The following is a 220,538-nucleotide window of genomic DNA, read 5'->3' as shown; positions in this document are numbered from 1 at the left end:
TGCGGAGATGGAAGGCGACGGCGTGTTCCTGGAAGGCCGTCCAGTCCTTGGTGCGGGAGTCGAGCGCGGTCCGCAGTTGGCGCAGGGCGTGGCGGTTGTGCGGTTCCAGGTCGCCCTGCGGCCGTCCCTGCTCGTGGGCCCGTACCCAGGAGGAGTGCTGAAAGTACGTCAGGAGGTCGTCCCCGACGTGCTCTTTGAGGAAGAGGAGGTCGTCCTCACCGGTGACCTTGTTGCCGACTACCGCGACCGGGACGCCGAACTCCTCGGCGTGGTCGCGGTATTGGCGGTAGACCGAGACACCCTTGCGGGTGGGTTCGGCGACCAGGAAGGTCATGTCGAAGCGGGTGAACAGCCCGGAGGCGAAGGCGTCCGCGCCGGCGGTCATGTCGACGACGACGTACTCGCCGGGACCGTCGACGAGATGGTTGAGGTAGAGCTCCACGGCTCCGAGCTTGGAGTGGTAGCAGGCCACCCCGAGATCACTCTCGTCGAACTCGCCCGTGACCATCAGCGGTACGCCGCCCACCTCCTGGATGTGGTGGGTGTGCACCGCGTCGTCGCCGAGCAGCCGCAGCAGGCGTGACCCCCGTCCGGGCGGCGTCGTCTTGATCATGGCCTCGCGCGAGGTGATGCGCGGGTTGTCGCCGCGCAGATGGTCCTTGATCTCGCCGAGGCGTGCGCTGAGGGGCGGCGCGGTGAAGGTTTCGTCGTCGCCGAGGCCCAGGGCCTCGGCGAGATGCTGGTTGATGTCGCCGTCGATGGCGACGAGGCGAGCTCCGGAGTGCGCCAGATGGCGGGAGAAGAGAGCCGACAGCGTGGTCTTTCCGCTGCCGCCCTTACCGACGAAGGCGGCGCGCACGTCAGCCCTCCGGGCGCAGCAGCCCGCGCTCGTAGGCCTTGGCCAGTCGCTGCGGGACGAGGTGCGAGGAGCCGTCGACGGTGACCGGCACGAGCTGGGGCGTGGCGGCCTTCCACTGTGCGCGGCGGTGGCGGGTGTTGCTGCGGGACATCTTCCGCTTGGGGACGGCCATGGGGGTTCTCCTGGGTGGGTGAGCTGGCATGATCCACGCTATATGAAAATGGATCCCATTACCAAGCTGACCCGCGAGGCGCGTCCGGCAAACCCTCGATGACCGACAGCACTACGAACACGCCGAGTTGACGGAAGATTGACCAAATCTCTGGCGATCACTGACGCACGCGTCTATATGGTCTGCCGCATGCCCCCACAACCTCCGAGAACACCGGCACTCCCGGTCCTCCCTTATCGGAAACCCACCCGCGATCGCGACTACTGGGTCTTCGACAATGTGCTGCCCGACATGGATGCCGTCCGGGCCCGGTGCGTCGCCAAGGACGACTGGGTCAAGGGCTTTCCGTACACGTCGGAGAGCTGGCCCGGTCTGCGGACGATGCCCGGGCTCGAACCGGAGGAGTTGACGCGCGTAGAGCGGCTGGTGAAGAAGGCCACCGGCGCCCAGAAGCTGTGGCAGCAGTCGACGCCGTCCGGCGCCACCCTCAACCACAACTGCATCCAGGTGGTCGGCAAGGACGAGGGAGAGCCGCGTCCCCACACCGACTCACGTGCGCTCTGCCGTTATGCCGCGGTGCTCTATCTGAACCCGAACGTTCCCAAGGACTGCGGAACCAGCTTCTACCGGCAGAACCTGCCCGGCGGCCGGCTGGGCGGGAACGTGGTGACCGCGCCGCACAACAACCTGGTCGAGGCGCTGGGTACGCGCTTCGTCCCGCCGGACTCCTTCGTCGAGGACATCCGCGTACCGCACCGGTACAACCGGCTGCTGCTCTACAACGCCAACCTCATGCACAGCGCCACCGAGTACTGCGGCAGCACCATGGAGGACAAGCGGATGACCGCGGTCTTCTTCTGGATGGCCTGATCCCGTATCCCGTAGGGATGTCCCGCGACGCCGAGCGGCCCCGGACTGTCGAGTCCGGGGCCGCTCGGCGTCGTGTGCGGGCTTCAGCCACCTCTATGAGCTCGCGTCAGTTGCCCATGAGTTCACGTTCGATGGAGGCCAGCTCGGCCGCGCTGCCCTGGACCTTGGGGCCGTTGAACCACTTGCGGGCGGAGAGCAGCCACCAGGCGCCGGCGAAGCCCACCACCACGGCGACCGCGACCGGCGCGTAGTTGAAGGACTTGGCCGTGACGGGGCTTGCCTGCGGCAGCATGAACAGGATGGTGACGCAGGCGACCCAGCCGACGGCGATCACCGCGATGGGCTTGCTCCACCGGCCCAGGTTCCAGGGTCCGGCGGCGAAGTCGTCGCCCTGGCGCAGCCGCAGGTAGATCGGGATGACGTACGCGATGAAGAGGCCGATGACGGCGATCGAGGTGACGGCGGCGTACGCGGTGGGGTTGATCAGATAGGGAAGGCCGAGGAGGAAAGCGCCGCCGGAGGCGAGCCACACCGCGTTGGCCGGGGTGCGGGTGCGGTCGCTGATCCGGTGCCAGATCTTCGAGCCCGGCAGCGCGCCGTCCCGCGAGAAGGCGTAGATCATGCGGGAGTTGGCGGTCACGGAGGACATTCCGCAGAAGAACTGGGCGCCGATGACGATGAGGAGCAGCAGCTTGCCGCCGGTGTCGCCCAGGGCGTCGAGGAAGATCTGGACCGGGGGTACTCCGGTGCTGCTGCCGAGCGCACCGTCATAGCTCTGGATCGCGAAGGTGACGCCGATCAGCAGGATCCAGCCGGCGACCAGCGAGACGAGTATCGAGTTGACGATGCCGCGCGGGCCGGAGCGGGCCGCGTCGTGGGTCTCCTCGGTCATGTGGGCGGAGGCGTCGAAGCCGGTCAGGGTGTACTGGGCGAGCAGCAGGCCGAGCAGGGAGACGTACAGGCCGGATCCCCAGCCGGTGTTGTTGACGAAGTGCCCGAAGACGAAGCCCGCCGACTGGTGGTGGTCGGGGAGGAACACCAGCGCGAGCACGACGACTGCCACACCGATGACCTGCCACCACACGCTGATGTTGTTGAGCAGGGCGACGAGCTTGACGCCGCGCACGTTGAGCAGCGCGTGGACCAGCAGGGTGATGCCGAAGAGGAGCACCGTGTGGCCGGGGGTGGCGGTGAAGCCGAACTGGAGGTCCAGGAAGGCGTTGAGGAACTGCGCCAGGCCGAAGTCGATGCCTGCGGTGACCGCGACCTGGCCGAGGAAGTTGAACCAGCCGGTGAACCAGGCCCAGGCCGGGCCGTTGCCCTTGGCGAGCTTGGCCGCCCAGTAGTAGAGGCCGCCCGCGGTCGGATAGCTGGAACACACCTCGGCCATGCCCAGGCCGACGGTGAGGGTGAGGAGACCCACGATCGGCCAGCCCCACACCATAACGGCCGGACCGCCGGTGTTCATGCCGAAGCCGTAGAGCGTCATACAGCCGGAGAGGATGCAGATGATCGTGAACGAGACTGCGAAGTTCGAGAACGGCGACATGCTGCGCTCGAGTTCCTGCGCGTAGCCGAGCTCGTGGAGCCGGGCCTCGTCCTCGGTCATCTTGGGTGCTGCGGTGCCGGCCGGATCGGGCGATCCGGTTTTGTCCAGGGTGTTGTCCGAAGCCACGGGTGATCCCCTTGTCTGCTGGGCCGGTTGGGAGGGTGTACGGCGCGGACGGTGTGCGGCGGTTACTGCGAGGTCATGCCGCCGTCGACCGCGACGACACTGCCGGTCATGAAGCTCGCCTCGTCGGAAGCGAGGAAGAGGGCCACGTTCGCGCTTTCGCGAGGCTGCCCGGGACGCCTGATGGGCTGGAAGGAGTCGATGGTGTCGTAGACGTGGTCGAGGCCGCCGAGGAGTTCGGCGTGGGCGTGGTTGACGGGGGTGTCCACCCATCCCGGGCGGATCACGTTGCAGCGGATGCCCTGTTTGACGTACTCCAGCGCCACCCCCTTGGTGAGCATCACACTGGCACCTTTGGACGCAGAGTAAACAGTGAGAAAGGGCTCGCTGACCAGACCATTGACGCTGGAGATGTTCACGATCGAGCCGCCGCCCGTGGCGAGCATGTGCGGGACGACCGCGCGACAGCCGTACAACTCACCCTTCACATTCCCATCAAGCGTCATGTCGACGATGTCGTCGGGGACTTCGTGCGGCAGCCCCGGCAGATTGACTCCGGCGTTGTGACCAGGGCATCTATCCCTCCCAGCGGGAGGCCACGGCGTCAGCCATCGCGTCGGCCTCGACGCTGGAGGAGACGTCGACACCGCGCCACCCGGCCACTCCACCGACGGTGGTGATCTCCGCCGCCGTCTCTTTCGCGGTCTTCTCCGAAAGGTCTACGAACAGAACTTTTCCGCCCTCACGATGCAGACCTCGTCCGCGGCGCGGCCCCTCGGGACGGCGGAGGGGGTGGTGGTCGGAGCTGCCATGTCCGGTATGCCTCCGGGGACCGCGACGAGCGGGTCTCCGGGGACCCGTACAACTTCGGCGTCACGCGGCAGAACAACGGCCATGTCACCTTCGCCGACATCCGCGTCGCCGGCGAGGTGCCGTGCGTCCGCTCGAATTTCGTCAACGGCGTCAAGCGGCTGCCGGTCGAGGTCACCCCGGCCCGACCCGGCGGGCCAGGGGGTCCGAGGCCGTAGCGCCCGCTGATTCCGAGTCCGTATCCGGACATTCGGGCGCTACGGCCTGGTTACGTCTTCCTCAATCCCTGGTGGCCGTGTGGTGAGCTGGTCATGATGTCAGCATGACATTGGCCTTGAGAGCCATGACGCGACTTGCGGGCTGGCCGGACCTCGCGGAGGTCCGGCCGAGTTGCGGCACGGGCCGAGCGCTCTGCTCTGCCCAGGGCGAGATCGTCCACTTCCATACGGGCCACGACGTCGACCTGCACCTCACGGTCCGGGCCATCCGCCGCTTCGAGGACCACCTCAAGGGCGCGACCGCGGTCCGGATGGTGCCGGGCTCGCGGTGGGTGACGATTCACCTCGAAGTCGACACGGACATCGACCTTCTGCTGACCCTGGTGAGCCTCGCGCTCCAGGCCCACCAGACAAGTCCGGTTCCCGTCGATACGCCGTCGGCGAGCTGCAACGACCATTGAGCCCCTCGATCATCGACATCGACGCTCAGAAGCGGGCGCCGATCTTGGTGCCGTCCCGCGGGACGAGGAAGTCCGGTGCGGGCGGGAGGGAGCCGTCGGAGCCGCGTGCGCCGGTGATCGCGCTCGGATCCGTACTCAGGACGGAGGAGGCGTTCCACGTGCCGCCCAGGTCCCAGGAGTTGCCGCTGGAAGTGGTGGTGGACGCGAGGGCGACCGCGCGGCCGTCCGCGAGGGACAGGCTGGCGGTGAGTACCGCCTTCGAGGCCGAGACGTCGGCGTCGAAGCCCGTGCCCTGGTTGCCGAACGCCGTGTCGCGGGACAGGGCGAGGGCACCCGGATTGCCGTTGTCGGTGAAGCCGTGCGCCGCGTTGTGGAACGAGATCGAGTTGCGCACGGTGTGAGCCACCGCCGGGGCCGGGCTGCCGCCACCGAGCTTGAAACCGTTACCGTCGCCCGCGAAGTCGGGGAAGTTCCAGCGGTTGAAGCCGTTGCCGTACGCGATGGTGTTCTCAATGAGGATCGGCGAGGTGAACTTCCAGGCGTCGAAGCCGTCGTCGACGTTGTTCCAGAGCCGGGCGCCGCGCACCACGTTGCCGGTTCCGCTGCCTTCCTTGATGGCCAGGCCGTCCGCGCTCTCGCCGTTCTTGCGCGGGTCGCGATTGGCGTAACTGTCCAGGTCGAGGATCTGGTTGTTGCTGGACGTGCCCTGGAGCTGGAAGCCGGACTCGTAGTTGTCGTGGGTGGCGAGCCGCGCGAAGACGTTGTTGTTGCAGCCGTCGCAGTAGACGCCGTACGGTCCGTTCACGATCTCCAGGCCGGAGATCCGCCAGTACGAGGCCTCCTGGTGCAGGGCACCGCGCTCGGCGCGCGGGATGCTGCCGCCGACGGGTGTGTGGCTGGCCGGCAGCGCCTCTCCGTCGACGACCACGCGCTCGCCCGGGTACGCGCCCAGGGTGATCGGCTGGGACGCGGTGCCCGACGTGACGATGGTGATGTTGTCGGTCAGCGCGTACGTCCCCCCTCGTACGGCGATGACATCGCCGGGCTTCGCCTTGTCCACGGCCTTCTGGATGGTCCGTAGCGGGTGATCCGGCGTGCCCGCGGCCGCGTCGTCGCCGTTCACTGCCACCACGATGGTCGGCGCCGCGGCGGCGGACGCCTGCGTCGGCACCACCACCGCCCCCACTGCCAGTGCGGCTGCTCCCACCACTGCCCGATTGAACCTTCGTGCGGCTCTCATACGACCTCCCGTTGCGGTGCCGGACTGCTGGTCACCCGGTCAGTGGTCGCACGCGGAGCGAAGGTTGCCGCCCCGGCTGCCTGCGCCGAAAGACGAGACCCCGGCACTCACGTACGCGGCGAGTGCCGGGGGCTCGTCAACAGGTCATCGAGGGCCGATGACGGCGATCGTCAGGAACGGGTGCCCGTCGAGCGCCGACGGCGGGTGGCGACGGTGATCGCGGCGCCGGCCGCGAGGACCGCCACGGCGCCGGCCGCGATCGGCAGGGTGTTGCCGCCGCCGGTCTCCGCGAGGTCGCCGGGCGTGGTCGACTCGCCGCCGTTGGGCGAGGGAACCGACGACGCGCTCGACTCGGACTCCGACGGGGTCTCGGACGACTCGGACGCCGAGGGCGTGGCCGGGGTCGCGGGCGTCGACTCGGTCGGGGTGCCGGGCGTCTCCGCGGGCGTCGTCGAGGCGGGCGGCGTCGTCTCCGGAGTGGTCGGCTGCGACGTGCAGTCGTTCTTGCCGCCGTTCCACGCCATGATCAGCTTGTCCTTGATGACCGCGTGGTCCGGGCCCGCGGGCAGGTCACCGTGCTCGAAGCCGTCATTGGCGTCGTACTTGCCGTCGAACTTGACGGCGCCACGGTAGAGGTCGATCTGCGCGAAGCAGCCGGCGTCCGGCACCGAGATGTCGAGCGAGTCGGTGGCACCCGGCTTGACCGTGACGGAGTCGAAGTCGTGGAAGACCTGGACGCCCGAGGTCTTGAAGGTGGCGCCGTGGGTGCGGTACGCGGCCAGCGAGGCGGTGCAGGTGCTCGCGTCACTCGCCGTGCGGACCTTGATGTGGACCTTGCCGTCGTCGGTCGGCTTGAGGTTCTCGTCGTCGACGCGGACCGAGTCGTAGAAGTTCGTCCCGTCCAGGGAGAACTGGCAGCGATCGGTCGCGGTCGCCGTGCCCGCGCCCTGTCCGGGGGCGTAACCGCCGGCGGCCTTGTCCCATCCGTCGCCACCGGGCTTGTCGGTGGCGAAGGCGGTGGTCGTGGCCGCTGAGAGGGCGAGCGCCGCCGCGCCCGTCCCCAGCAGGCAGCGAAGGGTGACACGTCTCGCTATGGACATGCAGATCCCATCTTGATGATGCGAAACCCCGGTCGGCGGCAGCAGGGCAGCACGCGGCAGCCGGAGGCCGCACCGGGGGAAGTGGTCGAAGAAACACTGAACCCATTGGTCACATGGGTCACAGCTCGACCACATAGTCGATCACCGCGCAGACGCTGTCAACCTCGTTGAATACACGATGACTTCACGGTCGATCACATTTGGAGCACATGAGGAATCAGAGGCTCCGGAACGGTCGGCCGCACCTCTGAGCGGGCGCGCACCGGCCCCCATGGCGGCCGCGCACCAGCCCCCGTGGTGGCCACGCGCCATGCCGGTCACGTCGGCGAGCACCACAAGGAACTCAGTTCCCTCCTGGGTGCGCACTGAGTGCCATCACTCTCGCTTCGATGCTAGTTTCCCGTCCATGAACGAGGGACCCCGGCGCCGCGAGACCGCCGACGCGACGACCGTGAAGCCGCCGATGCGGGACGCCCTGGTCGCGGCGGCGTTCCAGCTCTTCCTGGAGCGTGGCTACGAGCAGACCACGGTCGACGACATCGTGACGCTCGCCGGGGTGGGCCGCCGGTCGTTCTTCCGCTACTTCCCGTCCAAGGAGGACGTGGTCTTCCCGGACCACGAGCGCTGCCTGGCCGACATGACGGCGTTCCTGAGCGGCGGCGCCGACGCGGACGAGCCGGTGCAGCGGGTCTGCGACGCCGCCCGGCTCGTGCTGCGCCTGTACGCCGAGAACCCGACGTTCTCCGTGCAGCGCTACCGGCTCACCAAGAAGGTCCCCGGCCTGCGCGCGTACGAGCTGTCGGTCGTCTGGCGGTACGAGCGTGCCCTCGCCGAGTATCTGCGCGGGCGCTTCGCCGGACGGCGCGACGGCACACTGCAGGCCGACGTCATCGCCGCGGCCGTGGTCGCCGCACACAACAACGCCCTGCGCTCCTGGCTGCGCTCGGACGGGCAGGGCGACGCGACGGCGGCGGTCGACCACGCGCTCGGGTATGTCCGGAACACCTTCGGGAGCCCGCCCAGTGACGCGGCGGACGAGGAGCGGGAGGACGTGGTGGTCGTCGTCTCCCGGCGCGGAGCCCCGATGTGGCGCGTCGTCCAGGAGATCGAGACCACGCTCGGACGGGACTGACCGCTCCCCCTACTCCGGCCAGATTGAGGGTACCGAGTGCCTTTACGGGTGGCACTGAGTGCCATACTCTGTGGTCGTGCACGGCGATCCGGGCACCTTCAGACTCCGGCCGAGCGCAGGGAGATGACATCGTGTACCACCCAGGAATCGCCCTTCATCCGGGGCTCGGAGCCGCGTCCGACATGCTCGACGCGGCGCCCGCGGCGCCCGCGGAGCACAAGGCGGACGCCCTCCTCTTCCAGCGGTGCCACTGGTGCGGCACCGCGATGTACCAGCGCCTCCTCTGCCCGGTCTGCGCGGGCAGCGACCTGCGGACCGAAGCGAGCGCGGGGACGGGCATCGTGCGCCACTCCACCGTCATCCACCGCAACACCCCGGCGGCGCGCAACGTCTCCCTCATCGAGATGGCCGAGGGGTTCACCGTCCGGGGCCGGGTCATGGGCCCGCCCTCCGACGTCCACAGCGGCGACCGGGTCCAACTCGCCACTGCCCAGGACCCGATACGCCGACAGCCCGTGTTCCAGCTTGTCGACGGGCCGTACCGGAGCTGGGGCTGACGGTCCCGGGGCGGCCGCGGCCGCCGGAGGGCAGAACTCCCGCTACCAGGATTCATTCGCAGTGCTCCGGCCTCCAGGACGCTGCCGTCGCCGAGCAGGACGCTCACCCCGTCGCTGCCGACGCTGGCGGTGGCGACGTCCGCGGCTCCGTCGCCGTCGAAGTCGGCGACCACGATTCCGTGCGGCTGGCTGCCGGTCGAGGTGTCGCCCTGGTCGTCGAAGGTGCCGTCGCCGTTGCCGAGGAGGACGCGTACGGCGCTGGGTCCCTGCTCGGCGACGACCAGGTCCGCGTTCCCATCACCGTCGAGGTCACCCACGGCCAGGGCACGCGGGGCCTCGCCGACATCCAGGGCGCTCGCCGCCCCGAAGCCGCCGTCCCCGTCGTTCAGCAGGACGCTGACCTGCGCTCCTCCGAAGTCGGCCGTCGCCAGGTCGAGGCTTCCGTCGCCGTCGAAGTCGGCGACGGCCGTCTGGTACGGGCGGGTGCCGACGGCGTAGGTGGTGCCGGTGGCGAACGTACCGTCACCCTGCCCCAGCAGCACCGTCACCGAGTTGTCGTCGAGGTTGGCGGCGACGACGTCCTGCGTACCGTCCCCGTCGAGATCCGCGACGGCCACGTGCCGGGTGTTGGTCGAGGCCGTCGCGGAGGTGTCGAGCTGGGTGTAGGAGAGGGTGCCGTCGCACGCGTCGCCGGTCGTGGCCGACGCGCTGGGACGGGTCGACCCCTGTCCGTGACCGTGCCCGGGACCGCCCGCCGCCACGGCCGGCCCCGCGGCGCCCGTGCAGGCCAGGGCCAACCCGGCGGCGCCCGCCAGGGCAACACGGTGGGTGCGTTGGTGCTTCTTGCGTTTCATGCGGCACCTTGTGCCTTGCGTGCGTCTGGAATTGGGGCATACGCGGCCTCAACCGGCCTACGCTGCCCTGGACTTCGGTCGGCTACGACGTCGGCGGCTTCCGCGACCGGCCGGCCACGTCGTCAGCGCTACGACTGATCGGCCGCGACCCTGATCCCGACGGTGAGATAACCGCCGCTGCCGTCACGGCCCTCTCCGAGATAGCTCGTGGCGCAGCTCCTGCCGGTCGCGTACCAGGAGCCGCCGCGCACGGCGTTGACCTGTTGGCCGGCCTCACCGCCATTGGTGGCCGTGACGATGCTCGACGTCCACTCGAAGCAGTTCCCGGCCATGTCGTACGCACCGTAGGAGCTGACTCCGTCCGGATAGGCGCCGACGGCCGAGGTGCTGCCGCCGCTCGCGGTCAACTCGTCGAAGACGTCGGTGTAGACGAACCCGGTCCAGGTGGTGTGGTCGATCCATCCGCTCACCCCGCCCGTCGAGGTGACGGCGATGATGTCGGAGATCGGTTCGCTCTCTCCGTAGCGGGTGGAGTTCTTGTTGTTGTACGTCGCTTCCGTGGAGCTGTAGTTGGCCAGGTAGTACGCCGCGCAGACGGCGTTGTAGTGGTACTTGCTGGTGAGGACGCCGGATGCGTACGTCGTGCCGGCGGTGTCGCCCCACGGGTACGCGTACGCGTCGGGGCCGCGCGCGGCGTTCTCCCACTCGGCCTCGGTGGGCAGCCGGAAGGTCCAGCCGTAGGCCTCGGCGTCCTCCAACGAGACGTACAGGACAGGGTGTTCGTCCTTGCCGGAGGGGAAGTCGTCGCCGTCCCAGTAGCTGGGGGCCGTGCGCGAGTTGTCGTCCAGGAACGCCTTGTACTGGAGTGTCTGTCCGGCGACGGTCGTGGCCGCCGAGGCGTCGGTCGAGGCACTCGCGGAGGCGGAGGCCGACGGACTCGCCGTGGTGGAGGAAGAGGCCGAAGGGGAAGCCGCGGGGCGAGGGCGGCGCCCGTGGGCCGGCTTCGCCGTGGCCTGGAGGGCCAGGGCGGTGCCGAGCAGTCCGGCGGCGCCCGCGCCGCCGAGTGCGAACAACTTGCGTCTGCTGAGCAGGGGTTGGCGCGTGTGTGTACCGGTCATGGCGTGACCTTTGGGGAGAGGGAACGAGCAGGGTGGGGCCGGTCACGCGGCGACAGGGGGAGAGCCGCGTGACCGGCCGTCGGGGGAGGCGGACTCAGCTGGTGCTGACGCCGACGGTCAGCGTCGCGGCGTAGCCGGAGGACACGGAGCTGCCCAGCGCGGTGAGGGTCAGCAGGCCGGAGGACGCCCCGCCGTCGTCGTAGATGGTGTCGTCGGCGAGCGCGGTCTCCTTGGTGGTGTTGGAGGAGTACGGCGACAGCGCCTGGACCTTGGTGTTGATGGTGGAGTCGAAGAACAGCTGGCCGGTGTGGATGATCGAGCCGCCGGTGTACGAGTCGTCGGTGAGCGTGACGTCGGTGTGGACCCGCATGTGGACGTGGACGGCGCGGGAGACGTAGTGGCCGGGCCAGATCGAGGTGATCGAGACCTGGCCGTTGGAGTCGGTGATCTGCCCGCCGCGCAGGAAGGTCCCGTCGTCCGTCTCCGAGTGACCGTTGCCGCCGACGAACCCGGAGTACTCACCGAGGGTGTCGGCGTGCCAGATCTCCACCAGCGCGCCCTCCAGCGGGGCGCAGCTGTTGTCCTCGTCGACGACGGTGAAGGTGTACTTCACCGGCACGCCGGACTTGCTCTCGGTGATGTCGGTGCGGATCAGGGCGCCTTCCAGGGCGTACGGGCCCTCGGTGACCTCGGCGGTCAGCGAGCAGACGCCGCTGGACGCGGTCGCGGTGGCGGTCGCCGTGGCGGAGGCCGACGCGGAACGGGTGGGCCTGGTCGGCCGCGCCGCCGCGGCCGCGGCCGAGGTCTCGGGGGTGGCGGAGGCCGTCGCCGCGAGGCCGAGGCCGGCGGCGGCCGCGACCGCTCCGCCCGCGGCGATGACATGACGGCGGTTCACTGTGCTGGGAGCCTGGTGGGTCGCTTCTTCCTGCTGCTCGGCAGGAGAGTTCTCAGTCATGGACGCCGGAACGTAGGGGCGCCTCCTATGGCTCAGGTGTCACTCGGCTGTCATTTCCATAAGTGCCTCCGGGCACCACTCAATTTCCGGTCATCATCGGCAGACTGTCGACAGTTAGGCCAATTGGTGACGCCACAACCCTTGACCGCGCCATTGTGTCGACACTAGGAAGGAGTGCGGGGCCTGTTCCGGCCTCGATCGGCAGCCGCTGACATGGGAGGTCCACGTGACCGGCAGGCTCTGCGGCAAAGTCGCTCTCGTCACCGGCGCGGGCGCCGGGATCGGTCAGGGATGTGCCCTGCTCTTCGCCGAGCAGGGCGCGACGGTCGTCGGCTGCGACATCGACGAGGGCGCGGCGGAACGCACCCGGAAACTCGCGCACGACAGGGGCCTGGATCTCGATGTGCTCGCGCCCCTGGACATGACCGAGCCCGCCGACGCCGACCGGTTCGCGGACGAGGCGTACATCCGGCACGGCCGCGTCGACGTCCTGGTGACCGCGGGCGCCATCGCCCCGCACATGGCGCCCGCCGCGGCGATGGACTTCGACGACCAGTGGACGCCGACGCTGCGCGGCGAGATCGACGTGGTCTTCCTGCCCGTACGAGCGGTCTGGCCGCACATGGAGGCGTCCGGCGGCGGCTCGATCATCAACTTCGCCTCGGTGAACGCCTTTCGGGGCAGCGGTACCTTCGGCATGGTCGCGCACTGCGCGGGGAAGTCGGCGGTTCTTGGCATGACGCGCCAACTCGCTGCAGAGGGCGGCCCGTTGGGCATCCGGGCGAACACCGTCTCGCCCGGCATGGTCCGTACCCCCGCCACCGAGTCGGCCGGAGCGCACGACGGGGCGGCTCGGGACGCGCTCCTCGCCCGGATCCCGCTGGGCCGGGTGGGCAGGCCCGAGGACATCGCCTGGTGCGCGGTCTATCTGGCGTCCGACGAGTGCGGCTGGGTCACGGGCGGCAACTTCCCCGTGGACGGCGGAGTGCTCGCCAAGTGAACGCCCCTGGGTACGCCCGCACGTCAGGACGCGGTGCGGCGTCTGCGCGTGGGCTTGCGTGCGCCCGCGGTGTCCTGCTCCACCTGTTCCTCCACCGCCCGCAGCGCACGGACCGTCGCCCCCGCGATCAGCGCCGAGGCCAGCTCGCCGTCACGCTCCTCACATGCCTGGAGGAGCCGCTCCTGGTCGTCGACGCTGTAGGCGAGGCGGCCCGCCCGCGTCAGGCTCAAGTGCCGCAGCATCAGGGTGCGCAGGGCCAGCGAGTCGAGGATCTGCTTCAGTGTGGCATTGCCGACGATCTCGGTCATCCGCTCCTGAAGCTGCACATGACTCCAGAAGTACGCGTCCACGTCACCGTCGTCGGCGAGCTTCCGCATCCGCTCGACCCGGGTGCGCAGCCCGGCCAGCTCCTCGTCCGTGGCGCGCTCGACCAGCAGTCCGGCGAGCATCGACAGGAGCTGGCGCCGCACCTGGTAGATGTCGCGGATGTCCTGGAGGGAGGGCGCGGCGACCCGGGGCCGGCGACGCGCCTTCATCTCGACGAGGCCCTCCTGTTCGAGGAGCATCAGCGCCTCGCGCACGGGCGTGCGGCTGGTGTCGAACCGGCGTGACAGGTCGACGCTGTTGAGGTCCTGGCCCGGTTCGAGGCGGCCCTCGATGATGCCCGCCCCCACCCACTCGGCGATCTGCGCGACCAGCGGTTCACGACGGTCCCGCAGCCGCAGGAGGCGCCCGAGCACGAGATGCGTGTCCTGATCGGTCATGCGGCGATTCTCCCTGTCCGGCCCGCACTGGCAGGTCTGGTCCAAACGCACAGGCAATCCAACGGTGTCGACACTATCTCACCGTATGGCCGATACACATCCCGGTCCAGCGTTACCTGTCGACACAGAAGGCGGCGCAGAAGTCGACACAGACATCGACACACCAGAGTTCCGGCGGACAGCCTCACCGTCTCGGGCAGCGTGATGGGCATCCAGGACACCGAGTACCAGGAACTCACCTCGGCCCTGCAGCCCGACCCGTTCGGCGACATGCCCGTCGACTTCAAGGAGTTAGGGCCCTCGTACCGGGGCGGCGACCGGGACGGTGTCGCGGCCTGGCTCGCCATCAACGCACGGGCCAGGACCGCGGACGCGTTCGCGCAGTCACTGGCTCACGAGATCACCTGGGCGGCTCTGGAGACGCTGGCCCTGCCCGTCCAGCTCATCACCGGCGACGCCGACCTGTACAGCCCGCCGTCCGTGATGCGGCTGAACGCGGCGCATGTGAGCGGCAGCGAGACGCATGTCGTCCGCGAGGCGGGCCACAACCCGCACTGGGAGCAGCCCGCCGCGTGGAACCGGCTGCTGGTGCGCTTCATGAAGCGGCACAGCCGGTAGCGCGCAGGAGGAGCAAGTCCTCGGTATGGATGAGCAACTCCTGCGCGAGGACGAGCGACTCCTAACGGAAGTAATGGCCTTCTTCGAGGTCCGGGATGAGCGCGGGCCGCTCGGGATGCCATCCCATGCGCTTCTGGGTCAGGGCGCTGGAGGACGGGACGTCCCTCGCGAAGAAGGCTCCGGGCCAGCCGAAGTGGCCGGGAGCCTCCTCAGGGGAGATCGCGGTCACCGGCAGCTTCAGCTGCCGGCCGATGACGTCGGCGATGTCGCGGACCGGTACGCCCTCGTCGCCGATCGCGTGCAGCCGTGCCCCCGCGGGCGCCGTCTCCAGCGCCAGCCGGAACAGCCGCGCGGCGTCGAGCCGGTGGACGGCCGCCCAGCGGTTGGACCCCTCACCCGGGTAGGCCGAGACGCCCTTCGCGCGGGCGACGGCGATGATCTGCGGGACGAAGCCGTGGTCGTCCTCGCCATGCACCGACGGCGGCAGCCGCACCACCGAGACGCGGACACCGCGCGTCGCCAACGACAGCGCCGCCACCTCGGAGGGGACCCGGGCTCCCGCGGGCGAGCCGGGATCGTGGTCGTCCTCCTCCGTCGGGACACCCGCGGTTCCGGAGGTGACGACGAAGGGCCGGCCGGATCCCACGAGCGCCTCACCGAGCGCCTCGATCGCGCGCAGATCCGTCCGGGCCGCGCCCGCATAATCGGTGAAGTCGTCGTGGATGAACGCGGTATGGATCACGCCGTCCGCCGCGGCCGCTCCGGCACGCAGGCTGTCCAGGTCGCCGAGGGCGCCGCGGTGCACCTCGGCCCCGGCGGCCGCCAGCGACGCGGCGGCCTTCTCCGAGCGGGCGAGGCCGACGACCTGATGCCCCGCGCCCAGCAGCTCGCGGACGACGGCGCTGCCGATGAATCCGGTCGCCCCGGTGACGAACACACGCATGGTGCACTCCTTACGGCACAACTTATGACGCAACGATGAGGCCGCCCCGATGTGCCACTCAAGTGGTGCCGGGACGGTGGTTCCACGGTGCGACCGTGGGGAGTTCCACGTCCAAGGCCTGTTCCGCATCAGTTCATACGCATCAGGCATCACCACAGGTCAAGGTGTCAGTTCGGTGTCAGCCTGCGCGCACGAGAGGTTACGCTCGCAGCATGTCCGACTCTCCGCCGCCTCCGGTGGACCTCGATCTGCGGCTGGTGAGGTACTTCACCGTCGTCGCCGACCACCGGCACTTCGGCCGCGCCTCTGCCGCCCTGCACATCGCCCAGCCGTCCCTGAGCCGACAGATCCGCCGCCTCGAACAGCAGCTGGGGGCACGCCTGTTGGACCGCACCCCGCAGGGCAGCCGGCTCACCGAGGCCGGAGAGGTCTTCCTGCCGCACGCCAAGGCGTTGCTGCGGTCGGCCGCCCAGGCCTCGGCGCGCACCCGGGCCGCCGCCCAGCCCAGCCGCATCACCATCGGCTACACCGCGAACCTCATCGTCACCCCGGCGGTGCGCGAGCTGCGCCGCCGGCACCCGGACGCCGACGTACACACCCTGCATCTGCCCTGGAACGAACAGCGCGCGGCCCTGCTCGATCACCGCGTGGACGCGACGGTGACCCGGCTGCCGTTCCCGACCGGCCGGCTGCACGTGACGGTCCTCTACGACGAGCCGCGGGCGCTCCTCGTCCCTCTCGGCCATCGGCTGGCCGGCAAGGAGTCCGTCACCCTCGACGACATCGCCGACGAACCCCTGCCCCGGGTGTCCGACGCGGCCTTCGACGCCTTCTGGCGCATCGATCCACGACCCGACGGAAGCCGGGCACCCGACGGCCCCTTCGTGGCGGCCTTCGAGGACAAACTCGAGGCCATCGCCGCCGGGGAGGCCGTGGCCATCGTCCCGGCCGATCCGCGCGTCGACAGTCTCCGCCCCGATCTCACCACGGTCCCCCTGTACGGCGTCGAGCCGAGCCACGTCGTGCTGGCGACCCGCGCAGGCGACCGCGGCCGCTTGGTGGCGGCCTTCCGCAAGTACGCCCAGGCCCACCTCACCGGTCCCGGCCCCGGCCCCGCCGCGCCGGACGGCCTCGGCTAGGGCTCGCTCGGCTGTACGTCCAGGGCGACCAGGAACCGGGAGACCATGTTGTACGCGGCCACGGTGGCGGTCAGTTCGACCAGCTCCCTGTCGCTGAAGTCGGCCCGCAGGGCGTCGAAGAGCCCCTCCGGGACATGGACGTCGCGGGTCATCGCGTCGGTGTAGGCGATGACCCGCCGGTGGCGTGCGTCGAGTTCCGGGTGCTCGGCGGCGTTCTCGGCGCGCACCGCCGCGAGTTGCGTGTCGTCGAGGCCGGCGCGGCGGGCCTCGGGCTCGTGTGCCGTCCACTCGTACGCGGCCCGGTTGAGGACGGCGATCCGCAGGATCACGAGCTCGCGGATGTCGGCGGGCAGGGCGATGCGCTGCCGGACCGCGCCGAGCAGGCTGTTCCAGCCGTCGGCCAGTTGGGGGCTGTGCAGCAGCATGCGGTCGAGCGGGCGCAGGGTTCCGCCACGCCGCTCACGGATGCGTTCGGCGATCTCGCCGGTGCCGTCGGTCTCCGGCAGTCGTGCCACGTAGCACTCCTTTCACAGGGGGCGAGTTGTGCGCGCCAAGAGCTTCATCGCCTCCAGGCGGTCGAAGACCCCCGCCTCCACGGTGTCGCCGAAGAACATCACTTCGGGGCCGGTGAAGACCGGCCACGCGGGCAGCGCGCCCCCGTTCGGGTCCCCCGTCCCGACGAACCGCGCCACGCACCACCGATCCACGCCCGACCGATCCACGCCCGGAGAACGCCATGGACAAGCCGCCCGTGTTCACCGCCGAGGAAATCGCCAGGTTCCGCGCGGAATTGGCGGCGCGGCGTGCGCCCGGCGCCCACGAACCCGGCCACTGGTCGGTCAGTCCGCTCAACCGGCGCCCGGATGTGGTGGGTTCACTTCCTCCGGCTGTCCGGCTGCGGGACGCGACCCTGCGCTCGGTGGAGACACTGCCGGGCGTCGTCGCCTCCACCGTCGTGCCGCTGCTGATGGTCTCGTACCTGACCGAGGAGACTCACGAGGAGTTGGTGACCGTGCTGGCCGGAGCCGGCGCCACCGAACTCACCCTGTTCGACGGGCCGGGCGCCATGAGCCCGAAGGCGTACGCGTACCTGGTCTACCGCACCCGGACACTCGCTCCGGACGTCGAGGTCGGGCTGCACCCGCACAACACCTTCGGTCTGGCGGTCGGTTGCGCGGTCGCCGCCGTACGGGCGGCGCCACGGCCGTCGAACTCTCGGTGAACGGCTACTGCGGCGGGCCCGGCAAACGCCGACCTGGCCGCGACGGCTCTCGCCTTCGATGCGCTGTACGGCGTACGGACCGGGATCAGGACCGAGCGGCTGACCGAACTGGCCCGTGCGGGCGAGTCCCTGACGGGCTATCGCACCGCGTGGAATCACCCGGTGACCGGTACCCACGCCTTCTGCTGGGGCGGCATGGACCTCATCACTCAGGAGACGGAGGTCGACCCCCTTCTGCACAACTGCCTGGAGCCCATCCTGGTCGGCAACGACCGCGAGGTCCCGTTCACCCCCGACAGTGGCCCGTACACCCTGACCGACAAGCTGACGGCGCTCGGCTTCGACCTCACTCGGGCCCAGGTCGAGGAAGTACTGGACCGTTCCCGGGAGTTGATGGCCGACGGCGGCCGCCTGCTCACGGACGAGGACCTGGCGGCGCTGGCGAGGGAGGCCCGGTGAGGCGCGCCCCCGCCCGAAGACAGCAATGCGGCTGAACGAACCGGCGTGCGGGGACCGGTTCGTTCAGCCGCCGGGGAAGGGACCGTCAGCTGTAAGTGATGTCGGACGCCGCGTACTTGCAGTACGTGCCGTCAGCGCCGGTGCCGTTCTTGGTCGGCTCCGCCCCGGTGTTGTTGCCGATGTACTTCTGGCAGGGGACGATCTTCTTGCTGGTGTCCCCGACCATCTTGATGCCCTTCAGGGTCGCGCTGTCGCCGTAGTTGGTATTGATGCCGACGATCCGGCCTCCCTTGTAGGTGGCCTCGATGGTGTTGAGGTTGATCGTCCGCTTGTACTGCGTCTTGCAGTTGCCGCACGACCGGACGAAGGTGCCGAAGGTCTGCACCGCGAAGTTCGAGACGTTCAGCGTTCCGGCGCCGTTGAACTGGAACACCTTGTCGCTGGCCTCCTTCGCCCCACCGCCGGACACGGTGTAGACGTTGGAGGACGAGGAGCCCAGGAACGTCGCCGCGTCCTCGCCGACGTCCTCCCACCAGACGTTCTGCAGCGTGCAGCTGCCCAGACAGTGGATGCCGTCCGCCGCGGGGGAACCGATGATGACGTTCTTGAGAACGGTGCCTGCGGCCAGTTCCAGGATCGGCCCCTGGTCCTCGTCCTGGCTGCCGCTGCCCAGGTCACCGGTGCCGTAGAGGCGCAACATCCCGTAGTCCTTGGTTCCGGAGACCGAGATGGTGGAGGAGACCGCCTGACTGCCGCTCGCGGTGGGCCAGGTGGCGGCACTCGCCGGCGTCAGTGCGCCTTCTATCATGACCATGGCAACCGAAAGGCCGAGTGCGGTCAGGGTGCCGGTCAGAGCGCGCCGGCGGGCGCGCGCACGTACTGGTGAAGTCATGTCCCGTTGCCTTCTTCCAGGTGGGGGGTGGTCAGAGCTGCCCGGCGCCCGCGCCGGACGTGACCGATGCGACGACGGTCGAGGCGGGCTCTGCGGTGTAGCTGTAGGGCGGGGTGGTGAAGCTGCCGACCTGCGAGACCTCGGTGGCGGCTCCGCCGAGGTCGTTGCCGGTCAGATTGGCGTAGCCGTCCACGTCGCTGTCCCGGTTGGTGGTGACGGCGACCTCCGTGTCGCGGAACACGTTGTTCTCGACGAGCATCTGGGCGCCCATCCGGGAGTGCACGGCGGTCTCGGCCCCGACGACGTAGTTGTCGTAGAAGTGCCCGGTGCCGAAACGCAGGCTCGGGATGCGGGAGTTGACGTTGTTGAACCAGTTGTGGTGGTACGTCACCCGCAGATGCCCGGTGTCCTCGCTCGCGTTGTTGTCGCTGTGGCCGACGAGCGAGCCCTTGTAGTGGTCCTTGAAGGTGTTCCAGCTGACGGTGACGTAGTCGGAGCCGTGATTGATGTCGAGCAGACCGTCGTAGTAGTCCTTGCCGTGGTCGAGGTCGGACGAGAAGGAGTTGTGGTCGATCCACACCTTCGTCGACGCCTGCACGGTGATGCCGTCGGCGGGCTTGAGCGGCTTGCTGATGTTCAGGTTGCGGACGACGACGTTGGTGACCTTCTTCAGGCGCAGTCCGCCGCCGGTGAACCCGGACGACGAACCGACGCCCAGGACCGTGGTGTTGGAGCCGATGTCGACCTGACCGCTCAGCGAGATCAGGCCGTTGACCTTGACCACCTTCGCCGTGTCACCGGTGACGGCCGTCTTGAAGGCGTCGAGCGTGGTGACGGTGACGGCCGTCGCGCTGCCGCCGCCGGTGGTCCCGGCACCGAAGCCGACCGGCGAGGTCTCGGCGGCTCCGGCGGACTGCGGCAGAACGAGAGCCGTGGTGACGGCCAGGGAGGCCGTCGCGGCCGCCGCCAGTGCCAGTTGGCGGGGGCGCTTTCGTGGGGGGCGAGTACGCATGCGGGTGTGTCCCTTCGGGAGCATCCGTGGGTCATGTACGCGAACGACGTACTTCATACGGAACGGCGTGTGGCGCGCAGTCACGCTCGTACAGGGACTTATGGGGCCCTGGTGCGTTCACTTGCCCAGGTGGTGCGGCTCGAAGCTCTGGTGTCTCGTATACGAGATGTCACACGCGGGTCACGCTGCTGAACGGGAAACGTAAGGGGCAAGCGCTTTCTAGTCAACGCTTCACACAGACCACATCCGGCCAACTCCCGCATCACGCGGATTCCCGCGGATGCCCGCGGACCTTTGGAGCCCGGTGCCGCGGTGCTCAAGCGGAGCCCTGAAGCCCGGCGCCGCGATACTCAAGGCGGCGACACGGTTACGCGGTCGGCTTCGTCTCTCCCTGAGCGGCCTTCAGGTCGGCGAGCAGTTCGGCCTGCCCCGCCAGCACTCCGGAGAGGATGGTCCGCGCGACCCTGAGCAGCTCCGCCACGTGCGGGCTGGTCAGCGAGTAGTAGACGGTCGAGCCTTCCTTGCGGGTGACGACCAGGTTCGCCCGCCGCAGCACGGCCAGCTGCTGGGACAAATGCGCGGGCTCGATCCCCACCTCGGGCAGCATCTCCGCCACCGCGTACTCCCGCTCGCTCAGAAGCTCGAGGACGCGGATGCGTGCCGGGTGCCCGAGCGTCTTGAAGAACTCGGCCTTCAGTTGGTACAGCGGCGTACTCATGCTGCCGCCCCCTCTCCGACCCGCCGGCACGGACGTACCGACCGCTCCTCGGCGCCTCGCACCCGCCCACTCGTCACACCCATGCGGACCATCCTCGCCTGCCGGGCAGGCAGGACCCAATTCGCGTCCCTTTTGCGCGGGACACCCCTTCACAGCGGCAGGGTGATCCAGATGCTCTTGCCGTTGCCGTCGGCGTCGCCGCGCACCACCGGCCACGGCCGTCCAGTTCGGATGCCGGACGAACTCCTCGATGGCACGCCAGCTGACCACCAGCACGCGGTCGCCCTCGGGTTTGGCCACACCCAGCGCGTTCGGCATCTGTTGCAGCCCGATCACGCAGAGGGGCAGCGCGACGACGGCCACGGTGGGTCCGGCGAGCAGATCGCGCCGGGGCGCGCGCGCCATCTCCGCCAGGTCTGCGCGGGCAGGCAAGAGCGCGGAGATCCGGGTCCGGGCCCGGTCGAACGCCCCGGTCATCGTGTGCCGACCTCTGCTTCTCGCAGCTCGGCCGGGAGTTCGTCGCGCCCGGAGAGCATCTCGGTCAGGATCCGCCGGGCCGCCCGCATGAGATCCGCGACGTCCCCGCCGGCCAGTTCGTAGACCACTGTGGAGCCGCCGCGCTTGGAGGTGACGATGCCCGAGCGGCGCAGCACCGCCAGCTGCTGCGAGAGAGCGGACGGCGACTCCGTCACGGTGATCAAGGACCTGAAGGTGAAGGGCACCTCGGAGACCCTCAAGCGCGGCACGCCGGCGAAGAACATCCGCCTGACCGGCAAGCCCGACGAGATCGAGTGCAACACCAAGAAGGTCAAGGGTCTGGTCCTGAAGACCACCTTCCTGAAGAAGGCATGACATCGGACCCGACCCGCGGAGGGGATCGGGCCCGATGCCGACGCGTCAGCTGAGGCCGAGGTCGGAGAGGGCGGTCGTCCAGTCGGTGATGATGGCGTCCTGGGCGTCGGTGAGGCTGACGGTGCCGGCGCAGACAGCCTTCTTGAGCTTGTTCTCGACCGTGTCCTTGTTGGCGGCGGTCTTCGTGCCGTACTCGGGCTCGGGCCAGAGGTTGAGCGCGCTCTTGGGGGAACCGCCGAGCTCGAGGGGGACGAAGTGGTCTTCCTCGTAGTCGGAGGTGGAGGTGTCGGTGTAGCCGTACTCGACGATCTGCTTCTTCTTCAGAGCCGTGGTGTACGAGCTGGAGGGCCGTACCGTCGCGGTCCAGCCGGAGACGCAGATCGTGGAGTCGATGGTGTCCTGGGTGACGTCCGGGTTGAGGTCGCCGGGCTGGCAGCTGGGGTCGGGCAGCGGAAGGTAGGCCTGGCTGCAGGTGGCGGCGTGCGCGGTGCCGGCGGTGACGGTGAGCCCGGCGGCGGCGAGGGCCAGCGCGGACAGACTGGTGACGAGGGGACGGGATATGCGGGACATCGTGGGGGTCTCCCGATGTGGTGCCCGGCAGAGTTCCGGGCGGTCATGGGCATGACAGCATCGGGGACTTCTATGCGGGTAGACCCTTTGACTCGACCGGGAGACCTTTGGTTGAAGATTTATCCATGGCCTGACCGCCGTAGGTGAAGTCATGGCCTGGACTTGGTTGTTGGGTGAGACACCACCCGACGGGACCGAGGGGCGTTAGCGTGCACCTGTCACTGTTCAGGTGAAGGCGCCCCCTCGTGCACGAGGGGGAAGTTCCCCCGGGGAAGATGCGCGCGCCCGCAATTCTGGGGCGCCTGGCTCTCGCGCTACTCGCGGCCCCCTAGGGGGCCGTTCTACGCCTGGCGGCCACGAGCGGTGCGCGGCACGTCAGGGCGTCACGGCGTCAGTGTGATGCGGATGCCCACCGTGCCGCGCTCGCCCCGGCGCAGGCGGCTGCCGAAGAGGGTGAGGCGGCCGATGAGACCGTACTTGCGGGCGACGAGCTGCCGGTAGTGGGCGGTCGCGGCCGCGTCGACGACCTCGGCGGTGGCCGGGACCTGTTCGCCGGTCGGATTGCCCCGCACGTCGCAGGGTCCCACCAGGATGTCGGCGCGGTTGCGGATCCGCTTCACCTTCCAGCTGTCCGCGGGGGTCCAGGCGCCGAGCGCCGCACCGTCCCGCACGACCCACACCGGCGTGGCGACTCCCGTGCCGTTCTTGCGGTAGCTCGTGATCAGCAGGTACTTGCCCGAACCGAGCGTGTCCAGCGAAGCCTCATCCATGGCGGAAGTCTAAGCGGCCGGTCCGGGCGCCGCAGGGCGCCCGGACCGTTCGGTTCAGGACAACTGGCCGTCGTAGTCGGGCAGCTTGAAGGTGCGCTCGGCGTGGCCTCCGACGAGGTCGGAGGTGTTGTTGCCGACGTTGGCGATGATCGTGTAACCCAGGGATTCGATCTGTGCCCGCTTGCTGGTCTTGTAGGCGCTGACCTCGTCGAAGAGGTCCGGCAGATCACGCACGTACAGGCCGGAGACCGGGTAGCCGACGGTCTTCAGGTTCCACTTCGTCTCGCTGGCGATGATGCCGGGGCGCGCGGTGACGAAGAAGATGTCGACGCCCCGGGAGTGCGCGTAGCGAGCGAGTTCCAGGGAGGCCTTGACCGCCGGGGTGGGGAGCGCGTACCAGGGGTGGAAGTCCGTCTCCAGCGTGGTGTTGTCGATGTCGAAGACGAGGGCGAGCTTCTGTCCGCCGGCGTTCGCGGTGCGCTGTTCCACGTACGGCAGCGCCTGGTCGATGACGGCCTGGACGTCACTCTGCCAGGTGGCGTAGTCGACGTCGGCCTGGGCCGCGGTCGTGCTCACCGCCGCCTGGACCGGAGCCGCGGCGGCGGACCCGGCCGCGGTGACCGTCCCTCCGATCCCCAGCGCCACGACCGCCGAAACCGCGCCTATCCTGCGCCCCACACCGCGTCCTGTCATGCCCGTCCCCTTCTCACGCCTGCACACGTCGGAGCGACGAGGTAACTCGACCTCGCCGCGCCCGACATGATCGCGCGCACGGATGTACGAAAGGGGAAGGAAGAGTTACTGCTCGGTAGAGAATGTCGCCGCCGCCCTCCCCCGCCCCGGTCGCGGTGGCAGACGCGTGCATCCCGTGTGAGCCTGAGCTCGCGGTCGGCGGGCCGCTGTGTCGGCTCGTGGAGAGAGGCTGCTCGGATGGACGCTCCGAAGATCGTCATCGTCGGCGCGGGTTTCGCCGGCGTCGAGGCCGCGCGGGGCCTCGAACGGATCCTCGCTCCCGGCGATGCCCGGATCACCCTGGTCAGCCCCACCGACTATCAGCTCTATCTGCCGCTGCTGCCGCACGTCGCCGCCGGTGTCGTCACCCCACAGTCCGTGGCGCCCTCGCTGCGCCGGATCCTGCACCGCACCGTGCTGGTGCCGGGTGGGGTGATCGGCGTGGATCCAGGGGCCAAGGTGTGCGTCGTCCGCAAGATCACCGGAGACGTCGTCGACCTGTCGTACGACTACTTGCTCCTCACCCCGGGCAGCGTGACCCGCACCTTCGACATCCCGGGGCTGCTGGACGAGGCGCGGGGCATGAAGACCCTCGCCCAGGCCGTGTATCTGCGCGACCATGTGATCGCCCAACTCGACCTGGCGGCGGCCACGTCCGACGAGGACGAGCGGGCCGCGCGACTGCAGTTCGTGGTGGTCGGCGGCGGCTACGCGGGCACCGAGACCGCGGCCTGTCTGCAGCGCCTGACCACCGCCGCGGCGAAGCGCTACCACCCGCGGATCGACCCCCACCTCATCAAGTGGCATCTGGTCGACCTCGCCCCCAGGCTGCTGCCGGAGCTCGGCGACAAGCTGGGCAGGAGCGCGTTGCGCATGCTGAGCGAACGCGGCGTGCAGATCTCCCTGGAGACGTCCGTCGCCTCCGTGACCGAGGACAAGGTCACCCTCACCGACGGCCGGGTGCTCCCCTCGCGGACGCTGGTGTGGACGGCCGGTGTCGCGGCGAGCCCGCTGGTCGACTCGCTCGGCGCGGAGACCGTACGCGGCCGGATCGCCACCGAACCCGACTTCCGGGTGCCGGGCCTGGACGGGGTGTTCGCGCTCGGCGACGCGGCCGCCGTGCCCGACCTGGCCAAGGGCGACGGCTCGTACTGCGCGCCCACCGCCCAGCACGCCGCCCGGCAGGGCCGGCATGCGGCGAAGACCCTGACCGCGCTGTTGCGCGGAGAGCCGACGACGCCGTACAAGCACAAGGACCTCGGTCTCGTCGTCGACCTCGGCGGCCACGACGCGGTGTCCAAGCCGCTCGGCATCGGTCTCAAGGGCGTGCCCGCGCAGGTCGTGGCCCGCAGCTACCACCTGTACGCGCTGCGCACCGGCGCGGCCCGGTTCCGTACCGGCGCCAACTGGCTGCTCAACGCGGTCGCCGGCGACGACTTCGTCCGCACCGGGTTCCTCGCCGACAAGAAGGGGACCCTCCGGGACTTCGAACACACCGACGTCTATCTGACTCCGCCGGAGGTCGCCGCCCGCACCCGCGCCTAACGCTCGGCGGTACGCGTCAGCAGGGCGAGGTAGCGGCGGCCGAAGAGGTAGGCGTCTCCCGGCCAGCGGGCCGAGAGGTAGTGGCCGTCCCGCACGACGAAGGCATGCGTGTCGTCGGAGGCGGTGCCCCGTCTGGTGAGCGTGCGAGGCCCCCGTTCGAACTGCGCGGCCGGGTCGGCGAGGGCCGCTCTGACCTCGTCCTCGACGTACGCGGGGTAGGTGCGGTAGTAACGGCCGAGACGCCAGGCGGTGGTGAAGTAGGCCGTGCGTTCCATGTACTTGGGCAGACAGGTCGTACGCCGGTCCGCCAGCACGCTGCGGCCTGTCGCGGTGTCGCGGGCCCGGGCGAGCACGAGGACGCCGTGGCAGATCGCGCCGACCGGCCGCTCCAGGGTCCAGAAGCGGGCGATCCGCTGCTGCAACGCTGATGAGCCCAGGTATTGCCGCATGCCCGGCGCGTGTCCGCCGGGCAGCAGCAGTCCGTCGAACCCCTCGACGTCGACGTCCGCCCAGGAGACCGTGGCGTCGAACTCCGGGGATTCGGTGAGCTGTTGATAGCACTGCCGGGGTTCCGCCTCGGCGCCGAGCTGTCCGAAGAGCACGCCTGTCAGCAGCTTCGGGTCCGCCTCGGGCCGGGTACCCGCCCGCTCGGTCGCGAAGACGACCTCGTGCCCCGCCTCCGTGAGGATCCGCCAGGGTACGGCTACTTCGGTGACGTCGAAGTCGCGGTCAGGGACCGGCATGAGCACGCGCATCCGCCCATCATGGCAGGGCTGTTCACCACGCGAGAGGGCCCGGGGCCGAGCCCCGCGAATGCTTCGTGCGCCGCGGTGAACGCGCGGGCGTGGGCGCACGTATGAGGGGAGGGCTCTCGACCGGGGCCCTCGGCGGTGGTGACGCCGCGCCGTTCGGCTTCGGGAGCCCATGGATGAGGCACGCACGACGACGGATCGTCCGACGGGGGGCGCGACTCGCGGCCGTCGGCGGGCTGCTCTGCGGAGGGCTGATGGTGACGCACGCGATGGCGAGCGAACCGTCCGACACGTCGCGTGCCACGGAGAGTTCGGCGCAGGCAGCCGCCGATACAGGTGCCACCCTGGTCACGCGTCTCGGTACCTCGCGTACCGCAGGCAGTTGGATCGCCTCCGACGGCAGCCCGGTCGTCGCGGTGACCGACTCTGCCGCGGCGGCCGAGGTGAAGGAGGCGGGTGCCCGCGCGAAGGTCGTACGGCACAGCATGCGGGACCTCAAGTCCGCGACCGCGAGCCTGAGTTCGGCGCCCCGGGTGCCGGGCACCGCCTGGGCCGTGGACTACACGAAGAACGAGGTGGTGGTGCAGGCCGACAGCACGGTCTCCGCCTCCGACTGGTCGCGTATGACGCAACTCGCGGACGGCATCGGGGACTCCGTACGCATGCAGCGGACCCAGGGCGCGTTCACCACGCGGCTGAACGGCGCGCAGCCGATCTTCTCGACCGGCGGGCGCTGTTCGGCGGGCTTCAATGTGACCAATGGGCAGAGCGAGTTCATCCTCACGGCCGGGCACTGCGGCCCGGCAGGATCCGTCTGGTTCGCCGACAACCGGGGCACTCAGCAGGTGGGCCGGACGATCACCACGGCGTTCCCCGGCAGCGACTTCTCCCTCGTGCAGTACGACAACGGTCAGCAGACCACGGCCGGGAGCAATGTAGTGGCCATCGGCGGCGGAAACGGCGTACGCATCACCGGTGCCGCCGATCCGACGGTCGGCCAGCGGGTCTTCCGCAGCGGCAGCACCAGCGGGCTGCACGACGGGAAGGTGACCGCGCTCAACGCCACGGTCAACTACCCGGAGGGCACCGTCACCGGACTCATCGAGACCACGGTGTGCGCCGAACCCGGCGACAGCGGCGGCCCGATGTTCTCCGAGGGCATCGCACTCGGAGTGACCTCGGGAGGCAACGGGGACTGCACCGCGGGCGGTACAACGTTCTTCCAGCCGGTCACCAAGGCGCTGACCGCGCTGGGTGTGCAGCTCGCGGGGCAGCCCCAGGCCTCCGCCGGCGGTGCGGCCCAGGCCTCCCCCGCTCCGTCGCTTTCGGCCGCGCCCTCGGCGTCTCAGGGCGCGGCGGTCGCGCCCGGGTCGGCCGCGCCGGGCGCCGTCGAGCCGGTGGGGACGACGGGCAACGCTCAGACGCTCGTCTCCCGGCTCACGAACCCCCAGAACGTCGGTCCAGGCCTACTGATCATCGCGGGAAGTCTGATCGCGCTGGTGGCGACGCGGTACATCCGCACGGAACAGGACCGCAAAGCCTATCGGCGCCAGTATTCGCAGAGTTGGGGCTGAGAGTTGGGGCTGAGATCCGGGTGGTCACGCCGCCTGCGTGGGCGACTCCAGGGAGGCTTCCGCCCACTCCAGGACGAGCCGCTGGTACTCCCGCCGCTGGTCCATGTTCAGCGTCCCGCCCGTCCGGAACCAGAGGGCCCGGATCTCCTCGTTGACCTCGGCGGCTGAGCGCTCAGAGTCGCTTTCAGGAGTGGTGGACATGGTGTGAATCATACGGGCCTTGGCGTGAAGGTGATGTGAGTAAAGGTGCGCCCCCTGACATTACGGACCGTGAAGCTCATCACTCACGAGGACGGTGTCCTCGACGAGTTGGGCGAGCGGGAGCTCCGGACCGGCACCTGCGGCCGGGTGCCGTCAGGTGCCGGGCTTGCGGCCGTACACGAAGACGTCGTCGCCGGTCTTGAGCAGTGACCAGTACTTCTTGGCGGTGGCGTTGGTCATGTTGACGCAGCCGTGCGAGCCGGGCGGGTTCCACATGCTGAGGCCGACCGAGTGGAAGGCCTCGCCGCCGTCGAAGAACTGGCTGTAGGGCATGGGCACGTTGTAGATGTCCGAGACGTGGTCGATGTCCCGCCAGTAGATCTTCTTCAGGCCGGTGCGGGTCTCGTATCCGTCGCGTCCGGTTCGGACCGGCACCGGACCGTAGACGAGCCTGTCGCCGTCCTGGATCCAGCTGAGCTGGAGTGTCAGGTTGACGCAGGCGATGCGGCCCTTGTTGACCGGGCACTTGCCGTCCTTGTTGGGGTTGTTCCCGACGGCCTTCTGCTTGTTCATCAGGTCCATCACGCCCCAGGTGACGGATCCCGCGTACCCGATGTTCGGGGTGATGCCGTGCTTGGTCTGGAAGGCCTGGATCGCCTTGCAGTCGGCGGTGGACTGCCGCCCGTCGACCGGCCGGCCGAGGAACTTCTCCACCTGCTTCTGGTACGGGCCGGTCTGCGTCGTGCAGCTCGCGGCCTGCGCGGGCGTCGTGCCCAGCGCGAGGGTCAGCGGTGCGACCAGTCCGGTGATCCCGAGTGCGACGGCTCCTCGTCTGCGTATGTCCCCCATGGCGGGCCCTCCCTTTCGTGCTTCTCGCGTTACCTGCCTGGTAGACCCGCGTCGGGGGGTGTGCGTTGTAGGGAGGATCGGGGCTGCGACCAAACGGTGACTTTTCTCGTAGCCTTGTGACACTTTTGGACGCGTCTGACCTGGGGCCTTGAGGAATCGGTCCTGCCCGGCACGATCGAGGTATACGAGAACAACGTCAGCCTCTGGCTGGATTGGTGTGACGAGGCTGACGTCCGTCCAGTCCTGGACAAGCCGACCGCCGGCGCCCACCTCGCCGTCCTTCTTGAGGAGCGGAACTACGCGACCGCCACCGCCGCTCTGCGGCGGCAGGCCCTTCTCCTTGGCGAGGGCAGCCACGGCGAGACGACGGCAGCGGCGGGTCAGCGGACATCCGGTCGATGCCGGAGTACACGTCCACGTGGCAGTTCGGGCAGATGTCGACGGTGGGGATGTCGACCTGCCGGCCCGCGTGGCTCGGTGTGCGGCCAGTTGGGCGCGGCCCGATCGGCGGGGTGGCGCGTCAGCCGTCGTGTGTCGGCTGGCGCATGCGATTTGCGTCACATCTGATGACCTCTACCGGTTTGTTCCGCACTGGCAGAGGAGTTTCGTACATGGCACAGCAGGTATCGGTCCGCCGATCGCGCCCCTTCAGTAAACGGGTGCTGGCGGCCGCGCTGACTCTGGGCACCGTCGGCGCCCTCGCCGCCGCGGCGCTGCCCGGGCCCGGGCAGGCCGGCCCGCACAAGGCGGACCACGGCTTCCTGGAGAGGGACCTCGTGTCCGACCTCGCGGGAAGAGCGGAGGTGCAGGACAAGAACCTGGTCAACCCCTGGGGCCTGGCACTCGCGAACACCGGAGAGGTGTGGGTCTCGGACAACGGCTCCGACAAGGCCACGATCTACACCGGAGCCGTGGACCGGCAGCCGGTCAGCATCGTGCCCCTGGTGGTGGACTTCCCGGAGGACGGCGCCCCGACCGGGGTCGTACGCAACGACACCGACGACTTCCAGATCGGGCCCCGAGGCTCCACGGCTGCCGCCAAGTTCCTCTTCGCAGGGGAGCACGGCGACCTCTTCGCATGGAACCCGCACATCACCGGGACGGGCGTCGACACGGTCGCTCACGAGGACGCCATCTTCAAGGGCCTGGCGCTGGTACGCGGCAAGGACCACAGGGAGAACGGGAAGGACGGCAAGGACGAGAAGCACGGCGAGCCGCGGATCCTCGTCGCGAACTTCAGTGACGCGCGCATCGACGTCTTCGACAAGGACTTCAACCCCGTACCGCCGACCGACAGCCGGTTCGAGGATCCGAACCTCCCCGACGGATACGCACCGTTCGATGTCAAGACGATCGGTTCCAAGGTCTTCGTGACCTACGCCCTCCAGGACGACGACAAGGAAGACGACGTCCCGGGCGCCGGCCACGGATTCATCGACGTGTACAGCAAGGAGGGGAAGCTGCTGCAGCGCTTCGCGAGCGGCGCCGACCCGAAGAACGGGCATGTGCTCAACTCCCCCTGGGGCCTCGAAGTCGCCCCCAAGGGCTTCGGGAAGTTCGCCGGTGACCTGCTCGTCGGCAACTTCGGCGACGGCCGCATCAACGTCTTCAACAAGAAGACCGGCAAGCTCAAGGGAACCCTGAAGGACCGCAACGGCGACCCGATCGAGATCGAGGGCCTGTGGGGCCTGCAGCGCGGCACCAAGCAGTCCGGCGGCAAGGACTCCGTCTGGTTCGCCGCGGGCATCGAGGACGAGGCGCACGGCCTGCTCGGAACCCTGCGGGCCGAGCACTGACCGCGCACTCTGCGCCGGCCCGGCGGGTGGCCGACTACACCCGCCGGGCCGGCACTTGCCCCGGCCACCGGTCGTCGCCCGCGTAGCAGTAGAGGCGGAGGAGTGAGACGCCCTGCCGCTTCTCCCGGGCCTCCAGCAGACCGGACACCGACGGCACCAGCCACCTCCACGAGCGAAACGAGCGGACGAACCACCGCGTCTCTCCCGCCGCCAACCAGAGTTCATGCCCACCCACCCCGAGCCAAAGCATCACGTTCGGCCGGCGGATGGCTTCTGAGAATCGTGCTCTTTCCTCCCCACGCTCTCCATTCCGTTCAAAACGGGACCATGTGAGGAGCATGAGCAGCACCGGGATTTCCGGGGCTCTGGCCGCCCTCTTCCTCGGCGGCGCCTTCCCCCACCATCACGGCAGCCAGGCCGGCCCGCCCCCTCGTCCCTCCCACCGTCACCCGCCCGCCCGGCCAGACGTCCACGCCAGCCCCGGGCGGCTACCGCAGCAGTCCGCCCGCGATTTCGCCGTGCGGGAGGTGAGCGGTCTCGACGAGCGTCCGGTCGCCCACCTCGGCAAGGCGCCCGGCCCCGAGCCCCTTCCGGCCGGCGGAACGGGCGCCGAGGGCGCCCTGGCCCGGTTCGCCGAGCGCTGGTCGCCGGGTTTCTCCGGCTCGGCCGGCCCGCGCTACCTCGGCTTCGTCACCGGCGGCGCGACGCCCGCATCGCTCACCGGGGACTGGCTGACCAGCGCGTACGACCAGAACGTGTCCGGCAGCGGTGGCTCGTCCGCGGCCGCCCTGGAGCGCGAGACGCTGGGCTGGCTGCGCGAACTGTTCGGGCTGAGCGAGGCGCACAGCGGGGCGTTCGTGAGCGGGGCGGCCGTCTCCAACACGGTCGGTCTGGCGATCGCGCGGGAGTGGCTCGGCGAGCGCCTGGGCGTGTCGGTTTCGCAGGAGGGGGTCGGGGCGCTCGGTCCGGTCGACGTGCTGTCCGGCAGCCCGCACTCCAGCGTCGCCAAGGCACTGTCCGTGCTCGGCATCGGGCGGGACCGGCTGCGTCCGGTGCCGGTGCTGTCCGGGAACCGCGAGGCCGTCGACGTCGAGCGGCTCGCCGCCGCCCTGGACGCGCTCGACGGGCGCCCGGCCGTGGTCGTGGCGAACGCCGGGACGGTGAACACCGTCGACTTCGACGATCTGCGGGCCATCGTGGCGCTCAAGGAGCGGTACGACTTCTGGCTGCACGTGGACGCCGCGTTCGGCGGCTTCGCCGCGCTGTCACCGTCGTACGCGCATCTCGTCGAGGGCCTCGACGCGGCCGACTCCGTCTGTGTCGACCTGCACAAGTGGCTGAACGTCCCCTACGACGCGGCCGTCCAGTTCACCCGCCGCCAGGACCTCCAGGTCCGGGTCTTCCACAACGCGTCGCCGTATCTCGGACTCCCCACCGGCGACCCCGACTTCCTGCACCTCACGCCGGAGAACTCCCGTCGGCTGCGCGCGCTTCCGGCCTGGTTCTCGCTGATGGCGTACGGGCGCGACGGGCATCGCGAGATCGTCGAGCGGAACGTCGCGCACGCCCGGCGTCTCGGCGAGCGCATCGCGGAGGTTCCTCAACTGCGGCTGCTGGCACCGGTCCGGCTCAACGTCGTCTGCTTCACTCTCGCCGACGATCCGGGCGAGGAGCGGGTGCAGGCGCTGGCGCGGGAGATCGCCGCCTCGGGTGAGGCCTACGTGACGCCGACGTTCTACGGCGGCACGCATGCGCTGCGGGCGGCGTTCAGCAACTGGCGTACGTCCGAGGCGGATACGGACCGGGTGTACGAAGCCGTCGCCCGCCACTGCGCCCTTCGACGCCCCTGATACCCGCCGGCTCCACCGACTCCCCTCCGCTAACCCCTCTCCACACCATCGAGGCGCTTGATGGCCTGCTGGAAACCGGTGTTGACCGCCAGCAGGCCCCCGTCCACGCACAGCGTCGTCCCGGTGATCCAGGCCGCGTCCCGGGAGGCGAGGAAGGCGACGGCGGCCGCGATGTCCTCGGGCTCGCCGACCCGGCCGAGCGGATACACCTCCGACGCCAGTGCGAGGTCGGCCTCGCGGTCCTCCCACGCCGTGGTGCGGACCGTGCCCGGTGCCACCAGGTTGACGCGCACGCCGCGCGGGGCCGCGTGCGCGGCGAGGGTGCGGGTCAGCGACATGAGACCCGCCTTGGCGGCGCTGTAGGCGTGGTTGCTGAAGGACTGGATGCCGTTGACCGAGCCGATGCTGACGATGGCTCCGCGGCCCGAGGCCACCAGGTGCGGGAGCGCCGCGCGGGCGCAGCGGTAGGCGCCGGTCAGGGTGAGGTCGAGGTCACGGGCCCACACCTCGTCGGGCTCGTCCTCGAAGAGCGGGGCGTCGGGGGTGCAGCCGTACGCGTTGTTGACCAGGACGTCGAGCGAGCCGAAGGCGTCCACGGCGTACGCGACGGCCGCCTCGACCGTCGTACGGTCCCCCACATCGCAACGGAACGCCTCTGCGCGCCCGCCGAGTTCACGGATCGAGGCGGCCGTCTTCTCCGCCTCGGCCAAGTCCACGTCGGTGACGAGCACTTGGGCGCCTTCCTCGGCCAGTCGGCGCGCGGTGGCCGCGCCGATGCCGCGGGCCGCGCCCGTGATCAGAACCCCGTGTCCTTCGAAGCGCCTCATCGCAGTCATGGCAGGGACGCTACTGCCGTGATCGTCCCGGGGACAGATACCGTGCGCCCATGTCCGCGTTCATACAACAACTCCCGGCGCTGATCGGCGTGGTCATCGGTGCCCTCGGCTCGTATCTGGCGATCGTGCGGGGCGAACAGGTCCGGTTCCGTCGCGAACAGACGACTCGCTGGGAGGAGCGGAGGCTCGCGGTGTACTCCGACTACGCGCGGTCCCTCAAGAAGGCCATCACCCTGACGTACCGCGTCGCCGCCCACCTCGGGAACGACCCTCACCCGCACCCGTTGTCCCCCGAGGAGGCCGCCCCTCTCCTGGCCGAGGCCACCGTCGGCCGGGACCCGGCCGGCGAGGCGCTGTTGCTGCTGGGGACGCAGGAGGTGGTGGACAAGGCGCGTCTGTGGGTCCTCTCGGTCATCGACATGGAACGGTTCCTGAGCGATCGCGTCCACGATCCGCAGGCATGGCAGGTCCTGCTGGACCGCCAGCGCGCCGGGCGCGAGGAGTATTACGCCGCGGTCCGCCGTGACCTGGCGCTCCCGCCCGGCCACTCGGCGCGCTGGGAGGTCCCGCCGCCCCAGGTACGCGCCTGACCTCAGCGGTAGCCCGTGGTGTCCGCGGGCTTGCCCGCGTCCTGGACCTCGACCAGGTAGCGCCAGGCGTCCGGGCGGCTGCCGTCGCGGTCGGTGAAGCCGTACACCTGGGCGAGCCGGCCGCTGGAGAGCGACTCCCCGTTCCAGCGCGCGACGTCCGGGTCGGCGACGAGGGCGGCGACGGCGCGGCCCACGTAGTAAGGGGTCTCGGAGATGGCGAAGTGCGGGACGCGCTCCAGGGCATCGCGCCAGTTCGCCTCGGTCACGCCGAAGTTGTCGAGCATCATCTCGGAGCGCAGCCAGCCGGGGGTGAGGGCCACCGCGGTGGCTCCGCGCGGGCCCAGCTCCTGTCCGAGGGCGAACGCCATGCGCAGGACCGACGACTTGGCCAGGTCGTAGAAGAACGAGACGCGGTAGGTGTTCCGGTTGTACTCGGCGGTGCCGTCGGTCATCTCGACGACCAGGCCGCCCGGTTGGCGCAGCAGCAGGGGCAGCGCGTGGTGGCTGGTGATCGCGTGCGTCTCGACGGCGAGGCGGAGCAGCCGCAGGCCGTGGTCGAGGTCGTGCTCCCAGACCGGGGTGTCCCACTCGAAGAGGTTTTCGCCGCCCCAGATGTCGTTGACGAGGAGGTCGAGGCGGCCCTGTTCGTCCGCGATGCGCGCGACCAGGGCCTGGACCTCGGACGGGACGAGGTGGTCGGTGGGGACCGCGATGCCCCGGCCTCCCGCCGCCGTGACGAGGTCCGCGGTGTCCTCGACGGTCTCCGGGCGGTCGTACTCCGAACGCCGCTCGCGTGTGCTGCGCCCGGTGACGTAGACGGTGGCACCGGCCGCGCCGAGCTCCACGGCGATACCGCGGCCCGCTCCCCGTGTCGCTCCGGCGACCAGGGCGATCTTGCCCCGCAACGGCGTGCCCTCCAGCGGCCCTGACATGTCCGACCTCCGTACTCGTGGCGCCCACGGGCTGCCTCCGCCCATGCGTCCCTACGAGCGTGCCCCGGAAGCCGGACATCTTCTGTCAGGATTCTGACCGCCGTTCCCTCGTGTCAGTGACCGCGCGCGATCCACTCCTCCAGATGCGGGGCCTCGGCGCCGATCGTGGTCGAATCCCCGTGTCCCGTCCGGACGACCGTGTCGGCCGGGAGGCCGAGCAGCCGCTCGCGGATCGACTCGACGATCGTCGGGAAGTGGGAGTAGGAGCGCCCGGTGGCTCCCGGGCCGCCCTTGAAGAGTGTGTCGCCGGTGAAGACGGTGCCCAGGCCGGGGTCGTACAGGCACACCGCGCCCGGCGCGTGGCCGGGGGTGTGCAGGACGGTCAGGTCGGCGCCGGCCGCCTCGATCACCAGGCCGTCGTGGAGCCAGGCGTCGGGGAGGCGGTCGGGGTGGGTGAACTTCCACAGCGGCAGGTCGTCGGGGTGCAGCCAGATCTTGGCGCCGGTGCGCTCGGCGAGGGCGGGCGCGGCGTCGATGTGGTCGTTGTGGGCGTGGGTGCACACGATGGCCCGCAGCCGCCGGTCGCCCACCGCCTCGGCGATGGCGTCGGCGTCGTGGGCGGCGTCGATGACGATCGCCTCGTGGTCGTCGCCGACGATCCAGACGTTGTTGTCGACGTCCCAGCTGCCGCCGTCGAGCGAGAACGTGCCGGAGGTGACGAGGTGTTCGATGCGCGCCGTCATCACAACACCACCACCGAACGCAGCACGTCGCCGTGGTGCATCCGCTCGAAGGCCGGCTCCACCTCGTCCAGGGCGATCGTCTCGCTCACGAACGCGCCCAGGTCGAGGCGTCCCTGGAGATGCAGGTCGATCAGCATCGGGAAGTCCCGGGAGGGGAGGCAGTCGCCGTACCAGGACGACTTGAGGGCGCCGCCGCGTCCGAAGACGTCGATCAGCGGCAGTTCGAGCTTCATGTCCGGAGTGGGTACGCCGACGAGCACGACCGTGCCGGCCAGGTCACGGGCGTAGAAGGCCTGCTGGTACGTCTCCGGGCGGCCGACTGCCTCGATGACGACATCGGCGCCGAAGCCGCCGGTCAGCTCGCGGATGGCCTCGACCGGGTCCGTCTCGCGGGAGTTGACGGTGTGGGTCGCGCCGAGCTTCTCCGCGGTCGTGAGCTTCCGGTCGTCGATGTCCACGGCGATGATCTTCGCCGCGCCCGCGAGCCGGGACCCGGCGATCGCCGCGTCGCCCACGCCTCCGCAGCCGATGACCGCGACTGTGTCGCCCCGGCCGACGTTCCCGGTGTTGATGGCCGCCCCGATCCCGGCCATGACTCCACAGCCGAGCAGTCCGGCCACCGCCGGGGAGACGGCCGGGTCGACCTTGGTGCACTGTCCGGCGGCGACGAGGGTCTTCTCGGCGAAGGCGCCGATGCCGAGGGCCGGGGACAGCTCCGTGCCGTCGGTGAGCGTCATCTTCTGCTTGGCGTTGTGCGTGTTGAAGCAGTACCAGGGCCGCCCGCGCAGACACGCCCGGCACTGTCCGCACACCGCACGCCAGTTGAGGATGACGAAGTCGCCGGGCGCGACGTCCGTGACACCGTCGCCGACCGACTCCACGATCCCGGCCGCCTCGTGGCCGAGCAGGAACGGGAAGTCGTCGTTGATGCCGCCCTGCTTGTAGTGCAGGTCGGTGTGGCAGACCCCGCACGCCTGGATCTGCACCACGGCCTCTCCCGGCCCGGGGTCCGGCACGACGATGGTCTCGACACGCACCGGCTCGTTCTTGCCCGGTGCGATCACGCCCCGTACTTCCTGCGCCATGTGAGTAAGCCCTTCCATGGGTCGACGTTCCGTCAACCGACCCTACGGGGTGACCGGCCGGTAGAAGGCCAGGTGGCCGCGCCTCACCGTGTGCCCCACTCCACGAAAATATACCCCCGGGGGTACCTCTGCTACCGTGGATATATACCCCGGGGGGTACCTTCCCGGGGTCCACGAGGAGAGGAGTGCTGCCGTGTTCTTCGTCGACACCATCGAAGTGCCGGGCCTGGGCAACCGCAGCTATCTGGCGGGCGGCCCGGAGGGCGCCGTGGCGGTCGATCCGCCGAGGGACGTCGACCGGGTGGTCGCGGCCGCGGCCCGCCGCGGCGTGCGGATCACGCACGTCGTGGAGACGCACCTCCACAACGACTACGTGAGCGGCGGCCTGGAGCTGGCCCGGCTCACCGGGGCGCTCTACCTGGTGCCGGGCGGCGCACGGGTCGCCTTCGAGCGGGTGCCGGTGGCCGACGGGGACCGTGTGGAGGTCGGCGCCGGGCTGACCCTGCGCGCGCTGGCCACGCCCGGACACACGCCGCACCACACCTCGTACGTCCTGGAGGAGGCCGGGCGCGCGGTGGCGGCGTTCACCGGCGGTTCCCTGCTCATCGGCACGGTCGGGCGGCCCGACCTGGTCGAGCCGCGGCTGACCGGGGAGCTGGCCCGCGCACAGCACGCCTCCGCGCACCGGCTCGCCGCCGAGCTGCCGGACGACACCGCGGTGCTGCCCACCCACGGCTTCGGCAGCTTCTGTTCCGCCGGGCAGGCCTCGGGTGACGCGACCACCATCGGGCAGGAGCGCGGCAGCAACGAAGCGCTGGTCAAGGACGTCGACACCTTCGTTGCCGAGCTGCTCGCCGGGCTCGACGACGTGCCCGCGTACTACGCGCACATGGGCCCCGCCAACGCCGAGGGCCCCGCCCCCGTCGACCTCACCCCGCCCGCGCTCGCGGACGCCGAGGAGATCGCCGCCCGGCTCGCCGCCGGTGAGTGGGTGGTGGATCTGCGCAACCGGGTCGCGTTCGCGTCGGGCCATGTCACCGGGTCCGTCAACTTCGAGGCGGACGGCTCGCTCGCCACCTATCTGGCCTGGCTGCTGCCGTGGGGCAAGCCGGTCACCCTGCTCGCCGAGTCACCGCGCCAACTCGCCGACGCCCAGCGGGAGCTCGTACGCGTCGGCGTCGACCGTCCCGCCGCGGCCGCCGTCGGTTCGCCCGGCGGCTGGGTGCGCGAGGGCGAACAGCCGCGCTCCTTCCCGCGCGCCACCTTCGCGGACCTCGCCGGGGCGTACTCCGGCGAGATCGTGATCCTGGACGTCCGGCGCGATTCCGAGCGCGCCGAGGGCCACATCGCGGGTTCGGTGCACCTCCCCGTCCACCAGCTGCGCGACCGGCTGGGCGAGATACCCGCCGGAACCGTCTGGGTGCACTGCGCCGGAGGCATGCGGGCCGCCATCGCCGCCTCGCTCCTCGACGCGGCCGGCCGGGATGTCGTGGCCGTGGACGACGCCTTCGCCGCCGCGGGCGAGGCCGGTCTGCCGATGGCACGGATCACTCCGGCCGAGGCCCGGGATCGCACGGGCCCCGGCACCGATGCCGTACTGCTGGACGTCCGCGAGCCGGACGAGTGGGCGGATGGGCACGCGCCGGGTTCCGTGAACGCCCCGCTGTCCGCGCTGGCCGCCGGCGCCGCGCTGCCTCCGGCCGCCCAGGACCGTCCCCTCGTCGCCGTCTGCCGCTCAGGGAAGCGTTCCCGGGAGGCCGCCGCGCTGCTCGCGGCCCGCGGCTTCGACGTGGTGGACGTCATCGGGGGGATGCGTGCCTGGGCTCAGGCGGGCCTGTCCACGGTGACCGAGCCGGGCCGGGGGCACGAACACGGCGGACCGGCCGCGTGAGTGTCCTGATCCTCGCTCTCCTCGCCGGTGGCGTGATCGGGCTGGCGCTCGGTGCGCTGGGCGGCGGCGGCAGCGTACTGGCCGTACCCGCCCTGATCTATCTGCTCGGTTTCAGCCCCGCCGCGGCCACCACCGCGAGCCTGGTCATCGTCACGGTCACGTCCGCGACCGCGCTCACCGCGCATGCCCGGGAAGGCGCCGTGCGCTGGCGCGGCGGCGCACTGTTCGCGGCGGCGGGACTGGTGCCCGCGGCTCTGGGCGGGGCCGTCGCCGGACATCTGCCGTCCGGTCTGCTGACCGCCGCCTTCGCGGTGGTCGCCGCCCTCGCGGCGGTGCGGATGCTGCGGCCTTCGGCCGCCGTGCCCGATGCGGCGCCACCGCGTCCGGGACTGATCGCCGGGACTGGCGCGGGGCTCGGCGCGGTGACCGGCGTGCTGGGGGTGGGCGGCGGCTTCCTCGCCGTACCAGCCCTGGTCGGTGTGGTGGGTCTGCGGATGCGGGCCGCCGTGGGCACGAGTCTGCTGGTCATCACCGTGAACTCACTCGCGGCGCTGGCTGCCCGTGCCGGGACCGCCGAGAGCCTCGACTGGTCGGTCGTCGCGCCGTTCGCGGGCGCCGCGATCCTCGGCGCGTGGGACGGCAGGCGTCTGGCGGCCAAGGTGTCCGGCGGCATGCTTCAGCGGATCTTCGCCTGCGTCCTGCTGGCGGTGGCCCTGTTCATGCTGATCGACGCCGTCGTATGACGTCGTCACGCCAGTGAGTCGTCAAGCCGGTGAGTTGTTACGCCAGTGACAGGAACAGCTTCTCCAGCCGGGCGCGCATCACGTCCTTGTCCTCGCCGTTCTTCATGCCGCCCTCGACGTCGGTCAGGCACTGCTGCAGACCGGTGGCGATGATCGCGAAACCCGCCCGGTCCAGCGCGCGGGAGGCGGCGGCGAGCTGGGTGATGACTTCCTCGCAGTCGCGCCCCTCCTCGATCATCTTGATCACTCCGGTGATCTGCCCCTGCGCCCGGCGCAGCCGGTTCAGCACGGACTTCAGCTCGGCAGCCGCAAGATCCAGTTCCACGAACACTCCTCTACCTATACCCCTAGGGGTATGATACTCCGCCCTTCGGGGCACCCTAGAAGATCAAGGATGACACCGACATGAAGACCCCCCTCTCCCTCGACGCCGACCAGGCCCGCACGCGCCTGCCCGAGCTGACCGTCCTGGACGTCCGCACGCCCGGCGAGTTCGCCTCCGGGCACCTGCCCGGCGCCCTCAACATCCCCCTGGACCAGCTGCACCGGGCGTTGCCCGCCCTCAAGGGGGCCACGACCGACCTGCTCGTCGTGTGCGCGTCCGGCGCCCGTTCCGACAGCGCCCGCAAGACGCTCGCCGAGCACGGCGTGACGGCCGCGACCCTCGTCGGCGGCACCAGTGCCTGGTCCGAGCGCGGACATGAGCTGCATCACCCTGCGGCCGGTACGCGCGCCACCTGGTCCATGGAGCGCCAGGTCCGCTTCACCGCGGGAAGCGTCGTCCTGGCCGGGCTGGGCCTCGGACTGCTGCACCCTGCCTGGCAGTTGCTCTCCGCGGGGATAGCGGGGGGCCTGGTCTTCTCGGCGGTCACCAACACCTGCGGCATGGCGGCGCTGCTCGCCAAGCTTCCGCACAACCGGCCCCGGCCGGCCGATCTCGACGCGACGCTGGCCACGCTCGCCGGGCGCTGACACAAGCCGCCGGGTGACGGCGAACCCCCGCTCGTCCTCTCGGCGGCCCGTGACTGGCCCACCCTGCACGGAGGTTGAGCGGTTCTCGGTCCGCGTCCGCGCCGACGTAGCCTGAGTGCTCCGCATCGACTCCCGCAAGGAGCACCGTGAGCATCACCGACGCCGAGCCCGAGGTGCCCGCGTGGCGCCTGCTGCTCGAGTACGTTCGACCGCATCGATGGGCGCTGCTCGCGGGCGCGTTGCTGGCGCTCGCGACCGGGGCGACCGGTCTGGTGCTGCCGTTGGTGGCGCGGGGGCTCATCGACGATCTGTCGCACGACCGGCCCATCGGGCGGGCGCTGCTCGGCATGGCGGCGCTGGTGGTCACCAACGCGGCGGTGGGGGCGCTGGGTTCGTATGTGCTGCGGCGCACCGCCGAGTCGGTGGTGCTCGGCGCGCGGCGCGCCCTGTCGTCGTATCTGCTGCGGCTGCGGATACCGGCCGTGGACCGCAGCGAGCCGGGTGACCTGATGGCCCGGATCACCTCCGACACGACGCTGCTGCGCGAGGTCACCACCGATTCCCTGGTGGGCCTCGGCACGGGCGGTCTCACGCTCGTGGCGACGGTGGTGATGATGGGCCTGGTCGACGTGGTGCTGCTCGGCGTCACCCTGGGCGTGATCCTGTGCGCGGGGACGGTGCTCGGGGTGATCGTGCCGCGCATCAACCGGGCGAGCAAGCAGGCCCAGGACGCCGTCGGTGTGATGGGCGCCTCGCTGGAGCGGATCCTGGGCGCGCTGCGCACGGTCAAGGCGTCCGGTGCCGAGCACCGCGAGGAGGCGACCATCCACGCGGCGGCCGAGGAGTCGTGGCGGCAGAGCGTGCGGGCCGCCAAGTGGTCGGCGGCCGCGGGCAACACGGCCGGTCTGGCGATGCAGATCGCCTTCATCACGGTGCTCGCGGTGGGGGGCGCCCGGGTCGCGACCGGCTCCATCGACGTGGGCACGCTGGTCGCCTTCCTCCTCTACGTGTTCTATCTGATGTCGCCGATCCAGCAGGTGGTCGGCGCGATCACGCAGTACCAGACCGGTGCCGCCGCGCTGGCCCGGATCCAGGAGGCGCTGCGGCTGCCCGCCGAACCGGCCGCCCTGCCCGCGCCGTTGCCCACTCCGGGCGCCGAACCCGCCGCGCTCGCCTTCGACGACGTCCGCTTCCGGTACGCCGACGATCTGCCGTACGTCCACCACGGTGTGACCTTCGCCGTGCCGGCCCGCGGCATGACCGCGTTCGTCGGCCCTTCCGGCGCGGGCAAGACCACCGTCTTCTCGCTCATCGAGCGGTTCTACGACCCGGAGGCGGGCGTCGTCACGGTCGACGGCCGCGATCTGGCGCAGTGGGATCTGCCCCAACTCCGTTCCGCCATCGGCTATGTAGAGCAGGACGCCCCCGTCCTTTCGGGTTCCCTGCGGGACAATCTGCTGCTCGGGAGTCCGGAGGCCGACGAGGCCGACCTCACGCGCGTCCTGAAGACGACCCGTCTCGACGGTCTGATCGCCCGGCTGCCGCGCGGCCTGGACACCCTGGTCGGCCACCGCGGCACCAAGCTGTCCGGCGGCGAACGCCAGCGCGTCGCCATCGCCCGCGCCCTGCTGCGCCGCCCCCGGCTGCTGCTCCTCGACGAGGCCACCTCGCAGCTCGACGCCGTCAACGAGGCCGCACTGCGCGACACGGTCGCCGATGTCGCCCGTGCGACCACGGTCCTCGTGGTCGCACACCGGCTGTCCACCGTCACCATGGCCGACCGCATCGTCGTCATGGACGCGGGCCGCGTCCGCGCCGTGGGCACCCACCGCGAGCTCGTCGCCGCTGATCCGCTCTACGCCGAACTGGCGGCCACGCAGTTCCTCGCTACCGCCGGGTAGCCACCCACCGGACATACGCCGTCGGGCCGGGGACGGACACGGATCCCAGGCCCGGACCATTGACGCCCGCGCTCCCCACCCGGACACTCAAGCCACTCAAGCCACTCACAGAGTGCATACAACTTCACTCAGCGAACGAGTCGCTCGCTTTTCCAGGGTCTTGAATATGACTTCTCCCCGTATGTCCGGTGCGCAGCACCTGTCTCCCGACCGCCCGTCGCACACCTTCCGCAGCGTCTTCCCCGTTCTGGCGCTGTGCTGGATGGCCGTCTTCTTCGACGGCATGGATGTCAACATCTACGGCGCGGTGATGCCGCACGTGCTCGACGACTCAGGGCTCGGGCTGACGCCGGCGAGCGCGGGCACGATCGGCAGCTGGACCACGTTCGGCATGCTCATCGGCGCCCTGCCCACCGGGAACATCACCGACTGGCTGGGCCGCCGCCCGATGCTGGTCGCCAGCGTGACGCTGTTCTCCGTCGGATCCGCGATCTGCGCCTCGGCCGGGGACCCCACCCTGTTCGGGGCGGCCGGTTCGTCGCCGGTCTCGGGCTCGGCGGTCTGATGCCGCTGTGCCTGGCCATGGTCATGGAATTCGCCCCGCCGCGCCGCGCGGCACTCACCACCGGCCTGCTGATGACCTCGTACCACGCGGGCGGAATGTTCGCGACGACGCTCGGGCTGACGCCGGCGCCCGCGGCGGGCTGGCGCTGGGTCTTCTGGGCGGGCGTGCTGCCCGCCGTGATCGCCGTACCGCTGCTGCTGAAGCTGCTGCCCGAGTCCCCCGGTGTGCTGCTCGCCCGCGGTGAGCGCGCGAAGGCCGACGCCGTCGCCGACCGCTACGGCCTGGTCCGCCCCACCCAGGTCGCCGCTCCGGCCGCGGGCGCCGCGGGCCGTCTCGCCGCCGTACGGGCGCTCTTCCGTCCCGAGTCCCGCTGGGCCACTCCCCTGCTCTGGCTGGCCTCCTTCTCGGGTCTGCTGCTCGTGTACGGCGTCAGCACCTGGCTGCCGCAGATGATGCGCGCCTCCGGCTACGGCCTGAGCTCCTCCGTGAGCTTCCTGCTCGTGATCAACGCCGGCGGCATCGTGGGCCTGCTGATCGCGGGCCGTACCGCCGACCGCTTCGGCGCCGTCCGTGTCTCGGCGGTCTGGTTCGTGCTCACCGCGGCGGGCGCGCTGCTGCTCAAGGCACATCTCCCGCTGGGCGTGACATACGCCGTGGTCGCGATCACGGGAGTCTGGCTCTTCAGCGCGCAGGTCATGGTCTACGCCACCGCCAACACCGTCTACCGCGAGAGTGAGCGCGCGGCCGGGCTCGGCCTGGTCACCGGGGTCGGCCGCACCGGCGCCGTCGTCGGGCCCTGGCTGATCGGCTCGCTCGCCGCGAACGGCAACCAGAGCTGGGGCTTCACCACGTTCGCCCTGGCCGGGCTGCTCGGTGCCGCGGCGATCTCGCTCGTCCCGCCGGCCCGGCGCATGAGCGGGCGCCAGCGGGCCTCCGCCGGCGCCGTCGTCACGGCCGACGCGTAGGCGACGGCGAGCCCCGGCAGAACGTCATTGTTCTGCCGGGGCTCGCCGTGCCGACCCGCGTGCCGCTTAGCTCTCAATGCCGCCAAGCAGCCCGGTGACGGGCGCGACCAGGTCGGTCACCTGGTGCAGCTCGTTCAGGTCGTTCAGCCGGTTGAGTCCAGCGAGCTGGCGGGAGGGCAGCGGGAGGTCGGCCTGGTGTTCCGCGGGAATGTCACTCATCGCCAGCGAGTCGAGCTGGGTCATCGGGTTGAGCTTCCCCGCGTCCTGGGCCTCGGAGCCCGCCGCGCTCGCCATCGGCGCGGCAAGGCCCGTGACACCGATGGCGAGACCAACGGCGGCGACCATACGTCGTGTTGAGATCATGCTTTCAGCAACGGCCCCGGGCCCCCGGCGGACACGGCCCTCCCCCGTCGCTCACCCGTCAGGCGCATCGGGCCGTTGCGCTTGCCGACCGCTCCACAGCGGAGGAGCCTCGAAGGAGAGGCCCTTCGCGGTCCACTCCTCGCTGGGCCGCGGCCTTCCAAGGAGGTCACTATGGGCACTGCGGCATTCCCCACCTTCGACACCGAAGCGCTACGCCAGGGCATCGAGGGACAGAGTGCGACAGCTCTGCTGTCGCTGTACGCGGACGACGCGGAACTACGTGTCATCGACCGCAACACCCAGCCCAGCCACCCGATGATCAAACACGGTCGCGGCGAGATCGCCGACATGCTCAACGACGTCTACAGCCGCGACATGACGCACAAGCTGGAGCAGTGCGTCATCCAGGGCGACCACGTCGCCTACACCGAGTCCTGCGAGTACCCGGACGGCGTGCGGGTACTGGCGAGTTCGATGATGGCGCTGCGCGACGGCAAGATCGTCGAACAGACGCTTGTGCAGGCATGGGACGAGTAGGAAGGACCTGGCCGAGGGTCCAGATCAGGTCCCGTCTGACCTGGACCTTTTCGGCCAGCACGGCGATGGGCCGGTCGCGTACGCACCGGACTCGGCTGACAGGACCAGTTTCCGCAGCAGGTCTGCGAGCGTCTGCTTCTCTGCTGGGCTCAGTACTGCGAGCAGCGCGTTCTCACCCTTGTCCTCCGACACCACGTGCTGCTCGAAGGCGTCGAATCCGGCGTCGGTGAGCCGTACCCGTACGCGGCGACGGTCGCTCCGCTCATGGGTGCGGGTGAGCAGTCCCGCGTCCTCCAGCGGTGCGAGCCGCGCCGACAGGGCGCCCCGGGTCAGCCCGAGCATGTCGGCGAGCTGTGACGGGCTCGCCTCGTAGGGCGGGCCGAGCCGGCGCAGCATCAGCAGCACCTTGAACTGCCAGTGCTGGAGGCCGTCCGAGTCCAGGGTGTCCCGGCGGGCCTGCGCCGTGTGCCGGGCCAGGATGGCGAGCCGGGCGATGATCGCCTCCTTGACCGGGTCCATCCAGTCGAGTTCCTTCGACCAGAGCGCGACGTGCCGGTCGACCGAGTCCGCGGTCGCCGCGTCGGACGGTTCTGTCATGCGGGCCCCCACATAGTTTTCTTGTGGATAGTTTTTCGAATTACTACTTTCCTCGCCATGACGAACACCGCAAGCACGATTCGTACGGTCGTATCGCTGGACGAACTCCTCGCCGCTGTACGTGAGTTGAGGATCGGAGGTCGCTGGGAACGCGCGGCGGACCTGCTGGACGCCACCGATGTGACCGATCCGCGAGCCCGCGCCCGACTGGCCGTGGCCGCCGCCGAAGTCGCGCTGGAGAGCGACTGGTTCGGTGGGACCGGCCTGGCGAGGGCTCGGCTCGGCGCCGCGGAGAAGGCCTTCGAGGAAGCACGCCTGGACGGCCGTTGGGACCTGGACTTCCTGTGGCTGCGCCACGACTACCTCGGTCTGCTGCACGCCGGCGGCACCTTCCGCGCCGGACCCGGCGGCAAGGACCCGGAGGCCCTCGCCGCGCTGCGGCACCTCGCCGGGATCCTGCGCGACCAGGCCCCGGACGCGGTGCGCCGCGGCTGGGCCGAGATGTATCTGGGCCTGATCGCGGACAATCTGTTCGCCGAACGGGACAGCGCGCCCGCCCACTACGAGGCCGCCCTGAGCGCGGGCGAGTCGGGGGACGACCTGCTGTCCCGCGAGGCGCTGCGCCACCTCGGCGATCACGACCACGACCACGGCGACCACGCACGGGCGCTGGAACGCTGGAACCGGGCGACCACGCTCGGCGCCCGGGCCGGAACCGTCCCCGGCACCCTCTCGATGCAGATGCTCCTGGCGGTGCTCGCCCGCGACACGGGCGACGAGGCCGGAGCCGCCGCGCTGGCCCGGGAGATCGCCCGCTGGGCGGGAGCCATCGGAGCCGTGACCACCGAGGCGCAGGCCAACGGTTTCCTGGCGGGAGAAGACCCGACGGCGCCGCCCGCCGTCCAGGCCGATCATCCGACGAGCTAGGCTGACCGGCGGGCCGTGACTGGCGCTGAGGTGGAGTACCACCGGGGAGCGGCCTGACGAACGGGTCTTTGCCGCGCGCCTGGGCGATGTGTCAGCAACGCTCAGGAGAGCCCATGTCCCAGGCCCAGCTCATGGACGGCGCCGGTCTCGCGCGCCGCATCGTCGAGGAGACCGCCAAGCGCGCGGCCGGCCTCAAGGACCGTACGGGCATGGCGCCCTGTCTGGCGACGGTACTGGTCGGTGAGGATCCCGCCTCGGTGACGTACGTCCGGATGAAGCAGAACCGCTGCCGCAAGGCCGGTATCGAGTCGCGGCACGTCGCACTGCCCGCCGGCACCACGACGGCGGAGCTGGTCGCCACGCTCACCGCCCTGTCCGCCGATCCGACCGTGCACGGCATCCTGCTCCAGCACCCGGTCGGGCCGCACATCGACGAACGCGCGGCGTTCGAGGCCATCGCGCCGGAGAAGGACGTCGACGGTGTGACGCTGAGCTCGTACTCCGCGATGAGCTTCGGCCTGCCCGGCTTCGTGTCCTGCACGCCCGGCGGCATCATGCGGCTCCTCGACGAGTACGACGTCGACCCGGCCGGCAAGCGGGCCGTCGTCGTGGGCCGCAGCGCCATCCTCGGCAAGCCGGTCGGCATGCTGCTGCTCGGGCGCGACGCGACGGTGACGTACTGCCATTCGCGTACGGCGGATCTCTCGTCGGTGGTGCGCGAGGCGGACATCGTGGTGGCCGCCGTGGGACGGCCCCGGCTGATCCGCGGCGAGGACATCAAGCCGGGAGCCGTCGTGATCGACGCGGGCTACAACGAGGGGAACGTCGGCGACGTCGACTTCGACACCGCCGTCACCCGGGCCGGGCTGATCACGCCCGTGCCGGGTGGCGTCGGCCCGATGACGATCGCGGTCCTGCTGGAGCAGACCGTGACCGGAGCCGAAGGCCAGGCAGGCGTCTGACCGTCGCGGCTCAGCGCATCCACGCCTTGTACGACATCACATCCCCTGCCTTGAGGCCCCACTCGGGATCGGCCTTGGTGACGGTGTCCTCCAGGCCGAGGACGGCACCGGTCGCCGGGTCCAGGATCAGCATCCGGCGGCCGGAGTGGGCCGTGTCGTCGTACACGTACGCCTGCCCGGTGCGGCCCAGCCGGTCGGTGACCGCTCCGGCCGGGTGCAGCCCCTTCGCGTCGGCGAGGATGCGCGCGAGTGCGGCGCTCTCACGGCTGCCGAGCGTCCAGTGGTCCAGCAACTCGGCGACGGCGTCGAGGAGTTGAGAGGTGTCCATCTCCCCGGTGGTGTCGATCTCTTCGAGGTAGGCGCGCAGCCGCTCGGCGTCGTGCGGCGGTCGTGCCTGGGGCGGGGCGTCGCTCCAACTCGGCGGGTACGTCTGCCTGCTGAGGACATGGCCGTCCTCGACGGTGCGCGGGACGGGGTCGGCGTCGGTGATGACCGGCCTGCCGGGGTGGCGTGGATCGGTCGCGACGACGAGTTCCGTGTGGCTGCCGTCGGCCTTCCAGCGCACGACGCGCTCCTCGGGAAGCGTGACCGGCGGCCGGGCCTCGGGACCTGAGGTCATGCTCAGGCTCCAGGCCTGGAAGTGGGTCCCCTGGCGCAGCCTGAGCGCGCTGTCGGATGCCGCCGCGCGGCCGGCGAGGCGGTCCAGGGGTACGGGGGTGGAGCCGGCCTCGACGACCAGCGGGCGCGGGGCGGCCACGGCGGGGATGGTGGTCGTTCCCGACACCATGAGGGTGAGGGCGGCCACGCCGGCCGCCGCCGCGGTCCCGATGCTCCAGGTCCAGCGGCGCAGCCGTCGGGGGCTCTCGCTGTGCAGCAGCTGGTTGAGGCGGCGCTCCGCGTGCTGGTCCAGCGGGCGGTCGTGGAAGCGGGGGTCGCCGGACGGCACCGGGTTGGCGCGGCGCAGCAGTTCGAGTTCGTCAGCCATGGCCGTGCTCCTTCGGGGTGTCGCGGCGGAGCGTTGCGGTGCCGGCGGCCACGGTCGTCTCCAGGCGGTCGATCTCGGCTCTGAGGCGGCGGCGGGCGCGGTGCAGCCGCATCGCCGCGGCGCGGCTCCCGCAGCCGAGGGCGACGGCGACCTCGTCGACGGCGAGCTCCTCCCAGGCCGTCAGGCGCAGTACTTCCTGGTCGGCAGGGGAGAGCCGGGCGAGGGCCTCGTGCACCCAGTCGCCCGGCGACTCGGTGTCGGGGCCCTCCACCACCTGGGTGCCGTGCGCGCTCTCGTCGTTGCCGAGCCGGTCGACGAGCCTGCGGCGGCGCCCGTAGCCGCGTACGGCGTTGGCCAGACAGTGGCGTGCCCCGTACAGCCAGGGCAGGGGGGACGGCGGGAGATCGCCTTTGACCAGCGAGGATGAGGAGCGCCGAGGCCCTCGTTCCCGCACCGGCCGGAGGCACTTCTCACGTGAGCACGCGCATCGGTTCCTGCCGACGCATGCGGGTGCCAGGTGACGGCGGAGCCGTGGTCCAGCAAGCCGGCGGCGTGCGGCCGGTGACCGTCCGCCGGACCGGCCTGGATGACGTTCCACAGGCCGGCCAGGATGCCGCCGGGTGCGAGGACCCTGGCGATCTCGGGTCCCGCGGCGGCCATGTCGAACCAGTGCAGGGCGTTGCCGGCCGGCACGGCATCGACGGAGGCGTCCGGCAGCGGTATCGCCTCGGCACTGCCCGGCAGGGCACGGACAGCCGGCAGCGAGCGGCGCAGTTCGGTCAGCATCGCCGGGTCGGGCTCGACCGCAATGACTTCGGCGCCCAGCGCGACCAGCGTGGCCGCCGCCGCGCCGAACGACGAAGCGTGAAGCAGCTGTTCATCCTGGTCGATGGGGTGACGCTATCGGTGGTGCCGGCGGTGGGCTACCCCGTCTCACCACCTCGACGACGGCCACCCGACAGCGCTACTTGCCTGAAGGAGCATTCGGGAGGACTGGTCCACGAGGTGCCGCAGCACAGGCACATAGGTTTCGTCGCCGCCCAGTTCGTCCAGGATGCGGTGAGCTTCGGCGCGGAGCTCGTCGATGTCCTTCTCGTACCGGCCAAGAACGGCAGGCGCGAGAAGGACGTCGGTGAGCTCCGCTCGGGATCGCGCGGAATTCCGCGCGGCGGCGTGCAGCCCCAGGACACGCTCCGTGGACTCGGGTGCCGCCTCCTCAAGGGCGCACGCGAGCAAATACGTGACGGTGCCGTTCAGGAGGTCTTCGTTGCGGCCGGACAGGATGTCTTCCTGGTCGTTGAATATCTGCCACAGGATGCCGAAGACATTGCCGAACTCGCGCCAGAGCTCCACTGTCCCCTTCTCCACACCCGCCAGTTCGGCGGCCATCGCCGTGACCATGCTGAAGGGTGCGCCGGATTTACCTCTGTACGCCGTGACCACCGACTCGCGCGTGGCGGCGCCCGCATCTCCGCGAAGGTCACTCAGCTGCCCTTCGGTCGCGACGATCCAACAGGTCACGATCTCGGCGGACAGAGCGCCGCGCACCGACTCGGGTATCCGCTGCGACTGAACGACGCGAAGAGGGAGGGAAATTCCGCTGATGACCGCCGCGAGCTGCGCCTCACTCTCGCTGAGGTCACCGGCGACGAACGCGCCCTGTCCGTCGGCCAGGTCGTCGAGGTAGCACGCAGAGGTCCACCACAGCTCATGGACGACAGCCAGTGGAACAGCCGGTTCGGGCGCGCCGGTCTCGACGGCGTGGACGATCAACGGGAGCACCGACAGGGGGTACTTGAACGTGCGATGCCCCAGCAGCGCGGCGACTGCCGCCCGGACCGATGTCGCCGACGGACCGAGTCGGTCGAGTGCGGATTCCGTCTCCGCCTCGATGTCCGCGGACATCTGGCGATGCAGATCCACGTACGTCATCGCCTTCACGTAGCCCCACCCCGCCGTCGAGATCAATCGGGCACCGATTCGATCATTCCGGATGGACAGGAGCCAGAGCGGTTTTCGGCCGTGGCCGGTTCCATTCCCGGAGCCGGTTCAGCGGCAGCGGCGCCGTAGATGCCGAGGGCACAGAAACAAACCGCGCGGGCCGCGGGCCACCGGCCGGGAACCCCGCCATACTGACCATCGTGCGAGTAGCGATCATGACCGCGGGATCGCGGGGCGATGTGGCGCCGTACACCGGACTCGGGCACGGCCTGGCGCGTGCCGGGCATGAGGTCACCCTGGTGACACATGGGTGCTTCGAGCCGCTGGTGGCCGGTTCGGGCGTGGGGTTTCACGCGCTGCCCGTGGATCCCCGGGCGGAGTTGGAGTCCGCGCGGGGACAGGGGCTGCACCGCAGCACCACCGGCGCCGGGAAACTCATCCGCGTCGTCGAGTTGGCGCGCGCGCTCGTCGGGCAGATGACCGACGACCTGATCGAGGCCGCCCACACAAGTGACGTACTCCTGTTGTCGAGTTCCCTGGGGCCGCTCGGGCATGCCGTCGCCGAAGGGCTGTCGCTGCCCAGCATGGGTGTCTACCTCCAGCCGCTGGCCCCCACAAGGGAGTTCGCGCCCCCGGTGACCGGGGTCCGTTCCTGGGGGCCCGCCGTGAACCGGGCGGCCGGGTACGGCGTGAACATGGCCGTCGAGCGGGTCTTCGCCGCCACCGTGCGCACGCTGCGGGCCCGGCTCGGCCTGCCACGCATCGGCCCCGGCGACGCGCGACGCGCCCGCGAGCGGCAGGGCTGGCCCGTGCACCACGGTTTCAGTCCCCTGGTGGTGCGGCGGCCCCGCGACTGGCGTCCCGGGCTCGACGTGACCGGATACTGGTGGCCGTACGACGCCGAGCACGCCCAACTCCCCTCCCCACTGCGGGACTTCCTGGACGCCGGTCCTCCCCCGGTCTTCGTGGGCCTGGGCAGCGCCACCGTGCCCGATCCCGAGCGACTGAGCAACGAGGTCGTACGCGCCCTGCGGGCGGCCGGGCTGCGCGGGGTGATCCAGCGGGGGTGGGGTGAGCTGCGCGCCAGCGGTGACGACATGTTCACCGTCGGGGAGGTGCCGCACTCCGTGCTCTTTCCCCGGATGGCCGCGGTGGTCCATCACGCGGGGGCCGGTACGACGGCGGCCGGGCTGCGTGCCGGGGTCCCGGCCGTGCCCGTGCCGATCCAGTTCGACGAGGGGTTCTGGGCCAACCGTCTGGTCTCCCTCGGGGTGTCTCCGGGGGTGGTGCCGCTGCGGGGGCTCCGGGCGGCGCGGCTGGCGTCGGCGCTCGTGCGGGTGACGGGGGAACCGTCGTATCGGCGGCGTGCCGAGGAGTTGGCGGGGCGGATTCGTACGGAGGACGGGGTGTGGCCGGTTGCCGCGGCGCTCGGCCAACTGGCGGGTCCACCGCCGTGACGGCTTCGCCCCCAGACCCCCGCTGGAAGATTGCGCAGTTCCCCGCGCCCCTTGAACGCGGGGTGGTTCGTCGGCTGCGGGGCGGTGGGGGTTGCTCGCGCAGTTCCCCGCGCCCCTAAAAAACCGCCGGCCCGCCCCGGGTGCTTTTAAGGGGCGCGGGGAACTGCGCAATCTTTTGGACCAGCCCCCACCCACCCGCACCGCACGCAACCCGCCCGTCAGCCCGCCCCACCCCACCCCGCCGGTCGCAGAATCCCCAGCAACTGCCGGACCAGCTCCTCCACCGCTTCGTCGAGCGTCGCGTCCACCCAGCCCGCGCTCCAGTCGTGCAGGAGCCCGTTGACGCTGCCGATGAAGGCGGTCGCCGCGATCCGGTAGTCGCGCGGTGCCGCTTCGCCACGTGCGGCGGCGACCGCTGCCGCGGCGCAGATGAAGTCCACCCAGCGGGCGCGGCGGGCGAGTCGCTGTTCCTCCAACCGGGGGCTCACGCCGATGATTTCGACGAAGGTGATGCGGATCCGGCGCGGATCGCTCGTCACGTTGGCGGCGTAGGCGCGGAAGATCGCGGTGGCGCGCTCGGCGAGCGGCAGCTCCTCCGCATCGGCAAGCGCCGCCAGCGCGGCCTCCTCGCCCCAGTCGTTGACCTGGAGGTGCAGGGCGGCCAGGACGTCTTCGAGAGTGCGGAACTCCTCGTAGAACTGCCGTGTCGACAGCCCCGCCGCCTCGCTCAGCGCCGCGACCGTCGTGGACCGGAAGCCCGGGCTGTCGCCGAACAGCTGGAGCGCGGCCTCCAGGAAACGACGGCGCCGCTCGGCCTGCCGCTCCTCGGCGGTCCTGCCCCCGTAACGGCCGGTCGGCTGTTTGAGCCTGCCCGCCACGCGTTCCCCCCTCGCCGTTCCGACGAACCACCGTTCGACCCTCCGACGATTTTGTCGTGTACGGACCCTTGTGGAGAGGTGGGTCCCCTCCTTACTTTCCAGTAAGTCAACTCTGAACGCGGGCGTGTTCAGATTTTCCCTTGTCATGCCCCCGCCACCCGCACTCCCCACGACGACAAGGACCCACCATGTCTGCCCTCAGGCCCAGACACCTCTGTTCCCTCACCGCAGTCCTCGCCCTCACCCTCGGTGGCACCGCCACCGCCGCCACCGCGCAGGCCTCCGCCACCGATCTGCGCGAGGTGATGTTCGTGGGCAACAACTGGGAGGGCACCGCGGACGTCATCAAGTCCACCGGTGACTTCGCGAAGGTCGGCCGGATCAACGTCATCCCGGACAAGGACGAACGGATGGCCGCGATCAACGCCGATCCGATCAAGTGGGCCTACTTCATGGCCATTCGCAACGGCGTCGGCGAGGGCCACGACCAGTTCGTCGACGACATGTACTCCACACCCGACGGCAAGTCCGTGGTCGTCTCCCGTCCGAGTTTCGCGGACGTCGTCTCGATCAACCTCGCCACCGGGGCCATCAACTGGCGTTTCCCGGTGTCCGGTTACCGCTCCGACCACATGGCCGTCTCCCCCGACGGCACCCGCGTCGCGGTCTCGGCGTCGACCGCGAACACCGTGCACGTCCTGGACATCAGCACCGGCAAGCAGCTCGGCTCCTTCGCCACCGGCGACAAGCCGCACGAGAACATCTTCACCCACGACGGCAAGTACATCTGGAACATGGCGATCGGTGACGTCAACACCGCTCTCGACGACCCGTGGCTGGACTGGACGAAGGGCGACCGGCACATCACGGTCGTCGACGCCACCACGTACAAGCAGGTCAAGGTCATCGACATGCGTGAGCGGCTGGACGCGATCGGCCTCAAGGACTTCTCCGACGCGGTCCGGCCCGCGGTCTTCTCCCCCGACGAGTCCAAGCTCTACTTCCAGGTCTCCTTCTTCAACGGCTTCCTGGAGTACGACGTCGCCTCCGACAAGATCACCCGGGTCAAGACCCTGCCGATGAACCCCGCGACCAGCACCGACCGCACCACCTGGGTCAACGACTCCCGCCACCACGGCATTTCGATGAACCCCGCCGGCACGAAGCTGTGCGTCGCGGGAACGATGGACGACTACGCGACCGTCGTCGACCGGGCGACCCTCCAGGAGGGCCCGCTCGTCACCGCCTCCAAGCCGTACTGGGCGACCGTCAGCGGTGACGGCAAGGACTGCGTCATCTCCGAGAGCGGCGCCGACCAGGTCACCGCCATCGACTTCGCCACGGGGCAGAAGACGGTGTCGGTGCCGGTCGGCGACCACCCCCAACGTGTTCGCCTCGGCCATGTGGAGGCGAACTGGGCGGGCCCGTCGGCTAGTTGACCGCAGTCGCGGCCCAGGACGCCAGTTCGGTCCGGGCCGCGCTCAGCAGGTCGGCGGACGGAGCCGTCGCCCCGTTCGTGACCAGCGCGTAGTGCAGTGTGCCCGAGCCGGGTGCGGTGAGCAGCAGCCGTCGGCTGCCGGTGCCGCCCGGCTCGGGGGCCACGGCGATCGGGGTCGTCGTCGTGTACGACGGCGGCCCGAACGACGTGCCCAGGTCGGAGACCACGGTCGTGGCCGAGGTCGGGAAGGAAGCCGGCAGATGGAGTTCCGTGGGGGCGGTGCTCCCACTGGAACGCCAGAGCAGCAGCCCGTACTGACCCGATCCCACGAGCTGGGAGACATGCGGCAGGGACGACGGAACCGGCTTCCAGGTCAGGGTGGTGGAGCCGTCCCGGGAGCGGTCCTCGTAGGTGAAGGCGACCGTGCTGCCCGCGGTGGCGCTGGGGTAGAGGCGGTCCAGCAGGCGGGCGTCCTGGCGCAGGACGGCCGTGCCCGAGTCGTCCAGGCGTACGGCCGAGAGGTCCTCGTCGTTCCAGGCGTCGCCGGTGGTCAGGACCTTGTCGGGGTTGTTGTTCATCAGCTCGTGATGGCGGCCGTTGTAGATGTCCCACTGCCACTGGGTGCCGGAGAGGACCGGGCCGGACGACGCCGGTTTCGTCCACCAGGTCGAGCCCGGCAGGCGGGAGTCGAGGGCCTGGTACATCGCCTTGACGACCGTCGGGGCCTTGTCCGAGACGGATCCGCTGAGCGGGTGGCCGAATTCGCTGACGATCGCCGTCGTGCCCGCGGCCGAGGCCCGGTCACGTACCGTCCCGAAGTCGGTGGCGTACTGGCCGTCCCCCGCCTTGCCCCACATGAGGATGCCGGAGATCGCCTTCTGGTCGTAGAAGTGGGTGTTGAACACATAGCGCGGTCCCAGCGTTCCCGCGTCCAGCAGGCCGCCCTCCTGCTTCTGTGAGTCGATGTTGGCGTTCCAGAAGAGGTTCGGTTCGGCGAAGAGGGGCTTGTCCTGCCAGCCTGCCGCGTCCATGCGGGTCCGGAACTTCACATAGAAGGGCCACAGGACGTCTCGCTCCCAGGTGCGGCTGGTCTGCCCGGAGTCGTAGGTGCCCGCGTACGGCTCGTTGAACGGGTCGAAGCCGACGACGCCCGCGAATTCGGCGGTGGTGAGGTGCTGTCTGACGTAGGCCATGGTGGCCTGGGCCGTGGTGAGGAAGGCGTCCTGGAGCGTGTACGTGTTGTGCCAGAAGTCGTACGACGCCTGTTTCACGGCCCCGTTCTGGGTGATGTTCTGGCCCCAGAAGAGGCAGATCCCGCACGATTCCTGGGGGTAATTGCCCGCGTCCACGGCCCACTTGGGGGCGCCGTCGCCGCTGTACCAGCTGCCTGTGTTGAAGAGATAGCGGGAGTATAGGTCCTGGTGGAAGTCGGGGTACACGCGGATTCCCGCGTCGAGGAAGGCGCGTATCTGATCGGTGGCCGCGGCGAGATAGGTGGTGTCGACCTGACCCCGCCCGGGTTCGGCGTGGGCCCACGAGAGCAGGAAACGCACGGAGTTGCCGCCGCCGAGGGCGCGCAGCGCGGTGGCGGACTTCTTGGCGTCGGCGACCGAGGCGAAGGGCAGTCCGCTGTTCTCCTCCAGCTTCGTTTCGCCGGAGACGTTGTAGCCGCGGAGCACGACCTCGCGGCCGAGACCGTCGGTGAAGTGGCCGTTCGCGACCGTGAGGGTGGCGGCCGCGGGTGCGTCGAACCAGAGGGAGTCGGGGAGTCCGTCCGCGGCGGCGGGCTGTGCGCCCGCCGCCGTGAGGAAGCCGGTGAGGAGTACGAGGACGCCGAGCAGACGCGCACGTAACTTCGACATGTTCACAACATGCGCCGCTGCCCCAGGGGCGTCAACACCCCTGACTCATGAGTAAGTTTCTCGTTTCACCGGCCTCGGGTCACCCACCGACCCGTCGCGTCACGTTCAGCAGGTACTCCTTCCGGTCGAGCGGGTTGAGGTCGGTCCGCGGCCGGTCCGGCACCGTGCCGCGGACGACCGGGGCGTAGTGGTCGAAGGCGCATTCCAGCTCGCCCTCCCCGCGCGTCAACCCCGGTAGCTGCTGCTCCAGTTCATGGACCTGGGCGACCGGGACGACACCCTCCAGCACGCACGCGTCGCCGCGCATCTCCGTGGTCTGCGGCACGGCGCGCTGTTTCGCCAGCACCGGCAGCACCGCCGCGAGCGTGTCCGCCGGAGCCTCCAGACGGAACCGGTGCATCGGCTCGTACACCTGACTGCCCGCCTCCCGCAGCGCGCTCATCACCACGAGCGGTGTCAGGCCACGGAAGTCGGCGCCCGTGCTGGACATGCTCTTGTCGAAGCCCTGATGGGCGTGGCTCTGCCGGGGTGAATAGCCGGAATGGGTCATGGTGACCGTGCAGTCCGTGACCCGCCAGCCGTGGATTCCCTGCTCCAGCGCCTCCTTCACGGTGTCCTCGACCGCCTTGAAGAACGCGTACGGCATCGCACCGAGTTCAACCTCCAGCCGGAATTCCACACCGGAATCGACCGGCGCCGGATCGATGCGCAGTCCGACCGTCGCGAGAAAGGGATTGGGGTCCTTTTTGTTGAACTCGACCGCCGCGCCGGTGCCCGCGGGCCGTTCGATGCACAGGGGTGTCGTCTCGCGGAACATGACGTCGATACCGAATTCGTCCGCCAGCGTCGCCTGGATGACCTCCTTCTGCACCTCGCCGTAGAGCGATACGGAGATCTCCTTGCGCACTTCGTCCTGCCGGAGATTGATCAGCGGGTCCTGTTCGGCGAGTTGCGTGAGCGCGAGATGCAGGGCGCCCTTGTCGGCCGTACGGCAGGGGGCGACGACGGTTTCGAGCGTCGGCGGGGAGAAGTAGTGCTCGTCCCCGCCGTGCCCGTCCGCCCGCGATTTCCGCGGTACGCCGATGGTGTCGCCGATGCGGATGTCGCCGAGCCCCCACAGCTTGCCGATGCGCCCCGCCGCCACGGCTCCCTCCCGGACGGCCGCCCCCTGGTCGAAGACGCTGATCGCGGTGACCTTCCCCTCCTCGCCGTCACGGAAGGTCAGCCGGTCGCGCGTGCGCAGGGTCCCGGAGAACATCCGTGCGTAGGCGATCTTCTCCCCCGCGGGTCCGCGCTCGACCTTGAAGACGGTGCCCGAGACCGGGCCGTCGACGTCGTCCTCAGCCGGGGGCAGCAACTCCTTGATCCCTGAGATCAGTTCGGTGATGCCCGCGCCCGTCATGGCCGAGCCGAAGTACACGGGGTGCACCAGGGCCTCCCCGGTCTGCCGTGCGAGCGCGGCGCGGAGTCGCTCGCAGGAGACAGGGCCCTCGACGTACGCGGCCAGCAGGTCGTCGTCGTGCTCGGCGAGCAGATCGAGGAGGGGCGCCTGGAGGCGGGCATCGTCGAACAGGGTGAAGTGCGCGTCGCGCGTGCCCGGTTCGGCCACGTCCCCCATCGGGACGATCGCCGGAGTCAGCCGCGCGGCGATGTTCTCCAGCACTCGCTCGTATCGCGCCCCACCACGGTCGATCTTGTTCACGAAGACGAGCGTGGGAATCCGCAGCCGCTGGAGCGTCCGCATCAGCACACGGGTCTGCGCCTGGACACCTTCCACAGCCGAGACGACGAGTACGGCGCCGTCGAGCACGCTGAGCACGCGCTCCACTTCGGCGATGAAGTCCGGGTGGCCGGGGGTGTCGATCAGATTGACGGCGACGTCGTCGATCGCGAAGGAGACGACGGCGGATTTGATCGTGATACCGCGCTGTCGTTCCAGCGCGAGGGAATCGGTCTGGGTGTTTCCGTCGTCGACGCTGCCGATCTCGTCGATGACCCCGACCGTGTGCAGCAGCCGCTCGGTCAGGCTTGTCTTACCGGCGTCTACGTGCGCCAGAATTCCCAGGTTGAGCATATGCACCGGGCGTCATGTCCTTTGAAGTGGGAGTGATTCCTTCCTGGGTGGACATGAACGGTGTGCGCATTGCTGCTCCTCGATCTTGGTGGACGCGTCCCCGGTAGTGCAGCAGGCGGCGGCACACAACGGCAACGGATTAACGCTCAACAAATGCATGCCACAGCGCTCGCCCCTCTCGGCACTCAGCCCTAGAGTGACGCACGTCACGTAAAATGGCTGACACCCCTCACCTGGCTCTCTGGGAGGGCACATGACCCGCATATCGGTGAAGGTCGACGGCACCACATACGAGGACGACGTCGAACCCCGTCTCCTCCTGGTCCACTACCTGCGAGACCGCCTGGGCCTGACCGGCACCCCGATCGGCTGCGACACCTCCAACTGCGGGGCCTGCACAGTCGACCTCGACGGAGAGAGCGTCAAGAGCTGCTCGGTCCTCGCCGTCCAGGCCGACGGGAGCGAAGTGACCACGGTCCAGGGCCTGGCCCAGGACGGGGAGTGGCACAGCCTGCAGAAGGCCTTCCACGATCGCCACGCGCTGCAGTGCGGCTACTGCACCCCCGGGATGATCATGGCGGCCCGGGATCTGCTCCGGGAGAACCCCGAGCCGGGTGCCCAGGACATCCGGGAGGCCCTGGAGGGCAACCTCTGCCGGTGCACCGGCTACCAGAACATCGTGCGCGCGGTCCTCGCCGCCTCCGGGCAGGAGGCCACCCGATGAGCGACCAGGTCGTCGAGCGTGAGGTAGGCCGCTCCCGCCTCCGCAAGGAAGACGCCCGTCTCGTCACAGGCCAGACCAACTGGACGGACAACATCAGCGTCAGCGGGCTGCTGCACATGGCGATCCTGCGCAGCCCCATGGCACACGCCCGGATCACCCGGGTGGACGTCTCAGCCGCACGCGAGCGGCCCGGTGTCGTCGCCGCCTTCAGCGGACGCGATCTCGCCGGGGGCCTCGGCTCGCTGCCCTGCGCCTGGCCGGTCACCGAGGACATCGTCCTGCCCGACCACCCGCCGATCGCGGTCGACGAGGTGCGGTACGCGGGCGATCCGGTGGCCGTGGTCGTGGCTCGCGACCGGTACACGGCCGCCGACGCGCTGGAAGCCGTCGAGGTCGACTACGAGCCCCTCCCCCCGGTACTCGACCTGGAGGCCGCCCTCGCCGAGGACGCCCCGCTGGTCCACGCGGACAAGGGCACGAACCGCTGCTACGTCTGGCCTCTGGCCACCGGAGAGAGCTTCGACACGGTCCGGGAGCGGGCCGATGTCGTCCTCAAGCGCCGATACCTCCAGCAGCGGCTCATCCCCAACGCCATGGAGCCGCGCGCGGTGGTCGTCACGCCGCTCGCCGCCTCCGGCGAGTACACCCTCTACTCGTCGACCCAGATCCCGCACATCCTGCGGATCATGCTCTCCATGGTCACCGGCATCCCCGAGCACAAGCTCCGGGTCATCGCCCCGGACGTGGGCGGCGGCTTCGGATCCAAGCTCCAGGTGTACGGCGAGGAGGCCCTCGCGCTCACCGTGGCGCAACGGCTGGGCCGCCCGGTGAAGTGGACCGAGTCGCGCTCCGAGGGCTATCTCGCGACCCATCACGGCCGCGGCATGATCCAGGACATCGAGATCGCGGCCACGCGCGAGGGCAAACTGCTCGGCCTCAAGGTCGACCTCCTCGCCGACATGGGCGCCTATCTGATGCTCGTCACGCCGGGCATCCCGATCCTCGGTGCGTTCATGTATCCGGCGATCTACAAGATGGAGGCGTACGACTTCACCTGCACCGGGGTCTTCACGACCAGGACGCCCACGGACGCCTACCGCGGCGCCGGACGCCCCGAGGCGACGTTCGCCATCGAACGGATCATGGACGAACTGGCCGTCGAACTCGGCCTGGATCCCGTCGAGTTGAGGCGCCGCAACTGGATCGGGCACGAAGAATTCCCGTACACGTCCATCGCGGGTCTGACGTACGACAGCGGCAACTACGAGGCCGCCACGGACAAGGCGCTCGCACTCTTCGGGTACGACGAGCTCCGCTCCGAGCAGCAGAAGCGCAACGAACGCGGTGACGTCGTACGCCTCGGCATCGGTGTGTCCACGTACACCGAGATGTGCGGGCTCGCGCCGAGCCGGGTGCTGCGGGATCTGCGGTACGCGGCCGGCGGCTGGGAGGCGGCGAGCATCCGCATGCTGCCGACCGGCAAGGTCGAAGTGGTCACCGGCACCAGCCCGCACGGGCAGGGCCATGTGACCTGCTGGAGCCAGATCGCCGCCGACGTACTGGGCGTGCCCTTCGAGGACGTCGAAGTGGTGCACGGCGACACCAGGGCGGCACCGCAGGGCATGGACACCTACGGCTCGCGGTCGCTGGTCGTCGGCGGGGCGGCCGTCCATCACGCCGCCCAGAAGGTGGTGGAGAAGGCACGGAAGGTGGCCGCGCACCTCCTCGAAGCGAGCGAGCACGACCTGGAGTTCACGCACGGCGTCTTCTCCGTGAAGGGCTCGCCCGAGGCGCGCAAGTCCATCCAGGAGATCGCCTTCGAGACGTTCTCCTCGCACGACCTGCCCGACGGCATGGAACCCACCATCAACGCCGAGCACCTGGTCGACCCGGAGAACTTCTCCTACCCGCACGGCACCCATCTGTGCGCCGTCGAGGTCGACACCGAGACCGGACGGACCACCATCCGCTCGTACGTCTGCGTCGACGATGTCGGCCGTGTCATCAACCCGATGATCGTCGAGGGACAGGTGCACGGCGGAGTCGCGCAGGGCATCGCACAGGCCCTGTACGAGGAGGCGGTGTACGACGACGAGGGCAACCTGGTGTCGGGCACGATGGCCGACTATCTCGTGCCCTCGGCCGCCGATCTGCCCGAGTTCGTGACGGACCGGACGGAGACGCCGGCCACCTCGAATCCCCTGGGCGCCAAGGGAGTCGGCGAGTCGGGGACGATCGCCTCCACTCCCGCGGTCGTCAACGCGGTCGTGGACGCGCTGCGCCCGCTGGGGGTGACCGAGGTGGCGATGCCCTGTACGCCACAGCGGGTCTGGGAGGCCCTTCAGTCCGCTCAGTCCGTGAAGGAGGCGTCGGCATGATTCCTCCGGCATTCGAGTACGCGAGGCCCTCAAGCGTCGAGGAGGCCGTGCGCACCCTCGCGGACGCGGGCGAGGACGCGAAGGTGCTGGCCGGCGGGCAGAGCCTGCTGCCGCTGCTCCGGCTGCGGCTCGCCTTCCCCGAACTCGTCGTCGATGTCGGCCGGATCCCCGAACTGCGCGGGATACGCGAGGACGAGGGCACGCTGATCATCGGCGCGATGACCTCGCACCACGACGTCATCGGGGACCCCCGGGTACGCCGGCACGCCGGGCTGCTCGCGGCGGCCACGGCCACGGTCGCCGATCCCGCCGTACGCCATCGCGGCACCCTCGGCGGATCGCTCGCGCACGCCGATCCGGCCGGTGACCTGCCCGCCGTGATCCTCGCGCTCAACGCGACACTGATCGCGGAGGGGCCGGCGGGGCGGCGCGCCATCCCGGCCCGCGAGTTCTTCGTGGACTATCTGCAGACCGCGCTGCGGCCGGACGAACTGCTGGTGGAGGTGGAGATCCCGACGACCGACAACTGGGGCTTCCACTACGAGAAGTTCCAGCGGGTCGCGCAGGCCTGGGCGGTCGTCGGTGTCGCGGCACTCGTGCGGCGCGACAACGGGCAGATCGCCGAAGCACGGATCGGGCTGACGAACATGGGCTCGACACCACTGCGGGCCGCGGCGACCGAGGAGGCGCTCGTGGGCGCCTCCGCGGAGGGTGCGGTGCGGCGGGCCGCCGAAGTGGCGGCGGACGGCACGCACCCGTCGTCCGATCCATCGGCCTCGCCCGAATACCGCGCACACCTCGCCCGGGTGCTCACGCGGCGGGCGGTCCTGTCCGCCGCCGGAATGGGGTGAGGAGCCCATCACCGGTATGGCAGTGGACGGCTTGAGCGGTCCGGAGGAGGTGCGGGCCAGCCTGGAGAAGACGGGGTATCTCGTCGACGAGGGACTGGCCGTGGCCTGCTTTCTGGCCCTGAGGCTGCACCGGCCGATCTTCTGCGAGGGCGACGCGGGCGTGGGCAAGACCGCGCTCGCGTCCGCCCTCGCCGAGGCAACCGGTGCCCCGCTGATCCGGCTGCAGTGCTACGAGGGCATCGACGCGTCCCAGGCCCTGTACGACTGGGACTTCCCGCGCCAGCTCCTGCACCTGCGGGCCGCCGAGGCGGCGGGCATCACCGACGCCGACCGGCTCGAAGGGGAGCTGTACGACCGGCGGTTCCTCATCACGCGGCCCCTCCTCCAGGCTCTGGAGACCCAGCCGTCGGTGCTGCTGGTCGACGAAGTCGACCGCGCGGACGACGAGTTCGAGGCGTTCCTGCTGGAGCTGCTGTCGGAGTACTCCGTCACCATCCCCGAACTGGGCACCCTGCGGGCCGAGTTGCCGCCGATCGTCGTCCTCACCTCCAACCGCACCCGCGAGGTGCACGACGCGCTGAAGCGACGCTGTCTCTACCACTGGTTCGACCATCCCGGCTTCGCCCGCGAACTCGCCATCGTGAGAAGGAGGTTGCCGGAGGTGACCGCCCGGCTCGCCGAACAGGTCACCGCGCTCGTGCAGGCCCTGCGCGCCGAGGACCTGCTCAAGCCGCCCGGGGTCGCGGAGACGATCGACTGGGCGGAGGCCCTGCACGCGCTGGGCGCCACCGAGGTGGATGCCGAACTGGCGGTGGCCACGCTGGGGTCGGTGCTGAAGTACCGGGAGGACGCGGAGCGGGCCCGCGGGCTCGATCTGTCGGCGATCCTCGCGGCGCGAGGGGTGTGAAAGATGACGGGCGTCGATGCGTCCGCCGTGGTCGTCGGGTTCGCCCGTGCGCTGCGCGCGGCAGGTGTCGACGCGGGGCCCGACCGTGTCCAGGCCTTCCTCGGCGCGCTCACTCTCCTCGAACCGGGCCTGCGCTCCGACGTGTACTGGGCCGGGCGGCTCACCCTGTGCGGAAGCCGGAACGATCTGGAGCGGTACGAACGGGTCTTCGCCGCGTACTTCGGCGCGCAGGGCGACGGGGTGCCGAAAGGGGCTGCTCCCGCACCCCGGCTGCGCCTGGTCGTCCGCGACCCCGGTTCTGCTCCGCGCACGGAGACGCGGGCCGCGGAGGACGGCGTACCGACACCGGTGCTGGCCGACTCCACCGACGTACTGCGCCACCGGGACTTCGCCGGGCTCACGGCGGCCGAGCGGGAGCAACTGCGGCGGCTGCTGGCCGCGTTCCGCCTGCGCGGCGAGGTACGGCGCTCGGCGCGGCGGCATCCGGCCCGGCGCGGAAGCGTCGATCCGCGGCGTACCGTACGGGAGTTGCTGCGGCGGGGCGGTGAGCCGGCCCGGCTGCGGCGGCACGCCCGGGCCGAGCGCCCGCGCCAGGTCGTGCTGCTCGTGGATGTGAGCGGCTCGATGGCCCCGTACGCGGACGCCCTGCTGCGGTTCGCGCACGCGGCCTCGCACGGCACCCGTACGGAGGTGTTCACGATCGGCACCCGGCTCACCCGGGTGACCCGCGAACTCGCTCACCGCGACCCCGACACGGCCATGGCGGCACTCTCGGCGGCGGTCCCGGACTGGCGCGGCGGCACCCGGCTCGGCGAGATGCTGCGGGCCTTCCTGGACCGCTGGGGCCGGCGGGGCATGGCGCGCGGCGCGGTCGTGGTGCTGCTCTCGGACGGCTGGGAGCGTGGCGATCCTGCCCTGCTCGCGGCCCAGATGCGACGCTTGCACCGGCTCGCGCACCGGGTGATCTGGGCCAATCCGCGCAAGGCCCGCCCCGGTTACGCACCCCTGGCCGCGGGAATGGCGGCGGCGCTGCCGAGCGTGGACGCGTTCGTCGAGGGGCACAGCCTGGCCGCGCTGGAGCGTCTGGCGGCGGTGGTGAGAGGAGCGGATCCTTGAAAGAGACGCACTCCACGGTGAAGGGAGCGGGCGATGCGTGACATCCTCCCGGCGCTGAACGAGTGGTATGCGGCGGGGTCCCCGTTCGGGCTTGCCACGGTGGTCTCGGTCAGCCGCAGCGCGCCGCGCGACCCGGGCGCGGCCATGGCCGTGGGCCCCCGCGACGAGGTCGTGGGCAGCGTGTCCGGCGGCTGCGTCGAGGGCGCGGTCTTCGAGCTGGCCCAGGAGGTCGTGGAGTCCGGCGAGGCTCGGCTGGAAACCTTCGGGTACAGCGACGAGGACGCGTTCGCCGTCGGGCTCACCTGCGGCGGCGAGATCACCCTGCTCGTCCGCCGGGTGTCCCCCGCCGACGACCCGGCCTTCGGGGTGGTGGCCGAGTCGGTGACCGCGGGCCGGCCGGTGACCGTGGCGACGGTGATCGCCGGGCCCGCCCCGCTCGGGGCCACGCTCGCCGTATGGCCGGACGAGGAGTCCGGGCCCTCGGGCGGTGTGTCGGGCTCCCTCGGGTCGACGGGTCTGGACGTGGCCGTCACCGCCGACGCGCGCGGCGAGCTGGCCCAGGGCGCCACGATCCGGCGGCACTACGGCCCGCACGGCGAACGCCGCGAGGACACCGTCACCGTCTTCCTCAACTCCTTCGCGCCACCGCCCCGCATGCTGGTGTTCGGCGCGATCGACTACGCGGCCGCGGTGGCCCGTATCGGCGCGTTCCTCGGCTACCGGGTCACGGTGTGCGACGCCCGCCCGGTCTTCGCCACGCCGAAACGGTTCCCGGAGGGCGTGGAGGTCGTCGTCGACTGGCCGCACCGCTATCTGAGCAGTACGACGACCGACCCGCGTACCGTGATCTGTGTCCTCACCCACGACCCGAAGTTCGACGTGCCGCTGCTGGAGGAGGCGCTGCGCCGCCCGGCCGCGTACATCGGGGCGATGGGCAGCCGTCGTACGCACAACGACCGGATGAAGCGGCTGGCCGAGGCCGGTCTGTCGGAGCGCGACCTGTCCCGGCTGCGCTCACCCGTCGGGCTCGACCTCGGGGCGCGTACGCCCGAGGAGGTGGCCGTGTCCGTCGCCGCGGAGATCGTCGCGCTGCGGTGGGGCGGCAGCGGAGCGCCCCTGACGGCGACGGGCGGGGCGATTCATCCGAGGTAGCGCGGTCCAGGGCCGTCCGAGAAGGCTCCGTCCAGCCCGTCCAGGAGGAGAAAATGGATCTGCACCACGAGTTCACGGTCCCCGTCCCGCTCCAGGACGCCTGGCGGGTGCTCCTCGACATCGAACGGGTGGCGCCGTGCATGCCGGGCGCGATGGTGGAGGACTACGACGGCAAGACCGTCACCGGCTCGGTGAAGGTGAAGGTCGGCCCGATCACACTGACCTACCGGGGCACCGCCGTCTTCGAGGAGCAGGACGAGGCGGCGCACCGCATGGTGCTGGTCGCGAGCGGCAAGGAGGCGCGCGGCCAGGGCACCGCACGGGCCAGGGTCACGGGCACGCTCAGCGAACGCGACGGCGGCACGGCCGTCTCGGTGCGGACCGATCTGACGGTGACAGGGCGCCCGGCACAGTTCGGTCGCGGCGTGATGGCGGAGGTGGGCGACAAGCTGGTCGGCCGGTTCGCGGCCTGCCTCTCCGAGCGCCTTGAGGAATCCGGCCCACTCGAAGAGCCTGGACGCCTCGAAGAATCCGGCCGACCGGAACCATCCGGCCGGCTTCAAGAGTCCGAGCTGCTCAACGAGCCAACGGTGTCGGTGCGTTCCGAGGCGGAGCCGATCGACCTGATCCGGACGGCCGGGGTGCCGGTCGCCAAGCGGCTGGCGGCGGTGGTCGCCGCGGCCGTCGCGGCTGCGCTGGTGTTCGTGTGCGTACGACGCCGTCGGCGCCGCTGAGTCCGTCAGCCGGCCTCGTCGCGGTGATCGGCGATCACCTGCTCCAGGTGGTGCAGCGCCGCGGTCACCCGCGCCGGGTCCTCCTGGAAGAACGGGTCGTCCGGCACGGGCAGGGATGCGGCGAGCGCCCAGCCGCGCCCCCGCGCCCAGGTCGCGTCGTCCAGTCCGACCGCGGTACGGAACACGCCGCGGGCCTGGGCAGGCAGGAACTTCCACGCGGGCAGCAGATCGACGGCGGGGTCGCCCACGGCGAGCGTCCCGAAGTCGATGACCGCGCTCAACCGGCCCTCGACGGCGAGGAGATTGCCGGTCGCCAGGTCGCCGTGGATCCACACCGGCGGCGCGTCCCAGGCGGGCGCCGCGAGCGCCGCTTCCCACACCTGCGTCACCGCGTCGGTGTCGACCCTGCCCTTGAGCGCCGCGATCTTGGGGCGGACTCGGGCCTCCGCCGCCAGGGAGTCCCGCTCGTCGCCCATGGGTACACCGCGGAAGGCGTTGCTCGCCTCGGGGCCGGGACCGCCGGTGGGGTCGAGCTGGTGCAGCGCGGTGATGAACTCGGCGAGCTGCTCGGCCGTCCGGAGCGGATCCGCCAGTGTTTCGGTCGTCGCCGTCTCCCCTTCCAGCCATCGGTAGACGGACCAGGGGAACGGATAGCCCTCCCCCGGCTCCCCCTTCGCCATCGGTTCGGAAACGGGCAGCGGCAGACGGGGGGCGAGGCGCGGCAGCCACGTGTGCTCGCGTTCCACCTGGCCGGCCCAGTGGGAATAGCGCGGCAGACGTACCGACAGGTCGTCGCCCAGCCGGAAGGTGGCGTTGTCCATGCCCGACAACGGGACGGGTGAGAGGGGCAGTTCGGCCCAGTGGGGGAACTGCGCCGCCAGCAGACGGCGTACGAGATCGGCGTCGATCAACACGCCGTCCATCCCAGCCGCCGGGCGGTCGGCTGTCCACTCATTTCCGGTGTGGTGGCCCGCCCCTCCGGTTCGCGTGACGGCCCGCGTCTGATCCTGGTGGGCCCGCCGCGCACGCTCCGTCGGAGCGTGCGCGGCCCTTCGAGCGGGGCTCAGCGACCGGGGTCGCGCATCCAGAGGCTGTTGTCGCGAGTGGCGCAGTACAGCTTGTTGTTGAGGGCCGTCATCGCCGCGACATCGTTGGCGTGCCCGATGCGCTGCCATGCCCGTTCGGGGTAGAGCGCGCGGACCCCCGACAGGTCGTCCGCCGTCAGGGACTGCAGCGTGAAGTTCGGGCGGACCGTGGGGAACATGACGGAGCCGCTCACGCTGGAGTGGCCGAGGCCCAGGATGTGGCCGAGTTCGTGGAGCGCCACTGTGTCCACGTCGAAGGAGTCGGCGGCCGCTCCGACGGACCAGTTGTGCTCCTCGTCGTCGAAGTGCACCGGCTTGGGCATGGCGTTGGTCACCACACCGCAGCCGGGTGGGAAGTCCGCGTGCGCGAGGGTGCCGCCCACCATGCTGAGGTCCGGGTCGTTCGCCGGTCGCCAGCCGATGCGGATGTCCGGGTTCTGAGCCGCGGTGACCTCGGTGAAGCCGATGGGCACGGCCGCGGACCAGGTCCGCAGGGCCCTGCGCACGGCGTCGAACTCGGTGGTGCCCGCTGTGTCGTTGGTGCCGATGTCGAACGTGTAGGTCAGTTCACGCCGGTTCCACGCACACCGGGTGGCGAAGGCCACTCCGTCCAGCATGTCCGGCAGGGCGCAGCGCGACTCGGTCATCAGGTCGCGGGTCCCGGCGTCGAACTCGCCTGTCGTTTCGAGGGAATTGCGCTCCTGGTATGTACGGAGGGCGTCGGCGGTCGGCTTGTCCAGCTGCTGGGGTTCATATGCCCCGCGCTCCAGATATCCGAAGCGCTGCAAGAACCTCTGCACATGCACCAGTTCCGCCCGGGTGTCCCCCAAGGCGGCAGGGGAGAGATCCTTGATGGCATCCAGGCTCGGGAGTTTTTCGTCGGCCATGGTCGGCTTTTCCGCTGGGTGTGGCGAGCGCGTTCCGGACGGGCGGAGCGTACTCGCTCAGCCGAAGACTTCTGATGACGCGGAACGGAATTTCCGGATCCGTTCCCGGGCGTGCGCGCACCATCAGTGTCACGGGCACGCGGGGTGTCTCCACCGTGCTCAGCGCACTCGGGACGTGCGCCGCAACAACTGTCGCCCCGTCGTCGTCCTCGAAACCGACGACGCGTATCGGAATGCCCTGCACTATTTCACTCGAATACGCGCGCGTGGACGGCGAATCGAGACGGTCGGCGAAGGGACCGGTGTCGACGAGAACGGAGAGATCGTCCGATTCCCATGCGGTGACGGCCGAGTCGACCGGCTGTTGCGAGGAGGGCGAGAGATTTCGCGGGATACAGAGGGACACCCGTGTGCCGGCATTTACTCTTTTCCAGCCACGGGTCATTTCGCCTCCCCCTGGCTGCGATTGACCTTCATTGGAGGCTGTGCGCTGATTAGGCAGTCTGCTCCGGGCGCAGGGGCTCGACAAGGCGTGTGGCGTGTCCGCGGCCGACGGCGTGGCAGATCTACGTCATTCCCGGGGCGGCAGCCGGTGCAGCTGTACGTCCGTCAGCTCACCCTCCGCCACGGTCGCCGTCATGTAGGTGCAGTGCGGCTGACGGCGGCGGTCGGTCGGGGAGCCCGGGTTGAGGAGGCGCAGGCCGGTCGGTGCGGTCGTGTCCCAGGGGATGTGGCTGTGGCCGAAGACCAGGACGTCGAGGTCGGGGAAGCGTGCGGCGCAGCGCTGCTCGCGGCCCTGGGCGGCGCCGGTCTCGTGGACGACTCCGAAGCGCAGGCCGCCCAGGTCGGCGCGGGCGACCTCGGGGAGGCGGGCGCGCAGTGCCGGGCCGTCGTTGTTGCCGTACACGCCGAGGACCCGGCGGGAGCGGTCCTCCAGCAGGTCGATGGTGGCGGTGTCCACCCAGTCGCCCGCGTGGATGACCACGTCGGCGAGCGGGAGTTCGGCCATGAGCTGCGCGGGCAGCTCCTTGGCGCGCCGGGGCAGGTGGGTGTCGGACATCAGGAGCAGACGCACCCCCTCAGGGTGTCACCCCAGGACCGTCTCGCAGGTGTCACTCCAGCAGGACGTCGCTCCACACCTGCTTTCCCCCGCTCACCGGTACCGTCCCCCAGGCCGCCGACATGGCCTCCACGAGGAAAATGCCGCGGCCGCCGGTGGCCTCCCAGCCGAGGTTGGTGGGCTTGACCGGTGTACGCGGCGAGTTGTCGGCCACCGAGATCCGCAGCCGGTGGTTGATCAGGGTGAGGTCGAGCCTGACCTGGCCGTCAGTGTGCACGAGGGCGTTGGTGACGAGTTCCGAGACGACGAGGAGAACGGCGTCCAGGTCGTCGCTCACGCCCCAGGCACGCATGACGCGTTTGGTGTAGCGGCGGGCGTGCCGGACCGCCTCGGGGACGCGCCAGACGGTCCAGGTCTCGCGGAGCGGGCGCACCGCCATGCCGTCGTAGCGCATCAGAAGGAGGGCCACGTCGTCGCTGCGGTTGGCGCCCGCGAGCAGTGCGTCGGCCACGAGTCCGAGGTGGGCGGGGTCGGAGGCGGCCAGCTTCTCGGCGAGCCGGTTCAGGCCGTCCTCGATGTCGACCTCCACGGACTCGACCAGACCGTCCGTGGTCAGCGCCATGATCGTGCCGGGCTGGAGACGCAGCAGGCTCATGGGGAAGTCGGCCTGGGTGACGACGCCGAGCGGTGGCCCGCCTTCCGATTCGGGGACCTCCGTGCGGCCGTCCGGGTGGCGCAGCACCGGTGGCAGATGTCCGGCGCGGACGTACCAGGCGGAGCCCTCCTCCATGTCGACCTCGACGTAGCAGCAGGTGGCGAAGAGGTCGGTCTCCAGGTCCATGAGGAGACGGTTGGCGTGCGAGACCACCACGTCCGGGGGGTGGCCTTCGATGGCGTACGCGCGCAGGGCCGTGCGCATCTGGCCCATGAGGGTCGCGGCCGAGGCGTTGTGTCCCTGGACGTCGCCGATGACGAGGGCGACGTGGTTGTCGGGCAGCGGGATCACGTCGTACCAGTCGCCGCCGACCTCCAGACCGGCCGTGGTCGGCAGATAGCGGGCGACGGCGACCGCGCCGGGCAGCCGGGGCAGGCGGCGCGGGAGCAGGGTGCGCTGGAGCATGCCGACGAGTTCGTGTTCGGCGTCGAAGGCGTGGGCGCGCACCAGGGCCTGGCCCGCGAGGCCCGCGGCGGCGGTCAGCAGGGCGCGCTCTTCCGGGCCGAAGTCGTGCGGGGCGTCCCAGCCGATCAGACAGGCGCCGGCCATGTGTCCGCCGGCGGGCAGCGGCAGGATGGCGAGGCCGCCGGGGCCGACCTCGGCGAGCGCCGGTTCCAGGGGTGCCCCGGCGGGCCAGATGGCGGGGCGCCCCTCGCTGAGGGCCGCGGCGAGCGTCGGCATGGAGCGGACGGGCGCGTCCGGCCACTCCGAGCGCCATTCGGTACGCCACAGCTCGGGCCAGGCCTCGGGCTCGGGCGGGTCGAGGACGGTGACGACGAGACGGTCGCCCTCCAGTTCGGCGAGGGCGATCCGGTCGGCCTGGAGGGGCTTGCGCAGGGCGGTGACCACGGCGCCGCCGACGTCACGGACGGTGCCCGCGGTGGCGAGGGCCGTGTCGAGCCGCTGCACGCGGGCCACGTCGTTGACGCCGGAGCGCAGCTTCGAGGCGTCGGAGACCGTGCCCACCAGCCGCGCGGGGCGGCCCTCGCCGCCGGGCAGCAGGCGGGCCCGGAGTCGCAGCCACTTCTGTCCGCCGGAGGGCCCCAGAATCCGGAACTCCAGCTCGCGGTCCCCGATGGACATGGGGTCCGGCTCCACCGCGGACATCAGCGAGGGCAGGTCCTCCGGCACCGTCATCGACAGCAGCGTCTCCACCTTGCCGTCGAATTCGTCCGGGCTGAGGCCGAACAGCTCCAGCACCTCGTCGCCGACCCCGACGTACCCGGTGTCCATGGCGAGGTCGAACGAGCTGGCGGGCATCTCCTCGGTGCCCTCCGCCGTCGCGGGCGGCGGGCAGACGACGGCCTCGGCGAGCAGGCCCAGGCACTCCCGGTCGTCGGAGCCGAAGCCGTCCGGGTTCTCGGTGACGGCGACCAGGCAGCCGTCGTCCCGCAGCGGCAGCACGGCGAGTGAGAAGTCCTGGGACGGCAGCCGCCGGGCGTCGGCGCACCGGCCGAGCTCCTCCGGCCCCAGCCAGAGGGGCCGTCCCGAGCGGTGGGCGTCCACCGCGGGGGACCCGCCGGAGAGCGGATAGCTGTCGCGCAGCCCGTACAGCGTCCTAGGCACCCCTGCGTACTCGGCCAGGTGCAGCTCGTCGCCGCTCTCGCTCGGTGAGTACACCGCTGCGAAGGCCGTGCCGGTGAAGACGAGCACCTGTTCCAGGACGCGGCGCAGCCGCTCGCGCGGGTCCCGTTCCGTGGTGAGCGTCCTGAGGGCAAGTTCGGCACGCAGCGTTCTCTTTCCGCGTTCCGCAGCGCCCTCACTGACCACGTCCGCAATTACAGCGCTTCCGGGACGCTCGCGCAGCCCCTGCGACCGTTCCGGGGCCGTCGGGCCTGCGCCGGAGCCCAGCCTCTCGAACGAAGCCGAACATGACTTTACGCATGCGTTCCGCACGGTGATCTCGTGACAGGTGTGACTGTCCGCGCCTCTGGCGGGCTGAAAGGCTCGGAATCACAGGGCCGAGGGGGAATGCATGGACAAGCGGTACGAGGTGTACGCGCTGGCGGACCGGTACTTCTACGATTCGCCGGACCGGCCGGGCACGGGTGAGCGCAGTGCCCCGCCCTCGTACCCGACGGCGCTGCGTGAGGTGCCCGGGGGATGGCGGGCGGCGCGGATCGGTGACTGGCTGACGCTCACGCCGGTCGACGACGACGGCACTCCGCGCTCCGGGCCCGCCCAGGGCTGGAAGATCCACGCCTCCGCCACTCAGGAGAACGCGGACCGGATCGCCCGGACGGTGTGGGACTACTGCGTGCCGCGGCTGATTCCGTTCAAGTTCGTGCCGGGTCCGCATCTGCTGCACCTGCGGAACACCAAGTACGCGGCCCGCGACACCAGCGGGAAGTTCGTCACGGTCTACCCGGCGGACGAGGAGCAGCTGCACCTCGTGCTGCGTGAGCTGGGCAGGCTGCTTGACGGCTTCGAGGGGCCGTACATCCTCACCGATCTGCGCTGGAACGACGGGCCGCTGTACGTCCGCTACGGCGCGTTCGCGCGCTCCTTCGTGGTCGACGAGCGCGGCTCGCTGGTCCCCGCGGTCCGGGACGGCGAGGGGCAGCTGGTGCCGGACCGGCGGCAGCCCTCCTTCCAGGTACCGGAGTGGGTGACGCTGCCCGCTTTTCTCACGCCGCAGCTCGCGGCGCGCAACACGACGACGGTGGGCGAGCTGCCGTACCGCATCGAGAAGGCGCTGCACTTCTCCAACGGCGGCGGGGTGTACGCCGGCACCGACACCCGTGACGGTCGCAAGGTCGTCCTCAAGGAGGGGCGGCCGCACGCGGGGCTCGCCGCGGACGGGGCCGACGCGGTCGCCCGCCTCGAACGCGAGAAGGACGCGCTGGAGCGGGTGGCGGGGCTGGCTGTGGTGCCCGAGGTCCGGGACTGGTTCACGCTCGGCGACCATCGCTTCCTCGTCATGGACTTCCTGGAGGGGCGGCCGCTCAACTCCTTCTTCGCCGAGCGGCATCCGCTGCTCACCCCGGAACCGGCCCCGGACGCCGTCGCCTCGTACACGGCGTGGGCGCTGCGCATCCACCGCGCGGTCGAGAAGGCCGTCGAGGCGGTGCACGCGCGCGGGATCGTCTTCAACGACCTGCATGTCTTCAACATCATGGTCGCGCCCGACGGGGAGTCGGTGTCCCTGCTCGACTTCGAGGCCGCGGCGCCGATCGAGGAGAACGGCCGCCAAGTGGTCGCCCATCCGGGCTTCTTCGCGCCGCCGGACCGGACGGGCCCGGCCGTCGACCGGTACGCGCTGGCGTGTCTGCGGCTCGCGCTGTTCATGCCGGTCACCACCTTGTTCGTGGTCGACCGCCAGAAGGCCGCCCATCTGGCGGAGGTCATCGCCGGGCAGTTCCCGGACATACCCGGGGAGTTCCTGGCGGCCGCGGTCGCCGAGATCACGCGGGACGGCGGCGGCCGGCGTGCGTCGGCCCCCGCGGGCGGAGCGGTCGGCACGCCCCTGCCGTCCGCCGTCCCTCGCGGGTCGGCCGCGTCACGCTTCGCCACGCTCCCCGCCCCCGGCGACTGGCCGTACAGCCGCGACTCGATGGTCAAGGCGATCCTGGCCTCGGCGACACCGGAACGCGACGACCGGCTCTTCCCCGGCGACATCGCCCAGTTCTCCGACGGCGGCGGGCTCGGGCTCGCGCACGGGGCCGCGGGCGTGCTGTACGCGCTGGCCGCGACCGGGGCGGGGCGCCACGAGGAGGGCGAGCGCTGGCTGCTCGACCACACCGACCCGGCGCCGGTCGGGACACCGCTGGGCCTGTATGACGGGCTCGCGGGCGTCGCCTATGTCCTGGACCTGCTCGGGCACCGGCAGCGGGCCCTCGACCTGATCGACTCCATCCTCAAGGAGCGGTGGCAGAAGCTCTCCTCCGATCTCCACGGTGGGCTCGCCGGGCTCGGCCTGGTCCTTGGGCAACTGGCCCGCACCACCGGCGAACCGGAGCTCGCCGAACGCGCCGCGGAGGCCGCCCAGCTGCTCATGGCGCGGCTCTCCGAACCCGGCCCCGCCACACCCCGGCAACGCGCCGGCCTGCTGCGCGGCGCGAGCGGGCCCGCGCTCTTCCTGCTGCGCCAGTACGAGACCACGGGCGCACCCGAGCTCCTCGACGCCGCCGCGCGGGCGCTGCGCCGGGACCTGGACCGCTGTGTCGTCCAGAAGGGCGGCGGTCTGGAGGTCGACGAGGGCTGGCGCACGCTGCCGTATCTCGGTGACGGCAGTGCCGGGCTGGGGATGGTCGTCGACGACTGGCTCGCCCACGGCGGGCGCGGCGCCGAGGAGTTCGAACGGGCGCGCGCCGGCATCCTGACCGCCGCGACCTCACGCTTCTACGCACAGCCCGGACTCTTCCAGGGCCGCGCCGGAATGATCCTGCACCTCAGCCGCACCCGCGCGCCGGGCGCCACCGAGGAGCGGCTCGCCGAGCAGGTCGCCGGGCTCGGCTGGTTCGCGATGTCGTACCAGGGGCAACTCGCCTTCCCCGGGCACCAGATGATGCGGCTCTCCATGGACCTGGGCACCGGAACGGCCGGGTGCCTGCTCGCGCTCGGCGCGGCCCTCGACGGCGAGGTCCCGGCTCATCTGCCCTTCCTGCCGCCGCTCGTGACGGCGGCCCCCACACGCGGCTCCGCAACCTGACGGAGTCGTGACGCAACACCCCGTCCCCAATCAAGGGAAAGGACACGAGATGGCACTTCTCGACCTGCAGACGATGGAGTCCGACGAGCTCACCGGCGGCGGCGGCGCGAGCACCCTGAGCCTGCTCTCCTGCGTCTCCGCCGCGAGCGTTCTGCTCTGTCTCTGACAGCACGGCGCGGGTACGGCTCCGGGCGGTTCCCTCCCTTCACGGGGAGGGGCCGCCCGGGGTCCGTCCGGCGCAAGGCACCCGGGATGCGAGACCTCCACCGCATGACGACACCCGCCGAAAGCCCTGGCCCTCTGCCCGCCGACACCTCCGTGCCGCTCCTGCGCGCCGCCGTCCGCCACAGTGGCCTGCGCTGCCTGGTCCTCGGGGTGGCGGCCACGGCCGCGGCGGGGGCGAACCTGTTGTTGCCGGCCGCACTGGGCCGGGCCCTCGACCTGCTGCTGACGGATCCCGGTGGGGCGCGGGCCACGCGCTGGGTGCTGGGCTGCACCGGTCTGGTGCTGCTGCTCGCCGTGCTCGACGCGTGCGAGACCGTTCTCGGCGCCACCACGGACGCCCGGACCACCGCGTGGCTGCGCGACCGGCTGGTGGGGCATGTGCTGGCCATCGGGCCGCGGGCCGTTCGCCGGTTCGGGCCGGGCGAGCTCGTGGCCCGGCTGGTCGGCAACGCCGCGCAGGCCGGAACCGCGCCGACCGGCGTCGCCGCACTGCTCGCCGCGTTCGCCGCACCGGTCGGCGCGATGGTGGCGCTCTGGCTCGTCGATCCCTGGCTGGCGGCCGTGTTCCTCGGCGGCGCGCCGGTGCTCATGCTGCTGCTGCGGGCCCTCGCCCGCGACTCGTCCCAGTGCGTGGCGCGGTACCAGCAGGTGCAGGGCAGGCTCGCGAGCGGACTGGCGGAGGCGATCGGCGGGTTCCGTACGATCGCGGCCGGCGGGACCGCCGACAGGGAGGCGGCGCGGATCCTGCGGCCGCTGCCCGAACTCTCCCGCGCGGGCCACCAAATGTGGCGGGTCCAGGGGCGTGCCGCCGCGCAGGCGGTCGCCGTGGCGCCGCTTCTGCAGATCGGGGTGCTGGCCGTGGCGGGCGTCCTGCTCGTCCACCACCGGCTGACGGTCGGCGAGTTGCTCGCGGCGTCCCGGTACGCGGTGCTCGCGACCGGCGTGGGTGTCCTGGTCGGCCGGCTGTCCGGGCTGGTCCGGGCGCGGGCGGCGGCCCGGCGGCTCGGTGAGGTGCTGGACGAGCCGCCGACCGCGTACGGAACACGCCGACTGCCGTACGGGCAGGGGCGGTTGGAGCTGCGCGGGGTGACCGTGCGGCGGGGCGGGCGCACCGTGCTCGACGGAGTCGACCTGGTCGTGCCGGGCGGCACCACGCTCGCCGTGGTCGGGCGCTCGGGGTCCGGGAAGTCACTGCTCGCGGCGCTCGCGGGCCGCCTGGCGGACCCGGACGACGGCGATGTCCTGCTCGACGGGACCCCCCTGCGCGAGCTGGACCGGAGCGAGCTGCGCCGTGCGGTCGGGTACGCCTTCGAACGGCCCGCCCTGCTCGGCGACACCATCGGGGACACCATCGGCTTCGGTCTCGCCGCCCCGGACCCCGACCGCGTCACGGAGGCCGCCCGCACGGCCCACGCCGACACCTTCGTCCGCCGGCTGCCCCGGGGATACGCCACCCCCGTCGCCGACGCTCCCCTCTCCGGCGGCGAGGCCCAACGCCTCGGTCTCGCCCGGGCGTTCGCCCACGACGGCCGGCTACTGATCCTCGACGACGCCCTGTCGAGCCTCGACACGGTCACCGAACACCACATCACCGAAGCGCTCTTCCGCCGCGCCACCAGAAGCAGCCGGCTGATCGTCGCCCACCGGGTGTCCACGGCGGCGCGGGCGGACGCGGTGGTGTGGCTGGACGGCGGGCGGGTGCGGGCGCGGGGCTCACATGCGGAGCTGTGGCAACTGGCCGGCTACCGGGGCGTGTTCGGGGAGGGCGACGCGCGCGGGCTCGGAGGCGGCTCATGACGGTGTACCGGCAAGGGCTGCGGTTCCTGCGCGACCGGTGGCGCGTGGTCGTACGGCTGATCGCCTGGTCGGTGCTGGAGACGGGGCAGACCTTCCTCATGGGGTACGCCCTGGCGCGGGCCCTGGACGAGGGGTTCCTGGCCGGGCGGACGGGCGCCGGGCTCGGCTGGCTGGGCATCGGCGCGCTCGCGGTGTGCGTCGGGGCGTTCGGGACGGGGCGGGTGTACGGGGCCGTCGCCGCGCTCGTGGAGCCGTTGCGGGACGCTCTGGTGCGGCGCGTGGTCGCCCGCGGGGTGCGGGAGGGGGACAGCGCCGCGTTGTCCGGGCTCACCCAGCAGGTGGAGATCGCCCGGGACACCTTCGCCGGCGTGGTGATGGTGTCGCGCTCGTTCCTGTTCACCGCGGCGGGCGCCCTGATCGGGTTGTTCTCGCTCGACCCGCTGCTCCTGGTCGTGGTCGCGCCGCCGCTCACCGCCGGGGTGGCCCTCTTCGCCGTGACGCTGCGGCCGCTGGCCCGCAGGCAGGAGGTGTTCCTCGTCGCGGACGAGGCCATCGCGGACCGACTGGGCACCGTCTGCCCCGGGTTGCGGGACATCACGGCGAGCGGCGCGGAAGCGCGGGTCGCTGCCGACGCGGGCACGCGCATCGACGCCGAGCTGGGCGCGGCGCGGTCCCTGGCCCGCTGGGGGATCCTGCGGGTGGCATCCCTCGCCGTCGGCGGGCAGCTCCCCCTCGTCCTCCTGCTCGCCACGGCTCCCTGGCTCCTGGACCACGGCGTGACCACGGGCGCGCTGGTCGGCGCCCTCGCCTACGTCACCCAGTCCCTCCTCCCTGCCCTCCAGAACCTGGTCCACGGCCTGGGCACAAGCGGCTCCCGCCTCGCGGTGGTGCTGCGCCGACTCGCTCCGGATCCGTCGGACCCCGCCGACGCACCGGGCCCGAAGTCGACGCCGCGCCTCACGGCCGTCCCGCGCCCGGTCACCCCCGCCCCGCCCCCGAAGGAGGCGGACCCCACCACCGCGCAGGAACCGAAGACGACGCCGCGCCTCGCGTTGGTGCTGCACAGACTCAGCCCCGCCCCGCCCGGGGAGGAAGCGGACCCCGCCGCCGTACAGCGGCCGGAGGCGCCGCCGGCCGTCCCCGCGCCCGAAGCTGGCGACTCCCCGCCGCCCTGCACGCCCCCCGCCCTGTCCCTCAGCGCCGTCACCTTCGCCTACGGCCCCGCCAGCGCCCCGGTCATCGACAACCTGGACCTCCGGCTCCCCCAGGGCGCCCACCTGGCCGTCGTCGGTCCGAGCGGGATCGGCAAGTCGACGCTCGCGGGACTCGTCGCGGGGCTCCTGGAGCCGGGGCACGGCACGATCCGGGTGTGCGGACACCCGGTGCCCGGGAGCGGGGCCGCCGCGCACCGGGTCCTCATCCCGCAGGAGGCGTACGTCTTCACGGGGACGCTCGCCGAGAACCTGGGCCAGTCGCGGCCGGACCCCGTGCCGGAGGCGGAGCTGCTGGCGGCGGCGGAGGAGGTCGGGCTCGCCGGGCTGATGGGGAGGCTGGGTGGTCCGACGGCGGAGGTGGATCCGGGGGCGTTGTCCGCGGGTGAGCGCCAACTGATCGCGCTGACCAGGGCGTATCTCTCGGCTGCGCCGCTCGTGCTGCTCGACGAGGCGACCTGTCACCTGGATCCCGAGGCGGAGGCACGCGCGGAGCGCGCCTTCGCCGCGCGCCCCGGCGGCACGCTGGTCGTCGTCGCCCATCGGATCAGCTCGGCACGGCGTGCCGGACAGGTGCTGGTGATGGACGGACAGCGTGTCGACCTCGGGGATCACGAGGCCTTGCTGGAGCGGTCCTCGCTCTACCGGGACCTGGTCGGCACCTGGTCGCGGGCGGGCTCAGAGCCACCCCTCCCCCTGCGAGATCCGGATGGCGTCGATGCGGTTGCGGGCGCCGGTCTTCCGCGTGATGGACGCCATGTAGTTGCGTACGGTCCCGTGGGACAGATGGAGACTGCCGGCGATCTCCGCGACGGAGGCGCCCTCGGCGGCGAGGGTTAACACGCTCAGCTCGCGCCGGGTCAGCGGCATCTCGGCGGCCTTGAGGAAACCGAAGCCGAGCGAGTCGTCGACGAAACGTTCCCCCTCGGCGACCCGGCGGATCCCGAACACCAGCCGCTCCGGCGAGCCCTCCTTGTCGACGTAGCCGAGCGCGCCGGCTTCCGCGGCCCGCCTCAGCAATCCGGGTCTGTTCGCACTGGCAAGCACGAGAAGCCGTGGCGGCGGGGGGCATGCGCCGCGGCCGCACAGGTCGGCGAGCGGCGGGATGCCGTAGGAGTCGATGCACTCCAGGTCCGCCGCGCACACGTCCGGCCGTAACGACCGGACGCGGCCCGGTGCGCTGCGCCACGGGCTGTCGTACACCTCGATGTCCGGCTCGCGGCGCAGCCACTCCCCCAGCACCCGTCGCACCAGACAGGCGTCGTGCACGAGTAGTACGCGGATCACGTCGTTCCTCCAGGTCCCCGTTGGCGGCGCCCTCGTCCTGAGCGCGTGCCCATTGTTGGCGCCTGCGACCGTTCATGGGCGCGAAGAACCGGCCAACAGGGTGCGCGGGGGCGCACGGGGAGCGCCCGTGCGCCACGTCGCGCTTCGACCCGAGGGGCATGCCTATGTGCCCGCGGGGTAGACGCGGTGCCCTCACCGGAACCGCCCGCCACACCGCTCGCCGTGCGGGAAGAGCCGCCAAGGGGGAGCCTTGATCCCTGGGAGCTGTCGCACGGCCCTGCGAGGAGGTGGTCGGCGTGTCCGACTGGCAGGGGTCCACGCAGGCACCGGCCGCCGCCCGGGCACCGGTCGGACGGCCGCTGCTGTCGCTGTCGCTCGCCGCGATGCTGGACGACGTGCACGCCCACTCCGGCGCGGTGTATCTGCTGGCGCCCCGCGAGCCGGTCCTGGAGATGGCGGTGATGGCGGGGCTGCCCAGGGCCTTCGCCGCGCCCTGGGAGCGCGTGGGGCTGAGCGCGCCGATCCCCGTCGCCGAGGCGGCACGGGAGCGCCGGCTGGTCTGGGTCAGCGGCGAGGAGGAGATGGCCCGCCGGTATCCGCGGATCGCCGTGGTACTTCCCTATCCCTTCGCGCTGGCCGCGCTCCCCGTGGCGACCCCGAACACGGCGTACGGTGCCGTCTTCGTGACCTGGCCCGCCTCGCATCCGCCGGAACTGTCCGACCGGGAACGCGACCACCTCACCGCCGCCTGCGACCGGCTCGCGCTGCGCCTGGAGCGGGCCGCCGAGGAGCAGCGTCCGGTCCAGCACGAGCCGGACCTGCTGGCACCGTCCGCCGCGGCGGCCATGACTGGCCCGCTCGGCACGCTGGAAGCCTCGCGGATGGTGGCCCGGCTGCCCTACGGACTGTGCGCGCTGGATCTGCACGGCCGGGTCAGCTACGCCAACCCGGCGACGGCCGAGCTGCTCGGCATCCCGGTCAGCGGGCTGCTGGGCGCCCAGCTGTGGGCGTCCGTGTCCTGGCTCAACGACCCCGTCTACGAGGACCGCTACCGTGCCGCGCTGCTCAGCCAGCACGTCACGTCGTTCGTGGCGCTGCGGCCGCCCGGTGAATGGCTGTCGTTTCGCCTGTATCCGAGTACGAGCGGGCTGAGTGTGCGCATCTCGCGGGCCCGGGCGGTGGCCGAGATGACCCGTGCCGGACCGCAGCAGGGCGACGACGCCCCGCGCCTGGTGACCATCTCCCATGTGCTGAGTCTGGCGAGCGCCCTCACGGAGGCGGCGGGCGTGCAGGACGTGGTGCAGCTGGTCGCGGACGAGGTCGCGCCCGCTGTCGGCAGCCAGGCTCTGGTCGTCCTCGGCACGCGGGCCGGGCGCCTGCATGTGCTCGGCCATCGGGGGTATCCGGACGCGCGGGTCGTGGAGCGCTTCGACGGGCTGCTACTCAGCGAACAGAACCCCGGGACCCACGCGCTCAACACCGGCGTTCCCGCCTTCTTCGACTCGCGTGAGCAGCTGGAGCGCGTCTACCCGTCCCGGGACGCGACACCCGACGGCATGGCCGCGTGGGCGTATCTGCCGCTCATCGCGTCCGGGCGTCCGGTGGGCACCTGTGTCCTGGCGTACGCGCAGCCGCATCCCTTCCCGGCGGACGAGCGCGCCGTGCTGACGAGTCTGAGCGGTCTGATCGCGCAGGCGCTGGAGCGTGCCCTCCTCTACGACGCCAAACTCCAGCTGGCGCACGGTCTGCAGGCCGCGCTGCTGCCCCACTCGCTGCCGCCGCTGCCCTTGATCGAGGCCGCCGCACGCTATCTGCCGGCCACTCAGGGCATGGACATCGGCGGGGACTTCTACGACCTGGTGCCCTCGCACGGCCTGGCCTCGGCGGTGATCGGGGATGTGCAGGGGCACAACGTGACGGCGGCGGGGCTGATGGGGCAGCTCCGCACCGCCGTGCGGGCGTACACGACCGTCGGTCAGGCACCGGAGGAGGTCATGCGGAGCACCAACCAGCTGCTGATCGACCTGGGCACCGACCTCTTCGCGAGCTGTCTGTACATGCGCCTCGACCCGGAACGCGAGGTGGCTGTCATGGCGCGCGCGGGCCACCCGCCGCCCCTGCTGCGGCGGCCGGACGGCAAAGTCCGGGTGCTCGACCTGGCCGGTGGGCCACTGCTCGGGATCGACGCGTCGGCCACGTATCCGACGACCGAGGTGCCGTTCGCCCCCGGGTCCGTGCTCGCCCTCTACACCGACGGGCTGATCGAGTCGCCCGGTGTCGACATCGAGGACGCCCTGGCCGACCTCGGCCGACAGCTCGCCGAGACCGGCGACCAGCCCCTGGACGCGCTCGCCGACAGCCTCGTAAAGGGCGGCGAGAAGGCGACGCGGGAGCGGCTCGACGATGTCGCACTGCTCCTGCTGCGGGCGCGGGCTCACAACTGAGGCCGGGCGCAAGGCCACGAGGGCCCTGTCCCCGGAGCCGGCCGGTGGAGTCGGCCCCGTGCGCTCCCGGTGATCCGGCCCTCCCGCCGGAGGGCCGGACCCTTCCACTTCCGGCCGGGACGGCTGTTCCGCGGCCGGGTCAGTGGCTCTTCGTCACCGGCGTCAGGGGTTGGAGGACACCAGGCCCGAGCCGTCGTCCATGCCGGTGGCGGACTGGTCGCCCGTCTGGTCGCCCGTCTGGTCGGCCCCGCCTGCTTGGTCGCCGGCGCCCGCCGCGTCACTGGCACTGGCGCTCGGGTCCACCGCTCCACCGGCCTGGTCGCCGGCGCTCGCGCTCGGGTCGACCGCGCCACCGGCCCCGGCGTCGCCCGCGCCGAGCGTCGCGCCGACCGCTTGCAGCGCGGTCGTGACGGGCTGGAAGAACGTCTCGCCGCCGACGGTGCAGTCGCCGCTGCCTCCGGAGGTCAGGCCGATCGCGCTGCCGTCCTGGGTGAACAAGGAGCCGCCGCTGTCGCCCGGTTCGGCGCAGACGTCGGTCTGGATGAGGCCGGTGACCGTGCCCTCCGGGTAGTTCACGGTGGCGTCGAGTCCGGTGACATTGCCGTCGTTCAGACCCGTGGTGCTGCCCATACGGAAGACCTGCTGGCCCACGGCGGCGTCGGCGGCCTGGTTGATCGTGACGGTCTGGCCGTTGCCGACGTTGACCACGCTGTTGGTCTGCGTGTTCGGGTCGTCGTACTTGACGAGGGCGAAGTCGCCGTCGCCGGGGAAGGTGGCCTGGTCGACGGTGGCGATCGGTGCGCCGTCCTGCGAGTCCGACCACTGGGCGGCCGCGACACCGCAGTGGCCCGCGGTGAGGAAGGCGGGGCTGCCGTCGCCGGCGGTGACGTTGAAGCCGAGGGAGCAGCGGGCGCCGCCACCGAAGATGGCGTCGCCGCCGTCGACGAAGGTCTTGAAGGTGCCCGCGGACTTCTTGAGGGTCGCCACGCCCGAGCCGAGGCGCTTGACGGTCGACTCCACCGTGTCCCACTTGGTTCCCGTGACGGTGGAGTCGGCGGTCACGCGGATCTCGTTGGTCTTCGGGTCGACGGACCACGCCGTGCCCGCGATCGTCGCGTTCGTCTTCAGCGTCTTGGCGGCGGCCTGGAGTGTGGAGGTGCTGTTCTGCACCTGGTTGGCGACGGCGCCGGCCTTCTCGATCTGGTTGACGACGTTGCTGTTGTCGCCGACGACGTTGATGATGAGCTGCTGCTTCGACGCGTCGTAGTACGAACCGGCGAAGGCATCACCCAACTGGGAGGCGAGCTGCGAGGCGACGTCCGCGACATCGGTCGCCTTGAACGTCTTGGGGGTGGCGTCGTCCGAGTTCGTCTGGGACGCGTTGGCATTGGGCAGCAGAAGTGCCGCCGCTCCGAGCGCCGCCACGCTTCCTGCCGCGAGGGCGGCCTTGCGTTTGGGTATCCGCTTGTGACTCAACTTCTGACCTCCTGGGGACGGGGTCGATGCCGCCGTCCGGCAGCTGACTGGGGGGGCGCCTGGATGGTTGTTGATACGCGTGAGCCACGCGGGTTGTTCAACTGCCTTTAAGAAAGGCAGGAGTTACGTCGGCGAAAGGCATGGATTGCGAGGCAATCACGCCTTTCCGCCGAGCGACCGGGGAACAATGCCTCGTATGACACTGAATCTCGCCGAAGCCGACAAGATCCTCGCCGACCACTTCGCCCCCTGGGTGCTCGACCTCGGCCTGTCCGTGGCGGAGTTGGGCGACCGCCGCGCGGTCCTGCGGCTGCCGTGGTCCGAGCGGCTCTCCCGGGAGGGCGGTTCCCTGTCGGGCCAGGCCCTGATGGCCGCCGCGGACACGGCGACCGTGATCGCTGTGTCGGCGGCGCGCGGTGCCTTCGTGCCCATGACCACGGTCCAGCAGTCCACCACTTTCCAGCGCGCGGTGACGGGCGTCGATGTGCTGGTCGAGGCTGTCCTCACCAAGCTGGGCCGCCGCATGGCCTTCGCGGACATCACGATGACCGCCGAGGGCTCGGAGGAGATCGCGGCGCGGGCGAGCACGGTGTACGCGCTCCTGGGCTGAGCGGCACGGACCGCTACCGACCGGTAACGGTCCGTCTTCGACCAAGAACGGAATCCCGGCTTCAGCGAATCTGCACATCGAATACTCAACCAAGTCACCGTGTGCGAGGGATCTGCACAGTCGCGCGCCCCCCTCCGCGCCATTGGGACGGGACTGTCCCATTCGATCCCCGGGCGACAAGAGCCCGCACGAAACGACCCCGTGCAGCATGTGAAGAACTGGCTGTAGAGACGTGTGCACGTCATCACGGTTGACCGGCGGGAGTGCTCAAGTGCCCAGGTGAGAGCCCTGGTTGATTGGATGCACGCCATCCGGGCGTGCTTTGATCCGTTGCACCGCGGGGGTCGCACCAAGGCTCCCCGAAACGGGTGCCGCACGCTCGCGGTGGCGGCCGTCGTCTGTCCCCCAGAGGGGGGCCGCTCTCCCCCTTATGAATTTCTTTAGGAAGGGAAGTTCCATCATGAACTCCACCCCCCGTGTTGAGACCGCTGAGATCTCGGACGCCGACCTCGACAACGTCTCCGGCGGCCTGTCGCTGAACGCCGTTGGCACCGTCACCGGCCTGGTCGACAGCGTTGCCCCGGTCTCCGGCCTCGTGGGCACGGTCGTCGGCACCGTCGAGGGTGTCACCGGCCTGAACACCGCCCCGGTCACCGGCCTGGTTGCCGGTCTCTGATCGCGTTTCATGCCGTTGAGTCCCGGAACCGCTTCCCGGTTCCGGGACTCTCGGGTGCCGTAAATCTCTCGAACAGGTGAGGGAAGTCCCGTGCAGTTCCGCCAACAGGCCCTCGCCAAGCTGCAGTCGCCCGAAGAGCTCGACCTTCCGGTGCGCTTCGCCCGCCCCCAGGGCTGGCTCGTGCTGTCCGTGACGGTCGTCGTCATGGCGGCCGCCTCCGTGTGGGCCGTGACGGGCACCGTCGCGTCCACCGTCAGCGCGCCCGCCATCCTCACGCACGGGGAGGGCAGTTACGTGTTGCAGAGCCCCGTCGCCGGGCAGGTCACCGAGGTCCTCGCCAAGGAGGGCGAACGGCTCGCCGCGAACGCCCCCGTGCTGAAGGTCCGTACGGCGCAGGGCGAAACGGCCGTCGTCCGCACGGTCGCCGCGGGCCGCATCACGGCACTCGCCGCCACCATCGGCGCGATCATCCAGACCGGCGCGAATGTCGCGGCGGTGGAGAAGGTCGCCCACGCCGGCGATCCCTTGTACGCGACCGTGTACGTCCCCGCCGAGAGTGCCTCCACGATTCCCGCGAACGCCGCCGTCGACCTCACCGTCCAGTCGGTGCCGACGCAGCAGTACGGGGTGCTGCGCGGCCATGTGAAGGCGGTCGACCTGACGGTGCAGAGCCAGCAGCAGATCGCCTCCTTCCTCGGTGACAGCCAGCTGGGCGAGCAGTTCACCAAGAAGGGCAGGCCGGTGGCCGTCCTGGTCCGTCTCGACCGTTCGTCCGGCACGAAGAGCGGCCTCAAGTGGTCCTCGGCGGACGGGCCGCCGTACGCGCTCTCCTCCATGACCCTGGCCACGGGTTCGATCCGCCTGGCCGATCAGCGCCCGATGGATTGGCTCCTGCCGTGACCACCACGCAAGACACCCGGGGCAGACGCCGCGCCGCCGCGCCCAAGCGCACGGTCCCCAAGGGCAGCCGGAAGTCCGTCCGCACCCCCACCGTGCTCCAGATGGAGGCCGTCGAATGCGGCGCGGCCTCCCTCGCCATGGTGCTCGGCCACTACGGCCGCCACATCCCGCTCGAAGAGCTCCGCATCGCCTGCGGCGTCTCCCGGGACGGCTCGCGCGCCAGCAATCTGCTGAAGGCGGCGCGCAGTTACGGCCTGACGGCCAAGGGCATGCAGATGGACACGGTCGCGCTCGCCGAGGTGAGGGCGCCCGCGATCCTGTTCTGGGAGTTCAACCACTATGTCGTGTACGACGGTATGGGGCGCCGCTTCGGCAGGCGCGGCGTGCACATCAACGACCCCGGCAAGGGCCGTCGTTTCGTGCCCATGGAGGACTTCGACACCAGCTTCACCGGCGTCGCCCTCGTCATGGAGCCGGGGCCGGACTTCCGCAAGGGCGGCCGCAAGCCCGGCGTCCTGGGCGCCATGCCGGCCCGGTTGCGCGGCACGTCGGGCACGATGCCCGCGGCCGTGCTGGCGAGTCTGCTGCTGGTGGCGGTCGGTGCGGCGCTGCCCGCGCTCAGCCGGACGTACATCGACCAGTATCTGATCGGTGGTCAGTCCTCGCTGCTCGGCGTGCTGTTCGCGTCGATGGGCGCCTCCGTGCTGCTCACGGTGGTGCTGACCTGGTTGCAGCAGGCGAATCTGCTGCGCGGCCGCATCATCTCCTCCACGCTCAGCAGCGCCCGCTTCCTGCGCCATCTGCTGCGGCTGCCGGTCACGTTCTTCTCGCAGCGCAGCCCGGCCGACCTGGTGCAGCGGCTCCAGTCGAACGACGCGGTCGCCGAGACCCTGGCCCGTGATCTCGCGGCGGCCGGTGTGGACGCGGTCGTGGTCGTGCTCTACGCGGTGCTGCTCTACACGTACGACCCGCAGCTCACCGCCGTGGGCATCGGCGTCGCTCTGCTCAACGTGGTGGCCATGCGGGTGGTGATCCGGCTGCGCGCGACCCGCACGGCGAAACTGCGCGCGGACACCGCCCGGCTCACCAACACAGCGTATTCCGGGCTCCAGTTGATCGAGACGATGAAGGCGACCGGCGGCGAGGACGGCTATTTCCGCAAGTGGTCCGGACAGCACGCCACCACGCTGGAGGAACAGCAGCGCCTGGGGGTGCCGAGCGCCTGGCTGGGCGTGGTCGCGCCGACGCTCGCTACGCTCAACTCCGCACTGATCCTGTGGATCGGCGGTCTGCGGGCGGTGGAGGGCCATATCTCGGTGGGTCTGCTGGTCGCCTTCCAGGCCCTCGTCACCCGCTTCACCGCGCCGATCACCCGCCTCAACGGTGTCGCGGGCCGCATCCAGGACTTCGCGGCCGACGTGGCCCGCCTCAAGGACGTCGAGAACTTCCAGGCGGACCCGCTCTACGCCCGCTCCGGCACCGGCGACTCCACGCGCCGCCTCCAGGGCCATGTCGAGCTGGAGAACATCACGTTCGGCTACAGCCCGCTCGACAAGCCGCTGCTCACCGGCTTCTCCCTGACGGTCGGCCCCGGCCAGCAGGTCGCGCTGGTCGGCGGCTCCGGAAGCGGCAAGTCCACCGTCTCCAGGCTGATTTCGGGTCTGTACGCACCCTGGGAAGGCACGATCCGTATCGACGGGCAGCGTCTGGAGGACATCCCGCGCGGCGCGCTCGCGGCCTCCGTGTCCTTCGTCGACCAGGACGTCTTCCTCTTCGAGGGAACGGTCCGCGACAACATCGCGCTGTGGGACCCGTCGATCCCGGACGACGCCGTGGTGGCGGCGCTGGAGGACGCGGCGCTGTACGACGTCGTCATGCGCCGCCCCGGCGGCATCCACAGCCGGGTCGAGCAGGACGGCCGCAACTTCTCCGGCGGTCAGCGGCAACGCCTCGAGATCGCACGGGCGTTGGTGCGCAGGCCGAGCATCCTGGTGCTTGACGAGGTGACCAGCGCGCTGGACGCCGAGACCGAGCAGACCGTCATCGACAACCTGCGCAAGCGCGGCTGTGCCTGCGTGGTGATCGCGCACCGGCTCAGCACCGTGCGCGACAGCGACGAGATCGTCGTACTGCAGCACGGCACGATCGTGGAGCGCGGGCGGCACGACACCCTGGTGACGGCCGGCGGCCCGTACGCCGAGCTGGTCAAGGAGCGATGAGATGACCACGGTTCACGAGGGCGTACGCGACGGAGACGTGGTCCTCAGCGCGCTCGGCGGCATGGGCACGGCGATCGACTGCTCCGGGCTCAACCGCCTCGACCTGGAAGGTCCGCAGGTGCTGTGGCTGGTCGCCGCGGGCGCCATGGACCTGTTCGCGGTCGACGCCGTCCAGCAGGGCCACTGGCACCACCTCGGCCGCCTCGAAGCGGGCTCGCTCCTCCTCGGTCCGGTCGCGGGCCCCCAGCACACCCTCGTCGGACGGCCGTTGCGCGACTGCGCGGTGCACCGGATCGTGCTGCGCGAGCTGTACCAGCCGGTCAACACGGAGACCTGGTCGTACGACGAGTACGGCAACCCCCAGTATGTGCCGCCGACGTCGAGCCCGCTGGAGTACGCCCTCGCCCTCGGCGTCGGCCGCAGCCTCTCCATCCTCTTCCAGGCGCCGATGGCCACCGAGAACGCGGCGGCGCTCACGGACGACGACGTGTTCTGGATGCAGGTGCCGCCCGGCAGTGTCCAGTACGGCTCCCTGTACGGCGCCGAAGCCGCGGCCGACCTGCTGATGGACTCCGGTGTCTGGCAGAGCATGGTCGACCAGCAGTACCGCCTCCTGACCACCCTCGACCGCTGGATCGAGCAGCTGGAGGCCAGCCACGAGGACCGTACGGCGGCGGGCATCAAGGCGGGCGAGGCCGTCCGCGCCCAGGCCGACCGGACCCTGCTCGCCTCCATCGGCAAGTCGTCGGCGAAGCGGCCGACCGCAGCCGACGCGGACGCCACGTACGCGGCCTGCAAGCTGGTGGCCCGCGCCGGCGGGATCACCCTCGCCGAGTCCGCGCAGAGCGGCACGGAGAGCGACCGGCTCGACCCGGTCGAGCGGATCGCGCTCGCCTCGCGCGTCCGCACCCGTGCCGTACGCCTCGACGGGCGCTGGTGGCGCGACAACGTCGGTCCGCTGATAGGTCACCGGGCCGTGTCCGGCGCGCCGGTGGCGCTGCTGTGGCGTCGCGGCGGATATGTGGCCGTACAGCCGTCCTCCGGGCGGGAGACGCCGGTCGAGAAGGCCAACGCGGCGGAGTTCGAGCCGCGGGCCGTGATGTTCTACCGTCCGCTGCCCGAGCGGAAGCTGAGCCCGCTGCGGCTGCTGCGGTTCTGCCTCCAGGGCACGGGCGGCGATCTGCGCAACCTCGCGATCAGCGGTCTCGTCACGGTCGCGATCGGCGCGCTGGTGCCGATCGCCACCGGCAAGGTGCTCGGCGAGTACGTGCCGAAGGCCCAGCACGGCCTCATCGTGCAGGTCTGTCTGGCCCTCATGGTCACCAGCGTCGTGTCGGCGGCGTTCATGCTGCTGGAGAACCTCACGATGCTGCGCATGGAGGGGCGGATCGAGGCCACGCTCCAGCCGGCCGTCTGGGACCGGCTGCTCAGGCTGCCCACGAAGTTCTTCACCTCGCGCTCGACCGGTGAACTCGCCAGTGCCGCCATGGGCATCAGCGCGATCCGCCGGCTCCTCGCGGGTGTCGGACCGACGGTCGCGCAGGCGGGCACGGTCGGCGCGATGAACCTGGGGCTGCTGCTCTGGTACAGCGTGCCGATGGCGCTGGCCGCGATCGGCATGCTCGTCGTCATCGCGGCGGTGTTCCTGGGGCTCGGTCTGTGGCAGGTGCGCTGGCAGCGGCGGCTGGTCGTACTCAGCAACAAGCTGAACAACCAGGCGTTCCAGACCCTGCGCGGTCTGCCCAAGCTGCGTGTCGCGGCGGCCGAGAACTACGCGTACGCGGCCTGGGCCGGCGAGTTCGCGCGCAGCCGTGAGCTCCAGCAGAAGGTCGGCCGGATCAAGAACCTCACCACGGTGATGGGCGCGGTGTATCTGCCGCTGTGCTCGCTGCTGATGTTCATGCTGCTCGCGGGCCCGGCGCGCGGCTCGCTGTCGGCCGCCGCGTTCCTCACGTTCAACACCTCGGTGACGATGCTGCTGACCTCGGTCACCCAGATCACGGGAGCGGCCGTCTCGGCGGCGGCCGCGCTGCCGATGTTCGAGGAGATCAGGCCAGTGCTCGACGCGACCCCCGAGGTCCGCACGGCGAGCACCCGTCCGGGGCTCCTCTCCGGGAGCATCGAGGCCCGAAGGCTCTCCTTCCGGTACGCCGACGACGGCCCGCTCGTCCTCGACGACGTGTCGTTCGACATCAGGCCGGGCGAGTTCGTGGCGATCGTCGGTCCCAGCGGGTGCGGCAAGTCCACGCTGTTGCGGCTGCTGATCGGCTTCGACAAGCCCGTCTCGGGCAGTGTGCTGTACGACGGCCAGGATCTGGCGGCCCTCGACCAGTCCGCCGTACGCCGTCAGTGCGGTGTCGTGCTCCAGCACGCCCAGCCGTTCACCGGATCGATCCTGGACTGCATCTGCGGCACCGAGCCGTACACGCCCGAGGAGGCGATGGCGGCGGCCGAGATGGCCGGCCTCGCCGAGGACATCAAGCGGATGCCGATGGGGCTGCACACGATCGTCTCCGGCAGCGGCGCGATCTCCGGCGGTCAGCGCCAGCGTCTGATGATCGCCCAGGCGCTGATCCGCCGCCCTCGCATCCTCTTCTTCGACGAGGCGACCAGCGCCCTGGACAACGAGACGCAGCGCACGGTCATCGAGAGCACCCGGGCGCTCAACGCCACGCGGATCGTGATCGCCCACCGCCTGTCCACGGTGATGGACGCGGACCGCGTGATCGTGATGGAGGACGGCCGGGTCGCCCAGCAGGGACCGCCCGCGGCGCTGCTGGCGGACACGGGCGGGCGGCTGCACGAGCTGGTGCGGCGGCAGATGCGGTAGGCGTTCAGTCGAGTCCGGGGACCGGGGCGCCGGAGGGAACCCCGGCCTCGACGTAGCCGCGGTAGAACTCCTTCCACGGCGCACTGGCCCCGGCGTGCGGTCCTGCGAACTCCTCGCCTCTCGCATGGGCGTCGAGGGCCGCGAGGCACACCTCCCAGCCGGCCCCGTTGCGGGCGGCGGTGTTCTCGGCCGTGAGGACGTCGGTGAGCGTGAAGTGCGTGCGCTTCTCGTCGAGGGCCTCGAGGTCGAAGTGCAGCTCGTCGCCGCCCCAGTCGAAGGAGAGATGCCGGGGCGGGTCGACGGCGAGGACACGGCCGGTGGACTCCGGCAGGTTCGGGTCACCGCTGAACGTGATGGTGCCGCCGGGCCGCAGCTCGATCTCGGCGCGGGACGGGAACCAGTGGGCCAGCTCGTCGGGGTCGGTCACGAACTGCCAGACCCGGTCCACGGGGTGGTCGTAGGTCCGGCTGAAGCGGACGGCGGGGCGGCCGTCGTCGAGGGTGACGTAGGTGCCGGTGAGGGCGGTGGGTTCGGCGGACATGGTGGCTCAGTCCTTCGGGGAGAGTTCTTCGTGGTCGTCCGACGGCTCCCCCGCCGCCTCGTCCAGGCGACGGCCGAGGGCGTCGAGGCTCTCGTTCCACAGCTTCCGGTACGGGGCCAGCCAGGCGTCCAGCTCGCCGATCGGAGCCGGGTCGAGCGCGTAGACGCGGCGTTGCGCGTCCTGTCGTACCCGCACGAGTCCCACGTCGCGCAGCACCCGCAGATGCTTCGAGGTGCTCGGCTGGCTCAGACCGCACGCCTCGACGATCTCACCGACGGCCCGTGGCCGCTCCAGGAGCAGCGCGACGATGGCGCGCCGGTGGGGGTCGGCGAGTGCGGCCCAGAGGGAGACATCGGACATGGCTTCAATATGCCTCTCCGGTTATATGCCCGTCAAGGAATGGAGGAGCGACTCAGCTCACTTAGCGAAACTTTGCCGTTTCGCTGAAAGGGGTCTAGTCTCGAACCGTCGATGTGTACGAAACCGTTTCGTTTACGTGCACGTAACCCCTGAGCGACTTTCCCTGGAGTGGTTCTCCCATGCCTCAGACCCTGACCAAGGGCACCCGCACCGGTGCCATGGACGCATCACCCGCGGAGGCCTCGAAGCGGCGCTGGTGGATCCTCGCGATCATCGGCATCGCCCAGCTGATGGTGGTTCTCGACGCCACCATCGTGAACATCGCCCTGCCGTCCGCCCAGGCGGACCTCGGCTTCTCCGACGGCAACCGGCAGTGGATCGTCACCGCCTACTCCCTGGCCTTCGCCTCCCTGCTGCTGCTCGGCGGGCGCATCGCCGACCTCTTCGGACGCAAGACCGCCTTCCTCGTCGGGATCGCCGGATTCGCCGCGGCCTCCATGCTGGGCGGCGTGTCCACCAGCTTCGGGATGCTGGTCACGGCCCGCGCCCTGCAAGGTGTCTTCGGCGCGCTGCTCGCACCCGCCGCGCTCTCGCTGCTGAACACGACGTTCACCGATGCCAAGGAACGCGCCAAGGCGTTCAGCGTGTACGGCGCGATCGCCGGCGCCGGTGGCGCGGTGGGCCTGCTGCTCGGCGGTGTGCTGACCGACGCGCTCGACTGGCGCTGGACGCTGTTCGTCAACGTCGTCTTCGCGATCGTCGCCTTCGCCGGCGGCTGGATGCTGCTGACCAATCACCGTGACGCGGCGAACTCCAAGCTGGACCTGCCGGGCACGCTGCTGGTCTCCACCGGTCTCTTCTCCCTGGTCTACGGCTTCTCCAACGCCGAGACCCATGACTGGAGTTCGCCCGCCACCTGGGGCTTCCTGACCGCGGGCGGAATCCTGCTGGCCGCGTTCGCCTGGTGGCAGACCCGCGCCAAGCACCCGCTGCTGCCGATGCGCGTCCTGCTCGACCGCAACCGCGCCGCCTCGTTCATCACCGTCCTGATCACCGGCGCGGGCATGTTCGGTGTCTTCCTCTTCCTCACCTACTACCTGCAGCTGAACCTGGGCTTCAGCCCCACCAAGACGGGTGTGGCGTTCCTGCCGATGATGGCCGCCCTCATGGTCATGGCGCAGGTCTCCACCACGATCCTGGTGCCGCGCATCGGACCGAAGGCCGTCATCCCGGCGGGCTTCGCGATCGCCGCGGTCGGTATGGCGTGGCTGACCGGCATCGGTATCGGCTCGTCGTTCTCCACGGCGGTACTGCCGCAGCTGCTCCTGGTCGGCGCGGGCCTCGGCATGGTGATGCCGCCCGCGATGTCGATGGCCACCAGCGGGATCGCCCCCGAGGACGCCGGTGTCGCCTCCGCGACCGTCAACACCATGCAGCAGGTGGGCGGTTCGATCGGTACGGCGCTGCTGAACACCCTCGCCGCGAGCGCCGCCACGAGCTACCTCTCCGGCAAGGACGCGACCGACAAGCTGGTCCAGGCCCAGTCGACGATCGAGAGCTACACCACCGCCTTCTGGTGGTCGGCGGGCTTCTTCGTGGCGGGCGCGCTGATCGCCTTCCTGCTCTACCGCCGCGGGAAGCTGGAGCAGGCCTCCGACGCTTCAGCCGCACCGGTCGTCCACATGTGATCGGTCACTGATCCGATCACCCACCAGGCCGAGGGGCCGCCGTCTGCAGGGAGACGGCGGCCCCTCATCCGTCTCCGGTGGCGGAGCGGCCCATCCGTCTGCGGTAACGGGCTGTCGCGGCGGCCAGACGGGCCTGCTGGACCAGCTCGTCCTGCGGCTGTGCGGGCCGGTACACGACGAGTACCCGGTGCTCCTTCTCCAGCGTCAACTCCACGGGCACGGGAGCGACTTCACCGTCGTACGCGAGTCTGTCCGTACCGGCGAGTCCCTCCAGCCGCACCCACGGGACGTGTTCGGCGCCGTAGACCCGGGAGCGGTGCAGCGCCCCGACGAGCGCGGAGGCGATGACGCGGGTGCGGGCGAGGCGGTGGTCGCCGTCGACCAGGCGCACGTCGAGCAGTCCCTCGTCCAGACGCGGCCTGAAGGCGGGGGCGAAGCCCTCGGGGACGTACCGGCCGTTGCCCGCGAAGAGCAGCCACAGGCGGCGGGGGCGGCCGTTGACGCTCAGCTCGATAGGGGTCGCGGTGCGCAGCACCCGGACCAGGGCGACGGCCGCGGCCGGCCACTTGCCCCACCGCTCCTCCAAGTGCTCGCGAAGCTGGACGAGTTCGGGGTACAGGCCGATGCTGAAGGTGTTGAGGAACCGCACCTCCTGCCCGGCCTCCGATCGCGCCACGCCGATGTCCACGGCCACCGCCTCCCCCTTGGTGACGGCGACGGCGGTGTCCTCGAAGTCCGGTACACCCACGTCCAGGGCGAAGTGGTTGAGGGTGCCGCCGGGGAACACCGCCAGCGCGAGGCCTCGTTCGGCCGCCGCGCGGGCCGCGGCGTTGACGCTGCCGTCGCCTCCGCACACGCCCAGCGCGCCGCCCGTCGCCACGGCCCGGTCGGCCGCCTCGGCGAGCAGCGCGGTGAAGTCGTCGTCAGGACCGCGCTCGATCAGCTCGGCCCCGGGCAGCAGTTCACGCAGCCGTTCGGCGGGCGGCAACGGCGCGGCGGGCACGCCGGTACCGGCCCGGCTGTTGACGAAGACGACCAGTCCCTCGCCGCGGGGCAGCGCGGGCGCGTCAGCCATGGGCCGTTCCCGCTCCGGGGAGGCCGCGCGCGGCGGCCACCAGCGGCAGGTGAGCGCGGCGACCCCGGCACCGATCGCCACTCCGGCCAGCACGTCTCCGGGGTAGTGCACGCCCACGTATACACGCGAGAAGGCGACCGCGGCTGCGACGGGCGCGACCAGGGCGCCGTAGCGCGTGGACTCCAGGGCGACTCCGGTGGCGAAGGCCGCGGCCGACGCGGAGTGCCCGGAGGGGAAGGACGTGGTGTGCGGCTGGCGGCTCAGGTGCCGGATCGTCGGTACGAGGTCCAGCAGCGGGCGGGGGCGGCGGGCGCTCGCCTTCACGACCGTGTTGACGGTCAGCGAGGCCAGCGCCAGCGAGCCCACCCCCCGCAGAGCCGCCCGTCGGGCGGTGTGTCCGCCGATCAGCGCGAGCCCGGCCGCCGCTCCCAGCCACAGACGTCCGTGGTCGGCACTGCGGCTGAGCCGCCGCAGCCCCGGATGGGCCCCGGGCACCCGCGCCCCGGCCACTTGTGTGAACAGCCAATGGTCCAGCTCGCCGAGTGCACCCATGGTCCACTGTTGCAGCCTCGCGCCCGCGTCGGCATCCCGGACGACTCGGACCGGTGACAGGTCTGCTCCGGGCGGCGCACTGTTCCCGAACCGGTGACGGCGTACGTTTACGCCGCGCCGCGCGGCGGCCATGGTGGGCGTATGCGCAGATCTGCGGCGGCGGTCGGCAGTTCGCTCTTCCTGGCCATGGCCCCCGGCACGGTGGCCGTCCTTCTTCCCTGGTGGCTGACCGGCTGGCGGGCCGGTCACTGGTGGCCCCCCGTCCGCGTGCTGGGCCTGGTGCCGCTGGCCGCGGGCGCGGTGGTGCTGCTGTCCGCCTTCACGCGGTTCGTCGCCGAGGGCCTCGGCACTCCGGCGCCGGTCGCGCCCACGGAACACCTGGTCGTGGGCGGGCTCTACCGGCATGTCCGCAATCCGATGTACGTGGCGGTCGTCGCGGTGATCGCCGGGCAGGGCCTGCTGCTCGCGCGGCCGGTGCTCCTGGTGTACGGGGCGGTCGCCGGGCTCGTGATGGCGGCGTTCGCGCGCTGGTACGAGGAGCCGGAACTGACCGGCAGATTCGGCGCCGAGTACGAGCGCTACCGCGCGGCGGTGCCGGGCTGGTGGCCCAGACTCCGCCCCTGGCGCGGCCCCGGGTGACGCGGCAGCAGCGCGATGGACACCACCGGGCCCACATCAGCCTCAACAACGGTGCACTCAGGGCGTGCCGCCCGGTTACCGGGGGTACATGCAGCGGCATGCGAGTGAGCGTGGTTGATGTGGGGTCGAACACGGTGCGCCTGGTCGTGGCGGACGCCGAGGGCGGGGTACCGCTGCCGGTGCACACCGCCAAGTGGCGGCTGCGGCTGTCCGAGCGAGTGGCGCACGGCGGTCCGATTCCCGAGGAGGCCGTGGAGCAGCTGGTCGAGGCGGTGCGCGCGGCGGGCACTACGGCCCAGCGATGGGGCGCGGCTGGCCCGTTGTCCTTCGCGACCGCCGTGGTGCGCAACGCCCCGAACCGTCAGGAGGTGCTGAGGGCCGTACGCGCCGGGACCGGCGTGCGGCTGTGCACCCTGCCGGGCGAGGTGGAGGCCGAGCTCACGTTCCTCGGGGCGCGCCGCTGGATGGGCTGGCGCTCGGGGCCGCTCGCGCTCCTCGACATCGGCGGCGGCTCGCTGGAGGTGGCCTTCGGACGGGGCCGGCTGCCGGACTTCGTGGCCTCGCTGCCGCTCGGCGCGGGCCGGCTGACCCGCGAGTACTTCGAGGGCCAGGATCCGCCGTCGGCGGACAGCGTCAAGGCGCTGCGCCGCAACGTGCGCCATCAGCTGCGGGACGTGGCCGCACGCATCCGCTGGGAGGGACCACGCACCGCCGTGGCCACCTCGCGGACCTTCCAGCAGCTGGCCCGGCTGTGCGGGGCGCCGCCCGGACGCCAAGGCCCTTTCACGGAACGGGAGTTGCACCGGTCGGACTTACGCGACTCACTCGACCGCCTCGCCCTGCTCACGGCCACGGAGCGTGCGCTGCTCCCGGGCATCTCCGCGCCGCGGGCCGCCCAGAGCCTGGCCGGTGCGGTGGTCGGACACACGGCGATGAAGCTGACGGGCCTCAAGAAGGTCTCCATCTGCCCCTGGGCGATCCGCGAGGGCATCCTGCTGCGGCACATGGAGGAGGGCGCCTCATGGTGGGCGGACATCACCCGGCAGAGCGACGAGGCCGCGCCACCGACCGGTGGGGCGCATCTGCGCATAGCGACCCCGGTGCGCTGAGCGGGCGCCTCGCCGGCACCCGTCCCGGCCCTGCCGGCCGCCGTCACGGCCGGCTGCCGCCGACCGCTTCCACCCACAACATCCGCTAGAACAGGGCACGTTGAGGCGGGGCCGCCTTCGCATGTCAATACCTCAACCCCTGATTCACCTGCTCGAGTGAACTAGATCTTGAGGACGGCGCCGTGTGGATGTTTCCGGCCGCGCCGGGTAGCTACCGGGATCGACCAGCCCCTGCCCCGCCGAGGTGGAGCCACTATGCCGCCGGAGTCCCGCGATCGTGCCACCGATCCGCCCGCGGGTACGGCTGCCGGATCCGGGCTTCCTCCGGCCAACCCCTACGCCCGTAGCTATCGGCGCGGCCCGTTCACCGTGGTGGAGGCCTCCGGCGAGATAGACATGGCGACGGCGGACTTCCTGGCCCAGCACCTGGTGGCCGCCACCGGCGACGCCCGGCCGGACGTGCTGGTCGATCTGCGCGGGGTCGCCTTCTTCGACTGCTCCGGCCTACGGGTGCTGTGCCGGGCGGAGAGCCGGGTGCGGGAGCGCGGCGGACGCCTCCGCGTCGTGTCCGACCACCCTCACATCCACCGCCTGCTGCGCGCCTCGGGCCTGCTCGACCGCTTCCCACCGCTCCCGGAACCGCCCTGAAACGCACGCTTCCCGGACCACCCCACGGGGCACACACACAAATGCCGAGGGCCGGCCGACAGCCCCACTCTGTCCGGCCGACCCTCGGTGCGAAATCGCGTGGCACCCCGCCTCGGGGCCCGCACTCCCCAGCTACAGACCTCGATCGTCATTCACGAGGACCGCGCGATCCCGGTCCCTCAGAACGTGAAGACGGTCATCCCGTAGGAGTTCTTCACGCACTCGTTGGCAAAGGTGCGCTCGTACGAGACGCGCTTGCCCTGCCACACGCCGTCGACCGTGACGACCACGGGGTCGAACTGCTTCGTACAGGCGACGTCGTCTCTGACCGTCAGGGCGTCGAAGTCACCGCCGGCTCCCCGGAGTTCGGCGCAGGCCTGGCGGGCGGCGGGGTGGGTGCCGGAGGCGGTCGGGGCGCAGTTCAGAGTGACCGCTCGTTCCGGGGTGACGGTGGCCGCGCTGGTGCCGTGGCCCACGGTGAGCACCAGGGCCGAGGGGGCGTAGAGCCCTGACGGGCCGAGGGCGGGGGCCGCGAGGGCGGAACCGGTCAGGGGTCCGCAGACGGCGGTGGCCGTCAGGGTGAGAGTCGCTGCCCAGCGCGCGGTGGTCGGCATTGTGTGCATCCTTCCGCTCGATTGAATGCCATACCGGCTCGGTTGTGTGCCGGTTCGGCGAGCGCGAGTCTGCCGAGTCCTCACCGGAAACACACATCGACCCCATGCGTTTCGGTAACTTTGAGTGTTGAAGCAGTGGCGTGAAGTTACAGAATTCGAACGCGTAAGCCCCGGAACTGAGCGGTTGTTGATCGTCGAGAGTCCCGTCCTGGCCAGATTTCCATCACTCAGCAATAGGCCTGAAACATTCCGCTTCAGCCCACGGCAGACCCCCTTGCTTTCTTCGCTCAACGGAGTAATCGTCATTACATGATTACAACGGAGCAACGCGAGAAGCTGCGCGGCTGGTTCGCCGGCCGCTTGCCCGACGCTCTCTTCGAGAGCCTCGTGGAGGTGACGGTCGACCGCGAGGAGATCACCGTCATCGGCCGCATCCCCGAGCCCCGGCTCGCCGAAGGCGCCTCGGACGCCGAGAAGGAGGCGGCCGTCCAGTCACGTATCCAGGAATTCCGCGAGCGCACGCGCGAGGACCGGGTCGCGGTGGCGCGCGAGGCGGAGCACCGGTTCCGCAAGAAGGTCTCCTGGGGTGTGGAGTGCGGGGACGAGCGCGCCCTGTTCACGCACATCGCCGCACCCGTCATGACCCGGCTGCGCCAGCCCGAACGCCAAGTCCTCGACACCCTCATCGCCGCCGGTGTCGCGCGCAGCCGCAGCGACGCCCTCGCCTGGTGCGTACGCCTCGTGCAGCGCCACACCGACGACTGGCTCACCGAGCTGCGCGACTCGCTGGAGCATGTGCAGCGGGTCCGGGCGCAGGGCCCGGACACCACACCACAGGACACCGCACCACAGGACGCCTCGGCCGACGAGGAGTGAGGGACCGCGCCACACTGGCAGCAGTAGCTGCCGATGAGACGAGGTGGTCGCGGATGAAGTTCGGAGTGTCGACGTTTCTCACCGACGAGGGCATCGGCCCTGCGGCACTGGGGCCGGCCCTGGAGGAGCGCGGCTTCGACGCACTGCTGCTGGCCGAGCACACGCACATTCCGGTGAACCGGGAGACGCCGTACCCGGCCGGCGGCGATCTGCCACGCATGTACTACCGCACGCTCGATCCGTTCGTGGCGCTCGCCGCGGTCGCCTCCGTGACCGGCGACCTGCTGCTGGGCACCGGGATCGCGTTGGTGGTCGAGCGTGATCCGATCATCACCGCGAAGGAAGTGGCCACCCTCGATCTGGTCTCCGGCGGCCGCGCGGTGTTCGGTGTCGGCGCCGGCTGGAACCGGGAGGAGATGCGCAACCACGGGACGGATCCGGCCGGACGCGGGCGGCTGATGGACGAGCGGATCCGGGCGATCATCGAGCTGTGGACCAAGGACGAGGCCGAGTTCCACGGCGACTTCGTCGACTTCGACCCGGTCCACAGCTGGCCCAAGCCCGTCCAGCGGCCGCATCCACCCCTCTGGGTCGGGGGCAACAGCGAGCGCACCTTCGCCCGCGTCGCCGAGTACGGGTCGGCGTGGATGCCCAGCGGCGTCTCACCCAAGGAGCTGGGCGCACGGATCGACCGCATGCGGGAGACGGCCGGCGACCGGCCGGCCGTGGTGGTCTACGCGGCCCGGCACGACCGGGAGTCCCTCGACATCTACGCGGAACTCGGCGTCGAACGCGCCCTGCTCTATCTGCCGACCCGGCCCGAGGACCAGACCCTGCACACACTGGACGACCTGGCCGAGGCCGCGTCCGCCTACCGGTGACGCCCGGCTGCCGGGGATTCGGAGCTCACCGTGCCGGACATGGACGAGGACGAGGCGCGCCGCCGGTTCATGACGGCACGGGTCGCACACCTGGCGACGGTGGACGCTGGGGGACGCCCCCACGTGGTGCCGGTCGTGTTCGCCGCGCACGGCGGTGAGATCGTCACCGCCGTCGACCGCAAGCCCAAGAGATCACAGCGGCTGAAGCGGCTGCGCAACATCGCCGCCCACCCCGCCGTCAGCCTGCTCGTGGACGCGTACGACGACGAGGACTGGGACCGGCTGTGGTGGGTACGGGCGGACGGTGACGCGCGCGTCCTGCCGCCCGGCACCCAGGACGCGTACGCCGCGGCGATCGACCTGCTGCGGGAGAAGTACGCGCCGTACCGGCAGCAGCCACCGGACGGCCCGGTGATCGCGATCACCGTCCACCGGTGGCACGGCTGGCGCGCCGCACGGGACCCCGGCCCGACCGGCTGAATCCGGAAGCAGCGGGCCGAACGCCGGAGCACCGTCGACGATGGACGAATACTCCACCTCCGGCGTGAAAGATGGATGATTTACCTTCTGGTGCCGACCGCATGCCCGGCCTTAGCTTCGGCAGACCCCACAAGGACGGCATCCGCTCACGCCGCACACCCCAGCGGCGGCCACCGGCCATCCCTCCTTCCTCCGCGCCACAACGCGCTCCACCGCCCGTCCGGGTACAGGCACTTCGATGGAGCACTCTTGTCCGACAACTCCCCGACCACCCCTCCCCCGTCGCTCACCGAGGTCGAGACCTTCGGTGTCGAGCGCATCCCCGACGCGGACCGCACCGCGTCGCCGCTCGACCTGTTCCGGGTCGCGTTCGGCGGTGCGAACACCTTCTCCACCTGCGTCCTCGGCGCCTTCCCCATCCTCTTCGGCCTCTCCTTCTGGCAGGGGCTCGCGGCAACGCTCCTCGGAGTCGTCGTCGGCGCGCTGATCCTGTGCCCGATGGCGGTGTTCGGCCCGGTCAACGGCACGAACAACGCGGTCGCCTCCTCCGCGCACCTGGGTGTGCACGGCCGGGTGGTCGGCTCGTTCCTCTCCCTTCTGACGGCGGTCGCCTTCTTCTCTATCTCGGTGTGGAGCTCCGGCGACGCCCTGGTCGGCGGCGCGCACCGGCTGTTCGGCCTGGAGCGCAGCACGCTGTCGTACGTCGTCGCGTACGCGCTGTTCGGCGGTCTGGTCCTCGCGGTGTGCGTGTACGGGTTCCGGTTCATGCTGTTCGTCAACAAGATCGCGGTGACTTCGGCCACCGTGCTGTTCCTGCTCGGTGCGATCGCCTTCGCCGGTGACTTCGACCCGTCGTACGCCGGTGTCTTCACGGCATCGGCCGACTCGGCGACGCAGGCACTGTTCTGGCCCTCCTTCATCGGTTCGGCGCTGATCGTGCTGTCCAACCCGGTGTCCTTCGGCGCGTTCCTCGGCGACTGGTCGCGCTACATCCCGGCGAACGCGCCGCGCCGCAAGGTCGTGGGCGCCGCGTTCCTCTCCCAGATAGCGACCCTCCTGCCGTTCATCTTCGGTCTCGCGACCGCGAGCATCATCGCGACGAAGGCGCCGAAGTACGTCGACCCGGCGGCCCCCGACTTCGTGGGCGGGCTGCTGGCCATCTCGCCGAGCTGGTTCTTCCTGCCGGTGTGTCTGCTCGCGCTGATCGGCGGCATGTCGACGGGTACGACGTCGCTGTACGGCACGGGGCTCGACTTCTCGTCGGTGTTCCCCCGCCTCTCCCGGGTCCAGGCGACGTTCCTGGTCGGCGTGTTGTCGATCGCGTTCATCTTCGTCGGCCGCTTCGGCTTCGACCTGGTGCAGTCGATCTCGACGTTCGCCACGATGATCATCACCTGCACCACGCCGTGGATGGTCGTGATGATCCTCGGCTTCTACACCCGGCGCGGCTGGTACGACCCGGACGCGCTCCAGGTCTTCAACCGCCGTCAGCGCGGCGGCCGTTACTGGTTCGCGCACGGCTGGAACTGGCGCGGCATGACGGCATGGTGGGTGGGCGCCGTGATCGGAGTCCTCTTCACCAACATCCCGGGCCAGTTCGTCGGCCCGCTGGGCGACCTGGCGAACGGCATCGACATCAGCCTGCCGCTGTCGCTGGCCGTCGCCGCCGTACTGTTCCTGTCGCTGCTGCGGCTGTTCCCCGAACCCCGGGCCGTGTACGGACCGGAGGGAGCACGACTGGCCCGTACGGTCGACTCCCCGGTGCCGCCGATCACCGGCCCCGGCGCGGAATCGGACAAGGAGCCCGACGGCACCCCGCCGGTGCTCGCCGTCGAAGGCAGCTGATGGAGTCCTGGCTCGACCTGTCCGTGCCCGTGGTCACCGGGATGCCCGTCTATCCCGGTGACCCGCGGGTGGAGGTGTCCAGGGCGCTGCGGGTCGCCGAACACGGTGTCAACGTCCTGCGGCTGCACATGGGGTCGCAGTCCGGGACGCATGTCGACGCGCCGTACCACGTGGACGAGGCGTGGCCCACGCTGGACGACCTGCCGCTGGAGCGTTTCGCGGGACCCGCGGTCGTCGCCGACGTCCGCGGGCTCCCGGCGCGGGCGCCGATCAGTCCTGACCTGCTCGCGCCCGCGCTGGGCCGGCTGCGGCTCCAGCCCGGTGCGATCCTTCTGCTCGCCACGGGCTGGTCGGCGTACTGGGGGACGGACCACTACCTCGCGCATCCCTGGCTCACTCCGGAGGCCGCGCAGGCGGTCGCCGACGCGGGCGTCCGCACGGTGGCCGTCGACGCGCTGAGCGTGGACCCCACCGGTGGGGACGGCCTGCCCGCGCACCGTGTCCTGTGCGGCACGGGAGGCGTGATCGCCGAGAACCTCACCCACCTCGACCGAGTGGCCGACGCACACGCCGCCGGCCACTCGATCGAGGTCTTCCTCTTCCCGCTCCGCCTCCCCGGCGCGGACGGCGCCCCTGTCCGCGCCACCGCCCGCGTAACGCCACACAGCCAGGCTTAGTAGCCGGTTTTCGCCCCCGCCGCCCCTACCCGTCCCATCCCCAGGGGCTCTGCCCCTTCGACCCCGCGGGTTGTGTTTCCTCTGCGGGCCGGTGGGGGCCGTTCGCGCAGTTCCCCGCGCCCCTAAAAGGGGCGCGGGGAACCCTCTGCTACGGCCTGATCGTGCGGGCGATGTCCAGCGTGAGCCGCTGCCAGGGATCTCGGGGGTCACGGGACGTCAGTTCGTGGATGCGCCGCAGACGGTAGCGCAGCGACTGGGCATGGAGATGCAACGCACGGGCGGCGGCATTCGCCGAACCCGTGTCGATGTACGCGGTGAGCGCCTCCAGCAGATGCCGCTGCCCCGCATCGATGAGCGGCCCGAGCACCAGACGCGCGATATGGTCCGGCGCGGCGACCGGATGCCCGGCGAGCAGCGCGAGGACATGCGCGTCCGCGTCCGTGAGCACGCGCCCTGGCCGGTGGGCGTGGCCGGGCGCCGTATCGAGGGCATCGGCCGCGAGACGGTGCGCGACGGCGACCCGGTCCAGGCTCTCACCGGTGATCGCACAGCCTCGCCAGGACCGCCCGCCCAGCACCGCTCCGACCCTCGCGGAGACACCGGCCGGCAACAGCAGAACGGCACGTGAGCCGCGTACCGTCGCCAACGAAGTGACCTCGTCGCCCGGAACGGCCAGCGCGTCGAGCAGTTCCGTCGCCGCGTCGTGCGCCATGTCGGGGCGGTCCCCGCCGACCGGCTCCGCCACCAACAGGCAGTACGGATCCGGGAGTTGGATGCCCAGACGGGCCGACCGGTCGGTCAGGGCGCCCACGGAGGCGTGCCGCCCGGCGATCAGGTCGTCGAGCAGCAGCCGCAGTGCCCTGTCGTGGTCCCCGGCGAGATCCTCGTCGGTGGCGGCGTACGCCGTGGCCATCTCCTCGGAGAGCGTGTCGAGGGTGGTCAGCAGCATCCGGGCGAGCGCGAAGGCGTCCGCGGCGGTGAGCCGGGGGGCGCGGGCCGCGATCTCGTCGGTGAGGACGGTCCCCGCCACGCGGTAGGCGCGCAGCACGGCCTGCACGGGCCGCCCGTCCGCCGCGCGGGCCGCCGCGATGCCCCGGAACCGTCTGAGGTCGGCCGGCCCCAGCGTGCCGTCGGTCGCCCAGAGGTGAAGCAGCCGCTCCAGCCCCCACGCCGCGATGGCCCGCACCTCCGGCAGTCGGCTGTCGTCGAGCGCCGCGTACACCGGAACCTGTTCGTGCACCGCCGCGACGATCGCCTCCACGACACGCGGGTCGGCGACCATCTCCTGCCGGATGCGCTCTCTGATGTCTGCGGGGTTCTGTGCCGCGACCTCCGCGGTCTTATTACTCACAAGGTGATAATTCCAGCCGCACGATGTGCGCACCACAGTGGACGGACCTTGTCACAGTCGCCAGGATCGACGTCGTACAGCGCGGTCTCAGGGACGAGAGGCGGGACGTACGGATGGCGAAGCATTGGGCCGACTTCCAGTACGAGATCTATCTGAACGGAATGACGGGCGCCGTACCGCGGCTGCCCACCGATCTGACCCGGCTGGAGGAACTCACCGAGCAGCGGCTCGGCCCCGGTCCGGTCGGCTATGTGGCAGGCAGCGCGGGCAACGGCAGCACCGCGCGAGCCAACCGGGAGGCCCTCGACCGGCGGCGGATCGTGCCGCGCATGCTGCGCGATGTGCACGAACGCGATCTGTCCGTCGAGGTGTTGGGGCGTCCGCTGCCCGCGCCGGTGGCGCTGGCACCCGTGGGCGTACTGTCGATCATGCACCCGGACGCGGAGTCCGCCGCCGCGCGGGCCGCCGCGGCGCAGGGCGTGCCGTACATCCTGTCCTCGGCGTCCAGCACCCCCATGGAGCAGGTCGCGGAGGCGATGGGCGACGCGGAGCGCTGGTTCCAGCTGTACTGGGCGAAGGACCGCGAGGTCACCCGGTCCTTCCTGAACCGGGCGAAGGCGGCGGGGTACACGGCGCTGCTCGTCACCCTCGACACTCCCCTGCTGGCCTGGCGGCCGCGCGACCTGGACCAGGCATATCTGCCGTTCCTGCACGGCGTGGGCACCGCCAACTACTTCACGGACCCGGCGTTCCAGGCGGGCCTGGCCAAGCCGGTGCACGAGGACCCGAACGCCGCGGTGATGCACTTCGTGGGGATGTTCGCGGACCCCGGCAAGACCTGGCCGGACCTGGCCTTCCTGCGGGAGAACTGGGACGGGCCGATCGTCCTCAAGGGCATCCTGCACCCGGACGACGCCCGCCGTGCCGCCCACGCCGGGATGGACGGCGTGGTCGTCTCCAACCACGGCGGGCGCCAGGTGGCGGGGTCGGTGGCGGCCGCCGACGCGCTGCCCCGCGTGGTCGAGGCGGTCGGTGAGCGGCTGACCGTTCTCTTCGACAGCGGGATCCGCACGGGCGACGACATCTTCAAGGCGCTCGCACTCGGCGCCGAGGCGGTGCTCGTCGGACGCCCGTACGCCTATGGGCTCGGCCTCGACGGACAGGCGGGCGTCGAGCACGTCATCCGCTGTCTGCTCGCCGAGTTCGACCTGACGCTGGCCCTGTCCGGGCACGCCCGCCCCGCCACCCTCGGCCCCGACGACCTGATCGAGGAATCCGCATGACCGTCACGAAGAACGTTCTGGCCGTCGTCTCGCCGCATGTCGGGGGCCGTACGGCAGGCGCGGCGCTCGCCACCGTGTTCCCCGGCGAGGCCCACGTCACCGTCGTGGAGGCGACCGACGAGGACCCCGCCGCGCTGCGCGAGGCGCATGTCATCATCACGGGACTCGGCCCGGTGACCGCCGAACACATCGCCGCGGCACCGGACTTGGAACTCATCCAGTGTGCCAGCCACGGCTTCGACTACGTCGACCTGGACGCGGCGCGCGCCAAGGGCGTGCCCGTGTGCAACATCGGCTCCAGCGGCGCCGAGAAGCAGAACGTGGCCGAGCAGACCTTCGCCCTCATGCTGGCTCTCGCCAAGCAACTGGTCCCCGCGCACACGGCGTTGGTCGACGCCGACTGGGCGCTGCCGCGGCTCCAGCGGTCCATCACCGAACTGTCCGGCAAGACCCTCGGCATCGTCGGGCTCGGGCACATCGGCGAGGAGGTCGCCCGGCGCGCGGTCGCGTTCGACATGAGCATCGTGTACGCCGGTCCGCAGCCCGTCGGCGCGGAGACCGAGGCCCGGCTCGGCGGCGCCCGCCATGTCGAACTCGATGAACTCCTGCGTACCTCGGACTACATCACGCTGCACGCGCCGCTGACCGACGCGACCCGGCATCTGCTGAACGCCCAACGGCTGGCGCTCCTCAAGCCGACCGCGTTCGTGATCAACACCGCGCGGGGCGCCCTGATCGACCAGGACGCCCTCGCGGACGCGCTGGAGGCGGGCACCCTGGCCGGAGCGGGCATCGACGTCTTCGACCCCGAACCGCCCACTCCGGCCCTGCGGTTGCTCAAGGCCCCGAACGTGGTGCTGTCACCGCATGTCGCGGGCGTCACGCGCGAGACGCTCGTCCGGATCGCGCTGGCGGCCGTCCAGAACGCCGTCGAGTTCGTGGCCGGCAAGCCGCCGCGGGATGTCGTCTCGTAGCGTCACAGTCCAACCCCCGTGATGACATCGGGAAGTTGGAGGGGCAGCGGCAGCGGCAGCGCGGGCGTCGCGCTCGCGCTGCCGTTGTCGTCACCGTCGCTGACGGCCACGGCACGCGGTTCCTGGTAGGTCTCCGTCGGAGTGGCCTCCGGCTCGACCGGTACGCCTGTCGACTGTTCGTTCGGCGGTTCGCTCGGCACTTCGGGCGTGCCGCCGGCCGACGGCGGGGCGCTCGTGGGCCGCGTCGAGGGGCTGGTCGTGCCCGCGATCGACAGGGACTCGGGGCCGGCCGACGACGCGTCGGTCCGCCACCGCTGGACGTCGGAGCCGTCGCGCACCTTGACGACGATGTCGGCGTCGGGATCGGTGGAGGCGGGCGCGAGGGCGAGTCCGTCGTTCCAGCGGGGCAGCAACTCGCCCCGCACAGTGAGGTCGTAGCGCTCGTCCTCGCCACCCGCCGCGCTCTTGGCGACACAGCGGTCGAGGAACACGACACCGTTGTCAGCGTGCGAGTCGAGGCACAGCTCGGGGTTGGCGATGCTGCGCAGCAGACCGTCTTCCTCGTACGACCACTGCTGGGTCCAGGCGGACGAGCACACCGCCAGCTTGGTCGAGGCGCCGGCCTTCGCCTTGCCGCCCCGGATGTCGAGGCACAGGTCGGCGGCGAGGTTGCGCAGCCGGGTCTGCTCGGTGGTCGTGGGGAGTCCGGCCGAGTCGGGCGGCGAGGACATGGCGGGCGGGGCCTGGGAGCCGGGGGTGGGCGACAGGGTGCGGGTGCTGCTCGCGCCCGTGGAGGCCGTGGGGTCGGCGCCGCCGTCGTCGTTCGACCACAGGCTGGTGGCGAGCACGGTGACGAGGAGGACGGCCGAGACGCCCGCCCCCGTGAGCAGGGCCTTCGGGGGCCGCCCTTCCGGCTGGGCCGCGCGGCGATCCTGGGTGGGAATCCGGGACAGCAGGCGATGGCGGCCACCGCTTCCCGGACGTCCACCACTGCCGGGAGATCCGTCGTTCCCCTGCCGCCTGCCGCCGAAGGGGGATCCGACCCGGGGGCGCACCGCTTGCCCCGCGCGCCCCGGGCGTGAGTCGAGATACCTCCGTGCGCCCCAGCCGAGTACCGCTTCGGCGAGCAGTAGGCCCAACCCTCCCTCGAAATAGCTGAGTTGCTCGGCCGCGTAGCGGCAGTAGGGGCACTCCATCAGATGCTGTTGGACATCGGGCAGCAAGGCGCCGCCGCGGCGAATCGGTACGTCCAGCAACCGGTTGTAGAAGCTGCATTCCTTGGTCGGCGCGAGTTCTCGGTGGGCGCGCACACAGCCCTCCCGGAATTGTTCGCGGGCCTGCTCCAGAGCGGCCGACGCACTGTCGGTATCCATGCCCGACAGACCAGCCGGTACGGATATGGGCTCGCCCTCGACCTCGGTGTGCCACAGCAGACACCGGGCGAGTCCCGGGAGTGCCTGGAAAGAGCGCTCGGCGAGCTTCCGATTTTCGGCCGTCATGGACTTGGCCGCGCGCATACCGCGGCCGCCCGCGGGTTTCCTCAAGTCCGGCAGAACACCGGATATCCGATCGTCCGCGGACCAGTCCCTGACGGTGTCCCGCACGGTCACGAGGAGGTGCGGCCGGAGCGCGAGACCGGAGTCGCCTTGCATGAGGCGGTCGAGCATCCGGTGGAAGGAGGTCGCGGTGACCATGGAAGCGACGTTCGCCGAAGAAGCGAGGCAGATGACCGCGTAGTCGTACGTCGGCTGCCAGTGCCGGGCCATCAGCAGGGCGACGGGATGGGCGGCATCGCTCTCCGGCCTGCCTCTCAGCCCGGCGGCGAGACTCTCGTCGGATTCACCGGGAACGCCACCGGGCGGATAAGGGGGACGAGGGGGGTGGGGGGTGTGCACTAGAGCGGGTTCCTTCCAAGGTGCAAGGTGGCACACAGAAGTTCTTTTCCGCCGAAAAGGAGCCGTGATTGGTGCGTACCTTTTTGACGGAACGTCGGGAAAACGGCCGGGGCGCGAAGGCCGTACGGCGACCGTCGGCCAGGAGCCTTATGAGCTCGTCGACAGACCGGAATAGTGAACGGCGATTCTGACCCGGCCATTGACCCAGCGCAGGACGTTCACCCTCGCACAACACGCTCATGACCAACAAGGCACTTGAGCAACATCAGCCTTATTGAAAGAAAGTCAGAACCAGGGGCAACTCACATGACTCGCACCGGCTTTCGACATTCCATGCGCCCCGTGTGAACCGCGCGCACGCGCCGGCGGCCCGCGCACGCTCCCGGCGCGCAGAACTCCGTAGTCCACTGGAACCGGCCCTTCTCGGAGGCCCCGCGCAGGACGGCGGCTCTCCCGCGCGAAACCGGCCGCCGGCCCCGATCCTCCCGCCCTCGGTCGGCGGCCCCGAGGGCGGGGCCCTTGCCGGACTCGTGGCCGGAGAGCCCGAGGCTGGACGGCGCACCGCAATGGGGCCCCGCCATGATGGCGTCGCCCGTGGTCGCGTTCGTCCGGCCGCCGTGGGCCGAGCTCGTCAGAACGCACGACGCCGCGTCGGGTTCCACGGACAACGGACATGGGCCGGGGGTACGGCGGCTGCGGTAGGGCACCACGGCCGCCTGCGCCAGGGATTCTCACGCCGACCGGGAGGGCCGTGAATTCAGGCCGATTGGGCTGGGCGGGCGATGCGATCCGTCCGTAAGGGGTGGATGCACCCGTGTTGCACCCACGCCCCTTGTTCGAGCCGATCACTATCGTTTCGTGTCCTTGCCCCATGCCCTGCGCACACGCGGCCCCGTAGCCCTGGCCACCACGGCCGTCATCAGCTTCTCGTCCCTCCTCCTCGCCCCCTCGGCTGCCGCCGCCGTGTCCAACGGCGGCTTCGAGACCGGGAGCCTGACCGGCTGGTCGTCCACCGGTACGACCGCGGTGGTCAGTGCGGGAGCACACAGCGGAACGTATGCCGCCCGGGTCGGAGGCACCAGCCCCACCACGGGGGACTCCTCCATCGGCCAGACCTTCGACGCGGCCACCGGGGAGGCGCAGTTGTCCTTCTGGTACAACGTCAGCTGCCCGGACACCGTGACCTACGACTGGGCCACGGCGACGCTGAGGGACAACACGACGGGCACCACCGCCACCCTGCTGCCGAGGACATGCACCAACGGACAGGGCTGGCGGCAGGCGAGCACCGCGATCACACCCGGGCACAACTACACCCTCAGGCTGATCAGCCACGACGACAACTATCCCGGCGATCCGACGTACACCCTGTACGACGATGTCCGGCTCGGCGCCGTGCCGCCTCCGCCGCCCGCCCTCCCGCAGATCGACAGCGACCCGTTCACCAACACCGGCAGCCAGCACGCCACCGTGGTGGAACCGGACACGTTCGCCGCCGGCAACACCATCGTCTCTGTCGCCCAGAACGGCCGTTTCTTCAACGGCGGGGCGTCGGGCCTCGGGTGGAGCACATCGAGCGACGGCGGTGTGAACTGGCAGCACGGCACCGTTCCGGGTATCACCGTCTACCAGGGCGGTTCGTTCTCCCGCGTCTCCGACCCGGCGGTCGCCTACGACGCCCGGCACGGCACCTGGCTGGTCGCCGGGCTGGCGCTCAACGCCGGCTCCAACGGCGTCATCGGCGCAGGCGTCACGATCAGCCGTTCCACGAACGGGGTGACCTGGCAGAACCCCATCAGGGCAGTCGGGTTCAACGGCCCGAACTACGACAAGGAGTGGGTCGTCTGCGACAACACTCCCGCCAGCCCGTTCTACGGGCGCTGCTACATCGAGGTCGACAACAACTCGGCCGGCAACAGGATCTTGATGAGCACCTCGACCGACGGCGGCCTCACCTGGTCCGCGCCCATCTCACCATCGGGTACACCGAGCGGGCTCGGGGGTCAGCCGCTGGTCCGGCCGAACGGCACCGTGGTGGTTCCGTACTCCGCCAACGGAAGCTCCATCCGCGCGTTCAATTCCGCCAACGGCGGTGCCTCCTGGAGCAGCACCTCACTGGTCGCCACGGTCAACGCCCACACCGTCGCCGGGAGCCTGCGCGCTCCCGCGGGCCTTGCCTCCGCGGAGATCGACGGCGCCGGACGGATCTACGTCGCCTGGCACGACTGCCGCTTCCGCGCCAACTGCTCGGCCAACGACATCGTCTACTCCACGTCGACAACCGGCACCACGTGGACGCCGGTGACCCGAGTGCCCATCGACTCCACCTCAAGCGGTGTCGACCACTTCTTGCCCGGCATCGGCGTCGACCGCACCACCTCCGGGTCCGCCACCAGAATCGGCCTGTACTACTACTTCTATCCGTTCGCCAACTGCTCCTCGTCCACGTGCCGCCTCCAGGTCGGATACATCTCCTCTGTCAACGGCGGAACTTCGTGGGGCACGCCCGCCACGCTGACCGGGCCGTTCCCGCTCTCGCAGATCGCGAACACCAACCAAGGACGCATGGTCGGCGACTACATCTCCACGTCGATCATCGGCGGCCGGGCCGTGTCGGCGTTCCCGGTCGGCAAGGCACCCGCCGGCGGGCAGGCGTTCAACGAGGCCTTGTTCACGGCCGGCCCCCTGCCCATCACCGGCGGCACCGCGCGGTCGCAGGCCGCTCCTGCCGCCGTCCGCAGCTCGCGCGCCACGGGCCATCCGACGACAACGGCCAGGTGACAACGCCCCTACGGGGACGCTCTTTCAGATCTGCCAGGAGCGCAGTCGGTCGGCCGCGCCGTACACGTCCGTCTTGCCGGAGATCAGATCGCGGGCGAGATCGACGAGGGCGCCGTACGGCGGGTCGATGCCGACGCCGCTGACGAACATGTACGCGACCGCCGCCGAGCAGGCGAAGCGGGCGTTGGCGGCCGGTAACGGCTTCAGCAGCGCCAGGGTGTGCAGGAGCGCGGCGGCGCGCCAGGCCGGGTCGGAGTCGACGCCGAGGCGGGGCGGGTCGACACGGTGGCGGGCCACGGCGGCGACCAGTGCCGAGAAGTCGTTGACCGTGGGCTGGTCGGGCAGTACTTCTTCGTGGCGCTGGAGCAGCCAGGGCACGTCGATATGGATGACGGGAGCCATCGGTCAGGCGACCCGCCCCTCGCCCTTCGCGGATGGTTCGTCCTCGGGGAAGGCAGCGGCGAATTCCTCCGCGTGCGCGGCGAAGAACCGGCGGAACACCTCCGCGCCTTCCTGCAGCGCCCGGTGCCGCACGATGTCGGCCGCGGCCGCCTCCCGCACCAGGGCTTTCATCGACGTACCGCGCTCCTTGGCTATCTGCCGCAGATCCTCTAGCTCGCGGTCGCTGAACTCCACGTTGAGAGCTGGCATGCCCTCACGGTACCGCGCGGGTACTTACTCGTAAATACTCCCAGTTCAAGGGCAGTGCAGGGCGGTACCAAACGAACGGAGGCACCCCCGGTCCGTCACGCCTGGTCCGTCACCAGGACGGCCTTCCCGGTGATCTCGCGGCTTTCGAGCGCGACATGCACGTCGGCGGCCTTCATCAGCGGGTGGACGGAGCCGATCCGCGGTGCGATCTCACCGCGCGCCGCCATGCCGAGCACGCGCTCCAGACCCGCCCGGTACCAGGCGTGATCGCCCTTGATCTCGGCCGGCACCATGCTCAGCGCGGTGCGCCGGCCCGGCCGCAGATTCATGAGCTTGACGCGTGCCGCGCCGCGCACGGTGTCGCCGACCATGTGTCCCGGGCGGCCCGAGAACGCATAGCTGACCAGCACTCCCCCGGGCGACAGGACTCGGTAGGCCTTGCGCAGCCCGGCCCCGCCGATGTGGTCGAACACCGCCTGGACCCCGCCCGGTTCGCGCTCGCGCAGGACGTCCTCGAAGTCCCGACGGCGATAGTCGATGAAGGTCACGCCGTGCTGTGCGAGCAGTTCCTCGGCACCGGGCGCCGAGGCGGTGCCGTACATCCGAAGTCCGCGCAGCGCACCGAGGCGGCTGAGCGCTTGCCCCACTCCCCCACTCGCGCCCTGGATGAGCACCGTGTCCCCGGCCGCGACACGGCCGTGGGTCTCCAGGACACTCAGTGCCGTCAGGTAGTCGAGCGGGATCGTGGCGGCCAGGAGCGGGGCTAGGCCGTCGGGCAGCGGGACGAGCTGCCACAGCGGGAGGGAGATGTACTCGGTGTACGCGGCCATCTTCGTCAGGGCGACCGCGACGCGCGCGCCCTCCTGGAGCCAGGCCGGCCGGGGGCCGTCGGGCGTGAAGTCCACGATCTCGCCGACGAGTTCGTAGCCAGGCGTGAAGGGCACCTTGCGCTGCAGCAGATAGTCGCCCGAACGTGCCATCAGGTCGGTGAAGCCCACTCCGGAGGCCAGCACCTTCAGTCGGGCATACCCCGGCGGCGGCTCCGCCAGGGTGGCCTGGACGGGCCGCATGGTCTCGGTGCCGCCGAACCGCTCCACGACGATCTTTCGATACGCGATCGCGCTCATGAACCTCACCGCTTCCTGTGTCGTGTCATTAAGTTACACGACATATATTCGACCGGCCAGGCCCCGCGGCAACGATGGAGTGGATAGATGTCGTGTAACGTAGTTTCGTCGTCTATTGATCCCGGGAGTGCAGCACGATGGAGCCGGCCGAAGAAGTCCGCTTCCTCATCCTGGCCGCGCAGCGTGAGGGAAATCGCCAACTCGCCCAAGGGCTGCGCCCGTTGGGAGTGACGCCCGCCCAGGCCGAGGTGTTGCGGCTCCTCGCTGAGCGGCAGCCGCTCAGCATGTCCGGACTCGGGGCCCTGCTGGTGTGCGAGAGCGGCGGCAATCCCAGCCGCCTGGTGGACCGCCTGGTGACCGCGGGACTCGTACGCCGCGAGGAAGGCAGCCACGACCGGCGTCATGTGGAGCTGACGCTCACTCCCGCGGGCCATGAGACGGCCCGAGCGGTGGCCGCGGTCGAGACGGAACTGCACGCCCGCATCGGAGCCGCGGCAGCCGGTCATGACGTCGACGCGGTGCTGGACTTCCTGCGCACCTTGGTGGCGGGCGAGAGCGCGGGTGAGGCGGTGGCCCTGCGCGCGGGGCGCGCCACAGCCCCGACCGGAGCACCCTAGCGGGCGCCGAGCGGCGCCGCGCCCGGGCTCAGCGTGGCTGGGTGCGCGCCGCCTCCGTCAGGGGCAGCCAGTGCGCCGAGGCGGCGAGCGGCACGCAGATCCAGTCCTTCATGAGCCGACCACCCATGGGGTCGAAGAGACGCGCGTCGGCGAGGGCCAGGACCTCGGCGTGCTCGGGGCTGTCGCGGTGCAGGGGACGACCAGTTCGCCCTCGTAGAGGCCGACGAACGCCTTGCCGTTCGGGTCCTTGAGGCAGGGCATCCCGAACATCCTGGAGAGCTTCGCCCCGCGTGGTTCGAGGTCCTCGGCGAGACGCGCGAACAACTGGTCCGCGTCCGCCATCAGGCGACCTTTCGTCCGGTGAGGGCCAGCAGACGCTCCAGCGGCGTGGCATCGGCGGCGGGTTCGATCTCCGGCCCGAAGGATCCGTTCGCCCGGGCGACGTCGGCGATCTGTCCGACCACGGCCGTCACGGTGGCGATCACGTCGTCATCGGCCGTGAACGGCTGACCGGTGGCGGTGGCCAGGTCCCAGCCGTGCACGGTCAGTTCCATGATGGTGATCATCCCGGCGAGCTGCGCGGGGAAGGTGCTCGACGCGAAGGGTGTCTCGCCCTCCCAGGCTCCCGGCTCGGCCCACGCGGCGGCGAGCCGGTCGACGAGCGGCGGGAAGGCCACCCAGGGCGCCTCGGTCAGGGTCATCGGGGCGTCGGCGGGGAGCGGCTCCTTCGCGGCGGCGTACGCGCCCATGACGAGTGCGCCGAGCAGGTGCTCGCTGAGCCGATGGACGTCGAAGTCGGGGCAGGGCGTGGGGAGTTCACGCTTGCCGGTGAGGGCGGGCTGCCGGGCGTGCGCCTGGAGGTTACGGGCGGCGCGGGCGAGCTGGTCGGCGAGCTCGACGGGGGTGGTGTTCATGATGTGCTCCGATTCAAGAGGGGTCGCTCACCGGGAAGGGATGCGGCCCGGCGGGGACGGAAGGTGCTTCAGCAGGTACTGACTCGGCTCAGTCGAAAAAGGGAGCGGGCTTGCCGGTCTCCGCGTACGACTTGAGGGCCGTGAACTTGGTCGCCCAGCCGTAGGTGAAGTTGCGATAGGCGTCGTCCTGGGCCGGGAACCCGGCGTGCGTGAAGCGCAGCAGGACCCCGCCCTCGGGAACGTCGAGGATCTCGTACGTCTGCGTGGTGCCGGCCCACGGTCCGTTCTCGCCCGCCAGGACCAGGCGCCGCTCGCCGGACTCGGTGATCCGCAGCCGCCAGGACTCCGGTACGCCGGGGAAGCTCAGCGTGTGCTCCGCGCCGACACCCTCCCCTATCTCGGCGTCCGCCGTGAACCAGCCGCGTACGCCGGTCTCGGTGGTGAGGGCTTCACGGACGGTGTCCGCCTCGGCCTCGATGGCCAGCTGCATCGCGATGTCGGCCATCGGATGTCCTCTCGGGATCGTTCGGATCTGTCGCGAGTGTCCGGTATTGCCCCGAACCTCGTTCTTTAGTCGACACTAAAATAAGAACCGGTTCGGCGCAAGTTAAAGCCATGACTAAAATAAGCAGCGTGGACCAGGTGAAGGCGATCAGCGAGCCGCGACGGCGGGCGATTCTCCAGCTCGTGTGGCATGAGGAGCTGTCCGCCGGAGAGATCGCCGAGCGCTTCGACGTCACCTTCGGCGCGGTGTCCCAGCATCTGAAGGTGCTCCGCGAGGCAGGCCTGGTCGTCGTCCGAAAGGACGGCACCAAGCGGTACTACCGCGCGGACCGTGCTGGGATGGGACCGCTGGCCGCCTACTTGGAGTCCATGTGGGGCGACTCCCTGGACGCCCTGGCCGCGCTCGCCGAACAGGCCGAGCGGGAGGAGGAGCAGAAGTGACCATCACCCCCGACGGCTCCGTCGTCGTACAGCGGCACATCAAGGCCCGTCCGGAGACCGTGTTCTCCTTCTTCACCGACACCGAGCGCTGGCTGTCCTGGCAGGGCATCGAGGGCGTGCTCGACCCGACGCCCGGCGGCGCGTACCGGATGCGGGTCGTCGGTGACGCCACCGCCGCCGGGCACTTCGAGGAGGTCGAGCCGTACACCCGGATCGTCTTCACCTGGGGCTGGGAGAACGAGGGCGACCCGGTGCCGCCCGGCAGCAGCCGTATCGAGGTGACCTTCTCCCCCGAGCCGGACGGCACCCTGCTCACGCTCACCCACTCCGGTCTGCCCGAGCCGGCCCGCGAGCCGCACCAGGAGGGCTGGGAGCACTACCTCGACCGGCTCGCCGTCCGGGCGCCCGGCGGCGACCCCGGCCCGGACAACTGGATGCAGCAGGGCCCCGCCTGAGCTCCCGCCGCCCGGTCAGCTCCCCCACAGCCCGCGCCTGCGGTAACCCGCCTCCCAGAACAGGCGGTTGAGGACGCGGACGGGCGGGGGCAGCGCGCCGAGGAACGCGGCACGGTCGGCGGGCGGGATGCCGTCGACGATCCACGGAACGAAGACGGCGGCTCCGCGCAGGCCCTGCGTCTGACGGATACGTCCCGTGAAGGCGCCCCAGTCCGCGGGCGTCAGCACCTCCTGGATGAGCGGCAGGGCGCTCGCCTCCTCGTGCGCGAGGTGGTCGTCGAGGGTCGAGGCCAACGCGTGGACCAGCTCGGGGAGTTCGACCGAGCGGTCCTTCAGGGCCGCGCCGACGGCGGTGAGCTGCGGGTCGAGGAGTCCGTGCTCCGCCTCCATCTCCGCGAGGAGGGCGATGTCCTGGGGGCGGCCCGCGACCTCGCGCCGCACCCGGGGCCACAGGTCGCTGTCCTCGGCGGTGTGGTGGATGTGCAGCTGGTGCGTGAAGTTGTCCCAGCCGGCGCGGACTTGGGGGGTGAAGGCGGTGCCGTCCGCGGCGGCCTTTCCGAGGCGTTCCAGGTCGCGCCGGAACGCGTCGTGGGCGGCGTACATGACGGTGAGGTCGATGCTCATGAGGTGGCTTCCTCCAGTGCGGGCTCGGACACGGGCAGGGCGTGCGGGTTGGCGGACGGGCCACGGTGACGGCGTACGGCGAGACAGGTGAGCGCGCCGGTCAGCAGGACCGCGGCGGAGACCAGGACGGCGGGGCCCATCGCGTCCACGAAGCCGTGGCCGAAGACCTGGCCGCCGAGCTCCCGCATCCGGTCGGCGACATCGTGCGGCACTCCGGACGGGGCACCGGCCGCCTGCCGGGCGTTCACGTCCGACTCCGCCTTGGAGAAGGCGGCGACGAAGCCGTCACGGTACGCGGTCGGGAGCTGCCCGGCGCGCTGCCGCGCCTGGTCGGTCAGTGAGTTGGCGAGCTGAGCCTGGAGCACGGCTCCGACGACGGCGCCCGCGAGGACCGCACCGACCTGCCGCAGCGCGTTGGTGACACCCGAGGCCGCACCGGACAGCCGCGCGGGTACGTGGCGCATGACCTCGGTGGCCATCGGCGCGAAGGTGCAGCCCGCGCCCAGACCCGCGAGGAAGAGCGGGAAGGCGACCGCCGTCCAGCTCGAACCGACGTCGGCCGCGGCCACGATCCACACCAGCGCGGCCGCCCAGGCGAGCAGCCCGGTCATCAGGATGAACTTGCCGCCGATCCTGTCCGCGAGGACGCCCGCGGGTCCCGCCATCACGAACGAGCCGAGCGCCAGGGGCAGCAGCACCAGCCCGGACTTGAGCGCGCTGAAGCCCAGAACGGACTGGAGGTAGATCGTCAGCGGCAGGAACATCCCGATGACGCCGAAGGACACGGTGATGCCCACGAAGTTGATGAGGGTGAAGTTGCGGTCCTTGAAGAGCGAGAACGGGACGAGCGGGTCCTTCGTCTGCTGGCCGCGCTCGTGTGCCAGGAAGCCGGCGAAGAGCACGGCCGCCCCGCCGAACAGCGCCAGGATCCAGCCGTTCCAGTCGTAGCGCTGCCCTTCCGTCAGACCGAATGCCAGGCAGAACAGGGCACTTGAGGCGAGCGCTACGCCGAAGGTGTCGAAGCGGTGGCGGACCGTGCGCCGCGAACCCGGGATGATCGCCACGGCGAGGCCCAGGACCAGCACTCCGAGCGGCAGATTGACGTAGAAGATCCACCGCCAGTCGAGGTGGGTGATCAGCGCGCCCCCGATGATCGGGCCGAGGGCTCCGGAGACCCCGGCGACCGCGCCCCACACGCCCATCGCGACGCCTCGCCGGTCGGCCGGGAACACCTCCGCGATGATCGACAGGGTCTGCGGCATGAGCAGCGCCGCGCCCAGGCCCTGGACCGCCCGGAACGCGATCAGCTGGGCCGGGTCCCGCGCGAGGCCGCAGGCCAGGCTGGCGAGCGTGAAGAGGGCGACGCCCGCGATGAACAGGTTCCGTTTGCCGCGCAGGTCACCGAGGCGGCCCGCGGTGATCAGCAGGACGGCGAGGGCGAGGGTGTAGGCGTTGACGACCCACAGGATCTCGTCGAGGGAGGCGTCCAGGTCCTGGCCCATGTCGGGGATCGCGATGTTCACGATCGTCAGGTCGAGGAGTGTCATGAAGAACCCCAGGGAGAGCGTGATGAGGATCGCCCATGGGTTGCCGTGCCATTTCTTGAACACGATGTGTGTCTCCTTGTGCCGAAAGCGTCGTACTCGCGTTCAAGAGGGCGGTCCTGACGGCCGGTGTGACACGAGGACAGCGGCCTGAGACGTACGTCACATTTCGACCGTCGGACGTCACATTCGGACTCCCTTCTCCCGTCGCAGTAGTGAGCGCATCAAGGGAGGCAACGCATGTCAGAAAGCTCCGGGGCCGGTACCGACGGCGCGACGCGGGTGTTCGTCGACCACCGCGAGCTGCTCTTCGCGATCGTCTACAACATGCTCGGCAGCGTCGCCGACACCGAGGACGTACTCCAGGAGACCTGGCTGTCCTGGAGTCGCCGGACCCACCGCTCCCCGCTCGACGGGATCGACAACCCGCGCGCCTACCTCGTCCGCATCGCCGTGAACCACGCCCTGGCACGACGCGCCGCCATCACCCGCCGCCGCGAGACGTACGTGGGGCCCTGGCTGCCGGATCCCGTGCTCGACGAACCCACCGCCCACGACTCCGCCGACGAGCGCACCCTGCGGGCGGAGTCGGTGTCGCTGGCGATGCTCGTGGTCCTGGAATCGCTGACCCCGCTGGAGCGGGCGGTGTTCGTCCTCAACGAGGTGTTCGGCTACCCGCACACCGAGATCGCGAAGGTCATCGACCGCAGCCCGGCGGCGGTGCGCCAGCTCGCGCACCGCGCCCGGGAACACGTGCACGCCCGCCGTCCGCTGTACCGGGCCCATCCCCGGGTACGGCGGCAGGCGACCGAACGGTTCGTGGCGGCCGCGCTCGGCGGTGACATCGCCGCGCTGATGGAGATCCTCGCGCCGGACGTCACGGTGTGGACGGACGGCGGCGGCAAGGCCCGCTCGGCCGGGCTGCGGCCGGTGCACGGACGGGACAAGGCGGCGCGGCTGTTCGCCGGTTACGCCAGGCGCCGCGGGACCGACCTCGACATCAGCTACCGGCGGGTCAACGGCGACGACTCCGCGGTGATCTTCATGGGCGAGTCGCCGTACGCCGTCATGGTCATGGACCTCACCCCGGACGGCGAGCAGGTGTCCGACGTCTACATCGTCACCAATCCCGAGAAGCTCACGCACGTACGACGGAACAACGAGGAGATCCCGGCCGAGGAGGGTGAGCGCGCGTGACCACCGTCGAACGGCCTGCGGAGAAGCCGTCGTCCGGGGAGCGTGTCGCCGACTGGTTCGACGGCCGGCTCGGCATCTACTCCCTCGGCAGGCAGTACCTGCGCAAGGTCTTCCCGGACCACTGGTCCTTCCTCCTCGGCGAGATCTGCCTGTACAGCTTCGTCGTCCTCGTCCTCACCGGCGTCTATCTCACGCTGTTCTTCCATCCCTCGATGAACGAGGTGGTCTACCACGGCAGTTACGTCCCGCTGAACGGCATCCGCATGTCGGAGGCGTACGCCTCGACGCTGGACATCAGCTTCGATGTGCGCGGCGGGCTGCTGATCCGGCAGATCCACCACTGGGCCGCGCTGATCTTCCTCGCCGCGATGCTGACGCACATGATGCGGCACTTCTTCACGGGCTCGTTCCGCAGGCCCCGCGAGGTCAACTGGGTGTTCGGCTGGACGCTTCTGCTCCTCGGCCTGTTCGAGGGCCTGTTCGGGTACTCGCTGCCGGACGATCTGCTGTCCGGGACCGGGCTGCGGTTCGTGGACGGGGCGCTCCTGTCGGTGCCGATCGTCGGGACGTACCTCTCGATGTTCCTCTTCGGTGGGGAGTTCCCGGGCCATGACATCGTGGCCCGCTTCTACTCCCTGCACATCCTGCTGATACCGGGGATCATGGCGGCCCTCGTCGTGGCGCATCTGATCCTGGTCGTCTACCACAAGCACACCCAGTTCGCGGGTCCGGGAAAGACCGAACGCAACGTCGTGGGCACGCCGTTCATGCCGGTCTACCTGGCGAAGGCGGGCGGCTTCTTCTTCCTGGTGTTCGGTGTCATCGCGCTCATTTCGGCGGTCGCGACGATCAACCCGGTCTGGGCGTACGGCCCTTACCGCGCCGACCAGGTGTCGACGGGCGCCCAGCCGGACTGGTACCTGGGCTTCGCCGAGGGGCTGGTCCGTGTCATGCCGGGCTGGGAGATCACCGTGGCGGGCCACACGCTCGTGCTGGGCGTGCTCATCCCCATCCTCGTCTTCCCGACGCTTCTGGTGCTGATCGGCGTCTATCCGTTCGTGGAGGCCTGGGTCACCAAGGACCATCGCGAACACCATCTGCTGGACCGCCCGCGCAACCGGCCGGTCCGTACTTCGATCGGGGCGGCGTGGATCAGCGTCTATCTCATCCTGCTCGCGGGCGGCGGCAACGACATCATGGCGACCCGTTTGCATCTGTCGATCAACACCGTGACCTGGACAGTACGGATCGCCCTGTTCCTGGTCCCCGTCCTGGTCTTCGTCATGACCCGCCGCATCTGCCTGGGTCTGCAGCAGCGGGACCGCGAGCTGGTGGCGCACGGCCGTGCGACAGGCATCGTCAAGCGCCTGCCGCACGGCGAGTACGTCGAGGTGCACCGCCCGCTCGGCCCGGCCGAACTGCACGCTCTCACCGAGCACGAGCACCGGGGGCGCTCAGACCACCGGGACCTCCAGGCGGCTGATCCGCAGCCCGCCGTCGGCGGCCCCCGGGTGGCCGCCGGCCATGACGAGACGCAGCCGTGAACCGCGTACGGCATCGAAGGTGATCACCGTCGGCGCGTCGGACGTGGTGGCCCAGTCGACGGCCGCACCCTGCACCGGCACATAATCCTCGCCGTCCCAGACCGAGACCGCGACCGACGCGGGCAGGGCGTGGGTCGAGTCCACGGTGAAGGAGACCTCGACGCGGTCGACTGTGCGGGGGCGCGCCCAGGTGACCGAGACCCAGTCCTCGGGGCGGGCCCCGCTGAACGCGGGCAGCAGGGCCGTCGCCGACTTGTAGAAGGCGTTGGACCAGCCGGTGGCCGCGTCGCCGTCGAGCATGGCGGCGGGGAGGGTGTCGGTGCGACCCGAGTAACTGGCGTCCGCGAAGGGGTAGTTCGGGGCCGCGGGGTAGTCGGGCTCGAACGCCGTCGCCGGAGTGGTCGCCTTCGGCCCGGCAGGGGTGGTGCGGACGGTCGTGGAGTCCGTACGCAGGCCTTCGGCGCGGGCGGTCACCTTCACCGGGCCCGCCTTCGTACCGGACCGGACGATCGCGAGTGCCTTGCCGTGGAAGGCGGTTCTGGTGCTCGCCTGGTAGCGCTCGGCACTCTCCTCCCGGCCGTTGTCGAGACCCGCGAGGGAGCCGCCCGCCACGTCGAACGTGAGCAGGTGCTCGGCGTCGGGCACCACGACACCATGGGCGTCGATCACCTCGGCGGTCACGAAGAACAGTGAACGGCCGTCCGCCGCGAGCGTCTTGCGGTCCGGTGTGAGACGGATCGCACGGGGTTTCCCGGCGGTCCGCAGCACGTCCGTCGCCACCGTCCTGCCGTCACGGCGGGCGACCGCCTTCAACTCACCCGGTTCGTACGGCACTTTCCAGCCGAGATGCAGCTTGCCCGCGCTGCCGTTCGGGCTGGTGTAACTGCCGGGGTAGGGGCCGTCGGTGAAGGTCTTGTCGTCACCGGGCGCCTCCGTGGTCTCCAGGTACGTACGGCCGTCAGTGGTCTTCTTGGTGTCGAACTCCCTTGTGCCGAGGGACTTTCCGTTGAGGAACAGCTCGACGGTGTCGACGTTCGCGTAGGCCCAGACCTCGACCGTGTCCCCCGGTTCGTGGTTCCAGCTCATGGGCAGCAGATGGACCATCGGCTCGCCCGTCCACTGGCTCTTGAACAGGTGGTACATGTCCTTGGGGAAGCCGGCCGTGTCGACGGCGCCGAAGAACGAGGCCTTCACCGGGAAGACGTCGTACGGCGTGGGCTCGCCGATGTAGTCGATGCCCGACCACAGGAACTGCCCGGCGAACCACTTCCGGTCCCGGTCCTTCTTGTGCCCGTACTCGCCGCTCATCGTCCAGGAGGCGAGGTTGTTGTCGTACGAGGAGACCGCGCGCCTGCCGGGGGTGTGGTTCTCGCCGGTGTTGAGGTGCTCCGGTTCCTGGTAGGTGGAGCGGGTCGAGGTCTCGGACGACGACTCCGACTCGAAGAGGAAGAGGTGCGGGTAGGCGGCGTGCAGGGCGTCCACCGACTTGGCGGTGTTGTAGTTGAGGCCGAGCCCGTCCAGCTTGGCGAGCATGAGGTCGGCGGCGGAGCCCTTCGCGGGGACGCGGCGGTATTTGTCGGAGCCGATGACCAGCGGGCGGGTGTCGTCCGCGGCTTTGATGGCGCCGATGATCCGGTCCGCCATGGCGAGCCCGGCGGCGGAGGTGGAGTCGGGGACCTCGTTGCCTATGGACCACAGGACCACGGCGGGCGAGTTGCGGGCCGCGAGGACCATCTCGGTGGCGTCCTTCTCGCACCACTCGTCGAAGAACCGGCCGTAGTCGTACTTCGTCTTGCCGGTCCGCCAGCAGTCGAACGCCTCCACCATCATCACGATGCCCAGTTCCTCGCAGACCTGGATGATCTGCGGCGAGGGCGGATTGTGGGACGTGCGGAAGGCGTTGACACCCATCGACTTCATGATGGTCATCTGTCTGCGTACGGCGTCGATGCTGATCGCCGCGCCGAGCGCGCCCTGGTCGTGGTGCAGGTCGACGCCCTTGATCTTGGCGTGGGTGCCGTTGAGGTGGAAGCCCTCGTCCGGGTCGAAGCGGAACGAGCGGATACCGAAGGTGGTGCGGCAGGTGTCGACGCTCTCGTCGCCGACACGCAGCTCGGTCACCAGGGTGTAGCGGTGGTCCGGGGTCGCGAAGTCCCACAACTTCGGCTTCTCGACGGTGAGTTCATGGGTTTCGTCCGTCCGGTCGCCGACCGTGACCGTGGTGACCGTACGGGCGGCCGTACGGCCGTCGGGGTCGAGGATCCGTGAGATCACCTGGACATCGGCCGAGGCCCCGGATTCGTTGACGACGGTCGTACGCGCCCGTACGACCGCCCGGTCGTCGCCGACGTCCGGAGTGGTGACGTAGGTTCCCCAGCGTCCGACATGGATCGTTTCAGTGACGACCAGGCGGGCCTCCCGGTAGATGCCGCTGCCCGAGTACCAGCGGCTGCTGGGCAGTCGGTTCTGGACCTTGACGGCGATGACGTTGTCGGTGGTGCCGTCCGTGTGCAGCAGGTCGGTGAGGTCGAAGGCGAACCCGGTGTAGCCGTAGGGGTGGCGGCCGACTTCCGTGCCGTTGCAGTAGACGTACGAGTCCATGTAGACGCCGTCGAACTCCACGGAGATCCGCTTGCCGGCGAGGGCGGGCGGCAGCGTGAAGGTGGTGCGGTACCAGCCGAGGCCGCCGGGGAAGAAGCCGGTGCCGCTGGTGGTGCCGTGCTCCGTGGTGGGGGTCTGTTCGATGCTCCAGTCGTGCGGCACGGCGACCTCACGCCACGCCGAGTCGTCGTAGCCGGGCTGTACGGCGCCCTCGTACGCACCCGTGGGGTCGGTGACGCCGCCCAGGTTGACCAGCGCGAAGCGCCAGCCGTCGCGCAGCTCGACCGTGCGGCGCCCCGGGGCTCGCCCGGGGGACGCCGCCCAGGCGTCGGCGGCGCCCGGGAGTGCACCGGCCGCGGGTACGGCCGTTCCTGCGATCAATACCGATCTTCGCGTGACCGTCATGGCGGCTCTCCCTCATCAGGGCCCATAAATCATCACAACTGATCGTGAACAAACAGATTCTGACGGGATGACACATGCGGCCGTCAAGGGGCCGGCACCCACTTCCGTCCCGCACGACACATCGGCCGGAAACCCACCTCACGGATGCGCCGCGTCGGCCGTCCGTGTTCCGGGGTGCGGAGGGCGCCCACGCACTAGGCTGGAACACAAGTGAAGCGGTGTTCACGGTGACTGTGCGCAATGGAGTGGCGACGATGAGCCCGGTCCACCCCATCGAAGAGGCCGCCACGGCATGGGCAGTCATCGATGAGAACGGCACCCTGGTCCGCTGGAGCGAGGGGGCCCACCGACTGCTGGGGTACGCGCCGCAGGAGGTCGAGGGCCACCCCGCCGCTGACCTGCTGGACCCCACGGGCGCCACGGCGCCGACCGAGCCCACCGGTAACCGCTGGGACGGAGTGCTCCCCCTGCGCCACCGTGACGGACGCGTCCTGTCCGTGTGGCTGCTCGCCCATCGCAGACAACCGGAAGGCGGCGGATGGCTCGTGGTCACCCCGTTGGAGGGAGAGGAACCGCGCCCACCGGACGACCCGCTGATCAGGGCGGTGCTCACCCAGTCACCCTGCGCGATGGCCATCTACGACGAACGGCTGCGGCTGTACGGGATCAACGACGCGATGGCCGAGGTCATCGGTCTCCCCGAGGACCGTATCCGGGGCCTGCGGATCTCCGAGATCGGGGGCAAGCGGGAGAGCGAAGAGCTCGAGGAGGACATGCGCGCCGTGCTCGTCTCCGGCGAGGGGCGCGACGTGGAGACGTACATGCGCACGGGCGGCGAGGACCGCGCGCACGCCTGGCTGGCGCGGATCGCCCCGCTGACAGACGCCGACGGACGGGTGCGGGGCGTGTGCCTGGCCGCGCACGACTTCACCGAGCAGTACAAGGCCCGGGAGCGGCTGCAGCTGGTCAACGAGGCGAGTGTGCGTATCGGCAGCACCCTCGACGTCACCCGAACGGCCCAGGAGCTAGCCGATGTCTGCGTGCCCGTGCTCGCCGACTTCGTCAGCGTCGACCTGCTGGATCCGCCGGAGCACGGGGGCGAGCCGGACTCCGAACTGCCGACCGCCCCGGTCACACTCCGCCGTGCAGCCCATCGATCGGTGAACCCGGGCTCCCCCGAAGCGGTCGTCACGCTCGGCGAGGTCGACGTATACCCCGCCGCCTCACCGCAGGCCGATTCCCTGATCGCCGGCCGGACGATCGTGGTGCCGGACGCGAACAACACGATGGAGGAGTGGCTGGCCTGGGACGAACGCCGGCGCGAGCGCGTCGCGAAGCTCGGCGTCCACGCCACCATGTCGGTGCCCATCCGGGCCCGGGGCCAGACTCTGGGCGTGGCGGTGCTCACCCGGTTCCGGCAGCCCGGCCCCTTCACCTCCGACGACGTCCTGCTCGCCGAGGAGGTCACCGCCCGGGCTGCCGTCTGCATCGACAACGCCCGTCGCTTCTCCCGCGAGCGCCAGACCGCACTGGCCCTGCAGCGCAGTCTGCTCCCCCAGTCGCTGCCCCGGACGGCGGCCATGGACGCGGCCTCGCGGTATCTTCCCGCGGCGCGGGCCGGGGTGGGCGGCGACTGGTTCGATGTGATCCCGCTGTCCGGGCTGCGGGTCGCCATGGTCGTCGGCGACGTCGTCGGCCACGGCATCCAGGCCTCGGCGACCATGGGGCGGCTGCGCACCGCCGTACGCACGCTCGCCGACATCGACCTGGCCCCGGACGAGCTGCTCACCCACCTGGACGACCTCGTCGTGCGGCTGTCGGAGGAGGCCGGGGCCGAAGGCACCACCGGCGAGGTCGGCGCCACTTGCCTGTACGCGGTGTACGACCCTCTCTCCCGGCGCTGCACCCTCGCCCGGGCAGGGCATCCGCCTCCCTACATCGCCCCTCCGGACGGTCCACCCCGGCAGCTCGAGCTCCCGGCCGGACCGCCGCTCGGCCTGGGCGGACTACCATTCGAGTCGGTGGAATTCGAGCTGCGCGAGGGCACGGTGCTGGCCCTGTACACCAACGGGCTGATCGAGAGCCGCGGGCGGGAGCTCGACGTCGGCCACCAGCTGCTGTCCCGAGCTCTGGAGCAGTCGTCCCATTCCCTGGAATGGGCGTGTCATGCGATCCTGCAGGCGCTGCTTCCGGTGGGCGGCGCCCAGGACGATGTGGCCCTGCTGCTCGCCCGGACGCGCGGCCTGGCCCCCTCCCAGGTGGCCACCTGGGACATTCCCGCCGACCCCGCCCTGGTCGCGCCGATCCGCAAGCAGGTGGCGGATCAGCTGGACGTCCGGGGGCTGAGCGAGGCGACCTTCACGGCCGAACTCGTGGTGAGCGAACTGGTCACCAATGCCATCCGCTACGGCGAGCCGCCCATACGGCTGCGCCTCATCCACGACGCCGCCACCCTGATCTTCGAGGTCTCCGACAGTAGCCACACCGCCCCGCATCTGCGCCGGGCGAAGACCTACGACGAGGGCGGCCGCGGGCTGCTCCTCGTCGCCCAGCTCACCCAGCGCTGGGGCAGCCGGCACACGCCCGACGGCAAGACGATCTGGGCGGAGCTGACGCTGGTCGGGGAGGACTGACGGCCTCGGGGGTGCGGCCGGCGCGACATCTGATGTGATGGATGGGCGCCACCATGATCCCCCGGAGGACCGAACTCTGAACGCCCCGCTCGCCGAAGGCCTTTCCGTCGCACTCAGCACCCCGCTCGCCGAGGCCCTCTCCGTACTCCTGCTCGTCGCGGTGCTCGTGTGCGCGGTGATCCGCCCCTTCAACTGGCCCGAGGCGGTGGTGGCGGTCCCGGCCGCCGGTCTGGTCCTCGTCACCGGCGCGATCTCCTGGGAGCACGTGCGCGCGGAGGCCGCGCATCTGGGACCGGTGATCGGCTTCCTGGCGGCGGTCCTCGTACTGGCCCGGTTCTGCGACGACGAAGGACTCTTCCAAGCCTGCGGAATGTGGATGGCGCGAGGGGCGGCGGGGCGGCCGAGCCGTCTGCTGACCGCCGTCTTCGCACTCGCCTCGGCGATCACGGCGGTGCTCAGCCTGGACGCGACCATCGTGCTGCTCACACCCGTGGTGTTCGCCACCGCGGCGCGGATGGGCGCCCGCCCCAAGCCCCATGTGTACGCCTGCACTCACCTGTCGAACACGGCCTCGCTGCTCCTGCCGGTCTCCAACCTCACCAACCTGCTCGCGTTCACGGCCACCGGCCTGAGCTTCACGCGCTTCGCCGCGCTGATGGCCCTGCCCTGGCTGGTCGCGATCGGCGCCGAGTACGTGGTCTTCCGGCGCTTCTTCGCCGGCGACCTGGTCGCGGCCGCGCCGGAGCCGCGTGTCGACGAGTCGCCGGCCGTGCCGGTGTTCGCGCTGGTCACCGTGGGCTGCACGCTGGCGGGTTTCGTCGTCGCCTCCGCGCTCGGCATCGATCCGGCGTGGTCCGCGGCGGCAGGTGCGCTCGTGCTCGCCGGCCGCGCGCTCGTCCGCCGGCGCGCCACCCCGCTCACCGTGATGCGGGCCGCCGCCCCGTCGTTTCTCGCCTTCGTCCTGGCGCTGGGCATCGTCGTACGGGCGGTGGTCGACAACGGGCTCGCCGACGCGCTCGACCATCTGCTCCCCCACGGCAGCAGTCTGCCCGCGCTGCTCGGTGTCGCGGCGCTCGCCGCCGTCCTGGCCAACCTCATCAACAATCTGCCCGCGGTCCTCGTCCTGCTCCCGCTCGCCGCCGTGTCCGGCACCGGCGCGGTGCTGGCCGTTCTGCTGGGGGTCAACATCGGGCCCAATCTGACCTACGCGGGCTCTCTGGCGACCCTGTTGTGGCGGCGTATCGTGCACCAGCACGAACACGGCGTCGACCTCAAGGAGTTCTCCCGGCTCGGTCTGATCGCCGTGCCTGCGGCGCTGGTCCCCGCCGTACTGGCACTGTGGGCCTCACTCCACGTCATCGGAGGCTGATGGGCATGCGGGTAGTCGTCTGGCTGGTCGAGGGAACGTGGCCCACGTGCGTGGACGCCGTACGCACGTACGCGCCGCACGCGACGGACGTGACCCTGCTGCACGTCGCCGAACCCGGCGTGCCCGGTCTGGCGCACGGCGCCTACGCCGGACTGCTCGGCCGCGGACATCCCGAGCGCGACCCCGGCAACCGCCTGGAAACCCTCGACACCGCCTCGGCCGCGCGGCTCCTCGATGCGGCGGCCGAGCGACTGGGCCGCCCCTGCGCACGCGTTGAGCGCGTGGGCCGTGTCGAGCGGGAGGTGGTCTCCGCCGCCGAAGGCGCCGATCTGCTCGTGGCGGCCCGCGACGGAGACCGCGCCCATCTCGGACCGCACAGCCTGGGAAGGGCCGGACGGTTCGTCGTCGACCACGCGCCCTGCCCGGTGCTGCTGGTCTGGCCCGAAGCGGCACCGGACATCACGACCTTGCCGCCGTCTCCCCCACACCGTTAGCGGTTCTGGTCCGGTACGCGCCCGGCGGTGTGCCGTACCGCCGGCGGAAGACCCGGTTGAAGTGGAAGGCACTGGTGAAGCCGGACGCGGCGGCCACCCGCTCCACCGGGAGTTCGGTGGCTTCCAGGAGCCGGGCCGCGTGCAGCAGCCGGGCGTCTCGCAGGGCGCGCATCGGGGAGCGGCCGAGCTGCTCGGTGAAGAGGTGGGCGAAGCGGGACGGTGAGAGGGAGACGGCCTCGGCGAGCGACCGTACGGTGTGCGGCGCGGCAGGGTCGGCGGCGATCAGGGACTCGGCCCGCCGGATGCGCGCGTCGAGGCCGGTCCGGCGGCGCTCGGCCCGGGCGGTGGCGAGCAGCACGATCTCCTCCAGGGAGCAGAGGGTCAGCTCCCTGGCGGCGGTACCGTGCGCGACCGCGACCTCGCCGCCGACAGGCTCCTCGGGGGCGGGCGGCGGGCCGTCTCCGGTCCAGCGGGCGTCGGCGAGCATACGGCGGAAGGCGGCCTCGATACGTTCCTGGCTCCGGACGGTGGGTTCTTCCTGGCCCCGCGCGGGTCCGACGGCGTACACCCCGTCATCGAGAGCGTACGGCCGCAGCCACGCCGACCAGGCCGCCCGTGCCTGGCAGTGCACCCACCAGAACGCCCAGTGCCCTGCGCCCGGTTCGACGGCGTAGCGGTGCGGCACGCCGGGCCCCAGGACCACCAGGTCGCCCGCGTCGGCCACCGTCCGTGTCACCCCTTGCGTGATCCGTCCCTGTCCGCCCGTGGTCCACGTGAACAGCCAGCTGTCCGCCCCCCGCGGCCGGTTGACGCTGTAGCCCGGCCGCTGGTCGAAGCGGCCGATGGTCACCAGGCCGGGCGGCGGGGACGGATCAGCAGGCTCGGACAACTTCTCAGCACGCACAGGCATCCTCTCGAAAGGCGCACCGGCCTAGCGTGAGGCACCTGGACACCGGTGAGAAGGGGCGGTCGCATGACAGTGACGGACAGGAGCGGGCCGAGGAACCTCGGGGGCGAGTTCGAGGAGGACGGCTTCGTGGTGATGCGCGGCCTGTTCACCGCCGCCGAGATCGACGAGCTGTGCGCGGAGTTCACGGCACTGCACGCCGCCGGGCCGGTGCCGGGGCACTTCGAACCCCGCCCCGCGGCAACCGGCGGCCCGGCCGATCCGCTGCACGCCCACCCCCGTGTCATGCATCCGCACCGCATCAACGCCCTGTCCCTGCGCCTCCTTCTCGATCCCCGGCTGCGGGACGTCCTGGAAGTCCTGCTGGGCGAGGACGTCCTGGCCGCGCAGAGCATGTTCTACTTCAAGCCGCCCGGGGCCCGCGGCCAGGCGCTGCACCAGGACAACTTCTACCTGCGGGTCGAGCCGGGCACGTGCGTGGCCGCCTGGATCGCCTGCGACGCGATCGACCGCGAGAACGGCGGCCTGGAGGTCGTGCCGGGCACCCACCGCATGGACCTGTTCTGCCCGGAGGAGGCGGACGCGGCGCTGTCCTTCGCGCGCGAGTACGTTCCGCCGCCGCCGGGCCTCGCCGCCGTACCCGTCGACATGGCACCGGGCGACGTCCTCTTCTTCAACGGCAGCCTGGTGCACGGCTCCGGCCCCAACCGCAGTACAGGCCGCTTCCGCCGCTCGTTCATCGGCCACTACGTCGGCCGCTCCACGCAGCGCATCGGCGGCTTCTACCGGACGCTGACGATGAGCGGCGAACCCGTCGCCCTGCCCGAGAGCGAGGGCGCGGGGCCGTGCGGCACGGAGTTCGTGGCGAGTACTCCCCACTGACCGGTCATGAGCTCATGCGGCGGACCCGGGGATCGTCTCCGAGGTGAACGCGAGGATCGCGTCGGCGACCGCCCTGGGGTTCTCCAGGAGCATCTCATGGGTGGCGTCGATCCCGGCGACCGTCACATCGGCACGCTGCTGGGCCAGTTCGGCGAGGTCCCGGGCCAGCCCCTTCGCGTACGCCGTCATCAGTTCGTCGAACCACTCCATGCCCGGGATCGACCGCCCCGGCCGCAGCGCGCGCCCCAGCAGCAGCGGTACGGGCACCTGGTGGAAGAGCGCGAAGAGGTCCAGCGAGTCGACCGCGTCCAGCATCTCCAGGGCGAACTCGCGCTCCGGCCTCACCTCCAGCCGGCCGTCCGGTCCCTCGCGCACGGAACGCAGGGCGGCCGCCTCCAACAGCTCGTAGGGGATGCCCAGTTCTTCGGACATCGCACGCTGCTGGGCGAGCAGTTCCCTCAGCCCGTCGGTGGGAAGCCGCTCGCCCGACACGGACGCCGCCGCCTTCCGCACCCCGGTGAGCCGTTCCTCGACGTACACCGGGTCCAGGCCCACGTACTGGTCGGGGCGGCCCCACCCGAATCCGTCGAGGTTCACCGCGCCCGGCGTGACGTCCCAGTGATCCACCGCGTACCGCGCGGCGATCATCCCGCCGAGGGAGTGGCCCACGGGAAGGGCGCCAGGGATGCCGTACTCCTCCAGGACCGCCTCGATGTCGCCGAGCACGTGGTGGAAGTCCCAGGTGCCGGAGGGTGAGAGACCATGTCCGCGGAGGTCCACGGCGAGTACCCGGTGACGGGGTACGAGGAGCGGGGCGACGGCGGCCCAGTCGGCGAGCGTGCGCCTCGCGCCGTGGAGCAGCAGCAGGGGCGGTCCGTCGCCCCCGTGGTCGTGTACGGCGAGTGCGATGCGGTCTCCGGTCATGTCCAGACAATAGAGCCGAGATGCCCCGCGAGCCGGGCCATGCGTTCGTCGGCGCCGACGTGGTGCCCGAGGGACCGGTTTCCCTCTATATGCCCACATCGCCGATTTCCGCCCTTGACGTGGGCGTGCCCACACGATTTGATCCTGGCGTGCCGTGGTGCGACCCGGCACGCAGAGGTGCGCCCAGCCGGTAACGGACCAGGTTCAAGTCCGGCCAAAGTCGCCAGGATCGCGGAAAGCGTCCGAGGCGGGGACGTACTCGCGATTGATGGAGCGGACATGCCCGTCAAGCGTGTTTCCGGCGTCAGAGGTCCGGGAACAGCCGCTGTCCTGGCGAGTCTCCTGACGCTGGTCGGCTGCGGTGCGGGGAAGGACACGGGGGCCTCGCCGCACAACCCGCCGGTGTCCTCCACAGCGCCGGCCACCTCGTCGAAGCCCACGCCGAAACCGGGCGCGACCGCGACGGCCGTCGAACTCCCCCCGCTCCACGCGGGCTTCGACTACCAGATCGGCGGCGCCTATCCCCCGGCCGCCGGCGTCCGCATCGTCAGCCGCGACCGTGCGGCGTCCCCCGCGCCCGGCCTCTACAACATCTGTTACGTCAACGCCTTCCAGGCGCAGCCGGACGAGCGGAAGCAGTGGCCGGCCGATCTGCTGCTGCGGGACGCGCACGGCAAGGTCGTCGTCGACGAGGACTGGGGCGAGGCGCTGCTGGACATCCGGACGCCTGCCAAGCGCAAGCGAGTGGCCGCGGGGGTCAACCGGTGGATCGACGGCTGCGCCGACAAGGGCTTCGACGCGATCGAGCCGGACAACTACGACAGTTACACGCGCTCGCGGCATCTGCTGACCGCCGACGACGCCACCGCGTTCATCACCCTGCTCTCGGCGCACGCGCATGCCCGGCATCTGGCCATCGGTCAGAAGAACACCGTGCAGCTGGCGGGGCTCAGGGCCCGCACCGGACTCGACTTCGCGGTGGCGGAGGAGTGCGGCGAGTACGACGAGTGCGGGACGTACGCGAAGGCGTTCCACGACCGGGTGGTCGTCATCGAGTACACCGACAGCGGTCTGCGCAAGGCCCGTTCGGGCTTCGGGGGCCGGCTGAGCATCGTGCGCCGGGATGTGACGGTGTCGACGCCCGACAGCGCGGACTACGTCCGCAGGACCCGCTGACGGGAGGCGTGACCGTCGAGCGCATCTGGGACCTGTGCGACGGCCTCGTACGCGCCCACGGGGAGCCTCTCCCACCGGAACTCCGGGCCGGGTTGGGTCACTGAGGAGAAGCCCTGACCGGACGGATCAGGGCTTCAGGAGCCCGCCCACCCACCAGTCGTGGGGTTCGCCGTTGACCATGCTGCGATTGCGGAGGGTTCCTTCGAGGGTGAAGCCGAGCTTCTCGGCGAGAGCGCGGGAGGGCGCGTTCCCGACCATCGCCCACCACTCGATCCGGTGGGCCCCGAGCGTGGCGAACCCCCAGTCGCACAGCATCCGCGCGGCCTCCGCGGAATACCCGCGGCCACGCTGCTCCTTGGCTGCCCAGTAGCCGAGTTCGTAGACGCCCTGGAAGAGCTTGGTCAGGCAGAAGGAACCGACCAGGGCGCCACTGTCCGCGCGGAAGGCACCCAGGATGTAGTCACGGTCCGTGGACCAGCCCTGGGGCCCGGTCTCCGAGACGTACTTCTCGGCGTCCTCGCGCCGGAACGGTGTGGGCGCGGGTGTGTAGTACTGGATGTCGGCGTCCTGGCAGGCCGCGTGCACCGCGTCCGCGTCGGAGGGGCCGAACGGCCTGAGCAGGAGACGGGCGGTCTCCAGAGTCACGGGATCCATGGCGGCAGTATGACCAGGGCCCGCGAGGGAGGGCCACCGCATTTTTCGCGTCCGGCACAGCTCTGCGACCCGGTCTCTCAGAGTCCGGGATCACCACCACGCACTGAGCCCCGCGTGGGTCCGCGCCTCAGTGCGACAGGAGACGCGCATCACAATCGGCGATGTCACAACTCGTGGGAGCTGTTTCGTCCAAGGAGGTGTAACCGCAACAACGACACAGGAGTGCACCATGGAAGCTCGGCTGAACGTCTTCGCCAGCCCGGTCGCGGCCAAGTTCGGGAAGCACCTCGTCGCCGCGGGCAAGGTGCTCGCGGACTCGACGCTGCCGGCCGCGACGCAGGAACTGATGAAGCTCCGCGCCAGTCAGATCAACGGCTGCGGTTTCTGCACCGACATGCACACGAAGGACGCCGCGGCCGCGGGGGAGACGTCCACGCGCCTCAACCTGGTCGCGGCCTGGCGGGAGGCCACGGTGTTCACCGAGGCCGAGCGCGCCGCCCTGGAGCTGACGGAACAGGGCACCCGCATCGCCGACGCGGCCGGCGGCGTCACGGACGAGGCCTGGGCGAATGCCGCCAAGCACTACGACGAGGAGCAGCTCGCCGCCCTGGTGTGCACCATCGCCCTCATCAACGCCTTCAACCGCGGGAACGTCATCATCCAGCAGCCCGCCGGCGACTACCAGCCCGGCCAGTTCGGATGACCAGGAGCGCCTGGCCTGGTGCACGGGCGTCCCTGTTGCCTAGTCGGGCGGGTTCGGGTGGGCGAGTCCGAGGTCGTAGGCGAGGATGACCGCCTGGACGCGGTCGCGGGCTCCCACCTTCGCCAGGACGCGGCCGACGTGGGTCTTCACGGTGGATTCCGCCACGACCAGGCGCTCGGCGATCTCGCTGTTGCTCCAGCCCTGGCCCATGGCGACGAAGATCTCGTACTCCCGTTCGGTGAGGGCGCGCACTCGGGGGTCGTCCGCCGCCTTCCGGCTCGACGACTCGTGGGGCAGGTGCCTGGCGTAGGCGTCGAGGAGGCGGCGGGTCAGCGCGGGGGCGATCACGGCGTCGCCCGCCGCGACCGCGCGGATGCCGGCCAGGAGTTCCTCGGGGTGGGCGTCCTTGAGCAGGAACCCGCTGGCTCCCGCGCGCAGCGCCGCGTGGGCGTACTCGTCCAGGTCGAACGTGGTCAGGATGAGGACGCGGGAGCGGCCGCCGGAGGCGACAACGCGGCGGGTGGCCTCGATGCCGTCCATGCCGGGCATCCGTACGTCCATGAGGATCACGTCCGGGCGGAGTTCGGCGGCCTTGCGGACGGCGTCCCCGCCCTGGGCGGCCTCGCCGACGACTTCGGTGTCGGGGGTGCTCTCCAGGAGCATCCGGAAGCCGAGGCGTTGCAGTGGCTGGTCGTCCACGATGAGCACGGTGGTCACAGCGCACCGCCGGTGGCCGCCGGTGGGGTGACGTCGGTCCCGGCCAGGGGGGTCAGGTCGAGGGTGGCCCGTACCGTCCATCCTCCGCCGGGGGCGGGTCCCGCGGTGACGGTCCCGTTGTAGAGGGCTGCGCGTTCTCTCATGCCGGCGAGTCCGTGTCCTTCCTCTTGGGGCGGCCCGGGACGGACGGTACCGCCGCCCCGGCCGGTGTCGTGGACGTCGATGTGCAGCCGCGTGTCCTTGACGCTCACCGCGAGTTCGACGCGGGTGTCGTGGCCCGCGTGCTTGAGGGCGTTGGTGAGGGCCTCCTGGACGATGCGGTAGACAGTCAGCTGGACACCGCGGTCCAGGGTGTCCAGTTCGCCGCCGGTGCGGTAGACGACATGGGGACCGGCGGCCCGGATCCGGGCGCACAGGGCATCGATGTCCGCGATGCCCGGCTGGGGGCTGAGCTGGGGCGCGGCGGGGGTCTGGGTCTGCTCGCGCAGGACGCCGAGCATGCGACGCAGTTCGCCCAGCGCCTGGCGCCCGGTGTCACCGATGAGCAGCAGGGCCTGTTTGCCGCGTTCCGGGGAGTGGTCGGTCGCATACGCGCCACCGTCGGCGAGCGTGATGATGACGGAGAGGTTGTGACCGACGATGTCGTGCATCTCGCGGGCCACCCGGGTGCGTTCGGCGGCGGCGGCCAGCTTGCTGCGCTGGTCGCGTTCGATCTCCAGGCGGGCCGCGCGGTCGCGCAGGACGGCGAGCTGGGCGCGCCGGATCCGTACCGCCAGACCGAGCGCGACCGCCGCGGTGATGGTGCTGAACAGGAAGAACAGCGCGTCCAGGACGTGCACTTCGGACGACAGCCGGACGGCGGTCAGCCCCAGGGCACCGGCGATGACGGCGCAGGCCACGGGCAGCCGCCGGAGCTCTCCGTGCAGCACCAGGCTGTAGAGGGCGATCAGCAGGGCGATGTCGGCGCGCAGCCAGACTCCCAGAGCCAGCTGAAGGCAGAACACGCCGGCGATCACGGCGAAGGCAAGGGACGGCCTTCTGCGCCGCCACAGCAGGGGCAGTACCAGTCCGGCCTGGAGCGCGACGGTTCCCGGCCAGGGCAGGTGGGTGAGCTGGAGGTCGAAGCCACGCCGGTCGCCGTCGCCGTCGCCGCCGTGCACCAGGTCCGGCACACAGAACATCAGCGCCACGACCGCGGTCACCGCGGCGTCCAGGATCCACGGGCGGTTCCGGTCGCCCTGCTTGAGCCGTCGGCCGAGCCGGGACAGCCCGCGGGCCAGGGGGTGATTCCACGGGAGGTCCGCCTCCGCGAAGGGCGGCTCGGAGGGTGCCGTCCGGTGGGCGGTGTCGTCGATGCTCATGGGGGTCACTGGTTCGCGCTCATGGGTGTCACCTGTCCATTGTGTGTCCGGCCGCGTCCCCGTACGCGCGTCCCTCCCCGTGTCCGTGGTGGCCCGGAACGCGGTCCGACCGGCGCGGCACCGGTCCGGTGACCCGGTCGGGTGCCGCGCCGGTCGCGAGGAAGCCGGCGTCAGGGTCGGGCGTCAGGCCTCAGTCGCCGGGCGTCAGGCCTCAGGCGTCGGTGCGTACGAGGCGGTAGGCGGCGCCCGCCAGCGCGAGCACGGTCCAGCCGAGGAAGACCAGGAGCCCGGCGGTGGGCGACAGGGTCGTCGAGTCGTGGGTCAGCGCGAACATCGACTCGCCCGCGGTGCTGGGCAGGTACGGGCTGATGTTGTCCTGCCACGAGCTGGGCAGCAGCGAGATCAGGCCGGGGATCAGCATCAGCGAGGCGACCAGGACCGAGATGCCGCCGGCGACCGAGCGGAGCAGCGCGCCCAGGGCGGTGCCGATCACGCCGACCAGACCGAGGTAGAGGCCCGCGCCCAGCAGGCTGCGGACGACGCCGGAGTGGGAGAGCGAGAGGGCCGCGGGGGTGCCGGAGACGATGCCGCCGGCGATCAGGAACGCGACGAAGACGCCGATGGTGGAGACGACGAGGGCGACCAGGCCGAACACCCCCGCCTTGGACCACAGCACCGGAAGGCGGCGCGGGACGGCGGCCAGCGTGGAGCGGATCATGCCGGTCGAGTACTCACCGGCGGTGACCAGCACGCCCAGGACACCGAGCGCCAGTTGCGCGAAGTTCGTGCCGAACACGGACAGGCTCAGCGCGGTGGCCGAGGCGTCGTCCGGACGCAGGGGATGACCGGAGTTGAGCTCGGACTTGTAGTGCGCGGCGGCGATCACGCCGAACGCGATCAGGAACAGCAGCCCCAGACCGAGGGTGATCCAGGTGGAGCGAAGCGACCACAGCTTCGCCCACTCGGAGCGCAGCACCCGGCGCCCGGTGACCTTGTACTCCGGACGTGCCGCCCGCACGGGTGCGGGCGCGGGGCTGTCGGTGACGGTGACGGTGCTCATGCCGCCCTCCCAGGGGCCTCGATGGTGGCGGTGGCGTGGTACTCGACGGCGTCGCGGGTCAGGTCCATGAAGGCCTGTTCCAGGGAGACGGTCCGGGAGCTGAGCTCGAACAGCGGGATGCCGTGCTCGGCGGCCTTGAGGCCGATGGCCCGCGCGGACAGACCCGTCACCTGCAGCTCCTCGGAGCCGACCTCACCGGTGATCTCCACGCCGGGGCCGGCCAGGACCTCGCGCAGGCGGGCCGACTGGTCGGACGCCACGGTCACGGTGTCACCGCCGGCCTGCCGGACCAGATCCTGCACGGTGGTGTCGGCCAGCAGGCGGCCGCGTCCGACGATGATCAGGTGGTCGGCGACCAGCGCCATCTCGCTCATCAGGTGCGAGGAGACGAAGACCGTACGCCCGTCCGCCGCGAGTCCGGTCAGCAGGTTACGGATCCACAGCACGCCCTCGGGGTCCAGCCCGTTGACCGGCTCGTCGAGCATGATGGTGGCCGGGTCGCCGAGCAGCGCCGCGGCGATTCCCAGCCGCTGGCCCATGCCGAGGGAGAAGGCGCCCGCGCGCTTCTTGGCCACGGACTGCAGCCCGGTCAGCTCGATGACCTCCTCCACCCGGCGGCGCGGAATGCCGTGGGTGTAGGCCTGCGCCATCAGGTGGTCGAACGCGGAGCGGCCCGGGTGGATCGACTTGGCCTCCAGCAGCGCACCGACCTCCTGGAGCGGCGCGGTGTGCTGGGCGTAGTGCTTGCCGTTGACCGTGACGCTGCCCCCGGACGGTGCGTCGAGTCCGACGATCATGCGCATGGTGGTGGACTTGCCCGCACCATTGGGGCCGAGGAAGCCGGTGACCGTGCCGGGCTTGACGACGAAGTCGAGCCGGTCGACCGCCGTCTTCTCGCCGTACCGCTTCGTCAGCTGTTGTGCCTCGATCATCGCTCTTCCCTCGTGCTCGGGGGGCCGGAACCGGCCTGGCTGCTCTCTCGCCACGCTAAGGGCCCGCGAACCGGGATCCGTGGTACCCGGGAGGTCACTGAGGGGAGGCCCGTAGTACTTCGGTACGACGGAGTCCTCCGCATCGGATGACATCGCCGACCGCGTGTGCCCGTCCGACCGCAGCAGGCCTGGTGCCTGTTACCGGATGATGGCCGCTATGCGCATCCGTATCGACGCCGTCGACCTGCCCGGTTCCACCTGCCCGGCCCCCGCCGGCGCCGCCTTCGCCACGTACGGCAACATCCATGTCGCCGTGCAACGCCGCGACCGTCCGGCCGAGGTCCTGGAACCGCACCCCGGCGACGCCAAGTCCGCGACCTGGACCCTGGACTGCACCGCGACCACCTCGCCGACCGGCACCGACGTGACGGGCCCCTACGTGCAGAACCGTCTGGGCCGCCGGTTCATCTATCTGTCGTGGGGCACGGTCGACGAGTCGGGCGTCTTCACGATGTTCCGCCGCGCCAAGCTGATGCTCGACACGATCCCCGCCGAGGTACTCGCCGCGGCCGCCCGCGACGGCCTGCTGGTCGGACGCCTCGGTCTGACCGACACTGGTGGTACACCTCTGTGCGCGCGGGTGGAGCCCCCGCGGATCACCTGGACCGCCGAGACGGGCGACTAGGGCAGACGACGCGGCTCCCGGCCGCGGACCCGCGGCGGTGCATACTCATGACTCCCCTGCGGTGATTCCGGTGTCCGAAGCCGGGTGCCACCGGTTGAGCAGGCTCGTACGGAGCGGACGTAACAAAGGGCATGCCGACATTCATGGCCAGCAGGCACGGGGACCGCGTGCCGGTGAGCAGTGCGGAGCCACCGAGGCGATTCGCGTGGCTGCGGCGGCACCGGCGGTGGCTGTTCGTGGTGGCGGTGGTCGCGCTGCTCGCCGAGATGGCGGTCGCGATGGTCACGACGGCCGTGGAACAGACGCCGACGATCGACGAACCCGTGTACGTGGGCACGGCGGTGGTCTACGTCCAGCAGCACAGCCTGCGCTACAACCCCGAGCATCCGCCGCTGGGCAAACTGATCATCGCGAGCGGGCTGGTGTTCGCCCATCCGCACCTGGACGCCGGCTTCACGGGTGATCAGACGGCGCTCGGCCGACGGGTGTTGTACGAGTCGGGCAACGATCCCTGGCGGGTGATGTGGTGGGCACGGCTGCCGGTGATCGTGCTGACGCTGCTGTTCGGCCTGGTCGTCCTCGCTTTCGCCCGTGAACTCGTCGGCCCTGCGGGCGGGTTGGTGGCACTCGCCCTGTACGCGTTCTCGCCCGACGTCATCGCACACGGCTCGCTGGCCACGCTCGACGTGCCGGCGTCGGGTTTCCTGCTGACGTCGGTGTGGCTGCTGTGGCGGGCCCGGCGCCGACCGCTCCTCCATCTCCCGCTCGCCGGGGCCGCGCTCGGGGCGGCTATGGCCACGAAGATGAGTACGCTGCCTGCCGTTCCGGTGCTGATGCTCCTGGCGGTGGCGTCGGTCTGGCATGCGCGGGGCCTCCGCACGCCCGCGGGGACACGGTCCGTCGACACGCCCTCGGATACTCAGCCCCTCGACAGGCCTTCGGATTCTCGGCCCCAGGGCAGGCCTGCGCATACTCGACCCCTTGGCACGTCCGTAGAAGCACAACCCCTCGGCACATCCGCGAAGGCGCGGCTCCTCGGGCTCGCCGCGGTCGGCGCGACCGGTATGGCGCTGGTGGCGGTCGCCGTGGTGTGGGCCGCCTACTTCGCCGTCGACCCCCAGCTGCGCTGGACGGCTCCCGCGGACCTCCCGGCCGTCCATGGGCTGCGCGGGCTGTTCGTCGACGGGCTGCCCTTCCCGCAGCCGTACCGGGACGGGATGCGCGTCCAGTTCGGCTTCGAGAACGCGACGTGGCAGGGGTTTCTGTTCGGTCGGCTCTATCACGGTGGGCTCTGGTACTACCTGCCGGCCGCGCTGCTGGTGAAGACGCCGCTCGGCATGCCGGCGCTGTGGCTCGCCGGTGCCGTCGCGATGGTCTCCGTACCCCGGCTGCGGCCCGCCGCCCCGTACGTCCTGATCCCCCCGGCTCTGCTGCTGGCCGCGGCCATGAACGGCTCACGTGATCTGGGGGTGCGCTACGCCCTGTTCGTACCGGTGTTCCTCGCGGTCGCCGCTGCCGGTGTCGTCGCGTTCCGACGGCGGTGGGCGCACATCGCCACGGCGGCGCTGGTCCTGTTCGTCGCCGTGAGCTCGCTGCTCACGTATCCGTACTACCTGCCGTACTCCAACGAGGCGTTCGGTGGCCCGTCGAAGACCCATCTGCGGCTGCACGACTCGAACGTCGACTGGGGCCAGGACCTGGGGCGACTCGCCGACCGTCTGGACCGGCGTTACCCGCACGAGAAGGTCTGGCTCGTCTACAAGGGCGCCGGTGTGCCGTCGTACTACGGGATCGACGCGGCCGATCCCCGCAAGGCGCCGCCGGGCGAGGTGCACGGGCTGCTCGTCGTGTCCGACACCTCGGCCGCCAAGGCCGACGGCCGGCTGGCGGCGCTGCTCGCCACCAGCCGGCCGATCGACGAGGTCGGCCACTCGATCACGATCTACCGTCGGTGACCGCCCACGGGGTTACTGCCCGCACATGCCAGGGGTGAGCAGGTCCAGCACCCGTTCCCAGTGGAACTCCCGTCGCCCGCCGTCCTGTTGCGGCTCCCCGGTGTACGGGTCACCGAACCGGACGCCCATCCCGCGCAGCCGCTCGATGCTCGCGCGATAGGCGGGGTGGGCCGCCAACGCCTCGTTCACGCAGGGCAGTACGGCGATCGGTACCCCGAGGCCGTACGCCTCGCACAGCGTTCCCAGGGCGAGGGTGTCGGATATGCCGGCCGCCCACTTGTTCACGGTGTTGAAGGTGGCCGGTGCGACGGCCACCGCGTCGGGGGCCGGGAAGGGACGTGGGTCGCCCGGGGACCGCCAGGCGGACCGGATGGGGCGTCCGGTCTGCGTCTCGACAGCCGTCGCGTCGATGAAACCGAGGCCCTGGGGGGTGGCGATGACGCCGACCTCCCAGTTCCGCTCCTGGGCCGCGGTGATCAGTTTGCTGATGTCCTCGGCGATGCCCGCCGCGCAGACGACGACGTAGAGGAAGGGCTTTTCGGCGTGTTCACTCACCCGGAAACCCTAATGAACACACGGGACTTCGCATGAACACACGGGACCTCTACCGCACCGGGAAGGAGTCCCCGCGTTCCGACTCCGGCCGCGGGCCGAAGATCCGCCGCTCCTTCTCCTCGATCCGTACGTCATGGATGCCGGCCTCCCGCCGCGTCATCAGACCGTGCTCGTCGAACTCCCACAGCTCATTGCCGTACGACCGCCACCACTGGCCGTCGGCGTCGAGCGACTCGTACTGGAAGCGGACGGCGATGCGGTTGCCGTCGAAGGCCCAGAAGTCCTTGCGCAGGGCGTACTCCCGCTCGCGCGCCCACTTCGCCGTGAGGAGCTCCACGATCTCGGCACGGCCGGTGACGAAGGTGTCCCGGTTGCGCCAGACGGAGTCCTCGGAGTAGGCGAGCGAGACCTTGTGGGGATCGCGGGTGTTCCAGGCGTCCTCGGCGGCCTGGACCTTCTGGGCGGCGGTCTCACGGGTGAACGGGGGCAGGGGCGGGCGGTCGGTCATGGCGATTCCTCGGGCTCGACGATCTCGAAGCAGTGGAGAACGAGCGTTCTCCGTCATGGCTGCTAATGTAGAGAACGACCGTTCTCACGTCAAGGAGTCCCCCGCATGGACAGCACGACCGCCCGGGACCAGGCCCTCGCCCTCGCTCGGGAACAGGCGCTCGACGCCGCGGAGGAGCTGTTCTACGGCCGCGGCATCCAGACCGTCGGCATGGATGACATCCGCGGCGCGTCAGGGGTGTCGCTCAAGCGGCTCTACCAGCTGTTCCCCGCCAAGGAGCGGCTCGTCGAGGCGTATCTGGAGCGGCGCGATGTCCGCTGGCGGCAGCGGCTGGCCGAGCACGTCGACCGGCACGGGGAACCGGAGGAGCGGATCCTGGCGGTCTTCGACTGGCTCGGGCAGTGGTTCGCGGAGCCCGGCTTCCGGGGCTGCGCCTGGATCAACTCGTACGGGGAGCTCGGCACCACCTCGCCCCTCGTCACCGCTCAGGTCACCGCTCACAAAGAGGCGTTCAAGGACTACCTGAGAGACCTCGTGGCCGACGCCGGGCTTCCGTCCCCCCTCGCGGACCAGCTCTATCTGCTCGCCGAGGGCGCCATGGTCACCGCGGGCATCACGCGGAGCACGGAGCCCGCCGGCCAGGCGGCCGACGCGGCGCGGGTACTGATGTCGAGGGCGAGGGCGAGCGGGTCACGGCGTACAGGGTGATCGCCGACCCCGTACGCCTGCACCGACTCGGCCCCGCCACCCTTGAGAAGTGATCCTCTTTCAGGTCTCGGACACCGTGATGGCGCCGACCGGACAGGCCCGTGCCGCCTCCCGCACCATCGCGTCGCCGCCGCCGTCCTCGCGGCCCGGCAGCACCTCGCTGAATCCGTCGTCGTCCTGGGTGAAGACGCCCGGGGCGGCGAGGGCGCACTGGCCCGCGCCGATGCAGACGTCCTTGTCGATGGAGATGTCGATGTTCATGCCCGCAGCCTCTTACCAGGTCACGGGGAGTTCCAGCATCCCCTGGATCGTGTCTCCGGGTTTGAACGGGATGGCATCCACCGGTGCGGCGAGCCGCAGCCCGGGGAACCGGTCGAAGAGCGACAACAGCGCGATCTCCATCTCGGCCCTGGCGAGGTTCTGGCCGAGGCACTGGTGGATGCCGAAGCCGAACGCCACATGGTGGCGGGCCGAGCGGCGCCAGTCCAGGGCGTCGGGTTCGGCGAAGGTCCGCGCGTCACGGTTGATGACGGAGGTGGAGAAGACGACGCCCTCGTCGGCGCGGATCGTCCTCCCGGCCACCTCGATGTCCTCGGTGGCGACGCGCAGCAGCCCGTCGGCGATGGACAGGAAGCGCAGCAACTCCTCCACGGCGGCGGGCATCAGCGTCGGATCGGCCCGCAGTTCGGCCAGCTGTTCCGGGTGCCTCAGCAGGGTGAAGGTGCCGAGCGAGATCATGTTCGCCGTCGTCTCGTGCCCGGCGACGAGCAGGATCGTCGCCAGCGAGATCAGCTCCTGGCGGTCCACCGTCCCCTCGCGCAGCTGATCGTGGATGAGCTCGTCGAGGAGTCCGTCCCCGGGATCCCTCTGCTTGCGGTCGATCAACGAGCCGAAGTACGCGTCCAGTTGGTCGCGCGCGTTCTCGATGTCGGCCGCGGCGGGACCGCGCAGCAGTCTGCGGGACTGTTCCTCGAAGAAGTCGTGGTCGGTGTACGGGACGCCGAGCAGGACGCAGATCACCATGGAGGGCACGGGCAGCGCGAAGGCGTTCACCAGCTCGGCCGGCGGGCCCTGCGCCGCCATCCGGTCGAGGAGCCGGTCGACGGTCTCCTGGATGCGCGGACGCAGCGCGGCGGCCCGCTTGAGGGTGAAGCTCGGGACAAGCATGCGGCGTTGGATGTGGTGCTCGGGGTCGTCGAGGCCGAGCAGCGCGACACGGCGGTTGCGGGCCTCGGCGAACCGCTCCGTGGGCGACGGGAACGCGGGCCGGGTGCGGTCCGACGACAACCGCGGGTCGGCGAGGAGTTCACGGGCGGTGCTGTGGCCGGTGACCACCCACACGCCGCGCCCGTCGAACAGGGAGATCCGCGAGAGCGGGCGCGCCTCGCGCAACGGGTCGTAGGCGGTCGGCGGGTGGTAGGGACACGTACGGTCCTGGGGGAAGGCGATCGGCTCTGTCGTGGCGGATTCGGTCGCGTCGGGCTCTGTCGTGGGGGGCTCTGTCATGGATGACCTCGCAAGCGATCAAGCGATGGTTCGCTCTTGCCGATCTTCATTAGATGCCCGGGGCATCTACACGGCCACGCGAAGTTCGGCCAGATGCGCCGGACGCGTGATCTGGCCGAAGCGTGCGGGGACCGATGCCGCGTTCCTCGGGTTTCCCGTCCGCGCCGCTGTCCCGGTGCCGCGGGCATGGCCTGTTCTCCTCCGTGGCAGCCCCTGGGTAATTGGCTTGCGTGGGCAGATCCGGTGACACCAGGATCTGCCCATGTCCACGATCGAAGCCTTCCTGCCGCCGACCTCCGCCGCCGCTCGTCCGGTGCGGGTCCAGCAGCAGCCCGGCCGACCGCGGAGGCCTACGCTTCCCCGGTCGTGACCGCCGCGCTCGTCGCGGGGCTTCTCGCGGGCTTTGGCATCGCCATGCCCGTCGGAGCGGTCGCGACCTATCTCGTCTCCCTCACCGCTCGTACGTCCCTGCGGATCGGTGTGTGCGCCGCGCTGGGCGTGGCGACGGCCGACGGGCTGTACGCCCTGGTCGCCGCGCTCGGCGGTTCCGCGCTCGCGGCCGCGCTGCAGCCGATACTGCTCCCGCTGCGCTGGGCCTCGGGACTGGTGCTGGCCGCGCTGGCGATCCGCGGCGCGGTCACCGCGTTCCGCCAGTACCGCGGGCGACGGCTTGCCGCCCGCTCCGGCGAGGATCCGCCACGCCCGGCGCGCGCCTATCTGGCACTGCTGGGGATCACCCTGCTCAACCCCACCACGGTGATCTACTTCGCGGCGCTGGTGCTCGGCAGCCGTACCGCCGAGGCGGTGCGCCCCCTGGAGCAGGGCGTGTTCGTCCTCGCCGCGTTCGCCGCGTCCGCGAGCTGGCAACTCCTGCTCGCCGGGGGCGGCGCGCTGCTCGGCCGGACCCTGACGGGACGTCGGGGACGGCTGGTGACGGCGCTCGCGTCGAGCGCCGTGATCACGGCGCTGGCCGTACGGATGCTGATGGCCCCGCCATGAGGGCGAGGAGGGCGGAGAAGCCTCCCGCCACCCTTCCTCGATCTTTCTTCAATCTTTCTTCGCCGGGCCTGTCACATTCCCCCGATCGGCTCCGTCAGTGGAGTGACAGCGCAGAAAGCGCCGCGAACTCTTGAGGAGAACGTCATGCAGGCACGGATGAAGAACCCGGCGATGATCCTTCCTGGCGCCATGGAGGCCATCCAGGGTCTGTACAAGGCCACCTACAAGGGCGGTGTCCCCCAGCAGACCCTGGAGCTCGTCCATCTTCGGGCCAGCCAGATCAACGGGTGCAGCGCCTGTGTCGACGCCGGTGGCCGGGGCGGGAAGAAGGCGGGCCTGACGGACGAGCGTCTGTGGTCCGTCGCGGCCTGGCGCGAGGCGCCGTACTACTCGGACGCCGAGCGGGCCGCGCTTGCGCTGGCCGAGGAGATGACCCGGCTGAACGACCGTTCCGGCGACGCGGTCTCCGACGAGCTGTGGGACGAGGTCGCCGACCACTACGACGAGCAGCAGCTCTCCGCGCTCATCCTCTGGATCGCGACGACGAACTTCTTCAACCGGCTCAACGCGACGATCAAGGAGCCGGCGGGCGCCACCTGGGGGTGAGCCGGGTACCTGGTTCGGAGTCCTGGCCCAGGACCAGGTCCAGGGCTAGGACTCGGATGTGGGCTCGGGCTCGAAGGCGCGGGCTACGGCGAGGCTGTCCTCGTACACGTGGTGCCGTACGACCAGGCCGTCCTCGACCGTGAGGTGCAGGGCGAACCGGGCGCGATAGGCGCGTCCGGTCGCCCCGGCCGTCTGGCGGATCTCGCCGAGTACGACCGCCTCGGCGCCGTCGACGAGGATCCGTTCGATCTCGGTGGCCGCCCGGCCCGGCACATGATGCGCGGCCAGTGCGCGGTAGTGGTCCGCGGCGTCGGCCCGCGTGGACCTGTGGCGGATCCATGGCGTGTCCGCGCGCCCGTGCTCGTCCTCCGGCCAGCTGAGTTTCCAGTCGCCCCGCTCCGCGTACAGCTCGGCGATCCGCTGGGGATCGCCCTCCCCCATCCGGCGCAACAGCTCCTCGACCACGGCGCGTGTCGTCGAGGCGTGGTCAGTGATCACGGACATGGGTCGGCCCCTCTGTCGTCTCGGTGCGGGAAACGGCTCCACCGTGCCGCACACGTACTCCGAACGCGATTACACGCGAGGTAATGGTGCGGAAGATTCGCGTCCGTACTGGTGTTGAATCGTGCCGGGACAACATCGGTACGACGTGACGATGGGACGGAAGTCATGCCTCTTCAGGGCGAGTACGAACCCAGCCCGACGCAGTGGGTGCGGGAGCAGGTGGAGCTGTACGAGAGTTCCGGTGGCACCAAGGGCACGACATTGATGGACACGGGTCTCCCCGTCATCATTCTCACGACCCGTGGCGCCAAGAGCGGCAAGATCCGCAAGACCCCGTTGATGCGCGTCGAGCACGACGGAAGCTATGCGGCGGTCGCCTCGCTGGGCGGCGCCCCCAAGCACCCGGTCTGGTACCACAACGTCAAGTCCGATCCCCGCGTGGAGCTCCAGGACGGCCCCGAGCGGCGGGAGTTCACGGCCCGCGAGATCACCGGTGACGAGAAGGCCCAGTGGTGGGAGCGCGCGGTCGCCGCGTATCCCCCGTACGCCGACTACCAGAAGAAGACCGACCGGGAGATCCCCGTCTTCGTGCTGGAGCCGACCGGCTGACGGGCGCACACACGGCTGTGGCCCGTACCGGCCCCCCGCGCCGGTACGGGCCACTCCCCCTGGTCAGGCGGCCGTCTGCCGCCACGCCTGTCCGGCGATGAGGATCGCCGCCACCGCGCCCGGCAGCGCCGCCACCGCTCCCGAGGTCCCCGACGCGAAGACGAAGCCCAGCGGTCCGCCGACGAAGAACAGGGCGGAGATCCACCACGGGACCACCCGCGAGCGCAGCAGGGCCACGGTGATGAGCAGCGTCGCCAGGATGGTGGCCAGTGCGCCGGGGCCGATCAGGGCCATCACACGGCCGTCGTGGTCATTGACGTAGTGCACGAAAGAGCGTCCGGCCGTTTCGTCCAGGGCCGCGGTGTCGGTCGCGTACGAGTAGACGACGGCGATCGCGGCGAGTCCCGCGGCGAGGAACGCGCCCGAGAGCACCGCCACCACGGCGCCGATCCGGGCGAGTACGGCGCCGCGTTCACGCACCAGGACGCAGACGGCGATCGCGAGCCCGACCGTGAACACGGCGATGCCCACGCCTCCGTAGGCGTAGAGCGCCCAGAAGGAGCCACGGTTGTCGGCGACCTTGTCGTAGGAGTTGCCGTTGCTGGGATCTCCGCCCGGCGCCAGCCAGGTCAGCAGGAAGTTCATCACCTGTCCGACGACGACCGCGACGAGGGCGACCGTGGCGAACGGCCGCAGGCGGGGCGAGGGCAGGGTGTACGTGGGGCGCTCGGGCGTGGCGGTGTGGGCGGTCATGGCGGTCTCCCGATGTGTGACGTGATGGGGCGTCACTGCACTGTCGCGCGCCGGGAGTTGGTGGCACATCAGGGCTGGCACTGGGAGAGCCTGCGTGTCAGTACGGATACCGACGCCCGCCCTCCGGCCCTACCGTGAGCGCATGCCCTGGCCTCGCCGACTCTCCCTGGTCACCGCGTCGTCGACGGCGATCGTGGCCGCAGGGGGCTGCGCGCTGCTGTTCCTCGACCCCGGCCCCGCCGTCGGAGACGTCCTCACGGTCGTCGGCGCGGCCGTGGTGGGGGCCTTCTCCACCGGGCTGGGCCTGTTCGTCTCCGGCCGCCGCCCCACCAACCCCGTCGGCTTCCTGCTCACGCTCATCGGCCTGGTACCGCCGCTGATCATGCTCAGTGACACCTACGCCTATGTGAGCGTCGACCGCTCGCGCCTGCTGCCCGGCGCCGAGGCCGCCCACCAACTCGGCGCCGGAATATGGACGTTGTGGTATGTGCCGGTCATGCTCCTGGTACTGGTCTTCCCGGACGGACATCTGCCGGCGGGCCGGTTCCCGCGCCTGGTGCTGTACGGGGTGCTGATCGACCCGGTTGTCTTCGAGGTGCTCGCCACCCTCGACCCCACCCCGTACGACCCGCCCTTCGAGGACTTCGGCCACCCGCTTCCGACGGGCCCCATGTCTCTGCTGTGGGTCGCCTACCTGTCCCTCGGCCTGCTCATGGCGCTGCTCGTCGCCTCGATGCTGGTGATGCGGCGCCGCTACCGCACGGCCGAACCGGTGCAGCGGGCCCAGGTGAAGTGGTTCGCCCTCGGCGCGGTCGCGCTGCCGGGCACGCTGCTGTCCTGCTGGACCGACTACCTGCTGTTCGGTGAGGTCGGGGTCTTCATCTGGCTGGGGCTCCTCGCGCTCTACCTCGGCGTTCCGTCCCTGACCGCGCTGGCGATCCTGCGCCACGATCTGTACGACGTCGACCGCGCCGCCAGTGCGGTGATCACCTGGGCCGTGGTCACGGCCGGGCTGCTCGCCGTGTACAGCGCGGCGTCCGCCTCCGGCGGGCTCGCGCTCGGCCGGGGCAGCGCCCTCGTGGCGTCCGCCGCGACCGCGCTGGTCGCCGTGGTACTCGTACCCGTCAAGAACCGGGTACGCCGCCGGGTGGACCGGCGCTTCTATCCCGTGCGCCAGGCGGCGCTGGCCGCCGTACGGGCCCTGGAGCGCGCGGTGCACGAAGGGCGGGCGCGTCCCGAGCAGTTGGAGGAGGCGCTGCGGGACGCGCTGCGGGCACCGGAGCTGCGGGTGGGCTATCTGCTGCCGGGCGGAACGGAGTTCAAGGACATCGACGGCATACGGGTCACGGCGGGCCTCGAAGTGCGGGCGGCGGGCCGGGCGATCGGCGTGATCGACGGGCCGTGTCCGCGCGAGGTCGCCACCGCCTGTGCCTCGCTCGTCGAGACGGTACGGCTGCGGGCCGAACTCGCCGGCGCGCTCGGCGAGGTGGAGGCCAGCCGAAGCCGGCTGCTGCGGGCCGGATACCGCGAACGGCGGCGCCTGGAGCGGGACTTGCACGACGGCGCCCAGTCGCGGCTCGTCACGCTCGGCATGGCGCTACGGCTCGCCCAGCGTCACCTGGATGACGACACGGTGGACGTGGACGGGCTGCTCGACCAGGCCGTGGCCGAACTCGGCACGGCTGTGGCGGAGTTGCGCGAGCTGGCGCACGGACTTCGGCCCAGTTCGCTGGACGACGGGCTCGGCCCCGCGCTCGAAGCGCTCGCCGCGCGGGCGCCGGTGCGGCTGGACTGGCGGCTCGACGAACGGGAGCTGCCCGACGACATCGCGACGACCGCGTACTTCGTCGCGAGCGAGGCCGTCACCAACGCGGTGAAGCACGCGGAGGCCGCGAGCATCGGGGTCGTCGTACGCGAGGACGGGGACGGGGCGGTGCGCGTGACGGTGCGCGACGACGGCCGGGGCGGCGCCGATCCCCGTACGGGGTCCGGGCTTTCGGGACTCACCGACCGGGTGGCCGCGCTCGGCGGGCGGCTGCACATCACCAGCGGGGCAGGTGCCGGGACGACCGTGGAGGCGGTGCTGCCATGCGTATCGTGATCGGCGAGGACTCCGCGCTGTTCCGGGAAGGACTCGCGCGGCTGCTCGCCGACGCGGGGCACGAGATCGTCGGGCGCGCGGGGGACGCGCCGGCTCTCGTGGCGGCCGTGGCCGAGGCCCGGCCCGATCTGGCCGTCATCGACGTACGGATGCCGCCGGACCTCACGGACGACGGGGCGCGGGCCGCCCGGCAGGTGCGAGGCGAGTTCCCCGAGCTGGGCATCGTGCTCCTGTCTCAGCACATCGAGACCCGTAACGCGGTGGAGCTGGTCGCCCAGGGGCGCTTCGGCTATCTCCTCAAGGACCGCGTCTTCGACGTCGAGGACTTCCTGGAGGCGCTGCGCCGGGTCGCGGCCGGCGGTTCCGCCCTCGATCCCGAGGTGGTCGCGCGGATGCTGGGCGCCCACCGGGACCCCCTCGCCTCCCTCACCGCGCGCGAGACGGAGGTGCTCGGGCTGATGGCCGAGGGACGCACCAACCTGGGCATCGCCCGGCGGCTGTGGCTCACCGAGCGCACCGTGGAGACGCACGTCGGCTCGATCATGGCGAAGCTGGGCCTCGCGACGGGCGAGGAACACAATCGGCGGGTACTGGCGGTGCTGGCCTATCTCACGGCGTGAAGACAGCGGGAATCGGGGACAGTTGGGCGGGCAGCCTTACATCCTTGACCGAGAGGCGAACCGGAGAGGCGAAGGAGACCAGGTGTCCAAGAAGAACAAGAAGAGCAAGAAGCTCAAGCTCCCCCTCGCCTACAAGCCCCTCGGCCTCGCGCTGAGCTGGGCGGGCGGTGCCCTCGCCGGACTCGCCTTCCAGCAGACCTGGAAGGCGATACGTCACGAGGAGGACGCGCCGGACGCGCTCGACCGGGACCGCGGCTGGGGCGAGGTGCTGCTGGCTGCCGCCCTCCAGGGCGCGATCTTCGCCGTCGCCCGCAGCGCGGCGGACCGCACGAGCGCGAAGGCCGCCGAGCGCTCCACGGGTGTGTGGCCGATCTCGGACAAGGGCGCCCGGGACGGCGGGGACTGAGGAGTCCGCGCTCCCGGGCACCCCTGTACGGCGCACCGCGCGCAGGCACCCCGTACGGCGGGATTCAGTCGGTCACGAGCCACTCGCCGTCGCGCATGAGGTCCCGTCCGGAGATCTCGTTGGCCTCGCGCCAGGCCTGCACGCGCCGCGGGGTGACGCGGAAGTAGAGGTAGGCGGTGGTGAGTTGACGGGGGTCGAAGCCGGTCTTCGCGGCGAAGGCGTCGCCCACCCCGTCCGCCAGCTCGGCGGGCTCCAGCGTCTCGACGGTCCCCTCGACCATGACCACGTCGCGGGTCGGGCCGATGCCCAGGCGTGTCCTCCCCGTCGTCCGCAGGTTCCGGCCGGTCGGACTGGCGGCCGGGGTGGCGAACAGCAGGGTCGTGCCGTCCCAGAGGTAGGACAGCGGGATCAGATAGGGCAGTCCCCCGTCGCCGTCGGCCGTGGACACCCAGGCGTCCTCGTCGTTCTCCAGCCGGTCGAGGGTGTCCTGCTTGCGCTGCTTCGTGGTGCGGGCTGGCGGGTTCATCGGCGGGCAGCCTCCTGGTGGCCGTCGTACGGACAGGTCTACTAGGGATGACGTAGGAGCGCCCTTCAGTGTGACGCGCCGGGTGTTCTCGGCGTGAGCCTCTCCTCGTTCCTGCGCTCCGTGATCTCGTCTATGCGCTCCCGTTCCTGTGCTCCGTGATCTCGTCTATGCGCTCCCGTTCCCGTGCTCCCGGATCTCCTGGAGCCGGGCCGCCGCCGCGGTCAGCAGCATGTCCAGTGCCACCGGATAGCCGCTGCGCCGCATGTCCGCCACCAGGTGGCGGGCCGTCGCCGCGATGTTCGGGTATGTGTCGGCGGGCAGCCGGGCGTAGGTCGCCCGCCACACGCCCGCCTCCGCCTCGCGGGCGGCCTGCGGGAGGGCGAGGCCGGCCGCGTCGAGCGCCGCGAAGGCCAGCGCCTGGTCGACGAACGCGTGGTAGATCCGGACGGCCTCGGGGTCGGGGAAGCCGGCGCCGCGCAGCACGCCGATGATCATCTCCACGGCCTCGATCTCGTGGACCCGGCCCGTCACCCGGTAGGAGCTGAGCACGGCGGCCTGTGGATGCGCGAGCGACCCGGCGTGCATCCGCAGACCCAGGTCCCGCAGGTCGGTGCGCCAGTCCCCGGTGGGGTGCCAGGTGCGCAGGTTCCGGCCGATGAGTTCGTCGGCGATGGCGAGCAGCAGGTCGTCGGTGTCGCGGAAGTACCGGTACAGGGCGCTCGGGTCGGCGCCGAGGGCGAGGCCGAGGCGGCGGACGGTGAGGGCGTCGGCGCCGTGCTCCTTGAGCAGTCGCAGCGCCGTCTCGACGATCAGCCCCTCGGAGAGCACCACACCGGTCTTGGTGGGGCGCCTGCGCCGCCGGGCGGCGGGCGGCACGACTCGGTCGTTCGTGGACGTCATGGGCTCTCCCGCCGGTTCCTGAGGGGCGCTGCCTCCGGTGCGGGCACCTTATGTCAACAGCGTTGACGTGTTAAGGCCCCGGGCAGTTTCATTTCCGGTCATCGGGCCGGAATCAGGCCCCGGGTGCGATCGGAGCAGGCCATGACGCAGAAGCCGTACGGTGTGGATCCCCCTTCCCTGCGCAAGACCCTCGGCGTCGCCGACGGCGTCGCGATCGCCGCTTCGAGCACGGCGGCGACCACCAGCATCGGCATCGGTCTCGGGGTGACGGCCGGGGTGGTCGGGCTGCATCTGCCCGCGATCATGCTGCTGGCCTTCCTGCCGATCCTCGGGATCGCGGGCGCCTACTCCCGGCTGAACCGGGTGGAGCCGAACGCGGGCAACGGCTATGTGTGGGTGGGCCGTTCGCTCACGCCCTGGCTGGGTTTCCTGGTCGGCTGGGTGAGCATCGTGGCGACGGTGGCGTTCCTCGCGTACACCACGGCGGTGACCGGTTCGGCGATGATCCAGCTCGCCGGTGAGGCGGGGCTGCACAAGGTGGCGGGCCTCGCGCTCGACCCGGATTCCACCGCCCAGACCACCGCCGTGGGCATCCTGGTCCTCGTCGCCGTCACGCTCACCGCGATCACCGGGGTCAAGACCGCCGCGCGGCTGCAGAGCGGGCTGCTGGTCTTCGAGTACGTCGTCCTGCTGGGCTTTTGCGGATACGGCATCGTCACGGGGCCGCACCCCTTCAGCCTGAGCTGGTTCGACCCCTTCGCGATCCCCTCGGCGTCGGCGCTGGCGCAGGGGCTGCTGCTGTCGGTGTTCTGCTACTGGGGCTTCGAGGCGGCGTTCACCGTGAACGAGGAGGTGCGCGACCCCCGGGACGCCTCGCGGGCCGGAACCATCACGCTGGTGACCATGCTGGGGCTGTTCCTGCTCGGCTCCATCGCCTTCCAACGCGTGCTGTCCGAGGACGAGTTGGCCGGGCACGGCGCCCAGGGGCTGGCGTTCTTCGGCGACCGGCTGGCCTCGCAGCCGCTGGCCGCGCTGCCGCTGGTGGCCCTGATGTTCTCGGCCGTCGCCTCGCTCCAGGCGGGGGTGATCCCGACGGCTCGCGGGATGTTCGCGATGAGCCGGGACCGCACGCTCGGGCCCGTGTGGTCGAAGGTCAGCGCACGGTACGGGACTCCGGCGATCGGGACACTGCTGATCGGCGCGATGGCGACGGTGGTGGCCGCCCTCGCCCTGGTGATCCCCCGGCTCGCCGACATGATCATGGCGACGGTCAACGCGGTCGGGATCGTCGTGGCGCTCTCCTACGCGCTCACCGCCCTCGCGGCGGCCGTCCGCTTCCGGGGGCTGCTGCGAGAGGACTGGCGGCAAGGGATACGGGCCGTGGTCCTCCCCTCCTTGAGCGCCGCGTCGCTGCTCGCGCTGGGCGGCTACCTCGCCTGGTCCTTCTACACCTCCACCGACCACTTCGAAGTCAGCGCGGACAACGGGTGGTTCCTGCTGCTCACACCCGCTTTGATGATCTTCTCCGGTTTTGTGGCCGCCGCGTGGGCGAAGTGGGTCCGTAAGTCCCCGTACTTCCGTACGGGACACGGCACCGACGCCGACGCGCCCCAGTTGCTGGTCACATCCAACTAAGGAAACAGAACATGCACGCAGACCTCCTCTTCACCGGCGGCCCGGTCCTCACCCCGGCGGGCCGCACCGCGACGGCCGTCGCCGTCACCGGCGACCGGATCACCGCCGTCGGGAACGCCGAGGTCCACGACCTGACCGGCCCCGGGACCGAAGTGGTCGACCTGGCCGGGCGGCTGCTCCTGCCCGGGTTCCAGGACGCGCACGTCCACCCGGTCCCGGCAGGCCTGGAGCTCACCCAGTGCGACCTGACCGGGGCCAGGACGGCCGAGGACACGCTCGCCGCCGTCCGCGCGTACGCCGACGCGCACCCCGACCGGGAGTGGATCACGGGCGGCGGCTGGTCCATGGAGGCCTTCGAGGGCGGTACGCCGACGAAGGAACTGCTGGACGCGGTCGTACCGGACCGGCCGGTGTATCTGCCCAACCGTGACCACCACGGCGCCTGGGTCAACAGCCGTGCCCTGGAACTCGCGGGCGTCACCCGGGACACACCCGACCCGGCGGACGGGCGGTTCGAGCGGGACGCGTCGGGCGAGCCCACCGGCATGCTGCAGGAAGGAGCCATGCAGTACGTCGGCCGGATCACCCCTGCGGCCACCCCGGCGGACCGGCTCGCCGCACTGCTGCACGCCCAGCGGCATCTGCACGCGCTCGGCATCACCGCCTGGCAGGACGCGCTCGTCGGGACGTTCCTGGGCATGGAGGATCCGTCCGAGGCGTATCTGACGGCGGCCCGCGACGGTTCGCTGACCGCGCGAGTCGTGGGCGCCCTGTGGTGGGACCGCGCACGCGGGGCCGAGCAGATCCCCGAACTCGTCGAGCGACGCACCGCGTTGAGTCACGGCCGGTTCCGGGCCACCAGTGTCAAGCTCATGCTGGACGGAGTGGCCGAGAACGGCACCGCCTCTCTCCTCGACCCCTACTTGGACAAGTGCGGCTGCGCGACGGCCAATCGGGGCACCAGCTTCATCGACCCGGCCCGACTGCCCGCGTATGTGACCGAGTTGGACGCTCTCGGCTTCCAGTGCCACTTCCACGCGCTGGGCGACCGGGCCGTACGCGACGCCCTGGACGCCGTCGAGGCGGCACGGAAGGCGAACGGGCCGAGCGACACGCGTCCGCACCTGGCGCATCTCCAGGTCGTGCACCCCGACGACGTGCCCCGCTTCGCGCACCTCGGCGCCACGGCCAACATCCAGCCGCTGTGGGCCGCGCACGAGCCGCAGATGGACGAGCTGACCATCCCGTTCCTCGGATCCGAACGCGCCGCCTGGCAGTACCCGTTCGGGGCACTGCTGAACTCCGGGGCACGGCTCGCGGCGGGCAGCGACTGGCCGGTCAGCAGCCCCGACCCGCTCCAGGGCATCCATGTCGCGGTCAACCGTGTGAGCCCCGAGGAGCCGGGCCCGGTGTTCCTGCCCGCCGAGCGCATCGACCTGACGGCCGCGCTGACGGCGTACACGGCGGGATCGGCGTACGCGAACCACCTCGACGACACCGGGAGCGTACGGGCGGGGGCGCTGGCGGATCTCGTCGTCCTGGACCGCGATCCGTTCGACGGGGCGGCTGAGGCGATCGGCGACACGCGGGTCGCACAGACGTATGTGGGGGGCGCGCGAGTATACGCAGCGCAAGAGGCGTAGGCAGTAACGGACATCACGGTGAGGTCACGCGTAGATCATTTACGCTCTGGGCAGCCTCGTAGCGCTTCACGGTTCAATTTTCGGCCATAGAAGCTGAGTTCGAGTGCACGGGTGGCCATGTCGGCCACCCGTTCGCAGGGCGGGGGGATTCCGTCTCGCCGTCTCCCGGAAGGAAGCGCATGCCTCAGGACGTCACGTTCGACCTCCCCTTCGACATGCCCGTCAGCAGACATCTGGAGCACACCCAGAATCTCCCTGGCCCTCGCCTGACAGGCCGAGCGCTTCCTGATCAACACAGCTGAGCCGGAGAGCATGAATCCGGCATGGACGAGCGGCTCGCAGCGCTCGAGAACCGAGCGGGCCCGGGGCAGTTCGTCCTCGAAGGTCAGATAGGCGATCCGCTCCACTTTCTCGGCTTCAAGACGCGACCGGCCAGCAACCACGGCCGATCGCTCCGTTGTCATGACCACAGCTTGTTGGGAGACCGGCGTGAAATCTCGAGTCGTAGATGCCGCTTCGAAGGCGTCCGCCGACAGCTTGATCCCGGCGCAGCCAAGCGCCCAGGTCCAGCCCACAGAGGCGGGGAACGCCCTGGCCCGCCTCTTCGTGGAACGCGTCCATGGGAGTACGCAGGAGCACCGAAGGTTCCAGAACGCCGCTCAGCAGCGGCTGAACGCACTCGGATCCCCGCACGCCGGCACCACGCTGCATGTGGAGGGAGCCGTCCATCTGGCGCAGCCCGCGTTCCTCCCGCCCGACGAGGAGGGATACGCCAGGCTGAGGCACCTCGACGCCGGCCTGCGCGTCATCGAAGCAGCCTTCCCCCAGGTCAGCACCGATATCGAGATCTGCCGGCTGACCTGCACGATGCTGGAAGGGGCCTGGCGGAGCCGGGCCCTCGCCCCGCCGCACGAGGAGGAGCGGACAACCGGCTGCGCCTGCCCTCTGTGCCGTCGGTTGCCCACGCCCCCCGCACGCACGCTGGATGACTACGGCTGGCGGCAGAGCGCCGGTCGTCCCCTCACCGTCAAGACCTGGCCATACCGCGAGGAACTCGACAGTGTCCTGACCGGTGGATGGACCTTGGCCCGGCAGATGAACGACCTGGAACAAGACCTTGGCCTCCGGCACTCGTTCGAGGACGACATCCTCCTCTTCCACGAATACAAACGCGTGATCGATACCATCGACACCGCGCGCCTCACCCAGCTCATCGAAGGCCGTTTGGCCGAGAGTTTCAGCACCAACACCGCCAGGGCCCTGGTCTGCGGGCTTTTCGCAGCCCATAAGCGATCCGTCGACGAGTACTGGCTCCAGCAGCACCACGCGGGCAGCGTCTCGCTCCCTCAGACCAACCCACTCAGCCAGAGCACCTACTCACTCCTGCAGATGCTGGACTGCCTGTTCTGGCACGTCTCACCCGACACCGAACTCTGGCAGGAAGAACACCTCGCCTCCCTGCTGCTGTGCCGCGTCATCGACGACATGACCGACGTACGAGCCGACGCCCTCACCGGCGAGATCAGCAACTTCTGGCTCGCCGACATACCCACCCACACCAAGGTCCTCTACGCTGCCTGCGCCATCGCCAGCGTCAAGTACGGCTGCATGCCCGAGGCGCATCCCCCCATGTGGAACACCTGGCTGATGCCCAGCACCGTCGTCTGGTTGGGGCTGACGGGCCGCCACGCCCTGTGGTTCGACGGCATCACCGAGGGCCTCCCCCCGGCCGAGGACTGCCCGCTGTGCGACCTGCAGCCCAACGCATGCACCGGCATCCTCACCCACGGCACCACCCTCACCTTCGCCCCGCGGCCCACCGCGCCGGCACTGAGCGCCCGGACCGCCGAGCTGTCCGCACGCTGCCGAGCCGAACACCCAGAGACGTGGCCCCTCTTCGACGCCGAGCTCCATGCCTTCGAAGCACTGCACGGCCCCTGGTACGGCAACATCGACAGCACATGGGAGATCCTGCGCCGCACCTACATCGCCGCCGTGGAGGCATCCAGCGCCGCACCGTCCCCGGAGCGCGCTCGTCATGTCCAACAAGACGCCGGCGTAGTCGGATCCGAAACGTTCTACACCCTGTACGACCCGCAAACCGGGAGGGAAGACACCGCGCTGCTCGCCTACATGTTCGGCTGCGCCCACCCGCATTTCCTCTGGAACGCCACGGGATACCGTCCCACGGGCGTCGAGGGCGACTGGCTCGACGGCTGACGTCTCAAAGCCGGGTAAGGCAGCGCCCTGCCCGGTCGGGTTTCCGACCGGGCAGCGGCGTGTTCACACCGGGAACTCGACGGGCAGCCTGTCCAGGCGGGAATCCCAGGTGGAGGCGGTCGTGGTGAGCTCATCCGCCGGCACAGCCAGCCGCAGGCCCGGCAGCCGGTGCAGCAGGACGTCCACCGCAACCTCGATCATGGACTGCCCGATGCTCTGCCCGGGGCACTCGTGCGGGCCCGCGCCGAACGCCAGGTGCGCCTGGTTGCCCTGCACCGAGACACCCGGGTCGGGCCGGACCTCGGAGTCGAGGTTGCCCGGGGCGAGACCGAGAACGAGCAGGTCGCCCTCCTCGATGCGGTGCCCGCCCAGTTCGACATCGCTGGCGGCGAAGCGCCCCGGCAGGACGGCCAGCGGCGGAGAGTCCCACATGACCTCCTCCACCACCGCCGAGATGTTCAGCTCACCGCTGATCAGCCCGGAGAGCCGGGAGGCGTCGGTCAGGACCAGCTGCAGCACCCGGGCCAGCAGATTGGTCGTGACGTGCGCGGCGATCAGCACCACGCGCAGATGATGGACGACTTCGTCGTGGTCGAGGGCCGCGTGATGCTCCAGCAGGCCGGTGGCGAGGTCGGAGCCTGGTTCGGACCGCCTGCGCTCGGCGAGTTCACCGAAGATCTCCCTGATCATGCCGTCGTGCACCACCGCGTCCTCGCCGCCCTTGAGCACCTGGGCGCAGGACTCGACAAGCCGGCGCCCCTCCGCCTCGGCCAGCCCCAGAATGCGGGACATCACGAGCATCGGCAGCAGGTCGGCGTAGTCCGCCACCAGATCGGCGCGGCCGCTGTCCGCGAACGTGTCGATCTGCTTGTTGGCGAAATTCGTGGCGTGGCGCCGGACCCCGCGGCCGGCAGCAGCCTGCAGTACGTCGTTGACGGCGCCGCGCAGCCTGCGGTGCTCCTCGCCGTCCAGGGACACGCAATCGGGACGCCAGCCGAGCATCGGAACCAACGGAGAGGTCTCCGGGATCCGGCCCTCCCGCCAGTCCCGCCAGTTCCGCGAGTCCCGGGCGAACTGGCGGGGGTTGTCGAGCACCCGCCGACTGTCCCGGTACCCCAGCACCAGCCAGGCCGGGACGTCACCCTCCAGCAGTACCGGCGCCACGGAGCCGTGCTCCTTGCGCAGCCGCTCGTAGATGCCGAGCGGGTCGGTCGCCGCCTCCGGCCCGTACAGCCGGGTGAGCTCGGCCGAACCGTGGGCGACGGGGCAGCCGCGCGGTGCCTCGGGATCGTTTAAGGGCTGGGCGTTCATCGGGACTCCAGTGCGACGGCAGAGCGTTCCTTCAAGTGACGTATCAGGGCGACGAGGACGTCACGGCTGGAGGTCCGGTCGCGGGCGTCGCAGGCCACGATCGGGGTGTGCGGGGGGATGTCCAGGGCGTCGCGGATCTCTTCGATCGGGTGGTCCTTGGAGTCGGGGAAGACGTTCAGGGCGATGACGAAGGGGACGTCCTGCCGTTCCATCTCCTCGATGGCCCGGAAGCTGGAGGCCAGCCGCCGGGTGTCCACCAGGACCACCGCCCCGAGGGCGCCCTTGAACAGCCCGTTCCACAGGAACCAGAACCGTTCCTGCCCCGGCGTTCCGAACAGGTACAGCACCAGCTGGTCGTTGATGCCGATCTTGCCGAAGTCGAGGCTGACGGTGGTCTCCTGCTTGTCCGCCACCCCGATCAGGTTGTCGACGTCCGCACTCGCCTGGGTCAGGGTCTCCTCGGTGGTCAGCGGCTTGATGTCGCTGACCGAGCGCACCATCGTGGTCTTTCCGGTGCCGAAACCGCCGGCGATCATCACCTTCACCGAGCGGGTGCCCCCGTCCGTCTGCCGGTCGGGATGGTCAAAGCCTTTGAAGTCCACTGAGTACCTCCTCAAGGAGCGCGAGGTCGGGCCCGCTGCCGGCGCCTGACGCCGGAATGGGATCGCGGGCTTCGACGCGGCCTGCGTCCAGCAGATCGGCCAGGAGCACCGCGAGAATGTTGAAGGGCAATCCGAGGTGGGCGCCCAGTTCGGCCACCGACAGCGGATCGCGGCAGCGCCGGAGGATCTCCTCGTGCTCGTGCTGCATGCCGGGGACGGCCGCGGCGTGCGAGACGATGAGGGTCGCCACGTCAAGAGTCGACGCCGAACCGCCCGGTCCGCTGCGGCCACCGGTGAGGACGTAGTAGCGCTCGAGACCGGACGGGTCCGTGGGCCGGCGGGGACCACTCATCCAGAGTGCTCCTCCAGGCGCGGCGTGGTGCCGAGAAGCTCACCCATCCTTCGCGCGAGGTCCCTCATCTGGTGTCCGAGCAGGCCCTGGTCAAGCCCTTCCTTGGCGAGGACTCCGAGGTACGTCTCCACGCCGGCCCGCACCACGAAGAGATGGCCGCCGTCCACCTCGATCATCGCGAGGCGCAACTGCCCCGCGTACTGCGGGAACTGCGCGGCGACGGGCTGGGCCAGCGCCTGCAGGCCCGCGACCACAGCGGCGAAGCGGTCCACGTCGTCGGGGTCGTCGGCGCCGTAGGAGGTGATGGCCTTGCCGTCGCTGGAGGCCACGAGGGCGAAGCGGATCTCCTGGATGCTCTCCGTCAGATCGCGGAGCGCCCAGCTCACGTCGGTTCCCTGTTGCGTCATGTGGACTAGTCGCTCTCTTCAGTGCGGTGCTCGTTGGACTCGCGTCCGGCGGTCGTCTCGCGTACGGCATCCGCGGCCGGCTCACGCGGCGGGGCGCTCTCGCGTCCGGCGGTGGCGAAGGCCGCGAGACCGGCGAACGAGGTGTCCGGCGGCACGGCGGCCACGGGCTCCTCGGTCCGCTCGACGGACCTCACCGGTGTGGCCGGCGCGTCGGTACGCCTGCTCCTGCGACGCGGCAGACCGCCGGGCGTGGTGTCCACCTCGCCGGCGCCGGCCGCGGGCGGGGCCTCCACCGACTCGCGGGCGGACGCGGTCTCGACCGCGGCGGCCGGGGCCACCGGTTCCGCGACGGGGGCGGCCAACGGGCTGAAGTACTTGTGGGGAACCACGACGACCACCGAGGTGCCGAGCCAGGGCGAGTCCGAGAAGGTGACCCGGATGCCGTACCGGCGCGCCAGGGCGCCGACCACGCGAAGCCCGAGGTTGGCGTCCTCCGAGAGGCCGCCGAGCCCGGGGCCGGCCGCGACGCCGTCCAGTGACTGCTCGGCCTCGCGCTTCTTCTCCTCGTTGAGGCCCTTGCCCGCGTCCTGGATCTCGATGCCGACGCCGTTGGGGACCTCCTTGCCGGAGACGACCACGGGTTCGGTGGGCGGCGAGTAGCGCACCGCGTTGTCCAGAAGGTGGGCGAAGATCAGCGTGAGGTGGTCCACCAGACCGCCGTCGACGCCGAGTTCGGGGAGATGGCGGACCTGGACGCGGTCGAAGTCCTTGATCCGCCCGATGCCGCCCCGGACCACGCTGAGCAGCCGCTGCGGTTCCTGCCACTGGCGTCCGGGCCGGTCCGAACCGCCGAGCACGCCGATACTGGCGGCGAGACAGTCGGCGGGGCCGATCTCCTGGTCCAGTTCCATCAGGCCCTGGGCCACCGCGGGCAGCCGGCCGTGCTCGCCCTGCATCTCGTGCAGACGGCCGCGCAGCTTGCTCGTCAGCACGTGGATACGGTTGCCGATGCTGATCACGGCCTGCTCGGCCGAGGTGGAGCGGTCGAACTCCTCCTCGACACCGATCAGCGCGGTCCTGAGCACCTTGCGGATGTCGGCGCGCAGCTCGGGGCTCGCGTCGCTCTCCTCGGCGACGGACATCAGGATGTCGTCGATGGCGTCACCGGCCCGCAGCCGCTTGAGCGCGTCGGGCAGACGGGTGTCACCGAGCCGGGCGATCGCGTCCTGTTGCAGGGCGAGTTGCTCCTGCCAGACCTGCCCCTCTTCGGTGAGTCGGGACTCGTAGCCCTGCGCCTCTCCGGTGAGCCGCGCCTCGTAGGCCTTGGCCTCCTCGGCAAGTCGCGTTTCGTAGGCGTCGACCTGCTCGGCGAGCCGCGCTTCGAAGAGCTGGGCCTGCTCGGACAGCTGGCCCTCCAGCGCGGACCGCTCGGCCGCGAACTTCCGTTCCAGACCGGCCACATGCTGCTGCCACTGCTGCGAGTGCTCGGCCTGCTGGGCGCGGAAGTCGCCGCTGTTGCGGCGCAGTTGGTGCTGGGCGCGGAGGAGAAGTCGTACGCAGACGGCGCCGGCCGCGGTGGCCGCGGCGCCGACGAAGGTCGCGGGTATCTGGATCTGGTCGGGTCCCGCGACGGCGGTGACGACCGTTCCTGCTCCTAAGGCGACCGGCATCAGCCACCAGCTGTACCAACCGACCGGTGCCCGCGCCGCCGGGGGCGGAGTGGCAAGTTCCATCTGCATCCTTCGAAAGCAACACGATCGAACGGGGGGTATGCAGGCGCCGAACGCGTCGAGCACGCGGCGCGAGGGCGACCGAGTGTGTTCGCGTCAACTCGCAGCGCCGCAGGGGAGCTTATCGGGTTTGAGATCGAAAGGATCAACTCCCCTCCGTATAACGGCGAGTAATCGATCACGCTCCGACAGGAGTGCTCATCTCGACAATTCCGTGCGCTATCACCGCAATCGCTGACACGAAGCTGCGATTCAATCGGCGGAAGGCGTCGCCCACACTCCGAGCAGGGAAGTGATCACGGCGCCATCATCGTGAAGGGACTCACTGAACGCCGTGACTGCCGCAACGCCTCCCCCCATACCCAAGGCAGCGGGTCACTCCCTCTGCTCGGCCACGCGATACCGCTCATGCGCGACAACCTCGCCTTCATCGCCCGACTGCGCGACTACGGACCCCTCGTCGAGATACGCCTCCAGCCTCAGCAGCCGACCATCGTCGTCAACGACCCGGCGCTGATCCGCACCATGCTGGTCGACCTCGCCCCCACCCTCGACAAGGGCCGCTTCTTCGAGAAAATGGGCCAGCTGCTCGGCGACAGCGTGGTCACCGCCGCCGGCGCCGAACACGTACAAAAACGCCGCCAGTTGCAGCCCGCCTTCCGGCACACCGAGATCGCCCGGTACGTGGACCTCATGCGCGACCAGGTCACCACCACCATGACCACCTGGCGGCCGGGCCAACTCCTCGACGTACGCGAGGTCATGGTCAAGCTCAGCGTGGACATGCTCGCCGCGACCGTCTTCTCGGGCAGCATCGACGAACAGGCCTTCCACCAGCTGCGCCGGGACCTGTCGGTCGTCATGAACGGCGTCGGCACCCGGATCATGCTGCCGGACTGGGCGAAACGCCTGCCGCTGCCCGCCAACCGGCGCTTCACCGCCGCCCGCGACGCCGTGCGCGCCACCATCGGCGACGCGGTCGATCAGCTCCGGGCCTCCGGTCGCGACAGCGGTGACATGCTCTCCATGCTGCTCCAGGCCGAGGACGAGGGGAGCGGCAAGCCGCTGACGGGGCACCAGATCTGCCCGGAGATCCTCACTCTCGCGGTGGCCGGCACGGAGACGACCGCGTCCGTACTGTCCTGGGTGCTCTACGAGCTCGCCCGCAACCCCGGCATCGACGAGCGGGTCCAGGCCGAACTCGACGAGGTCGTCGCCGACCGACCGGTCACCTTCGACGACTTGCCCCATCTGCCCTATCTGGGCCGCGTCATCACCGAGGCCCTCCGTCTGCACCACACCGGCTGGCTCGTCACCCGCCGCACCCTGCGGACGACCCGTATCGGTGCGTGGGAGATCCCGGCCGGGACCGAGCTGGCACTGCCAGCACGCCCTGCACCGCGATCCCGAACTCTTCCCCGATCCACTGACCTTCGATCCCGACCGGTGACTGAACGACGACCAGGCCCCGCTCTGAGAAGGATCGTTTCTGCCCTTCGGTGCCGGGAAGCGCAAATGCATCAGCGATCGTTTCGCCCAGGCCGAACTCACCACGGCGATCGCCACCCTCACCCGGGACTGGCGCCTCGAACTCGCGCCCGGCCCCGCGAACGGACCCGGCGGAGTTCACACGCCACAGGGGGCTGACACCGCGAGTCACCACCGGCGGCCCCGACCGGTCTCCTGCCAGGAGCCTCACCCCGGGCTCGGCCTCCGTGATGCCGAGCCCGGGGCCGGGTGCCAGGGACAGGACTCCGGTCTTTCCCATGTGGGCGTTGTTCTGGACGAGTCGGGCAGCCTCCGCCGTGTCCGCGAGCGGGTAGGTGGCGGAGAGGGCGGGAGTGAGGTGGCCGAGGCCGAGGAGGCGGTGCACGGCCGACTGCTCCTGAAGGTTGGCGCCGTGGCTGCCGATGACGCGTTTGAGGCGCATCCAGAGGTAGCGGCTGTCGAACTCGTGCATGTAGCCCGTGCTGGAGCCGCAGGGGTGACGAAGGTTCCGCCGCAGCGGACGACGAAGACGGAGACGCCGAAAGTGGCGCGGCCGACGTGCTCGAAGACGATGTGCGGGTCGTCGCCGGTCGCGGCCCGGACACGCCGGCCGAGCCACTTGCCGACGGTCATGGGATCGGCCGGTTCGCTTCCCGTGAGGCCGATCTCCTCGCGGTTGATCACCGCGTGGCAGCCGAGGCGGCGGGCGTACGCGGCCTTCGCCTCGCTGCTGACCACGCCCACCGCGATCCCCCCGCCGCCCCGCACGAGTTGCACCGCGTACGCGCCGAGGCCGCCCGCGGCTCTCCAGATCAGGACGACGTCGCCCTGGGTCATGCGGGCGCGGCGCGGGAACACGCGGATGGTGCGCTGCCAGGAGCATCTGACGACGCAGCTGCTCTTCCGCGACGAGGCCCTGGTGGGCGCGATGGCCGAGCGCCGACTGCGCCCGCTGGACGCGATGCGCTCGCCGTGCACCCGCAGACGGTGCGGTATCGGATGCGGCAGCTGGACGAACTGTTCGGGGACCAACTCCACGATCCGACGGCGCAGTTCGAGATGCAGCTGGCGTTACGGGCGCTCGCTCTGCGGCTTGCGGCCGCATCCCGCTGAGATCACCAAGATCGCTGAGACCTCTGTGACCGCTGGGCTCATGCTCTGCGGAGCATACGGTTGGCGCCCGCGGCGGCCGTCGTGGCGAGCAGCCAGCCCAGGCAGACGAGGACCACGGCCGCCCATTGCAGGCCGCCGCGGGGGCTGAAGGCCTGCTCCTGCCCGAAGTCGACGAGGGGCAGCACCAGGTCGAAGGTGTAGATCGCCGCCTGGAAGTGGGGCGGCTTGCCCGGATCGACCGCTTGCGGGGGCCACCGTGTGAACAGCAGGATCCCGCTGAGCACGATCGCGCACAGCCACCACACGGCGCGCATCGGCCGATAGCCGTAGCCGACGGTGACGTCCTGGAGCCTGCTCCACACCCGCCCCGGCCACGGCAGGGTGGTGCGCAGCCGCCGCTGTTTGGCGAGCAGCACCGTACGGGCGTCGCCGTCGTGACCGTGCAGCCGGTAGGCGGCCGCGAGTTGCTCGTACGGCTGCGGGGTGAAGCCCTCGGGGTCGCGGGTGAGCAAAGGAAGCCGTTGTACGGCGGGGAGTTGTGGCAGCAGGCTGTCGTAGACGACCGCTTCCAGCCGCACCGTGTCCGGCCAGCTGTCCGGTGTGCCGCGCAGGACGGTCAGGCGGGTGTGGCTGAGGTCAACAGTGCCGCGTACGGGCTCGCGCGTGGTGAGGGCGAGTTCGGACGCGGTGGAGCGGCGACAGGTGAGGGCAGGGGTGTCGGACGGTACGTCGATGACGGCGTCGTGGAAGCAGACCCGGCTGCGTACGGTGATGCTGCTGAGCGAGACCCTGCCGCGCGCGGTGAATCCGTCGCAGCAGTTCAACACGGCACCCACGTCTATGCCGTGGGCACGCAGCGCGGGCCCGTGTTCGGTGGTGAGCGAGGCGCCTTCGAAGAGGGCGCCGCCGCCCACCCGGGCGTCACACAGGTCGACGGTGCCTTCGGCGACGAGCCCGCGGCAGCTCAAGTTCCCTCCTATGTGCAGCCTGTTGGCCTTGAGCGCGATCCCCGACGGGTTGAGCAGCTCGGCACGCTTGAGGACGACGCTGCCGCGTACCGAGGTGTCTCTGAGGTCCGTGCAGCCGTCGACGTGCAGCCCCGTGCTCGCCTGGATGTCCCCGCCGATGGTGGCGCACAGCAGTTGCAGCGCCCGCTCGCCGCGTCGCTCGCCGTGCCCCGTCAGACGGCTGTTCTCCAGGTGCAGGGTGCCGCCGATCGAGGCGCCGTAAAGGTCGATGGGCCCCTCCACCCGGCACCCGGAGATCTCGCACTTCCAGCCGATCGTGACGCCCACGGCCGACAGTCCGGGCAGCACACAGTCCCGCATCTCCAATGCCCCCAGCGACGCGCCGTCGAGGCAAGGGGCCTGCTCGAAACGGCAGTTGTGCAACCGCAAGGTCCCGGGGACGATCGCCTCGGCCAGGTCCAGCCGCCCGGTGATCCGCACATCCCTCAGCCTCAGCCGCGGCAGATGCCCCGCCTCGGCCGGCGGCGGCGCCAGCAACAGCCCCCGCACGACGGACGCCCGGATCTCACCCTCGTCCGCGAACCACTCCCCCCTTCGGAAAGCGGCCCACATCCCGCGTTCACTCCCGCTCCACCCACCCGGCGCGAGGCTGCCCGACACGTCAACTCCCCCTCAGCGAACAGAAATCGGTTGCATCGCTACCCCGGGGGCGCGCGAGACAACCCGACGCGCCCCTGGACTTCTTGGACAGACGTCCAGCTATAGTGGACACCTGTCCAAGAGATGACGACGTACGACGGAGCTTGCTGACGATGGAAACGGTCGCGAACGTGCTGGTGGGCCTGGTGGCCGCGCTGCACGCGTACATCCTGGTGCTGGAGATGTTCCTGTGGCAGAAGAAGCCGGGGCGGGGGCTGCACGGGTTCGACGCGGAGATGGCCCGGGCGACCGCTCCGCTGGCCGCGAACCAGGGGCTTTACAACGGGTTTCTGGCCGCGGGCCTGGTGTGGGGACTGATCGCGGCGGATCCGACCGGCTTCGACGCACAGGTCTTCTTCCTGTGCTGCGTCGTGGTCGCGGGTGTGTACGGATCGGTCACCGCGAACCGCCGGATCCTCTTCGCGCAGGCCCTGCCCGGCGCGCTCGCCCTGGCCGCAGTCCTCGTCGCGCGGTGACGCCGGAGGACCCGCGGGCCGCCCGGACCCGCGCGAAGCTGCGGCAGGCGCTGCTGGAGGAGTGTGCCGAGCGGCCGCTGGAGGAGGTCGGCGTCGCCGCGCTGGTGCGGCGGGCCGGCGTCGGCCGGGCCACGTTCTACGTGCACTACGCCGACCTGGAGGCGCTGGCCGTCGACGCCTGCGCCGATGTCGTACGGGACGCCGTGGAGGCACTGCACGCGTGGCGCGGACGGCCCGACCCGGTGTCCGCGCCGCCCGCGCTCCGCACGTTCTTCGCCGAGCTGGCCCCGCGCGCCGCCCTCTACCGCGCGCTCCTGACCCCGGGCGGCGGCGGCCCGCTCGGCCTCGTGCTGCACCGGGACCTGCGCGCCCGCAGCCTGGCCGAGCGCACCCTGGTGGGCGCCCCGGACGCCCCGCTCGTCGCCTCCGCGGTCGCCGCCACCTTCGCGGGGGTCCTCGCCGACTGGCTGCACGGGGTGCTGGAGGGCACCCCGCAGGAGATCGCCGATCAGGTCTGGCAGTTGCTCGTCGCCCTGCACATGAGCCGCTGACGCCTCACATACAGCCCACTCCGTCCTTCGTGGCGGGCCATGCCTCCACCCCGTCGGGGGTGCGGACGTAGGCCGTCGCCTTGTCGGCCGCCAGCCACAGTTCCCAGTCGTGGAAGTGGTAGCCGGTGTCATGGGCGTCGGCCGGCATACGGACGTCTCCGTCGTACGGGGCGGTGAGCGACTCGGTCCCGAGCACCCCCTGCGGGTCGCGCACGTACTGCCTGCCCTTCTCGCCCTGTCCCAGTCCGAGGAAGTGCGCGCTCTCCCAGTCGCAGTGCTCCGGACCCACGGAGCTGCTCACGACGGAGGTGGGCACGCGTTTGCCGTCGCGGTCGAGCCAGATCTCGTATCCCTTCGAGTCGGTGTAGCTCGCCGGGAATTCGGCCGGGTCGCACGAGGCGCTGGTCTCCGGGCCCCAGCCGGGGCGGTTCGGCTGGTCCTTGGCGACGACGACGGCGACCTTGGTCCTGCCCTTGACGTCGTACGAGAACAGGACGCGGTCCTTCTCCTTGCGCTCCACCCGGTAGCCGTGATCCGGCACCTCGGGCTTGTACATGTCGAAGTACGTGTTCAGTCCCTCCTCCGGCGTCGAGCCGCCGTCACCCTTGCCCCACCCGTCGCCCCCACTGCCCTCGAAGATCCCGTGGTCGCATTCCAGGGCCTGCCCGGCCGAGCCCGAACTGGCCTCGGCCTCGCGCGGGCTGCCATCGGCGCTCTCCTTGAACGGCAGGTCCAGCCGCCCGGCGTACGGCGTGGCCGGGGGCGTACCGGTGACCACGAGGTCCTCCCGGATCCCCTCGTCACAGCCCACCGCCGTCAGACCGACCAGCACCACCGTCGCCACGATCACCTTGCGCATCCCCACCCCTGTTCCTCCGACTCGCGTGTGCCCTCCTACGACGCGCGAGTGGCCGGGAACGTTCGGTGGCTAGCGCGTCGCCTGGAACGTACGCCGGTAGGCCTGCGGCGAGACGCCGATCGCCGCGTGCAGATGCTGACGCAGCGAGGTGCCGGTCGCGAAGCCGACCTCGCCCGCGATCTGGTCCACCGACAGGTCGCTGGACTCCAGCAGATGGCGGGCCCGGGAGACCCGCTGCTGGATGAGCCAGCGGCCCGGGCTCATGCCCACCTCGTCGTTGAACCGGCGGGCGAAGGTGCGCAGGCTCATCCGGGCGTGGCCGGCGAGATCGGTGAGTGTCAGCGGGTCGTCGAGGTGCGCCAGGGCCCACGCGCGGGTGGCGGCCGTGCTCGTCGCCGAGGGTTCCGGGACGGGCTGCTCGATGTACTGGGCCTGGCCGCCCTCCCGCAGCGGCGGGACGACACAGCGCCGGGCCACCTTGTTGGCCAGCGCGCTGCCGTGGTCCTTGCGCACGATGTGCAGGCAGACGTCGATGCCGGACGCGGCGCCCGCCGAGGTGAGGACCGAGTCGTCGTCGACGAACAGCACGTCCGGGTCCAGCGACACACGCGGGAACAGACGCCGGAACTCGTCGGCCACCTGCCAGTGCGTGGTCGCCCGATGCCCGTCCAGCAGACCCGCCGCCGCCAGGACGAACGCACCCGTGCAGATGGAGACGAGGCGGGCGCCGGGCCGGATCAGCCCGAGCGCGGCGGTGAGCTCGTCGGAGGGCTCCTCGACGAGCCTCGCCGGAGCAATCGCCGCGATCACCACCGTGTCCGCGGTGCGCAGCGCCTCGGGACCATGGTCGACGGTGACCGAGAAATCGGCGTTGGTGCGGACCGGCCGTCCGTCGACGGTGCAGGTCACCACCTCGTACCGGCCGTCCGCCGCGCCGAAGATCCGGCTGGGGATGCCCAGCTCGAAGGGGTAGACGCCGTCCAGCGCCAGGACCACGATCCGTTCCACATGCCGCATGGCACGATCCTATCGAAGGTTGGCAATCATGCCATTTTCTTGCGAGGCGGGTCCCGGCAGGCTGGGTGACCATGAGCACTGTGAACACGATGCGAGCCATCAGCCAGGACGTCCTCGGCGGTCCCGAGGTCTTGAAGGAAGTGCAGGTGGAGCGCCCCACGCCACGGCCGAACGAGGTGCTGGTCCGGGTGCGGGCCGCCGGGGTCAACCCGACCGACTGGAAGCACCGCGCCACCGGCGGTTTCCTCGGTGAGCCGCCCTTCGTCCTCGGCTGGGACGTCTCCGGCGTCGTCGAGGCGACCGGGATCGGTGTCGCCCTCTTCAAGCCCGGCGACGAGGTCTTCGGCATGCTGCGCTATCCGTTCGGCCACGGCTCGCACGCCGAGTACGTGACCGCCCCGGCCCGCTTCTTCGCGCTGAAGCCGTCCGGAATCGACCACGCACAGGCGGGCGCGCTCCCGCTGGTCTCCCTGACCGCGTGGCAGGCCCTGACCGAACAGGCGAACCTCCAGCCGGGGCAGCGCGTACTGATCCACGCGGCGGCCGGCGGGGTCGGGCATGTGGCCGTGCAGATCGCCAAGGCGCTCGGCGCGTATGTGATCGGTACGGCGAGCGCGGGCAAGCACGACTTCCTGCGCGGGATCGGCGTGGACGAGGCCATCGACTACCAAGGCGTCGATTTCACCGAGGCCGTGCGGGACGTCGACGTCGTGCTGGACACGATCGGTGGCGAGACCGCGGTCCGCTCCCTGCGCGTGCTCCGGCCGGGCGGAGTGGTGGTCTCGATCCTGCCGGTCGGGTCGGACGAATTCCCCGAGGAGGCCGAGCGGCTCGGCGTACGGGCGGTGCGGATGCTCGTCGATGCCGACCACAGCGGCATGACGGCGATCGCGGACCTCGTCGAGACGGGGAAGCTGCGCGCCACGATCGCCGAGACCTTCCCGCTGGCCGATGCCGCCAAGGCGCACGCGCTGGGCGACACCGGCCGGACCACGGGGAAGCTGGTGCTGCTGGTCGACTGACGGATCGGCCGACGGATCGAGGGACCGGTCGAAGGACGGTTCGGCCGTCTCAGAACGTGAGTACGGACGTCTCAGAACGTGAGTACGGGCTTGATCGTCTTGCCCGCGCTCATGTCCCGCACCGCCTGCTCGATGTCCTCGAACGGATAGTGGCTGATCAGTCGATGCAGCGGGAGCCGTCCGTCCTGGACGAGCCGGACCAGGGCGGGAATGGAGGTCTGGGTCTCACTGTCGCCGAGGGTGAGACCCACGACCTTCTTGCCCGGCAGCAACGCGTTGACGTCCAGGGCGACTTCGGTGCCGAAGGGCGGCGCACCGACGACGACCAGGGTGCCGCGCGGGGCGAGCGCGTCGGCACCCTTGCGCAGCACGGCGACGCTGCCGGTGGTCTCCACGACTCCGTCGGCGCCGCGGCCGTCGGTGAGGGCGAGCACCGCCTCGGCGACATCGGCCTCGCCCGCGTTCACGGTGTGCGTGGCGCCCAACTCCCGTGCCAGTTCGAGCCGTTCGGCGACCTTGTCGACGGCGATGACCGTGGTCGCGGGGGTCAGGGCCGCCGCCATCACCGCGGACAGGCCGACGGCTCCGGCGCCGAGGACGACGAGGCTGCTCCCCGCCGCCGGCTTCAGTACGTTCCAGACGGCACCGACCCCTGTCTGCACCCCGCAGCCCAGCGGGGCGATGGACTCCAGCTGGACGTTCGGGTCGACCTTGACGAGGCTGCGCTCGTCGACCAACGCCCGCTCGGCGAAGGAGGACTGGCCGAAGAAGTGGCCGCCGAGCGGCGTCCCGTCGCGGCTGATCGTGCTGCTTCCGTCGGCGCGCCGGCCGCCGATGAGGTTCAGCGGCAGCCAGGTGGCACAGTACGCCGGGTGTCCATCACGGCAGTTGTGACAGCCGCCGCAGGAACTGAACGAGAGCACGACATGGTCGCCGGGGGCCACTGCGGTGACGTTCGGGCCGACGGCTTCGACGACACCCGCCCCCTCGTGGCCCAGCACCCCGGGCAGCGGGAAGGGCAGACCGCCGCTCGCCGCACCGAGGTCGGTGTGACACAGCCCGGCGGCCACCATCCGGACAAGGGCTTCGCCCGGACCCGGCTCGTCCAGTTCGACGTCGGCGAGCGTGAACGGCGCTCCCCCGGACTCGACCACAGCGGCGCGAGTGGTGGTGGACATCGCATGAACTCCTTTGTGAGCGCGCTCAGTCGAGCGAGACGACGACGGACTTGACCTTGGTGTAGGCGGCGAGCGCCTCGGGCCCGTACTCCCGTCCGAAGCCGGAGTCCTTGACCCCGCCGAAGGGGACCGCGGGGTCGAGCATCGCCCAGTCGTTGATCCAGACGATGCCCGCCTGGAGCCGGTCGGCGACGCGGTGCGCGCGGGTGAGGTCGGTGGTCTGGATGCCCGAAGCCAGCCCGTACGGGGTGGAGTTGGCCAGTTCGACGGCCTCGTCCTCGGAGTCGAAGGGCTGGACGGTGAGGACGGGACCGAAGATCTCCTCCTGGACGACGCGGGAGTCGTTGGACAGGTCGGCGATCACGGTGGGCTGGTAGTAGTAGCCGCCGTTCAGGTCGAGACGCTTACCACCGCAGACGATGCGGCCGCCCTCCTTGCGGGCCAGGTCGACGTACTCCTCGACCTTGCGCAGATGCTTCTCCCCCGCCATCGGCCCGACGACGGTCTCGGGCAGCCGGGGGTCGCCGACGGGCACGCCGGGCACGGCGTCGGCGAGGATGCCGACCACGGTGCTGTACACCTCGCGCGCCACCAGCAGCCGGGGGCCGCCCATGCAGAACTGTCCGGTGTTGAAGACGAAGCCCTTGATGATCGCGCCGATCGCCTTCTCCAGGTCGGCGTCCGCGAAGACCACGTGAGCCGCGTTGCCGCCCAGCTCCATGGTGACCGGCTTGAGCGCCTCCCCGGCGACGGTCGCGGCGTGCCGGCCGACCGCCGTGGACCCGGTGAAGGCGACCTTGTCGATGCCGGGGTTGCGCAGCAGCGCCTCGCCCGCGACCGGGCCGCTGCCGGTGACGACGTTCACGACGCCGTCCGGGACACCGGCCTCCTGGAGCAGGCGGGCCATGTAGAGGGCGCTCAGCGGGGTCTCGTCGGCGGGCTTGTGGACCACGGTGTTGCCGGCCGCCAGTGCCGGGGCGAGCTTCGAACTGGACAGGATCAGCGGGAAGTTGAACGGTGTGATCGCGGCGACCACGCCGAGCGGTCCGCGGCGCGTGTATGCGAAGGCGTTGAGCGGGGTGTCCCGCGTGGCGCCGTCCAGGGTCTGGGCGAGCGCGGCGCAGTACTCGTACTCGTCGGCGGCGGTGAGCACGTCGACGGGGCGGCACAGGGAGAGGGGCTTGCCGACGTCGAGGCTCTCCAGGGCGGCGAGCTCGTCGGCGTTCTCGCGGATCAGCTCGGAGACGCGGTGCAGCACCCGGCCGCGCTCACGGCCGCTCATCGCGGCCCAGGGGCCGTGGTCGAAGGCCTCGCGTGCGGCACGTACGGCCGCGTCGACATCGGCCGCGCCCGCCTCCGCGACGGTCGTGACCACCTGGCCCGTGGACGGATCGATCACGTCCGTACGCGCTCCGTCGGCCGCCTCGCGCCACTGTCCACCGATGAACAGCCGCCCGGGCCCACTCTCGAAGGTGGTCGTCATTGCCCACTCCTCAGCCTTGATCGCCAAGATTTCAACAAACAGGATTCCTGTTGGTTGGCAGTCTCGTTACAGACAGGTTTCCTGTCAATGCCTTAGGCTGAACCCATGGTCGGCACCCAGGCAACCAAGGCACCCCCGTCACTGCTCTACATGGTCAAGCAGGTGGAGCTCGTCGTGCGCTCACACCTCGACGAGTTGGTGAAACCGGCGGGAATCACCGCGTTGCAGTACACCTCGCTCACCGTCCTGGAGCGGCACGACGGCCTGTCGGCGGCGCAGCTCGCGCGCGACTCGTTCGTGACGGCGCAGTCCATGGCGGATCTGGTGCGCTCACTGGAGAACCGCGGCCTGGTGCGCCGCGAGCGCAATCCGCGCAACCGGAGAGAGCTGCTGATCCTGCTGACCGACGAGGGACGCGAAGTGCTCGGGCGGTTCGCGGACGCCGTACGAGAGCTGGAGGAGCGCATGGTCAAGGACCTCACCTCGCACCAGACCGACCAGTTCCGGCAGTCGCTGTCCAAGGCGTGGCACGCACTGTCGTAACAGCGAGGGCGACTCGCCGCGCAAATCGAAGACATATGTCAATCGAACATGCTGGAATTCGCTCCATCGAGGGTAACTTGCAGAGCAGGGAACAGTTTTGCAACCACCGGTGCCCTCGGGAGCAGGCAGCTGCCGGTTGGAGGTGATGACTCGTGGCGCACGACCCCGCACCGCTCACCCGGCATCTGCGCATCCACCAGGACCGCGGTCACCTGGTGCTGGAGTTCCACGGGGAGATCGACATCCTCGCGGCGCTGGAGATCACCCCGGTCCTCGACTCCGCGACCGGGGGCCACGCGCCGCAGGTCGTCATCGACCTGCGGCCCGTCGACTTCTTCGACTGCTCGGGCCTGCGGCTGCTGTACCGGGCCAGGCGCCGCGTCCTCGCCCGCGGCGGACGGCTGCACCTCGTCTGCACCCAGCCGCTGACGCTGCGCATCCTCCGGGTGACCGGCCTTGGGCGCCTCCTGCCGCCCTGCTCGTCGCTGGACGAGGCGCTGAGCCGGCCGGAGGCTACTTCCGGATCTTGGTGACCTGCCCGGCGCCGACCGTCCTGCCGCCCTCGCGGATGGCGAACTTCAGGCCCTCCTCCATGGCGATGGGCTGGATCAACTGCACCTGCATGGTGGTGTTGTCGCCGGGCATGACCATTTCCGTGCCCTTGGGCAGGGTCACGACTCCGGTCACGTCCGTCGTACGGAAGTAGAACTGCGGCCGGTAGTTGTCGAAGAACGGTGTGTGCCGGCCGCCCTCATGCTTGGACAGGATGTACGCGCGCGCCTCGAACTCCGTGTGCGGGGTGACCGATCCCGGCTTGATGACGACCTGCCCGCGCTCCACGTCTTCGCGCTTCACGCCCCGCAGCAGCAGTCCTACGTTCTCTCCCGCCCGGCCCTCGTCGAGGAGTTTGCGGAACATCTCGACGCCGGTGACGGTGGTCTTCGTCTTCTGCTCGTGGATGCCGATGATCTCGACCTCGCTGTTGACCCTCAGCACACCGCGCTCGATGCGACCGGTGACGACCGTGCCGCGCCCCGTGATGGTGAAGACGTCCTCGATCGGCATCAGGAACGGCCGGTCGACATCGCGTACGGGCTCCGGCACGAACTCGTCGATCGCCGCGAGGAGTTCAAGGATCGACCGACTCCACTTCGGGTCGCCTTCGAGGGCCCTGAGCGCGGAGACCTGCACGACCGGGACGTCGTCGCCCGGGAACTCGTACTCCGTGAGCAGTTCGCGCACTTCGAGCTCGACGAGTTCCAGGATCTCCTCGTCGTCCACCATGTCCGTCTTGTTGAGTGCGACGACGATGTACGGGACGCCGACCTGCCGGGCCAGCAGCACATGTTCCTTGGTCTGCGGCATCGGGCCGTCGGTCGCCGCGACGACCAGGATCGCGCCGTCCATCTGGGCGGCGCCCGTGATCATGTTCTTGATGTAGTCCGCGTGCCCCGGACAGTCGACGTGCGCGTAGTGCCGGTGCTCGGTCTGGTACTCGACATGGGCGATCGAGATCGTGATGCCGCGCTGGCGTTCCTCGGGAGCCTTGTCGATCTGGTCGAACGGCGTGTAGGGGTTCAGGTCGGGGAACTGGTCGTGCAACACCTTGGTCATGGCCGCGGTGAGCGTTGTCTTACCGTGGTCGATGTGACCGATGGTGCCGATGTTGACGTGCGGCTTGGTCCGCTCGAATTTCGCCTTCGCCACTGCAAGCCCTCCTGATCACCTGGGTGACGCCGAGCGTTGCTTCGCGGCTTCCGGCCGAGCGATCGGCAGGAACTTCCGCTCCCTCCTGTCTATTCGCTCTGGGGCGCGTCGAACAGGGCGCTGACGGACTCACCGTTGTGAATGCGCCGCACCGCCTCGGCGAGCGCCGGGGCGATGGACAGGATGCGCAGCTTCTCCGTGTGCTCCGCGACCGGGACCGGCACGGTGTTCGTGCACACGATCTCCAGGACGTCGGGCTGGTCGCTGAGCCGCTTGAGCGCACCGGCCGCGAACAGACCGTGGGTGCAGGCGACCCGGATGGACCGCGGACGCAACTCCCGCAGCCGCTCCAGGAGTTCGAGGACCGTGCTGCCCTTGGCGATCTCGTCGTCCAGCACGATGACGTCCCGCCCGGTGATCTCACCGATGACGGAGCTGATGCTCACCCGGTCGTCGGCGAACCGCTGCTTGGCACCGGCGGCCACCTGGGCGCCGATGAGCCGTGCGAACGCCGCCGCCTCCTTGGCGTTGCCGAGATCCGGCGACACCACCGTCGTACGCGAGAGGTCGTAGTTCCTGAAGTGCGCGGCCAGCTCGCGCAGGGCGTGCAGATGGTCGACCGGCACCGAGAAGAAGCCGTGCACCTGCGGGGAGTGCAGTGTCAGGGCGAGGACACGGCTCGCCCCGGCGGCCACCATCAGGTCCGCCACGAGACGGCCGCCCATGGAGATCCGCGGCATGTCCTTCTTGTCCGAGCGGGCGTACGAGTAGTGCGGCATGACCACGGTGATCCGGCCGGCGGAGGCGCCGCGGGCCGCGTCGCACATCATCAGCAGCTCGACGAGGTGCTCCTGGACCGGTGTGACCAGGGGCTGCACGAGGAAGACATCGCGCTCGCGGCAATTGGCCTGGAGCTGGACCTCCAGGCAGTCGTTCGCGAAACGGCTGACCCGGGTCGGGCTGAGGGGCACACCGAGATGCGCGCAGACCTCGGCCGCCAGCTCGGGATGGGCACTACCGCTGAACACGGCGATGTCACGCACGACCGCTCCTCGCATGATCGAACCGGGTTGCGTCGCCGGTTGGCATGATCGACCCGGGGTGCGTGCCTCATGCTACTGGGCACCTTTCGGGCACTCGACCCGGGGGAAAACCGGTTGCGGACGGCCGCCCGGGGCACGCCATGATGGCGTGGCCAGTGCCCCCTCGGATTCAGGAGAACCCGCATGCGCCGATTCCTCGGAACTTCTCAGCGCCCCTACCGGACGACTGTTCTCGAGGACTCGACCACCCATGCACACCCTGAACATCGGAATTCTGGCCCACGTCGACGCGGGTAAGACCAGCCTCACCGAGCGGCTGCTGTTCGACGGCGGCGCCATCGAACGGCTCGGCAGCGTCGACGCCGGGGACACCCGCACGGACGACGGGGAGATCGAGCGGCAGCGCGGCATCACCGTCCGCTCGGCCGTCGCCGCCTTCACCGCCGGGGACGTACAGGTCAACCTGATCGACACCCCCGGGCACTCCGACTTCATCGCCGAGGTGGAGCGCGCCCTGGAGGTCCTGGACGGCGCCGTGCTGCTGCTCTCCGCCGTCGAGGGCGTCCAGGCGCAGACGCGCGTCCTGATGAAGACCCTGCGGCGGCTCGGCCTGCCCACCCTCGTCTTCGTGAACAAGATCGACCGGGCGGGCGCACGGCAGGACGGGCTGCTCGACGACATCCGGCGCCGCCTCACGCCGTACGTCGTCCCCCTCACACGCGTGACGGACATCGGCGCCGCGGCCGCCCGTGTGCTGCCGCGCCCGCTGGACGACCTCGCGGCCGGCACGCTCGCCGAGGTGGACTCCGGCATCCTGGCCGCGCTTGTGGACGGCCCGCCGCCGACGCGCGACGAGCTGTGGGCGGCGCTCACCGCGCGCACCGCCGACGGCTCGGTCCATCCGGTCCTCTTCGGATCGGCGCTCGGCGGACAAGGCGTCGCCGAACTGGTCGAGGCAGTGATCCGGCTGGTTCCCCGCCCGGAGGAACCGCCCGCCGATGAGCCCCGGGGCACGGTGTTCGCCGTACGGCCCGGACCGGGCGGCGAGCGGACGGCGTATCTGCGCCTGTACGAAGGTGAGGTGACGCACCGTCAGCGGCTCACGTTCTTGCGTCACGAGGCCGACGGCCGGACCGTGCCGGTGCCCGGCCGGGCGCTCGCACTGGAGGTGGTCGGACAGGCCGGGGCGGCCTCCCTCACCGCGGGGAACATCGCCGCGCTGCGAGGTGTCGGCGGCATCCGCGTCGGCGACCGCCTCGGTCACGGCACCGACCGGGCAGCGCAGTTCGCGGCGCCGACACTGGAGACGCTCGTACGGGCCAGGCACCCTGCCCAGGCCGCCCCGCTGCGCTCGGCGCTCCTCGCCCTGGCCGACCAGGACCCCCTGATGCACGCCAGGCCCGCCGCGTCCGGCGGCACCGCGCTGCTGCTCTACGGCGAAGTCCAGAAGGAGGTCCTCGCGGCCACACTCGTCCAGGACTTCGGCATCGAGGCCGCCTTCGAGCCGAGCAGGGTACGGCTCCTGGAACGCCCGGACGGCACCGGTGAGGCGTACGAGGAGATCCAGCGGCACGGGCACATCGGATTCTGGGCGACGGTCGGGCTGCGCGTCGAGCCGGGGCCGCGCGGCTCCGGCGGCGTCTTCGCGTACGAGACGGAACTCGGCGCGCTGCCCCGGGCGTTCCACCAGGCGATCGAGGACACGGTCCACGCGACCCTGCTCGCCGGTCCGCACGGCCGACCGGTGACGGACTACCGGGTCACGCTCATCCGCTCCGGGTTCGCCGCGCCGCTCAGCACGGCCGCCGACTTCCGCGGACTGACCCCGGTCGTGCTGCGCCGCGCCCTGGAGCGGGCCGGGACGCGGGTGTACGAGCCGTACCACGCGTTCGAGGTGGAGCTCCCACTCGACGCGCTGGCCCCGGTGACCGCCCAACTGGCGTCCCGTGGAGCAGAGTTCAAGGAGACGACGGGAGGGCGAACCGCGTGGCTGGTCACCGGTGAACTGCCGGCCCGGCATGTGCGGGACGTCGAGCTGCGGCTGCCGGGGCTGACGCGCGGCGAGGGCGTGTGGTGGTCCCGTGTCTCGGGCGACCGCCCCGTCTAGCGGATTCGGTGGACGAGCAGACACGGTGCGTTCTCGGCCTACAGCCAACTACGGCCGGAGCAGGGGGCCATAAGTACCTGACCTGACCGCGCGAGCCCGGCACCGGCAGCAATCCGCCGACACATCGGCCTGTCAAGTGACTTGGAGGGTACACGGATGGTTGAAAGGAGGACCGTCGACATGACGACGTCCATCAAGCAGACGCCCCCCTCGACGTCCACCAAGCGGAGGATGCCCGGCTGGGCGAAAGTGGTCACCGCGTTCCTGCTGGTGCTCGTGGTGCTGTTCGCCGGGCTCCGGCTGGCCGTATTGCCGGGGCTGCGCGATCTGTTCGGCACCGAGACGCACGACCGGTCGGGCCCAGCCCTCCTCACGTCGATCCAGGACATGAGCCGTTACGACGCCGCGACGGGCAACTTCCAGGTGGTCGTGGACCTGGAGAAGGACGCCAAGTACCTGCCCGACGCGATCCGCGGCACCCGCACCCTGTACGTGGGGGCCGGCACGGTCGACGCGTATGTCGACCTCGGCACGCTCGGCGAGAAGGACGTGACGGTCAACAGCGACCGTACGTCGGCCACGCTCCGGCTGCCGCACGCGGTGCTGGGCAAACCCGCGCTCGACCCCGACCACTCCTACGCCGTCTCCAAGCAGCGCGGTCTCCTCGACCGGATCGGCGACATCTTCTCCGGTAACCCCAACAGCGAGCAGGCCGTGCAGAAGCTCGCGGCCAAGCACATAGGTGAGGCGGCGAAGGACAGCCGCCTCACCTCGCGCGCCGAGGCGAACACCACCGGCATGCTCAAAGGTCTGCTGCACTCCCTGGGCTTCGAGGAGGTGACGGTCAGCTACGGCGCCTGACCCGTCGAGGCCAGGGCGCCTTGGTCAAGTGACGCTGCAAGCCGTGCCGTTGAGGGTGAAGGCGGTGGGCGACCCGGCGTTGCCGCTGTGGCTTGCCTGATAGCCGATGGTGACGGCGGCGCCGGGGGCGATCGTGCCGTTGTACGTGGCGTTGGCCGCGGTCACGGTGCCGGTGGCCGGCGCGTAGGTGGCACCCCAGCCGTTGGTGATGGTCTGGCCGGAGGGAAGCGTGAAGCTCAGCTGCCAGCCGTTGACGGTGGTGGTACCGGTGTTGGTGAGGGTCACGGAGGCGGTCAGGCCGGTGTTCCAGGCGTTGGTGGTGACCGCCACCCGGCAGCCGCCCGGCTGGGGCTGGGGTGCGGGGCCGGTGCTGTCCAGGCCGAAGAAGGTGAGGACGCGGGCCGCCATGCCGGTGGTCATCAGGTTGTGGCCGACGCCCTGGAGGCTGATCGCCTCGACGGGCGCCTGGTCACCGGTGGAGCCGTAGCGGGTGCGGGTCCATCCGGACTGGGGCGAGTCGGTGGCGGTCGGCGTCTGGCTGACGCCGAGGACGTTCGTCCACTGCTTGATCTCTTCCCCGAAGTTCGGGTAGCGCAGGGTGGCGTCGTCGGTGCCGTGCCACAGCTGCATCCGTGGCCGGGGCCCGCTGTAGCCGGGGTAGGCGGCGCGGACCAGATCGCCCCACTCCTGCGGGGTGTGGGTCACGGTGCCGTTCGCGCACGCGCTGTTCCACTCGGATCCGTCGGTGGTGGCGAAGCAGCCGAACGGCACCCCGGCGAACGCGGCGCCCGCGGCGAACACGTCGGGGTAGTCGCCGAGCAGGACGTTGGTCATCATCGCGCCGGAGGAGATGCCGGTGGCGAAGATCCTGCCGGTGTCGGCGCTGTACGTACGGGTGACCCAGTCGATCATGGACTTGATGCCGACCGGATCGCTGCCGCCGCCGCGGCTCAGGGCCTGGGGCGAGGAGACGTCGAAGCACTTGCTGCTGCGGGTGACCGACGGGTAGATGACGATGAAGCCGTAGCGGTCGGCCAGTGAGGCGTATTCGGTGCCGGAGTACATCGCCGGACCCGAGCCTGTGCAGTAGTGCACGGCCACCAGGACCGCCGGGTGCGCGGTGACGCTGTCCGGCACATAGAGGTACATCTGGAGGTTGCTGGGGTTGCTGCCGAAGTTCGTCACCTCGGTGAGGGACGCGGCGGCGGCCGCGGGGGCGGTGGTCGCCACCGGAGCGGCGGAGGCCGGCGGTGCGGTGAGCAGCACCGCGGCGAGTAACGGCACCAGCGCCGCGAGCAGTGCGCCGAGTGCGGACCGGAGCGGTTTCCTTGTGCGTAATGACGTGGACATGGCATCCATGGAAGCGCTCCCACGACCCACGGGGCAACCGTCCTGCAGCGGTCGTCTTCCCGGATGGCAGTCCCCTGTCGGCGGGCTGACGATGGAGGGGGACAACTGAAGGGAGCCGTCATGCTGGAGATCAAGACGGTCGACAAGCCGGATGAACGGCGTGATTTCCCCCGCGGCCACCTCGAAGCGGTCCACATGACCGGGCTCGACTTCGCCGTGGGGACCTTCGAACCGGGTTGGCGCTGGTCCGAGTCCGTGGCCCCCCTCGCGGGGACCGAGAGCTGCGAAATCCACCACAACGGCTATGTCATCCAGGGGCGGATGCACATCCGCATGGACGACGGCGGCGAAGGAGAAGTAGGACCCGGCGATGTGTTCGTGTGCCCGCCCGGGCACGACGCATGGGTCGTGGGCGACGAGCAGGTCATCGTGTACGACTTCGCGGGAGGCATGGCAACGCAGTACGCGAAGCCGGCGAACGACTAGGCACCGCGGCGAGGGTCCAGTGGCGCGAGGGTCCAGTGGCGTGAGGTGATCGCCCCACTGGACCCTCGCCGCGCTCCCTGGCCGCGCCTCTCACAGCCCCCTCGCCGCCCCTTGGTGCACAGCTCCCCCAGTCGGCGTGCCGATCGGCATCTATGCCTCCATCCGGGGTAACCGCCTCTATCCAGAGGGCAGTTGAAACCGGGAGGATCGCATGGTCCGTACGGCGTTACGCAGCGGTGCCGCGAAAGCCGGGCGCCGGACACCGACAGCGAAATCCGGCCGCCGCACACCGAAGACGAAGTCCGAGCGCCAGACACCGGCGGCGAAGTCCGGCGGCCGAGCCTCGGCGTCGCCCCGGGAGCGAGGGGCGCTCCCGCTTCCGCTACGACTGCTGACCATGGCGCTGGCCTTCGCGGCCATGGTGGCGTTCGCCGCCGCGCTGGCCCGGCTGACGTTGGAACCGTCTCCGGCGTCGACCGCGCTGGTCCACAGCAATCTCCACCCCGGTCGGTCCCTGAACGCCTACCTCTCCCAGCCGGAGCTGCGCGACGCCGTCAAGCAGATCGGCGGGAACCTTCTGCTCGGCGTGCCCTTCGGCGTGCTGCTGCCCGTGCTGGCCCCACGGGCCCGGGGAATCCTGCGTGTTCTCGCACTGACCGCCGCGGTCATGCTGCTGGTCGAGCTGGTCCAGGGGGCACTCATCACCGGGCGCGCATTCGACGTCGACGACGTCATCCTCAACACGGCGGGGGCACTGGCGGGTTATCTGCTGCTGGGGCGCCGGCTCGGCCGGGCGGTGCACCCCAAGAGTGGTCGTCGCACCTGACGAGTCACCTCAAGTAAAGGTCCGGACCAGACTCTTGACACCCCCTTACCTCACTTCTTAAATCAAGAGGCGAAGCATGCACCCCCCACCTCAGTCGGCCCACCCGTCCCCCCGGGTCGCCGTACGGAAGGGAGAGTCATGGACTCCCCACGCCTGCTCCGAAGATGCCTCTTCGCCGCGCTGTCCGCCGTGCTCGTCGCGTCCGCGTCCGCCGCCGTCGCACCCGCTCACGCGGGGGCCGCGGCGGCCGCCGCGGCCGTGACGTTCCAGGACACCTTCGACGGGCCCGCCGGGTCGGCCGTCGACTCGTCCAAGTGGCAGATCGAGACCGGCGACAACGTCAACAACCACGAACGGCAGTACTACACGTCCGGGAGCAACAACGCGGCCCTGGACGGCCAGGGCCATCTGGTGATCACCGCCCGCAAGGAGAATCCGGCCAACTACCAGTGCTGGTACGGAACCTGTCAGTACACCTCGGCCCGGCTGAACACCGCCGGGAAGTTCACCACCACGTACGGCCATGTCGAGGCCCGGATGAAGATTCCGCGCGGGCAGGGCATGTGGCCCGCGTTCTGGATGCTCGGCACACCGGTCAACTGGCCGGACTCGGGCGAGATCGACGTCATGGAGAACGTCGGCTACGAACCGTCGACCGTGCACGGAACGATCCACGGTCCCGGGTACTCCGGCTCGGCCGGCATCGGCGCCGGGTACTCCCTGCCGAACGGCCAGGCCTTCGCCGACGCCTTCCACACCTTCGCGGTCGACTGGGCGCCCGACTCGATCACCTGGTCGGTGGACGGGACGGTCTACCATCGGCGTACGCCCGCCGATCTCGGCGGCAACACATGGGTGTTCAACAAGCCGTTCTTCCTGATCCTCAACCTCGCGGTCGGCGGCTACTGGCCGGGCGACCCCGACAGTTCCACCTCCTTCCCGCAGCAACTCGTCGTGGACTCGGTGACGGTGACGACGAGCGACAGCTCGGGCGGCACCGGCGCCCCGATCACGGGTCTCGCGGGCAAGTGCGTGGACGTGGCCGGGGCGAACCCGGCGAACGGCACCCCCGTACAGCTCTACGACTGCAACGGCACCGCTGCCCAGAAGTGGACGGTGTCCTCGGACGGCACCCTTCGCGCACTGGGCAAGTGCCTGGACGTCACCGGCAACGGCACGGCGGACGGCTCGACCGTCCAGCTGTGGGACTGCACCGGCGGCCCGAACCAGAAGTGGACGGTCACCGCGGCCCACGACATCGTGAATCCACAGGCCAACAAGTGCCTGGACGTCACCGGCAACAACTCGGCCAACGGTACGCGGCTGCAGATCTGGTCGTGTTCCGGTGGAGCCAACCAGAAGTGGACGGTGGGCTGACGGCCGGCTGAGAGACCGCTCGGGCGGGCGGGCGGAGGGTCCGGCGGGGATGACCCCGGCCGGACCCTCCGTGCCGTTCGGTCCTAGGGACTGACCGCCCGCCCGCGGCCCCCACCGCGGGCGGACGGAACCGGTCGGCCGGTGTCGGCCGGTCAGCAGCCCATGGACCAGGTGTGCGAGTCGCCGCGGTCGTTGGCGACGGCGTTGTAGCCGACCTCCTCGCCCGGTGCGAGGCAGATCGTCATGTCGCCGCCCTGCCAGGCGTCCTCGTAGACCTTGACGTGGTCCTTGACGCCCGGTCCGGAGATGCCGTGGTTGGCCCAGGAGGAGTCGGTGTCGGCGATCCAGCTCTCCCACCAGCCGTCGTCCCCCGACCAGTTGGCGCGCTGACCGTCGAAGTTGGCGCCCTCCCAGACGCAGAAGTTGCCGCTGGGACAGTCCGCGGCACCGGACGGCGTGGCGAGTGCCAGACCGCCCCCGAGGGCGAGGAGGGCCGCTGCGGCGGAGGTGGCGAGACGCTTGATGATCACGAAGAGGTACTGCCTTTCTCACGGGTTACCGGAACGGTCCGCTCGGCGTACAGGGCCGCCGCGCGGTGCAGTGCGCGGGTGCGCAGCTGCTCGTAGGTGGTCAGCTGGTCGCGCCGGTCGGCGCGGACCCGGGCCAGCAGCGCCGGCTCCAGTCGGGCGCGGAGCCGGGTCAGGCCGCTCTGGCGCGCACAGCGCGCGGAGACGGCGGTGTCGGGTCGTTCGGGCCGGGGGCCGTGCGCCGGGGTGGCGCAGCGGGCCCACCGGGTGGTGGCGGCGCGGTAGTCCGGGTCGCGTCGCATGCGCTGCTGGGCCTCGGCCCGCAGGTTGTTCACCACGACCCGGGTTCGGAACCATCGGGCCTGGTCCCCGTACAGCTCACGTTGCGCGGCGGCCAGGCAGCCGTCGGTGTGGGCGGTGACGGTGTAGCCGGTGGCCAGGGTGACGGAGAGTTCGGGGCGGCCGCGGCCGAAGAGGGCGGCCTGGAGCGCACGGTCGTCCGCGGGCACAGGGCGGCGGTTGGGGTCGCCCGAGGCGTGCCGCTTGTCCGACGGGTGGCGCGGGGTCAGGCCCTGGCGGGTCAGGCACTGGTCGACGAGCACCTGCTGGGCGGTGTCGATGAGAGCGTCCTTGCCGCGCTCGGTGGTGGGCAACGCGAGGGCGCCCCGCCCGGCCGTCGCTCCCGTTGTCTCCGTCGTCGTGGCACATCCGGTCAGCGCCAGCGCCCCCAGCAGTGCCAGCACCGCGGGGGCGGTGGCGCACAGCGCGCGAAGTGGTCGCACGTGTCAGCCGACCTCGCAGCCCATCGTCGTATCGGCGACGCCGTCGAGCCGGGCGCCCCAGGGCCAGTTGTCGGCCAGGTCGTGCGCGCGGATCAGCCGGTAGTAACAGGTGTCGCGGCCCCAGTCGATGGCGTACACGGCGCTGTCGGCGTTGGAGCGGAAGGAGGCGGCCTTGTCGTGGAGGAAGTCGGGCACATCCGTATAGCCGGGTGGTGTGTAGCACCAGGACGAGCCGTGCTGTCCCGCGGCGGTCCAGAAGCAGACGTCTCCGGCCAGCGGCGCGCCGGCCGCGGTGGCGGGGGAAGCGCTCAGGAGGGTGGCGGCGGCCAGGACGGTGGCGGCGAGGGCGGCTGCGGGCACGGCGAAGCCAGAGAACATGACGACTCCCGTAGGGAAGAGGGGGCGCCGGGGCGGTCGTGATCACCCGGCAAGATCAACGTGCCCTGGCGGGTGCGAGCCCATGCCCGGTTCCCGCCGAATAATGATCTTTGCTGGGGTGCGGGGGCATTAGGCCACCGGCGGCTCACACCGGCGCGAAACCCGCAGGTCCGCGCGCCCCCAGGCCGCCACGGGCCGCTCGGACTTCATGGCCGGGCGCGGCGGCGTCAAGCGCGAGCACTGCCGTTTCATGGCCGTGCGCCACCGCTTCGTGGCCGTGCGCCGCCTCGTCACGGCCGTGCGCCATCACTTCACGGCCGTACGCCACCGCTTCACGCCCGGATGTGCCGGGCCCCTGCCCGGCGCTCCCGGGCCTCCGCCCGGCCCGCCCTAGCCGTGCCCGGCGTCAGCGCGGAATCCAGGTGAGCTTGTCGCCGCCCACCCAGCGGACGACCTCCGGGTCGTCGAGATCGTGGACGGTGATGCCGTAGGCCGCGGCGGTCTCCAGGACATCGGTGATCGCCTTGGCCTCGCCGACCACTTCACCGTCGATCTCCATGATCCGGAACGGCGGCGTGCCCGGCTGTACCCCGAGCACCATGATCCGTGGGTGGGAAATGTGGGGGCTCGCACTTTCGGTCATGAATAGAGCGTAGATCGGTTCCCCCGGGGCAGCGGCTGAGCGATTCGAGCACCCCGGCCCCGGCGGCCCCTCGTGTGGCCGGACGGCCGGAGCCGGCGTGTTCGCCCAGCCGGGTGAGCGGCCGGGTGGCGCCCCGGTCGCAGGGCCGCCCGTCGTCCGCCGTGCGGGCCCCCGAGGGCTGGGCAACGCTGGAGGCAGGAGGTGCCGATGGACCCCGTCGAAGCCCTGGACCGGATCGCGTTCCTGCTGGAGCGGGCCCTGGCCCCCACCTATCGCGTACGTGCCTTCCGCACCGCGGAGGCCGTACTGGCCGCGCTGCCCGCCGACCAGGTGGCGGAGCGGGCCGCCGCCGGGACGCTGGAGTCGCTCAAGGGGATCGGTCCGAAGACGGCTCAGGTGGTGCGTGAGGCGCTGGCCGGTGAGGTGCCCGCCTACCTGGAGAAGCTGGAGCGGGAGACCGGGGCGGCTCCGCTCACCCGTGGGGGTGAGCGGCTGCGGGCGCTGCTGCGGGGGGACTGCCATCTGCACTCCGACTGGTCGGACGGCGGCAGTCCGATCGAGGACATGGGCCGCACCGCCGCGCGGCTCGGGCACGAGTGGGCGGTGCTCACGGACCACTCGCCGCGGCTGACCGTGGCGCGCGGCCTGTCGCCCGAGCGCCTGCGCGAGCAGCTGGCCGTGGTGGCGGAACTGAATGACCGCTGGGCCCCCTTCCGGCTGCTCACCGGCATCGAGTGCGACATCCTCGACGACGGATCGCTCGACCAGGAGCCGGAGTTGCTGGACCGGCTGGACGTCGTCGTCGTGTCCGTGCACTCCAAGCTGCGCATGGACGCACGGTCGATGACCCGCCGGATGGTCGCCGCCGTACGCAATCCGCTGGCGGACGTGCTCGGGCACTGCACCGGCCGGCTGATCGGCGAGCGCGGCCGGCCCGAGTCGGAGTTCGACGCGGACGCGGTGTTCGCGGCCTGCGCGGAGTCGGGGACGGCCGTGGAGATCAACAGCCGCCCCGAACGGCTCGACCCGCCGCGCCGGCTGCTGCGCCGGGCGGTCGACGCGGGCGTGCTGTTCTCCGTGGACACCGACGCGCACGCCCCCGGCCAGCTCGACTGGCAGATCCTCGGCTGCGCGCGGGCCGAGGAGTGCGGGGTGCCGGCCGAGCGGGTGATCACGACATGGACCGCGGAGGAGCTGCTGGCCTGGGCCGCGGACCGGGAGACGCCGGCACGCGCGACGAGCCCCTGACCTGCCCCTCGCGCGGAACCGCACACCCGGCACGCCCGTGCCGTCGAGCGAGCGGACAGGCACCCGCCCGGTTCCCCGGACACCGGGATCGACGGGCGGCACAATGACGGCGACGGTCCGGTGCCGCCGTGGCGGCTGTCGCATGCGCCCAGCACACCTGCTCGGCGCGCGGAGAGGGGAAGACGTGAGTGCGAGCCAGGGCCCGGTGGGCGGTTCGGCGAGGCTGAATACCCGCGTGGCGCACAACGCCCGGGTCTGGAACTACTGGATCGGCGGCAAGGACAACTACGAGGTCGACCAGACGGTCGGTGACCAGGTCGCGGCGATGTTCCCCGTCATCCGGGACGTGGCACGCGCCGACCGCGACTTCCTGGGCCGCGCGGTCCGCCATCTGGCCGCCGACCGCGGGGTGCGGCAGTTCCTGGACATCGGCACCGGACTGCCGACCCTGGACAACACCCACGAGATCGCCCAGCGGATCGCGCCCGAGTCGAGGATCGTCTACGTCGACAACGACCCCATCGTGCTCGTCCACGCCCGTACGCTGCTGACCAGCACGCCCGAGGGAGCGACCGACTACCTCGACGCCGACGTCCACCGCCCGGACAGCATCGTCGAGGGCGCCGCCGCGACCCTCGACCTCGGCGAACCGGTCGCGGTCATGATGCTGGGCATCCTCAACTTCGTGCTCGACACCGGGCAGGCACAGGACATCGTGCGACGGATCATGGCCGCGGTCCCCTCCGGCAGCTATCTCGTCCTCACCCACCCCACCACCGAGGCCGACCTCGGCGGCGAGGGCAACATCGAGGCCATGAAGTTCTGGAACGAGAACGCCACCCCGCCGATCACGGCCCGTAGCCGCGCGGAGATCACGGCCTTCTTCGACGGCCTGGAGGTGATCACGCCGGGAATCGTGCCGTGTTCGCAGTGGCGCGCCGATGCCGGCCCCCCCGCCGTACTTCCTCAGTTCGGCGCGGTCGCCGTGAAGCCGTGAACACCCCGTGACGCACATCACCAGGGATGATGCGGTCCCGGGGAACACTCGCCCGTCGTTCTCCGTTGAACAACACGTGGGTGCGGACGGAACAGTGTCCCCGGGCCTAACCTTTTGCCCACAGGGACGATCGTTCGGCTGAAGCCCTGTGGAGCCCCCGCCGTGAGGCGACCGCCGCCCGTGCCCACCACAGGCGACCCCGACCGAGATTCCCCCGTCCGGTCGGGGTCTTTTCTTTGCCCGGGGAGCAGAGTCACCCCACGGCACGGAGCGTCCGTTTGACTTGGAGTCCGCTCCAATTCGTAGCGTTCACGTCATGACCACCGCACAGCACAAGATCGGCTCGGGTTTCGGTGCCCGGAGCACCGCCGACGAAGTCCTTCACGGCATCGACCTCTCCGGAAAGCTCGCGATCGTCACGGGCGGCTACTCAGGCCTCGGCCTGGAGACGACACGCTCGCTCGCCAAAGCCGGCGCCCGTGTCATCGTTCCCGCGCGGCGCCCGGCCGTCGCCCGGGAGGCGCTGGACGGCATCGACGGGGTCGAGGTGGACGAGCTCGACCTCGGCGACCTGGACAGCGTGCGCGCCTTCGCCGAGCGGTTCCTCGCCTCGGGCCGCGTCATCGACATCGTCATCAACAACGCCGGGATCATGGCCTGCCCCGAGACCCGGGTCGGACCTGGCTGGGAAACCCAGTTCGCGACCAACCACCTCGGTCACTACGCGCTGGTCAACCGGCTCTGGCCGGCGATCGAGCCGGGCGGGGCGCGGGTCGTGGCCGTGTCCTCCACCGGTCACCACCTGTCGGGCATCCGCTGGGACGACGTGCACTGGAAGAACGGCTACGACAAGTGGGAGGCGTACGGCCAGGCGAAGACGGCGAACGTCCTGTTCGCCGTGCACCTGGACCGGCTCGGCCGGGACTCCGGCGTACGGGCCTTCTCCCTGCACCCCGGAGGCATCCTCACCCCGCTCCAGCGCCACCTGCCCAGGGAGGAGATGGTCGAGCGCGGCTGGATCGACGAGAACGGCGTCCTGCTGCACCCCGAGGCCTTCAAGACGCCCGAGCAGGGCGCGGCCACCCAGGTATGGGCCGCGACCTCGCCGCAGCTGGCCGGCATGGGCGGGGTGTACTGCGAGGACTGCGACATCGCCGAGTCCGCTCCGGCGGACGGCACCCGGGTCGGCGTCCGCGAGCACGCGATCGACCCCGACCAGGCGGCGCGGCTGTGGGAGCTGTCGGCGGAGCTGACCGGGGTGAACGCGTTCGCGTGACGGCCGTACGACCGCAGGACCGAACAGGGTCATGAGCGGGTGATGAACTCCCGCAGGTCCGCCGTGAGTCGCTCGGCGTGCGTGGCGAACAGGCCGTGGCCCGCGTTCTCGTAGACCTTGAGGGTGCTGTCGGGCAGCAGTTCCGCCGCCCGCCGGCCGGTCAGGTCCAGGGGCGCCGACGCGTCGTGCGTGCCGTGCACGACGAGAGCTGGCAGGTCGAGCTTGGCCAGCTCGGGGGCCACGTTCAGGGTGACCACGAGGTCGCCCATCGCCGCGCCGGCTCGCGCGGTCGCTCCGTGGCAGCGGTCGACCATGGACTGCACATACGCCTCGGAGAGGTCGTTCCCGGGGAGGTCGAGGGCGAAGAACGCGTGGGCGCCGTCCGCGAAGAACGCGGCCCGGTCACGTCGGAAGGTGTCGTTGCCGGCCCGGATGAGTGCCGGGTCGACACCTCCGGGGTGATCCACGGACCGGACGGCACCCGGCACCATGCCCGCGACCAGTGCTACCCCGGCCACCCGACCCGCTCCGTGCCGGGTCAGGCAGCGCACGATCTCGGCGGTCCCCAGCGAGTGCCCGACCAGCGTCACCTCCCGCAGGTCCAGGTGCCTGAGCAGCCCGTCGAGATCGTCGGAGAGGCTGTCGAGGTCGAAACCGCCCCACACGTCGTCGGACCGCCCGTGCCCGCGCCGGTCGAACCCGACGCAGCGGAACCCGGCCTCGGCGAGCGGGAGCATCTGGTACTCCCACATCTCCGTACCGAAGTAGGAGCTGTTGACGAACACGACCACCTGGCCGTCGGCGGGCCCGTAGTCCACGAAGTGCAGCCGGGCGCCATCGACGGGGCTCTCGAAGTACGGCATGGGAAACCTCCCGGAATCCGGTGACGGGCGAGTGGGTACGCCCTTCATGGTTCCGGGAGGCGGCGGCCTGGTCGATTACCTCGCAGGTCATACGAACGGGAGCGGGAGGATCCGCTGACGTAGATCAGTGCGGAGCGCGCTCCTCCAGGGCCGCGCGCCAGGCCGGGGGCGGGCCCTCGCTCACCGGTTCGGCGCGCCGCCCGCCCCGTGCGAAGAAGTCGGCCAGCGGCAGGATCGCGGCGCCGACCGTGACGGCGTCCGGGCCGAGTCTGCCGAGGTCGATCGAGACGCGCTCGGCGGGGTAGCGCAGGGCGTACGAGGCGGCGTACCGGCGTACGGCGGGCAGAAACCGGGTGCCGAGCTGGAGGCCCGCCCAGCCGCCGATGAGGATGCGCTCGGGCTGGAAGAGGTTGATCAGGTCGGAGAGGCCCGCGCCCAGATACTCGGCGGTCTCCTCCAGGACGGCGAGCGCCACCGGGTCGGGCTCGGTGTCCCCGGCCGGGTACGCGGCGGCGAGCATCGCGGTGAGCGCCGTCTCCTCGTCGGTGCCCTCGGGCGGGCGTCCGCCTGCCTCGCGCCAGCGGTCGAGGAGCGCCTCCGCCCCCGCGTAGGCCTCCAGACAGCCCAGGGCGCCGCAGCGGCAGCGGCGCCCCCTGACGCGTACCGTCAGATGCCCCCATTCGACGGACCGGCCGTTCTCCACCTCCTCGGTGACGAGGCAGGCGCCGACGCCGGAGCCGAAGAGGACGACGACCGCGTTGCGGGCGCCGCGTCCGGCGCCGAACCACATCTCGGCCTGGCCGAGGGTGCGGGCGCCGTTGTCCGCGAAGTACGGGACGGTGTCGGGGAGTTCGCAGGTGGAGCGGAGCAGGGATTCGAGCGGGACGGCATCCCAGCCGATCGTCTGGCCGTGCACCACCGCGCCGCGCTCCGGGGTACGGGCCACGATACCGGGGACGCCGATACCGACGCCGAGGAGCCGCTCCGGGGCGATACCCGTCTCGGCGAGGACCTCGGCGATGCCGTCGCGGATATGGCCGACGATGACGTCGACGTCGTACTCCTGGGGCTTCAGCGGCCGGTCGGCCTCGTATCCCTGGCGCTCCAACGGCCGTTCGGTGCGGGCGAGTTCGGTGAGGGTCAGGTCGAACAGCTCGACGCGGACGCGGGTTTCGCCGACGTCGACGCCGATCATGTGGCCGCTGCCCGGCACCACGCGCAGCAGAGTGCGCGGGCGGCCGCCGTCGGAGTCGACACTGCCCGCCTCCTCGACCAGTCCGTCGGCGACGAGTTCGGCGACCACGTTGCTGATCGAACCGGAACTCAGGCCCGTGGCCGGCCCCAGCTCGTAACGGCTCATCGGGCCGTCGAAATACAACCGTTGCAGCACGGCGGTGCGATTGCCCCGCCGCAGGTCACGCACTGTCCGCCCGTTCCGCCCCGCCATGAGAATCCCTTCCCGCCTGCCCGACCTGCAAGATACCCCTGCGCGATCCCTTGACGCGACTTTCTTCCGGGTCTTAACTCACGTCCTAAATTAAGCCATGAGGGTCGTTCGGGAAGTGAACGCACACGGCCCTCATGACACTCCCTCCGGGAAAGGGACATACCCAGCCATGCGCAGAATCCGAGCCGCGGCCGCAGGTGCGGTCACCATCTCCCTGTTGACCGCCGTGACCGCCTGTGGCGGCGGCTCGTCGAATGGCGGGTCCAACGACTCGCCGAAGACGCTCACGTACTGGGCCTCCAACCAGGGCGCCAGCATCGAGATCGACAAAAAGGTCCTCCAGCCCGAACTCGACAAGTTCAAGAAGCAGACCGGGATCACGGTCAAGGTGGAGGTCGTGCCCTGGTCCGACCTGCTCAACCGGATCCTCACGGCGACCACCTCCGGTCAGGGCCCCGACGTCCTGAACATCGGCAACACCTGGAGCGCCTCGTTGCAGGCCACCGGGGCGCTGCTGCCATGGGACGCGAAGAACTTCGCCAAGATCGGCGGCAAGGACCGCTTCGTCGACTCGGCGCTCGGCTCGACGGGGGCTCAGGGCAAGGACCCAGCCGCGGTGCCGCTGTACTCGATGGCGTACGCGCTCTACTACAACAAGAAGATGTTCGCCGACGCGGGGATCTCCCAGCCTCCGGCCACCTGGGACGAGCTGATCGCCGACGGCAAGAAGCTCTCCAAGGGCGGCAAGTGGGGCCTGGGAGCCGAGGGTTCGAACCCGTCGGAGAACATCCATCACACCTTCGTCTTCGCCCAGCAGCACGGCGCCGGCTTCTTCACCGCCGACGGCAAGCCCGACTTCACCTCCGACGGCACGGTCGCCGCGGTCAAGCAGTACGTCGACCTGATGGCCAAAGACAAGATCATCGCGCCGGGCAACGCCGAGTACGCGCAGAACCAGTCCGTGAGCGACTTCGCCAAGGGCAAGAACGCGATGCTGCTGTGGCAGTCCGCGTCCGCCAACCTCAAGTCCCAGGGCATGAGTGACGACGCGTACGGTATCGCCCCGGTCCCCGTGCAGTCCGGCACCCCGGGAACCGGCACCAACGTCAACTCGATGGTCGCGGGCATCAACCTGGCCGTCTTCAAGAACACCGACAACCTCGACGGCGCCACCAAGTTCGTGAAGTTCATGACGAGCGACGCCGAGCAGAAGGTCCTCAACACGGCGTACAGCTCGATCCCGCCGGTCAAGACCGCCCAGACGGACGCCACCTTCAACACCCCGGCGAACGCGGTCCTCAAGGACACCCTGGCCAAGAGCGCCGCCGCGCTTCCGCAGGTCGCCGACGAGTCCCAGTTCGAGACGGCGGTCGGGACTGCGGTCAAGGAGCTGTTCGCCGCTGCCGCCGCCGGACACCCGGTGACCACGGAGTCGGTGAAGGCCGCGCTCCAGAAGGCCCAGCAGCAGATGCCGACGAAGTGAGCGCGAGCACCGACATGACCACCACGACCGCCGCCTCCGCCGGCTCCGGCGAGCGGACGGTGCGCAAGAACTCCCCCGGTGCGGCACGCGGTCCCCGCCGCACCGGGCGCGTCCGGCGCATCGGACTGCCCTACATGCTGCTCCTGCCCGCCCTGCTCCTCGAACTCCTCGTCCACCTGGTGCCGATGGTGATCGGCATCGTGATGAGCTTCAAGGAACTCACCCAGTTCTACATCCGCGACTGGGGCACCGCGCCCTGGTCCGGCTTCGACAACTACAAGGTCTCCGTGGACTTCAGCGCGCCGGTCGGCAAGGCGCTGCTCCACTCGTTCCTCGTCACCGTCGGCTTCACCCTGCTCTCGGTCGGCCTGTGCTGGCTGATCGGCACGGCCACCGCGATCTACATGCAGGACACCTTCCGCGGCCGCGGCCTGCTCCGGGCACTCTTCCTCATCCCGTACGCGCTGCCGGTGTACGCGGCCGTCATCACCTGGGTGTTCATGTTCCAGCACGACAACGGCCTGGTGAACCACGTCCTGCACGACCAGCTGCACCTCACCGACAAGCCGTCCTTCTGGCTCATCGGCGACAACAGCTTCTACGCCCTGCTCACCGTGTCGGTGTGGAAGGGCTGGCCGTTCGCCTTCCTCATCGTGATGGCCGGCCTGCAGAACATCCCGGGCGAGCTGTACGAGGCGGCGGCCCTCGACGGGGCCGGCATGTGGCAGCGGATCCGTCGCATCACCCTGCCGTCGCTGCGCCCGGTCAACCAGGTCCTGGTGCTGGTGCTGTTCCTGTGGACGTTCAACGACTTCAACACGCCGTACGTCCTGTTCGGCAAGACCGCTCCCGAGGCCGCGGACCTCATCTCGGTGCACATCTACCAGGCGTCGTTCGTCACCTGGAACTTCGGCACCGGATCCGCCATGTCCGTCCTGCTGCTGCTCTTCCTGCTCGTCGTGACGGGCGTCTACCTCCTGCTGACCTCCCGAGGAAGGAAGACGGCCGATGTCTAGCACCTCCACGACGAGCCGCCGCTCCCCGATGGCGCCACCGCGGTCCTTCCTCTGGTCCCGGCGGATCTTCCTCACCCTGCTCACCGGCTTCGTCCTGGTGCCGGTCTACGTGATGGTCTCCAGCTCCCTGAAGCCGCTCGCGGACGTTTCGGGGAAGTTCCGCTGGCTGCCGAGCGGGCTCACCTTCCGCCCGTACATCGACATCTGGTCGACGGTCCCGCTGGCGAGGTACTTCGTGAACTCGCTGATCGTGGCGGGCGCGGCGACGGTCTGCTCGGTGGTGATCGCGGTCTTCGCGGCGTACGCGGTGAGCCGCTACAGCTTCCGCGGCAAGCGCGTCTTCACGGTGACCGTGCTGTCGACGCAGATGTTTCCCGGCATCCTCTTCCTCCTCCCGCTCTTCCTTCTCTACGTCAACATCGGCAACGCCACCGGCATCGCCCTGTTCGGTTCGCGCGGCGGCCTGATCCTCACGTATCTCACCTTCTCCCTGCCGTTCTCGATCTGGATGCTGATCGGGTACTTCGACTCGGTGCCGCGCGACCTGGACGAGGCGGCGCTGGTCGACGGCTGCGGGCCGCTCGGCGCCCTGTTCCGTGTGGTCGTGCCCGCAGCGATCCCCGGCATCGTCGCGGTCGCCGTCTACGCCTTCATGACCGCCTGGGGCGAGGTGCTGTTCGCGTCGGTGATGACCAACGACACCACGCGCACGCTCGCCGTCGGGCTCCAGGGCTACTCCACGCTCAACGACGTGTACTGGAACCAGATCATGGCCGCCTCGCTCGTCGTCAGCGTGCCTGTGGTCGCCGGGTTCCTGCTGCTCCAGCGCTATCTCGTCGCCGGGCTGACGGCCGGAGCCGTCAAGTGACCAACTCCTCCCAGAACGAAGGGACTTCCGTGACCATCGACCTTGCCGCACTCCCCGAGGACTTCCTGTGGGGCACGGCCACGTCGGCCTACCAGATCGAGGGCGCCGTCGCCGAGGACGGCCGCTCACCCTCCATATGGGACACCTTCTCGCACACCCCCGGCAAGATCGACAACGGCGACGACGGGGACCTCGCCTGCGATCACTACCACCGCTGGCGCGAGGACATCGCGCTGATGCGCCAACTCGGCACCAACGCCTACCGGTTGTCGATCGCCTGGCCGCGCGTGATGCCGGGCGGCGACGGCCCGGTCAACGCGAAGGGGCTCGACTTCTACGACGGCCTGATCGACGCCCTGCTGGAGGCGGGCATCACGCCCTCGGTCACCCTCTACCACTGGGACCTGCCGCAGGTGCTCCAGGACCGGGGCGGCTGGCCGGAACGCGACACCGCTCACCACTTCGCCTCGTACGCGGCGGTCGTCGCCGACCGGCTGGGTGACCGTGTCCAGCACTGGACCACGCTCAACGAGCCGCTGTGCTCGGCGTGGATCGGACACCTCGAAGGGCGGATGGCCCCTGGTCTGGCGGATCTCACGGCCGCGGTCCGCGCCTCCTACCACCTCCTGCTCGGCCACGGTCTGGCGGTGCAGGCGATCCGTTCGGCGGTCCCGGACGCCCAGGTCGGCATCGTCAACAACCTGGCCAGCGTCGAGGCCGCCACCGACCGCCCTGAGGACATCGCGGCCGCCCACCGAATGGACGGTCACACCAACCGCTGGTGGCTGGACCCGGTCCACGGCCGCGGCTTTCCCGCGGACATGCGCGAGGTGTACGGGGTCGAACTCCCCGAGCTTCCAGGCGACTTGGAGACCATCGCCGAGCCGCTGGACTGGCTGGGCCTCAACTACTACTTCCCGTCGACCGTTGCCGACGACCCCACCGGACCGGCCCCGCGCGTGCGTACGGTCCGCCGCCTCGGGGTGCCCCGCACCGGCATGGACTGGGAGGTCGACGCCGCCGGCATCGAGCGCCTCCTGCTCCGCCTGACGCACGACTACGGCGCCCGCAAGCTGTACGTCACGGAGAACGGCTCCGCCTATCCCGACGTCGTACGCCCCGACGGCACCGTCGACGACCCCGAGCGCACCGCCTACCTCGAACAGCACCTCGCCGCCTGCACATCAGCCGTCCGCAAGGGCGTTCCGCTCGCCGGCTACTTCGCCTGGTCGCTGCTCGACAACTTCGAGTGGGCGTACGGCTACGACAAGCGCTTCGGGCTCGTGCACGTCGACTACAAGACGCAGAAGCGCACGGTGAAGGGCAGCGGGCACCGGTACGCGGACATCATCCGGGCGTATGGCGGGAGGGGGCGCAGCGCGGCCTAGGCGATCTCGTCGAGAGCGGCGACGAGCTGTGGCCCCACCGCCTCGCGCACCCAGGCGACGTGTTCGTCGCCGGGTGCGCGGGGCACGGTCTCGACGAGCATGATCAGGTAGAGGTAGCTGCGGTAGAGAGCGAGGCGTTGCCGGGCCGGGGTGTCGAACTCGGCTCGGCCGCCCGCCTCTTGATAGCCGGTCAGGAAGTCCTTGTCCTGCTTGATGTCGCCGAGCAGGGCCAGCGAGACGAAGTCGGCCAGGGGGTCGCCCCAGAACATGCGCTCGCCGTCGATCAGACCACCGATCCGAGCTCCCGCCTCCGTCCGCTCGACCAGGATGTTGCCCTGCCACAGGTCGAAGTGGACGAGGCGGGGAACGGCGACCTCGCCCAGCGCGTCGTACGCGGTCTTCGCCGTACGGGCCACCTCGTCCACGGGGCGGGGCAGCCAGGCGCGATAGCGGCGGGCGTCGTCCAGGACGGCGTCGTACATGGCGGTGAAGGCGGCGCGCCAGTCGGGGGCCAGCGGTCCGAGCGCGCCGGAGGGGTAACCGAAGCCGGGACCGGTCACGCTGTGGAGGCGGGCCACCAGACGGCCCAACTCCTCGCGCAGGGAGGTTTGTTCACCTGGCGGCAGGTCACCCCAGGGCGCACCGGGGCAGTGCGTCATCAGCAGATGGCCGTCGAAAAGGTCGCCGACAACCCAGGGCGCCGGGACGCCGACCGTAGCCGCGGCTCGATAAAACTCGGCCTCGGAGACGAGGAGTTCCTGTTCGTGCGTCAGGCCTGGAGTGGTGGCCGACGGCGGGACCTTCAGTACGTACCGGGTGCCGTCGGTGAGTCGCAGCTCCTCGACCTCGTTGTACGTCCCGCCCGCCAGAGCACGGCGGTCGGCGAGACTGCCGGACGGCAGACCCGCCATGCCGAGAACCCGCCGCGCCCGCTCCCAGCCGTCCACCACAGCCCCCTAGTCGCCTGTGGGCCCACTCTGCCACGTGGGCCCACGGGCGGGTACGGCTCATCCGGCTGCGTACACGTCCTCGCCGTATCGGCCAGACGCGATCAGGTCGTTCAGCCACTGCTCGGCATCCGCTCGCGGCGGCTACGCGTTGGGGGTGCCGACTCCCGGAGTGTGCCGCCCACGGCCGTTCCCGCGCCCTGAGGAGCGCCGAAGCGGGCGAGGCAGTGCCACACCATCTTCAGGTCCTGGAGTTCGTAGCGTCCCGTGCGTGCCGCGTGCCCGATGATCCGTGGGTCGAGGTGACCGTCCTCGGCGATACGGGCGCCCAGTTCGACGTACTCCGGCCCCCGGAAGTCGGGGTGGCGGCGCAGCTCCTCGACGGAGAGCCGGTATCCGGTATGCCACTCCACCGGGCACGGCAGCCGCAGGGCCGCGGCCTCGACAGGCGTGCCGCGGTACGACGCGTCGAGGACCAGGGCCTCCATGTCCCGGGCCAGGACGACCTGTCCGTGCACCTGCGCCTCGACGTAGTCGTTGAGGGCGTCCTGCTCGTCCGCCTCGGCCAGCTCGATGAGGGACATGCCGGATGCGACCCCGAACGCGGAGGGCTCGGCCGCGCTGTCGGGGTAGCAGAAGGTGGCCCGCCGCAGCGCCTCGCCGGTCATCCGGAAGTGCGAGGAGCCGAACCGGGGTGACGCGCCGACCAGTTGGCGACGGAAGTTCAGCCCGCCGTACACGGGGCGCTCGTGGGCGGGCGCGTCGTCGTACGCCGCTCCGAAGATCCGGCTCTCCCAGCGCCAGCGGTCACCGCCGGGACGAGCAGTCAGCCCGCCGTTGCTCGTCCCTGTGACGAACTGCGAGCGGTACATGCCGTCCTGGGCCAGCGCCTCCAGGATCGGCAGGCCATGCACGAGCCGGTCCGGGTGGAAGTTGAGGGTCACCCGCAGCGCCGGATCCAGCGCGGGGCCGCGCGAGTGGGCCGCGACGTGGCGGAGGGCTCGCTCCTGCGGTGTGCGGCAGCCGTTCACCGGCGCGCGGCGACTTTCCGCCGCGCCACCATTGCCCGGCGGCGTACCGACCCTCCCGAAATCCATTGGACCTCCTCCATGAGGCTAGGTAGCTTCGGACAAAACCTAGTACCCCTAGGTTTTGTCGACGCCAGCGCACCGCTTCCCAGGAGGACTCCCCCATGAGATCACTCACCGAGCAGGACATCCGCAACTCCTTTGTCAACTGCTCCAAGGGAGAGGCCAAGCGGCTCGCGATACCCCATGATCTCGACGAACTCCCCTGGGACGACCTGGACTTCCTGGGCTGGCGGGATCCCGGGGCTCCCGACCGCAGCTACGTCGTCACCGAGCGGGACGACACTCTCGTCGGCATCACCCTGCGCTTCCCCTCCTCCCAGCGCGGGTTCCTGCACCGCAGCATGTGCTCGCTGTGCCTGACGACCCACCCGGGCAACGGCGTCTCGCTGATGACGGCACGCAAGGCGGGCGCGGCCGGCCGCGAGGGCAACTCGGTCGGCGTCTACATGTGCGCCGACCTCGACTGTTCCCTGTACGTACGCGGCAAGAAGGTCCCTCAGTCGGGAAGCCGCTTCGAGGAAACCCTCACCGTGGAGGAGCAGATCGCCCGGACGGTGCGCAATCTCTCCGCGTTCCTCGAGAAGCTCATGGCCTGAGTCGCCATGCGGAGGTGACGGGCGACTTGTTAACCACGGGGAAACTGGGGCGCGAGCCCGCGGGAAACATGAGTGGCGCATTTTTTCTCTACGGACGTAGAAGAAAAAATGTCGCACCGCTCCCCTGGAGACTTCATGAGCACTCCGCCCCACCCGCTCGACCCGCTGACCCCCGAGGAGATCTCCGCCGCACGCGACGTCCTCCTCGCGGCGGGCCTCCTGACGGACACGACCCGGTTCGCCTACCTCGGCCTGGAGGAACCGGCCAAGCAGGACCTGCTCGGCCGTACACCGGACGCCCCGGTCGAGCGTCGAGCGCGCGTCCTGCTCCAGGACACGGCCGGAGCACCGGCCCATGACGTGGTCGTGTCGCTGTCCCGCGCGTCGGTGCACCGCGACCGCGTCCTGGACCCCGTTACCGACGGCCAACTCCCGGTGCTGGACGAGGAGTTCGGACTTGTCGAGGAGATCCTCGCCAAGGACGAACGGTGGCTCGCCGCCCTGCGGGCCCGGGACCTGGACGTGGCGCAGGTCCGGGTCGCGCCGCTGTCCGCCGGCGTGTACGGCGACGAGTACCCGCAGGAGGCCGGGCGCCGCATCCTGCGCGGGCTCGCCTTCGTCCAGGAGCACGAGAAGGACCACGCCTGGGCCCACCCCGTCGACGGCCTCGTCGCCTACGTCGATGTCATCGGCCGCACCGTCGACCAGGTCGTCGACCTCGGCCCCGTCCCGATACCCACCGAGTCCGGCAACTTCGACGACCCGGCCGTCACCGGTCCGCTCCGCACCACCCAGAAGCCCCTGGAGATCACCCAGCCCGAGGGCCCCAGCTTCACCCTCGACGGCCATCTCCTGCGCTGGGAGAACTGGTCGCTGCGCATCGGCTTCGACGCCCGCGAAGGTCTGATCCTCCATCAGATCGCCTTCGACGACCGGGACAAGGGACGCGAACGGCCGCTCATCCACCGCGCCTCCATCGCCGAGATGGTCGTCCCGTACGCCGACCCCTCCCCCGTACGGTCCTGGCAGAACTACTTCGACACCGGCGAGTACTTGATCGGCCGCTACGCCAACTCCCTTGAGCTGGGCTGCGACTGCCTCGGCGACATCACCTACCTCGACGCCGTCATCGCCGACGAATCCTGTGCTCCGCAGACGCTCACCAACGCGATCTGTCTGCACGAGGAGGACTACGGCATTCTCTGGAAGCACACCGACCTGTGGGCGGGCTCCACCGAGACGCGCCGCCAGCGCCGTATGGTGCTCTCCTTCTTCACCACTGTCGGCAACTACGACTACGGCTTCTACTGGTACCTGTACCTCGACGGCACCATCGAGTTCGAGGCCAAGGCCACCGGCGTCGTCTTCACCTCCGCGCACCCGGGCGGCGACTACCCCTACGCCACCGAGATCGCGCCGGGTCTCGGCGCCCCGTACCACCAGCACCTGTTCTGCGCACGGCTCGACATGTCGCTCGACGGGAGTGCCAACCGCGTCGAGGAGGTGGACGCCGCCCGGGTGCCGATGGGCCCGGACAACCCGCGCGGCAACGCCTTCAGCCTGCGCCGTACGCCGCTGACCAGGGAGAGCGAGGCTCAGCGCAGCGCGGATGCCTCCGTGGACCGCGTCTGGCACATCTCCAACCCCACCGAGCTCAACCGACTCGGCCATCCGGTCGGCTACGCGCTGTTCCCCGAGGGCAAGCCCACTCTGCTCGCCGACCCGGCGTCGTCCGTGGCCGCGCGCGCCGCGTTCGCCACCAAGCACCTGTGGGTCACCCGCTACGACCCCGCCGAGCGCTACCCGGCCGGGGACTTCGTCAACCAGCACCCGGGCGGCGCCGGGCTGCCCGCCTATACCGCCGCCGACCGTGACATCGACGGCCAGGACATCGTCGTCTGGCACACCTTCGGCCTCACCCACGCACCGCGCCCGGAGGACTGGCCGATCATGCCGGTCGACTACACCGGCTTCAAGCTCAGGCCGGTCGGCTTCTTCGACCGCAACCCCACCCTCGACGTGCCGCCCAACGCCTCTGCCCACACCGCCTGTTCCACGGGGAGCTGCCATGAGTGAACAGACAGAGGTCGTCGAGACCGGCACCGCACCCGTGTCCGGCCTGCGCGGCTCGGTCGGGGTCGCCGGGATCGTCTTCCTGGTGGTCGCCGCGGCCGCCCCGCTCACCGCGATCGGCGGCGCGCTGCCGGTGATGCTCGCCATCGGCAACGGCCCCGGCGTGCCCGCCGCCTATCTGGTCGTCGCGGTCGTGCTGCTGCTCTTCAGCGTCGGTTACGCGGCGATGAGCCGGCACGTCGTGGACGCCGGCGCCTTCTACTCGTACGTCACCGCCGGACTCGGCAGGGTCACCGGCACCGGAGCGGCTGGGCTGGCCCTCCTCGCCTACAGCGCCGTCCAGGCGGGCGTCTACGGCCTCGCGGGCACCACACTCGACGGCCTGGTCGTGAAGTACCACGGCCCCGACCTGCCCTGGTGGCTGTGGAGCGGGCTGCTCCTCGGCTGTGTCGCACTGCTCGGGTACCGCAACATCGACGTCGGCACGAAGCTGCTGTCGGTACTGCTGATCCTGGAGGTCGGCATCGTCGCGGTGGTCGCGGTCGCCGTACTGGTCAAGGGCGGCGCCAACGGCATCGACCTCACCTCCTTCACCCCGGATGCCTTCACCACCGGATCGCCCGGGATCGGCGTGATGTTCGCCGTCGCCTCGTTCATCGGGTTCGAGGCGACCGCGATCTACGGCGAGGAGGCCCGCGACCCCAAGCGCAGCGTCCCGAAGGCCACTTACCTCGCGGTGATCCTGATCGGGGTGTTCTACGCCCTCTCCAGCTGGGCGGTGGTGCTGGCCGTCGGCAGCGACAAGGTGCAGGAGGCGGCGGGCAAGAACACCTCGGGGCTCGTCTTCGCGATCGCGGAGCAGTACGTCGGCTCGGCGGCCTCCGACCTCATGGAAGTCCTCCTGCTCACCAGCCTGTTCGCCGCGCTGCTCGCCTTCCACAACGCCATCGCCCGCTATCTGTTCTCGCTGGGCCGCCAGGGCAGCGCCCCCTCGGTGCTCGCCCGCAGCCATGCCCGGCACGGTTCGCCGCACACCGGTTCGCTGGCCCAGACCGTCTCGGCGGTGGTGATCGTCGGTGCGTTCACGCTCGCCGGTGCCGACCCCGTCCTCGACCTCTTCACCTGGATGAGCGGGCTGGCCACGCTCGGGATCCTGGTCCTGATGATCCTGGTGGGCGTGGCCGTCGTGGCCTACTTCGCCCGCACCGAGGTGGACCGCCGGCCGTGGCACACCAGGGTCGCGCCGGTGCTCGGCGTCGTCGGCCTGGCGGTCGTCCTGTGGCTGGTGCTGGACAACTTCACCACGCTGATCGGAGGTTCGGCCTGGCTGGCGCACGCCTTCGAGGCGCTGGTCGTGCTCGCCTTCGCGGCGGGCGCGCTGTCCGCGGTGCGCCGTCGTGCATGAACTGCTGTGGGTGACCGGTCTGGCGGGCGCTGCCCTGTGCCTGGCCGGTCACCTGCCCGGTCCGGTACGGCGGTGGGGTCCGCACGCGGTCGCGCTCGCCGCGATGACGGCGACGGCCCCGGGAGCGGGCATGCGTGAGCTGCTGTTCGCCTGCGCCGCCACCGCTTCGGCCTGCGCGTGGAGCGCCCGCGGCGGGTGCGCCGCCCGCAGCGTCGACCTGGCCGTGATGGCCGTACTGACGGCGGCGATGATGCCGTCCCACGGGCCGCACACGCACGGCGACGGTTCCTGGCCGCTGCCCCTGTTCTTCCTCGCGTGCTGGGCCGTCGCCCGGGCCGGGGCCATGCTGTTCACACGGATCTGGCGTGACGTTCCCGCACCGCCCGGCCGCACCCCGCTGCTCGGCGAGACCGGCGGCCTGCTGATGATCGCGGGGATGGCCGGAATGCTCGGCTGACCACGGACGAGGTCGCGGAGGTGCTCGCGGTCTTGGCTAAGGTCGAGTTGAACGAAGGCCAGGCTCGCAGCGGCCAAGGACGAGGACCGGGACGAGGGGCGACACGCGGATGCCGAAGATCGTCGACCATGACGCACGACGTCGGCAGATCGTCGAAGCCGTGTGGGCCCTGATCGCGCGCCGCGGTCTGGACGCGGTCACCATGCGGGACCTGGCCTCCGAGGCCGGCTACTCCAACGGCGCGCTGGCGCCGTACTTCCGCAACAAGGACGAGATCCTCCAGGCCGCCTTCCAGCACGCGTTCGAGAGCACCAACACGCGTGCCGAGCAGGCCATCGGGGGCGCGAGCGGTCTGACCGCTCTGCGCAGGCTCTGTCTGGAGATCATGCCCCTCGACGAGGTCCGGCTCATGGAGGCCCGGGTGGTCATCGCCTTCTGGGACCGCGCACTGCACGACGAGCGGATGGCCGACGTGCACGAGCAGGCGGTGTGCATCTGGCGCGACCAGATGCACACCTACTTGCGGCAGGCCCGCGAGGCGGGAGAGGTCACCGCGACGACGCCGGACGAACCCGTCATCGACACCCTCCTGGCCACCCTCATGGGGTTCCAGATCAACGCCCTGCTCGCTCCGCACACGACCGGCGCCCAGCGGCAGGAAGCGGTCCTCGAAGGGCTCCTCGGCACTCTCGCCTGAGCCTCATGTCCCCGGCGGTGTCAGTTCTCCCCGACGGCGAGCACGATCTTGCCCCGGTTGTCGCGTTGCTCCAGGCGCTCGTGGGCCGCGCGCGCCTGGTCCAGCGGAAGCACGGTCTCCACCGGTACGCGGTACGTGCCGGCCGCGACCCGATCGGCCAACTCCCGCAAATCCTCTCGGGGGTCGTAGCCGTGGATCTGCCGATTGGTGAGCTGGAAGCCGAGGATGGTTACGTTCTTCGGATAGAAGTCGCGAGTGTCGATCGTGCTCGGCTCCAGCGCGACATTGGCGAGGGCCACCACCCGCCCGCCGTGCCCGGTCTCGCGCAGGCTGCGTCCGAAGGCGGGGCCACCGACGGTGTCGAGCACGACGTCCGCGCCGCGCCCCTCGGTCAGCCTGAGCACCTCGTCGACCTCGGCGTCGTCGGGGTGCGCGGAGGTGTCGAGGGTGACGTGGGCGCCCAGTTCCGCGGCCCAGGCGGTCTTCTCCGGTGAACCGGCGACCGCGATGACCCGGGCGCCGGTCTCGGCGGCGATCTGCACGGCCGCGCTGCCGACCCCGCTCGCGGCGGCCTTCACCACCACGGTGTCGTCCTTGGTCACCTTGGCCAGGTGGCGCAGGCAGTACCAGGCGGAGAGCCAGGCGACGGGCAGGGCCGCGGCCTCCGTCAGTTCCACGCCGTCCGGCAGGACGGTCACCTGCGTGGCCGGTACGACGGCGAACTCGGCATAGAAACCGGGGGCGTTCACGCCGTCCAGGGCCATGACCCGTTGCCCGACACGGAGGCCGGTCACGCCCTGCCCGACTGCGGCGACGATTCCGGCCGCCTCGACGCCCGGGATCAGCGGTGGCCGTCCGGCCCGGTGGTAGAGCCCGGCGCGGACCAGCGCGTCCGCCCGGTTCACGCCCGCGGCGGCGACCTTCACCAGCACCTGGCCGGGCCCCGCGACGGGGTCGGGCACCTCCACCGGTACCAGCACCTCGGGCCCGCCGAACTCATCGATCCGCACCGCACGCATTCCCGTACCCGCTTTCTCATGGCGACGCCGGGTACCGCTCCCCACCCGGGAGTGGTGACACCGGTTCAACTGGTGTCACCATGCGACACCACATGAACCAGTGTCAAGCGCTAAGCTCGGGTCATGACCAGCCCCGCCCCCGACCCGATGTCGGCGTTCCCCTTCATCGGCGGCCGCCCGTGCCTGAACTTCGTCGCCACGCTCGGCAGACGCCACGGCGACGCCCCCTTCGAGCGGCTCCCCGACACCGGCGCCCTCGCCCGCTGGATCTCCGAGGCGGACCTGCGGGCCGGGGCCGACGACGCGCCGGCGCGGGTCACCGAGGGCGACCTGGCATACGCCCGCACCCTGCGCGAGGCCCTCTACCGCCTCGTACGCACCGCGATGGACTCGGCCGCCCCGGACCCGGCCGATGTCGCGCAGGTCAACGAAGCGGCCGCCCGTGCCGACCTCGCTCCCCAGCTCGGCGAGGGGGACGAGGGCCCGCGGCCACCCCTGCGGTGGAAGGCCGCCGATCCCGCCCCGGCGGCCCTGGCGACCGTGGCCCGGGATGCCGTTCTCCTCGTCGCCAGTCCCCTGCTGGCCAGGGTCAAGGAGTGCGAGAACCCCGGCTGCTCGCTGCTCTTCCTGGACGACTCCCAGGCCCGCCGCCGCCGTTGGTGCTCCATGGACCGCTGCGGCAACCTCGCGAAGGTGGCCGGTTACCGGTCCCGCAGCCGCGCCGCCTCCACCCGGTGAAGGTGGATGAGGATGTCGTGGCTGCGGCCGAGCGCGATCCTGAAGTCCGGGCCCGGACAGTCGGTGCCGACGAACCGGGTCGGCCGTGTCCGGTCCAGCCACTCCCGGGCCGGTGAACCGACCTCTCGCAGGTCGACGTAGTCGCGGTAGCGGACCTGGTCCAGCGTCGACTCGCGGATGCGGGCCGGTGCCGTTTCATGATCCGAGGGTCCCGTGCGGGGCTCCGGCGGACCATCCGACAGGCCTCCGTATGGGGGCGGGGAAAACCTCGCGGGCGGCCCTGTGGTTTTCCCCCAGCCCGCTTTCCCCGGCCGGCCTCATCAGTCGGCTTTCCCCTCCCGTCGGCGTTCCTCAGCCCCGACGGGAGTACGTCAGGACGCGGCGGGCGTCCAGTGCGGGTCCCGGCCGAGGAAGGCGAGCAGCGCCTCGGCCCTGCTGTGCCCCTCGGACACCTCGCGGGCCGCGGCGAACACCCCGAACGAGTCCCGGAGATGATCGGCGAGCCGCACCGCCGCGGCCCAGATGCCCTCGGCCAGCTCCTCGTCCAGCGGCGCGTCCTGGCCCGTCGCGACGGCGATGTCCCAGGCGTGCACCGCCGCGTCCATGGCGCCCGCGGCGGCGGCGAGACGCGGCGGCTGCGGCCCCAGTGGGGTCGCCACCTCTTCGGTGCCGGCGGGCAGTTGCGCGTAGGTGTCGGCGACGTCCCGCAGCACCTTGTCGAGCCCCGCCCGCGCGTCGGCGTCCAGCGCGTCGACGGGGTGGAAGGGGTCCGAGTCGGGCCATCCCGCGCCGGTGATCGCGGCACCGTACGCCTGCTGATCGAGTCGCGCGTGGTTGAGGACCTGGCGTACCGTCCACTCACTGCACGGCGTCGGTGAACCCCATCCCCTCTCCGGTACGGCCGCGACCACCTCGCGCAGGTATGTGTGTGCCCGCGTCAGCAGTTCGACTCCCTCGACATTGCTCATCCCCTGGTCCCCTCCTTGTGCCTTCCGGCTGATGAGAACAAACTAGGCCGACTCGCGGACAGAAACGGTCCGCAATGAAAACGTTCGGCACAGCTGTGGAACGGGAAAAGCCCAAAGATGCAAGAGGTACGTGGTGAGTGGGCGACGTCCGTCGCCCGGTTGATGGAGCGGCGCCGGGAACCCGTGGTCGTCCAGACGCTGCGGTCGGCGGCCGCGGCGACGATCGCGTACGTCGTCGCCCTGCACCTCAGCCCCGAGCCCGCGCCGCTCACCGCACCGCTGACCGCGCTGCTGGTCGTGCAGGTCACCGTCTACGCCACGATCACCACCGGAATCCGGCGGGTGAACTCCGTGGTGGCCGGCGTCGTCATCGCCATCGTTTTCAGCAGCCTCGTGGGGCTGACCTGGTGGAGCCTGGCGCTGATCATCGTCGCCTCACTGGCCGTGGGACATCTCGTACGGGTCAGCGAGTTCGTGCCCGAGGTGGCGATCAGCGCCATGCTGGTCCTCGGCGTCACCAGAGTGGGCGACACCGCGTGGGCGCGGGTGCTGGAGACGCTGATCGGGGCCCTCGTGGGCTTCGCCTTCAATCTGGTGCTCGCGCCGCCGGTGTGGGTGGAGGAGGCCGGTGAGTCCATCGAGGACCTGGCGCGCCGGATGCGCCAGTTGATGCTGCGCGTCGGTGAGGAGGCCGCCGGCCACACCCCCTTCGAGCTGGCTGCCGAGCGGCTGCACGAGGCGCGCCGCCTCGACCACGACATCGTCGAGGTCGACGCGGCGCTGCGGCAGGCCGAGGACAGCCTGAAGCTCAACCCGCGCGTGCGCGAGGGACTGCTGCACCGGGTGGTGCTGCGCACCGGGCTCGACACGCTGGAGATCTGCACCGTGGTCCTGCGCGTCCTCTCGCGCAGCCTCACCGATCTCGCCAAGGAGCGCGAACCCCAGCCGCTGTTCGAGCCGCAGGCCGGGGCCGCCCTGGAACAGCTCCTGTCCGAGGTCGCCGACGCCATCGTCAGCTTCGCCGTCCTGGTGACCACCGATGTGAGCCAGAGCGCCGCGTCGGCCGAGGAGCGGCTCAGCGCGGAACTCACCACGGCGGCCGCCACCCGCGACAAGCTGGCCCAGCTGTTCCTCGAAGAGGTCCAGCGGGACGCCCGTCAGTGGCAGCTGCACGGCGCCGTCCTGACGGAGGTCAACCGCATCCTCGACGAGCTCGACACGGAGCACCGCACCCGGCGGCTCCTGGAGGAGCTGGACCGCTGCACCCGCGAGGAGCGCGAACGCCGGCCGCACCTCACGCGCCTGCGGCGACACCTGCGCGTACCGCGGCGACTGCGCCGGAAGCGGAACCGCCCCGCATCCTCTCGACGTTCTCAGTGAGGAAGCGGTACGACATCGCCTGAGCCGTATGACGCCGTGGATCGAGACTCGTCCGATGGCGTGGATGCGGGACGACGTCGACCGGGCGATACGACGAGGGGGCGGGCGGATGACCGAGGGCACCGTGCGGATCGACGGGAACACCCTGCGGCTGCCGGGCGGGGTGCAGGTCCGGTTCATCCGGACTCTGCGGCTGCCCGAGACGGGCACGCACGCGCTGCCTCCGGGGCTCGGCGAGTTCCCGATCCGGCGCGTCGAGGACTACGCCGACACGGTGCCCGCCGAGTGGCGGGCGCGCGGCGGTGTGATGCTGCCGGTGTATCTGCGCGAGGCCATGTGGCTGAGTTTCGGCGGGACATCGGAGCCGGCCGCCCTGCAGGTCGGCGTGGGCAAGGTGTGCGCGGTCTCGGGCAAGCCGTGGAGTTCCCGGCTCACCAGGGACCCCCAGAACTACGTGGTACTGCCCCGCCAGCCGTGGCTCGACGGCATCAACTCCGGAAAGGGGACCGTCCGCCAGTTCGTGGCGGTGCCTCTCGGCCTGGGCGCCACCGTCGAGGGTCAGGTCACCGGCGAGGAGGTGTGGGGCGGCGTACAGCTGCAGTCGTTCCCGCTCAACGACCGGGAGCTGGCCGCGTGGCGCGAGGCGGAGCGCCGCAGGGCCGAGGAGCGCAGGGAGATGACCCTGTCGGCGGGCGGCTACGGCGCCGCGTTCCCCATGGCCGCCCCGGCCGCGCCGGGTGCCGCTCCGCCCCCCGTGGGCGGAGTGCCGGGGCGTCCGCGGAGCGCTCCGGCGATGGGACTCGGCGTCGGCGGTTCGATGCGCCAGGAGGTCTACCGGGACGACCGGCCGCTGAAGTCCTGGGCCAAGAAGCCGGCCGGGCGCGTCTTCGTCCATCTCGTGACGCCCCCGGAGTGGCGCCGCATCACAGGAGAGGCTCCCCCGCCGTCCCCGGTGGACCGCGCGGCCTACACCCGGGCCGGGCTCCCCTGGTTCGACTACTACGACCAGGACGCCACCGACCTGGCCCCCACGGACACGCTGGGCTCGGTGCAGCCGGTCGGCGACTGGCTCGGCGACGATCACGAGCCCTGGCAGCAGCCCTCGCCCCACCAGGTCAAGCCGCTCAAGGACGCGCCGGGCAAGCCGGTCGAGGACGGTGACTGGTAAGCGAGGAAGAGGCAAGGACAGAGAAGGAACAGCCAAGGCAAGGTCGTTGCACAGAACGCAACGACCGTTGCCGGTCTTGCACTTCATGGGTCTCTCACGCCAAGGTGGCTGTCACAGCTGAGGCAACCGACACCCGAGGTGCAGGCATGAGCAGTGGTGCAGAACCGGCGCGGGGCCCGGGCGGCGGCTGGACCAGGCGCCGCTTCGTGGGCGCGCTGGCGGGAGCCGCCGCCGTGACGACGGTCCCGGCACCGGCCGCACCCAAGGCGGACCCCGCGGCAGTCCCGACGGCACCCGCGGCATCCACAGCGCCGGGCGCCGACGCCTCCCCGCCCCCCACTCACCGCTCCGGCCCCCGCCCGCTGTACCTCGGCACCTACACCTCGGTCGACGGCGGCGGCACCGGGATCGGTCTCGCCACCTACGACCCCACGACGGGCCGGATCACCGGCACCGGCACGGTCACGGGCGTCGGCAACCCGTCGTATCTCGCGACGCATCCGGACGGCCGCACGCTGTACACGGTCAATGAGCGGGACGAGGGGGGCGTGACGGCCGTACGGCTCGCGAAGAACAAGGTGCTCGGCACACGCGGCACCGGCGGCGCGGGCCCCTGTCATCTGTCGGTGCATCCGAGCGGGCACTGGCTGCTGAGCGCGAACTACACCTCGGGCAGCGTCGCGGTGCACCCCATCGACGCCTCGGGCGCGCTCGGCGAGCGCACCGACCTGGTCACGCACTCCACACCGGCACCCGGCCCGGGTCAACAGGGCCCGCACGCCCACCAGTTCGTCACCAGCCCCGACGGCGGCCATGTACTCGCCGTCGATCTGGGAACCGACACCGTCTACAGCTACCGGCTGAACCAGTCGAAGGGCACGCTCACCGAGGTCTCCCAGGCGCATACACGGCCGGGCGCGGGCCCGCGCCATCTCACGTTCCACCCCGGCGGCCGTCACGCCTATCTCGCCAACGAGGTCGACAACACGGTGGTGGTCTGCGCCTACGACCAGGCCACCGGCAGGCTCACCCCGGGCGACCCGCAGTCCACGGGCACGGGTGAGGGCACGAGTTACCCGGCGCAGATCCTGGTGACGTCGAACGGGTCGTACGCCTATCTCGCCAACCGCGGCCACAACAGCCTGACGCGCTACGCGATCGAGGCGGACGGGGCCCGGCTGAGGCTCCTGGACACGGTTCCGGTCGGCGGCGACTTCCCGCGCCACATCGCGTTCTCACCGGACGGGCGGCTGCTGTTCGCGGCGAACCAGAGATCGAGCACCGTCAGCGTCTTCCACGTCGACAGCGGGAGCGGCGAACTCCGGCTCGCGGGCGAGCCGTTCGCCTCACCCGTCGCCGTCTGTGCGCTGCCGCTGTAGCGCGCGGGGACAGGACGCGGCGCTCGCCTGCGTGAGCAGGACGTGCATGCGTTCCGTGAGCGAGGTGACATCGTCGGCGGGCGCATGGAAGGGCAGGCGTACGTCGCCGTTTCCTCGCGCCCGTTCGATCCGCAGCGTGAGTCCGTGACGGTCGACGGCGAGCGGCTGGACGCGCACCGCGCCGCGCAGGCTGTCCGGTTCGACGAGGCGGGTGAGCCGCTCGATGGCGTCCGGGTGGGCGTCGGCGAGATGGGTGAGCAGCTGGGCCTCGGCGATGGCGAGGGGGTCGGGCTCGGCGTCGGCGAACTCGTCCAGGTCGAGCACGACCGTTCCGGACGGCTGGCGCAGCACCGCGCGGGTCGGCCGGAACGCCAGGTGGCCGTCCTCGGGGATGAACCAGCCGGCGAGCCACAGGCGGGCGCGGATCCGGTTGCGTACCGGAACCGGCGCGACATCGGCGAACTCGAGGACGGCGGACGGCTCGCCGCGCGGCGCGCAGATCGCGGCGGCGAGCAGCGCGCTGTCCTCCGGCACGTGCAGGAGCACCCGGCCGTCCACGGCGACGGTGTGCGCGCCGACGAACTCCTCCCGGCCGCCCTCGGCGGTCACCGCGCAGGACCATGCCGCGGCGAGTACCGAGCGGGCGCGTTCCGCCGCGGCAGGCGCGGCCGTCCAGGTGTGACGGTCACCCATCAGTTCCTCCTTAGGTAAGGCTTGCCTAACCTATCGAAGATCCGGGTGTACGCCAACCACGCCTCGCCATCTGTGAGCACTCTGTTCAGGATGTGACCGGGCGGGACGCATACCGGCTCAGGGCGTGATCGCGCCCAGCAGCGCCCGCGCGCACAGCTCGCGTACCTGCTCCCGGGTCAGCTCCGCCCCCCTGAGCCACTCCAGGCACACGGCCGTGGTGAAGGCCAGCCATCCCCGGACCGCGATCCGGAGTTCGGGACGGTCCTCGGGCGCCCAGCCGAGCTCGGGGTCCGCGGCGAGCGCCTCCAGGATCTGCCGCTCCTGCGCGGCCAGCGCCTGCCGATAGACCTTGCGTACGGCCTGGTCGCCCGCCGCGTCGGCACGGTGGAAGGCACGGAAGCCGTGCGCGTGCTCCTCGACGTATCCGAGGAAGGTGTCGAGGCCCGCACCGAGCTGCTCGCGCACCGGAATTCCGGGCACGGCCGCCGTCATCCGCAGCATCCGCCCGCTCTCGCGCTCGACGACGGCCGCGAAGAAGTCCCGTTTCGTCGGGAAGTAGTGGTACAGCAGCCCACGCGAGACTCCGGCGATCTCCGCCACCTGCTCGATCCACACCTCGTCGTACGGGCTCTCCGAGAACAGACAGGCCCCGACCGACAGGAGCTGCTCCCGGCGCTCCTCGGTGCTGAGCCGACGACGCGCGCGCTCCCCCTGTTTCCCGGCCATGCCCGCACTTTACTTGACGTCGGTTCAACAACGGGACCAGACTGGTTTCCGTTATTGAACCCACGTACAACAGACTCAATCCGCCCCGGGCACAAGGGAGATGGCGTCATGACGGAGACGACGGGGACCGCGCTGCCCAAGGGGTTCCGCAGCGCGGAACTGGGCTGGCCGGAGCTGCACCGCATTCCGCATCCGCCGCGCCGCGTCCCCCTGCTCGGCGACGTACTCGGCGTCAACGTCCGTACGCCGCTCCAGGACTCGATGCGCTTCGGCCGCCGGCTCGGACCGGTCTTCCGGCGCAAGGCCTTCGGCAAGGAGATCGTCTTCGTCTGGGGCGCGGACCTCGCGGCCGAGCTGGCGGACGAGTCGCGGTTCGCCAAGCATGTGGGCCTCGGGGTCGCCAATCTCCGCCCGGTGGCCGGCGACGGCCTGTTCACGGCCTACAACCACGAGCCCAACTGGCAGCTGGCGCACGACGTCCTGGCGCCCGGCTTCAGCCGTGAGGCCATGGAGGGCTATCACCCGATGATGCTGGCCGTGGCCGAGCGCTTGACGGACCGCTGGGACCGGGAGCAGGCGGCGGGGCGCGGCGTGGACGTGCCCGGCGACATGACGAAGCTGACACTGGAGACGATCGCCCGGACCGGCTTCGGCCATGACTTCGGTTCCTTCGAGCGCTCCCGGCCGCATCCGTTCGTGAACGCGATGGTCGGCACCCTGACGTACGCGCAGCGCCTCAATGTCGTCCCCGCGCCGCTGGCCCCGCTGCTGCTGCGCGGCGCCTTCCGCCGCAACGAGGCGGACATGGCGTTCCTCAACCGCACGGTCGACGCGGTGGTGGCGGCACGCCGATCCTCAAGCGGGGAAGGGGATTTGCTCGACCGGATGCTGGAGACCGCCCATCCGGAGACCGGGGAGCGGCTGGCGCCGGAGAACGTCCGCCGTCAGGTCATCACCTTCCTCATCGCGGGCCACGAGACCACCTCGGGCGCGCTCTCCTTCGCCCTGCACTACCTGTCCCGGCACCCGGACGTCGCCGCGCGCGCCCGGGCCGAGGTCGACCGCGTCTGGGGCGACACCGACCGGCCCGGCTACGACCAGATCGCCAAGCTGCGCTACGTCCGCCGCGTCCTCGACGAGTCGCTGCGCCTGTGGCCGACGGCGCCGGCCTTCGCGCGCGAGGCCCGACAGGACACGGTGCTGGGCGGCGTCCACCCGATGCGGCAGGGCGCGTGGGCGCTGGTCCTGACGCCACTGCTGCACCGGGATCCGGAGGTGTGGGGTGCCGACGCCGAGAAGTTCGACCCGGACCGCTTCGACGCGCAGGCGGTACGGGCCCGGCCCGCGCACACCTTCAAGCCGTGGGGCACAGGGGCGCGGGCCTGTATCGGCCGCCAGTTCGCGCTGCACGAGGCGACGCTGGTTCTCGGGCTGCTGCTGCGCCGCTACGAGCTGCGGGCCGACCCGGAGTACCGGCTGCGCGTGGCCGAACGGCTGACATTGATGCCGGAGGGGCTGCGCCTGCGCCTGGAACGCCGGGCGCCCGCCCAGCGGGAGTCCTCAGCCCTGGGCCGACCAGTGGCCCGGACGGGTGACTGACTCCGGGAGCCTGGTGCCGACACTGCCGCGGGCCGCGTTCAGCTGGGGCTGGGTCAGGAAGAACGCGCCGGTCAGATCGGCGTCCGTGAGGTCGGTGTCCCGCAGGTCCGCGCCGATCAGGTCCGCGCCGCGCAGATCGGCGCCGGTCAGGTCGGCGGCGATGAGGTAGGCGCCGCGCAGATTGGCGCCCCGCAGATCGGCACCCTTGAGGCGGGCGCCCATCAGGTCGGCCCCCCGGCGGTCCTTGGGGCGGCCCTTCTTCCCCCGACCGGCTCCCGCCCGTACGAGTTCACTGGTCCGCAGCAGCAGCACGTTGACGTCCTGCCGGTGCGCGCCCACGTCCAACTCTCCGAGCTCTTCGGGGGTTTGGCGGGTGAGCCGCTCCGTCTTGTCGAGTGCGCGGCGGACGTCGGCGTGCACGGGGCGGGCGGCGGGGAGGGTCAGCGCCTCGTTGAGGTACCAGAGCAGTTCGTGGAGCTGACGGACGACGGGGAACACGTCGAACATCTGCCGGGCGCGTTCCTTCGAACCCGAGCGCCAGTCCTTGCCGCCGAAGGTGACCTGGGAGACCTTCTGCCCGGCGCCGAAGCAGTCGTACACCGTGCAGCCCGTGAAGCCCTTGTCGCGCAGCTGGGTGTGGATGCCGCAGCGGGAGTCGGTCTTCAGGTTGGGGCAGGGCTTTCCGGCGTCCTTGTCGATGGCGAAGTCCGCGGAGCGGGCGAAGGGGAGCGCGACGCAGCACAGCCCGAAGCACTCACCGCAGTCGGCCCGCAGTTCGAGGCGTCGGTCGTCCTGGACTGTTCCGCTGTCTTCATGCATGCCCCCAGCGTACTGAGCCGGGAGGGCGCCCTGAACAGGCTCGATGCCGTGGTCTGGACCATTACCGAGTAGATCGGTAGCCTCTCCGCATGCCTGAGGTGGTTTCTTCGCCCCCGCCGCCCCGGACGCGCCCGCCCTGTGGAACAGCGCCGCCTTCCGCCGGGCCGAAGTCCCGGCCGTGGGCGCCCATGTGACGGCCCGTTCGATGGCCCGCTTCTACGCCCGCCTCGCGCGGGGCGGTGAGTTGGACGGCGTACGCGTCCTGAAGGAGGCGACCGTCGAGCTGGGCCGACGCGAACTGAGGTGCGGCACCGAGCCGTTGTGGGGCAGCCCGATGGCGTACGGCGCGGGGTTCGAGCTGCAGACCGAGCTGGGCCTCTTCGGCCCGGCGCACGACGCGTTCGGGCACGCCGGGGCAGGGGGGTCGCGGCACGGGACGTGGCCCGGCAGCCGGGTCGGCTTCTCGTACGCCATGAACCGGACGCGCGCCGTATGGCCGGACCGACGGCCGCTCGATCTGCTCGCGGCGCTGCACGACGCCCTGAACTGAGCGGGGAGCCGCCGCGTCAGCTCCGTCAGCGGTCCGGCCCGAGCCGTGTGATCACTGTGCCGCCCGGCAGGCCCGGAAAGCTCAGCGTCACCCGGCCGTCCTCGACGACGGTTTCCACACCGACGCGCACGGGGCCGGCGGGATCGAAGCCGTCCGCAGCGAGCAGCACACAAGACACGTACGTCCTCGTGCCGCCGGCGTGACGAGCGGTGAGATACGGGACCGCGGACTCCTTCCCCATGGCGTCGGCTCCTGAGTCCCGGTGCAGTCCGCCGTGCTCGAAGCCCCAGAGCGAGGCGATCGCGCTCGTCGTGCCGTCGTCCGAGACCGCGGCCTGCCAGTGTCGCGTAGCGCATGTCTCGGGGGCTGTCGGGGAGGACAGGCTGTAGCCGCCGTCCCGGACGCCCCATCCCGCGGGAGCCGTCACGAAGTGGACCCGGATCTCGTAGCACGACCAGGCCACCGTGTGCGTCTCGATGCGGCACTCGCTCACCGGTCGCGCGTCGCCGGGGCCGGAGTCCGTGCGGCGGAAGGGGGTGTGCCAGGAGGCGGCATGGCCGACGCCCTGCTCCTCGGTGGCGAGGAGTGGGTGGATGCGGCCTCGCCTCAGCGCCCGGGCGTTCAAGTCCGGTACGTCGGGGTCCAGCAGCACCAGCTGGCTGTCCACGTTGCGGGCCCAGGCCATGTCCGACGTCTGGGGAGCCGTCCGCGAGGAGTAGGCCAGCTTGGCGTAGTGCGGGTCGTCGTACTCGGGCTCCCCGCCGCCCTGGCGGTCGCTGCCGTGGTTGTGCAGGCGGACGATGCCGTCGGCTCGGGTGCCCTGGACTAGCCAGCCCGCCGTGGGAAGGGCCGTCATCCGGTCGGCCAGCTCCACCGGCAGCGGTTCCTCGGGCGCGGTCCACACCGGGTGCGACGCGGGCAGCAGGAGGCCGCAGAAGGCCTTGGCCGCCCAGTAGGGAGAGGCCGGGCCTGAGTACTCCTGCGTCATCGGGAGGAATTCCCGGTGCCAGCCCAGCGTCAGCAGCCCCCGTCGGTCCGGAACGGAGTTCCGGTCGAAGTGCAGCAGCATCCCGCTCGCCGCGCGGCGGGCCAGCCCGGGCGGAAGGGGCGAGCAGTCGTACATCGCGCCCGTCCAGAACGGTACCGCGGCGGCGAACCGGTAGATCAGGGACCGCCCCTGGTGGACCGGTGAACCGTCGCCCGACACCAGGTGCAGGTAGTCGGCCAGAAAGGACCGCAGCCGCTCCCGGTAGGTGTTCCTGAGTTCGGCGGCCCGATCGGAACGGGCGCCTCCTGTGGCCATGTCCGTCCAGAGGAGCGGGTAGAGGTGGAAGGCCCAGGCGTTGTAGTAGTCGATGCGCCGGTCCGCGCCGTCGGTGTACCAGCCGTCGCCCAGATACCACTTCTCGATGGCGTCCAGGCCCCGCAGGATCTCCGCCTCATGGTGCGGGCCGCCGACCGACGCCAGGAACTCCTCGACGACGGTCTGGAACAGCACCCAGTTGTTGGGCCAGGTCCACCGCCCGACGAACCCGGCCAGCCAGTCCACGACGCGTTCCCGGACACCGGGGTCGAGCCGTGCCCACAGCCAGGGCCGGGTGACGTGCAGCCCGAGGGAGATGGACGCGGCCTCGACCATGGGCTGCGAGGGGCGGTCGCCGCCGATCCTCGGCCAGGCCTCCGCGTGGGACCCGTCGGCCCCGGCCGCCAGCCCGGCCGCGCAACGGTCGATCAGCTGCTGGGCCCGGGGGCTCTCTCCCCCGTCCCCGGCGATACGGAAGGCCGCCAGCAGGAAGGTGCGGGCGAACCCTTCGAGACCGTCCGATGCGGGCCCGGCGACGCTGTGCCTGCCGGGGATGTTCACCTGCGCGTACGACGCGGAGGCGTGAGCGTGGGCGCCTTCGAGGAGCCGGTCGCCGTACTCCTCCCAGTGCTCTCGCGTCAGGCCGGTGATGGGCGAGATCGACGAGATGGGCGGCACAGGTGAGGTGGGCGAGTTCGCGTACGGCATCGGGGCTCCCGCTCTCCGAAGTGTCAGGTCACCAGACGGGGATGGGCGCGTCCTGCTCCGCGCCGAGGTCCGGGGCGTCGAGGATCTCGACGGTGCTGCCGGGCCGGTGGAGTTCGAGGATCACCACCTCGTTCGCGCCGGCGCGCCACAGGGGCCCGGGCGCGTACAGCGTGCGCTGCGGACCGCGCTCCCAGTACCGGCCGAGGGCGAACCCGTTGAGCCACACCATGCCCTTGGTCCAGCCGGGCAGCGCGATGAAACCGTCGGCGGCGGCGTCCAGTTGGACGGTGGCGCGGTGGAAGGCGGGGCCGTCCCCGGCGGGCGCGGCCGTGAACTCCAGGCCCGACAGGTCGTCGAGAGGAAGCGGCCGGATCTCCCAGCCGAACTGGTACTGGTTGTCCAGCCGGACCCCGCCGGTGATGCCTTTGCGGTCGGCGAGCAGCGGGCCGTAGTTGATCCGCCCCTGGTTCTCGACGAGTACGTCGAGTTCGGCGCCGCCTTCCGGCACGGTGACCGGCAGGGACTCCTGGGGGCGGTCCCGCTCCAGCAGTCCGATCTCCCGTCCGTCCAGGAAGAGTTGTGCCCGGTCGGCCGTCCCGTCGATGCGCAGTGCGGTCTCGGGCAGCGGCCCGCGCAGCCGGGTCCGGTAGTGGATCACGCCGAACGACTGACCCGCTTCCTCCATGGTCAGTGGTTCCGTGTGGTGCTGCGGCTTGGAGAGTACGTCCAGGGAGTCGGCGAGCGAGACCCGCCCTTCCACCGTGACCGTCCGAGACGTCAGACGCGGCGGCAGCGCGGGCGGCTCGTGCGGGACCGGGCCGAAGTGCCGGGCGATCACCTCGCGGAAGAGGTGGAACTTCCGGGTGAGTTGCCCGGCTTCGCCGACGGGGGCGTCGTAGTCGTAGCTCGTGATGTCCGGCTGGTAGCGGGTTCCGTCGTGGTTGGCGCCGTTCCACCATCCGAAGTTGGTGCCTCCGTGGCCCATGTAGATGTTCACCGAGGCGCCGGCGGCGAGCAGTTCGTCGAGCGTGTCGGCCGCCTCCTCGGGGTCGCGGGTGTGGTGCGGCTCGCCCCAGTGGTCGAACCAGCCGTGCCAGTACTCCACGCACACCAGTGGGCCTTCCGGCTGGTACGTGCGCAGGGTCGCGAGGGACTTCTCGGGGCGGGAGCCGAAAGTCCCGGTGCTCAGCACACCGGGTATGCGGCCGCCGAGCTGGAAGCCGTGGTCGGCGCCGTCGGTCGTGAAGAGCAGACAGTCGGCTCCCCTGCGGACCAGGCCGTCCCGAAGGTGTTCGAGGTAGGCGCTGTCATTGCCGTAGCTGCCGTACTCGTTCTCGATCCCGACGGCCACGACAGGGCCGCCGCGGCTTCCGAGCAGGGGTGCCAGCACGGGAATCAGGGTGTCGAACCAGGCGTCCACCGCGGCCAGATAGCGGTCGTCGCTCCGGCGCAACCGCATCGTGCGGTCCGCCAGGAGCCAGGCGGGCAGTCCGCCGAAGTCCCACTCGGCGCAGATGTACGGGCCCGGCCGGACGATGACGTCGAGTCCGAGGCCGCCCGCGGCTCTGATGAAGGCCGCCACGTCGTTCGGGCCGTCGAAGTCGAACTCCCCGGGCCTGGGCTCGTGGACGTTCCAGGCGACGTACGTCTCGATCGTGTTCACGCCCATGGCGCGCAGCCGCTCCAGGCGGTCGGTCCACAGGTCCGGATGCACCCGGAAGTAGTGGATCGCGGCGGAGATGAACTGGTGGGGCCGGCCGTTGCGGAGAAAGCCGGTCTCGTTCGTGGTCAGGGTCAGCGGGCTGATCTCGGTCACTTGGCGGCGTATCCCTTCGCCTCGGTCAGGGTGGCGCCGTCGCCCGTCAGCCGGATGCGGAGTTCGCGTACGGTGCGGGGCTCGAAGGCGTGGACTCGCCGGACGCCGACGGTGTGGCCGCTCAGCAGTGGCTCACCGTCGGCGAGTACCTCGTGGTGGGTGAAGCGCTGGCCGGCGGTGAGGTCCTCGCGCAGTTCGAGGTGGTCGATGCGGACGGGTTCGGGGAAGCACGCGAGCACCTCACCCTCGTCGACGACCGACAGCGCGCAGGTCCGGGGCTCGGCCAGGCGCCGGGCGAGTTCGCCGGTGAAGTCGAGAAGGCGGTCGCGGTCGGCGGGGTCGATCAGGCCGCGGCGGTCCGGTGGCACGTTCAGGAGCAGGCCGGCGCCCAGGCCCACCGAGCGGTACCAGATGTCGAGCAGCTGATCGCGGCTCTTGAGGGTGTCGAGGTCGTCGGGCTGCCAGAACCAGTTGGCGCGGATCGGGACGTCGCACTCGGGCGGCAGATAGCGGGCCGTGTCGAGCGCCTCGCGGCCGTCGTCGTAGACGCTGATGCCGGTGGACTCGGTGACGTACCGGCAGGGGTCCTCGGCCAGACCGTCCTCGTTGCCGGCCCAGCGGATCGTCGGACGGCCCATGTTGAAGACCATGGCGTCGGGCTGGTGCTGGTCCACGACGGCCATGATCGCGTCCCAGTCGTAGGTCCGGCCCTCCGAGCCCGCGCCGTCGAACCACAGCTCGTACAGCGGTCCGTAGCGTGTGCAGAGTTCGGTGAGCTGGCGGAGGTAGAAGTCGTCGTACGCGGCCGGGTCGTCGTAGCAGCCGGCGTTGCGGTCCCAGGGCGAGAGGTAGAGCCCCAGGCCGAGGCCTGCCCCCCGGCAGGCCTCGGCGAGTTCGGCGACGACGTCGCCCCGGCCCTCGCGCCAGGGCGAGGACGCCACCGAGTAGGTGGTGGTCGTGGTGGGCCACAGGCAGAAGCCGTCGTGGTGCTTGGCGGTGAGGACGACATACTTCGCTCCGGCCGCCCGGGCCGTCTCCGTCCACTGGGACGCGTCGAGGCCGGTGGGGTCGAAGGTCGCCGGGTCGAGGGTGCCGTCGCTCCATTCCGCCCCGTTGAAGGTGTTGACGCCGAAGTGCAGGAAGAGGCCGAACCCGTCTTGCTGCCAGGCGAGTTGCTGAGGGGTGGGGGCGATCGTCACGAGGTGGTTCCTTGGGTCACGTGCCGTTCAGGCGGAGCGGGACAGGGCCGTGGGCTGGACGGCGTGAGCGAAGGCCAACCCCCGTGTGTAGCGGTCCAGTTCGTCGGCCGCGGCGTCGGCGAGCCGGGTCAGTTCGGTGCCGAGGGAGCCCGCGATGTGCGGGGTGAGCAGGACGTTGGGCAGGTCGTAGAGCGGGGAGTCGGCGGGCAGGACGTCCGGGTCGGTGACGTCGAGGATCGCGTACAGACGGCCGGAGACCAGGTGCGCGGTGAGCGCCTCGGTGTCGACGAGGGAGCCACGCGCGGTGTTGATGAGGGTCGCGCCGTCACGCATCAGAGCGATGTGCCGGGCGTCCAGCAGGTGCCGGGTCTCGGGGAGTTCCGGAGCATGCACGGTCACCACGTCGCTGCGGAAGGCGAGTTGGTCGAGTGTCGTCTGCTCGACGCCGAGGGCGGCGGCGTCCTGCCGGTCCAGGTAGGGGTCGTACACCAGCACTTCGACGTCGTACGAACGCAGCAGTTCGATGACGCGCCGGCCGATCCGGGAGGCACCCACGACACCGACGGTCCTGCGGTAGTTGCCGATGGCGGGGTAGAGGCGCAGCGGGTCGAGCTGGGCGCGGGCCTCGGCGTAGGCCCGGGCGGCGTCGAGGATGCGCTTGTTGGCGAAGACGATCGCGGCGACGGTGTACTCGGCGACGGGCCGGGCGTTGGCCTCGGCGGCGCTGGTGACGCTCAGGCCGCGCTCCCAGGCCGCCTCGGTCATCAGGCCCTTGACCGTGCCCGCGGTGTGCACGACCGCACGCAGGGCGGGCATCAGGGCGAGGGCCTGAGCGGTGAGCGGCGGGCAGCCCCAGCCGGTGACCAGGACCTCGGCCTCACGCAGCGCCGCCGCGGCCTCGGGTGCGGTGAAGTCGGTGACCAGCAGATCGGGGTCGAGGCGGGCGAGTGAGCGCAGGCGCAGCAGGGCCCTCTCGTCCAGCACGGCCGCCCGGGAGTCCGCGTCCATGGCGAGGACGGCGCGGGGGCGGTGGGTTCGCGCGGACGGAGACGGGGGGTGGTTCACTTGACGGCTCCTGCGGTGAGGCCCGAACGCCAGAAGCGCTGCAGTCCGACGAAGGCGAGGATCAGCGGGATGATCGCGACGAGGGCGCCGGTGATGGCGAGCCGGTACATCTCGGGGTTCTGCAGCACCATCTGGTTCCAGCTGTAGATGCCGAGTCCGGCGGGGTAGAGGTGTTCGTCGTTGAGCATGATCAGCGGGCCGAAGAAGTTGTTCCAGCTGCTGGTGAACGAGAACAGGAACAGGGTGATGAAGCCGGGCGTGAGCATCGGCAGGGCGATCGAGCGGAACGTCTTGAGTTCGCTCGCGCCGTCGACCCGGGCGGCCTCCAGCACCTCGCCGGGGACATAGCCCTCGGAGAAGACCCGGGCCAGATACACGCCGAAGGGGTTCACCAGGGACGGGATGAGTACGGCCCAGTAGGTGTTGACGATGCCCACGTCGGAGGCGAGCAGGTACTGGGGCAGGGTGATGACGACGGCGGGGACGAGCGTGCCGACCAGCACGAGCCCGAAGAGCTTCTCCTTGCCGCGGAACTCGTACTTGTCGAAGCAGTACCCGGCGGCGACGCTGATCAGCGAGGAGAGCAGCGAGCCGATGACGGAGTAGATCAGGCTGTTGAGCATCCAGCGCAGGAAGATCCCGCCGTTGTACGTGACCACGGCGTGGAGGTTGTCGACGAGGTTGAAGTCTCCGAACGCGAAGCCCGAAGTCCCGAAGAGGTCCCCGGAGTTCTTCGTCGCCGCGATGAGCAGCCAGGTCAGTGGCATGAGCGTGTAGAGGACGGCGACGAGGAGGACCCCGTTGACCGCCGCTTTGGATACCGCTCCGCCACCGGTGACGCGGCGGTGCCGACGGGAGAACTCCCGCTCCGGGCGGGCCTTTTGGGGCGTGGCGGCCGGCGAGTCGCCGGTCGAATCCGAGGTCGAGGTCGAAGTCGAAGTCGAAGTCGAAGGAAGTGTGCGCGTGCTCATGCTGCCTTACCTCGGTTCCCGAGCCTCGTGACGATGAAGGAGAGGACGCCCGCGACGAGGGCGAGGAGCAGGGACGCGGCGGCGGCGAGACCGTAGTCGTGCTTTTCGAAGGCCGCCTTGAAGACGTACATCATCGGTGCCCAGTCGGAGCCCATCGAGGGGGCCCGGTCGGCCAGCAGCTTCGGCTCGTTGAAGATCTGGACGACGCCGACGCAGGTGAACAGCAGCGTGAGGACCACCGCGGAGCGGATCATCGGCAGCTTGATCTGGAGGGCGGTACGCAGCCCGCTCGCGCCGTCGACGACTGCCGCCTCGATGATCTCGCGCGGTACGGCCTGCAGGGCGGCGTAGAAGATGATGACGTTGTAGCCGGTCCACTGCCAGGCGGCGATGTTGACCACCGACGGCAGGGTGTGTCCCTTGGCGAAGAAGCTCCAACTGCCGCCCGCGGCCTGGATCCAGTCGAGGACCGGGCTGAGTCCCGGCGTGTACAGATAGATCCAGATGATCGCCGCGATCATGCCCGGAACGGCGTGCGGCAGGAACACCGCGAGCTGGACGAAGCGCTTGGCGCGGGCCGCCGCGGAGTCGACGAGCAGGGCGAGGGCGAGGGCCGCGCCGATCATCACCGGGATGTAGAGGGCGCAGTAGCCGGCGAGGTGCAGGAAGGACGAGAGGAAGCCCCCGTCGCTCAGGGCCTTGGTGAAGTTGCCCAGTCCGCTGAAGACCCGCTCGCTGCCGCCGAAGCCGAGGCCGGAGGAGCGTTCCTCGTGCAGGCTCATCCAGATCGCGTAGCCGATGGGCGCGACCAGGACGACGGCGAAGAGGGTGAAGAACGGGACGAGGAATACGGCCACCGCGCTGCGCTGGCCCGGTTTCGGCCGGGGGTGGCGGCGTGTCGACCGCTGGAGGGAGAGTGCCACGGGGGCTCCTTGGGACATGGGGGGGGGCTTCGGCTGCCGTGAGGGACGGGGCGTCGCCGGGCACTCGGCTGAGTGAGTGCCCGGCGACGGTGAGGGGCCGGGGTCCCGTTTCCCCGGACCCGCCCGGCTCTACTGGGCGAGGTTGAGACCGCGGTCCTTGATCGCCTTCTCGGCGGC

212 protein-coding genes, 9 pseudogenes and 1 riboswitch (2 of these 222 only partly in view) are annotated in these 220,538 nt (G+C 70.7%); of the genes and pseudogenes, 112 read left to right on the top strand and 109 right to left on the bottom strand.

Annotation, left to right across the window (positions count from 1 at the left end; translation table 11 throughout):
• Together AB5J50_RS47290 and rpmF are read right to left on the bottom strand one after the other, a co-directional pair.
• Positions 1–859 carry the 5' portion of an ATP-binding protein gene (locus AB5J50_RS47290; protein ID WP_369264699.1) on the bottom strand. The gene continues 104 nt to the left of window position 1, outside the view, so 859 of the gene's 963 nt are visible here — the first part of the coding sequence; its start codon is at positions 857–859; its stop codon lies beyond the left edge, outside the window.
• A gap of 1 nt (position 860) precedes the next feature.
• Positions 861–1,031: a 50S ribosomal protein L32 gene (rpmF, locus tag AB5J50_RS47285; RefSeq protein WP_327434197.1), complete on the bottom strand. Its 171-nt coding sequence runs from the start codon at positions 1,029–1,031 to the stop codon at positions 861–863.
• A 189-nt stretch (positions 1,032–1,220) separates the two neighbouring features.
• On the opposite strand from rpmF, the gene AB5J50_RS47280 reads away from it, so the two are divergent.
• Complete coding sequence (locus AB5J50_RS47280) at positions 1,221–1,901, top strand: DUF6445 family protein (RefSeq protein WP_327434196.1); 681 nt, start codon at positions 1,221–1,223, stop codon at positions 1,899–1,901.
• 106 nt (positions 1,902–2,007) lie between these two features.
• Here AB5J50_RS47280 and AB5J50_RS47275 read toward each other — a convergent pair whose 3' ends face one another.
• Positions 2,008–3,510, bottom strand: a complete 1,503-nt coding sequence (locus AB5J50_RS47275; protein WP_327435346.1) for an amino acid permease — start codon at positions 3,508–3,510, stop codon at positions 2,008–2,010.
• Between the two features lie 128 nt (positions 3,511–3,638).
• Complete coding sequence (locus AB5J50_RS47270; protein WP_369264698.1) at positions 3,639–4,220, bottom strand: SDR family NAD(P)-dependent oxidoreductase; 582 nt, start codon at positions 4,218–4,220, stop codon at positions 3,639–3,641.
• 165 nt (positions 4,221–4,385) lie between these two features.
• On the opposite strand from AB5J50_RS47270, the pseudogene AB5J50_RS47265 reads away from it, so the two are divergent.
• Positions 4,386–4,601: pseudogene (locus tag AB5J50_RS47265) on the top strand (hypothetical protein); the annotation flags it as partial.
• 104 nt (positions 4,602–4,705) lie between these two features.
• A complete protein-coding gene (locus AB5J50_RS47260) occupies positions 4,706–5,062 on the top strand; it encodes a luciferase family protein (RefSeq protein WP_369264697.1) in 357 nt (118 codons plus the stop codon).
• A gap of 25 nt (positions 5,063–5,087) precedes the next feature.
• Here AB5J50_RS47260 and AB5J50_RS47255 read toward each other — a convergent pair whose 3' ends face one another.
• Positions 5,088–6,272 carry a right-handed parallel beta-helix repeat-containing protein gene (locus AB5J50_RS47255; protein WP_369264696.1) on the bottom strand — a complete coding sequence of 395 codons (1,185 nt, stop codon included), beginning with the start codon at positions 6,270–6,272 and terminating at the stop codon, positions 5,088–5,090.
• A gap of 200 nt (positions 6,273–6,472) precedes the next feature.
• Positions 6,473–7,402: an LAETG motif-containing sortase-dependent surface protein gene (locus AB5J50_RS47250; protein WP_327434192.1), complete on the bottom strand. Its 930-nt coding sequence runs from the start codon at positions 7,400–7,402 to the stop codon at positions 6,473–6,475.
• Positions 7,403–7,865: 463 nt separating this feature from the next.
• Between AB5J50_RS47250 and AB5J50_RS47245 the strand changes: the two genes are divergently transcribed.
• On the top strand, positions 7,866–8,534 hold the full coding sequence (locus AB5J50_RS47245) for a TetR family transcriptional regulator (protein WP_369265706.1): 669 nt from the start codon (positions 7,866–7,868) through the stop codon (positions 8,532–8,534).
• A gap of 182 nt (positions 8,535–8,716) precedes the next feature.
• Positions 8,717–9,091: a Zn-ribbon domain-containing OB-fold protein gene (locus AB5J50_RS47240; RefSeq protein ID WP_369265705.1), complete on the top strand. Its 375-nt coding sequence runs from the start codon at positions 8,717–8,719 to the stop codon at positions 9,089–9,091.
• A gap of 143 nt (positions 9,092–9,234) precedes the next feature.
• Here AB5J50_RS47240 and AB5J50_RS47235 read toward each other — a convergent pair.
• From AB5J50_RS47235 to AB5J50_RS47225, 3 genes and pseudogenes are all read right to left on the bottom strand, one after another.
• Positions 9,235–9,945, bottom strand: a pseudogene (locus AB5J50_RS47235) (FG-GAP repeat domain-containing protein); the annotation flags it as partial.
• A gap of 128 nt (positions 9,946–10,073) precedes the next feature.
• Positions 10,074–11,063 carry a formylglycine-generating enzyme family protein gene (locus AB5J50_RS47230; RefSeq protein ID WP_369264695.1) on the bottom strand — a complete coding sequence of 330 codons (990 nt, stop codon included), beginning with the start codon at positions 11,061–11,063 and terminating at the stop codon, positions 10,074–10,076.
• Between the two features lie 94 nt (positions 11,064–11,157).
• Positions 11,158–12,018: an intradiol ring-cleavage dioxygenase gene (locus AB5J50_RS47225; protein ID WP_369264694.1), complete on the bottom strand. Its 861-nt coding sequence runs from the start codon at positions 12,016–12,018 to the stop codon at positions 11,158–11,160.
• A 226-nt stretch (positions 12,019–12,244) separates the two neighbouring features.
• On the opposite strand from AB5J50_RS47225, the gene AB5J50_RS47220 reads away from it, so the two are divergent.
• Complete coding sequence (locus AB5J50_RS47220) at positions 12,245–13,018, top strand: SDR family NAD(P)-dependent oxidoreductase (protein WP_369264693.1); 774 nt, start codon at positions 12,245–12,247, stop codon at positions 13,016–13,018.
• 23 nt (positions 13,019–13,041) lie between these two features.
• Here the strand turns inward: AB5J50_RS47220 and AB5J50_RS47215 are convergent, their stop codons facing one another.
• Positions 13,042–13,782 carry a GntR family transcriptional regulator gene (locus AB5J50_RS47215; RefSeq protein WP_330309486.1) on the bottom strand — a complete coding sequence of 247 codons (741 nt, stop codon included), beginning with the start codon at positions 13,780–13,782 and terminating at the stop codon, positions 13,042–13,044.
• Between the two features lie 204 nt (positions 13,783–13,986).
• Between AB5J50_RS47215 and AB5J50_RS47210 the strand changes: the two genes are divergently transcribed.
• The gene (locus AB5J50_RS47210; RefSeq protein ID WP_369264692.1) at positions 13,987–14,400 is read left to right on the top strand and encodes an alpha/beta fold hydrolase; all 414 of its coding nucleotides are present in this window, start codon (positions 13,987–13,989) and stop codon (positions 14,398–14,400) included.
• A 61-nt stretch (positions 14,401–14,461) separates the two neighbouring features.
• Here the strand turns inward: AB5J50_RS47210 and AB5J50_RS47205 are convergent, their stop codons facing one another.
• Entirely contained in the window at positions 14,462–15,343 is an 882-nt protein-coding gene (locus AB5J50_RS47205; protein WP_369264691.1) for an SDR family oxidoreductase, read from the bottom strand.
• 212 nt (positions 15,344–15,555) lie between these two features.
• Between AB5J50_RS47205 and AB5J50_RS47200 the strand changes: the two genes are divergently transcribed.
• Positions 15,556–16,482, top strand: a complete 927-nt coding sequence (locus AB5J50_RS47200) for a LysR family transcriptional regulator (protein ID WP_369264690.1) — start codon at positions 15,556–15,558, stop codon at positions 16,480–16,482.
• Here AB5J50_RS47200 and AB5J50_RS47195 read toward each other — a convergent pair.
• Entirely contained in the window at positions 16,479–16,997 is a 519-nt protein-coding gene (locus AB5J50_RS47195) for a carboxymuconolactone decarboxylase family protein (RefSeq protein WP_369264689.1), read from the bottom strand. The genes AB5J50_RS47200 and AB5J50_RS47195 overlap by 4 nt on opposite strands.
• A 12-nt stretch (positions 16,998–17,009) precedes the next feature.
• On the bottom strand, positions 17,010–17,174 hold the full coding sequence (locus AB5J50_RS47190) for a hypothetical protein (protein WP_369264688.1): 165 nt from the start codon (positions 17,172–17,174) through the stop codon (positions 17,010–17,012).
• A 44-nt stretch (positions 17,175–17,218) separates the two neighbouring features.
• On the opposite strand from AB5J50_RS47190, the gene AB5J50_RS47185 reads away from it, so the two are divergent.
• Together AB5J50_RS47185 and AB5J50_RS47180 are read left to right on the top strand one after the other, a co-directional pair.
• On the top strand, positions 17,219–17,704 hold the full coding sequence (locus AB5J50_RS47185) for a hypothetical protein (RefSeq protein WP_369264687.1): 486 nt from the start codon (positions 17,219–17,221) through the stop codon (positions 17,702–17,704).
• 162 nt (positions 17,705–17,866) lie between these two features.
• Positions 17,867–18,163 carry a hypothetical protein gene (locus AB5J50_RS47180; RefSeq protein ID WP_369264686.1) on the top strand — a complete coding sequence of 99 codons (297 nt, stop codon included), beginning with the start codon at positions 17,867–17,869 and terminating at the stop codon, positions 18,161–18,163.
• Between the two features lie 85 nt (positions 18,164–18,248).
• Here the strand turns inward: AB5J50_RS47180 and AB5J50_RS47175 are convergent, their stop codons facing one another.
• From AB5J50_RS47175 to AB5J50_RS47160, 4 genes are all read right to left on the bottom strand, one after another.
• On the bottom strand, positions 18,249–19,055 hold the full coding sequence (locus tag AB5J50_RS47175; RefSeq protein ID WP_369264685.1) for a pectate lyase: 807 nt from the start codon (positions 19,053–19,055) through the stop codon (positions 18,249–18,251).
• Positions 19,056–19,086: 31 nt separating this feature from the next.
• Entirely contained in the window at positions 19,087–20,067 is a 981-nt protein-coding gene (locus tag AB5J50_RS47170; RefSeq protein WP_369264684.1) for a polysaccharide lyase family 1 protein, read from the bottom strand.
• A gap of 367 nt (positions 20,068–20,434) precedes the next feature.
• Positions 20,435–20,785 carry a metalloregulator ArsR/SmtB family transcription factor gene (locus tag AB5J50_RS47165; protein WP_327434166.1) on the bottom strand — a complete coding sequence of 117 codons (351 nt, stop codon included), beginning with the start codon at positions 20,783–20,785 and terminating at the stop codon, positions 20,435–20,437.
• A 473-nt stretch (positions 20,786–21,258) separates the two neighbouring features.
• Positions 21,259–21,546 (bottom strand): winged helix-turn-helix domain-containing protein, encoded by a 288-nt coding sequence (locus tag AB5J50_RS47160; protein ID WP_369264683.1) that lies wholly within the window; start codon positions 21,544–21,546, stop codon positions 21,259–21,261.
• On the opposite strand from AB5J50_RS47160, the gene AB5J50_RS47155 reads away from it, so the two are divergent.
• On the top strand, positions 21,479–21,637 hold the full coding sequence (locus AB5J50_RS47155) for a PhnA domain-containing protein (RefSeq protein ID WP_369264682.1): 159 nt from the start codon (positions 21,479–21,481) through the stop codon (positions 21,635–21,637). The two genes, AB5J50_RS47160 and AB5J50_RS47155, sit on opposite strands and share 68 nt — an antisense overlap.
• A 45-nt stretch (positions 21,638–21,682) precedes the next feature.
• On the opposite strand, the gene AB5J50_RS47150 is transcribed toward AB5J50_RS47155, so the two are convergent.
• The 3 genes from AB5J50_RS47150 to AB5J50_RS47140 all read right to left on the bottom strand — a co-directional run bounded on the left by AB5J50_RS47150 (position 21,683) and on the right by AB5J50_RS47140 (position 23,670).
• Complete coding sequence (locus tag AB5J50_RS47150) at positions 21,683–22,207, bottom strand: hypothetical protein (protein WP_369264681.1); 525 nt, start codon at positions 22,205–22,207, stop codon at positions 21,683–21,685.
• 383 nt (positions 22,208–22,590) lie between these two features.
• Complete coding sequence (locus AB5J50_RS47145) at positions 22,591–22,977, bottom strand: PPOX class F420-dependent oxidoreductase (protein WP_369264680.1); 387 nt, start codon at positions 22,975–22,977, stop codon at positions 22,591–22,593.
• Positions 22,978–23,031: 54 nt separating this feature from the next.
• On the bottom strand, positions 23,032–23,670 hold the full coding sequence (locus AB5J50_RS47140; protein WP_369264679.1) for an HAD family acid phosphatase: 639 nt from the start codon (positions 23,668–23,670) through the stop codon (positions 23,032–23,034).
• 237 nt (positions 23,671–23,907) lie between these two features.
• Between AB5J50_RS47140 and AB5J50_RS47135 the strand changes: the two genes are divergently transcribed.
• Positions 23,908–25,254 carry an NAD(P)/FAD-dependent oxidoreductase gene (locus AB5J50_RS47135; RefSeq protein ID WP_369264678.1) on the top strand — a complete coding sequence of 449 codons (1,347 nt, stop codon included), beginning with the start codon at positions 23,908–23,910 and terminating at the stop codon, positions 25,252–25,254.
• Here AB5J50_RS47135 and AB5J50_RS47130 read toward each other — a convergent pair.
• Positions 25,251–26,009 carry a type 1 glutamine amidotransferase domain-containing protein gene (locus tag AB5J50_RS47130; protein WP_369264677.1) on the bottom strand — a complete coding sequence of 253 codons (759 nt, stop codon included), beginning with the start codon at positions 26,007–26,009 and terminating at the stop codon, positions 25,251–25,253. The genes AB5J50_RS47135 and AB5J50_RS47130 overlap by 4 nt on opposite strands.
• A 173-nt stretch (positions 26,010–26,182) precedes the next feature.
• Between AB5J50_RS47130 and AB5J50_RS47125 the strand changes: the two genes are divergently transcribed.
• Positions 26,183–27,580 carry a S1 family peptidase gene (locus AB5J50_RS47125; protein ID WP_369264676.1) on the top strand — a complete coding sequence of 466 codons (1,398 nt, stop codon included), beginning with the start codon at positions 26,183–26,185 and terminating at the stop codon, positions 27,578–27,580.
• A gap of 24 nt (positions 27,581–27,604) precedes the next feature.
• On the opposite strand, the gene AB5J50_RS47120 is transcribed toward AB5J50_RS47125, so the two are convergent.
• Both AB5J50_RS47120 and AB5J50_RS47115 read right to left on the bottom strand, forming a co-directional pair.
• The gene (locus AB5J50_RS47120) at positions 27,605–27,793 is read right to left on the bottom strand and encodes a hypothetical protein (protein WP_327434154.1); all 189 of its coding nucleotides are present in this window, start codon (positions 27,791–27,793) and stop codon (positions 27,605–27,607) included.
• A 141-nt stretch (positions 27,794–27,934) separates the two neighbouring features.
• A complete protein-coding gene (locus AB5J50_RS47115) occupies positions 27,935–28,630 on the bottom strand; it encodes a L,D-transpeptidase family protein (protein WP_369264675.1) in 696 nt (231 codons plus the stop codon).
• A gap of 611 nt (positions 28,631–29,241) precedes the next feature.
• Between AB5J50_RS47115 and AB5J50_RS47110 the strand changes: the two genes are divergently transcribed.
• The gene (locus tag AB5J50_RS47110) at positions 29,242–30,426 is read left to right on the top strand and encodes a TIGR03118 family protein (RefSeq protein ID WP_369264674.1); all 1,185 of its coding nucleotides are present in this window, start codon (positions 29,242–29,244) and stop codon (positions 30,424–30,426) included.
• Between the two features lie 34 nt (positions 30,427–30,460).
• Here AB5J50_RS47110 and AB5J50_RS47105 read toward each other — a convergent pair whose 3' ends face one another.
• Positions 30,461–30,583 carry a hypothetical protein gene (locus tag AB5J50_RS47105; protein WP_369264673.1) on the bottom strand — a complete coding sequence of 41 codons (123 nt, stop codon included), beginning with the start codon at positions 30,581–30,583 and terminating at the stop codon, positions 30,461–30,463.
• 181 nt (positions 30,584–30,764) lie between these two features.
• Between AB5J50_RS47105 and AB5J50_RS47100 the strand changes: the two genes are divergently transcribed.
• A complete protein-coding gene (locus tag AB5J50_RS47100) occupies positions 30,765–32,276 on the top strand; it encodes an aspartate aminotransferase family protein (protein WP_369264672.1) in 1,512 nt (503 codons plus the stop codon).
• A gap of 29 nt (positions 32,277–32,305) precedes the next feature.
• On the opposite strand, the gene AB5J50_RS47095 is transcribed toward AB5J50_RS47100, so the two are convergent.
• On the bottom strand, positions 32,306–33,112 hold the full coding sequence (locus tag AB5J50_RS47095) for an SDR family NAD(P)-dependent oxidoreductase (protein ID WP_369264671.1): 807 nt from the start codon (positions 33,110–33,112) through the stop codon (positions 32,306–32,308).
• A gap of 50 nt (positions 33,113–33,162) precedes the next feature.
• On the opposite strand from AB5J50_RS47095, the gene AB5J50_RS47090 reads away from it, so the two are divergent.
• Positions 33,163–33,702 (top strand): hypothetical protein, encoded by a 540-nt coding sequence (locus tag AB5J50_RS47090; protein WP_369264670.1) that lies wholly within the window; start codon positions 33,163–33,165, stop codon positions 33,700–33,702.
• A gap of 2 nt (positions 33,703–33,704) precedes the next feature.
• Here the strand turns inward: AB5J50_RS47090 and AB5J50_RS47085 are convergent, their stop codons facing one another.
• The 3 genes from AB5J50_RS47085 to AB5J50_RS47075 form a co-directional block, all read right to left on the bottom strand.
• Positions 33,705–34,634 (bottom strand): SDR family oxidoreductase, encoded by a 930-nt coding sequence (locus tag AB5J50_RS47085; protein ID WP_369264669.1) that lies wholly within the window; start codon positions 34,632–34,634, stop codon positions 33,705–33,707.
• Between the two features lie 113 nt (positions 34,635–34,747).
• On the bottom strand, positions 34,748–35,377 hold the full coding sequence (locus AB5J50_RS47080; protein ID WP_369264668.1) for an MBL fold metallo-hydrolase: 630 nt from the start codon (positions 35,375–35,377) through the stop codon (positions 34,748–34,750).
• Positions 35,377–36,462, bottom strand: a complete 1,086-nt coding sequence (locus tag AB5J50_RS47075) for an S-(hydroxymethyl)mycothiol dehydrogenase (RefSeq protein WP_327434145.1) — start codon at positions 36,460–36,462, stop codon at positions 35,377–35,379. The genes AB5J50_RS47080 and AB5J50_RS47075 overlap by 1 nt, the downstream gene beginning before the upstream one ends.
• A 193-nt stretch (positions 36,463–36,655) precedes the next feature.
• Between AB5J50_RS47075 and AB5J50_RS47070 the strand changes: the two are divergent.
• From AB5J50_RS47070 to AB5J50_RS47060, 3 genes and pseudogenes are all read left to right on the top strand, one after another.
• Positions 36,656–38,002: pseudogene (locus AB5J50_RS47070) on the top strand (rhodanese-like domain-containing protein); the annotation flags it as partial.
• Positions 38,000–38,353 (top strand): rhodanese-like domain-containing protein, encoded by a 354-nt coding sequence (locus tag AB5J50_RS47065; protein ID WP_369265704.1) that lies wholly within the window; start codon positions 38,000–38,002, stop codon positions 38,351–38,353. The pseudogene AB5J50_RS47070 and the gene AB5J50_RS47065, both read left to right, overlap by 3 nt.
• Positions 38,350–39,096 (top strand): sulfite exporter TauE/SafE family protein, encoded by a 747-nt coding sequence (locus AB5J50_RS47060; protein ID WP_327434144.1) that lies wholly within the window; start codon positions 38,350–38,352, stop codon positions 39,094–39,096. The genes AB5J50_RS47065 and AB5J50_RS47060 overlap by 4 nt, the downstream gene beginning before the upstream one ends.
• A 37-nt stretch (positions 39,097–39,133) precedes the next feature.
• On the opposite strand, the gene AB5J50_RS47055 is transcribed toward AB5J50_RS47060, so the two are convergent.
• Positions 39,134–39,421 carry a metal-sensitive transcriptional regulator gene (locus tag AB5J50_RS47055; RefSeq protein ID WP_330309446.1) on the bottom strand — a complete coding sequence of 96 codons (288 nt, stop codon included), beginning with the start codon at positions 39,419–39,421 and terminating at the stop codon, positions 39,134–39,136.
• Between the two features lie 80 nt (positions 39,422–39,501).
• On the opposite strand from AB5J50_RS47055, the gene AB5J50_RS47050 reads away from it, so the two are divergent.
• The 4 genes from AB5J50_RS47050 to AB5J50_RS47035 all read left to right on the top strand — a co-directional run bounded on the left by AB5J50_RS47050 (position 39,502) and on the right by AB5J50_RS47035 (position 43,499).
• Entirely contained in the window at positions 39,502–40,068 is a 567-nt protein-coding gene (locus AB5J50_RS47050; protein ID WP_327434142.1) for a rhodanese-like domain-containing protein, read from the top strand.
• A gap of 146 nt (positions 40,069–40,214) precedes the next feature.
• Positions 40,215–41,969, top strand: a complete 1,755-nt coding sequence (locus AB5J50_RS47045) for an ABC transporter ATP-binding protein (RefSeq protein ID WP_369264667.1) — start codon at positions 40,215–40,217, stop codon at positions 41,967–41,969.
• 166 nt (positions 41,970–42,135) lie between these two features.
• Positions 42,136–42,534, top strand: a complete 399-nt coding sequence (locus tag AB5J50_RS47040) for an MFS transporter (protein WP_369264666.1) — start codon at positions 42,136–42,138, stop codon at positions 42,532–42,534.
• On the top strand, positions 42,534–43,499 hold the full coding sequence (locus AB5J50_RS47035; protein WP_369264665.1) for an MFS transporter: 966 nt from the start codon (positions 42,534–42,536) through the stop codon (positions 43,497–43,499). The genes AB5J50_RS47040 and AB5J50_RS47035 overlap by 1 nt, the downstream gene beginning before the upstream one ends.
• 66 nt (positions 43,500–43,565) lie before the next feature.
• Here the strand turns inward: AB5J50_RS47035 and AB5J50_RS47030 are convergent, their stop codons facing one another.
• Positions 43,566–43,862: a hypothetical protein gene (locus tag AB5J50_RS47030; RefSeq protein WP_327434139.1), complete on the bottom strand. Its 297-nt coding sequence runs from the start codon at positions 43,860–43,862 to the stop codon at positions 43,566–43,568.
• A gap of 171 nt (positions 43,863–44,033) precedes the next feature.
• Here AB5J50_RS47030 and AB5J50_RS47025 point away from each other — a divergent pair, with 171 nt between their 5' ends.
• The gene (locus tag AB5J50_RS47025) at positions 44,034–44,399 is read left to right on the top strand and encodes a nuclear transport factor 2 family protein (RefSeq protein WP_369264664.1); all 366 of its coding nucleotides are present in this window, start codon (positions 44,034–44,036) and stop codon (positions 44,397–44,399) included.
• A gap of 24 nt (positions 44,400–44,423) precedes the next feature.
• On the opposite strand, the gene AB5J50_RS47020 is transcribed toward AB5J50_RS47025, so the two are convergent.
• Positions 44,424–44,996, bottom strand: a complete 573-nt coding sequence (locus tag AB5J50_RS47020) for a MarR family winged helix-turn-helix transcriptional regulator (RefSeq protein ID WP_369264663.1) — start codon at positions 44,994–44,996, stop codon at positions 44,424–44,426.
• Between the two features lie 57 nt (positions 44,997–45,053).
• Between AB5J50_RS47020 and AB5J50_RS47015 the strand changes: the two genes are divergently transcribed.
• Entirely contained in the window at positions 45,054–45,923 is an 870-nt protein-coding gene (locus tag AB5J50_RS47015) for a hypothetical protein (protein WP_369264662.1), read from the top strand.
• 5 nt (positions 45,924–45,928) lie between these two features.
• Positions 45,929–46,015: riboswitch (ZMP/ZTP riboswitch) on the top strand.
• Between the two features lie 21 nt (positions 46,016–46,036).
• Positions 46,037–46,885 carry a bifunctional 5,10-methylenetetrahydrofolate dehydrogenase/5,10-methenyltetrahydrofolate cyclohydrolase gene (locus AB5J50_RS47010; RefSeq protein ID WP_369264661.1) on the top strand — a complete coding sequence of 283 codons (849 nt, stop codon included), beginning with the start codon at positions 46,037–46,039 and terminating at the stop codon, positions 46,883–46,885.
• A 10-nt stretch (positions 46,886–46,895) separates the two neighbouring features.
• On the opposite strand, the gene AB5J50_RS47005 is transcribed toward AB5J50_RS47010, so the two are convergent.
• The 4 genes and pseudogenes from AB5J50_RS47005 to AB5J50_RS46990 all read right to left on the bottom strand — a co-directional run bounded on the left by AB5J50_RS47005 (position 46,896) and on the right by AB5J50_RS46990 (position 49,802).
• Positions 46,896–47,870 (bottom strand): CU044_5270 family protein, encoded by a 975-nt coding sequence (locus AB5J50_RS47005; protein ID WP_369264660.1) that lies wholly within the window; start codon positions 47,868–47,870, stop codon positions 46,896–46,898.
• Positions 47,863–48,324, bottom strand: a complete 462-nt coding sequence (locus AB5J50_RS47000; RefSeq protein ID WP_369264659.1) for an RNA polymerase sigma factor — start codon at positions 48,322–48,324, stop codon at positions 47,863–47,865. The genes AB5J50_RS47005 and AB5J50_RS47000 overlap by 8 nt, the downstream gene beginning before the upstream one ends.
• Positions 48,325–48,461: 137 nt before the next feature.
• Positions 48,462–48,704 (bottom strand): annotated as a pseudogene (locus AB5J50_RS46995) (class I SAM-dependent methyltransferase); the annotation flags it as partial.
• Between the two features lie 99 nt (positions 48,705–48,803).
• Positions 48,804–49,802, bottom strand: coding sequence for a polyprenyl synthetase family protein (locus AB5J50_RS46990; RefSeq protein WP_369265703.1), 999 nt, complete (start codon positions 49,800–49,802; stop codon positions 48,804–48,806).
• A 224-nt stretch (positions 49,803–50,026) separates the two neighbouring features.
• On the opposite strand from AB5J50_RS46990, the gene AB5J50_RS46985 reads away from it, so the two are divergent.
• Positions 50,027–51,268 (top strand): glycosyltransferase, encoded by a 1,242-nt coding sequence (locus AB5J50_RS46985; protein ID WP_369265702.1) that lies wholly within the window; start codon positions 50,027–50,029, stop codon positions 51,266–51,268.
• A 218-nt stretch (positions 51,269–51,486) separates the two neighbouring features.
• Here AB5J50_RS46985 and AB5J50_RS46980 read toward each other — a convergent pair whose 3' ends face one another.
• The gene (locus AB5J50_RS46980; RefSeq protein ID WP_369264658.1) at positions 51,487–52,146 is read right to left on the bottom strand and encodes a TetR/AcrR family transcriptional regulator; all 660 of its coding nucleotides are present in this window, start codon (positions 52,144–52,146) and stop codon (positions 51,487–51,489) included.
• 188 nt (positions 52,147–52,334) lie between these two features.
• On the opposite strand from AB5J50_RS46980, the gene AB5J50_RS46975 reads away from it, so the two are divergent.
• Positions 52,335–53,585 carry a YncE family protein gene (locus AB5J50_RS46975; RefSeq protein ID WP_369264657.1) on the top strand — a complete coding sequence of 417 codons (1,251 nt, stop codon included), beginning with the start codon at positions 52,335–52,337 and terminating at the stop codon, positions 53,583–53,585.
• Here the strand turns inward: AB5J50_RS46975 and AB5J50_RS46970 are convergent.
• Both AB5J50_RS46970 and AB5J50_RS46965 read right to left on the bottom strand, forming a co-directional pair.
• Positions 53,578–55,446 (bottom strand): cellulase family glycosylhydrolase, encoded by a 1,869-nt coding sequence (locus AB5J50_RS46970; protein WP_369264656.1) that lies wholly within the window; start codon positions 55,444–55,446, stop codon positions 53,578–53,580. The two genes, AB5J50_RS46975 and AB5J50_RS46970, sit on opposite strands and share 8 nt — an antisense overlap.
• Positions 55,447–55,525: 79 nt before the next feature.
• Positions 55,526–57,526 (bottom strand): GTP-binding protein, encoded by a 2,001-nt coding sequence (locus AB5J50_RS46965; protein ID WP_369264655.1) that lies wholly within the window; start codon positions 57,524–57,526, stop codon positions 55,526–55,528.
• A gap of 247 nt (positions 57,527–57,773) precedes the next feature.
• Here AB5J50_RS46965 and AB5J50_RS46960 point away from each other — a divergent pair, with 247 nt between their 5' ends.
• Genes AB5J50_RS46960 through AB5J50_RS46930 form a run of 7 tightly spaced genes read left to right on the top strand, consistent with a single transcriptional unit; the run spans position 57,774 to position 65,382 of the window.
• The gene (locus AB5J50_RS46960) at positions 57,774–58,244 is read left to right on the top strand and encodes a (2Fe-2S)-binding protein (protein ID WP_327434126.1); all 471 of its coding nucleotides are present in this window, start codon (positions 57,774–57,776) and stop codon (positions 58,242–58,244) included.
• Positions 58,241–60,622, top strand: coding sequence for a xanthine dehydrogenase family protein molybdopterin-binding subunit (locus AB5J50_RS46955; RefSeq protein ID WP_369264654.1), 2,382 nt, complete (start codon positions 58,241–58,243; stop codon positions 60,620–60,622). The genes AB5J50_RS46960 and AB5J50_RS46955 overlap by 4 nt, the downstream gene beginning before the upstream one ends.
• The gene (locus AB5J50_RS46950) at positions 60,619–61,473 is read left to right on the top strand and encodes a xanthine dehydrogenase family protein subunit M (protein WP_369264653.1); all 855 of its coding nucleotides are present in this window, start codon (positions 60,619–60,621) and stop codon (positions 61,471–61,473) included. The genes AB5J50_RS46955 and AB5J50_RS46950 overlap by 4 nt, the downstream gene beginning before the upstream one ends.
• Before the next feature lie 16 nt (positions 61,474–61,489).
• The gene (locus tag AB5J50_RS46945) at positions 61,490–62,380 is read left to right on the top strand and encodes an AAA family ATPase (RefSeq protein ID WP_369264652.1); all 891 of its coding nucleotides are present in this window, start codon (positions 61,490–61,492) and stop codon (positions 62,378–62,380) included.
• 3 nt (positions 62,381–62,383) lie between these two features.
• Positions 62,384–63,496, top strand: coding sequence for a VWA domain-containing protein (locus tag AB5J50_RS46940; RefSeq protein ID WP_369264651.1), 1,113 nt, complete (start codon positions 62,384–62,386; stop codon positions 63,494–63,496).
• Between the two features lie 33 nt (positions 63,497–63,529).
• A complete protein-coding gene (locus tag AB5J50_RS46935; RefSeq protein WP_369264650.1) occupies positions 63,530–64,648 on the top strand; it encodes an XdhC family protein in 1,119 nt (372 codons plus the stop codon).
• A gap of 53 nt (positions 64,649–64,701) precedes the next feature.
• Positions 64,702–65,382, top strand: coding sequence for an SRPBCC family protein (locus tag AB5J50_RS46930; RefSeq protein ID WP_369264649.1), 681 nt, complete (start codon positions 64,702–64,704; stop codon positions 65,380–65,382).
• Positions 65,383–65,387: 5 nt separating this feature from the next.
• Here the strand turns inward: AB5J50_RS46930 and AB5J50_RS46925 are convergent, their stop codons facing one another.
• The 4 genes from AB5J50_RS46925 to AB5J50_RS46910 form a co-directional block, all read right to left on the bottom strand.
• Positions 65,388–66,305, bottom strand: coding sequence for an aminoglycoside phosphotransferase family protein (locus tag AB5J50_RS46925; protein ID WP_369264648.1), 918 nt, complete (start codon positions 66,303–66,305; stop codon positions 65,388–65,390).
• Between the two features lie 140 nt (positions 66,306–66,445).
• Positions 66,446–67,354, bottom strand: a complete 909-nt coding sequence (locus tag AB5J50_RS46920; RefSeq protein ID WP_369264647.1) for a matrixin family metalloprotease — start codon at positions 67,352–67,354, stop codon at positions 66,446–66,448.
• A gap of 571 nt (positions 67,355–67,925) precedes the next feature.
• Complete coding sequence (locus AB5J50_RS46915) at positions 67,926–68,429, bottom strand: metallophosphoesterase (RefSeq protein ID WP_369264646.1); 504 nt, start codon at positions 68,427–68,429, stop codon at positions 67,926–67,928.
• Positions 68,430–68,466: 37 nt separating this feature from the next.
• Positions 68,467–70,899 (bottom strand): SpoIIE family protein phosphatase, encoded by a 2,433-nt coding sequence (locus AB5J50_RS46910; protein WP_369264645.1) that lies wholly within the window; start codon positions 70,897–70,899, stop codon positions 68,467–68,469.
• A gap of 205 nt (positions 70,900–71,104) precedes the next feature.
• On the opposite strand from AB5J50_RS46910, the gene lanKC reads away from it, so the two are divergent.
• From lanKC to AB5J50_RS46890, 4 genes and pseudogenes are all read left to right on the top strand, one after another.
• Positions 71,105–73,780: a class III lanthionine synthetase LanKC gene (gene lanKC, locus AB5J50_RS46905; RefSeq protein ID WP_369264644.1), complete on the top strand. Its 2,676-nt coding sequence runs from the start codon at positions 71,105–71,107 to the stop codon at positions 73,778–73,780.
• A gap of 49 nt (positions 73,781–73,829) precedes the next feature.
• A complete protein-coding gene (locus AB5J50_RS46900) occupies positions 73,830–73,946 on the top strand; it encodes a SapB/AmfS family lanthipeptide (protein WP_264925528.1) in 117 nt (38 codons plus the stop codon).
• Between the two features lie 104 nt (positions 73,947–74,050).
• Positions 74,051–75,802: an ABC transporter ATP-binding protein gene (locus AB5J50_RS46895; RefSeq protein WP_369264643.1), complete on the top strand. Its 1,752-nt coding sequence runs from the start codon at positions 74,051–74,053 to the stop codon at positions 75,800–75,802.
• Positions 75,799–77,412, top strand: a pseudogene (locus AB5J50_RS46890) (ATP-binding cassette domain-containing protein); the annotation flags it as partial. The gene AB5J50_RS46895 and the pseudogene AB5J50_RS46890, both read left to right, overlap by 4 nt.
• A gap of 279 nt (positions 77,413–77,691) precedes the next feature.
• Here AB5J50_RS46890 and AB5J50_RS46885 read toward each other — a convergent pair.
• Positions 77,692–78,300, bottom strand: a complete 609-nt coding sequence (locus AB5J50_RS46885; protein ID WP_369264642.1) for a LuxR C-terminal-related transcriptional regulator — start codon at positions 78,298–78,300, stop codon at positions 77,692–77,694.
• Positions 78,301–78,587: 287 nt separating this feature from the next.
• On the opposite strand from AB5J50_RS46885, the gene AB5J50_RS46880 reads away from it, so the two are divergent.
• The gene (locus AB5J50_RS46880; RefSeq protein WP_369264641.1) at positions 78,588–80,744 is read left to right on the top strand and encodes a SpoIIE family protein phosphatase; all 2,157 of its coding nucleotides are present in this window, start codon (positions 78,588–78,590) and stop codon (positions 80,742–80,744) included.
• A gap of 162 nt (positions 80,745–80,906) precedes the next feature.
• On the opposite strand, the gene AB5J50_RS46875 is transcribed toward AB5J50_RS46880, so the two are convergent.
• Positions 80,907–82,220: a S1 family peptidase gene (locus AB5J50_RS46875; RefSeq protein ID WP_369264640.1), complete on the bottom strand. Its 1,314-nt coding sequence runs from the start codon at positions 82,218–82,220 to the stop codon at positions 80,907–80,909.
• 196 nt (positions 82,221–82,416) lie between these two features.
• Here AB5J50_RS46875 and AB5J50_RS46870 point away from each other — a divergent pair, with 196 nt between their 5' ends.
• From AB5J50_RS46870 to AB5J50_RS46850, 5 genes are all read left to right on the top strand, one after another.
• The gene (locus AB5J50_RS46870) at positions 82,417–82,830 is read left to right on the top strand and encodes a PaaI family thioesterase (protein ID WP_369264639.1); all 414 of its coding nucleotides are present in this window, start codon (positions 82,417–82,419) and stop codon (positions 82,828–82,830) included.
• A 460-nt stretch (positions 82,831–83,290) separates the two neighbouring features.
• Entirely contained in the window at positions 83,291–83,506 is a 216-nt protein-coding gene (locus AB5J50_RS46865) for a type A2 lantipeptide (RefSeq protein WP_327434107.1), read from the top strand.
• Between the two features lie 90 nt (positions 83,507–83,596).
• Positions 83,597–84,406, top strand: a complete 810-nt coding sequence (locus tag AB5J50_RS46860) for an HlyD family efflux transporter periplasmic adaptor subunit (protein ID WP_369264638.1) — start codon at positions 83,597–83,599, stop codon at positions 84,404–84,406.
• Positions 84,403–86,625, top strand: coding sequence for an NHLP family bacteriocin export ABC transporter peptidase/permease/ATPase subunit (locus tag AB5J50_RS46855; RefSeq protein ID WP_369264637.1), 2,223 nt, complete (start codon positions 84,403–84,405; stop codon positions 86,623–86,625). The genes AB5J50_RS46860 and AB5J50_RS46855 overlap by 4 nt, the downstream gene beginning before the upstream one ends.
• A 1-nt stretch (position 86,626) precedes the next feature.
• Positions 86,627–89,455, top strand: coding sequence for an NHLP bacteriocin export ABC transporter permease/ATPase subunit (locus AB5J50_RS46850; protein ID WP_369264636.1), 2,829 nt, complete (start codon positions 86,627–86,629; stop codon positions 89,453–89,455).
• Between the two features lie 4 nt (positions 89,456–89,459).
• On the opposite strand, the gene AB5J50_RS46845 is transcribed toward AB5J50_RS46850, so the two are convergent.
• Positions 89,460–89,996 (bottom strand): SRPBCC family protein, encoded by a 537-nt coding sequence (locus AB5J50_RS46845; protein WP_327434103.1) that lies wholly within the window; start codon positions 89,994–89,996, stop codon positions 89,460–89,462.
• 6 nt (positions 89,997–90,002) lie between these two features.
• Complete coding sequence (locus AB5J50_RS46840) at positions 90,003–90,356, bottom strand: metalloregulator ArsR/SmtB family transcription factor (RefSeq protein WP_327434102.1); 354 nt, start codon at positions 90,354–90,356, stop codon at positions 90,003–90,005.
• A gap of 179 nt (positions 90,357–90,535) precedes the next feature.
• Between AB5J50_RS46840 and AB5J50_RS46835 the strand changes: the two genes are divergently transcribed.
• The gene (locus AB5J50_RS46835) at positions 90,536–92,044 is read left to right on the top strand and encodes an MFS transporter (protein WP_369264635.1); all 1,509 of its coding nucleotides are present in this window, start codon (positions 90,536–90,538) and stop codon (positions 92,042–92,044) included.
• 64 nt (positions 92,045–92,108) lie between these two features.
• On the opposite strand, the gene AB5J50_RS46830 is transcribed toward AB5J50_RS46835, so the two are convergent.
• Positions 92,109–93,671 (bottom strand): bifunctional phosphatase PAP2/diacylglycerol kinase family protein, encoded by a 1,563-nt coding sequence (locus AB5J50_RS46830; protein WP_369264634.1) that lies wholly within the window; start codon positions 93,669–93,671, stop codon positions 92,109–92,111.
• A gap of 141 nt (positions 93,672–93,812) precedes the next feature.
• On the opposite strand from AB5J50_RS46830, the gene AB5J50_RS46825 reads away from it, so the two are divergent.
• The 3 genes from AB5J50_RS46825 to AB5J50_RS46815 all read left to right on the top strand — a co-directional run bounded on the left by AB5J50_RS46825 (position 93,813) and on the right by AB5J50_RS46815 (position 96,067).
• The gene (locus AB5J50_RS46825; protein ID WP_369264633.1) at positions 93,813–94,310 is read left to right on the top strand and encodes an isoprenylcysteine carboxylmethyltransferase family protein; all 498 of its coding nucleotides are present in this window, start codon (positions 93,813–93,815) and stop codon (positions 94,308–94,310) included.
• 98 nt (positions 94,311–94,408) lie between these two features.
• A complete protein-coding gene (locus AB5J50_RS46820; RefSeq protein WP_369264632.1) occupies positions 94,409–95,419 on the top strand; it encodes a Ppx/GppA family phosphatase in 1,011 nt (336 codons plus the stop codon).
• Between the two features lie 255 nt (positions 95,420–95,674).
• Positions 95,675–96,067, top strand: a complete 393-nt coding sequence (locus AB5J50_RS46815; protein WP_369264631.1) for an STAS domain-containing protein — start codon at positions 95,675–95,677, stop codon at positions 96,065–96,067.
• A 179-nt stretch (positions 96,068–96,246) separates the two neighbouring features.
• Here the strand turns inward: AB5J50_RS46815 and AB5J50_RS46810 are convergent, their stop codons facing one another.
• Positions 96,247–96,681 (bottom strand): protease inhibitor, encoded by a 435-nt coding sequence (locus AB5J50_RS46810; RefSeq protein ID WP_369264630.1) that lies wholly within the window; start codon positions 96,679–96,681, stop codon positions 96,247–96,249.
• A 309-nt stretch (positions 96,682–96,990) separates the two neighbouring features.
• Between AB5J50_RS46810 and AB5J50_RS46805 the strand changes: the two genes are divergently transcribed.
• The 5 genes from AB5J50_RS46805 (at position 96,991) to AB5J50_RS46785 (ending at position 101,440) form a co-directional block, all read left to right on the top strand.
• Positions 96,991–97,557: a hypothetical protein gene (locus AB5J50_RS46805; RefSeq protein WP_369264629.1), complete on the top strand. Its 567-nt coding sequence runs from the start codon at positions 96,991–96,993 to the stop codon at positions 97,555–97,557.
• A gap of 53 nt (positions 97,558–97,610) precedes the next feature.
• Positions 97,611–98,438, top strand: a complete 828-nt coding sequence (locus AB5J50_RS46800; protein ID WP_369264628.1) for an LLM class F420-dependent oxidoreductase — start codon at positions 97,611–97,613, stop codon at positions 98,436–98,438.
• A gap of 30 nt (positions 98,439–98,468) precedes the next feature.
• Positions 98,469–98,918, top strand: coding sequence for a TIGR03668 family PPOX class F420-dependent oxidoreductase (locus AB5J50_RS46795; RefSeq protein WP_369264627.1), 450 nt, complete (start codon positions 98,469–98,471; stop codon positions 98,916–98,918).
• A gap of 249 nt (positions 98,919–99,167) precedes the next feature.
• A complete protein-coding gene (locus AB5J50_RS46790) occupies positions 99,168–100,763 on the top strand; it encodes a cytosine permease (RefSeq protein ID WP_369264626.1) in 1,596 nt (531 codons plus the stop codon).
• Entirely contained in the window at positions 100,763–101,440 is a 678-nt protein-coding gene (locus AB5J50_RS46785) for a cyclase family protein (protein ID WP_369264625.1), read from the top strand. Before AB5J50_RS46790 ends, AB5J50_RS46785 begins: the two co-directional genes overlap by 1 nt.
• Before the next feature lie 148 nt (positions 101,441–101,588).
• On the opposite strand, the gene AB5J50_RS46780 is transcribed toward AB5J50_RS46785, so the two are convergent.
• A complete protein-coding gene (locus AB5J50_RS46780) occupies positions 101,589–102,791 on the bottom strand; it encodes a PucR family transcriptional regulator (RefSeq protein ID WP_369264624.1) in 1,203 nt (400 codons plus the stop codon).
• Between the two features lie 113 nt (positions 102,792–102,904).
• Here AB5J50_RS46780 and AB5J50_RS46775 point away from each other — a divergent pair, with 113 nt between their 5' ends.
• Together AB5J50_RS46775 and AB5J50_RS46770 are read left to right on the top strand one after the other, a co-directional pair.
• Positions 102,905–104,074: a lactate 2-monooxygenase gene (locus tag AB5J50_RS46775; protein ID WP_369264623.1), complete on the top strand. Its 1,170-nt coding sequence runs from the start codon at positions 102,905–102,907 to the stop codon at positions 104,072–104,074.
• Positions 104,071–105,048 carry a 2-hydroxyacid dehydrogenase gene (locus AB5J50_RS46770; RefSeq protein ID WP_369264622.1) on the top strand — a complete coding sequence of 326 codons (978 nt, stop codon included), beginning with the start codon at positions 104,071–104,073 and terminating at the stop codon, positions 105,046–105,048. Before AB5J50_RS46775 ends, AB5J50_RS46770 begins: the two co-directional genes overlap by 4 nt.
• A gap of 2 nt (positions 105,049–105,050) precedes the next feature.
• Here AB5J50_RS46770 and AB5J50_RS46765 read toward each other — a convergent pair whose 3' ends face one another.
• On the bottom strand, positions 105,051–106,943 hold the full coding sequence (locus AB5J50_RS46765) for an RICIN domain-containing protein (RefSeq protein ID WP_369264621.1): 1,893 nt from the start codon (positions 106,941–106,943) through the stop codon (positions 105,051–105,053).
• Between the two features lie 858 nt (positions 106,944–107,801).
• Between AB5J50_RS46765 and AB5J50_RS46760 the strand changes: the two genes are divergently transcribed.
• Positions 107,802–109,724, top strand: a complete 1,923-nt coding sequence (locus AB5J50_RS46760; RefSeq protein WP_369264620.1) for a hypothetical protein — start codon at positions 107,802–107,804, stop codon at positions 109,722–109,724.
• A gap of 24 nt (positions 109,725–109,748) precedes the next feature.
• Here the strand turns inward: AB5J50_RS46760 and AB5J50_RS46755 are convergent, their stop codons facing one another.
• The 3 genes from AB5J50_RS46755 to AB5J50_RS46745 all read right to left on the bottom strand — a co-directional run bounded on the left by AB5J50_RS46755 (position 109,749) and on the right by AB5J50_RS46745 (position 111,502).
• Positions 109,749–110,126, bottom strand: a complete 378-nt coding sequence (locus tag AB5J50_RS46755) for a toxin Doc (protein ID WP_075028158.1) — start codon at positions 110,124–110,126, stop codon at positions 109,749–109,751.
• 3 nt (positions 110,127–110,129) lie between these two features.
• Positions 110,130–110,375 carry a hypothetical protein gene (locus AB5J50_RS46750; RefSeq protein ID WP_327434084.1) on the bottom strand — a complete coding sequence of 82 codons (246 nt, stop codon included), beginning with the start codon at positions 110,373–110,375 and terminating at the stop codon, positions 110,130–110,132.
• A 95-nt stretch (positions 110,376–110,470) separates the two neighbouring features.
• Positions 110,471–111,502, bottom strand: a complete 1,032-nt coding sequence (locus AB5J50_RS46745) for a zinc-binding dehydrogenase (protein ID WP_369264619.1) — start codon at positions 111,500–111,502, stop codon at positions 110,471–110,473.
• 137 nt (positions 111,503–111,639) lie between these two features.
• On the opposite strand from AB5J50_RS46745, the gene AB5J50_RS46740 reads away from it, so the two are divergent.
• Positions 111,640–112,119: a MarR family winged helix-turn-helix transcriptional regulator gene (locus AB5J50_RS46740; RefSeq protein WP_369264618.1), complete on the top strand. Its 480-nt coding sequence runs from the start codon at positions 111,640–111,642 to the stop codon at positions 112,117–112,119.
• Between the two features lie 108 nt (positions 112,120–112,227).
• Here the strand turns inward: AB5J50_RS46740 and AB5J50_RS46735 are convergent, their stop codons facing one another.
• From AB5J50_RS46735 to AB5J50_RS46725, 3 genes are all read right to left on the bottom strand, one after another.
• Positions 112,228–112,461, bottom strand: coding sequence for a hypothetical protein (locus tag AB5J50_RS46735; protein ID WP_369264617.1), 234 nt, complete (start codon positions 112,459–112,461; stop codon positions 112,228–112,230).
• Positions 112,461–113,033, bottom strand: coding sequence for a TIGR03086 family metal-binding protein (locus AB5J50_RS46730; protein WP_369264616.1), 573 nt, complete (start codon positions 113,031–113,033; stop codon positions 112,461–112,463). Before AB5J50_RS46730 ends, AB5J50_RS46735 begins: the two co-directional genes overlap by 1 nt.
• 88 nt (positions 113,034–113,121) lie before the next feature.
• Complete coding sequence (locus AB5J50_RS46725; RefSeq protein ID WP_369264615.1) at positions 113,122–113,538, bottom strand: SRPBCC domain-containing protein; 417 nt, start codon at positions 113,536–113,538, stop codon at positions 113,122–113,124.
• Positions 113,539–113,666: 128 nt separating this feature from the next.
• Here AB5J50_RS46725 and AB5J50_RS46720 point away from each other — a divergent pair, with 128 nt between their 5' ends.
• Both AB5J50_RS46720 and AB5J50_RS46715 read left to right on the top strand, forming a co-directional pair.
• A complete protein-coding gene (locus AB5J50_RS46720) occupies positions 113,667–113,978 on the top strand; it encodes a helix-turn-helix transcriptional regulator (protein WP_099919073.1) in 312 nt (103 codons plus the stop codon).
• Positions 113,975–114,433 (top strand): SRPBCC family protein, encoded by a 459-nt coding sequence (locus AB5J50_RS46715; protein WP_369264614.1) that lies wholly within the window; start codon positions 113,975–113,977, stop codon positions 114,431–114,433. Before AB5J50_RS46720 ends, AB5J50_RS46715 begins: the two co-directional genes overlap by 4 nt.
• Positions 114,434–114,448: 15 nt before the next feature.
• Here the strand turns inward: AB5J50_RS46715 and AB5J50_RS46710 are convergent, their stop codons facing one another.
• Complete coding sequence (locus AB5J50_RS46710) at positions 114,449–115,057, bottom strand: hemerythrin domain-containing protein (protein ID WP_369264613.1); 609 nt, start codon at positions 115,055–115,057, stop codon at positions 114,449–114,451.
• On the bottom strand, positions 115,054–116,667 hold the full coding sequence (locus tag AB5J50_RS46705; RefSeq protein ID WP_369264612.1) for a DHA2 family efflux MFS transporter permease subunit: 1,614 nt from the start codon (positions 116,665–116,667) through the stop codon (positions 115,054–115,056). The genes AB5J50_RS46710 and AB5J50_RS46705 overlap by 4 nt, the downstream gene beginning before the upstream one ends.
• Positions 116,668–116,841: 174 nt before the next feature.
• Here AB5J50_RS46705 and sigJ point away from each other — a divergent pair, with 174 nt between their 5' ends.
• Both sigJ and AB5J50_RS46695 read left to right on the top strand, forming a co-directional pair.
• The gene (gene sigJ, locus AB5J50_RS46700; RefSeq protein ID WP_369264611.1) at positions 116,842–117,798 is read left to right on the top strand and encodes an RNA polymerase sigma factor SigJ; all 957 of its coding nucleotides are present in this window, start codon (positions 116,842–116,844) and stop codon (positions 117,796–117,798) included.
• A complete protein-coding gene (locus AB5J50_RS46695) occupies positions 117,795–119,342 on the top strand; it encodes a cytochrome bc complex cytochrome b subunit (RefSeq protein ID WP_369264610.1) in 1,548 nt (515 codons plus the stop codon). Before sigJ ends, AB5J50_RS46695 begins: the two co-directional genes overlap by 4 nt.
• On the opposite strand, the gene AB5J50_RS46690 is transcribed toward AB5J50_RS46695, so the two are convergent.
• Positions 119,253–122,348 (bottom strand): glycoside hydrolase family 2 TIM barrel-domain containing protein, encoded by a 3,096-nt coding sequence (locus AB5J50_RS46690; protein WP_369264609.1) that lies wholly within the window; start codon positions 122,346–122,348, stop codon positions 119,253–119,255. The two genes, AB5J50_RS46695 and AB5J50_RS46690, sit on opposite strands and share 90 nt — an antisense overlap.
• Before the next feature lie 254 nt (positions 122,349–122,602).
• On the opposite strand from AB5J50_RS46690, the gene AB5J50_RS46685 reads away from it, so the two are divergent.
• The 3 genes from AB5J50_RS46685 to AB5J50_RS46675 are packed head-to-tail and all read left to right on the top strand — an operon-like array spanning position 122,603 to position 126,844.
• The gene (locus AB5J50_RS46685) at positions 122,603–124,981 is read left to right on the top strand and encodes a SpoIIE family protein phosphatase (protein ID WP_369264608.1); all 2,379 of its coding nucleotides are present in this window, start codon (positions 122,603–122,605) and stop codon (positions 124,979–124,981) included.
• A 37-nt stretch (positions 124,982–125,018) separates the two neighbouring features.
• Positions 125,019–126,350, top strand: a complete 1,332-nt coding sequence (locus AB5J50_RS46680) for an arsenic transporter (protein ID WP_369264607.1) — start codon at positions 125,019–125,021, stop codon at positions 126,348–126,350.
• A 5-nt stretch (positions 126,351–126,355) separates the two neighbouring features.
• Positions 126,356–126,844: a universal stress protein gene (locus AB5J50_RS46675; protein WP_327434072.1), complete on the top strand. Its 489-nt coding sequence runs from the start codon at positions 126,356–126,358 to the stop codon at positions 126,842–126,844.
• On the opposite strand, the gene AB5J50_RS46670 is transcribed toward AB5J50_RS46675, so the two are convergent.
• Positions 126,810–127,754, bottom strand: a complete 945-nt coding sequence (locus AB5J50_RS46670; protein ID WP_369264606.1) for a helix-turn-helix domain-containing protein — start codon at positions 127,752–127,754, stop codon at positions 126,810–126,812. The genes AB5J50_RS46675 and AB5J50_RS46670 overlap by 35 nt on opposite strands.
• Positions 127,755–127,817: 63 nt before the next feature.
• Between AB5J50_RS46670 and AB5J50_RS46665 the strand changes: the two genes are divergently transcribed.
• A complete protein-coding gene (locus AB5J50_RS46665) occupies positions 127,818–128,633 on the top strand; it encodes a phytanoyl-CoA dioxygenase family protein (protein ID WP_369264605.1) in 816 nt (271 codons plus the stop codon).
• 12 nt (positions 128,634–128,645) lie between these two features.
• Here the strand turns inward: AB5J50_RS46665 and AB5J50_RS46660 are convergent, their stop codons facing one another.
• A complete protein-coding gene (locus AB5J50_RS46660; RefSeq protein ID WP_369264604.1) occupies positions 128,646–129,557 on the bottom strand; it encodes an alpha/beta fold hydrolase in 912 nt (303 codons plus the stop codon).
• Positions 129,558–129,836: 279 nt separating this feature from the next.
• Here AB5J50_RS46660 and AB5J50_RS46655 point away from each other — a divergent pair, with 279 nt between their 5' ends.
• Positions 129,837–130,733 (top strand): endo alpha-1,4 polygalactosaminidase, encoded by an 897-nt coding sequence (locus AB5J50_RS46655; RefSeq protein WP_369264603.1) that lies wholly within the window; start codon positions 129,837–129,839, stop codon positions 130,731–130,733.
• A gap of 126 nt (positions 130,734–130,859) precedes the next feature.
• Here AB5J50_RS46655 and AB5J50_RS46650 read toward each other — a convergent pair whose 3' ends face one another.
• The gene (locus AB5J50_RS46650; RefSeq protein ID WP_369264602.1) at positions 130,860–131,387 is read right to left on the bottom strand and encodes a GNAT family N-acetyltransferase; all 528 of its coding nucleotides are present in this window, start codon (positions 131,385–131,387) and stop codon (positions 130,860–130,862) included.
• Positions 131,388–131,616: 229 nt separating this feature from the next.
• On the opposite strand from AB5J50_RS46650, the gene AB5J50_RS46645 reads away from it, so the two are divergent.
• Positions 131,617–132,090 (top strand): carboxymuconolactone decarboxylase family protein, encoded by a 474-nt coding sequence (locus tag AB5J50_RS46645; protein WP_327434066.1) that lies wholly within the window; start codon positions 131,617–131,619, stop codon positions 132,088–132,090.
• A gap of 39 nt (positions 132,091–132,129) precedes the next feature.
• Here the strand turns inward: AB5J50_RS46645 and AB5J50_RS46640 are convergent, their stop codons facing one another.
• The 4 genes from AB5J50_RS46640 to AB5J50_RS46625 form a co-directional block, all read right to left on the bottom strand.
• The gene (locus tag AB5J50_RS46640) at positions 132,130–132,807 is read right to left on the bottom strand and encodes a response regulator (protein ID WP_369264601.1); all 678 of its coding nucleotides are present in this window, start codon (positions 132,805–132,807) and stop codon (positions 132,130–132,132) included.
• A complete protein-coding gene (locus AB5J50_RS46635; RefSeq protein WP_369264600.1) occupies positions 132,804–134,168 on the bottom strand; it encodes a sensor histidine kinase in 1,365 nt (454 codons plus the stop codon). The genes AB5J50_RS46640 and AB5J50_RS46635 overlap by 4 nt, the downstream gene beginning before the upstream one ends.
• Before the next feature lie 211 nt (positions 134,169–134,379).
• Positions 134,380–135,228, bottom strand: coding sequence for an ABC transporter permease (locus tag AB5J50_RS46630; RefSeq protein WP_369264599.1), 849 nt, complete (start codon positions 135,226–135,228; stop codon positions 134,380–134,382).
• Positions 135,225–136,160, bottom strand: a complete 936-nt coding sequence (locus AB5J50_RS46625) for an ABC transporter ATP-binding protein (protein WP_369264598.1) — start codon at positions 136,158–136,160, stop codon at positions 135,225–135,227. Before AB5J50_RS46625 ends, AB5J50_RS46630 begins: the two co-directional genes overlap by 4 nt.
• A 217-nt stretch (positions 136,161–136,377) precedes the next feature.
• Between AB5J50_RS46625 and AB5J50_RS46620 the strand changes: the two genes are divergently transcribed.
• Both AB5J50_RS46620 and AB5J50_RS46615 read left to right on the top strand, forming a co-directional pair.
• Entirely contained in the window at positions 136,378–136,845 is a 468-nt protein-coding gene (locus AB5J50_RS46620; protein ID WP_327434061.1) for a DUF5990 family protein, read from the top strand.
• 266 nt (positions 136,846–137,111) lie between these two features.
• Positions 137,112–138,800, top strand: coding sequence for a phospholipid carrier-dependent glycosyltransferase (locus AB5J50_RS46615; RefSeq protein WP_369265701.1), 1,689 nt, complete (start codon positions 137,112–137,114; stop codon positions 138,798–138,800).
• Positions 138,801–138,812: 12 nt separating this feature from the next.
• Here AB5J50_RS46615 and AB5J50_RS46610 read toward each other — a convergent pair whose 3' ends face one another.
• A complete protein-coding gene (locus tag AB5J50_RS46610) occupies positions 138,813–139,355 on the bottom strand; it encodes a flavoprotein (RefSeq protein WP_369264597.1) in 543 nt (180 codons plus the stop codon).
• Positions 139,356–139,404: 49 nt separating this feature from the next.
• Complete coding sequence (locus AB5J50_RS46605) at positions 139,405–139,863, bottom strand: nuclear transport factor 2 family protein (protein ID WP_369264596.1); 459 nt, start codon at positions 139,861–139,863, stop codon at positions 139,405–139,407.
• Positions 139,864–139,968: 105 nt separating this feature from the next.
• Between AB5J50_RS46605 and AB5J50_RS46600 the strand changes: the two genes are divergently transcribed.
• Positions 139,969–140,571, top strand: a complete 603-nt coding sequence (locus AB5J50_RS46600) for a TetR/AcrR family transcriptional regulator (RefSeq protein ID WP_369264595.1) — start codon at positions 139,969–139,971, stop codon at positions 140,569–140,571.
• Positions 140,572–140,631: 60 nt separating this feature from the next.
• Here AB5J50_RS46600 and AB5J50_RS46595 read toward each other — a convergent pair whose 3' ends face one another.
• Together AB5J50_RS46595 and AB5J50_RS46590 are read right to left on the bottom strand one after the other, a co-directional pair.
• Entirely contained in the window at positions 140,632–140,826 is a 195-nt protein-coding gene (locus tag AB5J50_RS46595; RefSeq protein WP_327435337.1) for a ferredoxin, read from the bottom strand.
• A gap of 18 nt (positions 140,827–140,844) precedes the next feature.
• On the bottom strand, positions 140,845–142,077 hold the full coding sequence (locus AB5J50_RS46590) for a cytochrome P450 (protein ID WP_369264594.1): 1,233 nt from the start codon (positions 142,075–142,077) through the stop codon (positions 140,845–140,847).
• Positions 142,078–142,443: 366 nt separating this feature from the next.
• Here AB5J50_RS46590 and AB5J50_RS46585 point away from each other — a divergent pair, with 366 nt between their 5' ends.
• Both AB5J50_RS46585 and AB5J50_RS46580 read left to right on the top strand, forming a co-directional pair.
• Positions 142,444–143,076: a LysE family transporter gene (locus AB5J50_RS46585; RefSeq protein WP_369264593.1), complete on the top strand. Its 633-nt coding sequence runs from the start codon at positions 142,444–142,446 to the stop codon at positions 143,074–143,076.
• Between the two features lie 144 nt (positions 143,077–143,220).
• Positions 143,221–143,682: a carboxymuconolactone decarboxylase family protein gene (locus AB5J50_RS46580; RefSeq protein ID WP_369264592.1), complete on the top strand. Its 462-nt coding sequence runs from the start codon at positions 143,221–143,223 to the stop codon at positions 143,680–143,682.
• A 45-nt stretch (positions 143,683–143,727) separates the two neighbouring features.
• On the opposite strand, the gene AB5J50_RS46575 is transcribed toward AB5J50_RS46580, so the two are convergent.
• Positions 143,728–144,186 (bottom strand): nuclear transport factor 2 family protein, encoded by a 459-nt coding sequence (locus AB5J50_RS46575; protein ID WP_327434054.1) that lies wholly within the window; start codon positions 144,184–144,186, stop codon positions 143,728–143,730.
• Positions 144,187–144,351: 165 nt separating this feature from the next.
• Here AB5J50_RS46575 and AB5J50_RS46570 point away from each other — a divergent pair, with 165 nt between their 5' ends.
• The gene (locus AB5J50_RS46570) at positions 144,352–144,795 is read left to right on the top strand and encodes a nitroreductase family deazaflavin-dependent oxidoreductase (protein ID WP_369264591.1); all 444 of its coding nucleotides are present in this window, start codon (positions 144,352–144,354) and stop codon (positions 144,793–144,795) included.
• Between the two features lie 63 nt (positions 144,796–144,858).
• On the opposite strand, the gene AB5J50_RS46565 is transcribed toward AB5J50_RS46570, so the two are convergent.
• Complete coding sequence (locus AB5J50_RS46565; protein WP_369264590.1) at positions 144,859–145,548, bottom strand: DUF4386 family protein; 690 nt, start codon at positions 145,546–145,548, stop codon at positions 144,859–144,861.
• 142 nt (positions 145,549–145,690) lie between these two features.
• Between AB5J50_RS46565 and AB5J50_RS46560 the strand changes: the two genes are divergently transcribed.
• From AB5J50_RS46560 to AB5J50_RS46550, 3 genes are all read left to right on the top strand, one after another.
• Positions 145,691–147,649 (top strand): histidine kinase, encoded by a 1,959-nt coding sequence (locus tag AB5J50_RS46560; RefSeq protein ID WP_369264589.1) that lies wholly within the window; start codon positions 145,691–145,693, stop codon positions 147,647–147,649.
• A complete protein-coding gene (locus AB5J50_RS46555; RefSeq protein ID WP_369264588.1) occupies positions 147,637–148,269 on the top strand; it encodes a response regulator in 633 nt (210 codons plus the stop codon). The genes AB5J50_RS46560 and AB5J50_RS46555 overlap by 13 nt, the downstream gene beginning before the upstream one ends.
• Before the next feature lie 82 nt (positions 148,270–148,351).
• Positions 148,352–148,675 carry a DUF4235 domain-containing protein gene (locus tag AB5J50_RS46550; protein ID WP_369264587.1) on the top strand — a complete coding sequence of 108 codons (324 nt, stop codon included), beginning with the start codon at positions 148,352–148,354 and terminating at the stop codon, positions 148,673–148,675.
• A 64-nt stretch (positions 148,676–148,739) separates the two neighbouring features.
• On the opposite strand, the gene AB5J50_RS46545 is transcribed toward AB5J50_RS46550, so the two are convergent.
• Both AB5J50_RS46545 and AB5J50_RS46540 read right to left on the bottom strand, forming a co-directional pair.
• Positions 148,740–149,201, bottom strand: coding sequence for a pyridoxamine 5'-phosphate oxidase family protein (locus tag AB5J50_RS46545; protein WP_369264586.1), 462 nt, complete (start codon positions 149,199–149,201; stop codon positions 148,740–148,742).
• A 165-nt stretch (positions 149,202–149,366) separates the two neighbouring features.
• Positions 149,367–150,101, bottom strand: coding sequence for a TetR/AcrR family transcriptional regulator (locus AB5J50_RS46540; protein ID WP_369264585.1), 735 nt, complete (start codon positions 150,099–150,101; stop codon positions 149,367–149,369).
• A 141-nt stretch (positions 150,102–150,242) separates the two neighbouring features.
• Here AB5J50_RS46540 and AB5J50_RS46535 point away from each other — a divergent pair, with 141 nt between their 5' ends.
• Positions 150,243–151,736, top strand: a complete 1,494-nt coding sequence (locus AB5J50_RS46535; protein WP_369264584.1) for an APC family permease — start codon at positions 150,243–150,245, stop codon at positions 151,734–151,736.
• Positions 151,737–151,747: 11 nt separating this feature from the next.
• Entirely contained in the window at positions 151,748–153,379 is a 1,632-nt protein-coding gene (locus tag AB5J50_RS46530; RefSeq protein ID WP_369264583.1) for an amidohydrolase, read from the top strand.
• Positions 153,380–153,414: 35 nt separating this feature from the next.
• Here AB5J50_RS46530 and AB5J50_RS46525 read toward each other — a convergent pair whose 3' ends face one another.
• Positions 153,415–153,843 carry a hypothetical protein gene (locus AB5J50_RS46525; protein WP_369264582.1) on the bottom strand — a complete coding sequence of 143 codons (429 nt, stop codon included), beginning with the start codon at positions 153,841–153,843 and terminating at the stop codon, positions 153,415–153,417.
• 25 nt (positions 153,844–153,868) lie between these two features.
• Here AB5J50_RS46525 and AB5J50_RS46520 point away from each other — a divergent pair, with 25 nt between their 5' ends.
• Positions 153,869–155,599, top strand: coding sequence for a hypothetical protein (locus tag AB5J50_RS46520; protein ID WP_369264581.1), 1,731 nt, complete (start codon positions 153,869–153,871; stop codon positions 155,597–155,599).
• A gap of 63 nt (positions 155,600–155,662) precedes the next feature.
• Here the strand turns inward: AB5J50_RS46520 and AB5J50_RS46515 are convergent, their stop codons facing one another.
• From AB5J50_RS46515 to AB5J50_RS46495, 5 genes are read right to left on the bottom strand one after another with little or no spacing between them, the layout of a single operon-like run.
• Entirely contained in the window at positions 155,663–156,910 is a 1,248-nt protein-coding gene (locus tag AB5J50_RS46515; RefSeq protein WP_369264580.1) for a cytochrome P450, read from the bottom strand.
• Positions 156,907–157,512 (bottom strand): ATP/GTP-binding protein, encoded by a 606-nt coding sequence (locus AB5J50_RS46510; protein WP_327434041.1) that lies wholly within the window; start codon positions 157,510–157,512, stop codon positions 156,907–156,909. Before AB5J50_RS46510 ends, AB5J50_RS46515 begins: the two co-directional genes overlap by 4 nt.
• Positions 157,493–157,864 (bottom strand): DUF742 domain-containing protein, encoded by a 372-nt coding sequence (locus AB5J50_RS46505; protein ID WP_330309353.1) that lies wholly within the window; start codon positions 157,862–157,864, stop codon positions 157,493–157,495. Before AB5J50_RS46505 ends, AB5J50_RS46510 begins: the two co-directional genes overlap by 20 nt.
• Positions 157,861–158,271 (bottom strand): roadblock/LC7 domain-containing protein, encoded by a 411-nt coding sequence (locus tag AB5J50_RS46500; RefSeq protein WP_327434039.1) that lies wholly within the window; start codon positions 158,269–158,271, stop codon positions 157,861–157,863. Before AB5J50_RS46500 ends, AB5J50_RS46505 begins: the two co-directional genes overlap by 4 nt.
• Positions 158,272–158,276: 5 nt before the next feature.
• Entirely contained in the window at positions 158,277–160,004 is a 1,728-nt protein-coding gene (locus AB5J50_RS46495; RefSeq protein ID WP_369264579.1) for an ATP-binding protein, read from the bottom strand.
• 405 nt (positions 160,005–160,409) lie between these two features.
• Between AB5J50_RS46495 and AB5J50_RS46490 the strand changes: the two are divergent.
• Both AB5J50_RS46490 and AB5J50_RS46485 read left to right on the top strand, forming a co-directional pair.
• Positions 160,410–161,327: pseudogene (locus tag AB5J50_RS46490) on the top strand (cytochrome P450); the annotation flags it as partial.
• Between the two features lie 163 nt (positions 161,328–161,490).
• A pseudogene (locus AB5J50_RS46485) lies at positions 161,491–161,547 on the top strand (hypothetical protein); the annotation flags it as partial.
• A 159-nt stretch (positions 161,548–161,706) separates the two neighbouring features.
• On the opposite strand, the pseudogene AB5J50_RS46480 reads toward AB5J50_RS46485, so the two are convergent.
• A pseudogene (locus AB5J50_RS46480) lies at positions 161,707–162,338 on the bottom strand (zinc-binding dehydrogenase); the annotation flags it as partial.
• Between the two features lie 150 nt (positions 162,339–162,488).
• Here AB5J50_RS46480 and AB5J50_RS46475 point away from each other — a divergent pair.
• A complete protein-coding gene (locus tag AB5J50_RS46475; protein ID WP_369264578.1) occupies positions 162,489–162,602 on the top strand; it encodes a hypothetical protein in 114 nt (37 codons plus the stop codon).
• A 38-nt stretch (positions 162,603–162,640) separates the two neighbouring features.
• On the opposite strand, the gene AB5J50_RS46470 is transcribed toward AB5J50_RS46475, so the two are convergent.
• The gene (locus tag AB5J50_RS46470) at positions 162,641–164,230 is read right to left on the bottom strand and encodes an oxidoreductase (RefSeq protein ID WP_369264577.1); all 1,590 of its coding nucleotides are present in this window, start codon (positions 164,228–164,230) and stop codon (positions 162,641–162,643) included.
• 152 nt (positions 164,231–164,382) lie between these two features.
• Between AB5J50_RS46470 and AB5J50_RS46465 the strand changes: the two genes are divergently transcribed.
• Positions 164,383–164,745, top strand: a complete 363-nt coding sequence (locus AB5J50_RS46465; protein WP_327434035.1) for a DUF1304 domain-containing protein — start codon at positions 164,383–164,385, stop codon at positions 164,743–164,745.
• Positions 164,742–165,296: a TetR/AcrR family transcriptional regulator gene (locus AB5J50_RS46460; RefSeq protein ID WP_369264576.1), complete on the top strand. Its 555-nt coding sequence runs from the start codon at positions 164,742–164,744 to the stop codon at positions 165,294–165,296. Before AB5J50_RS46465 ends, AB5J50_RS46460 begins: the two co-directional genes overlap by 4 nt.
• Positions 165,297–165,300: 4 nt before the next feature.
• On the opposite strand, the gene AB5J50_RS46455 is transcribed toward AB5J50_RS46460, so the two are convergent.
• Both AB5J50_RS46455 and AB5J50_RS46450 read right to left on the bottom strand, forming a co-directional pair.
• Positions 165,301–166,155 (bottom strand): hypothetical protein, encoded by an 855-nt coding sequence (locus tag AB5J50_RS46455; protein WP_369264575.1) that lies wholly within the window; start codon positions 166,153–166,155, stop codon positions 165,301–165,303.
• Between the two features lie 69 nt (positions 166,156–166,224).
• On the bottom strand, positions 166,225–167,172 hold the full coding sequence (locus AB5J50_RS46450; protein ID WP_369264574.1) for a GlxA family transcriptional regulator: 948 nt from the start codon (positions 167,170–167,172) through the stop codon (positions 166,225–166,227).
• A gap of 71 nt (positions 167,173–167,243) precedes the next feature.
• Between AB5J50_RS46450 and AB5J50_RS46445 the strand changes: the two genes are divergently transcribed.
• Entirely contained in the window at positions 167,244–168,194 is a 951-nt protein-coding gene (locus tag AB5J50_RS46445) for an NADP-dependent oxidoreductase (protein WP_369264573.1), read from the top strand.
• A gap of 71 nt (positions 168,195–168,265) precedes the next feature.
• Here AB5J50_RS46445 and AB5J50_RS46440 read toward each other — a convergent pair whose 3' ends face one another.
• Together AB5J50_RS46440 and AB5J50_RS46435 are read right to left on the bottom strand one after the other, a co-directional pair.
• Positions 168,266–169,372, bottom strand: a complete 1,107-nt coding sequence (locus tag AB5J50_RS46440) for an NAD(P)-dependent alcohol dehydrogenase (protein ID WP_369264572.1) — start codon at positions 169,370–169,372, stop codon at positions 168,266–168,268.
• Positions 169,373–169,397: 25 nt separating this feature from the next.
• Positions 169,398–170,855, bottom strand: a complete 1,458-nt coding sequence (locus AB5J50_RS46435; RefSeq protein WP_369264571.1) for an aldehyde dehydrogenase — start codon at positions 170,853–170,855, stop codon at positions 169,398–169,400.
• A gap of 105 nt (positions 170,856–170,960) precedes the next feature.
• Here AB5J50_RS46435 and AB5J50_RS46430 point away from each other — a divergent pair, with 105 nt between their 5' ends.
• A complete protein-coding gene (locus tag AB5J50_RS46430) occupies positions 170,961–171,398 on the top strand; it encodes a MarR family winged helix-turn-helix transcriptional regulator (protein ID WP_369264570.1) in 438 nt (145 codons plus the stop codon).
• 152 nt (positions 171,399–171,550) lie between these two features.
• Entirely contained in the window at positions 171,551–171,931 is a 381-nt protein-coding gene (locus tag AB5J50_RS46425) for an anti-sigma factor antagonist (RefSeq protein WP_327434027.1), read from the top strand.
• Here the strand turns inward: AB5J50_RS46425 and tuf are convergent.
• Both tuf and AB5J50_RS46415 read right to left on the bottom strand, forming a co-directional pair.
• A complete protein-coding gene (tuf, locus tag AB5J50_RS46420) occupies positions 171,912–173,105 on the bottom strand; it encodes an elongation factor Tu (RefSeq protein ID WP_369264569.1) in 1,194 nt (397 codons plus the stop codon). The two genes, AB5J50_RS46425 and tuf, sit on opposite strands and share 20 nt — an antisense overlap.
• Positions 173,106–173,194: 89 nt before the next feature.
• Positions 173,195–174,148 carry a ribose-phosphate diphosphokinase gene (locus AB5J50_RS46415; protein WP_369264568.1) on the bottom strand — a complete coding sequence of 318 codons (954 nt, stop codon included), beginning with the start codon at positions 174,146–174,148 and terminating at the stop codon, positions 173,195–173,197.
• A gap of 250 nt (positions 174,149–174,398) precedes the next feature.
• Here AB5J50_RS46415 and otr(A) point away from each other — a divergent pair, with 250 nt between their 5' ends.
• A complete protein-coding gene (gene otr(A), locus AB5J50_RS46410) occupies positions 174,399–176,255 on the top strand; it encodes a tetracycline resistance ribosomal protection protein Otr(A) (RefSeq protein WP_369264567.1) in 1,857 nt (618 codons plus the stop codon).
• Between the two features lie 180 nt (positions 176,256–176,435).
• Positions 176,436–177,116, top strand: coding sequence for a DUF4230 domain-containing protein (locus AB5J50_RS46405; protein WP_369264566.1), 681 nt, complete (start codon positions 176,436–176,438; stop codon positions 177,114–177,116).
• Positions 177,117–177,140: 24 nt separating this feature from the next.
• On the opposite strand, the gene AB5J50_RS46400 is transcribed toward AB5J50_RS46405, so the two are convergent.
• On the bottom strand, positions 177,141–178,466 hold the full coding sequence (locus AB5J50_RS46400) for a PHB depolymerase family esterase (protein ID WP_369264565.1): 1,326 nt from the start codon (positions 178,464–178,466) through the stop codon (positions 177,141–177,143).
• Between the two features lie 120 nt (positions 178,467–178,586).
• Here AB5J50_RS46400 and AB5J50_RS46395 point away from each other — a divergent pair, with 120 nt between their 5' ends.
• From AB5J50_RS46395 to AB5J50_RS46385, 3 genes are all read left to right on the top strand, one after another.
• Positions 178,587–178,952, top strand: coding sequence for a cupin domain-containing protein (locus AB5J50_RS46395; RefSeq protein ID WP_369264564.1), 366 nt, complete (start codon positions 178,587–178,589; stop codon positions 178,950–178,952).
• Positions 178,953–179,163: 211 nt separating this feature from the next.
• Complete coding sequence (locus tag AB5J50_RS46390) at positions 179,164–179,778, top strand: VanZ family protein (RefSeq protein ID WP_369264563.1); 615 nt, start codon at positions 179,164–179,166, stop codon at positions 179,776–179,778.
• A gap of 138 nt (positions 179,779–179,916) precedes the next feature.
• The gene (locus AB5J50_RS46385) at positions 179,917–181,155 is read left to right on the top strand and encodes a family 16 glycosylhydrolase (RefSeq protein ID WP_369264562.1); all 1,239 of its coding nucleotides are present in this window, start codon (positions 179,917–179,919) and stop codon (positions 181,153–181,155) included.
• Positions 181,156–181,307: 152 nt separating this feature from the next.
• On the opposite strand, the gene AB5J50_RS46380 is transcribed toward AB5J50_RS46385, so the two are convergent.
• The 3 genes from AB5J50_RS46380 to AB5J50_RS46370 are packed head-to-tail and all read right to left on the bottom strand — an operon-like array spanning position 181,308 to position 182,842.
• On the bottom strand, positions 181,308–181,685 hold the full coding sequence (locus tag AB5J50_RS46380) for a peptidase inhibitor family I36 protein (protein WP_327434018.1): 378 nt from the start codon (positions 181,683–181,685) through the stop codon (positions 181,308–181,310).
• On the bottom strand, positions 181,682–182,464 hold the full coding sequence (locus tag AB5J50_RS46375; RefSeq protein ID WP_369264561.1) for a hypothetical protein: 783 nt from the start codon (positions 182,462–182,464) through the stop codon (positions 181,682–181,684). Before AB5J50_RS46375 ends, AB5J50_RS46380 begins: the two co-directional genes overlap by 4 nt.
• 3 nt (positions 182,465–182,467) lie before the next feature.
• The gene (locus AB5J50_RS46370; RefSeq protein WP_369264560.1) at positions 182,468–182,842 is read right to left on the bottom strand and encodes a hypothetical protein; all 375 of its coding nucleotides are present in this window, start codon (positions 182,840–182,842) and stop codon (positions 182,468–182,470) included.
• A gap of 208 nt (positions 182,843–183,050) precedes the next feature.
• Between AB5J50_RS46370 and AB5J50_RS46365 the strand changes: the two genes are divergently transcribed.
• Positions 183,051–183,236: a hypothetical protein gene (locus tag AB5J50_RS46365; protein WP_369264559.1), complete on the top strand. Its 186-nt coding sequence runs from the start codon at positions 183,051–183,053 to the stop codon at positions 183,234–183,236.
• 12 nt (positions 183,237–183,248) lie between these two features.
• On the opposite strand, the gene AB5J50_RS46360 is transcribed toward AB5J50_RS46365, so the two are convergent.
• Positions 183,249–183,485 carry a hypothetical protein gene (locus tag AB5J50_RS46360; protein ID WP_369264558.1) on the bottom strand — a complete coding sequence of 79 codons (237 nt, stop codon included), beginning with the start codon at positions 183,483–183,485 and terminating at the stop codon, positions 183,249–183,251.
• A 207-nt stretch (positions 183,486–183,692) separates the two neighbouring features.
• On the opposite strand from AB5J50_RS46360, the gene AB5J50_RS46355 reads away from it, so the two are divergent.
• From AB5J50_RS46355 to AB5J50_RS46345, 3 genes are all read left to right on the top strand, one after another.
• Positions 183,693–184,733, top strand: a complete 1,041-nt coding sequence (locus AB5J50_RS46355) for a PHP domain-containing protein (RefSeq protein ID WP_369264557.1) — start codon at positions 183,693–183,695, stop codon at positions 184,731–184,733.
• Between the two features lie 184 nt (positions 184,734–184,917).
• Positions 184,918–185,730 (top strand): SAM-dependent methyltransferase, encoded by an 813-nt coding sequence (locus AB5J50_RS46350; RefSeq protein WP_369264556.1) that lies wholly within the window; start codon positions 184,918–184,920, stop codon positions 185,728–185,730.
• Between the two features lie 316 nt (positions 185,731–186,046).
• Positions 186,047–187,006 carry an SDR family NAD(P)-dependent oxidoreductase gene (locus AB5J50_RS46345; protein ID WP_369264555.1) on the top strand — a complete coding sequence of 320 codons (960 nt, stop codon included), beginning with the start codon at positions 186,047–186,049 and terminating at the stop codon, positions 187,004–187,006.
• A gap of 29 nt (positions 187,007–187,035) precedes the next feature.
• On the opposite strand, the gene AB5J50_RS46340 is transcribed toward AB5J50_RS46345, so the two are convergent.
• Positions 187,036–187,869: an alpha/beta fold hydrolase gene (locus AB5J50_RS46340; RefSeq protein ID WP_369264554.1), complete on the bottom strand. Its 834-nt coding sequence runs from the start codon at positions 187,867–187,869 to the stop codon at positions 187,036–187,038.
• Between the two features lie 124 nt (positions 187,870–187,993).
• Positions 187,994–189,316 carry an ROK family protein gene (locus AB5J50_RS46335; protein WP_369264553.1) on the bottom strand — a complete coding sequence of 441 codons (1,323 nt, stop codon included), beginning with the start codon at positions 189,314–189,316 and terminating at the stop codon, positions 187,994–187,996.
• A 169-nt stretch (positions 189,317–189,485) separates the two neighbouring features.
• Between AB5J50_RS46335 and AB5J50_RS46330 the strand changes: the two genes are divergently transcribed.
• Genes AB5J50_RS46330 through AB5J50_RS46315 form a run of 4 tightly spaced genes read left to right on the top strand, consistent with a single transcriptional unit; the run spans position 189,486 to position 194,071 of the window.
• Positions 189,486–190,799 (top strand): sugar ABC transporter substrate-binding protein, encoded by a 1,314-nt coding sequence (locus AB5J50_RS46330; protein ID WP_369264552.1) that lies wholly within the window; start codon positions 189,486–189,488, stop codon positions 190,797–190,799.
• A 14-nt stretch (positions 190,800–190,813) separates the two neighbouring features.
• Entirely contained in the window at positions 190,814–191,815 is a 1,002-nt protein-coding gene (locus AB5J50_RS46325) for a carbohydrate ABC transporter permease (protein WP_369265700.1), read from the top strand.
• A 28-nt stretch (positions 191,816–191,843) separates the two neighbouring features.
• Positions 191,844–192,683 carry a carbohydrate ABC transporter permease gene (locus AB5J50_RS46320; RefSeq protein WP_369265699.1) on the top strand — a complete coding sequence of 280 codons (840 nt, stop codon included), beginning with the start codon at positions 191,844–191,846 and terminating at the stop codon, positions 192,681–192,683.
• 29 nt (positions 192,684–192,712) lie between these two features.
• Positions 192,713–194,071 carry a GH1 family beta-glucosidase gene (locus AB5J50_RS46315; RefSeq protein WP_369264551.1) on the top strand — a complete coding sequence of 453 codons (1,359 nt, stop codon included), beginning with the start codon at positions 192,713–192,715 and terminating at the stop codon, positions 194,069–194,071.
• Here the strand turns inward: AB5J50_RS46315 and AB5J50_RS46310 are convergent.
• A complete protein-coding gene (locus AB5J50_RS46310; protein WP_369264550.1) occupies positions 194,068–195,018 on the bottom strand; it encodes a phosphotransferase family protein in 951 nt (316 codons plus the stop codon). The genes AB5J50_RS46315 and AB5J50_RS46310 overlap by 4 nt on opposite strands.
• Before the next feature lie 113 nt (positions 195,019–195,131).
• Positions 195,132–196,115 (bottom strand): DUF3626 domain-containing protein, encoded by a 984-nt coding sequence (locus AB5J50_RS46305; RefSeq protein ID WP_369264549.1) that lies wholly within the window; start codon positions 196,113–196,115, stop codon positions 195,132–195,134.
• Between the two features lie 95 nt (positions 196,116–196,210).
• Here AB5J50_RS46305 and AB5J50_RS46300 point away from each other — a divergent pair, with 95 nt between their 5' ends.
• The 5 genes from AB5J50_RS46300 (at position 196,211) to AB5J50_RS46280 (ending at position 201,337) form a co-directional block, all read left to right on the top strand.
• On the top strand, positions 196,211–196,705 hold the full coding sequence (locus tag AB5J50_RS46300) for an FBP domain-containing protein (protein ID WP_369264548.1): 495 nt from the start codon (positions 196,211–196,213) through the stop codon (positions 196,703–196,705).
• A gap of 135 nt (positions 196,706–196,840) precedes the next feature.
• A complete protein-coding gene (locus tag AB5J50_RS46295) occupies positions 196,841–198,781 on the top strand; it encodes a primary-amine oxidase (protein ID WP_369264547.1) in 1,941 nt (646 codons plus the stop codon).
• The gene (locus tag AB5J50_RS46290; protein WP_369264546.1) at positions 198,774–200,183 is read left to right on the top strand and encodes an APC family permease; all 1,410 of its coding nucleotides are present in this window, start codon (positions 198,774–198,776) and stop codon (positions 200,181–200,183) included. The genes AB5J50_RS46295 and AB5J50_RS46290 overlap by 8 nt, the downstream gene beginning before the upstream one ends.
• Entirely contained in the window at positions 200,176–200,640 is a 465-nt protein-coding gene (locus tag AB5J50_RS46285) for a hypothetical protein (RefSeq protein WP_369264545.1), read from the top strand. Before AB5J50_RS46290 ends, AB5J50_RS46285 begins: the two co-directional genes overlap by 8 nt.
• 109 nt (positions 200,641–200,749) lie before the next feature.
• Complete coding sequence (locus tag AB5J50_RS46280) at positions 200,750–201,337, top strand: TetR/AcrR family transcriptional regulator (RefSeq protein WP_369264544.1); 588 nt, start codon at positions 200,750–200,752, stop codon at positions 201,335–201,337.
• A gap of 20 nt (positions 201,338–201,357) precedes the next feature.
• Here AB5J50_RS46280 and AB5J50_RS46275 read toward each other — a convergent pair whose 3' ends face one another.
• Entirely contained in the window at positions 201,358–202,356 is a 999-nt protein-coding gene (locus tag AB5J50_RS46275) for a zinc-binding alcohol dehydrogenase family protein (protein WP_369264543.1), read from the bottom strand.
• A gap of 123 nt (positions 202,357–202,479) precedes the next feature.
• Between AB5J50_RS46275 and AB5J50_RS46270 the strand changes: the two genes are divergently transcribed.
• Positions 202,480–203,094, top strand: coding sequence for an ABATE domain-containing protein (locus AB5J50_RS46270; RefSeq protein ID WP_369264542.1), 615 nt, complete (start codon positions 202,480–202,482; stop codon positions 203,092–203,094).
• Between the two features lie 371 nt (positions 203,095–203,465).
• Here the strand turns inward: AB5J50_RS46270 and AB5J50_RS46265 are convergent, their stop codons facing one another.
• Positions 203,466–204,062, bottom strand: a complete 597-nt coding sequence (locus tag AB5J50_RS46265; protein WP_369264541.1) for a TIGR03086 family metal-binding protein — start codon at positions 204,060–204,062, stop codon at positions 203,466–203,468.
• 117 nt (positions 204,063–204,179) lie between these two features.
• Between AB5J50_RS46265 and AB5J50_RS46260 the strand changes: the two genes are divergently transcribed.
• The 3 genes from AB5J50_RS46260 to AB5J50_RS46250 all read left to right on the top strand — a co-directional run bounded on the left by AB5J50_RS46260 (position 204,180) and on the right by AB5J50_RS46250 (position 207,989).
• Positions 204,180–205,442, top strand: coding sequence for an aromatic acid exporter family protein (locus AB5J50_RS46260; RefSeq protein ID WP_369264540.1), 1,263 nt, complete (start codon positions 204,180–204,182; stop codon positions 205,440–205,442).
• A 109-nt stretch (positions 205,443–205,551) separates the two neighbouring features.
• The gene (locus AB5J50_RS46255) at positions 205,552–206,610 is read left to right on the top strand and encodes a hypothetical protein (RefSeq protein WP_369265698.1); all 1,059 of its coding nucleotides are present in this window, start codon (positions 205,552–205,554) and stop codon (positions 206,608–206,610) included.
• A 146-nt stretch (positions 206,611–206,756) separates the two neighbouring features.
• Positions 206,757–207,989, top strand: a complete 1,233-nt coding sequence (locus AB5J50_RS46250; protein WP_369264539.1) for a lactonase family protein — start codon at positions 206,757–206,759, stop codon at positions 207,987–207,989.
• On the opposite strand, the gene AB5J50_RS46245 is transcribed toward AB5J50_RS46250, so the two are convergent.
• Both AB5J50_RS46245 and AB5J50_RS46240 read right to left on the bottom strand, forming a co-directional pair.
• Complete coding sequence (locus tag AB5J50_RS46245; RefSeq protein ID WP_369264538.1) at positions 207,957–208,682, bottom strand: DUF2470 domain-containing protein; 726 nt, start codon at positions 208,680–208,682, stop codon at positions 207,957–207,959. The two genes, AB5J50_RS46250 and AB5J50_RS46245, sit on opposite strands and share 33 nt — an antisense overlap.
• A gap of 117 nt (positions 208,683–208,799) precedes the next feature.
• On the bottom strand, positions 208,800–209,408 hold the full coding sequence (locus tag AB5J50_RS46240) for a TetR/AcrR family transcriptional regulator (RefSeq protein ID WP_327433992.1): 609 nt from the start codon (positions 209,406–209,408) through the stop codon (positions 208,800–208,802).
• A gap of 108 nt (positions 209,409–209,516) precedes the next feature.
• Here AB5J50_RS46240 and AB5J50_RS46235 point away from each other — a divergent pair, with 108 nt between their 5' ends.
• Positions 209,517–211,007 (top strand): cytochrome P450, encoded by a 1,491-nt coding sequence (locus AB5J50_RS46235; RefSeq protein ID WP_369264537.1) that lies wholly within the window; start codon positions 209,517–209,519, stop codon positions 211,005–211,007.
• On the opposite strand, the gene AB5J50_RS46230 is transcribed toward AB5J50_RS46235, so the two are convergent.
• Positions 210,969–211,826 carry a pentapeptide repeat-containing protein gene (locus AB5J50_RS46230; RefSeq protein WP_327433990.1) on the bottom strand — a complete coding sequence of 286 codons (858 nt, stop codon included), beginning with the start codon at positions 211,824–211,826 and terminating at the stop codon, positions 210,969–210,971. The two genes, AB5J50_RS46235 and AB5J50_RS46230, sit on opposite strands and share 39 nt — an antisense overlap.
• Positions 211,827–211,959: 133 nt before the next feature.
• Here AB5J50_RS46230 and AB5J50_RS46225 point away from each other — a divergent pair.
• Positions 211,960–212,376 (top strand): annotated as a pseudogene (locus tag AB5J50_RS46225) (serine hydrolase); the annotation flags it as partial.
• Positions 212,377–212,401: 25 nt separating this feature from the next.
• Here AB5J50_RS46225 and AB5J50_RS46220 read toward each other — a convergent pair.
• From AB5J50_RS46220 to AB5J50_RS46190, 7 genes are all read right to left on the bottom strand, one after another.
• A complete protein-coding gene (locus AB5J50_RS46220) occupies positions 212,402–214,387 on the bottom strand; it encodes a DUF2264 domain-containing protein (RefSeq protein WP_369264536.1) in 1,986 nt (661 codons plus the stop codon).
• Positions 214,388–214,415: 28 nt separating this feature from the next.
• Positions 214,416–216,203 carry a beta-galactosidase family protein gene (locus tag AB5J50_RS46215; protein WP_369264535.1) on the bottom strand — a complete coding sequence of 596 codons (1,788 nt, stop codon included), beginning with the start codon at positions 216,201–216,203 and terminating at the stop codon, positions 214,416–214,418.
• The gene (locus tag AB5J50_RS46210; protein WP_369264534.1) at positions 216,200–217,402 is read right to left on the bottom strand and encodes an alpha-L-fucosidase; all 1,203 of its coding nucleotides are present in this window, start codon (positions 217,400–217,402) and stop codon (positions 216,200–216,202) included. Before AB5J50_RS46210 ends, AB5J50_RS46215 begins: the two co-directional genes overlap by 4 nt.
• 27 nt (positions 217,403–217,429) lie before the next feature.
• Positions 217,430–218,467 (bottom strand): hydroxyacid dehydrogenase, encoded by a 1,038-nt coding sequence (locus tag AB5J50_RS46205; RefSeq protein WP_369264533.1) that lies wholly within the window; start codon positions 218,465–218,467, stop codon positions 217,430–217,432.
• Complete coding sequence (locus AB5J50_RS46200; protein WP_327435334.1) at positions 218,464–219,234, bottom strand: carbohydrate ABC transporter permease; 771 nt, start codon at positions 219,232–219,234, stop codon at positions 218,464–218,466. Before AB5J50_RS46200 ends, AB5J50_RS46205 begins: the two co-directional genes overlap by 4 nt.
• Before the next feature lie 200 nt (positions 219,235–219,434).
• Positions 219,435–220,361 (bottom strand): carbohydrate ABC transporter permease, encoded by a 927-nt coding sequence (locus AB5J50_RS46195; protein ID WP_369264532.1) that lies wholly within the window; start codon positions 220,359–220,361, stop codon positions 219,435–219,437.
• A gap of 129 nt (positions 220,362–220,490) precedes the next feature.
• On the bottom strand, positions 220,491–220,538 hold the 3' end of the coding sequence (locus AB5J50_RS46190) for an ABC transporter substrate-binding protein (protein WP_369264531.1). 1,269 nt of this gene lie beyond the right edge of the window; 48 of the gene's 1,317 nt are visible here — the last part of the coding sequence; its start codon lies beyond the right edge, outside the window; the stop codon is at positions 220,491–220,493.

The organism is Streptomyces sp. R35 (assembly GCF_041053035.1).
In the GTDB taxonomy this organism is placed as follows: domain Bacteria; phylum Actinomycetota; class Actinomycetes; order Streptomycetales; family Streptomycetaceae; genus Streptomyces; species Streptomyces lutosisoli.
The sequence above is the reverse complement of the archived record's forward strand: the minus strand, read 5'-3'. Positions and strand labels throughout refer to the sequence as shown.

What these genes read in the sequence shown, in the direction of transcription:
- AB5J50_RS47240 (WP_369265705.1), top strand. Translation starts at nt 8,717, where the DNA reads ATGCTCGACGCGGCGCCCGCGGCGCCCGCGGAGCACAAGGCGGACGCC.
- AB5J50_RS47125 (WP_369264676.1), top strand. Translation starts at nt 26,183, where the DNA reads ATGAGGCACGCACGACGACGGATCGTCCGACGGGGGGCGCGACTCGCG.
- AB5J50_RS46830 (WP_369264634.1), bottom strand. Translation starts at nt 93,671, where the DNA reads ATGGGTGCACTCGGCGAGCTGGACCATTGGCTGTTCACACAAGTGGCC.
- AB5J50_RS46770 (WP_369264622.1), top strand. Translation starts at nt 104,071, where the DNA reads ATGACCGTCACGAAGAACGTTCTGGCCGTCGTCTCGCCGCATGTCGGG.
- AB5J50_RS47210 (WP_369264692.1), top strand. Translation starts at nt 13,987, where the DNA reads ATGGGCATCCAGGACACCGAGTACCAGGAACTCACCTCGGCCCTGCAG.
- AB5J50_RS46785 (WP_369264625.1), top strand. Translation starts at nt 100,763, where the DNA reads ATGGAGTCCTGGCTCGACCTGTCCGTGCCCGTGGTCACCGGGATGCCC.
- AB5J50_RS46820 (WP_369264632.1), top strand. Translation starts at nt 94,409, where the DNA reads ATGCGAGTGAGCGTGGTTGATGTGGGGTCGAACACGGTGCGCCTGGTC.
- AB5J50_RS46590 (WP_369264594.1), bottom strand. Translation starts at nt 142,077, where the DNA reads ATGACAGAGCCCCCCACGACAGAGCCCGACGCGACCGAATCCGCCACG.
- AB5J50_RS46440 (WP_369264572.1), bottom strand. Translation starts at nt 169,372, where the DNA reads ATGTCCACCACCACTCGCGCCGCTGTGGTCGAGTCCGGGGGAGCGCCG.
- AB5J50_RS46620 (WP_327434061.1), top strand. Translation starts at nt 136,378, where the DNA reads ATGCGCATCCGTATCGACGCCGTCGACCTGCCCGGTTCCACCTGCCCG.
- AB5J50_RS47085 (WP_369264669.1), bottom strand. Translation starts at nt 34,634, where the DNA reads ATGTCAGGGCCGCTGGAGGGCACGCCGTTGCGGGGCAAGATCGCCCTG.
- AB5J50_RS46645 (WP_327434066.1), top strand. Translation starts at nt 131,617, where the DNA reads ATGGAAGCTCGGCTGAACGTCTTCGCCAGCCCGGTCGCGGCCAAGTTC.
- AB5J50_RS46825 (WP_369264633.1), top strand. Translation starts at nt 93,813, where the DNA reads ATGCGCAGATCTGCGGCGGCGGTCGGCAGTTCGCTCTTCCTGGCCATG.
- AB5J50_RS46925 (WP_369264648.1), bottom strand. Translation starts at nt 66,305, where the DNA reads ATGGACGGCGTGTTGATCGACGCCGATCTCGTACGCCGTCTGCTGGCG.
- AB5J50_RS46290 (WP_369264546.1), top strand. Translation starts at nt 198,774, where the DNA reads ATGAGTGAACAGACAGAGGTCGTCGAGACCGGCACCGCACCCGTGTCC.
- AB5J50_RS47215 (WP_330309486.1), bottom strand. Translation starts at nt 13,782, where the DNA reads ATGACCGATCAGGACACGCATCTCGTGCTCGGGCGCCTCCTGCGGCTG.
- AB5J50_RS47025 (WP_369264664.1), top strand. Translation starts at nt 44,034, where the DNA reads ATGGGCACTGCGGCATTCCCCACCTTCGACACCGAAGCGCTACGCCAG.
- AB5J50_RS46895 (WP_369264643.1), top strand. Translation starts at nt 74,051, where the DNA reads ATGACGACACCCGCCGAAAGCCCTGGCCCTCTGCCCGCCGACACCTCC.
- AB5J50_RS46670 (WP_369264606.1), bottom strand. Translation starts at nt 127,754, where the DNA reads ATGCCTGTGCGTGCTGAGAAGTTGTCCGAGCCTGCTGATCCGTCCCCG.
- AB5J50_RS46265 (WP_369264541.1), bottom strand. Translation starts at nt 204,062, where the DNA reads ATGAGCAATGTCGAGGGAGTCGAACTGCTGACGCGGGCACACACATAC.
- AB5J50_RS47205 (WP_369264691.1), bottom strand. Translation starts at nt 15,343, where the DNA reads ATGCGTGTGTTCGTCACCGGGGCGACCGGATTCATCGGCAGCGCCGTC.
- AB5J50_RS46535 (WP_369264584.1), top strand. Translation starts at nt 150,243, where the DNA reads ATGACGCAGAAGCCGTACGGTGTGGATCCCCCTTCCCTGCGCAAGACC.
- AB5J50_RS46305 (WP_369264549.1), bottom strand. Translation starts at nt 196,115, where the DNA reads ATGGATTTCGGGAGGGTCGGTACGCCGCCGGGCAATGGTGGCGCGGCG.
- AB5J50_RS46255 (WP_369265698.1), top strand. Translation starts at nt 205,552, where the DNA reads ATGACCGAGGGCACCGTGCGGATCGACGGGAACACCCTGCGGCTGCCG.
- AB5J50_RS47250 (WP_327434192.1), bottom strand. Translation starts at nt 7,402, where the DNA reads ATGTCCATAGCGAGACGTGTCACCCTTCGCTGCCTGCTGGGGACGGGC.
- AB5J50_RS47020 (WP_369264663.1), bottom strand. Translation starts at nt 44,996, where the DNA reads ATGACAGAACCGTCCGACGCGGCGACCGCGGACTCGGTCGACCGGCAC.
- AB5J50_RS46685 (WP_369264608.1), top strand. Translation starts at nt 122,603, where the DNA reads ATGAGCCCGGTCCACCCCATCGAAGAGGCCGCCACGGCATGGGCAGTC.
- AB5J50_RS46240 (WP_327433992.1), bottom strand. Translation starts at nt 209,408, where the DNA reads ATGGCCGGGAAACAGGGGGAGCGCGCGCGTCGTCGGCTCAGCACCGAG.
- AB5J50_RS46955 (WP_369264654.1), top strand. Translation starts at nt 58,241, where the DNA reads ATGAGCGACCAGGTCGTCGAGCGTGAGGTAGGCCGCTCCCGCCTCCGC.
- AB5J50_RS46805 (WP_369264629.1), top strand. Translation starts at nt 96,991, where the DNA reads ATGATTACAACGGAGCAACGCGAGAAGCTGCGCGGCTGGTTCGCCGGC.
- AB5J50_RS47120 (WP_327434154.1), bottom strand. Translation starts at nt 27,793, where the DNA reads ATGATTCACACCATGTCCACCACTCCTGAAAGCGACTCTGAGCGCTCA.
- rpmF (WP_327434197.1), bottom strand. Translation starts at nt 1,031, where the DNA reads ATGGCCGTCCCCAAGCGGAAGATGTCCCGCAGCAACACCCGCCACCGC.
- AB5J50_RS46570 (WP_369264591.1), top strand. Translation starts at nt 144,352, where the DNA reads ATGCCTCTTCAGGGCGAGTACGAACCCAGCCCGACGCAGTGGGTGCGG.
- AB5J50_RS46985 (WP_369265702.1), top strand. Translation starts at nt 50,027, where the DNA reads ATGACCGCGGGATCGCGGGGCGATGTGGCGCCGTACACCGGACTCGGG.
- AB5J50_RS46810 (WP_369264630.1), bottom strand. Translation starts at nt 96,681, where the DNA reads ATGCCGACCACCGCGCGCTGGGCAGCGACTCTCACCCTGACGGCCACC.
- AB5J50_RS47230 (WP_369264695.1), bottom strand. Translation starts at nt 11,063, where the DNA reads ATGACCGGTACACACACGCGCCAACCCCTGCTCAGCAGACGCAAGTTG.
- AB5J50_RS47225 (WP_369264694.1), bottom strand. Translation starts at nt 12,018, where the DNA reads ATGACTGAGAACTCTCCTGCCGAGCAGCAGGAAGAAGCGACCCACCAG.
- AB5J50_RS46735 (WP_369264617.1), bottom strand. Translation starts at nt 112,461, where the DNA reads ATGGCGGACGCGGACCAGTTGTTCGCGCGTCTCGCCGAGGACCTCGAA.
- AB5J50_RS46730 (WP_369264616.1), bottom strand. Translation starts at nt 113,033, where the DNA reads ATGAACACCACCCCCGTCGAGCTCGCCGACCAGCTCGCCCGCGCCGCC.
- AB5J50_RS46400 (WP_369264565.1), bottom strand. Translation starts at nt 178,466, where the DNA reads ATGTCCACGTCATTACGCACAAGGAAACCGCTCCGGTCCGCACTCGGC.
- AB5J50_RS46405 (WP_369264566.1), top strand. Translation starts at nt 176,436, where the DNA reads ATGACGACGTCCATCAAGCAGACGCCCCCCTCGACGTCCACCAAGCGG.
- AB5J50_RS46545 (WP_369264586.1), bottom strand. Translation starts at nt 149,201, where the DNA reads ATGAACCCGCCAGCCCGCACCACGAAGCAGCGCAAGCAGGACACCCTC.
- AB5J50_RS47010 (WP_369264661.1), top strand. Translation starts at nt 46,037, where the DNA reads ATGTCCCAGGCCCAGCTCATGGACGGCGCCGGTCTCGCGCGCCGCATC.
- sigJ (WP_369264611.1), top strand. Translation starts at nt 116,842, where the DNA reads ATGTCAGAAAGCTCCGGGGCCGGTACCGACGGCGCGACGCGGGTGTTC.
- AB5J50_RS46600 (WP_369264595.1), top strand. Translation starts at nt 139,969, where the DNA reads ATGGACAGCACGACCGCCCGGGACCAGGCCCTCGCCCTCGCTCGGGAA.
- AB5J50_RS46220 (WP_369264536.1), bottom strand. Translation starts at nt 214,387, where the DNA reads ATGCCGTACGCGAACTCGCCCACCTCACCTGTGCCGCCCATCTCGTCG.
- AB5J50_RS46630 (WP_369264599.1), bottom strand. Translation starts at nt 135,228, where the DNA reads ATGAGCACCGTCACCGTCACCGACAGCCCCGCGCCCGCACCCGTGCGG.
- AB5J50_RS46230 (WP_327433990.1), bottom strand. Translation starts at nt 211,826, where the DNA reads ATGCATGAAGACAGCGGAACAGTCCAGGACGACCGACGCCTCGAACTG.
- AB5J50_RS46775 (WP_369264623.1), top strand. Translation starts at nt 102,905, where the DNA reads ATGGCGAAGCATTGGGCCGACTTCCAGTACGAGATCTATCTGAACGGA.
- AB5J50_RS47100 (WP_369264672.1), top strand. Translation starts at nt 30,765, where the DNA reads ATGAGCAGCACCGGGATTTCCGGGGCTCTGGCCGCCCTCTTCCTCGGC.
- AB5J50_RS46325 (WP_369265700.1), top strand. Translation starts at nt 190,814, where the DNA reads ATGACCACCACGACCGCCGCCTCCGCCGGCTCCGGCGAGCGGACGGTG.
- AB5J50_RS46355 (WP_369264557.1), top strand. Translation starts at nt 183,693, where the DNA reads ATGGACCCCGTCGAAGCCCTGGACCGGATCGCGTTCCTGCTGGAGCGG.
- AB5J50_RS46665 (WP_369264605.1), top strand. Translation starts at nt 127,818, where the DNA reads ATGACAGTGACGGACAGGAGCGGGCCGAGGAACCTCGGGGGCGAGTTC.
- AB5J50_RS47015 (WP_369264662.1), top strand. Translation starts at nt 45,054, where the DNA reads ATGACGAACACCGCAAGCACGATTCGTACGGTCGTATCGCTGGACGAA.
- AB5J50_RS46555 (WP_369264588.1), top strand. Translation starts at nt 147,637, where the DNA reads ATGCGTATCGTGATCGGCGAGGACTCCGCGCTGTTCCGGGAAGGACTC.
- AB5J50_RS47075 (WP_327434145.1), bottom strand. Translation starts at nt 36,462, where the DNA reads ATGGCGCAGGAAGTACGGGGCGTGATCGCACCGGGCAAGAACGAGCCG.
- AB5J50_RS46835 (WP_369264635.1), top strand. Translation starts at nt 90,536, where the DNA reads ATGCCTCAGACCCTGACCAAGGGCACCCGCACCGGTGCCATGGACGCA.
- AB5J50_RS47185 (WP_369264687.1), top strand. Translation starts at nt 17,219, where the DNA reads ATGGACAAGCCGCCCGTGTTCACCGCCGAGGAAATCGCCAGGTTCCGC.
- AB5J50_RS46815 (WP_369264631.1), top strand. Translation starts at nt 95,675, where the DNA reads ATGCCGCCGGAGTCCCGCGATCGTGCCACCGATCCGCCCGCGGGTACG.
- AB5J50_RS47175 (WP_369264685.1), bottom strand. Translation starts at nt 19,055, where the DNA reads ATGACTTCACCAGTACGTGCGCGCGCCCGCCGGCGCGCTCTGACCGGC.
- AB5J50_RS46990 (WP_369265703.1), bottom strand. Translation starts at nt 49,802, where the DNA reads ATGACGTACGTGGATCTGCATCGCCAGATGTCCGCGGACATCGAGGCG.
- AB5J50_RS46360 (WP_369264558.1), bottom strand. Translation starts at nt 183,485, where the DNA reads ATGACCGAAAGTGCGAGCCCCCACATTTCCCACCCACGGATCATGGTG.
- AB5J50_RS46800 (WP_369264628.1), top strand. Translation starts at nt 97,611, where the DNA reads ATGAAGTTCGGAGTGTCGACGTTTCTCACCGACGAGGGCATCGGCCCT.
- AB5J50_RS46930 (WP_369264649.1), top strand. Translation starts at nt 64,702, where the DNA reads ATGGATCTGCACCACGAGTTCACGGTCCCCGTCCCGCTCCAGGACGCC.
- AB5J50_RS47145 (WP_369264680.1), bottom strand. Translation starts at nt 22,977, where the DNA reads ATGGATGAGGCTTCGCTGGACACGCTCGGTTCGGGCAAGTACCTGCTG.
- AB5J50_RS46655 (WP_369264603.1), top strand. Translation starts at nt 129,837, where the DNA reads ATGCCCGTCAAGCGTGTTTCCGGCGTCAGAGGTCCGGGAACAGCCGCT.
- AB5J50_RS46940 (WP_369264651.1), top strand. Translation starts at nt 62,384, where the DNA reads ATGACGGGCGTCGATGCGTCCGCCGTGGTCGTCGGGTTCGCCCGTGCG.
- AB5J50_RS46445 (WP_369264573.1), top strand. Translation starts at nt 167,244, where the DNA reads ATGAGCACTGTGAACACGATGCGAGCCATCAGCCAGGACGTCCTCGGC.
- AB5J50_RS46615 (WP_369265701.1), top strand. Translation starts at nt 137,112, where the DNA reads ATGGCGGTCGCGATGGTCACGACGGCCGTGGAACAGACGCCGACGATC.
- AB5J50_RS46525 (WP_369264582.1), bottom strand. Translation starts at nt 153,843, where the DNA reads ATGACAACGGAGCGATCGGCCGTGGTTGCTGGCCGGTCGCGTCTTGAA.
- AB5J50_RS46465 (WP_327434035.1), top strand. Translation starts at nt 164,383, where the DNA reads ATGGAAACGGTCGCGAACGTGCTGGTGGGCCTGGTGGCCGCGCTGCAC.
- AB5J50_RS46530 (WP_369264583.1), top strand. Translation starts at nt 151,748, where the DNA reads ATGCACGCAGACCTCCTCTTCACCGGCGGCCCGGTCCTCACCCCGGCG.
- AB5J50_RS46575 (WP_327434054.1), bottom strand. Translation starts at nt 144,186, where the DNA reads ATGTCCGTGATCACTGACCACGCCTCGACGACACGCGCCGTGGTCGAG.
- AB5J50_RS47150 (WP_369264681.1), bottom strand. Translation starts at nt 22,207, where the DNA reads ATGTCCCGCATATCCCGTCCCCTCGTCACCAGTCTGTCCGCGCTGGCC.
- AB5J50_RS47040 (WP_369264666.1), top strand. Translation starts at nt 42,136, where the DNA reads ATGACTTCTCCCCGTATGTCCGGTGCGCAGCACCTGTCTCCCGACCGC.
- AB5J50_RS47160 (WP_369264683.1), bottom strand. Translation starts at nt 21,546, where the DNA reads ATGTTCTTCGCCGGCGTGCCGCGCTTGAGGGTCTCCGAGGTGCCCTTC.
- AB5J50_RS46245 (WP_369264538.1), bottom strand. Translation starts at nt 208,682, where the DNA reads ATGGGTGACCGTCACACCTGGACGGCCGCGCCTGCCGCGGCGGAACGC.
- AB5J50_RS47280 (WP_327434196.1), top strand. Translation starts at nt 1,221, where the DNA reads ATGCCCCCACAACCTCCGAGAACACCGGCACTCCCGGTCCTCCCTTAT.
- AB5J50_RS46675 (WP_327434072.1), top strand. Translation starts at nt 126,356, where the DNA reads ATGCGGGTAGTCGTCTGGCTGGTCGAGGGAACGTGGCCCACGTGCGTG.
- AB5J50_RS46710 (WP_369264613.1), bottom strand. Translation starts at nt 115,057, where the DNA reads ATGAGCATCGACCTCACCGTCATGTACGCCGCCCACGACGCGTTCCGG.
- AB5J50_RS46975 (WP_369264657.1), top strand. Translation starts at nt 52,335, where the DNA reads ATGTCTGCCCTCAGGCCCAGACACCTCTGTTCCCTCACCGCAGTCCTC.
- AB5J50_RS46275 (WP_369264543.1), bottom strand. Translation starts at nt 202,356, where the DNA reads ATGCGTGCGGTGCGGATCGATGAGTTCGGCGGGCCCGAGGTGCTGGTA.
- AB5J50_RS46845 (WP_327434103.1), bottom strand. Translation starts at nt 89,996, where the DNA reads ATGTCCGCCGAACCCACCGCCCTCACCGGCACCTACGTCACCCTCGAC.
- AB5J50_RS46650 (WP_369264602.1), bottom strand. Translation starts at nt 131,387, where the DNA reads ATGGATCCCGTGACTCTGGAGACCGCCCGTCTCCTGCTCAGGCCGTTC.
- AB5J50_RS46495 (WP_369264579.1), bottom strand. Translation starts at nt 160,004, where the DNA reads ATGGAACTTGCCACTCCGCCCCCGGCGGCGCGGGCACCGGTCGGTTGG.
- AB5J50_RS47035 (WP_369264665.1), top strand. Translation starts at nt 42,534, where the DNA reads ATGCCGCTGTGCCTGGCCATGGTCATGGAATTCGCCCCGCCGCGCCGC.
- AB5J50_RS46920 (WP_369264647.1), bottom strand. Translation starts at nt 67,354, where the DNA reads ATGGCCGACGAAAAACTCCCGAGCCTGGATGCCATCAAGGATCTCTCC.
- AB5J50_RS46755 (WP_075028158.1), bottom strand. Translation starts at nt 110,126, where the DNA reads ATGGCTCCCGTCATCCATATCGACGTGCCCTGGCTGCTCCAGCGCCAC.
- AB5J50_RS46345 (WP_369264555.1), top strand. Translation starts at nt 186,047, where the DNA reads ATGACCACCGCACAGCACAAGATCGGCTCGGGTTTCGGTGCCCGGAGC.
- AB5J50_RS47135 (WP_369264678.1), top strand. Translation starts at nt 23,908, where the DNA reads ATGGACGCTCCGAAGATCGTCATCGTCGGCGCGGGTTTCGCCGGCGTC.
- AB5J50_RS47165 (WP_327434166.1), bottom strand. Translation starts at nt 20,785, where the DNA reads ATGAGTACGCCGCTGTACCAACTGAAGGCCGAGTTCTTCAAGACGCTC.
- lanKC (WP_369264644.1), top strand. Translation starts at nt 71,105, where the DNA reads ATGGACAAGCGGTACGAGGTGTACGCGCTGGCGGACCGGTACTTCTAC.
- AB5J50_RS46300 (WP_369264548.1), top strand. Translation starts at nt 196,211, where the DNA reads ATGAGATCACTCACCGAGCAGGACATCCGCAACTCCTTTGTCAACTGC.
- AB5J50_RS47110 (WP_369264674.1), top strand. Translation starts at nt 29,242, where the DNA reads ATGGCACAGCAGGTATCGGTCCGCCGATCGCGCCCCTTCAGTAAACGG.
- AB5J50_RS46660 (WP_369264604.1), bottom strand. Translation starts at nt 129,557, where the DNA reads ATGACCGGAGACCGCATCGCACTCGCCGTACACGACCACGGGGGCGAC.
- AB5J50_RS46390 (WP_369264563.1), top strand. Translation starts at nt 179,164, where the DNA reads ATGGTCCGTACGGCGTTACGCAGCGGTGCCGCGAAAGCCGGGCGCCGG.
- AB5J50_RS47080 (WP_369264668.1), bottom strand. Translation starts at nt 35,377, where the DNA reads ATGACGGCGCGCATCGAACACCTCGTCACCTCCGGCACGTTCTCGCTC.
- AB5J50_RS46900 (WP_264925528.1), top strand. Translation starts at nt 73,830, where the DNA reads ATGGCACTTCTCGACCTGCAGACGATGGAGTCCGACGAGCTCACCGGC.
- AB5J50_RS46725 (WP_369264615.1), bottom strand. Translation starts at nt 113,538, where the DNA reads ATGGCCGACATCGCGATGCAGCTGGCCATCGAGGCCGAGGCGGACACC.
- AB5J50_RS46235 (WP_369264537.1), top strand. Translation starts at nt 209,517, where the DNA reads ATGACGGAGACGACGGGGACCGCGCTGCCCAAGGGGTTCCGCAGCGCG.
- AB5J50_RS47090 (WP_369264670.1), top strand. Translation starts at nt 33,163, where the DNA reads ATGTCCGCGTTCATACAACAACTCCCGGCGCTGATCGGCGTGGTCATC.
- AB5J50_RS46680 (WP_369264607.1), top strand. Translation starts at nt 125,019, where the DNA reads ATGGATGGGCGCCACCATGATCCCCCGGAGGACCGAACTCTGAACGCC.
- AB5J50_RS46605 (WP_369264596.1), bottom strand. Translation starts at nt 139,863, where the DNA reads ATGACCGACCGCCCGCCCCTGCCCCCGTTCACCCGTGAGACCGCCGCC.
- AB5J50_RS47065 (WP_369265704.1), top strand. Translation starts at nt 38,000, where the DNA reads ATGGCACGGATCACTCCGGCCGAGGCCCGGGATCGCACGGGCCCCGGC.
- AB5J50_RS47130 (WP_369264677.1), bottom strand. Translation starts at nt 26,009, where the DNA reads ATGCGCGTGCTCATGCCGGTCCCTGACCGCGACTTCGACGTCACCGAA.
- AB5J50_RS46365 (WP_369264559.1), top strand. Translation starts at nt 183,051, where the DNA reads ATGGCCGGGCGCGGCGGCGTCAAGCGCGAGCACTGCCGTTTCATGGCC.
- AB5J50_RS46540 (WP_369264585.1), bottom strand. Translation starts at nt 150,101, where the DNA reads ATGACGTCCACGAACGACCGAGTCGTGCCGCCCGCCGCCCGGCGGCGC.
- AB5J50_RS46745 (WP_369264619.1), bottom strand. Translation starts at nt 111,502, where the DNA reads ATGAGCGCGATCGCGTATCGAAAGATCGTCGTGGAGCGGTTCGGCGGC.
- AB5J50_RS46865 (WP_327434107.1), top strand. Translation starts at nt 83,291, where the DNA reads ATGAACTCCACCCCCCGTGTTGAGACCGCTGAGATCTCGGACGCCGAC.
- AB5J50_RS46320 (WP_369265699.1), top strand. Translation starts at nt 191,844, where the DNA reads ATGGCGCCACCGCGGTCCTTCCTCTGGTCCCGGCGGATCTTCCTCACC.
- AB5J50_RS46335 (WP_369264553.1), bottom strand. Translation starts at nt 189,316, where the DNA reads ATGGCGGGGCGGAACGGGCGGACAGTGCGTGACCTGCGGCGGGGCAAT.
- AB5J50_RS46270 (WP_369264542.1), top strand. Translation starts at nt 202,480, where the DNA reads ATGACCAGCCCCGCCCCCGACCCGATGTCGGCGTTCCCCTTCATCGGC.
- AB5J50_RS46295 (WP_369264547.1), top strand. Translation starts at nt 196,841, where the DNA reads ATGAGCACTCCGCCCCACCCGCTCGACCCGCTGACCCCCGAGGAGATC.
- AB5J50_RS46580 (WP_369264592.1), top strand. Translation starts at nt 143,221, where the DNA reads ATGCAGGCACGGATGAAGAACCCGGCGATGATCCTTCCTGGCGCCATG.
- AB5J50_RS46430 (WP_369264570.1), top strand. Translation starts at nt 170,961, where the DNA reads ATGGTCGGCACCCAGGCAACCAAGGCACCCCCGTCACTGCTCTACATG.
- AB5J50_RS46560 (WP_369264589.1), top strand. Translation starts at nt 145,691, where the DNA reads ATGCCCTGGCCTCGCCGACTCTCCCTGGTCACCGCGTCGTCGACGGCG.
- AB5J50_RS47170 (WP_369264684.1), bottom strand. Translation starts at nt 20,067, where the DNA reads ATGCGTACTCGCCCCCCACGAAAGCGCCCCCGCCAACTGGCACTGGCG.
- AB5J50_RS46870 (WP_369264639.1), top strand. Translation starts at nt 82,417, where the DNA reads ATGACACTGAATCTCGCCGAAGCCGACAAGATCCTCGCCGACCACTTC.
- AB5J50_RS46515 (WP_369264580.1), bottom strand. Translation starts at nt 156,910, where the DNA reads ATGAACGCCCAGCCCTTAAACGATCCCGAGGCACCGCGCGGCTGCCCC.
- AB5J50_RS47275 (WP_327435346.1), bottom strand. Translation starts at nt 3,510, where the DNA reads ATGACCGAGGACGAGGCCCGGCTCCACGAGCTCGGCTACGCGCAGGAA.
- AB5J50_RS47140 (WP_369264679.1), bottom strand. Translation starts at nt 23,670, where the DNA reads ATGACAGGACGCGGTGTGGGGCGCAGGATAGGCGCGGTTTCGGCGGTC.
- AB5J50_RS46370 (WP_369264560.1), bottom strand. Translation starts at nt 182,842, where the DNA reads ATGTTCTCTGGCTTCGCCGTGCCCGCAGCCGCCCTCGCCGCCACCGTC.
- AB5J50_RS46330 (WP_369264552.1), top strand. Translation starts at nt 189,486, where the DNA reads ATGCGCAGAATCCGAGCCGCGGCCGCAGGTGCGGTCACCATCTCCCTG.
- AB5J50_RS46280 (WP_369264544.1), top strand. Translation starts at nt 200,750, where the DNA reads ATGCCGAAGATCGTCGACCATGACGCACGACGTCGGCAGATCGTCGAA.
- AB5J50_RS46475 (WP_369264578.1), top strand. Translation starts at nt 162,489, where the DNA reads ATGCGGCAGCTGGACGAACTGTTCGGGGACCAACTCCACGATCCGACG.
- AB5J50_RS46340 (WP_369264554.1), bottom strand. Translation starts at nt 187,869, where the DNA reads ATGCCGTACTTCGAGAGCCCCGTCGATGGCGCCCGGCTGCACTTCGTG.
- AB5J50_RS46500 (WP_327434039.1), bottom strand. Translation starts at nt 158,271, where the DNA reads ATGACGCAACAGGGAACCGACGTGAGCTGGGCGCTCCGCGATCTGACG.
- AB5J50_RS47260 (WP_369264697.1), top strand. Translation starts at nt 4,706, where the DNA reads ATGACATTGGCCTTGAGAGCCATGACGCGACTTGCGGGCTGGCCGGAC.
- AB5J50_RS46850 (WP_369264636.1), top strand. Translation starts at nt 86,627, where the DNA reads ATGACCACGGTTCACGAGGGCGTACGCGACGGAGACGTGGTCCTCAGC.
- AB5J50_RS46565 (WP_369264590.1), bottom strand. Translation starts at nt 145,548, where the DNA reads ATGACCGCCCACACCGCCACGCCCGAGCGCCCCACGTACACCCTGCCC.
- AB5J50_RS46200 (WP_327435334.1), bottom strand. Translation starts at nt 219,234, where the DNA reads ATGCCACTGACCTGGCTGCTCATCGCGGCGACGAAGAACTCCGGGGAC.
- AB5J50_RS46960 (WP_327434126.1), top strand. Translation starts at nt 57,774, where the DNA reads ATGACCCGCATATCGGTGAAGGTCGACGGCACCACATACGAGGACGAC.
- AB5J50_RS46750 (WP_327434084.1), bottom strand. Translation starts at nt 110,375, where the DNA reads ATGCCAGCTCTCAACGTGGAGTTCAGCGACCGCGAGCTAGAGGATCTG.
- AB5J50_RS46260 (WP_369264540.1), top strand. Translation starts at nt 204,180, where the DNA reads ATGCAAGAGGTACGTGGTGAGTGGGCGACGTCCGTCGCCCGGTTGATG.
- AB5J50_RS46450 (WP_369264574.1), bottom strand. Translation starts at nt 167,172, where the DNA reads ATGCGGCATGTGGAACGGATCGTGGTCCTGGCGCTGGACGGCGTCTAC.
- AB5J50_RS47005 (WP_369264660.1), bottom strand. Translation starts at nt 47,870, where the DNA reads ATGGCTGACGAACTCGAACTGCTGCGCCGCGCCAACCCGGTGCCGTCC.
- AB5J50_RS46395 (WP_369264564.1), top strand. Translation starts at nt 178,587, where the DNA reads ATGCTGGAGATCAAGACGGTCGACAAGCCGGATGAACGGCGTGATTTC.
- AB5J50_RS46250 (WP_369264539.1), top strand. Translation starts at nt 206,757, where the DNA reads ATGAGCAGTGGTGCAGAACCGGCGCGGGGCCCGGGCGGCGGCTGGACC.
- AB5J50_RS46690 (WP_369264609.1), bottom strand. Translation starts at nt 122,348, where the DNA reads ATGACGGTCACGCGAAGATCGGTATTGATCGCAGGAACGGCCGTACCC.
- AB5J50_RS47245 (WP_369265706.1), top strand. Translation starts at nt 7,866, where the DNA reads ATGCGGGACGCCCTGGTCGCGGCGGCGTTCCAGCTCTTCCTGGAGCGT.
- AB5J50_RS47115 (WP_369264675.1), bottom strand. Translation starts at nt 28,630, where the DNA reads ATGGGGGACATACGCAGACGAGGAGCCGTCGCACTCGGGATCACCGGA.
- AB5J50_RS47095 (WP_369264671.1), bottom strand. Translation starts at nt 33,112, where the DNA reads ATGACTGCGATGAGGCGCTTCGAAGGACACGGGGTTCTGATCACGGGC.
- AB5J50_RS46950 (WP_369264653.1), top strand. Translation starts at nt 60,619, where the DNA reads ATGATTCCTCCGGCATTCGAGTACGCGAGGCCCTCAAGCGTCGAGGAG.
- AB5J50_RS46625 (WP_369264598.1), bottom strand. Translation starts at nt 136,160, where the DNA reads ATGATCGAGGCACAACAGCTGACGAAGCGGTACGGCGAGAAGACGGCG.
- AB5J50_RS46935 (WP_369264650.1), top strand. Translation starts at nt 63,530, where the DNA reads ATGCGTGACATCCTCCCGGCGCTGAACGAGTGGTATGCGGCGGGGTCC.
- AB5J50_RS46455 (WP_369264575.1), bottom strand. Translation starts at nt 166,155, where the DNA reads ATGCGCAAGGTGATCGTGGCGACGGTGGTGCTGGTCGGTCTGACGGCG.
- AB5J50_RS47200 (WP_369264690.1), top strand. Translation starts at nt 15,556, where the DNA reads ATGTCCGACTCTCCGCCGCCTCCGGTGGACCTCGATCTGCGGCTGGTG.
- AB5J50_RS47050 (WP_327434142.1), top strand. Translation starts at nt 39,502, where the DNA reads ATGAAGACCCCCCTCTCCCTCGACGCCGACCAGGCCCGCACGCGCCTG.
- AB5J50_RS46635 (WP_369264600.1), bottom strand. Translation starts at nt 134,168, where the DNA reads ATGAGCATCGACGACACCGCCCACCGGACGGCACCCTCCGAGCCGCCC.
- AB5J50_RS47030 (WP_327434139.1), bottom strand. Translation starts at nt 43,862, where the DNA reads ATGATCTCAACACGACGTATGGTCGCCGCCGTTGGTCTCGCCATCGGT.
- AB5J50_RS46840 (WP_327434102.1), bottom strand. Translation starts at nt 90,356, where the DNA reads ATGTCCGATGTCTCCCTCTGGGCCGCACTCGCCGACCCCCACCGGCGC.
- AB5J50_RS46505 (WP_330309353.1), bottom strand. Translation starts at nt 157,864, where the DNA reads ATGAGTGGTCCCCGCCGGCCCACGGACCCGTCCGGTCTCGAGCGCTAC.
- AB5J50_RS46970 (WP_369264656.1), bottom strand. Translation starts at nt 55,446, where the DNA reads ATGTCGAAGTTACGTGCGCGTCTGCTCGGCGTCCTCGTACTCCTCACC.
- AB5J50_RS46945 (WP_369264652.1), top strand. Translation starts at nt 61,490, where the DNA reads ATGGCAGTGGACGGCTTGAGCGGTCCGGAGGAGGTGCGGGCCAGCCTG.
- AB5J50_RS46740 (WP_369264618.1), top strand. Translation starts at nt 111,640, where the DNA reads ATGGAGCCGGCCGAAGAAGTCCGCTTCCTCATCCTGGCCGCGCAGCGT.
- AB5J50_RS46435 (WP_369264571.1), bottom strand. Translation starts at nt 170,855, where the DNA reads ATGACGACCACCTTCGAGAGTGGGCCCGGGCGGCTGTTCATCGGTGGA.
- AB5J50_RS46385 (WP_369264562.1), top strand. Translation starts at nt 179,917, where the DNA reads ATGGACTCCCCACGCCTGCTCCGAAGATGCCTCTTCGCCGCGCTGTCC.